Source organism: Streptomyces sp. NPDC002784, from assembly GCF_053592135.1.
Genome location: NZ_JBSFVD010000002.1, coordinates 164,440 through 391,416, shown reverse-complemented (window position 1 = coordinate 391,416; position 226,977 = coordinate 164,440). Strand labels below are relative to the sequence as shown.

Annotated in this window: 200 protein-coding genes, 1 tRNA gene and 4 pseudogenes (2 of these 205 cut by a window edge); 111 read left to right on the top strand and 94 right to left on the bottom strand. The window is 72.4% G+C overall.

The genetic code is table 11. The features are described 5' to 3' along the window. Positions 1-285 carry the 3' portion of an AlkA N-terminal domain-containing protein gene (locus ACWD1Z_RS06410; protein WP_451116029.1) on the top strand. Its footprint begins 1,197 nt before the window's first position, so 285 of the gene's 1,482 nt are visible here — the last part of the coding sequence; its start codon lies off the left edge, out of view; its stop codon occupies positions 283-285. Between the two features lie 9 nt (positions 286-294). Beyond that, positions 295-777, top strand: a complete 483-nt coding sequence (locus tag ACWD1Z_RS06405; protein WP_451116027.1) for a methylated-DNA--[protein]-cysteine S-methyltransferase — start codon at positions 295-297, stop codon at positions 775-777. On the opposite strand, the gene ACWD1Z_RS06400 is transcribed toward ACWD1Z_RS06405, so the two are convergent. Next, positions 774-1,493: an SIR2 family NAD-dependent protein deacylase gene (locus ACWD1Z_RS06400; protein WP_451116025.1), complete on the bottom strand. Its 720-nt coding sequence runs from the start codon at positions 1,491-1,493 to the stop codon at positions 774-776. The genes ACWD1Z_RS06405 and ACWD1Z_RS06400 overlap by 4 nt on opposite strands. 82 nt (positions 1,494-1,575) lie before the next feature. Between ACWD1Z_RS06400 and ACWD1Z_RS06395 the strand changes: the two genes are divergently transcribed. Continuing rightward, the gene (locus tag ACWD1Z_RS06395; RefSeq protein WP_389420727.1) at positions 1,576-1,776 is read left to right on the top strand and encodes a type II toxin-antitoxin system VapB family antitoxin; all 201 of its coding nucleotides are present in this window, start codon (positions 1,576-1,578) and stop codon (positions 1,774-1,776) included. 12 nt (positions 1,777-1,788) lie between these two features. Here ACWD1Z_RS06395 and ACWD1Z_RS06390 read toward each other — a convergent pair whose 3' ends face one another. Both ACWD1Z_RS06390 and ACWD1Z_RS06385 read right to left on the bottom strand, forming a co-directional pair. After that, positions 1,789-2,280 carry an NUDIX domain-containing protein gene (locus ACWD1Z_RS06390; RefSeq protein WP_451116023.1) on the bottom strand — a complete coding sequence of 164 codons (492 nt, stop codon included), beginning with the start codon at positions 2,278-2,280 and terminating at the stop codon, positions 1,789-1,791. 21 nt (positions 2,281-2,301) lie between these two features. After that, positions 2,302-3,375 carry an ADP-ribosylglycohydrolase family protein gene (locus ACWD1Z_RS06385; RefSeq protein ID WP_451116022.1) on the bottom strand — a complete coding sequence of 358 codons (1,074 nt, stop codon included), beginning with the start codon at positions 3,373-3,375 and terminating at the stop codon, positions 2,302-2,304. A gap of 192 nt (positions 3,376-3,567) precedes the next feature. Between ACWD1Z_RS06385 and ACWD1Z_RS06380 the strand changes: the two genes are divergently transcribed. After that, a complete protein-coding gene (locus tag ACWD1Z_RS06380) occupies positions 3,568-4,686 on the top strand; it encodes a glycerate kinase (protein WP_451116343.1) in 1,119 nt (372 codons plus the stop codon). A gap of 83 nt (positions 4,687-4,769) precedes the next feature. Here ACWD1Z_RS06380 and pssA read toward each other — a convergent pair whose 3' ends face one another. The 9 genes from pssA to ACWD1Z_RS06335 form a co-directional block, all read right to left on the bottom strand. Further along, positions 4,770-5,588 carry a CDP-diacylglycerol--serine O-phosphatidyltransferase gene (gene pssA / locus ACWD1Z_RS06375; protein ID WP_351981335.1) on the bottom strand — a complete coding sequence of 273 codons (819 nt, stop codon included), beginning with the start codon at positions 5,586-5,588 and terminating at the stop codon, positions 4,770-4,772. A 22-nt stretch (positions 5,589-5,610) separates the two neighbouring features. After that, on the bottom strand, positions 5,611-6,267 hold the full coding sequence (locus ACWD1Z_RS06370; RefSeq protein ID WP_451116021.1) for a phosphatidylserine decarboxylase: 657 nt from the start codon (positions 6,265-6,267) through the stop codon (positions 5,611-5,613). Positions 6,268-6,437: 170 nt separating this feature from the next. Further along, the gene (locus ACWD1Z_RS06365) at positions 6,438-7,652 is read right to left on the bottom strand and encodes an acyl-CoA dehydrogenase family protein (protein ID WP_451116019.1); all 1,215 of its coding nucleotides are present in this window, start codon (positions 7,650-7,652) and stop codon (positions 6,438-6,440) included. Between the two features lie 2 nt (positions 7,653-7,654). Then, the gene (locus ACWD1Z_RS06360) at positions 7,655-8,167 is read right to left on the bottom strand and encodes a MaoC family dehydratase (RefSeq protein ID WP_328421439.1); all 513 of its coding nucleotides are present in this window, start codon (positions 8,165-8,167) and stop codon (positions 7,655-7,657) included. Between the two features lie 5 nt (positions 8,168-8,172). Beyond that, the gene (locus ACWD1Z_RS06355) at positions 8,173-9,135 is read right to left on the bottom strand and encodes an HpcH/HpaI aldolase/citrate lyase family protein (protein WP_451116017.1); all 963 of its coding nucleotides are present in this window, start codon (positions 9,133-9,135) and stop codon (positions 8,173-8,175) included. Further along, positions 9,132-11,159, bottom strand: coding sequence for a protein meaA (locus ACWD1Z_RS06350; protein WP_451116015.1), 2,028 nt, complete (start codon positions 11,157-11,159; stop codon positions 9,132-9,134). The genes ACWD1Z_RS06355 and ACWD1Z_RS06350 overlap by 4 nt, the downstream gene beginning before the upstream one ends. Before the next feature lie 10 nt (positions 11,160-11,169). Then, a complete protein-coding gene (gene ccrA / locus ACWD1Z_RS06345; protein WP_451116341.1) occupies positions 11,170-12,507 on the bottom strand; it encodes a crotonyl-CoA carboxylase/reductase in 1,338 nt (445 codons plus the stop codon). A gap of 398 nt (positions 12,508-12,905) precedes the next feature. Further along, positions 12,906-13,736: a TetR family transcriptional regulator gene (locus ACWD1Z_RS06340; RefSeq protein WP_389420734.1), complete on the bottom strand. Its 831-nt coding sequence runs from the start codon at positions 13,734-13,736 to the stop codon at positions 12,906-12,908. A gap of 118 nt (positions 13,737-13,854) precedes the next feature. After that, the gene (locus ACWD1Z_RS06335) at positions 13,855-15,660 is read right to left on the bottom strand and encodes a 3-hydroxyacyl-CoA dehydrogenase family protein (RefSeq protein WP_451116013.1); all 1,806 of its coding nucleotides are present in this window, start codon (positions 15,658-15,660) and stop codon (positions 13,855-13,857) included. Between the two features lie 379 nt (positions 15,661-16,039). On the opposite strand from ACWD1Z_RS06335, the gene ACWD1Z_RS06330 reads away from it, so the two are divergent. Further along, complete coding sequence (locus ACWD1Z_RS06330; RefSeq protein ID WP_451116011.1) at positions 16,040-16,615, top strand: adenylosuccinate lyase; 576 nt, start codon at positions 16,040-16,042, stop codon at positions 16,613-16,615. 54 nt (positions 16,616-16,669) lie between these two features. Here ACWD1Z_RS06330 and ACWD1Z_RS06325 read toward each other — a convergent pair whose 3' ends face one another. From ACWD1Z_RS06325 to ACWD1Z_RS06310, 4 genes are all read right to left on the bottom strand, one after another. Continuing rightward, positions 16,670-17,173 (bottom strand): N-acetyltransferase family protein, encoded by a 504-nt coding sequence (locus ACWD1Z_RS06325; RefSeq protein ID WP_451116340.1) that lies wholly within the window; start codon positions 17,171-17,173, stop codon positions 16,670-16,672. Positions 17,174-17,193: 20 nt separating this feature from the next. Further along, the gene (locus ACWD1Z_RS06320) at positions 17,194-17,592 is read right to left on the bottom strand and encodes a RidA family protein (protein ID WP_451116010.1); all 399 of its coding nucleotides are present in this window, start codon (positions 17,590-17,592) and stop codon (positions 17,194-17,196) included. Between the two features lie 50 nt (positions 17,593-17,642). Beyond that, positions 17,643-19,202: an alpha/beta hydrolase gene (locus ACWD1Z_RS06315; protein ID WP_451116009.1), complete on the bottom strand. Its 1,560-nt coding sequence runs from the start codon at positions 19,200-19,202 to the stop codon at positions 17,643-17,645. 200 nt (positions 19,203-19,402) lie between these two features. Next, positions 19,403-20,440, bottom strand: coding sequence for an Rv2578c family radical SAM protein (locus tag ACWD1Z_RS06310; RefSeq protein WP_451116007.1), 1,038 nt, complete (start codon positions 20,438-20,440; stop codon positions 19,403-19,405). A 136-nt stretch (positions 20,441-20,576) separates the two neighbouring features. Here ACWD1Z_RS06310 and ACWD1Z_RS06305 point away from each other — a divergent pair, with 136 nt between their 5' ends. From ACWD1Z_RS06305 to ACWD1Z_RS06255, 11 genes are all read left to right on the top strand, one after another. Continuing rightward, positions 20,577-21,020 (top strand): SRPBCC family protein, encoded by a 444-nt coding sequence (locus tag ACWD1Z_RS06305; protein WP_389420740.1) that lies wholly within the window; start codon positions 20,577-20,579, stop codon positions 21,018-21,020. A 148-nt stretch (positions 21,021-21,168) separates the two neighbouring features. Further along, positions 21,169-23,553, top strand: coding sequence for an MFS transporter (locus ACWD1Z_RS06300; protein WP_451116005.1), 2,385 nt, complete (start codon positions 21,169-21,171; stop codon positions 23,551-23,553). A gap of 134 nt (positions 23,554-23,687) precedes the next feature. Continuing rightward, a complete protein-coding gene (locus ACWD1Z_RS06295; RefSeq protein ID WP_451116339.1) occupies positions 23,688-26,144 on the top strand; it encodes a SpoIIE family protein phosphatase in 2,457 nt (818 codons plus the stop codon). A 165-nt stretch (positions 26,145-26,309) separates the two neighbouring features. Further along, positions 26,310-27,032, top strand: a complete 723-nt coding sequence (locus tag ACWD1Z_RS06290) for a class I SAM-dependent methyltransferase (protein WP_451116004.1) — start codon at positions 26,310-26,312, stop codon at positions 27,030-27,032. 725 nt (positions 27,033-27,757) lie between these two features. Further along, positions 27,758-28,591: a M55 family metallopeptidase gene (locus tag ACWD1Z_RS06285; RefSeq protein WP_451116002.1), complete on the top strand. Its 834-nt coding sequence runs from the start codon at positions 27,758-27,760 to the stop codon at positions 28,589-28,591. Next, on the top strand, positions 28,584-29,888 hold the full coding sequence (locus tag ACWD1Z_RS06280; protein WP_451116001.1) for a M20/M25/M40 family metallo-hydrolase: 1,305 nt from the start codon (positions 28,584-28,586) through the stop codon (positions 29,886-29,888). The genes ACWD1Z_RS06285 and ACWD1Z_RS06280 overlap by 8 nt, the downstream gene beginning before the upstream one ends. Before the next feature lie 5 nt (positions 29,889-29,893). Continuing rightward, the gene (locus ACWD1Z_RS06275) at positions 29,894-31,852 is read left to right on the top strand and encodes a dipeptidyl-peptidase 5 (protein ID WP_451115999.1); all 1,959 of its coding nucleotides are present in this window, start codon (positions 29,894-29,896) and stop codon (positions 31,850-31,852) included. Then, positions 31,849-32,772 (top strand): S66 peptidase family protein, encoded by a 924-nt coding sequence (locus tag ACWD1Z_RS06270; RefSeq protein WP_451115997.1) that lies wholly within the window; start codon positions 31,849-31,851, stop codon positions 32,770-32,772. Before ACWD1Z_RS06275 ends, ACWD1Z_RS06270 begins: the two co-directional genes overlap by 4 nt. Before the next feature lie 57 nt (positions 32,773-32,829). Beyond that, a complete protein-coding gene (locus ACWD1Z_RS06265) occupies positions 32,830-34,632 on the top strand; it encodes a CocE/NonD family hydrolase (protein WP_451115995.1) in 1,803 nt (600 codons plus the stop codon). A 59-nt stretch (positions 34,633-34,691) separates the two neighbouring features. Beyond that, the gene (locus ACWD1Z_RS06260) at positions 34,692-34,955 is read left to right on the top strand and encodes a DUF1049 domain-containing protein (RefSeq protein ID WP_451115993.1); all 264 of its coding nucleotides are present in this window, start codon (positions 34,692-34,694) and stop codon (positions 34,953-34,955) included. Positions 34,956-34,974: 19 nt separating this feature from the next. After that, entirely contained in the window at positions 34,975-35,541 is a 567-nt protein-coding gene (locus ACWD1Z_RS06255; RefSeq protein ID WP_451115991.1) for a GNAT family N-acetyltransferase, read from the top strand. Here ACWD1Z_RS06255 and ACWD1Z_RS06250 read toward each other — a convergent pair. Then, positions 35,532-35,879 carry a VOC family protein gene (locus tag ACWD1Z_RS06250; RefSeq protein WP_451115990.1) on the bottom strand — a complete coding sequence of 116 codons (348 nt, stop codon included), beginning with the start codon at positions 35,877-35,879 and terminating at the stop codon, positions 35,532-35,534. The two genes, ACWD1Z_RS06255 and ACWD1Z_RS06250, sit on opposite strands and share 10 nt — an antisense overlap. A gap of 100 nt (positions 35,880-35,979) precedes the next feature. Here ACWD1Z_RS06250 and ACWD1Z_RS06245 point away from each other — a divergent pair, with 100 nt between their 5' ends. Further along, entirely contained in the window at positions 35,980-36,441 is a 462-nt protein-coding gene (locus ACWD1Z_RS06245) for a phage holin family protein (RefSeq protein ID WP_451115988.1), read from the top strand. Between the two features lie 114 nt (positions 36,442-36,555). On the opposite strand, the gene ACWD1Z_RS06240 is transcribed toward ACWD1Z_RS06245, so the two are convergent. Continuing rightward, complete coding sequence (locus tag ACWD1Z_RS06240) at positions 36,556-37,512, bottom strand: LLM class F420-dependent oxidoreductase (protein WP_451115986.1); 957 nt, start codon at positions 37,510-37,512, stop codon at positions 36,556-36,558. Between the two features lie 172 nt (positions 37,513-37,684). Between ACWD1Z_RS06240 and ACWD1Z_RS06235 the strand changes: the two genes are divergently transcribed. From ACWD1Z_RS06235 to ACWD1Z_RS06175, 13 genes are read left to right on the top strand one after another with little or no spacing between them, the layout of a single operon-like run. Then, positions 37,685-39,166 carry an NAD(P)/FAD-dependent oxidoreductase gene (locus ACWD1Z_RS06235; RefSeq protein WP_451115985.1) on the top strand — a complete coding sequence of 494 codons (1,482 nt, stop codon included), beginning with the start codon at positions 37,685-37,687 and terminating at the stop codon, positions 39,164-39,166. Between the two features lie 9 nt (positions 39,167-39,175). Then, positions 39,176-41,023 carry a transketolase gene (locus tag ACWD1Z_RS06230; protein ID WP_451115983.1) on the top strand — a complete coding sequence of 616 codons (1,848 nt, stop codon included), beginning with the start codon at positions 39,176-39,178 and terminating at the stop codon, positions 41,021-41,023. Continuing rightward, entirely contained in the window at positions 41,020-41,958 is a 939-nt protein-coding gene (gene ligD, locus ACWD1Z_RS06225) for a non-homologous end-joining DNA ligase (RefSeq protein ID WP_451115981.1), read from the top strand. Before ACWD1Z_RS06230 ends, ligD begins: the two co-directional genes overlap by 4 nt. A 52-nt stretch (positions 41,959-42,010) precedes the next feature. Beyond that, positions 42,011-42,349, top strand: coding sequence for a gas vesicle protein GvpO (locus ACWD1Z_RS06220; protein ID WP_451115979.1), 339 nt, complete (start codon positions 42,011-42,013; stop codon positions 42,347-42,349). A gap of 54 nt (positions 42,350-42,403) precedes the next feature. Then, positions 42,404-42,826 carry a gas vesicle structural protein GvpA gene (locus ACWD1Z_RS06215; RefSeq protein WP_451115977.1) on the top strand — a complete coding sequence of 141 codons (423 nt, stop codon included), beginning with the start codon at positions 42,404-42,406 and terminating at the stop codon, positions 42,824-42,826. Beyond that, positions 42,823-43,584 (top strand): GvpL/GvpF family gas vesicle protein, encoded by a 762-nt coding sequence (locus ACWD1Z_RS06210; protein WP_451115976.1) that lies wholly within the window; start codon positions 42,823-42,825, stop codon positions 43,582-43,584. Before ACWD1Z_RS06215 ends, ACWD1Z_RS06210 begins: the two co-directional genes overlap by 4 nt. A 4-nt stretch (positions 43,585-43,588) precedes the next feature. Continuing rightward, positions 43,589-43,816: a gas vesicle protein GvpG gene (locus tag ACWD1Z_RS06205; protein ID WP_451115974.1), complete on the top strand. Its 228-nt coding sequence runs from the start codon at positions 43,589-43,591 to the stop codon at positions 43,814-43,816. Next, complete coding sequence (locus ACWD1Z_RS06200) at positions 43,813-44,493, top strand: DNA primase (protein ID WP_451115972.1); 681 nt, start codon at positions 43,813-43,815, stop codon at positions 44,491-44,493. The genes ACWD1Z_RS06205 and ACWD1Z_RS06200 overlap by 4 nt, the downstream gene beginning before the upstream one ends. Next, positions 44,490-45,608, top strand: a complete 1,119-nt coding sequence (locus ACWD1Z_RS06195; RefSeq protein ID WP_451115971.1) for an SRPBCC family protein — start codon at positions 44,490-44,492, stop codon at positions 45,606-45,608. Before ACWD1Z_RS06200 ends, ACWD1Z_RS06195 begins: the two co-directional genes overlap by 4 nt. Next, positions 45,605-45,940, top strand: coding sequence for a gas vesicle protein (locus ACWD1Z_RS06190; RefSeq protein WP_389420763.1), 336 nt, complete (start codon positions 45,605-45,607; stop codon positions 45,938-45,940). Before ACWD1Z_RS06195 ends, ACWD1Z_RS06190 begins: the two co-directional genes overlap by 4 nt. Then, positions 45,940-46,737, top strand: a complete 798-nt coding sequence (locus ACWD1Z_RS06185) for a GvpL/GvpF family gas vesicle protein (protein ID WP_451115969.1) — start codon at positions 45,940-45,942, stop codon at positions 46,735-46,737. The genes ACWD1Z_RS06190 and ACWD1Z_RS06185 overlap by 1 nt, the downstream gene beginning before the upstream one ends. Further along, positions 46,734-46,922 (top strand): gas vesicle protein, encoded by a 189-nt coding sequence (locus ACWD1Z_RS06180; protein WP_389420765.1) that lies wholly within the window; start codon positions 46,734-46,736, stop codon positions 46,920-46,922. The genes ACWD1Z_RS06185 and ACWD1Z_RS06180 overlap by 4 nt, the downstream gene beginning before the upstream one ends. Then, on the top strand, positions 46,919-47,200 hold the full coding sequence (locus tag ACWD1Z_RS06175) for a gas vesicle protein K (RefSeq protein ID WP_451115967.1): 282 nt from the start codon (positions 46,919-46,921) through the stop codon (positions 47,198-47,200). Before ACWD1Z_RS06180 ends, ACWD1Z_RS06175 begins: the two co-directional genes overlap by 4 nt. Positions 47,201-47,275: 75 nt before the next feature. Here the strand turns inward: ACWD1Z_RS06175 and ACWD1Z_RS06170 are convergent, their stop codons facing one another. Together ACWD1Z_RS06170 and ACWD1Z_RS06165 are read right to left on the bottom strand one after the other, a co-directional pair. Beyond that, positions 47,276-48,121: a class I SAM-dependent methyltransferase gene (locus ACWD1Z_RS06170; protein WP_451115966.1), complete on the bottom strand. Its 846-nt coding sequence runs from the start codon at positions 48,119-48,121 to the stop codon at positions 47,276-47,278. A gap of 90 nt (positions 48,122-48,211) precedes the next feature. Continuing rightward, positions 48,212-49,705, bottom strand: coding sequence for a phosphatase PAP2 family protein (locus ACWD1Z_RS06165; RefSeq protein WP_451115964.1), 1,494 nt, complete (start codon positions 49,703-49,705; stop codon positions 48,212-48,214). Positions 49,706-49,766: 61 nt separating this feature from the next. On the opposite strand from ACWD1Z_RS06165, the gene ACWD1Z_RS06160 reads away from it, so the two are divergent. The 3 genes from ACWD1Z_RS06160 to ACWD1Z_RS06150 all read left to right on the top strand — a co-directional run bounded on the left by ACWD1Z_RS06160 (position 49,767) and on the right by ACWD1Z_RS06150 (position 52,456). Continuing rightward, positions 49,767-50,423, top strand: a complete 657-nt coding sequence (locus tag ACWD1Z_RS06160; protein WP_451115962.1) for a histidine phosphatase family protein — start codon at positions 49,767-49,769, stop codon at positions 50,421-50,423. A gap of 42 nt (positions 50,424-50,465) precedes the next feature. Then, positions 50,466-52,085, top strand: a complete 1,620-nt coding sequence (locus tag ACWD1Z_RS06155; protein ID WP_451115960.1) for an ABC-F family ATP-binding cassette domain-containing protein — start codon at positions 50,466-50,468, stop codon at positions 52,083-52,085. A 122-nt stretch (positions 52,086-52,207) separates the two neighbouring features. Continuing rightward, complete coding sequence (locus ACWD1Z_RS06150) at positions 52,208-52,456, top strand: DUF6158 family protein (RefSeq protein WP_389420771.1); 249 nt, start codon at positions 52,208-52,210, stop codon at positions 52,454-52,456. Between the two features lie 15 nt (positions 52,457-52,471). Here the strand turns inward: ACWD1Z_RS06150 and ACWD1Z_RS06145 are convergent, their stop codons facing one another. The 5 genes from ACWD1Z_RS06145 to ACWD1Z_RS06125 form a co-directional block, all read right to left on the bottom strand. Continuing rightward, a complete protein-coding gene (locus ACWD1Z_RS06145; protein WP_451115958.1) occupies positions 52,472-54,568 on the bottom strand; it encodes a catalase in 2,097 nt (698 codons plus the stop codon). Then, the gene (locus ACWD1Z_RS06140) at positions 54,568-55,110 is read right to left on the bottom strand and encodes a type 1 glutamine amidotransferase domain-containing protein (RefSeq protein WP_451115957.1); all 543 of its coding nucleotides are present in this window, start codon (positions 55,108-55,110) and stop codon (positions 54,568-54,570) included. The genes ACWD1Z_RS06145 and ACWD1Z_RS06140 overlap by 1 nt, the downstream gene beginning before the upstream one ends. A gap of 155 nt (positions 55,111-55,265) precedes the next feature. Further along, positions 55,266-55,685 carry a CBS domain-containing protein gene (locus tag ACWD1Z_RS06135; protein ID WP_451115955.1) on the bottom strand — a complete coding sequence of 140 codons (420 nt, stop codon included), beginning with the start codon at positions 55,683-55,685 and terminating at the stop codon, positions 55,266-55,268. 17 nt (positions 55,686-55,702) lie between these two features. Continuing rightward, the gene (locus ACWD1Z_RS06130; RefSeq protein WP_451115953.1) at positions 55,703-56,077 is read right to left on the bottom strand and encodes a DUF2795 domain-containing protein; all 375 of its coding nucleotides are present in this window, start codon (positions 56,075-56,077) and stop codon (positions 55,703-55,705) included. A gap of 236 nt (positions 56,078-56,313) precedes the next feature. Further along, positions 56,314-58,107 (bottom strand): thiamine pyrophosphate-requiring protein, encoded by a 1,794-nt coding sequence (locus ACWD1Z_RS06125; RefSeq protein WP_451115951.1) that lies wholly within the window; start codon positions 58,105-58,107, stop codon positions 56,314-56,316. A gap of 243 nt (positions 58,108-58,350) precedes the next feature. Here ACWD1Z_RS06125 and ACWD1Z_RS06120 point away from each other — a divergent pair, with 243 nt between their 5' ends. From ACWD1Z_RS06120 to ACWD1Z_RS06105, 4 genes are all read left to right on the top strand, one after another. Further along, entirely contained in the window at positions 58,351-59,142 is a 792-nt protein-coding gene (locus tag ACWD1Z_RS06120) for an RNA polymerase sigma factor SigF (RefSeq protein ID WP_451115950.1), read from the top strand. 161 nt (positions 59,143-59,303) lie between these two features. Then, positions 59,304-59,978: a hypothetical protein gene (locus ACWD1Z_RS06115; RefSeq protein ID WP_451115948.1), complete on the top strand. Its 675-nt coding sequence runs from the start codon at positions 59,304-59,306 to the stop codon at positions 59,976-59,978. A 34-nt stretch (positions 59,979-60,012) separates the two neighbouring features. Continuing rightward, positions 60,013-61,260 (top strand): aminotransferase class I/II-fold pyridoxal phosphate-dependent enzyme, encoded by a 1,248-nt coding sequence (locus tag ACWD1Z_RS06110; protein ID WP_451115947.1) that lies wholly within the window; start codon positions 60,013-60,015, stop codon positions 61,258-61,260. After that, entirely contained in the window at positions 61,257-62,393 is a 1,137-nt protein-coding gene (locus ACWD1Z_RS06105) for an MBL fold metallo-hydrolase (RefSeq protein WP_451115945.1), read from the top strand. Before ACWD1Z_RS06110 ends, ACWD1Z_RS06105 begins: the two co-directional genes overlap by 4 nt. Positions 62,394-62,409: 16 nt before the next feature. Here the strand turns inward: ACWD1Z_RS06105 and ACWD1Z_RS06100 are convergent, their stop codons facing one another. Together ACWD1Z_RS06100 and ACWD1Z_RS06095 are read right to left on the bottom strand one after the other, a co-directional pair. Further along, entirely contained in the window at positions 62,410-63,030 is a 621-nt protein-coding gene (locus ACWD1Z_RS06100) for a DedA family protein (protein WP_451115943.1), read from the bottom strand. Further along, positions 63,027-63,800, bottom strand: a complete 774-nt coding sequence (locus tag ACWD1Z_RS06095) for an MBL fold metallo-hydrolase (RefSeq protein ID WP_451115941.1) — start codon at positions 63,798-63,800, stop codon at positions 63,027-63,029. Before ACWD1Z_RS06095 ends, ACWD1Z_RS06100 begins: the two co-directional genes overlap by 4 nt. An 84-nt stretch (positions 63,801-63,884) precedes the next feature. On the opposite strand from ACWD1Z_RS06095, the gene ACWD1Z_RS06090 reads away from it, so the two are divergent. The 8 genes from ACWD1Z_RS06090 (at position 63,885) to dnaK (ending at position 74,112) form a co-directional block, all read left to right on the top strand. Further along, positions 63,885-64,286 carry a hypothetical protein gene (locus ACWD1Z_RS06090; protein WP_389420783.1) on the top strand — a complete coding sequence of 134 codons (402 nt, stop codon included), beginning with the start codon at positions 63,885-63,887 and terminating at the stop codon, positions 64,284-64,286. 86 nt (positions 64,287-64,372) lie between these two features. Further along, entirely contained in the window at positions 64,373-66,439 is a 2,067-nt protein-coding gene (locus ACWD1Z_RS06085) for an alkaline phosphatase family protein (protein ID WP_451115939.1), read from the top strand. 95 nt (positions 66,440-66,534) lie between these two features. Then, positions 66,535-67,596 (top strand): ATP-binding protein, encoded by a 1,062-nt coding sequence (locus tag ACWD1Z_RS06080; RefSeq protein WP_389420785.1) that lies wholly within the window; start codon positions 66,535-66,537, stop codon positions 67,594-67,596. A gap of 53 nt (positions 67,597-67,649) precedes the next feature. After that, positions 67,650-69,419: a vWA domain-containing protein gene (locus ACWD1Z_RS06075; RefSeq protein ID WP_451116337.1), complete on the top strand. Its 1,770-nt coding sequence runs from the start codon at positions 67,650-67,652 to the stop codon at positions 69,417-69,419. A 64-nt stretch (positions 69,420-69,483) separates the two neighbouring features. After that, a complete protein-coding gene (locus ACWD1Z_RS06070) occupies positions 69,484-69,912 on the top strand; it encodes an OsmC family protein (RefSeq protein ID WP_351981101.1) in 429 nt (142 codons plus the stop codon). Between the two features lie 99 nt (positions 69,913-70,011). Next, positions 70,012-71,394 carry a CorA family divalent cation transporter gene (locus ACWD1Z_RS06065; RefSeq protein ID WP_451115937.1) on the top strand — a complete coding sequence of 461 codons (1,383 nt, stop codon included), beginning with the start codon at positions 70,012-70,014 and terminating at the stop codon, positions 71,392-71,394. 6 nt (positions 71,395-71,400) lie between these two features. Next, complete coding sequence (locus ACWD1Z_RS06060; protein ID WP_451115935.1) at positions 71,401-72,150, top strand: glycerophosphodiester phosphodiesterase family protein; 750 nt, start codon at positions 71,401-71,403, stop codon at positions 72,148-72,150. 90 nt (positions 72,151-72,240) lie between these two features. After that, complete coding sequence (gene dnaK / locus ACWD1Z_RS06055) at positions 72,241-74,112, top strand: molecular chaperone DnaK (RefSeq protein WP_451115934.1); 1,872 nt, start codon at positions 72,241-72,243, stop codon at positions 74,110-74,112. Between the two features lie 3 nt (positions 74,113-74,115). On the opposite strand, the gene narI is transcribed toward dnaK, so the two are convergent. The 5 genes from narI to ACWD1Z_RS06030 form a co-directional block, all read right to left on the bottom strand. Then, a complete protein-coding gene (gene narI, locus ACWD1Z_RS06050) occupies positions 74,116-74,838 on the bottom strand; it encodes a respiratory nitrate reductase subunit gamma (RefSeq protein WP_451115932.1) in 723 nt (240 codons plus the stop codon). Continuing rightward, a complete protein-coding gene (gene narJ, locus ACWD1Z_RS06045; protein ID WP_451115931.1) occupies positions 74,835-75,329 on the bottom strand; it encodes a nitrate reductase molybdenum cofactor assembly chaperone in 495 nt (164 codons plus the stop codon). The genes narI and narJ overlap by 4 nt, the downstream gene beginning before the upstream one ends. After that, the gene (narH, locus tag ACWD1Z_RS06040; protein WP_451115929.1) at positions 75,329-76,924 is read right to left on the bottom strand and encodes a nitrate reductase subunit beta; all 1,596 of its coding nucleotides are present in this window, start codon (positions 76,922-76,924) and stop codon (positions 75,329-75,331) included. Before narH ends, narJ begins: the two co-directional genes overlap by 1 nt. After that, complete coding sequence (locus ACWD1Z_RS06035) at positions 76,924-80,592, bottom strand: nitrate reductase subunit alpha (protein ID WP_451115928.1); 3,669 nt, start codon at positions 80,590-80,592, stop codon at positions 76,924-76,926. Before ACWD1Z_RS06035 ends, narH begins: the two co-directional genes overlap by 1 nt. Before the next feature lie 123 nt (positions 80,593-80,715). Then, a complete protein-coding gene (locus ACWD1Z_RS06030; protein WP_451115926.1) occupies positions 80,716-81,579 on the bottom strand; it encodes a helix-turn-helix domain-containing protein in 864 nt (287 codons plus the stop codon). A gap of 229 nt (positions 81,580-81,808) precedes the next feature. On the opposite strand from ACWD1Z_RS06030, the gene ACWD1Z_RS06025 reads away from it, so the two are divergent. Beyond that, on the top strand, positions 81,809-82,234 hold the full coding sequence (locus tag ACWD1Z_RS06025; protein WP_451115924.1) for a hypothetical protein: 426 nt from the start codon (positions 81,809-81,811) through the stop codon (positions 82,232-82,234). Here the strand turns inward: ACWD1Z_RS06025 and ACWD1Z_RS06020 are convergent. Further along, a complete protein-coding gene (locus ACWD1Z_RS06020) occupies positions 82,216-83,016 on the bottom strand; it encodes a helix-turn-helix domain-containing protein (RefSeq protein WP_451115923.1) in 801 nt (266 codons plus the stop codon). The two genes, ACWD1Z_RS06025 and ACWD1Z_RS06020, sit on opposite strands and share 19 nt — an antisense overlap. A 117-nt stretch (positions 83,017-83,133) precedes the next feature. On the opposite strand from ACWD1Z_RS06020, the gene ACWD1Z_RS06015 reads away from it, so the two are divergent. The 3 genes from ACWD1Z_RS06015 (at position 83,134) to ACWD1Z_RS06005 (ending at position 86,223) form a co-directional block, all read left to right on the top strand. Next, positions 83,134-83,439 (top strand): 4a-hydroxytetrahydrobiopterin dehydratase, encoded by a 306-nt coding sequence (locus ACWD1Z_RS06015; protein WP_451115921.1) that lies wholly within the window; start codon positions 83,134-83,136, stop codon positions 83,437-83,439. A 7-nt stretch (positions 83,440-83,446) separates the two neighbouring features. After that, complete coding sequence (locus tag ACWD1Z_RS06010; protein WP_451115920.1) at positions 83,447-84,190, top strand: class I SAM-dependent methyltransferase; 744 nt, start codon at positions 83,447-83,449, stop codon at positions 84,188-84,190. A 158-nt stretch (positions 84,191-84,348) separates the two neighbouring features. Then, positions 84,349-86,223 carry a rhamnogalacturonan lyase gene (locus ACWD1Z_RS06005; RefSeq protein ID WP_451115918.1) on the top strand — a complete coding sequence of 625 codons (1,875 nt, stop codon included), beginning with the start codon at positions 84,349-84,351 and terminating at the stop codon, positions 86,221-86,223. Positions 86,224-86,310: 87 nt separating this feature from the next. Here the strand turns inward: ACWD1Z_RS06005 and ACWD1Z_RS06000 are convergent, their stop codons facing one another. Then, on the bottom strand, positions 86,311-88,971 hold the full coding sequence (locus tag ACWD1Z_RS06000; protein ID WP_451115916.1) for a cellulose binding domain-containing protein: 2,661 nt from the start codon (positions 88,969-88,971) through the stop codon (positions 86,311-86,313). A 171-nt stretch (positions 88,972-89,142) separates the two neighbouring features. Continuing rightward, a complete protein-coding gene (locus tag ACWD1Z_RS05995) occupies positions 89,143-92,061 on the bottom strand; it encodes a glycoside hydrolase family 48 protein (RefSeq protein WP_451115914.1) in 2,919 nt (972 codons plus the stop codon). 514 nt (positions 92,062-92,575) lie between these two features. Here ACWD1Z_RS05995 and ACWD1Z_RS05990 point away from each other — a divergent pair. Both ACWD1Z_RS05990 and ACWD1Z_RS05985 read left to right on the top strand, forming a co-directional pair. Beyond that, complete coding sequence (locus tag ACWD1Z_RS05990; RefSeq protein WP_451115913.1) at positions 92,576-94,291, top strand: glycoside hydrolase family 6 protein; 1,716 nt, start codon at positions 92,576-92,578, stop codon at positions 94,289-94,291. Between the two features lie 143 nt (positions 94,292-94,434). Next, the gene (locus ACWD1Z_RS05985) at positions 94,435-95,322 is read left to right on the top strand and encodes a class I SAM-dependent methyltransferase (RefSeq protein ID WP_451115911.1); all 888 of its coding nucleotides are present in this window, start codon (positions 94,435-94,437) and stop codon (positions 95,320-95,322) included. A gap of 9 nt (positions 95,323-95,331) precedes the next feature. On the opposite strand, the gene ACWD1Z_RS05980 is transcribed toward ACWD1Z_RS05985, so the two are convergent. Next, the gene (locus ACWD1Z_RS05980; protein WP_451115909.1) at positions 95,332-96,675 is read right to left on the bottom strand and encodes a glycosyltransferase family 39 protein; all 1,344 of its coding nucleotides are present in this window, start codon (positions 96,673-96,675) and stop codon (positions 95,332-95,334) included. Between the two features lie 244 nt (positions 96,676-96,919). Here ACWD1Z_RS05980 and ACWD1Z_RS05975 point away from each other — a divergent pair, with 244 nt between their 5' ends. Then, positions 96,920-100,231: an nSTAND1 domain-containing NTPase gene (locus ACWD1Z_RS05975; protein WP_451115908.1), complete on the top strand. Its 3,312-nt coding sequence runs from the start codon at positions 96,920-96,922 to the stop codon at positions 100,229-100,231. 58 nt (positions 100,232-100,289) lie between these two features. Then, positions 100,290-100,991 carry an SDR family oxidoreductase gene (locus ACWD1Z_RS05970; protein WP_451115906.1) on the top strand — a complete coding sequence of 234 codons (702 nt, stop codon included), beginning with the start codon at positions 100,290-100,292 and terminating at the stop codon, positions 100,989-100,991. Positions 100,992-101,036: 45 nt separating this feature from the next. Here ACWD1Z_RS05970 and ACWD1Z_RS05965 read toward each other — a convergent pair whose 3' ends face one another. The 3 genes from ACWD1Z_RS05965 to ACWD1Z_RS05955 form a co-directional block, all read right to left on the bottom strand. After that, the gene (locus ACWD1Z_RS05965; protein ID WP_451116335.1) at positions 101,037-101,828 is read right to left on the bottom strand and encodes an aldo/keto reductase; all 792 of its coding nucleotides are present in this window, start codon (positions 101,826-101,828) and stop codon (positions 101,037-101,039) included. Between the two features lie 150 nt (positions 101,829-101,978). Further along, positions 101,979-103,805, bottom strand: coding sequence for an AMP-dependent synthetase/ligase (locus tag ACWD1Z_RS05960; RefSeq protein ID WP_451115905.1), 1,827 nt, complete (start codon positions 103,803-103,805; stop codon positions 101,979-101,981). Positions 103,806-104,013: 208 nt separating this feature from the next. Further along, entirely contained in the window at positions 104,014-104,877 is an 864-nt protein-coding gene (locus ACWD1Z_RS05955; protein WP_451115904.1) for a LysR substrate-binding domain-containing protein, read from the bottom strand. A gap of 142 nt (positions 104,878-105,019) precedes the next feature. Between ACWD1Z_RS05955 and ACWD1Z_RS05950 the strand changes: the two genes are divergently transcribed. Beyond that, positions 105,020-106,057 carry a bile acid:sodium symporter family protein gene (locus ACWD1Z_RS05950; RefSeq protein ID WP_451115902.1) on the top strand — a complete coding sequence of 346 codons (1,038 nt, stop codon included), beginning with the start codon at positions 105,020-105,022 and terminating at the stop codon, positions 106,055-106,057. Here ACWD1Z_RS05950 and ACWD1Z_RS05945 read toward each other — a convergent pair. The 6 genes from ACWD1Z_RS05945 to ACWD1Z_RS05920 all read right to left on the bottom strand — a co-directional run bounded on the left by ACWD1Z_RS05945 (position 105,993) and on the right by ACWD1Z_RS05920 (position 113,853). After that, positions 105,993-107,216 carry a DUF4185 domain-containing protein gene (locus ACWD1Z_RS05945; protein WP_451115900.1) on the bottom strand — a complete coding sequence of 408 codons (1,224 nt, stop codon included), beginning with the start codon at positions 107,214-107,216 and terminating at the stop codon, positions 105,993-105,995. The genes ACWD1Z_RS05950 and ACWD1Z_RS05945 overlap by 65 nt on opposite strands. A gap of 203 nt (positions 107,217-107,419) precedes the next feature. After that, positions 107,420-108,268: a formate dehydrogenase accessory sulfurtransferase FdhD gene (gene fdhD, locus ACWD1Z_RS05940; protein WP_451115898.1), complete on the bottom strand. Its 849-nt coding sequence runs from the start codon at positions 108,266-108,268 to the stop codon at positions 107,420-107,422. A 17-nt stretch (positions 108,269-108,285) separates the two neighbouring features. Next, positions 108,286-109,146 (bottom strand): 2Fe-2S iron-sulfur cluster-binding protein, encoded by an 861-nt coding sequence (locus tag ACWD1Z_RS05935; RefSeq protein WP_451115897.1) that lies wholly within the window; start codon positions 109,144-109,146, stop codon positions 108,286-108,288. Then, a complete protein-coding gene (locus ACWD1Z_RS05930; RefSeq protein WP_451116334.1) occupies positions 109,143-110,960 on the bottom strand; it encodes an NADH-ubiquinone oxidoreductase-F iron-sulfur binding region domain-containing protein in 1,818 nt (605 codons plus the stop codon). Before ACWD1Z_RS05930 ends, ACWD1Z_RS05935 begins: the two co-directional genes overlap by 4 nt. 5 nt (positions 110,961-110,965) lie before the next feature. Next, positions 110,966-112,885 (bottom strand): molybdopterin oxidoreductase family protein, encoded by a 1,920-nt coding sequence (locus tag ACWD1Z_RS05925; protein ID WP_451115895.1) that lies wholly within the window; start codon positions 112,883-112,885, stop codon positions 110,966-110,968. Then, the gene (locus ACWD1Z_RS05920; RefSeq protein WP_451115894.1) at positions 112,882-113,853 is read right to left on the bottom strand and encodes a 2-dehydropantoate 2-reductase; all 972 of its coding nucleotides are present in this window, start codon (positions 113,851-113,853) and stop codon (positions 112,882-112,884) included. Before ACWD1Z_RS05920 ends, ACWD1Z_RS05925 begins: the two co-directional genes overlap by 4 nt. Positions 113,854-114,098: 245 nt before the next feature. On the opposite strand from ACWD1Z_RS05920, the gene ACWD1Z_RS05915 reads away from it, so the two are divergent. The 17 genes from ACWD1Z_RS05915 to ACWD1Z_RS05835 all read left to right on the top strand — a co-directional run bounded on the left by ACWD1Z_RS05915 (position 114,099) and on the right by ACWD1Z_RS05835 (position 132,154). Continuing rightward, complete coding sequence (locus tag ACWD1Z_RS05915; RefSeq protein ID WP_451115892.1) at positions 114,099-115,463, top strand: OFA family MFS transporter; 1,365 nt, start codon at positions 114,099-114,101, stop codon at positions 115,461-115,463. Beyond that, the gene (locus tag ACWD1Z_RS05910) at positions 115,432-115,566 is read left to right on the top strand and encodes an MFS transporter small subunit (protein WP_451115890.1); all 135 of its coding nucleotides are present in this window, start codon (positions 115,432-115,434) and stop codon (positions 115,564-115,566) included. Before ACWD1Z_RS05915 ends, ACWD1Z_RS05910 begins: the two co-directional genes overlap by 32 nt. 136 nt (positions 115,567-115,702) lie before the next feature. Further along, the gene (locus ACWD1Z_RS05905; protein ID WP_451115889.1) at positions 115,703-116,641 is read left to right on the top strand and encodes a beta-ketoacyl-ACP synthase III; all 939 of its coding nucleotides are present in this window, start codon (positions 115,703-115,705) and stop codon (positions 116,639-116,641) included. 156 nt (positions 116,642-116,797) lie between these two features. Next, entirely contained in the window at positions 116,798-117,475 is a 678-nt protein-coding gene (locus ACWD1Z_RS05900; protein ID WP_451115887.1) for a GntR family transcriptional regulator, read from the top strand. A 168-nt stretch (positions 117,476-117,643) separates the two neighbouring features. Beyond that, positions 117,644-118,825 (top strand): ROK family protein, encoded by a 1,182-nt coding sequence (locus ACWD1Z_RS05895; protein ID WP_451115885.1) that lies wholly within the window; start codon positions 117,644-117,646, stop codon positions 118,823-118,825. Positions 118,826-118,900: 75 nt separating this feature from the next. Continuing rightward, positions 118,901-120,418, top strand: coding sequence for a sugar ABC transporter ATP-binding protein (locus tag ACWD1Z_RS05890; RefSeq protein ID WP_451115883.1), 1,518 nt, complete (start codon positions 118,901-118,903; stop codon positions 120,416-120,418). After that, complete coding sequence (locus ACWD1Z_RS05885) at positions 120,415-121,434, top strand: ABC transporter permease (RefSeq protein WP_389421142.1); 1,020 nt, start codon at positions 120,415-120,417, stop codon at positions 121,432-121,434. Before ACWD1Z_RS05890 ends, ACWD1Z_RS05885 begins: the two co-directional genes overlap by 4 nt. A gap of 17 nt (positions 121,435-121,451) precedes the next feature. After that, positions 121,452-122,489: a substrate-binding domain-containing protein gene (locus ACWD1Z_RS05880; RefSeq protein WP_451115881.1), complete on the top strand. Its 1,038-nt coding sequence runs from the start codon at positions 121,452-121,454 to the stop codon at positions 122,487-122,489. 156 nt (positions 122,490-122,645) lie between these two features. Beyond that, positions 122,646-123,797 (top strand): Gfo/Idh/MocA family protein, encoded by a 1,152-nt coding sequence (locus ACWD1Z_RS05875; protein WP_451116332.1) that lies wholly within the window; start codon positions 122,646-122,648, stop codon positions 123,795-123,797. 14 nt (positions 123,798-123,811) lie between these two features. Then, positions 123,812-124,810, top strand: coding sequence for a sugar phosphate isomerase/epimerase family protein (locus tag ACWD1Z_RS05870; RefSeq protein WP_451115879.1), 999 nt, complete (start codon positions 123,812-123,814; stop codon positions 124,808-124,810). A 43-nt stretch (positions 124,811-124,853) separates the two neighbouring features. Continuing rightward, the gene (locus tag ACWD1Z_RS05865) at positions 124,854-124,994 is read left to right on the top strand and encodes a hypothetical protein (RefSeq protein WP_451115878.1); all 141 of its coding nucleotides are present in this window, start codon (positions 124,854-124,856) and stop codon (positions 124,992-124,994) included. Between the two features lie 94 nt (positions 124,995-125,088). Then, a complete protein-coding gene (locus ACWD1Z_RS05860; protein ID WP_451115876.1) occupies positions 125,089-126,375 on the top strand; it encodes an inositol-3-phosphate synthase in 1,287 nt (428 codons plus the stop codon). 282 nt (positions 126,376-126,657) lie between these two features. After that, entirely contained in the window at positions 126,658-127,620 is a 963-nt protein-coding gene (locus tag ACWD1Z_RS05855; protein WP_451115874.1) for an EboA domain-containing protein, read from the top strand. Then, the gene (locus ACWD1Z_RS05850) at positions 127,620-128,468 is read left to right on the top strand and encodes a TatD family hydrolase (protein ID WP_451115872.1); all 849 of its coding nucleotides are present in this window, start codon (positions 127,620-127,622) and stop codon (positions 128,466-128,468) included. Before ACWD1Z_RS05855 ends, ACWD1Z_RS05850 begins: the two co-directional genes overlap by 1 nt. A 3-nt stretch (positions 128,469-128,471) precedes the next feature. Next, positions 128,472-129,629: a metabolite traffic protein EboE gene (gene eboE, locus ACWD1Z_RS05845; RefSeq protein ID WP_451115870.1), complete on the top strand. Its 1,158-nt coding sequence runs from the start codon at positions 128,472-128,474 to the stop codon at positions 129,627-129,629. Beyond that, positions 129,626-131,035, top strand: coding sequence for an alkaline phosphatase family protein (locus ACWD1Z_RS05840; protein WP_451115868.1), 1,410 nt, complete (start codon positions 129,626-129,628; stop codon positions 131,033-131,035). Before eboE ends, ACWD1Z_RS05840 begins: the two co-directional genes overlap by 4 nt. An 81-nt stretch (positions 131,036-131,116) precedes the next feature. Next, positions 131,117-132,154 carry a sugar phosphate isomerase/epimerase family protein gene (locus tag ACWD1Z_RS05835; protein ID WP_451115866.1) on the top strand — a complete coding sequence of 346 codons (1,038 nt, stop codon included), beginning with the start codon at positions 131,117-131,119 and terminating at the stop codon, positions 132,152-132,154. Positions 132,155-132,223: 69 nt separating this feature from the next. Here the strand turns inward: ACWD1Z_RS05835 and ACWD1Z_RS05830 are convergent, their stop codons facing one another. The 4 genes from ACWD1Z_RS05830 to ACWD1Z_RS05815 form a co-directional block, all read right to left on the bottom strand. Next, on the bottom strand, positions 132,224-133,609 hold the full coding sequence (locus tag ACWD1Z_RS05830) for an OFA family MFS transporter (RefSeq protein WP_451115864.1): 1,386 nt from the start codon (positions 133,607-133,609) through the stop codon (positions 132,224-132,226). A 122-nt stretch (positions 133,610-133,731) separates the two neighbouring features. Continuing rightward, positions 133,732-135,876, bottom strand: coding sequence for an acetate--CoA ligase family protein (locus ACWD1Z_RS05825; RefSeq protein ID WP_451115862.1), 2,145 nt, complete (start codon positions 135,874-135,876; stop codon positions 133,732-133,734). Positions 135,877-135,880: 4 nt separating this feature from the next. After that, complete coding sequence (gene frc / locus ACWD1Z_RS05820; RefSeq protein WP_451115861.1) at positions 135,881-137,122, bottom strand: formyl-CoA transferase; 1,242 nt, start codon at positions 137,120-137,122, stop codon at positions 135,881-135,883. Positions 137,123-137,132: 10 nt separating this feature from the next. Beyond that, entirely contained in the window at positions 137,133-138,815 is a 1,683-nt protein-coding gene (locus ACWD1Z_RS05815) for a thiamine pyrophosphate-binding protein (RefSeq protein ID WP_451115859.1), read from the bottom strand. Between the two features lie 144 nt (positions 138,816-138,959). Between ACWD1Z_RS05815 and sucC the strand changes: the two genes are divergently transcribed. From sucC to ACWD1Z_RS05790, 5 genes are all read left to right on the top strand, one after another. Continuing rightward, entirely contained in the window at positions 138,960-140,090 is a 1,131-nt protein-coding gene (gene sucC / locus ACWD1Z_RS05810) for an ADP-forming succinate--CoA ligase subunit beta (protein ID WP_451115858.1), read from the top strand. A gap of 14 nt (positions 140,091-140,104) precedes the next feature. After that, positions 140,105-140,989 (top strand): succinate--CoA ligase subunit alpha, encoded by an 885-nt coding sequence (sucD, locus tag ACWD1Z_RS05805; RefSeq protein WP_451115856.1) that lies wholly within the window; start codon positions 140,105-140,107, stop codon positions 140,987-140,989. A 124-nt stretch (positions 140,990-141,113) separates the two neighbouring features. Then, on the top strand, positions 141,114-142,655 hold the full coding sequence (locus ACWD1Z_RS05800) for an aldehyde dehydrogenase family protein (protein ID WP_451115855.1): 1,542 nt from the start codon (positions 141,114-141,116) through the stop codon (positions 142,653-142,655). Between the two features lie 557 nt (positions 142,656-143,212). Then, complete coding sequence (locus ACWD1Z_RS05795) at positions 143,213-143,695, top strand: MarR family winged helix-turn-helix transcriptional regulator (RefSeq protein ID WP_451115853.1); 483 nt, start codon at positions 143,213-143,215, stop codon at positions 143,693-143,695. Between the two features lie 149 nt (positions 143,696-143,844). Beyond that, positions 143,845-143,929: transfer RNA gene (locus ACWD1Z_RS05790), tRNA-Leu, on the top strand. A 58-nt stretch (positions 143,930-143,987) separates the two neighbouring features. Here ACWD1Z_RS05790 and ACWD1Z_RS05785 read toward each other — a convergent pair. The 5 genes from ACWD1Z_RS05785 to ACWD1Z_RS05765 form a co-directional block, all read right to left on the bottom strand. After that, on the bottom strand, positions 143,988-145,244 hold the full coding sequence (locus ACWD1Z_RS05785) for a hypothetical protein (RefSeq protein WP_451115851.1): 1,257 nt from the start codon (positions 145,242-145,244) through the stop codon (positions 143,988-143,990). Beyond that, positions 145,241-146,404, bottom strand: a complete 1,164-nt coding sequence (locus ACWD1Z_RS05780; protein ID WP_451116330.1) for a glycosyltransferase — start codon at positions 146,402-146,404, stop codon at positions 145,241-145,243. The genes ACWD1Z_RS05785 and ACWD1Z_RS05780 overlap by 4 nt, the downstream gene beginning before the upstream one ends. Before the next feature lie 103 nt (positions 146,405-146,507). Continuing rightward, positions 146,508-147,023, bottom strand: a complete 516-nt coding sequence (locus ACWD1Z_RS05775) for a hypothetical protein (protein WP_451115850.1) — start codon at positions 147,021-147,023, stop codon at positions 146,508-146,510. A 10-nt stretch (positions 147,024-147,033) separates the two neighbouring features. Further along, entirely contained in the window at positions 147,034-147,540 is a 507-nt protein-coding gene (locus ACWD1Z_RS05770) for a SigE family RNA polymerase sigma factor (RefSeq protein WP_451115848.1), read from the bottom strand. 134 nt (positions 147,541-147,674) lie between these two features. Further along, a complete protein-coding gene (locus ACWD1Z_RS05765; protein ID WP_451115846.1) occupies positions 147,675-148,427 on the bottom strand; it encodes a CDP-alcohol phosphatidyltransferase family protein in 753 nt (250 codons plus the stop codon). A 107-nt stretch (positions 148,428-148,534) separates the two neighbouring features. Here ACWD1Z_RS05765 and ACWD1Z_RS05760 point away from each other — a divergent pair, with 107 nt between their 5' ends. The 5 genes and pseudogenes from ACWD1Z_RS05760 to ACWD1Z_RS05740 all read left to right on the top strand — a co-directional run. After that, complete coding sequence (locus tag ACWD1Z_RS05760) at positions 148,535-149,515, top strand: FAD-dependent oxidoreductase (protein WP_451115845.1); 981 nt, start codon at positions 148,535-148,537, stop codon at positions 149,513-149,515. Positions 149,516-149,629: 114 nt separating this feature from the next. Further along, positions 149,630-150,028, top strand: a complete 399-nt coding sequence (locus ACWD1Z_RS05755) for a 6-pyruvoyl trahydropterin synthase family protein (RefSeq protein ID WP_451115844.1) — start codon at positions 149,630-149,632, stop codon at positions 150,026-150,028. Next, the gene (locus ACWD1Z_RS05750) at positions 150,025-151,206 is read left to right on the top strand and encodes a glycosyltransferase family 4 protein (protein ID WP_451115842.1); all 1,182 of its coding nucleotides are present in this window, start codon (positions 150,025-150,027) and stop codon (positions 151,204-151,206) included. Before ACWD1Z_RS05755 ends, ACWD1Z_RS05750 begins: the two co-directional genes overlap by 4 nt. After that, positions 151,203-152,309, top strand: a complete 1,107-nt coding sequence (locus ACWD1Z_RS05745) for a methyltransferase domain-containing protein (protein WP_451115841.1) — start codon at positions 151,203-151,205, stop codon at positions 152,307-152,309. The genes ACWD1Z_RS05750 and ACWD1Z_RS05745 overlap by 4 nt, the downstream gene beginning before the upstream one ends. Beyond that, positions 152,306-153,211, top strand: a pseudogene (locus tag ACWD1Z_RS05740) (lysylphosphatidylglycerol synthase transmembrane domain-containing protein); the annotation flags it as partial. The gene ACWD1Z_RS05745 and the pseudogene ACWD1Z_RS05740, both read left to right, overlap by 4 nt. 110 nt (positions 153,212-153,321) lie before the next feature. Here the strand turns inward: ACWD1Z_RS05740 and ACWD1Z_RS05735 are convergent. Then, positions 153,322-154,071 (bottom strand): creatininase family protein, encoded by a 750-nt coding sequence (locus ACWD1Z_RS05735; RefSeq protein WP_451115839.1) that lies wholly within the window; start codon positions 154,069-154,071, stop codon positions 153,322-153,324. A gap of 38 nt (positions 154,072-154,109) precedes the next feature. On the opposite strand from ACWD1Z_RS05735, the gene ribA reads away from it, so the two are divergent. From ribA to ACWD1Z_RS05715, 4 genes and pseudogenes are all read left to right on the top strand, one after another. Further along, entirely contained in the window at positions 154,110-154,769 is a 660-nt protein-coding gene (ribA, locus tag ACWD1Z_RS05730) for a GTP cyclohydrolase II (protein ID WP_451115837.1), read from the top strand. A gap of 73 nt (positions 154,770-154,842) precedes the next feature. Beyond that, positions 154,843-154,965 (top strand): annotated as a pseudogene (locus ACWD1Z_RS05725) (sarcosine oxidase subunit beta); the annotation flags it as partial. Then, complete coding sequence (locus ACWD1Z_RS05720) at positions 154,962-156,014, top strand: saccharopine dehydrogenase (RefSeq protein ID WP_451115835.1); 1,053 nt, start codon at positions 154,962-154,964, stop codon at positions 156,012-156,014. The pseudogene ACWD1Z_RS05725 and the gene ACWD1Z_RS05720, both read left to right, overlap by 4 nt. Beyond that, positions 156,007-157,161, top strand: coding sequence for a saccharopine dehydrogenase family protein (locus ACWD1Z_RS05715; RefSeq protein ID WP_451115833.1), 1,155 nt, complete (start codon positions 156,007-156,009; stop codon positions 157,159-157,161). The genes ACWD1Z_RS05720 and ACWD1Z_RS05715 overlap by 8 nt, the downstream gene beginning before the upstream one ends. Here the strand turns inward: ACWD1Z_RS05715 and ACWD1Z_RS05710 are convergent. Continuing rightward, positions 157,151-158,383 carry a serine hydrolase domain-containing protein gene (locus ACWD1Z_RS05710; RefSeq protein WP_451115832.1) on the bottom strand — a complete coding sequence of 411 codons (1,233 nt, stop codon included), beginning with the start codon at positions 158,381-158,383 and terminating at the stop codon, positions 157,151-157,153. The two genes, ACWD1Z_RS05715 and ACWD1Z_RS05710, sit on opposite strands and share 11 nt — an antisense overlap. 205 nt (positions 158,384-158,588) lie before the next feature. On the opposite strand from ACWD1Z_RS05710, the gene ACWD1Z_RS05705 reads away from it, so the two are divergent. Continuing rightward, complete coding sequence (locus tag ACWD1Z_RS05705) at positions 158,589-159,029, top strand: PPOX class F420-dependent oxidoreductase (RefSeq protein ID WP_451115830.1); 441 nt, start codon at positions 158,589-158,591, stop codon at positions 159,027-159,029. A gap of 27 nt (positions 159,030-159,056) precedes the next feature. On the opposite strand, the gene ACWD1Z_RS05700 is transcribed toward ACWD1Z_RS05705, so the two are convergent. Continuing rightward, positions 159,057-160,232 carry an MFS transporter gene (locus tag ACWD1Z_RS05700; protein ID WP_451115828.1) on the bottom strand — a complete coding sequence of 392 codons (1,176 nt, stop codon included), beginning with the start codon at positions 160,230-160,232 and terminating at the stop codon, positions 159,057-159,059. 162 nt (positions 160,233-160,394) lie between these two features. On the opposite strand from ACWD1Z_RS05700, the gene ACWD1Z_RS05695 reads away from it, so the two are divergent. Next, entirely contained in the window at positions 160,395-160,805 is a 411-nt protein-coding gene (locus tag ACWD1Z_RS05695) for a VOC family protein (protein WP_451115826.1), read from the top strand. A gap of 54 nt (positions 160,806-160,859) precedes the next feature. Here ACWD1Z_RS05695 and ACWD1Z_RS05690 read toward each other — a convergent pair whose 3' ends face one another. Together ACWD1Z_RS05690 and ACWD1Z_RS05685 are read right to left on the bottom strand one after the other, a co-directional pair. Further along, positions 160,860-162,206 carry an MFS transporter gene (locus tag ACWD1Z_RS05690; protein ID WP_451115825.1) on the bottom strand — a complete coding sequence of 449 codons (1,347 nt, stop codon included), beginning with the start codon at positions 162,204-162,206 and terminating at the stop codon, positions 160,860-160,862. Positions 162,207-162,386: 180 nt separating this feature from the next. Beyond that, positions 162,387-163,052: a TetR/AcrR family transcriptional regulator gene (locus tag ACWD1Z_RS05685; RefSeq protein ID WP_451115823.1), complete on the bottom strand. Its 666-nt coding sequence runs from the start codon at positions 163,050-163,052 to the stop codon at positions 162,387-162,389. Between the two features lie 128 nt (positions 163,053-163,180). Here ACWD1Z_RS05685 and ACWD1Z_RS05680 point away from each other — a divergent pair, with 128 nt between their 5' ends. Further along, positions 163,181-164,056, top strand: coding sequence for a shikimate dehydrogenase (locus ACWD1Z_RS05680; RefSeq protein ID WP_451115821.1), 876 nt, complete (start codon positions 163,181-163,183; stop codon positions 164,054-164,056). A gap of 49 nt (positions 164,057-164,105) precedes the next feature. After that, a complete protein-coding gene (locus ACWD1Z_RS05675; protein WP_451115820.1) occupies positions 164,106-165,890 on the top strand; it encodes a bifunctional sugar phosphate isomerase/epimerase/4-hydroxyphenylpyruvate dioxygenase family protein in 1,785 nt (594 codons plus the stop codon). On the opposite strand, the gene ACWD1Z_RS05670 is transcribed toward ACWD1Z_RS05675, so the two are convergent. The 8 genes and pseudogenes from ACWD1Z_RS05670 to tkt form a co-directional block, all read right to left on the bottom strand. Next, entirely contained in the window at positions 165,877-167,319 is a 1,443-nt protein-coding gene (locus ACWD1Z_RS05670; RefSeq protein ID WP_451115819.1) for a membrane-associated oxidoreductase, read from the bottom strand. The genes ACWD1Z_RS05675 and ACWD1Z_RS05670 overlap by 14 nt on opposite strands. Before the next feature lie 41 nt (positions 167,320-167,360). Then, positions 167,361-167,787: pseudogene (locus ACWD1Z_RS05665) on the bottom strand (histidine phosphatase family protein); the annotation flags it as partial. Between the two features lie 57 nt (positions 167,788-167,844). Further along, entirely contained in the window at positions 167,845-168,723 is an 879-nt protein-coding gene (gene gnd, locus ACWD1Z_RS05660; protein WP_451116328.1) for a phosphogluconate dehydrogenase (NAD(+)-dependent, decarboxylating), read from the bottom strand. Between the two features lie 10 nt (positions 168,724-168,733). Next, positions 168,734-170,380, bottom strand: coding sequence for a glucose-6-phosphate isomerase (gene pgi, locus ACWD1Z_RS05655; protein WP_451115818.1), 1,647 nt, complete (start codon positions 170,378-170,380; stop codon positions 168,734-168,736). Further along, on the bottom strand, positions 170,373-171,308 hold the full coding sequence (gene opcA, locus ACWD1Z_RS05650) for a glucose-6-phosphate dehydrogenase assembly protein OpcA (RefSeq protein WP_451115816.1): 936 nt from the start codon (positions 171,306-171,308) through the stop codon (positions 170,373-170,375). The genes pgi and opcA overlap by 8 nt, the downstream gene beginning before the upstream one ends. Then, positions 171,305-172,834, bottom strand: coding sequence for a glucose-6-phosphate dehydrogenase (zwf, locus tag ACWD1Z_RS05645; protein WP_451115814.1), 1,530 nt, complete (start codon positions 172,832-172,834; stop codon positions 171,305-171,307). Before zwf ends, opcA begins: the two co-directional genes overlap by 4 nt. After that, on the bottom strand, positions 172,831-173,958 hold the full coding sequence (gene tal / locus ACWD1Z_RS05640; protein WP_451115812.1) for a transaldolase: 1,128 nt from the start codon (positions 173,956-173,958) through the stop codon (positions 172,831-172,833). Before tal ends, zwf begins: the two co-directional genes overlap by 4 nt. A gap of 19 nt (positions 173,959-173,977) precedes the next feature. Further along, positions 173,978-176,053: a transketolase gene (gene tkt, locus ACWD1Z_RS05635; RefSeq protein ID WP_451115810.1), complete on the bottom strand. Its 2,076-nt coding sequence runs from the start codon at positions 176,051-176,053 to the stop codon at positions 173,978-173,980. A gap of 146 nt (positions 176,054-176,199) precedes the next feature. Between tkt and ACWD1Z_RS05630 the strand changes: the two genes are divergently transcribed. After that, positions 176,200-177,093, top strand: coding sequence for a helix-turn-helix domain-containing protein (locus tag ACWD1Z_RS05630; protein ID WP_451115808.1), 894 nt, complete (start codon positions 176,200-176,202; stop codon positions 177,091-177,093). Positions 177,094-177,205: 112 nt separating this feature from the next. Here ACWD1Z_RS05630 and ACWD1Z_RS05625 read toward each other — a convergent pair whose 3' ends face one another. The 3 genes from ACWD1Z_RS05625 to ACWD1Z_RS05615 all read right to left on the bottom strand — a co-directional run bounded on the left by ACWD1Z_RS05625 (position 177,206) and on the right by ACWD1Z_RS05615 (position 182,147). After that, positions 177,206-178,591, bottom strand: a complete 1,386-nt coding sequence (locus tag ACWD1Z_RS05625) for a glycoside hydrolase family 16 protein (protein WP_451115806.1) — start codon at positions 178,589-178,591, stop codon at positions 177,206-177,208. 142 nt (positions 178,592-178,733) lie between these two features. Further along, positions 178,734-179,939 carry an Ig-like domain-containing protein gene (locus ACWD1Z_RS05620; protein WP_451115804.1) on the bottom strand — a complete coding sequence of 402 codons (1,206 nt, stop codon included), beginning with the start codon at positions 179,937-179,939 and terminating at the stop codon, positions 178,734-178,736. A 102-nt stretch (positions 179,940-180,041) separates the two neighbouring features. Continuing rightward, complete coding sequence (locus tag ACWD1Z_RS05615) at positions 180,042-182,147, bottom strand: MMPL family transporter (RefSeq protein WP_451115802.1); 2,106 nt, start codon at positions 182,145-182,147, stop codon at positions 180,042-180,044. A 213-nt stretch (positions 182,148-182,360) separates the two neighbouring features. Here ACWD1Z_RS05615 and ACWD1Z_RS05610 point away from each other — a divergent pair, with 213 nt between their 5' ends. Beyond that, positions 182,361-182,774 carry a VOC family protein gene (locus ACWD1Z_RS05610; RefSeq protein WP_451115800.1) on the top strand — a complete coding sequence of 138 codons (414 nt, stop codon included), beginning with the start codon at positions 182,361-182,363 and terminating at the stop codon, positions 182,772-182,774. Here ACWD1Z_RS05610 and ACWD1Z_RS05605 read toward each other — a convergent pair. Next, entirely contained in the window at positions 182,765-183,439 is a 675-nt protein-coding gene (locus ACWD1Z_RS05605) for a response regulator (protein WP_451115798.1), read from the bottom strand. The two genes, ACWD1Z_RS05610 and ACWD1Z_RS05605, sit on opposite strands and share 10 nt — an antisense overlap. Next, complete coding sequence (locus ACWD1Z_RS05600) at positions 183,436-184,626, bottom strand: sensor histidine kinase (protein ID WP_451115796.1); 1,191 nt, start codon at positions 184,624-184,626, stop codon at positions 183,436-183,438. The genes ACWD1Z_RS05605 and ACWD1Z_RS05600 overlap by 4 nt, the downstream gene beginning before the upstream one ends. Positions 184,627-184,873: 247 nt before the next feature. Between ACWD1Z_RS05600 and ACWD1Z_RS05595 the strand changes: the two genes are divergently transcribed. After that, on the top strand, positions 184,874-186,646 hold the full coding sequence (locus tag ACWD1Z_RS05595) for a sulfatase-like hydrolase/transferase (protein ID WP_451115794.1): 1,773 nt from the start codon (positions 184,874-184,876) through the stop codon (positions 186,644-186,646). A 4-nt stretch (positions 186,647-186,650) separates the two neighbouring features. Here the strand turns inward: ACWD1Z_RS05595 and ACWD1Z_RS05590 are convergent, their stop codons facing one another. From ACWD1Z_RS05590 to ACWD1Z_RS05575, 4 genes are all read right to left on the bottom strand, one after another. After that, positions 186,651-187,403, bottom strand: a complete 753-nt coding sequence (locus ACWD1Z_RS05590; RefSeq protein ID WP_451115793.1) for an IclR family transcriptional regulator — start codon at positions 187,401-187,403, stop codon at positions 186,651-186,653. After that, positions 187,400-188,686, bottom strand: a complete 1,287-nt coding sequence (locus tag ACWD1Z_RS05585) for an alpha/beta hydrolase family protein (protein ID WP_451115791.1) — start codon at positions 188,684-188,686, stop codon at positions 187,400-187,402. The genes ACWD1Z_RS05590 and ACWD1Z_RS05585 overlap by 4 nt, the downstream gene beginning before the upstream one ends. Next, positions 188,683-190,020, bottom strand: a complete 1,338-nt coding sequence (locus tag ACWD1Z_RS05580; RefSeq protein WP_451115789.1) for an MFS transporter — start codon at positions 190,018-190,020, stop codon at positions 188,683-188,685. Before ACWD1Z_RS05580 ends, ACWD1Z_RS05585 begins: the two co-directional genes overlap by 4 nt. 89 nt (positions 190,021-190,109) lie before the next feature. Further along, complete coding sequence (locus ACWD1Z_RS05575) at positions 190,110-190,571, bottom strand: MarR family winged helix-turn-helix transcriptional regulator (protein ID WP_451115787.1); 462 nt, start codon at positions 190,569-190,571, stop codon at positions 190,110-190,112. Positions 190,572-190,711: 140 nt separating this feature from the next. Between ACWD1Z_RS05575 and ACWD1Z_RS05570 the strand changes: the two genes are divergently transcribed. From ACWD1Z_RS05570 to ACWD1Z_RS05555, 4 genes are read left to right on the top strand one after another with little or no spacing between them, the layout of a single operon-like run. Further along, complete coding sequence (locus tag ACWD1Z_RS05570) at positions 190,712-191,629, top strand: SDR family NAD(P)-dependent oxidoreductase (protein WP_451115786.1); 918 nt, start codon at positions 190,712-190,714, stop codon at positions 191,627-191,629. Then, positions 191,629-192,504: an amidohydrolase family protein gene (locus tag ACWD1Z_RS05565; RefSeq protein ID WP_451115785.1), complete on the top strand. Its 876-nt coding sequence runs from the start codon at positions 191,629-191,631 to the stop codon at positions 192,502-192,504. The genes ACWD1Z_RS05570 and ACWD1Z_RS05565 overlap by 1 nt, the downstream gene beginning before the upstream one ends. Before the next feature lie 10 nt (positions 192,505-192,514). Then, a complete protein-coding gene (menE, locus tag ACWD1Z_RS05560; RefSeq protein WP_451115783.1) occupies positions 192,515-194,014 on the top strand; it encodes an o-succinylbenzoate--CoA ligase in 1,500 nt (499 codons plus the stop codon). Continuing rightward, the gene (locus tag ACWD1Z_RS05555) at positions 194,011-194,466 is read left to right on the top strand and encodes a MaoC family dehydratase (RefSeq protein WP_451115782.1); all 456 of its coding nucleotides are present in this window, start codon (positions 194,011-194,013) and stop codon (positions 194,464-194,466) included. Before menE ends, ACWD1Z_RS05555 begins: the two co-directional genes overlap by 4 nt. Here the strand turns inward: ACWD1Z_RS05555 and ACWD1Z_RS05550 are convergent. Beyond that, positions 194,457-195,287 carry a PaaX family transcriptional regulator gene (locus tag ACWD1Z_RS05550; RefSeq protein ID WP_451115780.1) on the bottom strand — a complete coding sequence of 277 codons (831 nt, stop codon included), beginning with the start codon at positions 195,285-195,287 and terminating at the stop codon, positions 194,457-194,459. The two genes, ACWD1Z_RS05555 and ACWD1Z_RS05550, sit on opposite strands and share 10 nt — an antisense overlap. A gap of 38 nt (positions 195,288-195,325) precedes the next feature. Next, positions 195,326-195,877 (bottom strand): annotated as a pseudogene (locus ACWD1Z_RS05545) (beta-galactosidase domain 4-containing protein); the annotation flags it as partial. A gap of 72 nt (positions 195,878-195,949) precedes the next feature. On the opposite strand from ACWD1Z_RS05545, the gene ACWD1Z_RS05540 reads away from it, so the two are divergent. Together ACWD1Z_RS05540 and ACWD1Z_RS05535 are read left to right on the top strand one after the other, a co-directional pair. After that, entirely contained in the window at positions 195,950-197,290 is a 1,341-nt protein-coding gene (locus ACWD1Z_RS05540; RefSeq protein WP_451115778.1) for a 6-phospho-beta-glucosidase, read from the top strand. 173 nt (positions 197,291-197,463) lie between these two features. After that, on the top strand, positions 197,464-198,345 hold the full coding sequence (locus ACWD1Z_RS05535; RefSeq protein WP_451115777.1) for a sulfotransferase family protein: 882 nt from the start codon (positions 197,464-197,466) through the stop codon (positions 198,343-198,345). A gap of 28 nt (positions 198,346-198,373) precedes the next feature. Here ACWD1Z_RS05535 and ACWD1Z_RS05530 read toward each other — a convergent pair whose 3' ends face one another. After that, a complete protein-coding gene (locus ACWD1Z_RS05530; RefSeq protein ID WP_451115775.1) occupies positions 198,374-199,537 on the bottom strand; it encodes an ATP-grasp domain-containing protein in 1,164 nt (387 codons plus the stop codon). Positions 199,538-199,839: 302 nt separating this feature from the next. Between ACWD1Z_RS05530 and ACWD1Z_RS05525 the strand changes: the two genes are divergently transcribed. Together ACWD1Z_RS05525 and ACWD1Z_RS05520 are read left to right on the top strand one after the other, a co-directional pair. Then, positions 199,840-200,700 (top strand): metallophosphoesterase family protein, encoded by an 861-nt coding sequence (locus tag ACWD1Z_RS05525; RefSeq protein WP_451115773.1) that lies wholly within the window; start codon positions 199,840-199,842, stop codon positions 200,698-200,700. Beyond that, complete coding sequence (locus ACWD1Z_RS05520) at positions 200,697-201,374, top strand: 4'-phosphopantetheinyl transferase family protein (RefSeq protein WP_451115772.1); 678 nt, start codon at positions 200,697-200,699, stop codon at positions 201,372-201,374. Before ACWD1Z_RS05525 ends, ACWD1Z_RS05520 begins: the two co-directional genes overlap by 4 nt. Positions 201,375-201,380: 6 nt before the next feature. On the opposite strand, the gene ACWD1Z_RS05515 is transcribed toward ACWD1Z_RS05520, so the two are convergent. From ACWD1Z_RS05515 to ACWD1Z_RS05505, 3 genes are all read right to left on the bottom strand, one after another. Further along, on the bottom strand, positions 201,381-201,617 hold the full coding sequence (locus ACWD1Z_RS05515; RefSeq protein WP_451115771.1) for a hypothetical protein: 237 nt from the start codon (positions 201,615-201,617) through the stop codon (positions 201,381-201,383). 157 nt (positions 201,618-201,774) lie between these two features. Beyond that, positions 201,775-202,305 carry a toxin-antitoxin system, toxin component gene (locus tag ACWD1Z_RS05510; RefSeq protein ID WP_389419224.1) on the bottom strand — a complete coding sequence of 177 codons (531 nt, stop codon included), beginning with the start codon at positions 202,303-202,305 and terminating at the stop codon, positions 201,775-201,777. Positions 202,306-202,337: 32 nt separating this feature from the next. After that, positions 202,338-202,988 (bottom strand): helix-turn-helix domain-containing protein, encoded by a 651-nt coding sequence (locus ACWD1Z_RS05505; protein ID WP_451115770.1) that lies wholly within the window; start codon positions 202,986-202,988, stop codon positions 202,338-202,340. Between the two features lie 224 nt (positions 202,989-203,212). On the opposite strand from ACWD1Z_RS05505, the gene ACWD1Z_RS05500 reads away from it, so the two are divergent. The 7 genes from ACWD1Z_RS05500 (at position 203,213) to ACWD1Z_RS05470 (ending at position 209,571) form a co-directional block, all read left to right on the top strand. Continuing rightward, positions 203,213-203,884 carry an MmyB family transcriptional regulator gene (locus ACWD1Z_RS05500; RefSeq protein WP_451115769.1) on the top strand — a complete coding sequence of 224 codons (672 nt, stop codon included), beginning with the start codon at positions 203,213-203,215 and terminating at the stop codon, positions 203,882-203,884. A gap of 76 nt (positions 203,885-203,960) precedes the next feature. After that, entirely contained in the window at positions 203,961-205,118 is a 1,158-nt protein-coding gene (locus ACWD1Z_RS05495) for an NAD(P)/FAD-dependent oxidoreductase (protein WP_451115767.1), read from the top strand. Continuing rightward, positions 205,115-205,417, top strand: a complete 303-nt coding sequence (locus ACWD1Z_RS05490; protein ID WP_451115765.1) for a (2Fe-2S)-binding protein — start codon at positions 205,115-205,117, stop codon at positions 205,415-205,417. Before ACWD1Z_RS05495 ends, ACWD1Z_RS05490 begins: the two co-directional genes overlap by 4 nt. Beyond that, entirely contained in the window at positions 205,410-206,819 is a 1,410-nt protein-coding gene (locus tag ACWD1Z_RS05485) for an FAD-dependent oxidoreductase (RefSeq protein WP_451115763.1), read from the top strand. Before ACWD1Z_RS05490 ends, ACWD1Z_RS05485 begins: the two co-directional genes overlap by 8 nt. A gap of 89 nt (positions 206,820-206,908) precedes the next feature. After that, positions 206,909-207,805: a dihydrodipicolinate synthase family protein gene (locus ACWD1Z_RS05480; RefSeq protein WP_451115761.1), complete on the top strand. Its 897-nt coding sequence runs from the start codon at positions 206,909-206,911 to the stop codon at positions 207,803-207,805. Positions 207,806-207,810: 5 nt separating this feature from the next. Then, the gene (locus tag ACWD1Z_RS05475) at positions 207,811-208,812 is read left to right on the top strand and encodes a proline racemase family protein (protein ID WP_451115759.1); all 1,002 of its coding nucleotides are present in this window, start codon (positions 207,811-207,813) and stop codon (positions 208,810-208,812) included. A gap of 57 nt (positions 208,813-208,869) precedes the next feature. Further along, entirely contained in the window at positions 208,870-209,571 is a 702-nt protein-coding gene (locus ACWD1Z_RS05470) for a GntR family transcriptional regulator (protein WP_451115757.1), read from the top strand. On the opposite strand, the gene ACWD1Z_RS05465 is transcribed toward ACWD1Z_RS05470, so the two are convergent. Genes ACWD1Z_RS05465 through ACWD1Z_RS05450 form a run of 4 tightly spaced genes read right to left on the bottom strand, consistent with a single transcriptional unit; the run spans position 209,565 to position 212,906 of the window. Next, positions 209,565-210,368 (bottom strand): ABC transporter ATP-binding protein, encoded by an 804-nt coding sequence (locus ACWD1Z_RS05465; RefSeq protein WP_451115755.1) that lies wholly within the window; start codon positions 210,366-210,368, stop codon positions 209,565-209,567. The two genes, ACWD1Z_RS05470 and ACWD1Z_RS05465, sit on opposite strands and share 7 nt — an antisense overlap. 20 nt (positions 210,369-210,388) lie before the next feature. Then, a complete protein-coding gene (locus tag ACWD1Z_RS05460) occupies positions 210,389-211,168 on the bottom strand; it encodes an ABC transporter permease (protein ID WP_451115753.1) in 780 nt (259 codons plus the stop codon). Beyond that, positions 211,165-211,938, bottom strand: coding sequence for an ABC transporter permease (locus ACWD1Z_RS05455; protein ID WP_451115752.1), 774 nt, complete (start codon positions 211,936-211,938; stop codon positions 211,165-211,167). The genes ACWD1Z_RS05460 and ACWD1Z_RS05455 overlap by 4 nt, the downstream gene beginning before the upstream one ends. Further along, a complete protein-coding gene (locus tag ACWD1Z_RS05450; RefSeq protein WP_451115750.1) occupies positions 211,935-212,906 on the bottom strand; it encodes an ABC transporter substrate-binding protein in 972 nt (323 codons plus the stop codon). The genes ACWD1Z_RS05455 and ACWD1Z_RS05450 overlap by 4 nt, the downstream gene beginning before the upstream one ends. A gap of 163 nt (positions 212,907-213,069) precedes the next feature. Between ACWD1Z_RS05450 and ACWD1Z_RS05445 the strand changes: the two genes are divergently transcribed. Next, positions 213,070-213,885: an IclR family transcriptional regulator domain-containing protein gene (locus ACWD1Z_RS05445; protein WP_389419156.1), complete on the top strand. Its 816-nt coding sequence runs from the start codon at positions 213,070-213,072 to the stop codon at positions 213,883-213,885. On the opposite strand, the gene ACWD1Z_RS05440 is transcribed toward ACWD1Z_RS05445, so the two are convergent. The 3 genes from ACWD1Z_RS05440 to ACWD1Z_RS05430 are packed head-to-tail and all read right to left on the bottom strand — an operon-like array spanning position 213,836 to position 215,978. Further along, the gene (locus ACWD1Z_RS05440; RefSeq protein ID WP_451115748.1) at positions 213,836-214,759 is read right to left on the bottom strand and encodes a PDR/VanB family oxidoreductase; all 924 of its coding nucleotides are present in this window, start codon (positions 214,757-214,759) and stop codon (positions 213,836-213,838) included. The two genes, ACWD1Z_RS05445 and ACWD1Z_RS05440, sit on opposite strands and share 50 nt — an antisense overlap. Further along, on the bottom strand, positions 214,756-214,911 hold the full coding sequence (locus tag ACWD1Z_RS05435) for a hypothetical protein (RefSeq protein WP_389419154.1): 156 nt from the start codon (positions 214,909-214,911) through the stop codon (positions 214,756-214,758). Before ACWD1Z_RS05435 ends, ACWD1Z_RS05440 begins: the two co-directional genes overlap by 4 nt. Further along, positions 214,908-215,978, bottom strand: a complete 1,071-nt coding sequence (locus ACWD1Z_RS05430) for a Rieske 2Fe-2S domain-containing protein (RefSeq protein ID WP_451115746.1) — start codon at positions 215,976-215,978, stop codon at positions 214,908-214,910. Before ACWD1Z_RS05430 ends, ACWD1Z_RS05435 begins: the two co-directional genes overlap by 4 nt. 281 nt (positions 215,979-216,259) lie before the next feature. On the opposite strand from ACWD1Z_RS05430, the gene ACWD1Z_RS05425 reads away from it, so the two are divergent. Then, positions 216,260-218,311: a phosphocholine-specific phospholipase C gene (locus ACWD1Z_RS05425; RefSeq protein ID WP_451115744.1), complete on the top strand. Its 2,052-nt coding sequence runs from the start codon at positions 216,260-216,262 to the stop codon at positions 218,309-218,311. 6 nt (positions 218,312-218,317) lie between these two features. Here the strand turns inward: ACWD1Z_RS05425 and ACWD1Z_RS05420 are convergent, their stop codons facing one another. Together ACWD1Z_RS05420 and ACWD1Z_RS05415 are read right to left on the bottom strand one after the other, a co-directional pair. Next, positions 218,318-219,409 (bottom strand): hypothetical protein, encoded by a 1,092-nt coding sequence (locus tag ACWD1Z_RS05420; RefSeq protein ID WP_451115742.1) that lies wholly within the window; start codon positions 219,407-219,409, stop codon positions 218,318-218,320. Next, the gene (locus ACWD1Z_RS05415) at positions 219,406-220,206 is read right to left on the bottom strand and encodes a phosphatase PAP2 family protein (RefSeq protein ID WP_451115740.1); all 801 of its coding nucleotides are present in this window, start codon (positions 220,204-220,206) and stop codon (positions 219,406-219,408) included. The genes ACWD1Z_RS05420 and ACWD1Z_RS05415 overlap by 4 nt, the downstream gene beginning before the upstream one ends. 217 nt (positions 220,207-220,423) lie before the next feature. Here ACWD1Z_RS05415 and ACWD1Z_RS05410 point away from each other — a divergent pair, with 217 nt between their 5' ends. Continuing rightward, entirely contained in the window at positions 220,424-221,038 is a 615-nt protein-coding gene (locus ACWD1Z_RS05410) for a TetR/AcrR family transcriptional regulator C-terminal ligand-binding domain-containing protein (protein ID WP_451115738.1), read from the top strand. 145 nt (positions 221,039-221,183) lie between these two features. Here ACWD1Z_RS05410 and ACWD1Z_RS05405 read toward each other — a convergent pair whose 3' ends face one another. Continuing rightward, entirely contained in the window at positions 221,184-222,161 is a 978-nt protein-coding gene (locus ACWD1Z_RS05405) for a DUF2510 domain-containing protein (protein WP_451115737.1), read from the bottom strand. Positions 222,162-222,357: 196 nt separating this feature from the next. On the opposite strand from ACWD1Z_RS05405, the gene ACWD1Z_RS05400 reads away from it, so the two are divergent. Then, positions 222,358-225,042, top strand: a complete 2,685-nt coding sequence (locus tag ACWD1Z_RS05400) for an ATP-binding protein (RefSeq protein ID WP_451115735.1) — start codon at positions 222,358-222,360, stop codon at positions 225,040-225,042. Positions 225,043-225,076: 34 nt separating this feature from the next. Here ACWD1Z_RS05400 and pcaDC read toward each other — a convergent pair whose 3' ends face one another. Beyond that, positions 225,077-226,198 carry a bifunctional 3-oxoadipate enol-lactonase/4-carboxymuconolactone decarboxylase PcaDC gene (pcaDC, locus tag ACWD1Z_RS05395; protein ID WP_451115733.1) on the bottom strand — a complete coding sequence of 374 codons (1,122 nt, stop codon included), beginning with the start codon at positions 226,196-226,198 and terminating at the stop codon, positions 225,077-225,079. Continuing rightward, positions 226,195-226,977, bottom strand: partial view of a 3-carboxy-cis,cis-muconate cycloisomerase gene (pcaB, locus tag ACWD1Z_RS05390; RefSeq protein WP_451115732.1) — the 3' portion only. Its footprint extends 531 nt past the window's final position; 783 of the gene's 1,314 nt are visible here — the last part of the coding sequence; its start codon lies off the right edge, out of view — the gene reads right to left on this strand; its stop codon occupies positions 226,195-226,197. The genes pcaDC and pcaB overlap by 4 nt, the downstream gene beginning before the upstream one ends.

Sequence of the window (226,977 nt, the reverse complement as noted above, 5' to 3'; positions counted from 1 at the left end):
CACCTGGGAGTGGAGAGCGACTGGGACGAGGCCCGCGCCCGGCTGCTCGCCCTGCCCGGCTTCGGCCCCTGGACGGTCGACGTCATCGCGATGCGCGCCCTCGGCGACCCCGACGCCTTCCTCCCCACCGACCTCGGAATCCGCCGCGCGGCAGGCGAGTTGGGCCTGCCCTCCACCCCCGCCGCCCTCACCGCACGCGCCGCCGCCTGGCGGCCCTGGCGGGCGTACGCCGTCCAGTACCTGTGGGCGACCGACAGCCACCCGATCAACTTCCTCCCGGTCTAAGGACGTTCCATGTACCAGCACACCATGATCGACAGCCCCTACGGCCCCCTCACCCTGGTCGCCGACGACGGCGTCCTGTGCGGCCTCTACATGACCGAGCAGCGCCACCGACCACCGGAAGAGACCTTCGGCCACCGCGACGACACCGCGCTCCATGCCGCGCGGGAGCAGCTGGCGGCCTATTTCGCGGGCGAGCTGAAGGAGTTCACCCTCGAACTGCGCCTGAAGGGAACCCCGTTCCAGCGCCGCGTCTGGGACCAGCTCCGCACGATCCCCTACGGCGAGACGCGCTCCTACGGCCAACTGGCCGACGCCCTCGGCAACCCCGCCGCCTCCCGCGCGGTCGGACTCGCCAACGGCAGGAACCCGATCGGCATCATCATCCCCTGCCACCGGGTCGTGGGAGCCAACGGCAGCCTCACCGGCTACGGCGGCGGCCTGGCCCGCAAGGAGCAACTGCTCGGCTTCGAGAGCGGCGCGGCCCTGTTCTAGAGCCCGCGCAGCAGTTCCGGCAGCGCGGTGCCGATCGGCTCCCGGATCACCTCGTCGGCGCGTGCGTCGTACGGGGTCGGCTCGGCGTTCACGATGACGAGCCGTGCCCCGTGGTCGGCGGCGACCCCGGCGAGGCCCGCCGCGGGCTGCACCTGGAGGCTGCTGCCGACCGCGATGAACACCTGGCAGGCCTTGGCGATCGAGACCGCCTCGCCCAGCACCACCGGGTCGAGCCGCTCGCCGAACATCACCGTGGCCGACTTCAGGATCCCCCCGCACGTCAGGCACGGCGGATCCTCCTCACCGGCCTCGACCCGGGCCAGGGCGTCCTCCATCGGCCCGCGGGCATGGCACCCGGTGCACACCACACCGCGCGCGGAACCGTGCAGTTCGAGCACCTTGCGCGCGGGCATCCCGGCGAGCTGGTGCAGCCCGTCCACGTTCTGCGTGATCACCCTGACCGGCACCCCGGACCGCTCCAGCTCGGCGACCGCGTGGTGCGCGGCGTTCGGCTCCGCCCGCAGCGTGCCGTTCTCGCGCCGCATCTGCCAGGAGCGCCGGCGGATCTCCGGGTCGCCCATGTAGTACGCGTACGTCACGAGCTTCTCGGCGTCCGGATCGCGCCGCCACAGTCCGTTCGGCCCGCGGTAGTCCGGGATCCCGGAGTCCGTGCTGATACCGGCGCCGGTGAGGAGGGCGACGAGGGGCTTGGCCATGGCACCGAGGGTAGGCCGGGGGCCGGAGCCCGGCGAACGGATATTCGGGCCACCGGGCCGCCGACAGTGGTAGCGTCCGCGCATGGCCAAGGTCACCGTCTCGCTCGACGCCGAACTCGTCGTCGAAGCCATGGTCCTGGCGGGCGTAGGCAGCCCCCAGGACGCCGTCGAACTCGTCGTCCGCGACTACATCGCGCGCGGTCACCGCACCGAGGCCCGCCTCGCCGAACGCGACGACGCGCTGCGCGAGGTCGACGCCCGGCCCCGGGACGTCGAGGGCTGACCCGGGCCCGGCTCAGCCGGCCCGGTGCCCGTTCTCCAGCTCCGCCGTGCCCCCGCCGTCCGCGAGGACGTCCAGCGCGGCCAGCACCCGGCGGCCCAGGGCGCCCGGCAGATACCCGGTGAGCTCCTCGCGCGGGACCAGACGCCAGGACAGCAGCTCCTCCTCCTGGAGCCGGATCGCCTTGAAGTCGTCCTCGCCGAGGACACCACCGTCGTACAGATAGGCGACCAGCGGCGGCCGGCCCGTGCCGTGCACCCAGTCCACCGCGAGCAGCGGGCCGAGCGGCACGTCGAGGCCGATCTCCTCGGCCGTCTCCCGGCGCGCGCCCTGGCGCGGGGTCTCACCGTCGTCGGACTCGACCGTACCGCCCGGAAGCGCCCAGCCCGCCCGGTAGTTGGGCTCGACGAGCAGCACCCGCCCCTGCGCGTCCCGGAGCAGGGCGGCGGCACCGGCGAGGACGCGGGGCAGCCCCGCGATGTACGTGGCGAAGTCCTGAGTGGTCACCCTGGAAGGGTAACCACCGCCTCACTCGCTCCCGGCCAGCCGCAGGGTCCGCTCGGCCAGCTCGCTGATCCGCACCCCGTCGAAGCCGAACACCGCGCTGCGCACCGTGTCCTCCAGCGGGTCCCGCCACTGCGCCGGGATCGCCTCCGCGCCCGTCAGCACCCCGGCCACCGAGCCCGCGGTCGCCCCGTTGGAGTCGGTGTCCAGACCGCCCCGGACCGTCAGCGTGATGGTGCGGGTGAAGTCGCCGTCGCCGTACAGGAGCCCGGCGGTGAGGACGGCGGCGTTCGGGACGGTGTGGATCCAGCCGAGCCCCGCGGTCTCCTCGGCGACCGTGGTGAGCGTGTCCTCCCAGGTCATCCGGGTGTCGTGCAGGGAGATCACCCGGCGCACGGTGCGCGCGAGGCGGCTGCTCGCCGGGATCACGGTGAGGGCCTCGGTCAGCGCGTGCCGGACGGTGGGCGCGGCAAACGCCGCCGAGACCAGCGCCGCCGCCCACATCGCGCCGTACACCCCGTTGCCGGTGTGCGACAGCACCGCGTCCCGGCGGGCCAGGCCGGCGGCCCGGCGCGGGGCCGCGGGGCAGGTCCAGCCGTAGATGTCGGCCCGGATCAGGGCGCCGATCCACTCCTGGTAGGGGTTGTCGTAGGTGGCGGTCAGCGGCGGCTTGAGCCCGTTGGCGAGGTTCCGGTACGCCGCCCGCTCGGCGGTGAAGGTCTGCAGGTACGGCAGCCGCAGCAGCCACAGGTCGCCGACCTGCTCGGTGCTGAAGCCGAAGCCGTGGGTCTCCAGCAGGTCCAGGCCGAGGATGGCGTAGTCGACGTCGTCGTCCCGGCAGCTGCCGTGGATCCGGCCGCGCACGCACTGGCGCCACTCCGGGCGCAGCTCGAAGGCGTCGTCCTCGCCGGGCGGCGGCTCGGGCAGGTAGTCGGTGAGCGGCAGGGCGTCGGCCCGCCGCAGGTAGCGGTCGATCCGGTCCCGCGTCCACAGGTCGCCGTGCTCGACCGGTTTGCCGAGCATGTTGCCGGCGATCCGGCCCAGCCAGCCGCCGAGCACGCGGTCGGCGAGTTCCGGCTCGATACCCACAGGGGTCATACGACCGGTCTACCCGATTCCGGGGGACACGGACAGCGGGGCGCGGTGTGGGCCTGTGGTTCCGGGGCACCTCGTCCAGGGACCGGGCGGGGCATGACGGCGAGGGTGTCCTGCGGTTAAGGTCGCAGCGGCGCGACTGGCCTTGACATGCGCGAGGCCCGGAGAGCAAGGGGATCACAGGTGACACAGCGCGTGCTCATCGCCGCGGACAAGTTCAAGGGCTCGCTGACGGCCGTGCAGGTCGCCGAGCGGGTGACGGCCGGGCTGCGGCAGGTCGTGCCCGACGTCGAGGTCGAGGCGCTGCCCGTGGCCGACGGCGGCGACGGCACCGTGGACGCCGCGGTCGCGGCCGGTTTCGAGCGGCACGAGGTACGGGTCGCGGGGCCCCTCGGCGACGAGGTCACGGCGGCGTTCGCGCTGCGCGGTGACACGGCCGTCGTCGAGATGGCGGAGGCCAGCGGCCTCCAGCGGCTCCCGGCGGGCGTCTTCGCGCCGCTGACGGCGTCCACGTACGGCTCCGGGGAGCTGCTGCGGGCCGCCCTGGACGCGGGCGCCCGGACCCTCGTCTTCGGCGTCGGCGGCAGCGCCACGACCGACGGCGGCGCCGGGATGCTCGCCGCGCTCGGCGCGCGGTTCCTGGACGCGGACGGCCAGCCGGTGACGCCCGGTGGTGGCGGCCTCGGCGAGCTGGCCTCGGCCGACCTGTCCGGCCTGGACCCGCGGCTCGGCTCGGTCGAGCTGGTGCTCGCGAGCGACGTCGACAACCCGCTGACCGGCCCCACGGGCGCCCCGGCGGTCTACGGCCCGCAGAAGGGCGCCTCACCGGACGACGTGGCCACCCTGGACGCGGCCCTCGCGCACTTCGCGAAGGTGCTGGAGGGCGCGATCGGAGCCAAGGCCGCCGAGCACGCCGCGGCCCCCGGCGCGGGCGCGGCGGGCGGCATCGGCTACGGCGCCCTGCTCCTCGGCGCCCGGTTCCGCCCCGGCATCGAGGTCATGCTCGACGTCCTCGGCTTCGCGCCGGCGCTGGAGCGTGCGGAGCTGGTGATCACCGGGGAGGGCTCCCTGGACGAGCAGACGCTGCACGGCAAGGCCCCGGCCGGCGTCGCCGCGGCGGCCCGGGCGGCCGGCAAGGAGGTCGTCGCGGTGTGCGGACGGCTGGCCCTGCCCCCGGAGGCGCTGGGGCGGGCCGGGATCCGGCGCGTGTACCCGCTGACCGACCTGGAGCCGGACGTCGAGAAGTGCATCGCGGAGGCCGGGCCGATTCTGGAGCGCTCGGCCGCGCGTATCGCCGAGGACTTCCTGCGCTGATCCTCGCGGCGCCTTCCTCGCCCGGGCGGGGAAACGCGAAGGGCCCCGGACCGTATCGGTCCGGGGCCCTTCGCGTGCCGGCGTTACGGCAGCTGCGCCGCCCGCGCCTCGCGGCGGTTGTCGCGGAAGTTGTTCACCCGGCGCGCCGTGGCGAACAGCGGGATCACCGCGCCCATGACCAGCTGCAGCGCGCAGCCCGTCTGGAGCAGCAGCTGGCCGCTCGGGGCGTCGAACGCCCACGCCGCCAGCAGCCCCATCGAGAGCACGATCCACGCCAGCATCGCCACCGCCAGCCGCCCCCGCGGCTTCGGGTACTCCACCCGGCTCACCATCAGCCACGCCGTCCCCAGGACCGCCAGCAGCGTCGCCACGAAGGGCAGCTCCAGCAGCACGATCGAGACGACGGTCAGCGCCCCGAACGGCGAGGGCATGCCCTGGAACATGCCGTTCGGCGGGGTCACGCACGAGAAGCGCGCAAGCCGCAGCACCACCGCCAGCAGCACCACGATCGCGCCGACCGCGGCCACCTTCTGGTGGGCCCCGTCGGTCACCATGCCGTAGACCAGCACGAAGTACGCCGGCGCGAGGCCGAAGCTGATCAGGTCCGAGAGGTTGTCCAGCTCGGCGCCCATCGGCGAGGAGCGCAGCTTGCGCGCGACCAGGCCGTCGAACAGGTCGAAGATGGCCGCGCACAGCATCAGGATCACGGCCGTGGCCGCGCTGTGCCGCGCCATGCCGACCTCTTCACTCCCCGTGAAGTGGGGGATGAGGATGCCGGTGGTGGTGAAGTACACGGCCATGAAGCCGCATGTGGCGTTGCCGAGGGTGAGGGTGTCCGCTATCGAGAGGCGGAGAGAGAGGGGCATCTCCTCCTCTTCGTCCACCTCGTCCGCCTCGGGCACCCAGCCCGTCTGTGTCTCCGGATCAATCACGGTCAATGCGAGTCACCCCAGCCACGGTCTTCTGCCCGACCTCGACCGCGACCTCCACGCCCTCGGGCAGATAGATGTCGACCCGCGAGCCGAAGCGGATCAGACCGATCCGGTCCCCCTGCTCGACCTTCGTCCCCTGAGGGATGTAGGGCACGATGCGACGGGCGACCGCGCCTGCGATCTGGACCATCTCGATGTCGCCGAGTTCGGTGTCGAAATGCCAGACTACGCGCTCGTTGTTCTCGCTCTCCTTGTTGAACGCCGGAACGAACCCGCCCGGGATGTGCTCGACCGAGGTCACCGTGCCGGAGAGGGGCGCGCGGTTGACGTGGACGTTGAGCGGGCTCATGAAGATCGCGACGCGGGTGCGCCCGTCCTTCCACGGCATGATGCTCTGCACCACACCGTCGGCGGGCGAGATGACCCGGCCCTGGGCGATCTCGCGCTCGGGGTCGCGGAAGAACCACAGCATGCCCGCCGCGAGGGCGGTGGCGGGCACGGCCACGGCCTTGGCGGCGCCGGAGCGGCGCGCCTTGACCAGGCTGAGGGCTGCGGTGGCGACGGTCGGGAGAAGCCACGGCGATGCTCCGCGCGCGAGGCGTACGCCGGCCCGGCTGTCGCGAGGTGCAGAGGTTTGGCTGTGGGGCATGGATGACCTTCGTAGCGGATGATGCCGCGCACTGAGGGGGGACGGCGGCTTTCCCGGGATCGTACCGGTCGCGGGCCACAACTGGGCAAGCCAGGAAGCCGAGTCGGCGGCTGAAGAGTGTTGACGGGGTGTGATCTTCTTCTCGAAGAAAACACCCCGAACCAGGACATCTAGCCCTGGAGTCGATACTCTTCGAGCAACCTGCGCCCGATGATCATTTTCTGGATCTCGGCGGTACCTTCACCGATCAGCAGCATCGGGGCCTCACGGTAGAGGCGCTCGATCTCGTACTCCTTGGAGAAGCCGTAGCCGCCGTGGATCCGGAAGGCATCCTCCACGACCTCCTTGCAGTACTCGGAGGCGAGGTACTTCGCCATCCCAGCCTCAAGGTCGTTTCGCTCCCCGGAGTCCTTTTTGCGTGCCGCGTTCACCATCATGGCATGGGCGGCCTCGACCTTGGTAGCCATCTCGGCGAGCTTGAACTGGATCGCCTGGTGCTGGGCGATCGGTTTGCCGAAAGTGTGGCGCTGCTGGGCGTAATGGACACCCAGTTCGAAGGCACGCTGAGCGACGCCGCAGCCACGCGCCGCCACGTTGACGCGGCCGACTTCGACGCCGTCCATCATTTGGTAAAAACCTCGGCCGGTGACCCCGCCGAGCACCCGGTCGGCGGGAACCCGCAGGCCATCCATGATGAGTTCGGTGGTGTCGACCCCCTTGTACCCCATCTTGTCGATCTTGCCCGGAATGGTCAGGCCGGGGCGGACCTCACCGAAGCCGGGCTCCTTCTCGACGAGGAAGGTGGTCATCGACTTGTGCGGCTTGGCGGCCGCTTCCTCGGGGGAGAGACCTTCGTCACTTCGCACCAGAACGGCCACCAGAGACGACGTTCCGCCGTTCGTGAGCCACATCTTCTGACCGTTCAGGACGTACTCGTCGCCGTCCTTGACCGCCTTGGAGGTGATCGCCGACACGTCCGAGCCGAGCGCCGGCTCCGACATGGAGAAGGCGCCGCGGATGTCGCCGGCCGCCATCCTCGGCAGGAAGTGGTCCTTCTGCTCCTGCGTGCCGTGCTGCTTGAGCATGTACGCCACGATGAAGTGGGTGTTGATGATGCCGGACACCGACATCCAGCCCCGCGCGATCTCCTCCACACACAGGGCGTACGTCAGGAGGGACTCGCCCAGGCCGCCGTACTCCTCCGGGATCATCAGGCCGAACAGGCCCAACTCCCTGAGCCCGTCGACGATCTGCTGGGGGTATTCGTCGCGGTGCTCCAGCTGGGTCGCGACCGGAATGATCTCCTTGTCCACGAAGTCCCGGACGGTGGACAGGATCTCCTGCTGGATGTCGGTCAGACCGGCGGTCTGGGCGAGTCGCGCCATGGCTACTTCTCCTGCTCCTTGAGCTCGGGGCGGCCCGGCTGCTCGCCGCCGCGCTCCTTGATGTAGGTCTCGGTCGGCACCATCACCTTGCGGCGGAACACACAGACCAGCGTGCCGTCCTGCTTGTAGCCCTTGGTCTCGACGTAGACGATGCCGCGGTCGTTCTTCGACTTCGACGGCCACTTGTCGAGCACGGTCGTCTGGCCGTAAAGGGTGTCGCCGTGGAAGGTCGGCGCCACGTGCTTGAGCGACTCGATCTCCAGGTTGGCGATGGCCTTTCCGGAGATGTCCGGGACGGACATGCCGAGCAGCAGCGAGTAGATGTAGTTCCCGACGACGACGTTCTTGCCGAAGTCCGTCGTCTTCTCCGCATAGTTGGTGTCCATGTGGAGCGGGTGGTGGTTCATGGTGAGCAGGCAGAACAGGTGGTCGTCGTACTCGGTGACCGTCTTGCCCGGCCAGTGCTTGTACGTCGCCCCGACCTCGAACTCCTCGTAGGTGCGTCCGAACTGCATCGCGCTCAGGCCTCCGGGATCTCGAACTTCGACGTGCGCCGCATGCCGGCGGCGCGTCCCTTGCCGGAGATGACCAGGGCCATCTTGCGGCTGGCCTCGTCGATCATCTCGTCGCCGAGCATCGCCGAGCCCTTCTTGCCGCCCGCCTCGGACGTGTAGTAGTCGTACGCGTCCAGGATCAGCTCGGCGTGGTCGAAGTCCTCCTGCGACGGCGAGAAGATCTCGTTGGACGCCTCCACCTGGCCCGGGTGCAGCACCCACTTGCCGTCGAAGCCGAGCGCGGCGGCGCGCCGGGCGACCTCGCGGTAGCCGTCGATGTTGCGGATCTGCAGGTAGGGGCCGTCGATCGCCTGGAGGTTGTTGGCGCGGGCGGCCATCAGGATCTTCATCAGGATGTAGTGGTAGGCGTCCGCCGGGTAGCCGGGCGGCTGCTCGCCCACGACCAGCGACTTCATGTTGATCGACGCCATGAAGTCGGCCGGGCCGAAGATGATCGTCTCGACGCGCTGGGAGGCCGTCGCGATCTCGTTGACGTGGTTGAGGCCCTGCGCGTTCTCGATCTGCGCCTCGATGCCGATCTTGCCGACCTCGAAGCCCATCGTCTTCTCGATCTGCGTCAGCAGCAGGTCCAGCGCCACGATCTGCTGGGGCGTCTGCACCTTCGGCAGCATGATGCAGTCGAGGTTCTGGCCCGCGCCCTCGACGACGGTCACCACGTCGCGGTAGGTCCACTCGGTCGTCCAGTCGTTGACGCGCACGACCCGCGTCTTGCCCGTCCAGTCGCCCTCGTTGAGGAACTTGACGATGGTGTGCCGCGCCTCGGGCTTGGCGAGCGGCGCGCACGCGTCCTCCAGGTCCAGGAAGACCTGGTCGGCCGGGAGCCCCTGGGCCTTCTCCAGGAAGCGCGGGTTCGAGCCCGGCACCGCCAGACAGGAACGCCGGGGGCGAAGGCGGTTGACCGTGGTCATGCGGGGACCTCCAGGGGGTCGAGCTTGTTCGCTGTGCGGATCTCATCGACGATGCGGCCGATGATCCCGGTGATGTCGAAGTCCTTCGGGGTGAAGACCGCGGCCACTCCGGCGGCCCGGAGCTGTTCGGCGTCACCCTTCGGGATGATGCCACCGGCGATCACCGGGATATCTGTGGCACCGGCCACACGCAGCCGTTCCAGGACGTCCGGCACCAACTGGGCGTGCGAGCCGGACAGGATGGACAGCCCCACCGCGTGCACGTCCTCGGCGAGGGCCGCGTCCACGATCTGCTCCGGGGTGAGCCGGATGCCCTGGTAGACCACCTCGAACCCGGCGTCCCGGGCCCGCACGGCGATCTGCTCGGCGCCGTTGGAGTGCCCGTCCAGGCCCGGCTTGCCGACCAGGAAGCGCAGCTTGCCGACGCCGAGGTCGCGGGCCGTCTCCGCCACCCGGTGGCGGACCAGCGCCATCGCGGTGCCCTCCTCGGCGGTCACCGCGACCGGCGCGGAGGACACACCGGTCGGCGCCCGGAACTCCCCGAACACCTCGCGCAGCGCCCCGGCCCACTCGCCGGTCGTGACGCCGGCCCGGGCGCACTCCAGGGTGGCCTCCATGAGGTTGGCGGTGCCCTGGGCGGCCTCCTTCAGCCTCTCCAGCGCCTTGCAGGGGCGCGGGTGGTTGAAGGGGGGCTGGTAGCGGGTGCCGCGCCAGTGCTCCAGGGCGGCGATCACCCGGGCCTCGACCGCGGGGTCGACCGTCTGGATCGCGGCGTCCAGGTCGGCCGTGAGCGGGTTCGGCTCGGTCGACTCGTAGATGTTGACGCCGACGATCTTCTCCTGGCCGGACTCGATCCGCGCCCGGCGCTCGGCATGGGAGGCCACCAGCTGCGACTTGAGGTAGCCGGACTCGACGGCGGCCATCGCGCCGCCCATCTCCTGGATCCGCTCGATCTCCGCGAGCGACTCCTCGACCAGCGCCTCGACCTTGGTCTCGATCACCTTCGAGCCCTCGAAGATGTCCTCGTACTCCAGCAGATCGCTCTCATGGGCGAGGACCTGCTGGATCCGCAGCGACCACTGCTGGTCCCAGGGCCGGGGCAGGCCCAGCGCCTCGTTCCAGGCCGGGAGCTGGACGGCACGCGCGCGGGCGTCCTTGGAGAGGGTGACGGCCAGCATCTCCAGCACGATCCGCTGGACGTTGTTCTCCGGCTGCGCCTCCGTCAGGCCCAGGGAGTTGACCTGGACGCCGTAGCGGAAGCGGCGCTGCTTGGGGTCCTGGATGCCGTAGCGCTCGCGGGTGATCTTGTCCCAGATGCGGCCGAAGGCGCGCATCTTGCACATCTCCTCGACGAAACGGACGCCCGCGTTCACGAAGAAGGAGATACGGGCGACGACCTCGCCCATCCGCTCCTCGGGGACCTGGCCGCCGGCGCGCACGGCGTCCAGGACCGCGATCGCGGTGGACATCGCGTACGCGATCTCCTGGACCGGGGTCGCGCCCGCCTCCTGCAGGTGGTAGCTGCAGATGTTGATCGGGTTCCACTTGGGCAGGTGGGAGACCGTGTACGCGATCATGTCCGTCGTCAGCCGGAGCGACGGCCCGGGCGGGAAGACGTGCGTGCCCCGGGACAGGTACTCCTTGACGATGTCGTTCTGGGTCGTGCCCTGGAGCTTGGTGATGTCCGCACCCTGCTCCTCCGCGACGACCTGATAGAGCGCCAGCAGCCACATGGCGGTGGCGTTGATGGTCATCGAGGTGTTCATCTGCTCCAGGGGGATGTCCTGGAACAGCCGGCGCATGTCACCGAGGTGCGAGACGGGCACCCCGACCCGGCCGACCTCGCCGCGGGCGAGGATGTGGTCCGGGTCGTAGCCGGTCTGGGTCGGCAGGTCGAAGGCGACGGACAGACCCGTCTGGCCCTTGGCGAGGTTGCGCCGGTACAGCTCGTTGGACGCCTCGGCCGTGGAGTGACCGGCGTAGGTCCGCATGAGCCACGGCCGGTCCTTCTGACGCTCAGTCATGAGGCTGTCCTCAGATGTCGCGGAAGCGGTTGATGGCGTCGAGGTGCTTGGCGCGCATCTCCTGGTCGCGCACGCCCAGGCCCTCCTCGGGGGCCAGGCACAGCACGCCGACCTTGCCCTGGTGGAGGTTGCGGTGCACGTCGAACGCGGCCTGGCCGGTGTCCTCCAGGGAGTAGACCTTCGACAGCGTCGGGTGGATCTTGCCCTTCGCGATCAGCCGGTTGGCCTCCCAGGCCTCCCGGTAGTTGGCGAAGTGCGAGCCGATGATCCGCTTCAGCGACATCCACAGGTAGCGGTTGTCGTACTCGTGCATGTACCCCGAGGTGGAGGCGCAGGTGGTGATGGTGCCGCCCTTGCGGGTGACGTAGACGGAGGCGCCGAAGGTCTCGCGGCCGGGGTGCTCGAAGACGATGTCGATGTCCTCCCCGCCGGTGAGCTCGCGGATGCGCTTGCCGAAGCGCTTCCACTCCTTCGGGTCCTGGGTGCTCTCGTCCTTCCAGAACTTGTAGCCCTCGGCGTTGCGGTCGATGATCGCCTCGGCGCCCATCGCGCGGCAGATCTCCGCCTTCTGCGGGCTGCTCACCACACAGATCGGGTTGGCGCCGCCGGCCAGCGCGAACTGCGTGGCGTAGCTGCCGAGTCCGCCGCTGGCGCCCCAGATCAGGACGTTGTCGCCCTGCTTCATGCCGGCGCCGTTGCGGGAGACCAGCTGCCGGTAGGCGGTGGAGTTGACCAGGCCCGGGGCCGCGGCCTCCTCCCAGCTGAGGTGCTTGGGCTTCGGCATCAGCTGGTTGGACTTCACGAGCGCGATCTCGGCGAGGCCGCCGAAGTTGGTCTCGAAGCCCCAGATGCGCTGCTCGGGGTCGAGCATGGTGTCGTTGTGGCCGTCGGACGACTCCAGCTCGACGGAGAGGCAGTGCGCGACGACCTCGTCCCCGGGGGCCCAGGCGTTGACGCCGGGGCCGGTGCGCAGGACGACGCCCGCGAGGTCGGAGCCGATGATGTGGTACGGCAGGTCGTGGCGCTTGGTGAGCTCGCTGACCTTGCCGTAGCGCTCCAGGAAGCTGAACGTCGACACCGGCTCGAAGATCGAGGTCCACACGGAGTTGTAGTTGACCGAGGAGGCCATCACGGCCACCAGGGCCTCGCCCGGGCCGAGTTCCGGCACCGGCACGTCGTCCAGGTGGATCGACTTGCGGGGGTCCTTGTCGCGGGTCGCGAGGCCCGCGAACATCTCCGTCTCGTCCTTGTGCACGGTGATCGCGCGGTACGACTCGGGGAGCGGCAGAGCGGCGAAGTCGGCCGGCGTCGATTCCGGCGACTGGATCGCGTCCAGGATGTCCTTCACGGTCACGGTGTTGCCTCCGGCGATACGCGTCCTGAGGGGGGACGCTCGAGGGTTACGTCGGTGCTGCTGAGGGTGTGTGTGGGTGCCGTCGGTTCGGCGTGTGGTGCGGTGCGGCGGCGCTTTGTGGCGCGGGAGGGTGCCTGTGACGCAGGCGTCCGGCGCGCGAGCCGTTGGGCTCGTCGGGACAGGCCGGACACCTTGAACGTATGACACCGCGTGTCAGGCCGCAAGGCACTGAGTGCCAGAAGTTGCTCTCAGGTGAAATCTTTACGTAACAGATGAGCGATGATCGATCGAACGCGGGGTGAAAGAAGCCGAAAAACCTGCTCTGACATGCCAAAACGGCCACCCCGGGGGGTGGCCGTCATCACAGTGGCGAAGGGTCCTGGCGGCGGGCCTCAGCGCTCCTTGAGCGCCTCTTCGATGGTCCGCATCACCTGGTCCAGCGGGGCGTCGGTCCGGGCGACGGTCACCAGGACCTCGCCCTGCGCGGAGACCGTCGCCGCGGCCGGCTGGGGGGTGGTCGCCGTCCGGCCGGCCCCTATGCCGCTGCCGAAGGTCTTGCGGACGATCGCGAAGGCATGGTCCAGCTGGGCCTCCACATCGCCCTGGCCGCCCGCCCGCAGCCAGCGCCGCAGCACATGGTTGTGGGCGGTGACCACGGCGGACGCGGCGACCTCCGCCAGCAGCGGGTCGTCGTTGGCGTCGTCGTCGTGCGCGTGCTCGTCGAAGTGGCCGAGGAGGTAGCGCGTGAAGAGACGCTCGTAACGGGCCACCGAGGCGATCTCCGCCTCGCGCAGGGTGGGCACCTCACGGGTGAGCTTGTAGCGGGCGACCGAGATCTCCGGGCGGGCCGCGTACATCCGCATGACTTCCTTGATGCCGCGGCACACCGTGTCGAGCGGATGCTCGTGCGCGGGGGCGGCGTTGAGCACCGCCTCGGCACGGATCAGGGTGTCGTCGTGATCCGGGAAGATCGCCTCTTCCTTGGAGCGGAAGTGACGGAAGAAGGTGCGGCGCGCGACCCCGGCCGCGGCCGCGATCTCGTCGACGGTGGTCGCCTCGTACCCCTTGGTGGAGAACAGCTCCATCGCCGCGGCCGCCAGTTCTCGGCGCATCTTGAGCCGCTGGGCGGCCGCGCGACTGCCTGCGGCACTTTCCGGTGCATCGGGCGTGGCTGGTGTACGTGAGGACCTGGCGGGCTGGGGCATGACCCGAACGTACTGCATCCGCGCAGGACGGTGCGCAGGTCCCGGGCTTCCCCCGCCCTGGGCGGGCGGGGGAGCGGCCGCGGGGTCGAGCAGTCCGCCCCAGTCCTCGCCTACGCGGAACCAGTCGCCGGGACGGTCACCGGCGGGCATATTCGCGGAAGCCGCGGCCCGTCTTGCGGCCGAGGCAGCCCGCGGCCACCAGGTGCTCCAGCAGCGGCGCCGGAGCCAGGCCCGGGTCACGGAACTCGCGGTGCAGAACCTTCTCGATGGCCAGCGACACATCGAGCCCGACCACGTCCAGGAGCTCGAACGGGCCCATCGGGTAGCCGCCGCCCAGCTTCATCGCCGCGTCGATGTCGTCGAGCGTGGCGTAGTGCTCCTGCACCATCTTGATCGCGTTGTTCAGGTACGGGAACAGCAGGGCGTTGACGATGAATCCGGCCCGGTCGCCGCAGTCCACCGCGTGCTTCCTGATCCGGCCGCACACCTCGCGGACCGTGGCGTGCACGTCGTCGGCGGTCAGGACGGTACGGACGACCTCGACCAGCTTCATCGCCGGGGCCGGGTTGAAGAAGTGCATGCCGATCACGTCCTGCGGGCGCGAGGTGGCGCGGGCGCAGGCGACGACGGGCAGCGAGGAGGTGGTGGTGGCCAGCACCGCGCCGGGCTTGCAGACCTTGTCCAGGGTGGCGAACAGCTGCTGCTTGATCTCCAGGTCCTCGGCGACCGCCTCGACGGCCAGGTCGACCTCGGCGAAGGAGTCGTAGGAGCCGGCCGGGGTGATCCGGTCCAGGGTCTGGGCCGCGGCCTCCGCGGTCATCCGGCCCTTGTCGACCGAGCGCGACAGGGACTTGCCGATGCGGGCCTTGGCGGTCTGCGCCTTCTCCTCGCTGCGGGCGGCGAGGACGACGTCGTAGCCCGCCTTGGCGAAGACCTCGGCGATTCCGGAGGCCATGGTGCCGGAACCGGCGACGCCGACGGAGCGGACCTCGCGGCCCGGCACCGGGACCGAGCCCTCCAGCGGGGTCAGGGCGTCCCGCACGACGGTCGCGCTGCCCGGCGCCTCGTAGGTGTAGAAGCCGCGGCCCGTCTTACGGCCCGTCAGGCCCGCCTCGCTCAGCTGCTTGAGGATCGGCGCGGGGGCGTGCAGCCGGTCGTGGGACTCGGCGTACATGGCGTCCAGGACGGTGCGCGCGGTGTCGATGCCGATGAGGTCGAGCAGGGCGAGGGGGCCCATGGGCAGGCCGCAGCCGAGCCGCATGGCGGCGTCGATGTCCTCGCGGGAGGCGTACTTGGCCTCGTACATCGCGGCGGCCTGGTTGAGGTAGCCGAACAGCAGGCCGTCGGCGACGAATCCGGGCCGGTCGCCCACCGCGACGGGCTCCTTGCCGAGGTCGAGGGCGAGGTTGGTGACGGCGGTGACGGCCGCGGGCGCGGTCAGCACCGAGGAGACGACCTCGACCAGCTTCATCGCCGGGGCCGGGTTGAAGAAGTGCAGCCCGAGCACCCGCTCGGGACGCGCCGAGTCGGCGGCGAGCCGGGTGACGGACAGCGCGTTGGTCCCGGTGGCCAGGATCGTCCCGGGGCGCACGATCCCGTCCAGCGCGCGGAAGATCTGCTGCTTGATCTCGTACGACTCCGGCACGACTTCGATCACCAGGTCGGCGTCGGCCGCCGCGGCCAGGTCGGTGGAGGTGCGAACCCGGGCGAGGGCGTCGGCGCGCTCCTGCCCGGTGAGCCTGCCGCGCTCCACGGCGCGGGTGGTGGAGGCCTCCAGGGCGGCCACCGACCGGGCTGCCGCGGCCTCGCTGATGTCGATGCCGACGACCTCGCGGCCGGCCTTGGCGAGGACCTCGGTGATACCGGTGCCCATGGTGCCGAGGCCGATGACGGCGACGGTCCGGATCGGGGACAGAGGGGTGTCGGACAGGGGAGTGGCCATCGCGGGACTCCAGGAATGAGGGTGACGACTGGGAGCGCGGCCCGGGTGCGCCGAAGCGGCGCACCGGGTGCGTGAGAGATGCGGGTGTGGTCCGGGCTACCTGCGCACACGCCCGGTGCCGTCGACACGGACGTGCACACGTCCGGTGAACGGTCCTGCCCGACCGGCCCTGTCCCGTGGCCGAGTCGTACTGCGGTATCCGAGATACCGAACCGACAGTCCGCGGCGGCTGCGTCACCAGGCCACCGCGGGTGGAACGCGAGGGGGTACCTCGCTCGTCTGAGCTTAACCGGCCGGTAACGAGCGCGCCAGTCCCCGTCCTTCACCGTCTTTGTGATGTAGGTCCCGACGCGGCGGACACGCCCATAGGCTCGATGTCATGGACGAAGAGTTGCGATCACTCACGGAGCGCTTACGGCGGGAGTCGGGCGGCGGCCCGGGTTTCGAGCAGCTGGCGGGGACCACGGACCCGGATGCGCTGGCCGATGTCCTCACCGCGCCGGGGCAGTCGCTGTGGGCCCGGGAGCTGGCCGCGTTCCGGCTCGGACTCGCGGGGGACCGGCGGGCGTTCGAAGCCCTGGTCCTGCTCCTGAACCACCGTGACCCGCAGCGCTGTTCGTCCGCCGCGTACGCCCTGGCCCGGCTGGGCGATCCGCGGACGGCCCGGGCGGCGGCGGCGCTCGCCACGAACGAACTGCGCGTCGCCTACGCGCTGCACCCGGTCCGGCTGCTGGTCGAACTGCGCGCCCCCGAGGCCGTCCCCGCGCTGATCACCACCCTGGAGCGACGGCTGCGCCCGCACGACCCGTACCGCCGGGTGGCGCTCGCCTGCGTCGAGGGTCTCGGCGCGCTCGGCGACACCCGGGCCCGGACCGTGCTGAGCGAGGCGCTGGCCCATCCGGCGCTCGCGGAGGCGGCGGTGCGGGCGCTGGCGCGGATCCCCAGGCAGCGGTGAGGCGGATGCGCGGGCAGCATGGCGCGGATGCGCGGGCAGCGGTGAGGCGGATGCTCAGGCAGCGGTGAGTTCTCTGGCGTACCGCACCTCCGGCACCAGCACGCCGTCGACCTCGAAGGGTTCCTCGGCGCCGTCGGGGAGGAACCCGGCCCGTTCGTAGAAGCGGCGGGCGTCGGTGTTCTCCTTCAGGACCCAGAGCAGCATGCGCGGGTATCCGGCGGCCGTGCACCGGCGTATCGACTCCTGGAGGAGGGCCTGACCGATCCCGGCGCCGTACTGACCCGGGTCGACATAGATCGCGTACAGCTCGGCGTCTTCGCCGGGGAGGTCCTCGGATCGGTAGGGGCCGTGGCAGGCCCAGCCGACGGTGCCGCCGTGCCGCTCGGCGATGAGGTTCACCGCGCTGCCGTCGCCCTGGGTGAAGCGGGCGCGATGGCGCTCGGCGTCCTCCGCGACGCTGAGACCGTCGAGGTAGCCCTGCGGCAGCAGCCCCCGGTAGGCGGTGCGCCAGCCGCCGACGCGGATCTCGGCGACGCGGTCGCAGTCGGCGTACACCATGTCCCGCAGGTGGATGTCCGTCACTCGGCCACCACCGCGAACGCCTCGATCTCCATCCGGAACTCCGGCCGCACCAGAGCCGCCACCTGCACCGCCGACGCGGCCGGCAGCCGGTCGTCCGGTATGTGCTCGGCGCGGGCCGCGCGGATCGCGGGCAGGTCCGCCAGGTCCGTGACGAAGAAGGTGAGTTTGACGACGTCGTCGAAGGTCGCCCCGGCGGCGGCCAGGCAGCGCCGCAGGTTCTCGAAGACCTGACGGGCCTGCGCGGCCGGGTCGCCCTCGCCGACCGGTTCGCCCTTCTCGTCGAGCGGAAGCTGGCCGGCGACGGCCACGAAGCGGCCGGTGCCCATGACCACATGGCTGTACTGCGGCGCGGCGGCCACCCCGTCGGGGGCGGGAATCCTGGTCAGCTCACTCATGCGTCCATGGTGGACCACGGGTCTGACAACGCCCGCCCCCGAGGGGGGAGTCAGCCGCGGAAGCCGAGCAGGCCGTGCAGGGTCGCGCCCCGCGAGGCCGAGGACGACGCCGGGCTCAGCGGCTTCGGGTCGGGCAGCGCGTCGCACACCGCGTCCACCTCACCGCCGCCGCGCGGCACCGTGCCGTCGGTCAGATACGCCGCCAGGTGCCGGTCCAGGCAGGCGTTCCCGCTCAGTGAGATGCCGTGGTTCTGACCGCCCTGTTCGACCACCAGGCTGGAGCCGTGCAGCATCCGGTGCACCGTCACGGCGCCGTGGTACGGCGTCGCCGCGTCCCCGGTCGCCTGGAACAGCAGCGCCGGCGGCAGCGTGCCGTTGGCGACGTTCACCGGCTCCAGGGAGCCGGTGGGCCAGAACGCGCAGGGCGCGTTGTACCAGGCGTTGCTCCAGGTCATGAACGGTGCCTTCGCGTACACCGCCCAGTTGTCGGCACGCCACTGCTCCCAGTCGCGCGGCCACTGTGCGTCCCGGCACTGGACGGAGGTGTAGACGCTGTAGCCGTTGTCGCCCGCCGCGTCCACGGCGGCGAAGTTCTCGTACGCCTCCACGAGCGGATCGGTGTTCTTGTCGCCCACGTACGCCGCGAACGCCTCGGCGAGATGGGGCCAGTAGCCGTTGTAGTAGCCGCCGGGCAGGAAGGTCTCCTCCAGCTCGGCGGGGCCCACCGTGCCGCCGGCCGGTTTCTTCGCCAGGGCGGCCCGCATCGCGTACCACTCGGCCTCGATCCTCGCCGGGTCGGTGCCCAGCTTGTAGGTCGCGTGGTGCTTGGCGACCCACGCCATGAAGGCGAGGTGACGGTCGTTGAAGGCGTGGTCCTGCGCGAGGTTGTTCTCGTACCAGACACCCGTGGGATCCACCACGGAGTCCAGGACCAGCCGCCGCACGCGCTCCGGGAAGAGCTTGGCGTAGACCGCGCCGAGATACGTGCCGTACGAATAGCCGAAGTAGTTGATCCGCTCGGCGCCGACCGCGTGCCGGATCCGGTCCATGTCCCGTACGGCGCTGAGCGTGTTGATGTACGGCAGCAGATGCCCGTACTTGTCGCCGCACGCCTTCGCGAAGGACTGCGCGCGGCTGAGGTTGGCCTTCTCGAGCGCCGGGGTGCTCGGCACCGAGTCCGGGCGCACCGGGTTGAAATGGCCGGGCTTGCAGTCGAGGGCGGGCTTGCTCTTGCCGACCCCGCGCGGGTCGAAGCCGATCACGTCGTACTGCGCCGCCACCGACTTCGGCAGCGTCTTCGCCACGAACCCGGCCAGGGTCAGGCCGCTGCCGCCGGGGCCGCCGGGGTTGACCAGCAGCGGGCCCTGGTACTTCTTCGCGGTGTGCGGCACGCGCGACAGGGCGAGCGTGATCTGCTCACCGTGCGGATTCGCGTGGTCGAGCGGCACCTTCAGGGAGGCGCACTGGAGCGTCGGATAGGTGGTGGTGCCGCAGCTCTTCCAGGTGAGCTTCGGAGCCGGCTTCGGCACGCCGGCCTCGGCGGGGACGGCCGTGAACGTCCCGGCCACGACGACGGCCGCACCGCACAGCACGGCTGCGCGTTTTCTCATCGAGTCCTCCCAGGACGGAGGTGTGCGGACCGCGAGGGTCACGGTCCACGCGGCATCGTCCCGGAAAGGCCGCCCGGAAGAACGTGTTCTGGCGATACTTGACCCAATTGGGTCGGTTGTTGCGCTCGGATGCTCTCAGGCGTCGGTGTTCTCAGGCGTCGGTGTTCTCAGGCGTCGGGTGTTCTCAGGCGTCTGTGTTCTCAGATCAGGGAGAGCTGCACCGGCCCGGCCGGCTGGGGCCCGGCCGGTTCGGGCTCACGGATCCGGCGCGGCATGCCCGCGCGCGTGGGGCCGATGCCGTACTCCTCGGCCAGCTCGTGCACCTGACGGGTGATCCGGCGCTGGTACCACTTCGGGGCGTAGGCGCCGTCCGCGTACAGCCGCTCGTACCGGCGCACCAGACAGGGATGGTGGCGTTCGAGCCAGGCCATGAACCACTCCCGGGCGCCGGGCCGCAGATGCAGCACCAGCGGGGTCACCGAGGTCGCCCCGGCCGCGGCTGTCGCCCTCACGGTGGCCCGCAGCTGGGCCGGGGAGTCGCTCAGGAACGGGATGACCGGCGCCATCAGCACCCCGCACCCGATGCCGTGCTCGCTCAGCGTGCGGACGACCTCCAGGCGCCGCTCGGGGGCGGGCGTGCCCGGCTCGACGGTCCGCCACAGCTCGGCGTCGGTGAAGCCGACCGAGACGGAGATGCCGACGTTGGTGACCGCCGCCGCCTGCTTCAGCAGCTCCAGGTCGCGCAGGATGAGCGTGCCCTTGGTCAGGATCGAGAAGGGGTTGGCGTGGTCGCGCAGGGCGCCGATGATGCCCGGCATCAGGCGGTAGCGGCCCTCCGCCCGCTGATAGCAGTCGACGTTCGTGCCCATCGCGATGTGCTCGCCCAGCCAGCGCCGTGAGCCGAGCTGGCGGCGCACCAGCTCGGGGGCGTTCACCTTGACCACGATCTGGGAGTCGAAGCCGAGCCCGGTGTCGAGGTCCAGATAGCTGTGCGTCTTGCGCGCGAAGCAGTACACACACGCGTGCGAACAGCCCCGGTAGGGGTTGACCGTCCACTCGAAAGGCATGCGGGAGGCCCCCGGCACCCGGTTGATGATCGAGCGGGCCCGTATCTCGTGGAACGTGATCCCGCGGAACTCGGGGGTGTCGAAGGTACGGGTGGTCACCGCGTCGGCGCCGAACAGCGCGGCGTCGGCCCGGCTGTGGTCGGACTCCAGGGCGAGGTTCTCCCAGCGCATGAGGCCTCCTCGGTAGCACTGACCACAGAATAGAACACATGTTCCCTTGATCGTGCGACCTCGATTTGGGCGGCCGGGTCGCGGAGTGGTTGGCTTGCCCCCGATCCCCGAGCAATTCACCTCACGGAGGAACTCAATGGCGCAGGTCGAGGCCACTACGGAGCGGGTCGTCGCGGCGGACGCGGAGAAGGTGTTCGACGCCCTCGCCGACTACAGCGGCACCCGCGAGAAGCTGCTGCCCGAGCACTTCAGCGAGTACGAGGTGCGCGAGGGCGGCGACGGCGAGGGCACCCTCGTCCACTGGAAGCTCCAGGCCACCAGCAAGCGGGTGCGCGACTGTCTGCTGGAGGTCACCGAGCCCACCGACGGCGAGCTGGTCGAGAAGGACCGCAACTCCTCCATGGTCACCACCTGGCGCGTCACCCCGGCCGGCGAGGACAGGTCCCGGGTGGTCGTCACCACCACCTGGCAGGGCGCCGGCGGTATTGGCGGCTTCTTCGAGAAGACCTTCGCCCCCAAGGGCCTCGGCCGGATCTACGACGCCCTGCTCGACAAGCTCGCCGCCGAGGTCGAGAAGTAAGTCCCAGGTGTCCGGGGGGCGTTGACGCCTCTCACTGGATCGAGTGGATCCGCCCCCGCCGTACCGGTCTGCCGTAACTCGTCGCGCTTGCTCGCAGTTGTCGCCATAAGCGGGAATTGCGTGGCAGGCGCGGCGAGGGGAGCGGGACGTGGGCGGGACGACTGTGGTGCAGGACCGAGCGGTCGAGGCACCCCCCGAGACCCCCGCACCGGCCCCGTCGGCGCTCGTCGAACTCGGCCCGCGCCGGGTGCGGTTGGTCTTCGTCGGGCTGATGCTCGCGCTGCTGCTGGCCGCGCTGGAGCAGATGATCGTCGCCACCGCGCTGCCGAAGATCGTCGGCGAGCTGCACGGCCTGGACCGGATGTCCTGGACGATCACCGCCTACCTGCTCACCTCCACCATCGGCCTGCCGGTCTACGGCAAGCTCGGCGACCTCCTCGGCCGCAAGGGCGTCTTCCAGTTCGCGATCGTCGTCTTCGTCATCGGCTCCGCGCTCGCCGGGCGGGCCCAGACCATGGACCAGCTGATCGCCTACCGGGCCGTCCAGGGCGTCGGCGCGGGCGGGCTCATGATCGGGGTGCAGGCGATCATCGCCGACATCGTGCCGCCCCGGCAGCGCGGCCGCTACATGGGCCTGATCGGCGCCGTCTTCGGGCTGGCCTCCGTCGCGGGCCCCCTGCTCGGCGGCTACTTCACCGACCATCTCTCCTGGCGCTGGTGCTTCTACATCAACGTCCCCTTCGGCCTCGTCACCCTCGCCGTCATCGCCGTCGTGCTGAAGCTGCCGAAGCCCACCGCCAAACCCCGCCTCGACGTCCTCGGCGCGCTGCTGCTGGCCGCCACCTCCACCTGCCTGGTCCTGCTGACCAGTTGGGGCGGCACCGAGCACGCCTGGGACTCGCGCGTCATCCTCGGCCTCGGCGCGGGCGCGGTGGCAACCGCCGTCCTCTTCCTCGTCGCCGAGCACTTCGCCCCCGAACCCCTCATCCCGCTGCGGCTGTTCAGGGACTCCGTCTTCGTCGTCACCGGCCTGGTGGGCCTGGTGATCGGCGTCGCCCTGTTCGGCGCCGCCAGCTATCTGCCGACGTTCCTGCAGATGGTCGACGGGGCGTCCGCCACCGAGTCGGGGCTGCTGATGCTGCCCATGATGGGCGGCATCGTCGGCGCCTCCATCCTCTCCGGACAGCTCATCAGCCACACCGGCCGTTACAAGCTCCACCCCGTCCTCGGCGGCGCCCTCTCCGTCGTCGGCATGTGGCTGCTGTCCCGGCTCGACGCCGAAACGCCCCGGCTGCACTACAGCGTCTGGATGGCCGTCCTCGGCGCGGGCATCGGCATGGTGATGCCGGTGCTGATCCTCGCCGTGCAGAACTCCGTGCGCCCCACCGACCTCGGCACCGCCACCAGCGCCAGCAACTACTTCCGGCAGATCGGCGGCTCGGTCGGCGCCGCGATCTTCGGCACCCTCTTCGCCCACCGGCTCACCGACGCGCTCGCCGACCGGCTGCCCACGCCCGCGGGCGCCGGCCTTCCCGACCCCGAGTCCATCACCCCGCAGGTGGTCCACGCGCTGCCCCCGGCCCTGCGCGAGGACTACATCCAGGCCTACGCCGACGCCATGCCGAGGATCTTCCTCTACCTCGTGCCGGTGCTCGCCCTCGGCCTGCTCCTCGCCTTCTTCCTCAAGGAGAAACCCCTGGTGTCCCACCCCACCGCCGAAACCGAGCCCGCGCCCGTCAACGCCGCCGTTCCCGGCGCCCGTTCACCGCACGCGGCCGGTATCCCCGTGTGCGGCACGGTCCAGCACCCCGACGGCACCGTCGTCCCGCGCGCGGCGCTCACCCTCATCGACTCCGTCGGACAGCAGATCGGCCGGGGCGCCAGCGGCGAGGACGGGCGGTACGCGCTGTCCACGGCCGGACCGGGGGCCTACGTCCTGATCGCCGCGGCGGGCGGACACCAGCCGCAGGCCGTCTCCGTCACCGTCGGCGAACGCCCGGTCGAGGTGGACGTGGTGCTCGGCGGCGCCGGGCGCCTGACGGGCACCGTGATGACCGCCGACGGCAGCCGCGTACGGGAGGCGACGGTCACCCTCACCGACGTCCACGGCGAGGTCGTCGCCAGCACCCGCAGCGGACGCGAGGGCGGCTACGTCATCACCGAGCTGGTGGCCGGCGAGTACACCCTCGCCGCGAGCGCGCCCGCCTTCCGGCCCGCCGCGCTCCCCGTCACCGTGCAGGCGGCCCGGGAGACCCGGCAGGACATCGAACTCGCCGGGGGCGCCGTGCTGCGCGGGACGGTCCGGGCGAGCGGCGGCAGGCCCGTGGAGGACGCGCGCGTGACGCTGCTGGACGCGGCCGGGAATGTCGTCGACACGCTCATCACGGGACCGGACGGCACGTTCCGGTTCGTGGACCTGTCCTCCGGCGAGTACACGGTGATCGCCGCGGGGTATCCGCCGGTCGCCACCGTGCTCCAGATGGCCGGCGGCGGCCGCACGGAACGCGACCTTCAGCTGGGGCACGAGGACTGAGGAGCGCGGGGGCGCGCGCCGGGGCGTGGGCAGTCGCCAATTCCCGCATTGACGCACATCACGACCGCCGCTCGCCGTACCGTGGAGTCGGCGGCATGAGATCTTGCCAAGCCGTGGGGAGAGAGGCCTTGGCCATGGACCGTGGCATCGAGAGGGACGTACCTCCCAGCCGCGGAGCTGGGAACGGCGCGAGGGAAGGTATCGCGACCGGCCGCGTCCCGCTGGCGGTCGTCGTGGTGGACCGCGAGGGCCTGGTGTCCCACTGGAGCACCGGCGCCAGACGGCTGTTCGGCGCCGGCAAGGACGAGGCGATCGGACGCCCCGCCGCCGACCTGCTGCCCGTCTCCGGGGCGCTGCCCGACGCGGCCGACGCCGGCCCGCACGGGGCGTACGCCGCCTACGACGGGCTCGGACCCGGCCTGGAGTCCTCCCTCGACGGGCGGCTCGACTACCCCGCCGCGGGCCGCGCCCGGCTCACCGTGCCGGGCGAGAGCCGCTCCGACGTCCTGTGGTGGGCCTACCCCCTCGTCGGACCGGGGAGCGAGCGGCTGCTGGTCCTGGCGGCCGACGCGGACGCACTCCAGCAGCACGATCCCGACGGCCTCGGCGTCGAGCGGATCGCGCCCGGGTTCGCCCTGCACACGGACTTCCCCGGCGCCGAGGAGCTGGCCCGCCGGCTGCCCGAGATCCTGCCCAGCATGAGCGTGGGCGAGAGCTCCCGCATCGTGGCGCAGATCCTCGAACTCGGCTATCCAGTTCTGGAGTTCAGCCAGAACGACCGGGTGCCCGTCACCCCCGACTGGGGTGTGCCGCGGCGCGCCGAGCGCAGGGCCCGCCGGGAGCGGGCCGCCCGCGCCGCGGTGCTCGGGCTGCCGCTGCCGACGGAGAGCGCCGAGGAGAGCGAGGACCTGGAGTACGCCGCGGTCCGCGAACGCCTGGAGTTCCTCAACGAGGTCAGCGGCCGCATCGGCACCTCCCTCGATCTGTCCCGGACCATCGTCGAGGTCAGCAAGGCCGTCGTGCCCCGCTTCACCGACGTCGCCGGCACCTATCTGCGCGAACAGGTCGTCGCGGGCGAGGGGTTCCCGGAGGGTGTGCCGGACACCACCACCCTGTGGCACCGGGTCGCCGTCGAGCACACCGACGAACCCGGCCGCTGGGACGACGTCGTGCCGGTCGGCGAGGCGATGCCGTTCCCGGCGCACACGCCGTTCTTCCAGTGCATGACCACCGGCGAGCCCGTGCTGGTGCCGCGGATCAGCGAGGAGATGGGCCACGCCATCGCCTCCCAGTTCGAGAAGCGTGACATCCGGCCGCTGATCACGGGCCGCTCCATGCTGGTCGTACCGCTCAAGGCCCGCCAGGTGGTCCTCGGCTTCATGATCCTGCTGCGCCACCCCGAGCGGCCCGTCTTCAACGACATGGACCGGGTCACCGGCGCCGAACTCGCCGCCCGCGCGGGCCTGGTGCTCGACAACGCCCGCATGTACACCTTCCAGGAGAGCGTCGCCGAGACCCTCCAGGACAGCATGCTGCCGCACATCCCGCCGCGCATGGCGGGCTGCGACATCGCCACCCGCTACCTGCCCGGCACCCTGCTCGGCCGGGTCGGCGGAGACTGGTTCGACTCCGTCAAGCTGCCCGGCGCGCGCACCGCGCTGGTCGTCGGCGACGTGATGGGGCACGGCCTCAACTCGGCCGCGATGATGGGCCAGTTGCGTACGGCCGTCCAGACCATGGCCGCGCTCGACCTGCCGCCCGCCCAGCTCCTGCGCAACCTCGACGACCTCGCCCAGCGCCTCGGCGACACCTACCTCGCGACCTGTCTCTACGCCGTCTACGACCCGATCGCCGGGGAGCTGCACCTCGCCAACGCGGGCCATATCCCGCCGGTGCTGGTGCGCGCCGAGGACGGGCGCAGCGAGCTGCTCGACCTGCCGACGGGCGCGCCGATAGGAGTCGGCGGCGTGCCCTTCGAGGCGGTACGGGTCCGGGTCGAGCCCGGCGACCGGCTGGTGATGTGCACCGACGGTCTGGTCGAGGTGCGCGGGGAGGACATCGGGGTGGGGCTGGCGACGCTGTGCGAGTCCGCCGCGCATCCGGCCGCGTCCATGGACGACGCCTGCGACATGATCATCCGGGCGCTCAACACCCGGGGTGGCCGCAAGGACGATGTCGCCCTGCTGATGGCGCGGCTCAACGGCATCGGGCCGGAGGACGTCGCCGAGTGGCGGCTCGCCCTCGACCCCGTGGAGGTCGGCCGGGCCCGCGCGGTGGTCCGGGAGCAGTTGCACGACTGGGGTCTGGCGCGGCTGGCCGGCCTCACCGAGCTGCTGGTCAGCGAGCTGGTCACGAACGCCCTGCGGCACTCGCACGGCCGGCCCGTCGATCTGCGGCTGGTCCGCGGTGACACCCTGCTGTGCGAGGTGGACGACGACGACCACGAGCTGCCGACCCTGATGAACGCCGGGGCGGGCGACGAACTCGGGCGGGGGCTGCGGGTGGTGAGCACCCTCGCGCGGGAGTGGGGCACCAGCCGGACGGGTGCCGGAAAGACCGTCTGGTTCGAACTGACGCTGCCGCGACGCTGACCGGTCCCGTGGCCCCGGGAGCGCGCGGGGCGCACGGTGGCGGACGCGGACCGAACGCGGCGTGAAGGTATGCACGGCGTGCTTGTCGTGCCGCGCGGGGCGCGGTAGACCGTACTCGCCCGTCACTTCGTGGCGGGATGTCCGTCGCATCCTGGGGAGTTGGGCATGAGCGTGACGAGTCGGTACCGGCAGGCATGGGAGGGCTTCTGGCGGGAGGCGCCCGGGGAACAGGGGGCGGTGTTCTGGGACGCGGAGCCGGCGCTCACGGTCGGTCTCCATCTGGCGCTGTTCGAACCGCACTTGACGGCGCCGACGCTGCCCCTGGTGGATCTCGGCTGCGGCAACGGCACCCAGACCCGTTTCCTGGCCGGGCGGTTCCCGCATGTCGTCGGGGCCGACCTGTCCGGCGCGGCGATCGACCACGCCCGCCAGGCCGACCCCGCGGGCCTGGCCACGTACCGCGTCCTGGACGCGGGCGAGAAGGACGAGGCGCAGACGCTGCACGCGGAGCTGGGCGACGCCAACGTCTACATGCGGGGCGTCCTGCACCAGGCGGAGCCCGACGACCGGCAGGCGCTGGTCGACGGCATCGCCACCCTCATCGGCACCCGTGGCCGGGCCTTCCTGGTCGAGCCGGCCGAGGCCGCCAAGTCCGTCCTGCTGGGCCTCGCGCAGGGCCCCGCCGGCCCGCCCCCGAAACTCGCCCCCGTCTTCCGGCACGGCATCGCACCCGGCGAGCTCGCCGATGACGCGGTACCGGCGTACCTGCGGGCGGCCGGACTCGAGATAGTGGCCTCCGGCGAACTTCCCCTCGCCACCACGGAGTACACCCAGGACGGCACCCGGATCGAGCTGCCGTCGAAGTGGGTCGTCGTCTCCGCCGTCTAGCCGGGGGCACGTTTCCGGTGCCCTGCGGGCGGCCGGACTGGCGGGGATGGGGTCGGGGGGTGCCGCTGGAGAAGGTGAAGCGCGTCCCCGGGTGCGACTCGGATAGAGCGGGCGGCGGAGTGGGTCGTCGTGTCCTGCGTCTGGTCGACGCCCGGGTCGTGGAGCCTCGCCGCCCCTGCGTGGGCGGCGTCCCTCTCGGCGGCGCTTGCGGGGTGCCGCGGGTGGCCCGGCTGGCGGTGGTGGCGTCCGGTGAGGTGTCACTGGGCGCGGCGGAGCACGTCCCCGGGTGTGGCTCGGACGAGCTGTGTCGGAGTGGGTCGTCGTGTCCTGCGTCTGGTCGACGCTCGGGTCGTGGAGCCTCGCCGCCCCTGCGTGGGCGGCGTCCCTCTCGGCCGGGGTGGCGCCGTGCTAGCGGTGGTGGCGTCCGGGGCCGGGTGCGGATCGAGCTGTCGTCGGAGTGGGTCGTCGTGTGCCGGGGCTGGCTGCCGCCCGGGCCGTGGAGCGGTGGCTTGCGGCCGGCGACGCGCATGCGGCGTCGGTCGGCACGGCGGGGCACGTCCCGAGCGAGGTGCCTCGTAGTGGGGCGTCGTGTTCCGTGGCTGGCTCGCGGCCGGTCGTGGCACCGCGTCGAGCGGACGCGGCGCACGACGGACCGCTCCGGCGGCCACCGCCAGGCGATGGTGTTCGCTGGCCGGGGGCGGGTTCGGCGCGTAACGTGACCGGGCATGAAGATCCTCATCAGCGCCGACATGGAGGGCGCCACGGGGGTGACCTGGCCGGCCGACGTGCTGCCGGGCACTCCGCAGTGGGAGCGCTGCCGCTCGATGTTCACCTCGGACGTCAACGCCGCCGTCCTCGGGTTCTACGACGGCGGCGCGGACGAGGTCCTGATCAACGAGGCGCACTGGACCATGCGCAACCTCCTGCTGGAGCAGCTCGACGAGCGGGCCGAGATGCTCACCGGGCGGCACAAGTCGCTGTCCATGGTGGAGGGCGTGCAGCACGGCGACGTGGACGGCATCGCCTTCATCGGCTACCACGCGGGCGCCGGCATGGAGGGCGTCCTCGCCCACACCTACCTCGCCAACTCCATCACCGGGGTGTGGCTGAACGACGTACGGGCCAGCGAGGGGCTGCTCAACGCCCATGTCGTCGCCGAGTACGGCGTGCCCGTCGTGCTGGTCACCGGCGACGACGTGGCCTGCGAGGACGCCCTCGGCTACGCCCCCGAGGCCCTCAAGGTCGCGGTCAAGGACCATGTCTCGCGGTACGCCGCGGTCTGCCGTACGCCGGGCCGGACCTTCGCCGACATCCGCGCCGCGGCCAAGGAGGCCGCGGCGCTGGCGGTCCGGCACGAGCCGGTCAGGGGCGGGCCGTTCACCGTCGCCGTGGAGTTCGACGCCGAGCACCTGGCGGCGGCCGCGACCGTCGTGCCCGGTGTGGAGCGGATCGGGGAGCGCAAGGCGGGGTACACCAGCGGGACCATGTACGAGGCGATCCGGACCTTCAAGGCGGTCACCACGATCGCCGCGGCGGCGGTGGAGGAGCAGTATGGCTGACCGGCAGGCACTGGAGGAGGTCGTGACGTTCACGTCGGACCTCATCCGGATCGACACCACCAACCGGGGTGGCGGTGACTGCCAGGAGCGGCCCGCCGCCGAGTACGCCGCCGCCCGGCTCGCGGAGGCGGGGCTCACCCCCACCCTGCTGGAGCGCACCAGGGGCCGCACCAATGTCGTCGCCCGCATCGAGGGCAGCGACCCCTCCGCGGACGCGCTGCTGCTGCACGGTCATCTCGACGTGGTGCCCGCCGAGGCCCGGGACTGGAGCGTGCACCCCTTCTCCGGGGAGATCCGCGACGGGGTCGTGTGGGGGCGCGGGGCCGTCGACATGAAGAACATGGACGCGATGATCCTCGCCGTCGCCCGCTTCTGGGCCCGCCAGGGCGTGCGCCCCCGGCGGGACATCGTGATCGCGTTCACCGCGGACGAGGAGGCGAGCGCCGAGGACGGATCCGGCTTCCTCGCCGACCGGCACGCCGCGCTGTTCGAGGGCTGCACCGAGGGCGTCAGCGAGTCCGGGGCGTTCACCTTCCACGACGGCTCCGGACGGGAGCTGTACCCGATCGCCGCCGGTGAGCGGGGCACCGGCTGGCTGAAGCTCACCGCGCGGGGGCGCGCCGGGCACGGCTCCAAGGTCAACCGGGACAACGCGGTGACCCGGCTGGCCGCCGCCGTGGCCCGGATCGGCGACCACGAGTGGCCGCTCCGGCTCACCCCGACCGTGCGCGCGGCCCTGACCGAGCTCGCCGCCGTGTACCGGCTCGCGCCCGGCCTGGACGACGTGGACGGGCTGCTGAAGAAGCTCGGCCCGGCCGCCGCCCTGGTCGAGGCCACCGTCCGCAACAGCACCAACCCGACGATGCTGGACGCCGGTTACAAGGTGAACGTCATCCCGGGCGAGGCCGTCGCCCATGTCGACGGTCGGTTTCTGCCGGGCACCGAGGACGAGTTCCGCACGACCCTTGACCTGCTCACCGGACCTGACGTGGAGTGGGAGTTCGACCATCGGGAGGTGGCCCTCCAGGCGCCGGTCGACTCGCCGACGTTCGCGAAGATGCGGGCCGCCGTCGAGGAGTTCGCGCCGCAGGGACACGTCGTGCCGTACTGCATGTCCGGCGGCACCGACGCCAAGCAGTTCTCGCGCCTCGGGATCACGGGGTACGGGTTCGCGCCGCTGAAGCTGCCGGAGGGCTTCGACTACCAGGCCCTGTTCCACGGCGTCGACGAACGCGTGCCCGTCGAGGCGCTGCACTTCGGTGTACGGGTCCTGGACCGCTTCCTGCGCACGGCCTAGGCGAGTTGGGGGAGAACGTGCAGACGCTGCCGTACGGTTCCTGGCCCTCGCCCATCGACGCGGCCCTCGCGGCCGCGCACGACGGGCACCCCGAGTACGTCGGGTTCGTCGGCGACGAGGTGTGGTGGACCGAGCCACGGCCCACCGAGGGCGGCCGGCGCACCCTCGTCCGCCGCCGCGCCGACGGCACCCAGGAGCCGGTGCTGCCGGCGCCCTGGAACGTGCGCAGCCGGGTCATCGAGTACGGCGGCCGGCCCTGGACCGGAGCCGTCGTGGACGGCCGGCCGCTCGTGGTCTTCGTCGACTGCGCCGACCAGCGGCTGTACCGCTACGAGCCCGGCGACGCCCCGCGCCCGCTCACCCCACTGTCACCGGTGGGCGGCGGACTGCGCTGGGCCGACCCGCAGTTGCTGCTCGACCGGCGTGAAGTGTGGTGCGTGCTGGAGGAGTTCACCGGTGACGGCCCGACCGATGTGCGGCGCGTCCTGGCCGCCGTACCGCTGGACGGGTCGGCCGCGCGGGACCGGGACGCCGTGCGCGAACTCAGCGACGGCTCCCACCGGTTCGTCACCGGGCCGCGGCTCTCGCCCGACGGGCGGCGGGCGGCCTGGCTCGGCTGGGACCATCCGCGGATGCCGTGGGACGGGACGGAACTGGTCGTCGCGGACGTCGGCACCGCACTGACCGGCGCGCGGACCGTCGCGGGCGGGCCCGAGGAGTCGATCGCCCAGGCCGACTGGGCGCCCGACGGATCCCTGCTGTACGCGAGCGACCACTCCGGCTGGTGGAACCTCTACCGCGACGGCAGACCGCTGTGCCCGCGCGAGGAGGAGTTCGGCGGGCCGCTGTGGAAGCTCGGCCACCGCTGGTTCGCTCCGCTGGACAGCGGCCTGATCGCGGTGGTGCACGGCCGGGGCGCCACCGCGCTCGGGATACTCGACCCCGAGAGCGGCGAGGTCGTCGACGCGGCCGGACCCTGGACCGAGTTCGCGCCCACCCTGGCCGTGCACGGCGAGCGGGTCGTCGCCGTCGGGGCCAGCCCGCGCAGCGCCTACGAGGTGGTCGAGCTGGACACCCGCACCGGCCGGGCCCGGGTGATCGGCGCCGAGCACGACGACCCGGTGGACCCGGCGTACTACCCCGAGCCGCAGATCCGCACGTTCACCGGACCGGCCGGACGGGAGATCCACGCGCACGTCTACCCGCCGCACAACCCCGGCTGCGTCGCCCCCGGTGACCGGCCCGCGCCGTACGTGGTGTGGGCGCACGGCGGCCCCACCGGACGGGCGCCGCTCGTCCTGGACCTGGAGATCGCCTACTTCACCTCGCGCGGCATCGGCGTCGCCGAGGTCAACTACGGCGGCTCCACCGGATACGGCCGGGAGTACCGCGACCGGCTGCGCGAGCAGTGGGGCCTGGTCGACGTCGAGGACTGCGCGGCCGTCGCGCTGGCCCTCGCCGACGAGGGCACCGCCGACCGCGACCGGCTCGCGGTGCGCGGCGGCAGCGCGGGCGGCTGGACCGCGGCGGTCTCGCTCGCCGCCACCGACGTCTACGCCTGCGGCACCATCATCTACCCCATCCTCGACCTCGCCGCGTGGGCCGACGGCGAGACCCACGACTTCGAGTCGCGGTACCTGGAGAGCCTGGTCGGGCCGCGCGAGGAGGTGCCCGGCCGGTACGCGGAGCGCTCGCCCACCGAGCACGCCGAGCGGATCACCGCGCCGTTCCTGCTGCTGCAGGGCCTGGACGACGTGATCTGCCCGCCGGTGCAGTGCGAACGGTTCCTGGCCCGGATGGCGGGGCGGCGGGTGCCGCACGCCTACATCGCCTTCGAGGGGGAGGGGCACGGCTTCCGCCGGGCGGAGACCATGGTGCGGGCGCTGGATGCCGAACTCTCCCTCTACGCCCAGGTCTTCGGACTCAACCCGCCCGGCATCCCCACGCTGGAGCTCGCCAAGTGAAGCCACTCCTGCGCCCGTCCCGGCTCGCCCCCGGCGCCCGCGTCGCCGTCGTCGCCACCAGCGGGCCGGTGCCCGAGGAACGGCTGCAGGCCGGGCTCGACGTGCTGCGCGGCTGGGACCTCGACCCGGTGGTTGCACCCCATGTGCTGGACCGGCACCCGCAGTTCGGCTACCTCGCGGGGACGGACGCCGACCGGGCCGCCGACCTGCAGAACGCCTGGTGCGATCCGTCCGTGGACGCCGTGCTCTGCGCCCGCGGCGGCTACGGCGCCCAGCGGCTGACCGGTCTGCTCGACTGGGAGGCGATGCGCGCGGCCGGGCCGAAGGTGTTCGTGGGGTTCAGCGATCTCACCGTCCTGCACGAGGCGTTCGCGCGGCGGCTCGGGCTCGTCACGCTGCACGGGCCGATGGCGGCGGGCATCGACTTCGTCAAGAGCGCACGGGCCCAGGAACACCTCAGGGCCACGCTGTTCACCCCCGAGACGGTCCGTCACATCGCCTCTGGCGGCCGGGCCATGGTGCCGGGACGGGCCCGCGGGGTCACCCTCGGCGGCTGTCTGAGCCTGCTCGCCTCGGAACTCGGCACCCCGGACGTCCGGCCGTCCGCCCGGGGCGGGCTGCTGTGCCTGGAGGACGTGGGGGAGGAGACGTACCGCATCGACCGGTACCTCACCCAACTCCTGCGCGCGGGCTGGCTCGACGGGGTCGCCGGGCTGCTGCTCGGCTCGTGGGACCGGTGCGATCCCTACGACCGGCTGCACCCCCTGCTCGTGGACCGGCTCGGCGGGCTCGGGGTGCCGGTGGTGGAGGAGTTCGGGTTCGGGCACTGCGCGGACGCGCTGACCGTCCCCTTCGGAGTGATGGCCGAACTGGACGCCGACGCGGGCACGTTGACCCTGGACGAACCCGCGCTGCGCTGAACTCCCGTGAAGAAACCCCCGGCACGGTGATTGACCTCCTCTGACACGTGTCACACCATGACTACCGGCCGGTACTTACCGGTCGGTAAGCCGGGTTGTCCTCAGTGTGGAGGTCTCGTGTCCCGTCGCGTGCTCGGATCCTGCATCCCCCTCGCTCTCCTGCTCGGCGCCACCCTCGCCCCTCCCGCCACCGCGACCTCGCAGTACACGGTCACCGCGCTGAAGTTCACCGTCCGGGCGGGCGACCGCAGTTGCACGATCGACGCCGATCTGTACCGGCCCTCCGGCGTGGACCGCGCCCCCGCCGTGCTCGCCACCAACGGCTTCGGGGGCAGCAAGAACGACGGCTCCACCGACGCCATCGGCAAGGCCTTCGCCGAGCGCGGCTATGTCTCACTCGTCTACTCCGGACTCGGCTTCGGCCGCTCCGGCTGTCTGATCTCCCTCGACGACCCGGCGATCGACGGCGCGGCGGCCTCCCGGCTCATCGACTTCCTCGGCGGCAAACGGTCCGCCGACGACGGCACCACCGCCGACTTCGTCACCCTCGACTCCGCGGGCGACCCGCGCGTCGGCATGATCGGCGGCTCCTACGGCGGCGCGATCCAGCTGGCCACGGCCGCCGTCGACCAGCGCATCGACGCGATTGTCCCGATGATCACCTGGAACGACCTCGCCTACTCCCTCGACCCCAACAACGCCCTCGGCGCCGACTTGGTGCCCGGTGCCTTCAAGTGGCAGTGGTCCAACGGCTTCTACCTCATCGGCGAGGGCCAGCCGCTGCTCCAGCCGAGTCTGGACCCGTCCCGGATCAACTCCCTGGCGTGTCTGCACTTCGTCACCCGGGCCTGCGAGACCGTCCGCACCCTCAACTCCGGCAGCTACCCGGCCGACCGGACCGCCGAGCTGCTCTCCTACGCCCGCAGCGTCTCGCCGGTCTCCTACCTGAGCCGCGTCAAGGCACCCACCCTCCTCGTCCAGGGCCAGGCCGACAGCCTCTTCAACCTCAACGAGGCGACGGCGACGTACCGGGCGCTGACGGCGCAGGGCACGCAGACCAAGATGATCTGGCAGAACTGGGGGCACAGCGGTGGCATGGCCGCCGGTGAACTCGACCTCAGCCGGGGCAACCTGGAAACCAGCTACGTCGGCCGGCGCATCCTCGCCTGGTTCGACCGCTACCTCGACCGGGAGAACGTCGACACCGGTCCCGCCTTCGCCTACTACCGCCACTGGATCAGCGACCCCGACGACACCTACGCCACCGCGGACGCCGTGCCCTCCCTCAGCCGAAAGCTCTACCTCTCCGGCGACGGCAAGCTCGTCGACAACCGGTCCAAGGTGGTGCGCGGCAGCCGTACGTACACCAACTGGGCGGTCCCCACCAGCCATTCGGAGAGCTCGCTGGCCGGCCTGCTCGGCCTGCCCGACCCGGCGCCGTACGACACCGCGGGCACCTACCTCGGCTGGACCAGCGAGCCGCTGGCCCGCACTACCGATGTCGTCGGCGCGCCCCGGGCCACGCTCAAGGTGGTCTCCCCGAAGGCCGAGCGGACCCAGGACTCCGGCGACGCCGCCGACCGGCTCGTCCTGTTCGCCAAGCTCTACGACATCGCACCCGACGGCAGCAAGACCCTGGTGCACCGGCTCGTCGCGCCGGTACGGGTGCCGGACGTGACGAAGAGCTTCACGGTGACCCTGCCCGGCATCGTGCACCGGTACGAGAAGGGGCACCGGCTGCGGTTCGTCGTCGCGGCGAGTGACGGCGCCTACCTCGGCAACCGGGGGATCAAGCCGGTGACCGTGGTCAGCGCCCCCGAGGAGACCGGGGTGCTCCAGCTGCCGGTGACCGGCGGCTGAGTCACCCGGAGGAGCGGTCTCACCGTGCGTGACGGGGTCTTCGGGCGCACCCTGGTGACATGACGACCTCCGAGAAGGGCGGCGGCAAGGCCGGCGGCAAGGGCGGTGGCAAGGGCGAGGGCCGCAACCCGGCCTTCACGCCCGCGCGGATCGCCGTGCTCACGCTGGCCGTCCTCGCCCTGATCTTCATCTTCGAGAACACCCGGCAGACCAAGATCCGCCTGCTGGTCCCCGAAGTCACGATGCCCCTGTGGACGGCGCTCCTGGCCACCGGGCTGATCGGGGCGCTGTGCGGGGCGTACTTCACGAGGCGGCGCGGATAGTCCGCCGTAGGCTGGCGGGATGCCGCACATCGCATCCCGCTACCTGGCCGAAGGCCCCCGCGTGGGCATACGCCCCTTCCGCCCCGAGGACTCCGCCGAGTTCACCGCCCGGGCCCGGGAGAGCAAGGAGCTGCACCAGCCCTGGCTCTTCCCGCCGGACACCGACGCGGCCTACGCCGCCTACGCCGGGCGGCTGATCGAGGATCCGGCCAAGGCGGGCTTCCTGGTGTGCGAGAAGGACGACGGTGGCTCGATCGCCGGGTACATCAACATCAACAACATCGTCCGGGGCGCCTTCCAGTGCGGCGCCCTCGGCTACGGCGCCTTCGCGCACTCCGCCGGGCGCGGACTGATGCGGGAGGCGCTCGGACTCGTGGTGGACCACGCGTTCGGCCCGCTCGGGCTGCACCGGCTGGAGATCAACGCGCAGCCCGGCAACACCGCGTCGCTGGCCCTGGCCCGCTCCTGCGGCTTCCGCCTGGAGGGCTTCTCCCCGGCCATGCTGTACATCGACGGGGCCTGGCGCGACCACGAACGCTGGGCGCTCACCACCGAGATGCGCGCCCGCGCCCCGCGTCAGGACTGACGGTCCACGTACTCGTAGACCGCGCCGTCGGGATGCATGGCGATCAGATTGCGGCCCGCCGGGGTGGCCAGCGGACCGGCGATCACCCGGGCACCGAGCTCGACGAGCACGTCCCGGGCCTCCACGACGTCCTGCACGGCGATCGTCGCGGCGACCTTGCGCAGCACCTCCAACTCCGCCTCCGGGCCGCTCATCAGCAGGAAGCAGCCGACCGCGGCGACCTGGACGCCGCCGCGCTCGAAGCGGAGGGCCCGGCCGCCGGCCAGGCGCTCGTAGAAGGGGACCGCGGTCTCCAGGTCGTCGACGCATACGCGCAGCGTGGCTCCCAGAATCTCCATGAGGAGGAGCCTAGTTGGGGCGCGCCGCACAAGGAGATCGTTTCGCCCGATCTCCACAGGGCCCTTGTTATGCCCACCCCGGCACGGGTACCCGCCGGCCATGGAGCGCTTGGATCACCTTGAACATCTGGACAGGCATCTGGTCGACGAACTGGCGCAGGTGGCGCGGGAGACGATCCGCGAGGAAGTGCGCGAGCAGACCCGCAGGCAGCGCCGTACGGCGATGCTGTACGCCGCTTCCGGCACCGTCGCCCTGTACGCGGGCGCGGCCCTCGCGCTCGCCGCCGGACTGGCCCTGGCCCTCGTCCTGCCCGACTGGGCGGCGGCGCTGATCACCGCGGCGCTCCTCGCCGTGGTGGCCTATGTGCTGCGCGGGGCGGCCCGGCCGAAGCACGCCGACGCGTCCTCGCCCGGGCAGGCGCTCGCAGGCACGGCGCCGACCGCCCCGCCGAGCGGGACCGGCGTGCCGTACCCGCCGATGCCGTCCGCCACGCCCCCCGTCCCCGCGAACCCGCCGCGCCCCGGCGGCACGGCCCCCGAGCAGCCGCACCCCCGGGCCTGACCCACGCCGGCCAGGCCCTATCCGGGTCACGTGTTCGGCACCCGGGCCGCGCCGCGGGAAGAGGCGGGCACCCATTGCGGGTGCCCGCCTCTTCGTCACCGGTCCAGCCTTTCGTCAACGGTCCAGCTGCGGCAGCACCTTCGTGCGGTAGAAGTCGAAGAAGCCGCGCTGGTCCGGGCCGATCTGGTTGACGTAGACCCGGTCGAAGCCCGCGTCGGCGAAGGCCGACAGCGCCGCGACGTGTTCCTCGACGTCGTCCCCGCACACCGCCTTCTCGCTCACCGTCTCCTCGGTGACCAGCGGCTGCAGCTGCTCGAAGTGCTTCGGCGAGGGCAGGATCTGGGCCATCTCACCGGGCAGGAACTGGTTGGACCACAGCCGGCGCACCGTGCGCACCGCCTCGTCGCGGTCCGTGCCCCAGCAGACCTTGGTCCCGCCGCTGACGGGCTTCGCGCCCCCGCCGCCCTTGCGGAACTGGGCCACCATGTCCTCGTCCGGCGTCATCGTGATGAACCCGTCGCCCACCCGTGCCGCGAGCGAGGTCGCCGCCGGGCCGAAGCCGGAGATGTCGATCGGGACGGGCTCGTCGGGGACGGTGTAGAGGCGGGCGTTCTCGACCTGGTAGTGCGTGCCGTAGTGGCTGACCTCCTCGCCGGAGAACAGCCGGCGCATCACCTGGATCGCCTCCTCCAGCATCTCCAGGCGGACCCGCGCGGGCGGCCAGACATGGCCGAGGATGTGCTCGTTGAGGGCCTCGCCGGTGCCGACGCCGAGCCGGAAGCGGCCCTGAGACATCACCGCCGCGGTGGCCGCGGCCTGGGCGATCACCGCCGGGTGGATCCGTACGGTCGGGCAGGTCACGGCCGTCTCCACGGGCAGTGACACCGCCTCGGAGATCGCGCCGATCACCGACCACACGAACGGGCTCTGGCCCTGCGCGTCGTTCCACGGGTGGTAGTGGTCCGAGATCCACAGGGACTGGAATCCGGCCTGCTCCGCCATCCTCGCCTGCTCGACGAGCTCGGCGGGCCGGAACTCCTCGCACGAAAGGAAGTAGCCGTATTCGGGCATAAGGAGACACCTCCGGTACTGCCGCGGGGGGCGGCGGGTCGGGACGCGGTCCGGGTACCCGGCGGCGGAGGCGGAAACCGGGCTGTCCGGGGTGACGTTTGGCGGTCCTGACCAGGGGGACGCGGAAAGCTTCCGAGGTACGCGAACCAGCCGCCACAACGGCCGGAGGCCCATGGTGAGTCGCCCCCGCATCGTGATCGTCGGCGCCGGATTCGCCGGGTACCGGACGGCCCGGGTGCTGTCCCGGCTCACCCGTCACCGTGCGCACATCACCCTGCTGAACCCGACCGACTACTTCCTGTATCTGCCCCTGCTGCCCCAGGTCGCCGCCGGCGTCCTGGAGCCGCGCCGGGTGACCGTCTCGCTCCCCGGCACCCTGCCCGGCGTACGTCTGGTGCTCGGCGAGGCGCAGGCCATCGACCTCGACGGCCGCACCGTGCACTACAGCGGACCCGAGGGCGATCCCGGCACGCTCTCCTTCGACCGGCTGGTGCTGGCCGTGGGAAGCGTCAACAAGCTGCTGCCGGTCCCCGGGGTCGCCGAGCACGCGCACGGCTTCCGCGGCCTGCCCGAGGCGCTGTACCTGCGCGATCACGTGACCCGGCAGCTGGAGCTGGCCGCCGCCGACGACGATCCGAAGACCTGCTCGGCGCGCTGTACGTTCGTGGTGGCCGGCGCCGGATACACCGGCACCGAGGTCGCCGCGCAGGGCAAGCTCTTCACCGACGCCCAGACCAGGCGCCGCCCCCTCAAGCCGCGCTGGCTGCTCCTCGACGTCGCCGGCCGGGTCCTGCCCGGACTGGACCCACGGCTCTCCCGCACCGCCGACAAGGTGCTGCGGCAGCGGGGTGTCGACGTCCGGACCGGCACCTCGGTGAAGGAGGCCACGCCGGACGGAGTGCTGCTGAGCGACGGCGAGTTCATCGACACCCGCACCCTGGTGTGGTGCGTGGGCGTACGGCCCGATCCGCTCGCCGCGTCGCTGGAACTGCCCCTGGAGCACGGCCGGCTGCTGGTCGACCCGCACCTTCAGGTGCCGGGCCGCCCCGAGCTGTTCGCCTGCGGGGACGCGGCGGCCGTACCGGATCTGGAGCGGCCCGGCTCGTACACCCCGATGACCGCGCAGCACGCCTGGCGGCAGGGGAAGGTCGCCGCCCGCAATGTGGCCGCCTCGCTGGGCATGGGGGAGAGCGGGGTCTACCGCCACCGGGACCTGGGCTTCGCCGTCGACCTCGGCGGGGTGAAGGCCGCCGCCAATCCGCTCGGCGTGCCCCTGTCCGGGGTGGCCGCCGGCGCGGTCACCCGCGGCTACCACCTCGCGGCGATGCCCGGCAACCGCGTCCGCGTCGCCGCCGACTGGCTCCTGGACGCCGTACTCCCGCGCCAGGCGGTCCAGTTGGGGCTCGTCCGGTCCTGGGCGGTGCCGCTGGACACGGCCTCGCCGGAGCTGGTGCGGGCGCCGGGGGCGACGCAGGCACCCGGCCGTCAAACCCGCACGGACGGCACCGAACCGGCCAGGAATCAGCCCGGTGGCGGGCCCGCGGACCGGCCCGGCGGCGCACCGGCCAGGCATCAGCCCGGTGGTTGGCCCGCCGGGAAACGGTCCGCCGAATCACCCCGCCGCCCCGTCGAACGTCGCGGCAATCCCGCGTAAAGGAGACTCATGAACACCGCCGAACTCGTCGAACTGGGCCAGCAGTTGCGCGTGGACAGCGTGCGCGCCTCCGACGCCGCGGGGTCGGGGCACCCGACCTCGTCCATGTCCGCCGCCGACCTGATGGCCGTCCTCCTCGCCAACCACTTCCGTTACGACTTCGACCGCCCCGCCCACCCCGGCAACGACCGCTTCGTGCTGTCCAAGGGACACGCCTCGCCCCTGATGTACGCCGCCTTCAAGGCGGCCGGAGTCGTCGAGGACGCCGAACTGCTCACCTTCCGCAAGCTCGGCAGCGCCCTCGAAGGACATCCCACGCCGCGCCGGCTGCCGTGGGTCGAGACGGCCACCGGATCGCTCGGGCAGGGGCTGCCGGTCGGCGTGGGCATCGCGCTCGCGGGCAAGCGGCTCGACCGCAGCGGCTACCGGGTGTGGGTGCTGTGCGGGGACAGCGAACTGGCGGAGGGCTCCGTGTGGGAGGCCGCCGAGCACGCCTCGTACGAGCATCTCGACAACCTCACCGCCGTCGTCGACGTCAACCGGCTCGGCCAGCGCGGGCCCACCCGGCACGGCCACGACCTCGACGCCTACGCACGGCGCTTCCGGGCCTTCGGCTGGCACACCATCGAGATCGACGGACACGACGTCGACGCGATCGACCGTGCCTACGGCGAGGCCAGGTCCACCACCGGACAGCCCACCGTGATCCTCGCCCGCACCCTCAAGGGCAAGGGCGTCGAGGCCGTCGAGGACCGGGAGGGCCTGCACGGCAAGCCGCTCAAGAGCGCCGAGGAGGCCGTCGCCGAACTCGGCGGGCGGCGCGACCGCGTGATCCGGGTGCACGAACCGGCCGCCGCGCGCCTGCTGCACGCCGTCGAGGACGGCGACGTCGACCTCCCGCAGTGGCCGATGGGCGAGGAGGTGGCCACGCGCGACGCCTACGGCAAGGCGCTCGCCGCGCTCGGCGCCGGACGCGGCGATGTCGTCGCCCTGGACGGCGAGGTCGGTGACTCCACCCGCGCCGAACTGTTCGCCAAGGAGCACCCCGACCGGTACTTCGAGTGCTACATCGCCGAGCAGCAGATGGTCGCCACCGCGGTGGGGCTCTCCTCGCGCGGCTGGGTGCCGTACGCCGCCACCTTCGCCGCGTTCCTGACGCGCGCCTACGACTTCGTGCGCATGGCGTCCATCAGCGGCACCGGCCTCAACCTGGTCGGCTCGCACGCGGGCGTCGCCATCGGCCAGGACGGGCCCTCGCAGATGGGCCTGGAGGATCTGGCGATGATGCGCGCGGTGCACGGCTCGACCGTGCTGTACCCGTGCGACGCCAACCAGACCGCCCGGCTCGTCGCCACCATGGCCGGCCTGGAGGGCATCCGCTACCTGCGCACCTCGCGCGGCGAGGCCCCGGTGATCTACGGGCCCGACGAGGAGTTCCCGGTCGGCGGCAGCAAGGTGCTGCGCTCCTCCGGCGCGGACCGGATGACCCTGGTCGCCGCGGGCGTCACCGTGCACCAGGCGCTGGTCGCGGCCGACGCGCTGGAGCGCGAGGGCATCGCGGCCCGGGTGATCGACCTGTACTCGGTCAAGCCCGTCGACCGGGTCGTCCTGCGCCGGGCCGCCGAGGAGACCGGCTGCCTGATCACGGTGGAGGACCACCGCGAGGAGGGCGGCCTCGGCGACGCCGTCCTGGACGCCTTCCTCGACGGGCGCCCGGTGCCCCGGCTGGTGCGGCTCGCGGTCCGGACGATGCCCGGCTCGGCCTCCCCGGACGAGCAGCTGCACTCCGCGGGCATCGACGCCGAGTCGATCGCCGCCGCGGGCCGGCTGCTGGTGGCGGAGGCGATCGTGCCGTGAGCGGGGAGGACGGCGTACGGAGCGTGCGGGCCGGGCGGCGCACCGTCGAGGTGCACCGGCCCGGGAAGGTGCTGTTCCCCGGCGACGGCGGCACGAAGGAGTACACCAAGGCCGACCTCGTCGACTACTACCGGTCCGTCGCGCCCTTCATGCTGCCGCATCTGCGGGGCCGCCCGCTGATGCTGGAGCGGCACCCCGACGGGCTCGACGGACCCCGGTTCATGCAGAAGAACACCCCGGAGAGCTATCCGGAGTGGGTGACCCGCGTCGAGGTCCGCAAGGAGGGCGGCACGGTCTGTCACACCGTGTGCGACGACACCGCCACCCTCGTCCTCCTCGCCGACCAGGCCGCCCTCACCCTGCACCGCTGGCTCTCCCGGACCGGGCGGCTGGACCGGCCCGACCGGATGGTCTTCGACCTGGACCCGGCGGGGGACGACTTCGGGCAGGTGCGCGAGGCGGCCCGGCTGCTGGTCGAGCTGCTGGACGAACTGAGGCTGCCGTCGGCCCTGATGACGACCGGCTCGCGCGGACTGCATGTGACCGTCCCGCTGAACGGCCGGCACGACTTCGACGAGGTGCGGGAGTTCTCCCGGGACGTCGCCGACACGCTCGTCGCCGCCCACCCCGACCGGCTCACCACCGCGGCGCGCAAGAAGGACCGCGGCGACCGCCTCTACCTCGACATCCAGCGCAACGCCTACGCGCAGACCGCCGTCGTGCCCTTCACGGTCCGCGCCCGGCCCGGCGCCCCCGTGGCGGTCCCCATCGACCGGTCCGCGCTGGACGACCCGCGGCTGCGCGCCCGCCGGTGGACCATCGCCGACGCGGTGGACCAGGCCCGCACCGATCCGTGGGCCGGACTGCTCGGCCGGGGCCGGGCTCTCGGGCCCGCCTGGCGCAGGCTCAACGCCCTCAGTGGCCACGGAAAGTAAAGCCAGGGGTTTGACCACGCCCTCTCGGGCCACCCGATGTCGGGAGGGGACCATGACTGATTCACACGACACACACAAGAAATCCCACGAAGAAACGGATGAATCGGACGCCGAGTCGACGCCGACGCCGATGGAGGTGCTTCGCCAAGCCCGCGCCCAGCTGGCCGAACTCACCGGCATGACCGCTGAGTCGGTCTCGTCCTTCGAACAGACGGAGGACGGCTGGGCGCTCGAGATCGAGGTCCTGGAGCTGGTTCGTGTCCCCGACACGATGAGCCTGCTCGCCAGCTACCAGGTGGAACTCGACCGGCAGGGCATGCTCACCGGCTACCGGCGGGTGCGCCGTTATGAGCGAGGGCGTTCCGACGCACGCGGGCAGGGCGGCCGCTAGGCCGTCCCCCCGTCCCGTTTCGATCACCATCACAGAAGAGGAGGATCGGTCGGCATGACCGTAGTCCCGGCACAACAGAGCGGTGGCGGAGGCGGCAGCAGCGGTCTCTACGACGTCTTGGAGCTCGTCCTGGATCGGGGGCTCGTCATCGACGCATTCGTCCGCGTGTCCCTGGTGGGCATCGAGATCCTCAAGATCGACGTACGAGTCGTCGTCGCCAGCGTGGACACCTATCTCCGCTTCGCCGAGGCGTGCAACCGCCTCGACCTGGAGGCCGGTCCGCGCAAGAGCCCGGGTCTGCCCGACATGGTCGGCCAGATAACCGAGTCCGGCGCCCGCGGCAAGTCCAAGGGAGCGCTGTCCGGCGCGGCCGAGACCGTGTCCGAGGCCTTCAAGCAGGCCCGTGACGACGGGCAGGCCGAACCCCGGCGCGCCCGCAAGTCCACCACGACGCGTAAGAAGGAGGAGCAGGAGTGAGCACGTACGTCTATGGCATCACCGCGAGCTCGCATCCCTCCCTCCCCCACGACATGACCGGGGTCGGCGAGCCGCCGCGCCCGGTGCGGGTGCTGAAGGCGGGCGAGCTGGCCGCGCTCGTCAGCGACGCGCCCGAAGGGCTGCGTCCCAAGCGGCGGGACCTGCTCGCCCACCAGAGCGTCCTCGCGGAGACCGGCGCGGCCGGCTGTGTGCTGCCCATGCGGTTCGGCAGCATCGCCCCCGACGACGACACGGTGACCGGGGTGCTCACCGAGCGCGCCGACCACTACCAGGAGCGGCTGCGCACGCTGGACGGCAAGGTCGAGTACAACATCAAGGCCACGCACGACGAAGAGGCCGTGCTGCACCGGGTGATGTCGCAGAGCCCGGAGATCCGCACCATGACCGAGGCCAACCGGCAGGCGGGCGGCGGAAGTTACGACCAGAAGCTGAAGCTCGGCGAGATGGTGGTGGCCGCCGTCAAGGCCCGCGAGGCCGAGGACGCCGCCGAGGTCCGGCGGGTGCTGGAGGCCGAGGCGTCCGCGGTCAGCGTGGGCCCCGAGTCCAGTGGCTGGCTCGCCAACATCTCGTTCCTGGTCAGCCGGGACACCGCCGATGTGTTCCTGGCCGCCGTCGACGAGCTGCGCAAGAACCGGCCGCACCTGGAGGTGCGGGTCAACGGTCCGCTGCCGCCGTACAGCTTCGTCGAGCCCGGGCCGGCGGAACCCGCGACCACCCTGTCCGCCGCGGAGGAGTAGGCACATGGGTCTGCTCGGAGAGGTCCTGCTGCTGCCGTTCGCCCCGGTACGCGGCAGCGCGTGGGTGATGAGCCAGGTGCTCAGCGAGGCGGAGCGCATCTATTACGACCCCGCCACGATCCGGGCCGAACTCGCCCGCCTCGAAGAGCAACTGGACGCCGGAGAGATCGACGAGGAGGAGTTCGACCGCCGGGAGGACGAACTACTCGACAGGCTGGAGCACACACCATGAACAGAGCAGGACTTGGCCTCGCCGTAGGGGCGGGGTATCTCCTCGGACGGACGAAGAAGCTGAAACTGGCGTTCGCCGTCGGCACCCTCGTCGCCGGCAAGCGCATGAACCTGAGCCCGAAGATGCTCGCGGACCTGGCCTCCCAGCAACTGCGCAACAACCCGCAGTTCAAGGAGATCGGGGACCAGCTGCGCGAAGACATGCGCGGCGTCGGGAAGGCGGCCAGCGGGGCGATGCTGGAGCGGAAGCTCGACGCGTTCGCCGACCGGCTGCACGGCCGGACCGCGCAGGTGCGCGACCAGCTGTCGGGCGTGACGCCGGACCTCGACTCGGAGGACTCGGAGGACTCCGAGGAGTACGAGGAAGAGGACGACGCCGCCGAGGGCCACGACGACCGCGACGCCGAGGGCTACGAGGACGACGCCCACGACGCCCACGACGCCGACGAGGACGACGAGCCGGAGCGGCGCGCGCCGCGCAAGAAGGCGCCTGCGGCGAAGAAGGCGGCGGCGAGGAAGACCGCCCCGGCCAAGAAGACCGCGAAGAAGGCGGTCCCCGCGCAGAAGGGATCGGCCGCCAACACCGCCTCCGCCGGAAAGAAGACGGCTCGCAAGACCGTCTCCAAGAAGGCGACAGCCGCTCGCGGTGCCCGCTCGAAGGGCGGTGAAGGGCGATGAGCGAGAACACCGGACCCGTGAGCTCCCTGGCCCGCAGCGAAGCCGGTGAACGGCTGAAGGCGGAGATCCAGGAGTATCTCGCCGCGCAGGCCCAGCGCCTGCTGGTCGGCGCCGGCCAGAAGCTCGGCGAGACCACGCTGAAGTTGAACGACATAGCCGACGGCAAGAGCCCGGGCTTCGCCAAGCTCGCCCTCGACGGCGGCCGCAAACTGGCCGAGGGCAAGGGCCCGTTGCGCAGCGCGCTGGAGATCGGCGCCTCGCGCGCCAAGGACAGCGTGACCGACGCGCTGCGCAACCTCGGCGGCGGCAAGGGCAAGAGCAAGACCGCGGCGGGGAAGAAGCCCACCGTCATCATGGAGTACGTCGATGTCGGCGTCCCGCTGCGCACCGCCTACGACCAGTGGACCCAGTACCAGGAGTTCAGCACCTTCGCCAAGGGCGTGCAGAGCGCGAACCGCGCCGACGACACCACCTCCGACTGGCGGATGAAGATCTTCTGGTCCAGCCGGAGCTGGAAGGCGCACACGACCGAGCAGGTGCCGGACGAGCGGATCGTCTGGACCTCGGAGGGCGCCAAGGGCACCACGAAGGGCGTCGTGACCTTCCACCAGCTCGCCGACAACCTCACGCGCGTGCTGCTGGTGATCGAGTACTACCCCAAGGGGCTGTTCGAGAAGACCGGCAACATCTGGCGCGCCCAGGGCCGCCGGGCCCGGCTGGACCTCAAGCACTACGCCCGGTACGTCTCGCTCAAGGGCGAGGTCGAGGACGGCTGGCGCGGCGAGATCCGGGACGGTGAGGTCGTCGTCAGCCACGACGACGCGGTGGCCGAGGAAGAGCAGGAACAGGAGCAGGAGCAGGAGGAGCCGCAGGACGCCTACGAGGAGGACGAGGCGGACGACGAGGCGACGGACGAGGTCCAGGACGAGGCGGACGACGAGCCGGAGGACGCCTACGAGGACGACGCCGAGGAAGCCGCTGAGGACGACACCGAAGAAGTGGCCGAGGACGAAGCGGCCGAGGACGAACTCGCCGAGGACGAGGCGGGCGAGGGAGAGGAAGAGTACGAGAGCGAGCCGGAGGAGACCTACGCCGGCACCGGGGACCGCCGATGACGATGCCCAGCCGGCTCCCCGATCCCTACGGCCAGGGTGGCGGCTCCAATCTCGCCGACATCCTGGAACGCGTCCTCGACAAGGGCGTGGTCATCGCGGGCGACATCCGGATCAACCTCCTCGACATCGAACTGCTCACCATCAAACTGCGTCTGATCGTCGCCTCCGTCGACAAGGCGCGGGAGATGGGCATCGACTGGTGGGAGGACGACCCGGCGCTGTCCTCGCGCGCCCGGCGCGACGAACTCGCCCGGGAGAACGCCGAGTTGCGTGAGCGGCTGGCCCAGCTGGAGCCCAGCCTGGAGCCCAGCCGCTCGCAGGAGGAGGCCTGATGTCCGGGCTGCGCTATGTGTACGCCGTGTGCCGGCCCTTCGGGTCGGCCCTCCAGTCCCAGCTCACCGGCGTCGGCGGGCAACCGCCGCGCCAGCTGACCCATCACGGCCTGATCGCCGTGTACAGCGTGGTGCCGGAGGAGGACTTCGCCGAGGAGCCGCTGCGCGCCCATCTGGAGGACCTGGACTGGCTCACCGAGACGGCCAGGGCCCACCAGGGCGTCATCGACGCGCTCACCGCCGTCACCACCCCGCTCCCGCTGCGGCTCGCCACCGTCTTCCGGGACGACAGCGCGCTGCGCACGATGATGGAGTCCCGCGAGGAGTACTTCCAGCGCACCCTGGACCGGCTGACGGGCCGGGTGGAGTGGGGTGTCAAGGTCTACGTCGAACCGCCGGCCGAGGACACCCGGGCGGCGGCCGCCGGGAAACCGGCCTCGGGCCGGGACTACCTCCGCCAGCGACGCCGCAGCGTGCGCAGCCATGAGCAGACCTGGCAGGAGGCGTCGGCCTTCGCGGACCGCTTGCACGCGGCGCTTTCCTCCTTCGCGGAGGATTCCCGGCTGCACAATCCGCAGAACTCGGCGCTCTCCGGTGCCTCGGGGCAGAACGTGCTCAACGCGGCCTACCTCGTGACGCGCGGCAATTCCGAGGAGTTCGTGGAGATGGTGGACCGCACGAAGGACGAGGCCGAGGGAATGCGGGTGGAACTCACCGGTCCCTGGGCGGCCTATTCCTTCACGGACGAGGGGCCGGGCGAGGAAACGGGAGCGGACAGGAGGGGCGAGGGCAGGTGACGGTCATAGAACGCCGGGAGGTCGCGCTGGTGGACCTCCTGGACCGGCTGCTGGCCGGCGGCGTCGTCATCAAGGGCGACATCACGCTGCGCATCGCGGACGTCGACCTCGTGCGCATCGACCTCAACGCGCTGATCAGCTCGGTGAACGCCAACGTCCCCTCGCCCTTCGGAGACCTCACGTGAGCGCCCGCAACCGGCTCGACCTCGACCCCGAGAGCGTGGACCGGGACCTCATCAAGCTCGTGCTCACCGTGGTGGAACTGCTCCGCCAGCTCATGGAGCGCCAGGCGCTGCGCCGCTGCGACGAGGGCAATCTGAGCGAGGAGCAGGAGGAGCGGATCGGGCTCACGCTGATGCTGCTCGACGAGCGCATGACCGAGCTGCGCGAGCGCTACGGACTGCGGCTCGAGGACCTGAACCTCGACCTCGGGCCGCTCGGCCCGCTGCTGCCCCGGCAGTGATCCCGCAGCCGGTCACCACCTGTACCAGCGGCCCCTGCCTCCGGCGGCAGCGGGGCCGCTGTCGGTGATCGTCGGCTACAAGGGCGCCGCGGCCGGCACCGAGCCGTCCTTGCGGCACAGGATTTCGCCGTGCAGCACGCTGAACCAGCCGTCCGCCCGCTCCCCCCACTCCCGCCAGGCCGCCGACACCGCGCGCAACCGCTCCTCGGTGGCGTGGCCGCCCTCCACGGCCCGCTCGGCGTAGGCCGAGGCCAGTGTGCGGTCGGCCCACAGCCCGCTCCACCAGGCCCGCTCCTCGGCGGCCGCGAAGGTCCAGGTGGCCGAGGTGGCCGTGATGTCCCGCAGCCCCGCCGCCAGCGCCCAGGACTTCAGCCGCCGCCCCGCGTCCGGCTCCCCGCCGTTGGCACGGGCCACCCGCCGGTACAGATCCAGCCAGTCGTCCATCCCCGGGGACGCCGGGTACCAGGTCATCGCCGCGTAGTCCGAGTCGCGGACCGCGATGAGCCCGCCGGGCCGGGTCACCCGGGCCATCTCGCGCAGCGCCCGCACCGGGTCGCCGACGTGCTGGAGCACCTGGTGGGCGTGGACCACGCAGAAGGTGTCGTCGGGGAAGTCCAGCGCGTGCACGTCGGCGACCGCGAAGTCGACGTTGTCCAGGCCCCGTTCGGCGGCGGTGGCCCGGGCCTGCTCCAGCACCCCCGGCGCCCGGTCCACCCCGGTGACCCGGCCGTCCGGCACCAGCGCCGCGAGATCGGCGGTGATGGTGCCGGGCCCGCAGCCGATGTCCAGGATCCGCATGTGCGGTTCGAGCGAACCCAGCAGGTAGGCAGCGGAGTTGGCGGCGGTGCGCCAGGTGTGCGAGCGCAGCACCGACTCATGGTGCCCATGGGTGTACACGGCCGTTTCGCGCGGCTTCGACATGCGTTCCCCTCGTTTCGTCGTGGTGGCGCCACGGTACGCCCGCATGTCGAATAATGAGACCCGCGTTTTGGATAGTGGACTGACGTCCCGTCAGTTCCCGGGCAGCGGCCGGTACACGGTCAGCGCCTCCGGCAGCTTCTCCAGCGTCACCTCGCCCTCCACCTCGGTCACTTCACCGTCGTAGGCGAGAAGCGAGCCGGGGGCGACGCCGGACAGGCGCAGCCGGCCGACCTGGACCGCCGCGTGGGCGGGGGAGCGGGTCAGCGGGCCCGCGACGGCGGCCGCCAGCAGCCGGGCCGCGGGACGGCGGCCGCCGTGCACGACCCGCACGTCCAGCACGCCGTCGGCGAGGTCGACCCGGCGGCCGGGGGCCAGGCCCATCCGGTGGTAGGTGCCGTTCCCGGCGAACAGCAGCCACAGCGGCCGGGTGCTGGTGCCGATCTGCGCCTCCAGCGGATGTCCGTCGGTCCGCAGCACCCGCAGCGCGGCCAGGACCCCGGCCGGCCAGCCGCCGATCCGGGGCGACCAGCGGTCCCGCTCGCGCACCAGCTCCGGATAGACGCCCAGGCTGCACGTGTTGACGAACACGCCCTCCCGCGCGCCGCAGCGGAACCGGCCCAGGTCCACCCGCACGGCCTGTCCGTTCACCAGGGCATGGGTCAGATCGCGCACGTCCTCCACGCCCAGGTCGTAGGCGAAGTGGTTGAGGGTGCCGCCGGGCAGGACCGCGAGCGGCAGCCCGTACCGCAGGGCGACCTCGGCGGCGGTGTTCACCGTGCCGTCGCCGCCGCACACCCCGAGCACCCGGGCCCGGGCCGCCGCCTTCTCCAGCTCCGGCCGCACCTGGTCCGGTTCGCACTCCACGACCTCGGCGCCGGGCAGGACGTCCAGCAGGGTGCGCACCCGGTCGGCGGTGCCCGAGCCCTTGTTCGCCACCAGCACCAGGCCCTCGCCCTCGATCAGCGCCGGCACCTCCGCCCGCGGCCGGGCGGGCGGGCGGAGCTGGGCACGGGTCGGCACCAGACCCCGTACGGCGTACGCGGCGCCCGCGCCGAGCACCGCGCCCGCCAGCACATCGCTCGGGAAGTGGACCCCGGTGTAGACCCGGGACAGCGCCACCGACCAGGCGACGGGCGCCACCGCGGCCCCCCAGGCCGGGGACTCCAGCGCCACCCCGGTCGCGAAGGCCGCCGCCGACGCGGAGTGGCCGGAGGGGAACGAGGTGGTGATCGGCTGCCGCTTGAGCTGCCGCGCCCGCGGTACGGAGTCCAGGACCGGGCGGGGCCGGCGCACCGAGCGCTTGCCGAGCGTGTTGATGGTCAGTGAGGCCAGGCTCAGCGAGGCGAGCCCGCGGACGGCCGCCCGGCGGGCCCGCGGGGTGCGGCTCGCCGCGATGACCGCGCCGGCGGCGAACCAGAGCACGCCGTGGTTGGCGCTCCGGCTCAGCCGGGGCAGCACCCGCTCGGCGCCGGGCCAGTGCTGCCCGGCGGCGAATTCGAAGAGCTGGGAGTCGAGGGCGAGGAGCCGGTCGCGCAGCGCGTGGCGGCCGGGCTTCGGCAAGGTGAGGTCGACATCGGGACTCATAGGGTCACGGGTACCCTGAAGTGGCTGTGTCTTGTCCGGTCCCGTCCCCGGAGGGCCCCCGATGCGACTGCTCCTCGTCCGCCACGGCCAGACCCCCACGAACGTCGACTGGCTGCTGGACACCGCCGTCCCGGGACCGGGTCTGACCGCACTCGGCGAGGCCCAGGCCGCCGCGCTGCCCGAGGCGCTCGCCGACGAGGACATCGAGGCCCTGTACGCCTCCACCCTGGTGCGCACCCAGCTCACCGCCGCCCCGCTGGCCGCCGCCCGCGGACTGGAGGTGACCGTCCGCGACGGCATCCGGGAGGTCACCGCCGGCGACCTGGAGATGCTGCCCGGCGACACGGAACTGGGCGAGCTGTACATGCGGACGGCGTTCTCCTGGGCGGCCGGGGACACCGAGCTGCGGATGCCCGGCGGGGAGAACGGCACCGAGTTCCTGGCCCGCTACGACGCCGTGGTCGAGGAGGCCGCGCGCAGCGGCGCCGGCACGGTCGCGATGATCAGCCACGGCGCTGCCATCCGTACCTGGACGGCGGCCCGCGCGCACAACGTCGACCTCGCCTTCGCCGCCGAGCACCGGCTGGCGAACACAGGCGTGGTGATCCTGGAGGGCTCGCCGTCCGACGGGTTCAAGGCGCTGTCGTGGGCGGGCGCGAGCGTGGCCCCGGCGGGCGCGGGCGGTCCGGCGGGGGAGCCGCTGGCGGACGCCGGATAACGGTTTGCCGCAGGCGGCGGCGGACCCGCAGAATGCCACCTCATGGGACATCTGGAAGCCGCGCACCTGGAGTACTGCCTCCCCGACGGGAGGGCGCTGCTGGGCGATGTGTCCTTCCGGGTGGGCGAAGGGTCCGTGATGGCCCTGGTCGGCCCGAACGGCGCGGGCAAGACGACCCTGCTGCGGCTGATCTCCGGTGAGCTGAAGCCGCACGGCGGCTCGGTCACGGTCAGTGGCGGCCTCGGGGTGATGCGCCAGTTCGTGGGGTCGGTACGGGACGAGACGACCGTACGGGACCTGCTCGTGTCGGTCGCGCCGCCCCGCATCCGGGAAGCGGCGCGGGCCGTCGACGAGGCCGAGCACGCGATCATGACGGTCGACGACGAGGCCGCCCAGCTCGGGTACGCGCAGGCCCTCGCCGACTGGGCCGAGGTGCGCGGGTACGAGGCGGAGACCCTGTGGGACATGTGCACCACGGCCGCGCTGGGCGTGCCGTACGACACGGCGCAGTTCCGGCAGGTGCGCACGCTCTCCGGCGGTGAGCAGAAGCGGCTGGTGCTGGAGGCGCTGCTGCGCGGCACCGACGAGGTGCTGCTGCTCGACGAGCCGGACAACTACCTCGACGTGCCCGGCAAGCGCTGGCTGGAGGAGCGGCTGAAGGAGACCCGCAAGACGGTCCTGTTCGTCTCCCACGACCGTGAACTGCTGGCCCGCGCCGCCGAGAAGATCGTCTCGGTCGAGCCCTCGCCGGCGGGTGCGGACGCCTGGGTGCACGGCGGCGGCTTCGCCACCTACCACGAGGCCCGCCGCGAACGGTTCGCCCGCTTCGAGGAACTGCGCCGCCGCTGGGACGAGAAGCACGCGCAGCTGAGGAAGCTGGTGCTGACGCTCCGTCAAGCCGCCGCGGTCAGCCATGAGATGGCCTCCCGCTACGCCGCGGCCCAGACCCGGCTGCGCAAGTTCGAGGAGGCGGGCCCGCCGCCGGAGCCGCCGCGCGAGCAGGACATCCGGATGCGCCTGAAGGGCGGCCGGACCGGAATCCGCGCGGTCACCTGCGAGGCGCTGGAGCTCACGGGCCTGATGAAGCCGTTCGACCTGGAGGTCTTCTACGGCGAGCGGGTCGCCGTGCTCGGCTCCAACGGCTCCGGGAAGTCGCACTTCCTGAGGCTGCTGGCCGGGGAGGAGGTGGCGCACACCGGCACCTGGAAGCTGGGGGCGCGGGTCGTGCCCGGCCACTTCGCCCAGACGCACGCCCATCCGGAGCTGGCGGGCCGCCCCCTGCTGGACATCCTCTGGCAGGAACACGCCCAGGACCGGGGTGCGGCGATGTCCCGGCTGCGCTGCTACGAGCTGACCCAGCAGGCCGAGCAGACCTTCGACCGGCTCTCCGGCGGTCAGCAGGCCCGCTTCCAGATCCTCCTGCTGGAGCTGGAGGGAGTCACCGCCCTCCTGCTGGACGAGCCGACCGACAACCTCGACCTGGAGTCGGCGGAAGCCCTCCAGGAGGGTCTGGAGGCCTTCGACGGCACGGTTCTCGCGGTGACCCACGACCGCTGGTTCGCGCGCGCGTTCGACCGCTATCTGGTCTTCGGCACGGACGGCCGGGTACGGGAGACCGCGGAGCCGGTCTGGGACGAGCGGCGGGTGGAGCGGGCGCGCTGACGCCCTCCCGCCCGCGGGCCCGGGGCCCGGGATGTTCGCAGAGTGGACGCAGGCGGGCGAAATCCGCCCATGCGGGTACTCGGACCGCGGACCAGACACGGACGAGACGAGTGGGGCACATCATGACCGGAGTCGACCCCGGCCGGCTGGACGACCAGCAGCTCATGAAGGAGCTGGAGACCATCCACCGCACCCGCCACGACACCCTCCTGTACGGCTCGAACGACGCGCTGCGGGCCCACAACGAACGCATGGCCCAGCTGGAGGGCGAATACCTCCGCCGCAACCCGCGCCGCCCGGTCGCCTCCGGCCGCACCCGCGAAGGAGCCCGGGACCGCGGCTCGGGCGACGCCGCGACCCCGGGCACCTGATCGGCCCGCCTCCCCTCAGCGGCGCAGCGGCGACCGGTCCCAGAACCGGTGGGCCGCCACCGCCGCCGCGAAGGCCCGGCAGAACTCCTCGCTCGCCGTGCCCGGCGAGGTGTCCGTCACCACGCCCTGATCCTCGACCACCCGGTGGAACTCGGTGGAGACGTCCAGGCTCTCCGGCTCCAGCGACGCCAGGATCCCCACGCCCGAGCCGAGCGCGCCGACCGGCTTGCCGTGCCGGTAGGCGTCCCGCACGAAGCGCAGGACGTCCGGATCGGCCGCGCCGGGCGGGGTGCCTCCCGGGCCCCCGGGCAGCAGCACCGCGTCGTACAGCACCGACGCCATGGTCGGCAGCGCCCGGTCCACCGGGACCCGGTCGCCGTCCGCGCCGGCGACGGTGCCGTCGGTGGCCGCGAGCACCTCGACGACCGCACCCTCGGCGGTCAGGCTCTCGCGCACCGACGTCAGCTGGTCACCGTCGACGCCGTCGGTGACCAGGGCCGCGATCCGCCGGGTGCGCAGGGAGCCGTCGCCCCGCAGCGACACAAGGCTCAGCGCGGGGGAGAGCACCTTGGGGGTGCCCTCCGCGGCCCCGGACGGCTCCGGAACCCCGATGCCGCGGGCCACCTGGGTCGCCAGCTCGCCGTTGACCTTGGCCAGTTCCTCCACCGTCCGGGTGCGGACGGCCATCGTGTCCACCTTGCCGAGTTCGAACCGGAATGCCTCGACGATGTGCTGCCGCTCCCAGTCCGTCATGCTGTGCCAGAACAGCGCGGGCTGGCTGTAGTGGTCCTGGAAGCTCGGACTGCGCCGGCGGATCTTCGCGCCGTCCACGCGTTCGGCGTAGTGCGTGAAGGCGCCGCTGTCCACGCCCGCGTGCGCGGGGCAGCCGCCGCCCAGGGAGTTGGGGAAGTAGTTGGTGCCCCGGTGGATCGCGCTCTGGCCGTAGCCGTCGCGCTGGTTGGTGCGGACCGGCACCACGGGCCGGTTCACCGGCAGCTGCGCGAAGTTCGGCCCGCCGAGCCGGATCAGCTGCGTGTCCAGGTAGGAGAAGTTGCGGGCCTGCAGCAGCGGGTCGTTGGTGAAGTCGATGCCGGGGACCACATTGGCCGTGTGGAAGGCGACCTGTTCCGTCTCGGCGAAGAAGTTCTCCGGGTTGCGGTCCAGGACCATCCGGCCGATCGGCCGCACCGGCACCAGCTCCTCCGGGATGAGCTTGGTGGCGTCCAGCAGATCGAAGTCGAAGGCGAACTCGTCCTCCTCCGGCACGAGCTGGACGCCCAGCTCCCACTCCGGGTACTCGCCCGCCTCGATCGCGTCCCACAGGTCCCGCCGGTTGAAGTCCGGGTCGCGGCCCTGGCACTCCTGCGCCTCGTCCCACACCAGCGAGTGCACACCGAGCCGCGGCTTCCAGTGGAACTTCACGAACGTGCCGCGGCCCTCGGCGTTCACGAACCGGAACGTGTGCACGCCGAAGCCCTGCATCATGCGGTAGCTGCGCGGGATCGCCCGGTCCGACATCAGCCACATGATCGCGTGCAGCGTCTCGGGCTGCAGCGACACGAAGTCCCACAGGGTGTCGTGGGCGGACGCCCCGGTCGGGATGTCGTTGTGCGGCTCGGGCTTCACGGCGTGCACGAAGTCCGGGAACTTGATGCCGTCCTGGATGAAGAACACCGGGAAGTTGTTCCCGACGAGGTCGTAATTGCCCTCGGACGTATAGAACTTGGTCGCGAAGCCGCGCACGTCCCGTACGGTGTCCGCCGACCCCTTCGGGCCCTGCACGGTGGAGAACCGCACGAACACGGGCGTCCGCACGGACGGGTCCTGGAGGAACGCCGCCCGGGTGAACTCCGCGCAGGACTCGTACGGCTCGAAGTAGCCGTACGCGCCCGCGCCCCGGGCGTGCACCACCCGCTCAGGGATCCGCTCGTGGTCGAAGCGGGTCAGCTTCTCCCGGAAGTGGAAGTCCTCCATCAGGGTCGGCCCGCGCTCACCGGCGGCCAGCGAGTCGTCGGTGTGGTCCACCGGCACACCCTGGTCGGTGGTGAGCGGCCCGCCCTTGGGGTCGTCCGCGCGGAACCGGTCGCGCTGCTCCTGCTTGCGGTCCTCCATCAAGCGGCCTCCTTGGCGAACACGTCCAGGAATGTCTCGCAGAATGCCTTCAGGTCGTCGGGCTTACGGCTGGTGACCAGCTTGTTGGGCCCGTGGTCGCACACCTTCACCTGCTCGTCGACCCAGGTGCCGCCCGCGTTGCGGATGTCGGTGCGCAGGCTCGGCCACGAGGTGAGCACCCGGCCCCGTACGACGTCCGCCTCGACCAGCGTCCACGGCGCGTGACAGATCGCGGCGACCGGCCGGCCCTGCTCGAAGAAGGCGGCGACGAAGGCGACCGCCCGCTCGTCCATCCGCAGGAAGTCCGGGTTGGCGACGCCGCCGGGCAGGACGAGGCCCCCGAAGGAGTCGGCCGTGGTCTCACCGACGACCTCCTGCACCGGGAAGGTGTCCGCCTTGTCGAGATGGTGGAACGCCTGGATCTTCCCCGGCTCCGTCGACACCAGCACGGGTTCGTGACCGGCGTCCACCGCCGCCTGCCAGGGGTCGGTCAGTTCGACCTGTTCCACGCCCTCGGGCGCGGTGAGAAATGCGATGCGCATGGTGGTTCAGCTTCCTTTCGTCCTCGTGCGCGTGCTCTTGCGTGGCGCCGCCCGCCGGTCCCGCGGCAGCACACGGGCCGGGACAGCGGGCGCCCGCGCGGTACCAGCCGCGAGGCGTCCGGCGGCCCGGCCCTCGTGCGGCAGGGACCGCGCGCTCACTCGTCCGGCGTGGCGCGACTGATGTCGGCCAGCGCCGAGTCCGGGTCCTGGGCCTCGGCCAGGTCGCCGAGGCTCACCACGCCGACCGGCAGGCCGTCCTCGACGACCGGCAGCCGGCGCACGGCGTGCCGCCGCATCAGGGCGACCGCGGCCGTCACCGGGTCCTGCGGGGCGACCACCAGGGGATCGGGCGTGCACACCGACCGGACGCTCGCCGTCAGCGGGTCGACGCCCTCGGCGACCGCCCGCACGGTGATGTCACGGTCGGTGAGCATGCCCACGATCCGCTGGCCGTCGGCCACCAGCACATCACCGATGTCCTGGTCGCGCATCAGCTGCGCCGCCTCGGCCAGTGAGGCGTCCGGGCGGACGGCGACCACTCCGGCGGTCATCACGTCCCTGACGAAATCGGCCATGGTGTTCCCCTCCAGGGCTAGCGTCGGGTGAGGGCTTCGGCGAGCTCCTGGACGGTGGTGTAGCGCTCCGCGCGCGGCAGCCGCTCCACCGGCTCCACCAGGGCGTCGGGCGCGTAGGCGCGGCGCAGGGTGCCGGCCAGCTCGCGCGGGCTCGCGGGGAACAGACTGCGACTGAGGTACCGGGCCAGCTCCTGGCGGACCGCCGCCAGTGAGGCCGTACCCCCGCCGGGTGCCACCGGTCCGCCCGCCACCTGCGGGTCGTCGTCGGCGCTCGGCTCGGGGTCGTGCCACTCGTCGACCCGGGTCGGATGACCGGACCTGAGCAGGCCCTGGAGTTCGTGCTTCATCTCGTCGTCACGGTGAACGTTCAGCCGGTCGCTGCCTCGCTGCATGACTCCCTCCAGATCTTCGGGTCCGCACCGCGTACCCGAAGAGCCACGGCCGACACGGTCCGGCCGGGTTTGCCCGGTGCACGGCGGGAGACCCGGCCTGCGCCCCCCGCGCTTCATCCCCGGGGAAGGACAGGCCATGGTGTTGCTCGCTGTGATCATTCCGCTGCTCATGCTCGGCGTCATGCTGGCCATGGGCCGCTACGAGGAGCTCCTGCTCCCCAAAGAGCCGGGCGAGGCTACTTCTTCGCCCGTCCCGGCAGGAACTCCTGCATCTTTGCCTTGAATCCCTGCTTGACCATGGAGCCGCGGTCCGCGTCACCCTTGAGGATCGACGCGGCCGTGGCCTCCATCTGGTCCCAGGTGGCGTGCGGCGGCACCGGCGGGACCGCGGGGTCGGTGAGGAACTCGATCACGGCCGGACCGTCCGCCTCCAGACCGGCCCGCCAGGCGGCCTCCACGTCCTCCGGCTTCTCCACCCGGATCCCGGTCAGCCCCAGCGAACGGGCGAAGGCGGCGTACTGCACGTCCGGGAGCTCCTGCGAGGGCAGGAAGGACGGGGCGCCCCCCATGGCCCGCATCTCCCAGGTGACCTGGTTGAGGTCCTGGTTGTTCCAGATGCCGATCACCAGCCGCGGATCCTGCCACTGATCGCGGTACTTCGCCGCCGTGATCAGCTCCGCCATCCCGTTCATCTGCATCGCCCCGTCCCCGACCAGCGCGATCGCGGGCCGGTCCGGATGCGCGAACTTCGCGCCGATGGCGTACGGCACCGCGCAGCCCATGGTGGCGAGCGTGCCGGACAGCGAGCCGCGCATGCCGGGCCGCATCGTCAGATGCCGGGCGTACCAGTTCGCCATCGAGCCCGCGTCGGAGGTGACGATGGCGTCGGCCGGCAGCAGCGGGTCCAGGGCATGGGCGACGTACTCCGGGTTGATCGGGTCCGCCGACAGCTTCGCCCGCCGCTCCAGCACGTCCCGCCAGCGCGTCACGTTGTCGCACACGGTGTCCAACCACTCCCGCCCGCGCGCCGGATCGATCATCGGGATCAGGCGTTCCAGGGTGGCCCGCGCGTCGCCGACGAGATTCACCTCGTACGGATAGCGCATCCCGACCATGTGCGGGTCGATGTCGATCTGCACGCCCCGCGCCTCGCCGAAGTCCGGCAGGAACTGGGAGTACGGGAAGGAGGACCCGATGGTCAGCAGCGTGTCGCAGTCCCGCATCAGCTCGTACGACGGCCGCGTGCCCAGCAGGCCGATGGAGCCGGTGACGTACGGGAGCTCATCGCTCAGCACGTCCTTGCCGAGCAGCGCCTTGGCGACACCCGCGCCGAGCACCTCGGCCAGCCGCTCCACCTCGGCCCGCGCCCCGGCGGCGCCCTGGCCGACCAGGATCGCCACCTTGTCACCGGTGTTGAGGATCTCGGCGGCCCGCTCGATCGACTCCTGCGAGGGGAGCGCCGTCCAGGAACTGCGGTCCAGGCTGGACGGCACCATCTTGAACTCGTGCGTGGGCGGTTCGTAGTCCAGCTCCTGGACGTCGCCGGGGATGATGACCGCGGTCGGGCAGCGCCGGGCGTACGCGGTGCGGATCGCCCGGTCCAGCACGTTCGGCAGCTGCTCGGGGACCGTCACCGTCTCCACGAAGTCCGAGGCCACGTCCTTGAACAGGGTGTGCAGATCGACTTCCTGCTGGTACGAGCCGCCCATCGCCGTGCGATGCGTCTGACCGACGATCGCCACCACCGGGACATGGTCCAGCTTGGCGTCGTACAGGCCGTTCAGCACATGGATCGCACCCGGCCCGGAGGTCGCCACGCACACCCCGAGACGGCCGCTGAACTTCGCGTACCCGACGGCCTGGAGCGCCGACATCTCCTCGTGCCGGGACTGGATGAAACGCGGCTGGTTCTCCGCCCGCCCCCAGGCCGCGAGCAGGCCGTTGATGCCGTCACCGGGATAGCCGAAGACATGCTCGACCCCCCACTCGCGCAACCGCTGAAGTACGTGATCGGAGACCTTGGTGCTCATACGGGGACCTCCCGGCCGGGACGAAGGGGCAGCATCCCTACGAGTCACCCTGGGCGTCCGCCGAAAACCTGAGCCGGTGTTTGCGGGACAGGGGCACGGGCAGGCGCACCCCCAGTGCTTCGGACAGGAGGCACATCCGTGGGAGCGGCGGATCGTCGACACGGCTGCGTACCGTCCGGTTCTGCTGCGCGCTCCCATGCTGACCGTCCAACCCAGAGCACAGACGAGGGAGTTGCGACGCATATGCCCACACGAGTGAGCGCGAAGCACCACCCGCACGACGACGCCCCCGACACCGCGGAGGCGTTCCGCACGCTCAGCACGCTGCCGGCGGGTCCGGAGCGCGACGCGCTCCGTGGGCGGATCGTCGAGGCCTGGCTGCCGATGGCGGACCGGCTCGCGGGACGGTTCCGCAGCCGTGGCGAGAGCTACGAGGATCTGCGTCAGGTCGCGGCCCTCGGCCTGGTCAAGGCCGTCGACCGGTACGACCCCGAGCGCGGCAACGCGTTCGAGAGCTACGCCGTGCCGACCATCACCGGCGAGATCAAGCGGCACTTCCGCGACCACATGTGGACGCTGCACGTGCCGCGCCGGGTGCAGGACCTGCGCAACCGGGTGCGCTTCGCCGTGCAGGACCTGCAGACCGTCTCCGGGCGCACCCCCTCGGTGGCCGAGATCGCGGAACACGCGGACATGAGCGAGGCCGACGTCCGGGCCGGTCTCGAGGCGCTGGAGAGCTTCACGGCGCTGTCCCTGGACGCGGAGCTGCCCGGCAGCGAGGACGGGTACTCCCTGAGCGACGCGCTCGGCTCGGCGGATCCCGCCCTGGACACGGTGGTGGACCGGGAGGCCGTGAAGCCGCGGCTCGCCGCACTGCCGGAGCGGGAGCGCGCGATTTTGTACATGCGGTTCTTCGGGGACATGACGCAGAGCCGGATCGCCGAGGAGCTGGGCATCTCGCAGATGCACGTGTCCCGGCTGATCAGCCGGTGCTGCGGACGCGTCCGGGAGCAGATCCTCCGGGACGCGGCCTAGATCTTCCGGCGGGTGAAGCTTTCCCCCGGTTTTCACCCGCACGGCCGCCTCGCGTCCCGCGAACGGCGGACGCCGCGCGCGGCCGGGCCCCGGGCGGGCTGTGATGGCTGCGGGACACGTGTCTGCGTGTCCCGCAGCCGTCCGCGCGAGGAGCCCGCACCATGCGCCGCAGAGTCCGTGTCCTGTCCGCCCTCGCCCTGGGGGGTGTCCTCCTGGGCTTCGCCGCCTCCTCGGCCTTCGCGGAACCGGCCGCGGAGATCAGCCCGGCCGCCGCGCATCCCGGCGGGAGCATCACCGTCTCGGTCACCTGCGACCCCACCGGCGGCCCCGCGCCCGCCACCCTCGACGCCACCTCGCTGGCCTTCGAGGAGGAGACCGTCGCCCTGCACAAGGTCACCGGCGACGACGGGGCCGCCTACCGCGGCACCGCCCGGATCGCCTCCGCCGAGGAACTCGAAGGCGGTGTCGAACCGCTGGGCCCCGACACCGCCTGGACCGTCGAGGGAACCTGCCCCGCGGCCCCCGGCGGCCAGGGCAAGCAGTGGAGCGCGACCTTCACCGTCGCCAAGGGCGGCCCCACCGCCCCGCGGCCGTGCCCCACCGGGCACCACACCCCGTCCTGCCCGCCGGCGGTCACCACCCCTCACCCGTGCGTGACCGGCGGACACCGCGCGTCCTGCCCGCCCGCGGTCGTCCAGCGCGGGGTACGCGCCGGCGAGGGCGGTACGTTCACCGACTCCGTCCCCGCCCTGGTGGCCGGCGGCGTGCTGATCGCGGGAGCAGTGGGCGGTGCCGTGTACCGGCTGCGCCGCACGGGAAGAGGTGCCGACAGCTGATCTCGTACCGTGTACGTACCAGGAGGGAGTCCATGTGGCGCGGAGCGTTCCCGAGAGCCACGGCCCCGTCCGGTACGGGCCGCCGCTGCCCGGGGACGGGCTGCCCGTGCTGCCCGAGCTGTCCGCCGAGCTCGCCGCTGCCGCCGCCCGCCCGGAGAGCGAACCCGTCGGAGGCGGCGGGGCCCTGCTCGACGCCGCCTGCGGCCACTGGGACCGGCGTGGTCTGCCCGCCGTGCCCGACCGGGTGGTCGCCGCCCCCGGCGCCCCCGCCCTGCTGCTCGCGCTGACCGCCGCGCTCGGCGGTGACGTCCTGGTGCCCCGGCCCTGCGCGGCCTGGTGGGGGCCGTACGCCCGCCTGCTGGGACGACCCGTCTTCCATGTCGCCACCCCGGCCGAGTGCGGCGGGGTGCCCGACCCGTACGCCCTGCTGGAGACCGTGCGCCGGGTCCGCGCCGAGGGCGGTGACCCCCGGCTGCTGGTGCTGTCCGTCGCCGACGACCCCACCGCCACCGTGGCGCCGCCCGAGCTGCTGCACGAGACCGTCGAGGCCGCCGCGGGCGAGGGCCTGCACCTGGTCAGCGACGAGACCTGGCGCGACACCCGGCACCTCCCGTACGACACCGTGCTGCTCAGCCCCGCCGAGATGCTGCCGGAACGGGTCACCGTCGTCACCGATCTGGCCGGAGCCCTGCTGCCGCCCGGCTGGCCGGCCGCGATCGCCCGGTTCCCCTCGGACGAGGTCGGCGCGGACCTGCACGCGCGCGTGCTCGACGTGCTCACCGCGATGGGCGCCCGCGTCGCCGGTCCGGTCGCCGCCGCGGCCGGATACGCGCTGACCGAACCCGAACCGGTCCTCGTCCGCCGGGCGGCCGCCGTGGCCCTGCACACGCACCTGGCCGCCGCCCTGCACGCGGCCGTCGTCGGGGCGGGAGCCCTCGCCCTCCCCCCGCAGTCCGGCCGCCACCTCTACGTCGACCTCGGCCCGCTGCGCCCCGCGCTGAGCGCCCACGGCGTCGGGGACGCCCAGGACCTGGAGGACTTCCTGACCGACCGGCTCGGTCTGCCCGCGCCGGGCGGCCACCGTTTCGGCGACGACCTCGGGGCACCGCGCGTACGGCTGTCCACCGGGGACCTGCTGGGCGCCACGGACGAGGAACGCGCGGCCTGCCTCGGATCCCCCGCGCCCTGGGAACTGCCGCACGTGCGACGGGCGTTGAGTCATGTGACATCGGTCTTCGACGATCTCCGCGACGACGCCCGGCGAGGGGAGCCCGCTCGATGACGCAGCAGTCCGAGACCACCCGGGAAAAAGAAGGGGCAGCCGAGCGGGAAAGGGCAGCCGAGCGGGAGAAGGCAGTCGAGCGGGAAAGGGCGGCCGGGCCGGAAGAGGCAGCCGGGCCGGAAGGGGCAGGCGGTCACCCTGCCTCCACGGCACCGTTTCCGCCGCTCGCCGAGCCCCGCCCGCTGGGCGAGCCCCGGGTGTGGCCGCGTTCCTTCCACGACCGGCTGACCGCCCCGCTGCCCGGCCTGAAGGCCATGGCCCGGTTCGCCCGCGAGGGCGCCGTCCGCCCCGGCCGCGAGGGCCTCGCCGACCTCCCGCTGCTGCCCTTCGAACCCGGCCCGCTGCCGAGCGTCGACGCCCGCACGGTCGCCGTCTCCTGGGCCGGACACGCCAGTTGGGTGGTCCGGACAGGCGGACTCACCGTCCTCACCGACCCGGTCTGGTCCCGCCGCATCATCGGCACCCCCGCCCGGATCACCCCGGTCGGCATCGACTGGGACGCCCTGCCGCGCGTGGACGCGGTCGTCATCAGCCACAACCACTACGACCATCTGGACGCCCCCACCCTGCGCCGGCTCCCGCGCGACACACCGGTGTTCGCGCCGGCCGGCCTCGCCCGCTGGTTCCACCGCCGCCGCTTCACCCGCGTCACCGAACTGGACTGGTGGGAGGCGGCCGAACTGGACGGCGTGCGCTTCGACTTCGTCCCGGCCCACCACTGGTCCAAGCGCAGCCTCACCGACACCTGCCGCAGTCTGTGGGGCGGCTGGGTCCTCACGGCCCCGGACGGCCGGCGCGTGTACTTCGCGGGCGACACCGGCTATGGCCACTGGTTCGCCCGCATCGGCCAACGCCACCCCGGAATCGACCTCGCCCTGATGCCGATCGGCGCCTACGACCCGCGCTGGTGGCTCAGCGACGTCCACTGCGACCCGGAGGAAGCGGTACGGGCCGTACAGGACCTGGGGGCGCGCAGGATGGCCCCCATGCACTGGGGCACGTTCGTCCTGTCCGCGGAGCCGGTCCTGGAGCCGCTCACCAGGGTGCGGGCGGCGTGGGCGGCGGCGGGGCTGCCCAGGGAGGACCTGTGGGACCTGCCCGTCGGGGCGTCCCGGGTACTGGAGGACGAGTGACCGGCGGCGGGTGACCTCACCCGGCGGCCCGAAGGCGCCGCCAGACAGTGGGCGCCGCACTGACGGCCAGCGTCAGCGCCACCGCCGCGACGACCCCCTCCCAGGGCTCCGGGAACAGCGACCCGCCCAGAATCCCGATCAGCTGATACGTCACGGCCCACGCCAGGCACGCCGGGAAGTTCCCCCGGGCGAACCTCCGCATCGGCCACTTCGCGACCAGACAGGCGAGCATCACCGGAAGCCGCCCCGCCGGAACCAGCCGGGACAGCACCAGCACCGCCACCCCGTGCTCGGCCAGCTTCGTCTGCGCCTGCTCCAGACGCTCCTCCGGCGCCCGCGACCGTATCGCCTCCAGCCACCGCGACCCGTTCTTCGACTTCATCCCCCGCCGCCCGAGCCAGTACAGCGTGGCATCCCCCAGGAACGCGGCCAGGGACGCCGTGACGAACACCATCGCCAGCGCGAAGGGCGCCGTCTGATGGAACGCCACCACCGCGGCCGTACTCACCAGCGCCCCCGTCGGCACGACCGGCACCAGCGCGCCGAGCAGCACCAGCACGAACAGCGTCGGATAGCCGATCGCCTGCTGCGTGGACTCGGCCGACACCGTCGACGACACGGTGGCGAGCCAGGTCACGCGGTCACCCCCAGCCGTACGCTCTCGCCGTGCCCGAGCCGGTGCACGGCGACCTCCGGCGCGCGCTTCGCGGCGAGCCGGACGAACTCGTGGCCGGGCGAGTGGAACTCGTGGGGGCGCACGGCGTCCATGCCGATCGGCCAGTACGTGCCGTAGTGCACCGGCACGGCACTGCGGGGCGCCAGCCGCGCCAGTGCCTCCGCCGCGCGCCCCGGGTCCAGATGGCTCTCGCCGAGATACGGGCCCCAGCCGCCCACCGGCAGCAGCGCCGCGTCCACCGGCCCGACCTCCTCGGCCATCTCGTCGAACAGGGCGGTGTCCCCGGCGAAGTAGGTGCGCGCCTCGCCCTCGACGACGAAACCGAGAGCGGGGGAGTGGCGGCGCCCGACCGGCAGCCGGCGGCCGTCGTGCCGGGCGGGCACGACGCGCACCCGCACCGCGCCCACCTGCGCCACATCCCCGGGCGCCACCTCGGTGACCCGCAGATGCGTGAGCCGGCGCAGTCCCGGCACGGCCCGTGGTGCGCCCCGGGGCACGAGCAGGCGCGTGCCCTCCGCGAGCCGCGCCAGGGAGGGAACATGCAGGTGGTCGGCGTGCAGATGGGAGACGAGCGCGACGTCCGCGCGCCAGGCGCCGGGCGCCGGGAGCGCGCCCCGGCGCCGGCGCAGATGCGCGAGCCGGCGTGCGAACAAAGGGTCGGTGAGGACGCGTACGTCCGAGTCGGCGACCGTGCAGGTGGCGTGACCCCACCAGGTGATCTCCACGGACACCTCTTTGCCTCCTTCGCGCGACTCCCCGAAGCCTACGGGCAGGAGTAGTGTCGGCGCCTGAAACCCGGAGGTGAGGGGGACCCCATGGGACCGGTGCGGGTCACGGCGATCGCGAGTCTGACGCCGCTGGAGGAACTGGACGCCGACCCCTTTCTGGTGGACTCCCGCAGCCAGCACGCCATCTGCGCGCGGTGGGCGGCGGAGCGGGGCTACACGGTCAGCCGGGAGCTGCTGGTCCGCAAGCTGCGGCCGGACCACCTGGTGCTGTGGGACGGGGTGCGGCCCGGCGTCGACCTGTTCGTGGTGCCCAGCCGCCGGGTGCTGGAGAGCGCGCTGTCCTCCGCCGAGGAGTTCACCGCGGAGTGCGCGCGGCGCGGGGTGCGGGTGGAGACCGTGGGCTGCGAGGAGCCGCGGTACGACTCCCGGATGAAGGCCCAGGTGCACCGGCGGCTGTCGCTGCCGACCGCGGGGTACGACGGCCGCTAGCGACGGCGCCCTGCTCCCGCGCGTCCATATGACAAGGTGGAGGGCAGGCCCGCCGGTGCCGGGCCGGGACGTGAGGTGTGCGGGGAGTGCTGGGGCGGCGTTGGCGGCGGGTCGCCAGTCAGATCGGGCGCAGCGTCGCGGTGTGGGCGGTGTCGACGCTCACCCTGCTGGTGCTCGCCGGGATCCTGCCGGACTTCCAGCTCCAGTCCCCCCGCGGCGACAGCTCGACCCGGATCGCCGTCACCGCCGCGTTCGGCGCCGGCGCCTTCGGTGTGCTGTCCGCCCTGGTCTGGCCGCTCCTGGTCCGGTTGCTGCTGCTGGTGCCCGCGCTCGTCCTCGGCCTGCTGGTCTTCTTCCTCAACGGCGCCCTCCTGCTGGTCGCCCTGCGGCTGAACCCCGCCGAGCGCGGCGGCGCCGCCTGGGAGACCGCCGTGGTGGTCGCCGCCGTGATGTCCGCGGTCGCCTCCGCCACCGGCGCCGCCCTCGCCGTACGGGACGACGACGCCTACCGGCGCCGGCTGTACCGCCTGGCCGACCGCCGGCGCGGCACCGGGCCGCCCTGTCCGTCCACTCCGGGCACCGTCTTCCTGCAGCTCGACGGGGTCGGTCACGACGTGCTGCGGGACGCCGTCCGCAAGGGGCTGATGCCGACCCTGGCCCGCTGGACCGGCGGGGACCGCCCCACCCACCGGCTCACCCCCTGGCGCACCGACTGGTCCAGCCAGACCGGCGCCAGCCAGCTCGGCATCATGCACGGCAGCAACCACGACGTCCCGGCCTTCCGCTGGTACGAGAAGGACAGCGGGGAGGTGATGGTCTGCAACCGCCCGACCAGCGCCGCCGAACTCCAGCGCCGTGCCGTGCGGCACAGCGGCGACGGCGGGCTGCTCACCGTCGACGGCGCCAGCCGCGGCAACCTGTTCAGTGGCGGCGCCGAGGAGCAGGCCCTGGTGCTGTCCATCGCGACCATGCGCCGCAGCCGCGAGAACCGCTCCCGCGCGGGCTACTTCGCCTACTTCTCCGACCCGGCCAACGCGGTGCGCACCGCCCTGTCGTTCGTCGCCGAGGTCGGCCGGGAGATCGGCCAGTCCACCCGGGCCCGGCTGCGCAAGACCCGCCCGCGGGTCTCCCGCGGCGGCCTCTACCCCTTCGTCCGGGCCTTCGCGACCGTCGTCGAACGGGACGTCGTGGTCGCCGCGGTGATGGGCGACATGCTCGCCGGGCGCACCGCCGTCTACGCCGACCTCGTCGCCTACGACGAGGTGGCCCACCACTCGGGACCGGCGAGCCGGGACGCCGAGAAGGTCCTCGAACGCCTCGACCGGGCGCTGGAGCTCATCGAGAAGGTCGCCGAGCACGCCCCCCGGCCGTACCGGATCGTGGTGCTGTCGGACCACGGGCAGAGCCCCGGCGAGACCTTCCGCGCCCGCTACGGCCTCACCCTCGGCGACCTGGTGCGGGCCGGCTGCGGGCTGCCCGTGCCGCGCCGGGCCCGCCGCACCCACAGCGATGCCGAGGCCCGTACCGCCGTGCGCGCCGCGCTGCGCATCCCCGTCGAGGAGCGCGGCGAGAAGGACCGCCCGGCCCGCCGCTCGGAGCCGATCGTGCTGGCCTCGGGCAACCTCGGCCTGATCTCCTTCCCGGACGTCCCCCACCGGATGACCAAGGAGGAGATCGACGCCCGCCACCCCGCGCTGCTGACCACGCTCGCCAACCACCCCGGCATCGGCTTCCTGCTGGTGCGCAGCGAGCGGCACGGCGGGGTCGTGCTCGGCCCGTTCGGCACCGAGATCCCGCTGGACCGCCTCGACCAGGACCCCGGCCCGCTCGCCCCCTTCGGGCCCGGCGCCGCGGACGCCGTGCGGCGCACCCACTCCTTCCCGCACACCGCCGACATCATGGTCAACTCCATGTACGACCCCGCCGACGGCGAAGTCCTCGCCTTCGAGGAGCAGATCGGCTCGCACGGCGGACTCGGCGGCGCCCAGGGCCGGGCCTTCCTGCTCTCGCCGCTCGTCCTGTCCGCGCCGGCCGAGGACGGGGCGGACCTCGTCGGCGCCGAGCACATCCACCGGGTGCTGCGCCGCTGGCTGGACGAGGCGGGCGGGCCCCAAGTGCCGCTGGAGCGGCCGGCGGAGGAGCGGGCGGCCTGAGAACCGGGGCGGCCTGAAAACCGGGTGCGTCACCAGGGCCGTACGCCCACACTGTTCGCAGTCGACATCGCTCGAACACCCTGAGGAGTCCTGCTTTGCAGGCTGCCGTCACCGTCACCCCCGCCCGCCTTCCCGAACTCCTCCTCGGCCTCGCCACCGTGCGGCCCGTGTTCGTCTGGGGTGCCCCCGGCATCGGAAAGTCCTCCCTGGTGAGGGACTTCGCCGCCTCGCTCGGGCTGGAGTGCGTCAGCCTGCTCGGCACCCAGCTCGCGCCCGAGGACCTGATCGGGGTGCCGCAGATCAAGGACGGGCGGTCGGTGTTCTGCCCGCCGGAGACGATCGCCCGCGACGAGCCGTACTGCCTGTTCCTGGACGAGCTGAACGCGGCCGGCCCCGATGTGCAGAAGGCGTTCTACTCGCTGATCCTGGACCGCCGGATCGGCAGCTACGAGCTGCCCGAGGGGTCGATCGTCATCGGGGCCGGCAACCGCGCCACCGACAACGCGCTCGCCCGCCCGATCGCCTCCGCGCTGATCAACCGCCTCACCCATGTCCATCTGGCGGCCTCCCCGAAGGACTGGCTGGTCTGGGCCGGGGAGAACGGCGTGCACCCCTGGGTGGTGGACCACCTCACCGACCGGCCCGACCAGCTGTGGTCCAAGCCGCCCAAGACCGAGGAGCCGTTCTCCACGCCCCGGTCCTGGCACATGCTCTCCGACGCGCTGCACTCCTTCGGACGGGACCTGGACGAGGAGACTCTGAAGGTCCTCGCGCACGGCACGCTGACGCCCGCCCACGCGACCGCGTTCTGCGGCTACGTCAAGATCGTCCGCAGCCGGTTCGGCATCGAGGCGATCATCAAGGGCGAGGCCCGCTGGCCGAACCGCCCGGAGGACCGCGACCTGCTCTACTACCTCGCCGACTCCTTCCGCGGCCGGCTGGTCAAGGAACTGCCCGCCGGCAAGGAGCACATGTCGGCGAGCGGCCGCCAGACCGCCTACCGCGCCAAGTCGCTGCTGGTGCAGCTCGCGGAGATCTCCGTCGAGGTCGCCCAGACCGTCATCGCCTCCGACGCGGACGGCAACCCCGTGCTGCCCTCGTGGTTCCTCGTCGAGGCGGCCCGGGACATGCCGCGGCTGGTGGAGGCCCGCCGGTGAGCCGTCAGCGGCCGAAGAAGCGGGACCTGGCCGCGGAAGCCCTCGCCGAGGGGATGCGGCTGGTGAAGGCCAACCCGGCGCTGGCAGCGGTGGAGTTCGACCTGTGCCGCCAGGAGGACTGCGCGCTGGCCCCGCGCGAGGGGCTGGTGCGCGTCACCTCCTCCGCCACCCTGCACGTCCACCCCGACCTCCCCCACGCTCGAACAGACTCGCGCGGGGGGACCCCCATGGCCGCGCCGGCCGCGTGGGCCTGGGCGCTCGCCCACGCGATCCTGCACCTCGGCTTCGGCCATGTCCCGGCGGCCCAGGGCGTCCGCGAGCAGCCCGACGCCTGCGACCTCGCCGCCCGCTGTGTCGTCGTCAACCGCTTCCTGCTCGGCTTCCCCGTCGGCGAGACCCCCGAGGAGCTGCCCGCCGCCTACCCCGACGGCGACGAGGAACAGCTCGCCGCGCGCTGGCGCCGCACCGGCCTGCCGGCCGCCTACGAGCGCTGCGGCACCGCGGGCGGCGAGCCGGACCTGCGCCTGGTGGAGTGGCACGGCTGGTACGGGCAGCCGCCCGACCACCAGCTGGCCTTCGCGACCGCGCTGACCCGGACGGTGTCCGCGGCGATGGACGTGGCGGGCGGCCGCCGCGAGAGCCTGGACGGCGAATCGGCCCGGCAGCGCCCCTGGCAGCGCGCCCTGAGCTGGTTCATCGCCTCCTACCCGCTGCTCGCCGGGATCGCCTCCGGCATCAGGCTGGTCGCCGACGCCGAACTCGCCCGCGCCCACGGCATCTCCGTCGCCGCGGTGAACGCCGAGGCGGGCGAGATCTACGTCAACCCGCTCCGCTCCCTCGACGACGAGGAGTGGCGGTTCGTGCTCGCCCACGAGATGCTGCACGCCGCCCTGCGCCACGGCGACCGCTGCGGCGCCCGCGACCCCTATCTCTTCAACATCGCCTGCGACTACGTCGTCAACGGCTGGCTCAAGGAGATGGACGTCGGCACGATGCCCGAGGGCCTGCTGTACGACGCCGGGCTCACGGGACTGTCCGCCGAGGAGGTCTACGACCGCATCGCCGGCGATCTGCGCCGGATGCGGCGCCTGGCCACCCTGCGCGGCAAGGGCGTCGGCGACATCCTCGGCGCGCCGCTGTGTCCGCCGGGCGACTTCGTCGACCTCGACGAGTTCTACCGGCGCGGCTTGTACCAGGGCCTGGATCTGCACCAGCGCCAGGAGCGCGGCTTCCTGCCCGGCGGCCTGGTCGAGGAGATCCGCGCCCTGAGTCATCCGCCGCTGCCCTGGGACGCGCAACTGGCCCGCTGGTTCGACGAGTTCGTGCCCCGCCCCGAGCCGGTACGGACGTACGCCCGCCCGGCGCGCCGGCAGGCCGCCACGCCCGGCATCCCGCGCGCGGGACGCCGGTTCCCGCCCGAGGAGATCGCCCGCTGCACCTTCGGCGTGGTCCTGGACACCTCCGGCTCCATGAACCGCGTCCTGCTCGGCAAGGCGCTCGGTGCCATCGCCTCCTACGCCGAGGCCCGGGACGTCCCGGCCGCGCGGGTGGTGTTCTGCGACACGGCCCCGCACGACGCGGGCTATCTGCCGGTCACGGAGATCGCCGGGCGGGTGCGGGTGCACGGCCGGGGCGGCACGGTCCTCCAGCCGGGCATCGATCTGCTGCACCGCGCCGACGACTTCCCGCCCGGCGCGCCGGTCCTGGTGATCACGGACGGCTGGTGCGATGTGCTCAGGGTGCGGCGCGAGCACGCCTATCTGATTCCGCAGGGTGCCCGGCTGCCGTTCTCCGCAGGCGGGCCGGTCTTCCGGGTGAGCTGAGCCGGAATGTGATCGGATAGTGCTCACGGACCCCGAACACGGGACCTCACTGAAGGGATTCATCGTGGCAACCACGCGCTCCGCACACACCGTGTGGGAAGGCAACCTGTTCCAGGGCAACGGCGTCGTGACCTTCGACTCCTCCGGCAGCATCGCCGCGCAGCCGGTGTCGTGGCCGTCGCGCGCCGAGGAGGCGAACGGCAAGACCAGCCCCGAGGAGCTGATCGCGGCGGCGCACTCCAGCTGCTACTGCATGGCCTTCTCCAACGGCCTGGACAAGGCGGGCACTCCGCCCACCAAGCTCGTCACCTCCGCGGACGTGACCTTCCAGCCCGGCCAGGGCATCACCGGCATCCACCTCACCGTCGAGGGCACGGTGCCCGGCATCAGCGAGGAGGACTTCCTGGCCGCCGCCGAGGACGCCAAGGCCAACTGCCCGGTCAGCCAGGCCCTCAAGGCCGTCCCGATCACGCTGTCCGCGAAGCTCGCCTGAGCGTCGGGGAGCAGGGTTCGCGCAGGCCGCCCGCCGGGGTGGCCTGCGCGACGTCGGTTCGGGGTATGACATGGACGCCGATGAGTCGGAAGGACCGCGATGGTGACGGGAACCGCAGGCGGCGGGACGGTGCTCGACTCCGCCACCCGGGAACTGACCCGCGTTCTGCTGCTGTTCAGCCTCGGCTGCCGGGTCCGCCCGCCCGACCCCGCCCCGGACACCCTCGTCGACCGCTTCCCCTTCGGCCGGTTCCGGCCGCACCTGGAGTCCGGCGAGGCGGTGCTGCCGGTACCGGTACTGGCCGAGACGACGGCCCCGGGTGATCTGAGGCTGCCCGGCGGCGACCACGGTCTGACCCTGGCCCGCGTCGACCTGCTCGTCGTCGCCACCCCGCGCGGGGACGCCACGCTGCTGCTGGACTGCGAGTTCGCCGGAGACACCGAGGCGCTCGCCGTCGCCTCCTGGCTCGCCACCACCTGCTTCGAGCGCGACCGTCTTCGGCTCGGCGGCCGGCCGCTGCTGGAGGTGCTGAGGGAACGCCTGGGCCTGCGGGAGCCGGTCACCTTCGGCCTCAACGTCCACCAACTCGTCTACCCGGGCGGACGGTTACGCGAGGACGTGCTCTCCCACGCCGACGACACCCACCGGGCCGCGCTGCTGAACAGGATCATCTACCGCGGCATGATGCCCGCCGAGGCCGCCGACCGGCTCGCGGTCAGCGTGCCGCCCAACCTCACCAACCACGGCGTCACGCTCACCGCCCACGGCCGCGGGGTCTCCGTCCAGGCCGGCTGGGCCGTCCATGTGGAGAACGGCCTCGCCGTCGTCGCGCTCGGCATGATCTCCGCGCTGGCGGTGCTCCAGCGCACCCGGCTCGCGGCCTTCGCGATGATGAAGCAGAACGAACAGGCCCTCACCGACTCGGCGTCCGAGGTCCGCACCCTGATCTCCCGCCTCTCCGACGGCGTGAACGAGCTCCAGCTGGACCTCGCCTTCGGTGTCGAGGCGTACGTCGACAGCCTGCTGATCCCGGAGATGCTCACGGAGGGTTTCCAGTCGTCGCTGCGCGACACCCTCGGCATCCGCGACAGCCTCGACAACTCCGCCCGCATGGTCGAGCGGCTCACCTCCGTCATCAGCGCCCGCTCGGCCGCCCTGGACGCCGCCCTCGCGGAACGGGACGAGCGGCAGAACCGGGTCGTCTCCGCGCTGGTCGCGGCGGCCACCCTGATCGCCCTGCCGCCGACCCTGCTGCTGGCCTTCTTCGGCGTGAACGCCACCGACGTCGACGAGGGCCGCTCCATCCTCGACCTCGGCCGGTACGGCACCGCGTACGCGCTGGCCTGGCTGCCCTTCGTCGTGCTGGCCGTGCTCGGCTACCTGCTGCTGCGCAGGGTCGGCAGACGGCCCGGCACGCTGCTGCCCGCCTCCGACCCGCCGACCGCTCCGGTGCCCGCACCGCGTACCTCTCCCGGGAGTTGACCGATCATGCCGCGACGACCCGCCGTCTCCGCCCACCGCGGCGGCTGTGAACGCGCCGGTGCCGCCACCTGGGAGGCGTACGAGGACGCGCTGCTCAGCGGCGCGGAGTACGTCGAGTTCGACATCCGGCGGACCGCGGACGGCGTCCTCGTCGTCTACCACGACGCCCGCGCCTGCCACACCGGGCCGCTCCTGTCGACGATCACCCACGCGGAGCTCAGCGAGCGGGCCGGGTACGCGGTGCCGGTCGTCGACGAGGTGATGGAACTGATCGCCGGGAAGCTCGTCGGCCACCTGGATCTCAAGGAGGTCGGCTACGAGCGCGAGGTGATCGACCGGGCCGTCGCCCTGCTCGGCGAGGACGGCTTCGTCGCCACCACCCTGGAGGACCGTTCCGTCGCCGCGATCTCCCGGGCCTTCCCCCGGGCGCGCACCGCCCTCTCGCTGGGCCGCGACCGGGACGAGATCGGCTGGGCGCGGCTCCCCGGGACCCGGCTCAGCGAGTTGCTGCCGATGCGGCGGGTGCGGGCCTGCGGGGCCGGCGGGGTCGCGGTGCACCAGCGGCTGGCCCGTGCCCGGGTGCTCAGGGAGGCGACCCGCAACGGCCTGTTCACCATGGTGTGGACGGTCAACGACGACGCCCTGATGCGGACCTTCCTCGGCCACCCGCGCGTGGACGTGCTGATCACCGACCGGCCGCGGCGGGCCGTGGCCCTGCGCGGCGAGCCCCGGGAACCGGAGCGGGTGACCGGCTGAGCCCGCGCCGGGGTACCCGCACCATTGACAAGAGCGCACTCAAGTTTTGTGCTGGAGTTCGGGGAAGTGCCCTGGCGGAAGGGGACAGCGATGGGACGTGCGGTCGGTATCGATCTCGGGACCACGAACTCGGTGGTGGCCGTGCTGGAGGGCGGCGAAGCCACGGTCGTCGCCAACGCGGAGGGGGCCAGGACCACACCCTCGGTCGTGGCCTTCGCCAAGAACGGCGAGGTGCTCGTCGGTGAGGTGGCCAAACGGCAGGCGGTGACCAACGTCGAACGGACCGCCCGCTCGGTCAAGCGCTGGATGGGGGACGGCGGCTGGCGCTTCCCGCAGGAGGGCTCGGTCGACGGCACCCGCTACCGCGCGCAGGAGCTGTCGGCCCGGGTGCTGCAGAAGCTGAAGCGGGACGCCGAGTCCTATCTCGGCGAGGACGTCACCGACGCCGTGATCACGGTCCCCGCCTACTTCGACGACGCCCAGCGGCAGGCGACCAAGGAGGCCGGTGAGATCGCGGGCCTGAACGTGCTGCGGATCATCAACGAGCCGACCGCGGCCGCCCTCGCCTACGGCCTGGACCGCGGCGAGGAGCAGACCGTCCTCGTCTTCGACCTCGGCGGCGGCACCTTCGACGTCTCCCTGCTGGAGATCGGCGACGGCGTCATCGAGGTCAAGGCCACCAACGGCGACACCCACCTCGGCGGCGACGACTGGGACCAGCGGGTCGTCGAGCACCTGGTGAAGAAGTTCAAGGGGCAGTACGGCGTCGACCTGGGCAACGACAAGATGGCCCTGCAACGGCTGCGCGAGGGCGCCGAGAAGGCCAAGATCGAGCTGTCCAGCTCCTCGGAGACCACGATCAACCTGCCCTACATCACGGCCTCCGCCGAAGGGCCGCTGCACCTCGACGAGAAGCTGACCCGCGCCCAGTTCCAGGAGCTCACCGCCGATCTCCTGGACCGCTGCAAGACGCCGTTCCACCAGGCGGTCAAGGACGCCGGGATCAAGCTCGCCGCGGTCGACCACGTGATCCTCGTCGGCGGCTCGACCCGGATGCCGGCCGTGACGGAGCTGGTGAAGGAGCTGACCGGCAAGGACCCGCACAAGGGCGTCAACCCCGACGAGGTCGTGGCGGTCGGCGCCGCCTTGCAGGCGGGGGTGATCCGCGGCGACGTCAAGGACGTGCTGCTGCTCGACGTGACCCCGCTGTCCCTGGGCATCGAGACCAAGGGCGGCATCATGACGAAGCTGATCGAGCGCAGCACCACGATCCCGACCCGGCGTTCGGAGATCTTCACCACCGCCGCCGACAACCAGCCCTCCGTCGGCATCCAGGTCTACCAGGGCGAACGCGAGATCGCGGCCTACAACAAGAAGCTCGGCGTCTTCGACCTGACGGGACTGCCGCCCGCGCCCCGGGGGGTGCCGCAGATCGAGGTCGCCTTCGACATCGACGCCAACGGCATCATGCACGTCTCCGCCAAGGACCTGGCCACCGGCCGCGAGCAGAAGATGACGGTCACCGGTGGCTCGGCCCTGCCCAAGGAGGACATCGACCGCATGATGCGGGACGCCGAGCAGTACGCGGAGGAGGACCGCAAGCGCCGCGAGACCGCCGAGACCCGCAACCAGGCCGAGCAGCTCGTCTACCAGACGGAGAAGTTCGTCCGGGAGAACGAGGACAAGGTGCCCGCCGACACCCGCTCCGAGGTGGAGTCCGCGCTCACCGAGCTGAAGGCGCTCCTGGAACGCGAGCCCGACACCGCCGAGTTGCGCAGCGGTGTCGAGAAACTCGCCACCGTCAGCCAGAAGATGGGGCAGGCGATGTACGCGCAGGCCGATTCGGAGCCCACCGCCGGGCACACCGCACCTCAGGAGGACGAGGGCGTGGTGGACGCGGAGATCGTCGACGACGAGAAGGACGAGAAGGACCAGAAGGACCAGAAGGGAGGGGCCGCCTAGCGGTCAGCGGCGGGTCGTCTCCCAGCCCCGCCGCTCCGGTCGCGGGCCGAGCTGCTTCGGGTCCCGGCTGCGGTACACCACGTACGGCCGGAACAGATACTGCACCGGCGCGCTGAACATGTGCACCAGCCGGGTGTACGGCACCAGCGCGATCAGGACCATGCCGATCACCGCGTGGACCTGGTACAGCACCGGCACGCCCGCCATCGCACCGGTGTCCGGACCGAGCGTGAACAGGCTGCGGGCCCACGGGGCGAGGGAGTGCCGGTAGTCGTATCCGTCGCCGGAGGAGTGGGCCAGCTTGGCGGCCATGCCCAGCACGATCGCCGCGACGAGCACCAGGTACATCAGCTTGTCGTTGGCGGTCGTGGCGCGGAACACCGGCGCCCGGGTGCGGCGGCGGTAGACCAGCAGCGCGATCCCGGCGACGGTGACGACACCGGCCGCGGTGCCGCCGTAGAGGGAGAACAGGTGGTAGGCGTGCTCGCTCACGCCCAGGGCGGCGGTCCACGACTCCGGGACGAACAGGCCGACGAGATGGCCGACGAGGACGAAGAGGATGCCGTAGTGGAAGGCGGGCGAGGCGATGTCGAGCAGCTTCGACTCGTACACCTGGGAGGAGCGGGTGGTCCAGCCGAACCTGTCGTAGCGGTGGCGCCAGAACAGTCCGGCGACGAGCAGGACGAGGACGACGTACGGCAGGACGCCCCACAGGAACAGTGTCATCGGCGTGTCCCCGTGGGCGTGGTCGGCAGCGTGGCGCACACGGCGTCCAGGACGGAGGCGTACGGCGTGCCGAAGTCGGTGAGCCGGGAGCGGAGCTGCTCCAGGGCGTCGCGGTGTTCGAGGAGCAGGTCGAGGTTGCCGGTGCGGGCCGCGAACTCCAGTACCGCGGGCAGGAAGTCGGGCAGTTCCTCGCCGCTGAACTCCAGGCCGTGCTCGCGGTAGAGGTCCTTGAAGCGCACCAGCGACATCCCGCGCCGCCGGGTGTCCCCGTCCCGCCACCAGCTCAGGTACAGGCTGTGCCGGTTCTTGAAGTCGAAGACCTGCACATAGTGCGCGGCCAGCTCCTGAGCGTCGGTCACCGCCGCGTGGTCGGTGAACTCCCGCAGCTGGGGCGCGGCTTCGCGCAGCAGCGGAAGCCGGGCGCGGAAGTCGTCGTCGGGATAGGTCAGGCAGAGGGCAGCCGCCTGGTAGAGCACCGCGTCCGAGGGCATCAGGTCTCCTCCGCGTCGTCCGAGGTCTGGCGTCTGCGCAGCAGGTGGAAGTTCTCCACCGACACCAGGGGCAGCAGCCGGCGGCCCGAATCCTGGCCGAACGGCCCGTCGCCGCCCATGCCGGGCCCGCCGTCGTGGTCGAGGGAGCAGTCCTGCGGCAGCGCGGACTCCTCCAGGCGCCGCGCGTCACCGACGGCGGCGGTCGGAATCACGTACCGGTCCTCGTACTTGGCGATGGCCAGCAGGCGGTACATCTTCTCGATCTCCTCCGGTCGCATCCCGACGGCGGCCGGCACCGCCGGGTCCGGGTCCTCGCCGAGGTTCAGCGCCCGCATGTGGGAGCGCATCGCGGCGAGCTTCTCCAGCGAGGCCCGCACCGGCGCGGTGTCCCCGGCGGTGAAGAGCTCCGCGCAGTACTCCAGCGGGATCCGGAGGGTGTCGATGGCGCCGAACAGGTTGTCCGCGTCCTCGCCGTCGTGGCCCGTCTCCGTCAGCGCGTCCACCACCGGTGACAGCGGCGGGATGTACCAGACCATCGGCATCGTGCGGTACTCCGGGTGCAGCGGGAGGGCCACCCGGTAGGTGCTGATCAGCGCGTGCACGGGGGAGCGGCGGGCGGCCTCCAGCCAGTCGTACGGGATCCCCGCCTCCTCGGCCGCCCGCCGCACCTGCTCGTCCTCGGGGTCGAGGAAGACGCCCAACTGCGCCTCGTACAAAGCTTTCTCGTCCCGCACGGACGCGGCGGCCGTCACCTTGTCGGCGTCGTAGAGCACGACCCCGAGATAGCGCAGCCGGCCCACGCACGTCTCCGAGCAGACCGTCGGCAGCCCGGCCTCCAGGCGCGGGTAGCACAGGGTGCACTTCTCGGCCTTGCCGGTGCGGTGGTTGAAGTAGACCTTCTTGTACGGGCATCCCGTCACGCACATCCGCCAGCCCCGGCAGCCGTCCTGGTCGACCAGGACGATGCCGTCCTCCGCCCGCTTGTACATCGCGCCGGACGGACAGGCCGCCACGCACGCCGGGTTCAGGCAGTGCTCGCAGATGCGCGGCAGATAGAACATGAAGGTCTGCTCGAACTCGAAGCGCACCTTGTCGGCGACCTGCTGCCGGGTGCGTTCCACCATCGGGTCCAGGTCGCCGTAGGCGGGGGCGCCCGCGAGGTTGTCGTCCCAGTTCGAGGACCACTCGATCTTCATCGGCTTGCCGTCGAGCTGGGAGACCGGGCGGGCCACGGGGTAGTCGTCGCCGAGCGGGGCGTCGGTGAGGTTCCTGTACTCGTACGTCCAGGGCTCGTAGTAGTCCTTGATCTCCGGGAGCTTGGGGTTGGTGAAGATCCCGGCCAGCGTGCGCAGCCGCCCGCCCGACTTCAGTCTCAGCGCGCCCCGCCGGTTCAGCTCCCAGCCGCCGCGCCAGCGCTCCTGGTCCTCGTAGCGGCGTGGATAGCCCTGTCCGGGGCGGGTCTCGACGTTGTTGAACCAGACGTACTCCATGCCCTGCCGGTTGGTCCACGTCTGTTTGCAGGTGACCGAGCAGGTGTGGCAGCCGATGCACTTGTCGAGGTTCATCACCATGGCGATCTGGGCCATCGGGCGCATCAGTACTCGACCTCCTGCCCGCGGCGGCGGATCACCGTCACCTCGTCGCGCTGGTTGCCCGTCGGGCCCAGGTAGTTGAACGCCCACGACAACTGGGCGTAGCCGCCGATCAGATGGGTCGGCTTGAGGATCAGCCGGGTGAGCGAGTTGTGGATGCCGCCGCGCCGGCCGGTCGTCTCCGCGGTGGGGACGGCGATCGTGCGCTCCTGGGCGTGGTGCATGTACACCGTGCCGGCCGGCATCCGGTGCGAGACGACCGCCCGCGCGACGACGACGCCGTTGCGGTTGACCGCCTCGATCCAGTCGTTGTCGGCGACCCCGATCGCCTCCGCGTCCTGCGGGGACATCCAGATGTTCTGGCCGCCGCGGGAGAGCGCCAGCATGAACAGGTTGTCCTGGTACTCGGAGTGGATGGACCACTTGTTGTGCGGGGTGAGGTAGCGGACCGTCACCTCGTGGGTGCCGTCCGGACCCGGACGCGGTTCCCCGAACAGCCGGTGCATGTCCAGCGGCGGCCGGTACACGGGCAGCGCCTCGCCCAGCTCATGGATCCAGTCGTGGTCCAGGAAGAAGTGCTGCCGCCCGGTGAGGGTGTGCCAGGGCTTGAGGTGTTCGGTGTTGAGCGTGAACGCCGTGTAGCGGCGCCCGCCCGATTCGCTGCCCGACCACTCCGGCGAGGTGATGACCGGCACGGGCGCGGCCTGGGTGTCGGCGTACGTGACGCGCTTGCCCTCGTGCTCGGCGGCGAGGTGGGCCATCGGCTGCCCGGTGCGGGCCTCCAGGGTGCGGAAGCCCTGGGTGGCGAGGCGGCCGTTGGTGGTGCCGGAGAGGGCGAGGATGGTGTTGGCGGCCTTCACCGCGGTGTCGAGGCGGGGGCGGCCCTCGAAGCCGGTGCCGTTGAGCCGCCGCAGGTGCTCGACCTCCTCGTCCGGCCGCAGGGCGATTCCCTTGGCGGGCAGCCCCAGTTGCTCGACGAGCGGGCCGAGCGCCGCGAACTTCGCGCCGATCTTGGTGTAGTCGCGCTCGACGACGGCCAGGTGCGGCATCGTCCGGCCGGGCACGGGGTCGCACTCGCCGCGCTTCCAGTCCCGTACCACCCCGCCCGGCTGGGCGATCTCGCCCGGGGTGTCGTGCTGCAGCGGTGAGGCGACGAGATCCTTGCGCACGCCGAGGTGGCCGGCGGCCAGCTCGCTCAGCTTCTCCGCCAGCGCCTTGAAGGTGTCGAAGTCGGTGCGCGCCTGCCAGGGCGGGTCGACCGCCGGGGTGAACGCGTGCACATAGGGGTGCATGTCCGTGCTGGACAGGTCGTGCTTCTCGTACCAGGTCGCGGCCGGGAGGACGACGTCGGACAGGAGCGTGGAGGAGGTCTGCCGGAAGTCCAGCGACAGCAGCAGGTCGAGCTTGCCCTCGGGCGCCTCGTCCCGCCAGGTCACCTCGCGCGGCCGCTCCCCGGGCCGGGCCTCCTCGGCGCGCAGCGAGGAGTGCGTGCCCAGCAGGTGCTTGGTGAAGTACTCGGCGCCCTTGGCCGACGAGCCCAGCAGGTTGGCCCGCCACAGCGTCAGTACGCGCGGCCAGTTCTCCGGCGCGTCCGGGTCCTCGCAGGCGAACTTCAGGGTGCCCGCCCGCAGTTCGGCGACCGTCCTGGCCACCGGATCGCCGAACGCCTCACCCAGCTCCAGCGGATTGCGGTCGAAGGTCGGGTACGACGGCATCCAGCCCGCCCGCGCGGACAGCGCGAGACAGTCCGCGCCCGTCATCCCCGCCAGCCGGCCCGCACCCAGCGGCGAGGTGAGCGCGTCGGCGGTGAACCGGTCGTAGCGCCACTGGTCGGTGTGGAGGAACCAGTACGCCGTGCCGATCATCTGCCGCGGCGGGCGGGACCAGTCGGAACCGGCCGCGAGGGTGGCCCAGCCGGTCACCGGGCGGCACTTCTCCTGGCCGACGTAGTGCGCCCAGCCGCCGCCGTTGCGGCCCTGGCAGCCGGTGAGCTGGAGCAGCGCCAGAAAGGCGCGGTAGATCGTCTCGGAGTGGAACCAGTGGTTCGTCCCGGCGCCCATGAGGATCATGCAGCGGCCCTTGGAGCGCTCGGCGGTACGCGCGAACTCCCGGGCGATCTTCACGCACTTGGCCGCCGGGACGGAGGTGTGGGCTTCCTGCCAGGCGGGGGTGCCGGGCGCGTCCGCGTCGTCGTAGGAGGCGGGCCAGCTGCCGGGCAGACCGGGGCGGGAGACGCCGTACTGGGCGAGCAGGAGGTCGTGGACGGTGGTGACCAGCGGGCCGTCGGCGCCGCCGAGACGGATCGCCGGGACGCCCCGGCGCAGCACGTCCCCGGAGCCCCGCGCGGTGTCGAAGCGGGGGAGCAGCACCTCGACCCCGGCCGCGACGGACTGGCCGTACAGGCTCAACCGCGGCACGACGTCGCCGAGTTCCAGATTCCAGTCGCCCTTGCCGGAGTCGGTCCAGCGGAAGCCCAGGGAGCCCTTCGGGACGACCGCGCGGCCGGTGACCTCGTCGAGGACGACCGTCTTCCACTCGGCTCCCTCACCGTCCTCGCCGAGGTCACCGGCGCGCAGGAACTTGCCGGGGACGTGGGCGCCGTCGCGTTCGGTGAGCGTGACGAGGAAGGGCAGGTCGGTGAACTGCCGTACGTAGTCCGCGAAGAAGGGTGTCTCGCGGTCGACGAAGAACTCCTTGAGGACGACATGGCCCATCGCGAGGGCCAGCGCGCCGTCCGTGCCGGGGTGCGGGTGCAGCCACTCGTCGGCGAACTTGGCGTTGTCGGCGTAGTCGGGGGCGACCACCACGACCTTCTGGCCGCGATAGCGGGCCTCCGCCATCCAGTGCGCGTCCGGGGTGCGGGTGACCGGGACGTTCGAGCCCCACATCATCAGATAGGCCGCGTCCCACCAGTCGCCGGACTCCGGTACGTCGGTCTGGTCGCCGAAGACCTGCGGGGAGGCCACCGGCAGGTCGGCGTACCAGTCGTAGAACGACAGCATCGGGGCGCCGATCAGGGAGTGGTAGCGGGCGCCCGCCGCGTGCGACACCATCGACATCGCGGGAATGGGGGAGAATCCGGCGATGCGGTCGGGGCCGTGGGTCTTGATGGTGTGGACCTGGGCGGCGGCGACGATCTCCACCGCCTCGTCCCAACTCGCCCGCACCAGACCGCCCTTGCCACGGGCCCGCTGGTAGCGGCGGCGGCGCTCGGGGTCGCCCTGGAGGTCGGCCCAGGCGAGCACGGGGTCGTGCAGGCGCTGCTTCGCCTCCCGGTACAGCTCCAGCAGCACGCCTCTGACGTACGGGTAGCGGACCCGGGTGGGGGAGTAGGTGTACCAGGAGAAGGCGGCGCCGCGGGGACAGCCCCGGGGCTCGTACTCGGGGCGGTCGGGGCCGACGCTCGGGTAGTCCGTCTCCTGGGTCTCCCAGGTGATGATGCCGTCCTTGACGTACACCTTCCAGCGGCACGAGCCGGTGCAGTTCACGCCGTGCGTGGAGTTCACGACCTTGTCGTGGCTCCAGCGGTCCCGGTAGAAGACGTCCGCCTCCCGGCCGCCCGTGATCCGGACACTGTGCAGGTCCGGCGCGGCCGTGCCGGACCGGAAGAACCGGCCGGCCCGCAGCAGGGCCGCACCGGGCTCGGTGGGCGGTACCCGGGTGTCGGTCACCTGCGCTCCCTTGCTTGCCCGTGGTTTTCGAACCTAGGCCGGAGCGGGAAAGCGCACCCGCTGACGGCACCCGTACGGGTCAGGCGGTGCGGGCGGTGCGGGCGGACGGGAAGCCGGGAGGGCTCAGAAGTCCGCGCGGCGGTCGCGGAGGAGCTTCTTGGTGCGGTCGGCGGTGGCGGCGCTGGTGGACATGTGGTCCAGCACCTCCAGGTGCGCCGCGACCTCGGTGCGCGAGTCCAGGTACAGGGCGCCGGTCAGGTACTCGGTGAACACCATGTCGGGCAGCTCGGGCTCGGCGAAGCGGAACAGGGTGAAGGGGGCGTAGGTGCCGGGGTGCGGGCCCCGGGCGAACTCGGCGAGCTGCAGGGTGACCCGGTCGCGCTCGGCGAACTCCAGCAGCTTGTCCAGCTGCGCGCGCATCACCGAGGGGTGGTCGCTCACCGGCCGCCGCAGCACCGTCTCGTCCATGATCACCCACAGGTGGGGGCGGTCCGGGCTCTCCAGCAGGCGCTGGCGCTCCATGCGCAGGGCCACATGCCGCTCGATCGCCGCGGGCCCGGTCTGGCCGATGGTGCCCGCCTCCAGCACCCCGCGCGCGTAGTCCTCGGTCTGCAGCAGGCCCGGCACGAAGTGCGGCTCGTAGGAGCGGATGAGCCGCGCCGCGCCCTCCAGGCTCACGTACAGGCTGAACCAGTCCGGCAGGACGTCGTGGTACCGCTGCCACCAGCCCGGCTGGTTCGCCTCCTCGGCCAGCGAGACGAAGGCGGCCGCCTCCTCCTCGGGCACCCCGTAGGTGTCGAGCAGCACCTGCACGTACGGGATCTTCAGGGAGACCTCGGCCATCTCCATCCGCCGTACGGTCGCCGAGGCCACCCGCAGGACCTTCGCGGCCTCCTCGCGCTTGAGTCCGGCCGCCTCCCGAAGCTCCTGCAACCGTTTGCCGAGCACCACTTGCCCCACGGTCGGCGCAGGCCGCCGCTCACTCACGCCACGCCTCCCCTACGCGCCGAAGTACCCGTGCAGTGTGCCACGTTCCGCTTCCGCTCTCACCGGTTCGGCGGTGAGGCACTCACCACTGCCCGGAACCCCATTACCCGCGAGGTAATCGACCCCGTTCCCCGGGCGCGGGATCGTAGGGGTCACCGGGCTCCGGATCGGCGCACTCCGATCCGGGACCCGGGTCCCCTGACCCAGACCCGACGGAGGGTGATTCGTCATGTCCGCGACCCAGCTTGCCGCGCTCGCCAGGACCACCGAGCCGGGAACCGTGCTGCGCCGGTTCCTCGCCCTCGACGCGGTGGTGACGGGCACCAACGCCCTGGCCTACCTGGCCGCCTCCGGTCCGCTGGGACGGCTCCTGGGGGTCGACTCGGCGCTGCTGCTCGCCCTCGGAGCCTTCCTCGCGGTGTACGCCGCGGGCGTCGGCCTGCTCGCCTCCCGCGCCCGGCCGGCCGCACTCGGGGTCCGGGCCGTGATCGAGGCCAACTTCGCCTGGGCGGCCTTGAGTCTGCTCGCCCTCGCGGTGTGGCTGTCCCCGACCACGGCCGGCGCGGTGTGGACCGCCGTGCAGGCGCTGACCGTCGCCGGGTTCGCCGCCCTGCAGCACCTTGCGCTGAAAAGCCGTCAGGCCACCAGTCCCTGAAGGTACTTGACCGTCGCCGGGTCGGCCGGGAGCAGCGTCTCGATGGCCAGCTCGGCGACGGTCACGTCCATCGGGGTGTTGAAGGTGGAGATGGAGGAGATGAAGGACAGCGTCCGTCCCCCGTGCTCGATCTGGAGCGGCAGCGCGAAGTACGGCACCGGCTCCGCCGGTTCCTCGCTCGGGTCCTCCTCCGGCACCGGGTAGGCCGCCACCTCCTCGTACAGCCTGCGCAGCGGCTGCGAGCGGTGCAGGGCGATCTGCCGCTGCATCTGCTCCAGCAGATGGCCGCGCCACTCACGGAGGTTGCGGATGCGCGGTGCCAGGCCCTCCGGGTGGAGGGTCAGCCGCATCGCGTTCAGCGGCGGAGCGAGCAGATGCTCAGGGATGCCGTCCAGCAGCATCAGGATGCCCCGGTTGGCGGCCAGGACGTTGTACATCGCGTCCACCACGATCGCCGGGTAGGGCTCGTAGCCCTGGATCAGCCGCTCCATGCCCTGGCGCACGGCGTCCAGCGCCGGGTCGTCCAGCGGTGTCTCCGGGTAGTGCGGGGCGTAACCGGCGGCCAGCAGCAGGGCGTTGCGCTCACGGACCGGCACGTCCAGGTGCTCGGCCAGCCGCAGCACCATCTCCTCGCTGGGCCGGGACCGGCCCGTCTCGATGAAGCTGATGTGCCGGGCCGAGGAGTCGGCGCGCAGCGCCAGTTCCAGCTGGCTGACCCGGCGCTGCTCCCGCCAGGCCCGCAGCAGCGGCCCGACGCCCCGGTCGGTGGAAGTGACGGTCATGCCACGACCGTAGACGACCCACCGGCACCCCGGCGATGGCACCCCTTGCGACCAGGGCTCGGGCGGTGGCTCTGTGGCAGGCTTGGAGGGCATCCGCAGCCCAGGAAGGAGCGGCGCATGGCCGTCGAACCGCTGTCCCACAAGGAGATCGAGGACCGTCTCGCGGAACTGCCGGGCTGGTCGCTCGACGGGGACCGCCTCGCCCGTTCCTACCGGCTCTCCTCGCACTTCGCGGCCACCGCGATGGTCGTCCACATCGCCCAGGTCCAGGAGGAGCTCGACCACCACTCCGACCTCACGCTCGGCTACCGCTCCGTCTCGCTGACCGTGCACACGCACAGCGCGGGCGGCGCGGTCACCGAGAAGGACTTCGAGCTGGCGCGCCGGGTCGCCGAGCTGGCCCCGGGGCACGGGGCCGAGTGAGGGGCGCGTGCTCGACTACGACAAGGAAGCCGACGCCTACGACTCCTCCCGCGGCGGTGAACCCCGGGCCGCCGCGGCGGCCGAGGCGGTCCTCGGCCTGATCCCGGACGGCGCCCGGACTCTCCTCGACGTGGCCTGCGGCACCGGGATCGTCACCCGGCGGCTCGCGGCGGCACGGCCCGCGCTGCGGGTGACGGGCGCGGACCTGACGTACGGGATGGCCCGGATGGCCGCTGCCCGGCTGCCCGGCGCGATCGTGCTGGCGGACAGCCGGCGGCTGCCGTTCCCCGACGGGACCTTCGACGCGGTGACCAGTGTGTGGCTGCTGCATCTGCTGGACCGGGGCGACGACATGGGCGCGGTGGTCGCCGAGTGCGCCCGGGTGCTGCGGCCCGGCGGGGTGTACGTGACCACCGTCGACAAGGCCGCCGCCCATGACGTCGGCAGCGACATCGACGCCGTGCTCGCACCGCGTCCGCGCCGGTCCGCCCCGGACGCCTCGCCCCGCGTCGAGGCCCGCGCCGCCGAGCACGGCCTGCGCCCCGTCGCCGGCGCGCGGTTCCGGGGCGTCGGTCAGGGCCGCAGCCCCCGTGGCACCGCGGCCGATCTGCGCCGGGGCTGGTTCACCCAGCTGCCGCCCGGCGCCCCGCTCACCGAACGCTTCGCCGCCGAGCTGGAGACCCTGCCCGACCCGGACCGCCGCCGCCCCGACCCGGTGTTCGGCCTGCGGGCGTTCCGGAAGCCCGGGTGAACTCCCGCTCCAGAACTCCCGCTCCATTGGGGCGAGACGGTGATGCGACGCGCGTACGGAGGGGGCTCCGAACCGGCCGGGCGACGCGGCAACTTCGCGGACAGCGGTGGCGACTGAAGGGGAACGGAACCCGTCCGTTCTCCCGGGAGGTATCTCTCGTGCAGCACCCGCGCAAGCACCGCAGACGCAGCATCCTCCTGCCCGCCCTCGGCGCCACCGCGGCGCTCCTCGCCGCCGGGCTGACCTCGCTCACCGTCGCCGACCGCGCCGAGGCCGCCACCGCACGCCAGGTGGAGGCCCTGGACCGGGGTGTGGTCAGCGTGCACACCGGCAGCGGCAACCTGGTCAGCTGGCGCTGGCTCGGCACCGACCCCGACAGCGTCTCCTTCAACCTCTACCGGGCCGGTACGAAGGTCAACGCGACCCCCATCACCGGCTCCACCAACTACTTCCACTCCGGCGCCCCCGCGCACGCCGACTACACGGTCCGCGCGATCGTGGGCGGCGTGGAGCAGGGCGACTCCGTCCACGCGATCCAGTTCCGCACCGGATACAAGGACGTCCCCCTCTCCCCGCCGGCCGGCGGCACCACACCCGACGGGGTGGCCTACACCTACGAGGCCAACGACGCCTCCGTCGGCGACCTGAACGGCGACGGCGCCCTCGACCTGGTCCTGAAGTGGCAGCCGACCAACGCCAAGGACAACTCCCAGTCCGGCTACACCGGCAACACGATCGTCGACGGCATCACCCTCGACGGCACCCGGCTGTGGCGCATCGACCTGGGCCGCAACATCCGCTCCGGCGCCCACTACACGCAGTTCCAGGTCTACGACTACGACGGCGACCGCAAGGCCGAGGTCGCGATGAAGACCGCCGACGGCACCGTCGACGGCGGCGGCACGGTGATCGGGAGCGCCTCGGCCGACCACCGCAACTCCAGCGGCTACGTGCTGTCCGGACCCGAGTACCTGACCATGTTCAACGGGCAGACCGGCCGGGCCATGCAGTCCGTGGACTACGTCCCGGCGCGCGGCACGGTCTCCTCCTGGGGCGACTCCTACGGCAACCGCGTCGACCGCTTCCTCGCGGGCACGGCGTACCTGGACGGCTCCCGGCCCTCGCTGATCATGGCCCGCGGCTACTACACCCGGAGCGTGATCGCCGCCTGGGACTGGCGCAACGGCTCCTTCACCCGCCGCTGGACCTTCGACACCAGTTCCTCCACCAACTCCGGCAAGGGGTACGACGGTCAGGGCTCGCACAGCCTGTCGGTGGGGGACGTCGACAACGACGGCAGGGACGAGATCGTGTACGGCTCGATGGCCGTCGACGACAACGGCAGCGGACTGTGGACCGCGCGGACCGGCCACGGGGACGCCCAGCACCTCGGGGACCTCGACCCGGCCGCCTCGGGCCTGGAGTACTACAAGGTCTCCGAGTCGACGTCCCAGCCGGCCGCGGTGTACCTCAACCCCGCTACCGGGGCGGTCCGTTGGAAGCTCGCCGCCTGCTGCGACAACGGGCGGGGAGCGGCCGCGGACATCTGGGCCGGGAACGACGGCGCGGAGGTGTGGTCGGCCTCGGACACGAGCATCCGGGACGAGGCCGGCGCCACCAAGGGGCGCGAGCCGTCGTCGGTCAACTTCCTTACCTGGTGGGACGGGGACCCGGTCCGCGAACTCCTCGACGGCACCCGGATCGACAAGTACGGCACCACGGCGGAGACCCGGCTGCTGACCGGCGCCTCGGTCCGCTCCAACAACGGCACCAAGGCGACCCCGGCCCTGTCCGGTGACATCCTCGGCGACTGGCGCGAGGAGGTCATCTGGCCGACCAGCAGCAACACGGCCCTCAGGATCTACTCGACGCCCCTCGAGACGACCACGAGGATCACGACCCTGCTGCACGACACGATGTACCGCACGGGCCTGGCCTGGCAAAATACCGCGTACAACCAGCCCCCGCACCCGAGCTTCTACCTGGGTAACGGCATGCCGACAGCCCCCCGACCGGCGGTGTACGCGCCCTGAGCGAAGGCGGGTGCCCATCCCCCGGGACTCCCACGGGATCGGCACCCGCCGACGGGGGTGTGCCGGAATCGCCACACCCCCGTCGTCTCAACTCACCGCGCAGTTCTGGTCGCCGACCTTGAATGTGGTCGGCTTGCCGTTCGTGCCCGACCAGTTGGCCGTGAAGCCGAAGCTCACTGACCCGCCGGCCGCCACGTTGGCGTTCCAGCCGACGTTCTTCGCCGTGACCGAGGAACCCGACTGGGTGCGCTCGGCGTTCCAGATCTGCGAGATCGTCTGGCCGTTGGGGAAGGACCAGGCCAGCGCCCAGCCGGACCAGGCGCTCGTGCCGGTGTTGGTCAGCCGCACGTCCGCCTGGAAGCCGCCCTGCCACTGGTTGGTGACCTTGTACGTCACCGCACAGGCCCCCGTGGGCCCGGGCCCGGGATCGGGATCCGTACCGCCGCCGCTGTCGGAGGAGTCCCCGTAGATGATCCCCCGGCCGTTGGTGGCGATGTAGACGCGGCCGTAGACCCTCGGGTCACCGGTGATCGCCGCGCCGGTCCAGCCCCACTGGTGGGCGTCGTCGTTGATGCGCGTCCAGGTGGCGCCCTGGTCGGTGGAGCGGAAGATGCCGCGGACCCCGCCGATCTTCGCGCTGGTGTAGAGCGTCTGGTACGAGGCCCCGGGCGCCGCCTTGCCGAACCCGATGGTGTCGGCCTGCTCGACGTTGGCGAGCTTCGTGAAGCTGGTGCCGCCGTTCGTCGAGCGCCACAGCCCGTACGCGCCGTCACTCGCTCCGCCCGCCAGCCACACCTCGCCCTTGGCACCGGGCAGCGCCTTGAAGCGGACGCTGTCGCCGCTCGGCAGCCCGGTCGCGGCGGAGGCGGTGAAGGTGGCGCCGCCGTCCGTACTGACGTAGAACTTCCCGGACTTGAAGCCGTAGAAGACCTTCGGGTCGACGCGGTCGGACTCCACGATCGCCCCCGCCGGAATGCCGGCGGACGCCGACCAGGAGGTGCCGAAGCCGGTCGTGTGGTGGACGCCGGTGCCCTGCGGGCTCCAGACGAACCGGCTGCCGTCCGCCGCCGCGGCGACCGTGCCGCCCCCGGAGACACCCGAAGGGTCCGTCCCGGCGAACCAGTTGGCGCCGTTGTCGGTGGAGAACGCGATGTGCGGGCCCGACTCCAGGTTGCCGGAGCGGACCACCGTGTTCGGGTTGGACTCCGCGAAGTCCAGGCTGGTCGTCGAGGTGAAGTTGGGCTGGGTGAACATCATCGAGGGAACCTTGGTGAGGTCCGTGTGGCGGAAGCCGCCGATGTCACCGAGCGCGCTGAGCAGCGGGGCGCCGGACGGGGGAGAGATCAGGTCGTTGACCGCCGTCTCCTCCAGGCCCCGCACCATCGGCTTGATGGTGAACTGCGCACCGCTGTCCCAGGCGGTGAGGTTCTCGGTGCCGTAGATCGTCGCGCCGGTGCCGTACATCATGCGGTCGGAGTCGAACGGGTCGATCTCCAACGCCTCGGTCATCCAGCCGAGTTTGGGTGTCTGCTCGGGCGGGCTCGGGTTCGCGCCCCAGGTCAGCCAGGGGGAGGAGGAGACGTCCATGGTGTAGCGGTTGGCGCGGTTGGGGTACGACGTGTAGTCCCACGCCTTCGTCCAGGTGGCGCCGCTGTCGGTGGAGCGGAAGATCTGGGTGTCCGGCCACCAGGAGCTGTACGCCGTCGCCATCACCGTGCCCGGATCCTGCCGGTCGACGGTGAGGCCGCTGAAGCCGAAGTAGGTGTCGGCCTCCGCCACCGGGCTGATGTCCGTCCAGGTGCCCGTCGCCGTCGCGTACCGCCACAGCCGGCCCTTGCCGCCGTCGTAGGGGCCGCCCTTGTCGCTGTACGACAGATAGAGGTGGCCGTTCTCCGCGTCCAGCACGCCCTTGTGGGCGAGATAGCCGCTCGGCTGCCCGGCGACCCTGCTCCAGGTCGCGCCCGCGTCCGTCGAGCGGTACACGGCGTTGTCCTTGTCGGCCACGCCGACGTAGATCGTCCGGGTGGCGCTGCCGGGGGTGCCGGTGGACTCGTCGAAGGTGACCCAGACGATGCCCTGGTTGTCGGAGGCGTAGCCGCTGGTGTCGCTCGGATCCTGGACGTAGTTGCCGACGTTGGGGAAGTTCGCCACCTGCGACCAGCTCGCCCCGGAGTCCGTCGACCGCCACAGGCCCTTGCCGCTCGGCGCGCCCAGGTACAGCACGCTGTTGCGGTGCGGGTCGACCGCCAGGCGCTCGCCCATGCCCCGGCCCGGCATGTTGCCGCCCAGCTTGAACGGCAGATCCGCCTTCCGCCAAGTGGCCCCCCGGTCCGCGGAGCGCAGCACGGCTCCGTTCCCCGGGTCCCAGCTGTTGGTGTACGTGCCGACGGCGGCGTACACCCGGTTCGGGTCGACGGAGTCGGAGGCGATGCTGACGACGCCGGTGTGGCCCCAGTCGTCCCAGCCCACCGAGTCCAGCAGCGGGGTCCAGGTCTTCGACGACTCCACCCAGCGGTAGGCGCCGCCGATGTCGGTGCGGGCGTAGGCGAGGTTCTTCTCGGTGCGGTTGAACACGATGCCGGGGACGAAGCCGCCGCCGTCGATGCGGGCGTTCTTCCAGGTGTAGGTGTCGGCGCTGATCGACACCGTCTTCTTGTCGGGCTCGGCGGCGGCCAGTGCGGGCGGCGCGCCCGACAGCAACCCGGCAGCGAGCGCCAGGACGGCCGTGAGGATGCGGGTTCTTCGCACGGGGAGTCCTTTCCGGTGGGGGAGTGGAAAGCGCTTTCTCAGTGCAGCGAGAGGTGCCGGGCGGTCCCCCGTGCGGGAAGGGACCGCCCGGCCGTCCGGCCTCGCCGTCAGGTGGCGAGACCTTGCACGCGGGGCTCTTTCAGGCGCCGTGGAGCGCCTGGCGGGGGCGGGTTATTCGAGCAGCTCCGCGTACGACCCCATGGCCAGGGCGATGTCCGCCTGGGCCCAGAAACGGTGGTACGTGAACGTGGGAACCGCTCCGCCCGCCAGATACGCCTCGATCTTCGACCAGGCCGGGTCGTCCTCGTAGAACGAGCGGATCGACTCGAACGTCGACGAGGAGTTGATCGCGTCGCCGTTCGGCATCGTTCCGGTCCAGCCGCTCGGGATGTGGACGCGGTCGTCGAAGCGGTTGTAGTCGGCGCGGTTCTCCGGGACGGCGATGCCCAGGGCGTCCTGGTGGTGGTCCCACATGCCGTCGAGCAGGGCCTTCGCCGTCGTCGCCGCCGCGGTGTCACCGGAGCGGTCGGCGTAGTACGTCAGGGTCTTGGCGTACGCGGCCGCCACACCGACGTCGTTGGTGTAGTCGGCGACGGTGACGTGCAGGCCCGTGTTGGCACCGGGGTTCGCGGCGTTCCAGGTGTCGGGCTGGCCCGACCACTGCAGCGTCGACGGGATCCGGTAGGTGCCGTCCGGGTTGATGGTGGTGTGCTCGATCGCCCAGTCCACCCACTTGTCGAGGACCGCCTTGGCCGCCGCGTTCCCCGTCTGCTGGTAGTACTCGGCCACCCGCTCCATCGACCACGCCTGGAAGCCGAACCACTGGTTGGACGGCGGGTCGTGGTAGACGGGCTGCTGGTCGTAGTACATGCCGTAGAAGGTCGACTTGCCGGCCGGCGGGGTCGCGTAGCGGCCCGCCCAGCTGTTGGTCGCCCCGCCCGCGATGGCGCCCTCGCTGGACTGGAGCCAGCGGTAGAACTCGATCTGCCGCTGCAGGGACTTGGCCCAGTCCGCCTGTCCCGTCGCCGACTTCGGCTTCAGGTCGGGGTAACTTGCCAGCGCGTACGCGGCCATCGGGTTCTGGTAGCCGCCGTGCGCGTGACTGGAGCCGATGCGCCAGGCCCAGCCCGCCGACGTGTCGGTGGCACCGCCCCAGGCGTAGTACCAGGAGAGCAGGTAGTGCGAGGAGTCCTTGCCGGTGCCGGCCGGGCACGCCGACGGACCGACACAGTTGCCGATCTTCTTGAAGTACTTGTCGTACATGGCGTAGCGCAGATAGTCGCCCATCTTCGCGGCCTTGGCGACGGTCGCGGAGATCTGGCTGCCCTTGCCCTGCGCGTCGGCCCACTTGTCGGCCCAGTACGCGGCCTGCACCGCACGCGCGTCGGCGTCCGGGGCGTTGGTGAACTTCCACTGCTTGGCGTAGGAGGAGTCACCGGTGAACAGGTCCAGGTAGCCGTTCGGGCCGCCGTACTTGAAGGCGTCACAGGTCGGCTGCGGCACCGTCTCCCACACCGACTCCTGCACTCCGCGCTGGAAGGTGTTGATGTACGACGGACCGGTGTCCGACGGGCCCGCCTCGCACTTGCCGGGCGAGTTGCCGAAGCCGTAGACGTTGTCCACGTCCTGCAGCCAGTGCATGCCGTAGATCTCGTCCGTGCCGTACGCGCTCTTCAGCTCCGCCGCGATCGGGTCCGGGCCGACCGAGACCGAGGCGTCGAGCCGGGCCGGGTACTCGTTCGGGGTGTCCAGCTCGGGCGCGTAGGTCGCGGGCTTGGAGGCGTTGTAGAAGGAGTTGGTCGGCTGGTCGGCCCGGGTGGGGATCATGTACTTCTCCATGATCTCCCAGGCGCCGTTGAACCTGGTCCAGTCGCCCGTCACCTTGCCGTACATGGCCTGCAGCCACAGCAGGTAGCTGTAGGCCTCCGAGGTGGTCTCGTGGCCGTGGTCCGGCGCCTCCACGATCAGCGTCTCGACCGAGTGGTAGGGGATCCCCTCGGGCGAGAAGTAGCCGTTGGCCGGGTTGGTGATCTTCTCGTACAGCTCCAGGAAGCGGGCGTCGTACTCACCCGACGCCTCCACCTGGGTGACGGTCACCGTGGCCTTGCCGTGGCCGTTCGCGGTCGACTCGAAGGTCGCCGCGCCGGTCCCCGAGGAGTCCGCGGTGATGGTCACGCGCTGTGCGGTGTTCCAGTTCGCCGGGGTGAAGGTGAGCGAGGCACCGCCGGTCACCGACAGGCCCGAATTGCCGCCGGTGCGGGCGGTGGTGACGGTCACGTTGGCCGACGGCTGCGTGGACAGCTTGATGTCGAACGTGCCCGTCTCGCCCTGTCGTACGGCCAGTTGGTTGGTCGAGGCCACCACGGCGGGACCCGAGGCGACCGTGATGCCGACCGGCGTGGACTCCGCCGACGCGCCCAGGCTGTCGTACGCCTTGGCCAGCAGCGAGTGGTTGCCCACGGTCAAGTTGGAGACGGAGAGCGAGAAGGGGGCGCTCGTGTCCGTGCCCAGCAGCCGGGTGTCGTCGTAGAACTCCACCTTGCTGATCGTGGCGTTGTCGGCGGCCGCGGCGGTGGCCGCGAGCGGCACCGCGTCCCCCTGCGAGTAGACGGCACCCGCGGCCGGGCTGGTCAGCACCGTGATCGGGGGCTGATGGGCGCCGGTGCAGCGCGTTCCGTTGATGGCGAAGGAGGCCGGGGCGGCGTTGGTGCCGCTGTAGCTGAACTGCGCGCCGGTGGAGACCGCGGCGCCGGCCGCGATCCGGCCGTTGTACGGGGCGTTGCGCACGGTGATGTTCTGGCCGGACTGGGACCAGGTCCCGTTCCAGCCGTTGCTGAGCCTCTGGTTGCCCGTGTAGGCGTAGGTCAGGGTCCAGCCGTCGACCACGTCGGTGCCGCGGTTGGTGATGGTCAGATCCGTGGTGAAGCCGGAGCCCCAGTCGTTGGTCTTGTAGTCGACGCTGCACTGCAGCGGCGCCGCCTGGGCGGGCGTGGTGCCCGTCGCGAGCAGCGTGAACGGAAGCGCCAGGGCGGCGACGACGGCCGTCCAGGCACGCCGTACCGCTCTTCGCCTTCGGTGTGGAGGTTGCATGTGCTGGTTCCTCCTTGCGGCTCGGAGAAGTCAAGGCTTGAACCAGTGGGAGCGCTCCCATAGTGGAGACGGGTGTGCGGGGGGTCAAGATGCTTGAAGAGTCGAAAAGATTCGACGACTACCGTCGAGCGAAAGTCAAGCAACTCCCCTGTCCCTGACGGTCACTTGGCGCTAACTTCGTTGGCACCAGTGGGAGCGGTTCCACCAGTCGACGCGTCGCTCACGACGCGCTGATCTGCAAGGAGACGCTCATGCGCCACCCCCCGCGTTCAGTACTTTTAGCCGTCACCGGAGTGATCCCCATGGTCCGGTACGAGTGTGACGGCGGTGCACCAGAGCCCTCCGCGCGCACCGCATGTCATCCGCGCTGATCACCTCCTGCGCCGGAACATCCACGTCGTACGGCAGCGGGCTGCGTGTCTTCGGCGCGCCCGACGGATGACATCCCGCAACGGACCACACCCCTGCATCCCGTAACGGACCACACCCCTGACGGAGAGGGAAACCCGCACTCATGAGTCGTACCAGAACAGCCATGCTCGCCGCCCTGGCGCTGGTCGCCGGGGCCTCCGGGACGGCGTTCGCCGCCGTGCCCGACGACGTCGGCACCGCCGCCGTGCCCTGCACCGTCGACTACAAGGTGCAGAACCAGTGGGGCACCGGCTTCACCACCGCGGTCACGGTCACCAACAACGGCGCCGCCAAGAGCGGTTGGGCCGTGAAGTGGTCGTACGCCGGCAACCAGAAGGTCACCAACGGCTGGAACGCCAAGATCACCCAGAGCGGTACGGCCGTCACCGCCGCCAACGAGTCCTACAACGGCGCCCTGGGCACCGGCGGTTCGGTCAGCTTCGGCTTCCAGGGCTCCTACAGCGGCACCAACGCCGTCCCCGCCACCTTCACCCTGGACGGCGTGACCTGCAACGTCGACGACGGGGGCGGCGGCACCGACCCGGATCCCGATCCGGACCCCGGCACCCGCGTGGACAACCCGTACGCCGGGGCCAAGGTCTATGTGAACCCCGAGTGGTCCGCGAAGGCCGCCGCCGAGCCGGGCGGCAGCCGGATCTCCAGCCAGCCGACCGGTGTGTGGCTCGACCGGATCGCCGCCATCAACGGCGTGAACGGCGGCATGGGCCTGCGCGACCACCTGGACGCGGCCCTGACGCAGAAGGGCAGCGGCGAACTCGTCGTCCAGCTGGTCATCTACAACCTGCCCGGCCGCGACTGCGCCGCCCTCGCCTCCAACGGCGAGCTCGGCCCGACGGAGATCGGCCGGTACAGGACCGACTACATCGACCCGATCGCCGCGATCCTCGCCGACCCGAAGTACGCCGGGCTGCGGATCGTCACCACCGTCGAGATCGACTCCCTGCCCAACCTCGTCACCAACACCGGCAGCCGCCCGACGGCCACCCCGCAGTGCGACGTGATGAAGGCCAACGGCAACTACGTCAAGGGCGTCGGCTACGCGCTCAGCGAGCTGGGCGACGTGCCCAACGTCTACAACTACGTCGACGCCGGGCACCACGGCTGGATCGGCTGGGACGACAACTTCGCGCCGTCCGCCCAGGTGTTCAAGGAGGCCGCGACCGCCGAGGGCGCGACCGTGAACGACGTCCACGGCTTCATCACCAACACCGCCAACTACAGCGCCCTGAAGGAGAACAACTTCACCGTCAACGACACCGTGGCCGGCAAGTCGGTCCGCGAGTCGAAGTGGGTCGACTGGAACCGGTACGTGGACGAGCTGTCCTTCGCCCAGGGCTTCCGCAACCAGTTGGTCACCGTCGGCTTCAACAGCAGCATCGGCATGCTGATCGACACCTCCCGCAACGGCTGGGGCGGCTCGGCCCGGCCCGCCGGTCCCGGGGCGACGACCAGCGTCGACACCTACATCGACGGCGGCCGCTACGACCGCCGCATCCACATCGGCAACTGGTGCAACCAGTCCGGAGCGGGCCTCGGCGAGCGACCCCAGGCCGCCCCGGCCGCCGGGATCGACGCCTACGTGTGGATGAAGCCGCCGGGTGAGTCCGACGGCGCCAGCCGGGCGATCCCGAACGACGAGGGCAAGGGCTTCGACCGGATGTGCGACCCGACGTACACCGGCAACGCCCGCAACGGCAACAACCTCTCCGGCGCCCTTCCGGACGCCCCGGTGTCCGGGCACTGGTTCTCCGCCCAGTTCCAGCAGCTGATGCGGAACGCCTACCCGCCGCTGCCGTAAGCGGCGGACCTCGCCGGGGCCCGGGAGGGCCGGGCCCCGGCGCAGGTCGTCCGCTCGGCCCTTTTGCGATTACGGCAACGTCGTTTGCCTTTCGACGGTGCGTCGGCGCACGCTGGCGCCAACCGGAGGAGAGGCTGACCACCATGGCGCACCAGCACGCACACCAGCACGCGCACCACCACGACCACACCGACATCGACTGGGCCGACATGGCCGGGCACCTGGAGACCCAGGCCGAGCTGTACACGCCGCTGACCGAGCACGCGCTCGCCTGGCTGGGCGGAAAGCAGTCCGAGCCGGGTCTGATCGTCGACGCGGGCAGCGGCCCCGGCGTCGTCTCCTGCATGCTCGCCGACGCCTTCCCCGGCGCCCGGGTCGTCGCGGTCGACGGCTCCGAGCCGCTGCTGGAGCGGGCCCGCGCCCGCGCGGAACGGCTCGGGGTCGCGGATCGCTTCGGCACGATCGCCGGTGAACTCCCGGACGTCATGGCCGAGCTGGACTATCCGGCCGACCTGATCTGGGCCAGCCACAGCCTGCATCACCTCGGCGACCAGCAGGCGGCCCTCGCGGCCTACGCCGGGCGGCTGGCGGCCGGTGGCACGCTCGCCCTGGTGGAGGGCGGCCTGCCCACCCGCTTCCTGCCCCGCGACTTCGGCATCGGACGGCCGGGCCTCCAGGCACGGCTCGACGCGCTGCAGGAGGACTGGTTCAGCGAGATGCGGGCCGGCCTGCCGGGCAGTGTCGCGGTGACCGAGGACTGGCGGGCGCTGATGTCGGCCGCCGGACTGAGGCCCACGGGCTCCCGGACCTTCCTGCTGGACCTGCCCGCTCCGGCGCCCGACCGGGCGCGCGCGGTCGCCGCGGACACCTTCGGCCGGATCCGTGAGACCTGCGGTGACGCCCTCGACGCCACCGACCGGGCCACCCTCGACCGGCTCCTGGACCCGGACGACAAGGCGAGCGTCCACCACCGCCCGGACCTGTTCGTCCTGGCCGCCCGTACGGTGCACACCGCGGTGCGCCCGGCCTGATCCCGGCGCTCAGCAGCCGCCCGGCCGGGCATGGACGGTGACCCGCGCGCCCTGGACGCCGCGGGTGCCGCACTCCACGAAGTACCGGTCGAGCACCCGGCGCTTGATGCTCTCCTGAGCCGTCCGGTCGACGGGCTGCCCGGCCGGATCGCGGACCGACACCACGCGGCGCACCGCGAGCAGGCGGACGCGGATCTCCGGGGCGGGCAGCTCCGTGCCGTACAGCGTGCGCGAACCGGACGGTGAGCCCTTCAGCGCCACATCGCGCAGGCCGTGCACGGACGACGGGTCGGTCAGGGTCCACACCCGGCGCCGGGACGGCATGAACACGATCGCGTCGGCGTCGGCCGCCCGGATCGCCGTCGCGACGGCGGTGACGTCGTCCGTGCGGCTCTCGGGGGTGCGCAGATGCAGCGTCACCGGCAGCAGGGCGACCACGGCCGCCCCCGCGGCGGCCACCGCGAGCAGGCGCCGCTGCCGCAGCAGCCGGTCCAGGGCCGCGCCAAGCAGCAGAGCCGTGCCGATATGGCCGTAGAGGACGTAACGGTCCACGTACAGCGGCTTGTTCAGGGAGAGCAGCAGGAGCAGCAGGCCGGGCAGGACCAGCAGGGGCAGGGCGAGCCCGGCCAGTGGGCCCCTGACCAGTACGGCGCACCCGGCCCCGAGCGCGCTCACCCCGGCGAAGCCCAGCAGTGCCCCGGCGCCGGGGCCGCCGATCCAGGCGACCTGCTCCGCCTGGCCCGAGCTCAGCACCGCCAACGGCGCGAGACCGGCGCCGACCGCGAGGATCACCACCGTCCCTGCGCGGCGGGCCCGCCGGGGGAGCGTCACCAGGTGGACGAGGGCGGCCAGGACCGCGAACTCGTGCAGCAGACACGCCGTCAGCAGCACCGCGCCGTACCCCGCCCAGGCCCGGCGGCTCCCCGACCGGACCGCGCCGAGCAGCAGATACGACGCCCAGGCGACCAGGGCGCACACCAGCGCGTAACCGCGGCCCTCCTGCGCGTACCGCTGCACCGGCGGCAGCAGCGCGAACACGGTTCCGGCGAGCAGCCCCGCCCGCGGTCCGGCGAGCCGCTGCCCCAGCAGCGCGACGAACCCGCCCGCCGCGGCGGCGGCCAGCACCGAGGGCAGCCGGAGCACCAGCAGGGGGTCCAGGTCGCCGGAGATCCGGAACAGGCCGTGCAGCAGCAGGTAGTACAGACCGTGCACGGCGTCGGCGTGGGCGAGGGTCCCCACGAGGTCGGACAGCGGGCGCCGCGCCATGTCGTAGGTCACCGCCTCGTCCCGCCACAGGCTGCCGCCGCGCCGCACGCCCCACAGACCGAGGACGAGGCCGAGGGCGACGGGCACCAGGACAGCGGCGGCGGAGCGGCGCGGCGCGGGCCGCGCCCCGCGGACGTGCGGGGGCCGGGCGGACAGGAGGGCGGGCTCGGGTACGTGTGCGGTGGCGATGGTCGGCTCCGGTACGGGACGAAAGGACGGTCACCGACGAGTCCAGACGCCGGCGGATTGTTGGGCAGCCCCGATCCGCGGTGCCCAACAATCAGCCGGGAGGCGGTTGTTAGCGTGGGTGGGCGAACGGGGGGAGGCCCGCATGGGGCGCCGGGAGAAACCACTGGACCCGGGGGAGGGTCCGGTACAGCGGTTCGCCTACGAGTTGCGCAAGCTGCGCGACGAGACGGGCGGCCTGACCTACCGCGCGATGGCGGAGCGCGCGGGCTACTCCGCGCCGACCCTGGCCGCGGCGGCGGGCGGGGAGCGGCTGCCGTCCCTCGCGGTGCTCACCGCCTACGTCACCGCGTGCGGCGGTGATCCGGACGCCTGGGCGCGGCGGCTGCGGGAGGCCGTCGAGGAGCGGCGCGCCCCGGACGACGGCGCCGGCCCCTACCCGGGTCTGGCCCGCTTCGGGACCGGGGACCAGGAGCACTTCCACGGCCGGGACGACCTGATCGGCGAACTCCTCCGGCTCACGGACCGGACCCGGTTCGCGGCGGTCGTGGGGGCCTCGGGCAGCGGCAAGTCGTCCCTGTTGCGGGCCGGTCTGGTGCCCGCGCTGCGTGGCCGCGACGGTGACCGGCCGGCCGTCGTCCGGCTGCTCACCCCGGGCCCCCGTCCGGCCAGGACCCACCAGCGGCTGCTCACCCCGCACGAGGGCCCCGGCGACACCCTCCTCGTCGTCGACCAGTTCGAGGAGCTCTTCACCCTCTGCACCGAACCCGGCGAACGCGACCGCTTCCTCGGCCAGTTGCTCACCGCTCGCGACCCCGCCTCCCGGCTGCGCGTGGTGATCGCCGTCCGCGCCGACTTCTACGGCCGCTGCGCCGAGCACGGCCCGCTCGCCGAGGCCCTGCGGGACGCCGCGCTGCTGGTCGGGCCGCTGTCGCCGCGCGGGCTGCGCGAGGCCGTGGTCCGGCCCGCCGCCGCCCACCGGCTGGTCGTCGAACGCGCCCTGACGGCCCGGATCGTCGCGGACGTCGCCGGTGAGCCCGGGGGACTGCCGCTGATGGCGCACGCCCTGCGGGAGGTGTGGCGCCGCCGCTCCGGCAAGGCCCTCACCCTCGCCGCCTACGAGGCCATCGGCGGGGTGCGGGGCGCCGTCGCGCACACCGCCGAGGCGGTCCACGCCCGCTGCACCCCCGCCGAGGCCGCCGCGGCCCGGGCGCTGCTGCTGCGGCTGGTGCAGCCCGGCGACGGCACCGAGGACACCCGGCGGCCGGTCTCCCGCACCGAGCTGGACGCCGACGACACCACCGCGCAGGTGCTCGAACACCTGGTCCGCGAGCGTCTGCTGACGGTGGACGGGGACATCGTCGAACTCGCCCACGAGGCCCTGATCGGTGCCTGGCCCCGGCTGCGCGACTGGGTGGCGGAGGACCGCGACCGGCTGCGCCTGCACCGCACGCTCACCGAAGCCGCCCACGCCTGGGCGGAGCTGGGCCGTGACGCGGGCGCGCTCTACCGGGGGATACGGCTGACGGAGGCGCGGCGGGCGTTCGGCGACGGAGCCGGACTGAGCCGTCTGGAACGCGACTTCCTCACCGCCGGCATCGCCGCCCACGACAGCGCCCTGCGCTCGGCGACCCGGACGGCCCGCCGGCTGCGCGCGCTGACCGGCGCCCTGGCGGTGCTGCTCTGCCTGGCGGTGGTCGCGGGCGTGACCGCCTGGCGGGAGAGCGGGGTCAGTTCCCGGCAGCGCGACGAGGCCGAGGCCCGCCGGGCCGCCGCCCTCGCGGAGACCCTGCGCGCCACCGAGCCACGCACCGCGATGCGGCTCGCCCTCGCCGCCTGGCGCACCGCCGATCTGCCGGAGACCCGCACGGCGTTGCGCTCGGCGGCGGGCCAGAGCGAGCAGGACGTCTTCGTCCAGCCCGAGGAGGGCGGCCGCGCCCTGAACGCGCCCGCCTGGCTCAGCCACGACGGGCGTATCCTCACCGCGGTCGTGCGCGACCGGGCCGTTCAGTGGGACGTGCCGGGCCACCGCCGGCTGCGGTCGGTGCCGCTGGACGGGCTGGCCGAGAACGTGGTCGACGTCAGCGACGACGGCCGCCTGATCGCCTACCGCACCCCCGGCAGCCGGAACGGCCTGGTCATCGCCGGTCTGACGGACGGCAGCAGGCACCGCCTGCCGACCGGCCCCTGGACCGACACCGACGTCGCCTTCGGGGCCGGCGGGCAGACGCTCGTCCTGCGCCGGCTCGACCACGGCTCGTCCGACGGGCGGGCCGTGCTGGAGGTGTGGGACGTACGCCGCGAACGCCGGATCCTGCAGTACGACCGCGGCGACGACGACGGTGCCCTGCCCGTGCTGAGCGCCGACGACCGCCACCTCGCCTGGTGCGCGCGGGACGGGGAACAGCTGAAGATCCTCGACGTCGCCGAGGGACGACCGGTGCCCGGCGAGGCGCCTGCTGCGACCCAACGCGCGGTGTGCCAGGGCGAGCTCACCTTCACCGCCGACCAGCGGGCCGTGGCGTCCGGCACCCCCGCGGGGATCGTGACCTGGGACTTCCGGGCCGGGCGGGAACGGCCCCGGCTGCCGATCGCGGGCGGCGCGCACCAGGTGGCGTTCGTTGGTGCGTACGCCCTGGCGTGGGGTCCGGACAGCATCACCGTGTGGCGTCCGGACCTTCCGGCGCCCGCCGGTGGGGGCCCGCGCGAGCCGCTGCTCGCTCTCGCGCCCGCCTCCTCGGCGGTCGGCGACATCCGGCTCGACCTCGCGGGCGGAGTGCTGCGCCTGCGGGAGGCCGGCCGGACCAGCGTCGTACGGACCTACTCACTGCACGGGCTGGCGGGCCCGGCCTGGTCGGACCGGGCCGCGGCCGGGGAGGAGACCGAGGGCGGGCGGGCGGCCGTCCTGGGCCGCACCGCCCTCACCGACGAGGGCGCGGTGGTGGACGCCTCGACCGGCCGGAGGATCGAGGGGGCCAAGGGCGTGACCGGTGAGGACTTCCTGCGGGCCGCCGCCTTCAGCCCCGACGGCCGGTATCTCGTCGCCGAGGACGTGGTCGGCCGGCTGACCCTGTGGGACGCCCGCACCTGGCGTCGGCTCGCCGTCCTGCGGGCCGCGGCCTCCACGGTCCACCGTGCGGCGCTGGCGTTCTCCGCGGACGGCACGCTCCTCGCGGCCGGCGCTCCCGACGGATCCGTGCAGGTGTGGGAGACGGACACCCCCGGGCTCGCCGCGGCCACCCTCCCGGCCGGGGACGGCCCGGCGGTCGGCCTCGCCTTCGCCCACGGCGAGTTGCGCATCACCAGCGCCCATCTGCCCGTACGGAAGCGGCCGTTGACGCCCGAGCGGGCGGCGGCCGAGGTGTGCGCCCGGGCGGCGGGCGGGGCGAGCGAGACGGAGTGGCGCCGTCATCTGCCCTCGGTGCCGTACCGCGAGACCTGCGGTGACCGCCCTTGACTTGGAGAGCGCTCCAACTGATGAACTCCCCCTCACCGAACGACAACAGGGGGCAACCATGACCGACTCTCCGGTCGCACTCATCACCGGCGGCGGCAGCGGCATCGGCGCCGCCGCGGCGCGCCGGCTGCTGGACGCCGGGCACCGGGTGGCCGTCACCGGCCGCGGCGAGGCGCGGCTGCGCGGCTTCGCCGAGGAACTCGGCCATCCCGAGGGGCTGTTGACGATCGTCGGGGACGCCGCGGACCACGAGCAGATCCAGGGCGCGGTGGAGACCACGCTGAAGCGGTTCGGGCGCCTCGACACGGTCGTCGCCAACGCCGGCATCGCCACCCATGACTCGGTCGCCGAGGGGGACCCGGCCGGCTGGCCGGAGATGATCCTGACCAACGTCCTCGGACCGGCGCTGCTCATCCGCGCCTCGATCGACGCCCTGAAGGAGACCCGGGGCCGGATCGTGCTGGTCGGCAGTGTCGCCGGGTTCGTGCACACGCCGGGCAACCTCTACGGCGCGACCAAGTGGGCGGTGACCGGGCTCGCCGAGAACACCCGCCGTGAGGTGACCGAGTGGGGCGTCGGCGTGACGCTGATCGCGCCGGGCCGGGTGGAGACGCCGTTCTGGGACGGCTACGGCAGCCTGCCGCCCGGGCATCTGCTCACCGCCGACCAGCTCGCCGACTCGATCGTCTGGGCGATCCGCCAGCCGGACGGGGTCGACGTGAACACCGTCGTCGTACGGCCGGTCGGACAGCCCAACTGACGGGCGCGGGCGGCCCGGTGACCCGGACCGCCCGCGCTGGACGGCTCAGACGACGTCGAACGTCGCGGGGTCCGGACCGATCCGGCGGTCCTCGTTCAGCGCGCTGATCGCCGCCAGGTCCTCGTCGTCCAGGCGGAAGTCGAACACGTCGATGTTCTCCTGGATCCGGGACGGCGTGACCGACTTCGGGATCACCACGTTGCCGAGCTGGAGGTGCCAGCGCAGCACGACCTGGGCCGGGGTGCGGTCGTGCTTCCGGGCGATGGCCACGATCGCCGGGACCTCCAGCAGGCCCTTGCCCTGGCCGAGCGGCGACCAGGCCTCGGTGGCGATGCCGTGCTCCGCGTGGAACGCCCGGGAGGCGTGCTGCTGGAGGTGCGGGTGCAGCTCGATCTGGTTGACGGCCGGGACGACGGACGTCTCGCCGATCAGCCGCTCGAGGTGCTCCGGCAGGAAGTTGGACACGCCGATCGCCTTGACGCGGCCGTCGGCGTGCAGCTTCTCGAACGCCTTGTAGGTGTCGACGTAGGTGTCCCGGGCCGGCAGCGGCCAGTGGATGAGGTACAGGTCCACGTAGTCCAGGCCGAGCTTGGCCAGCGACGTGTCGAAGGCGCGCAGGGTGGTGTCGTACCCCTGCTCGGAGTTCCAGAGCTTGGTGGTGACGAAGAGGTCCTTGCGGGGGATGCCGGCGGCGGTGATGGCCTTGCCGGTGCCCTCCTCATTGCCGTAGATCGCCGCTGTGTCGATGCTGCGGTACCCGGCCTCCAGAGCCGTGCTGACCGCCTGCTCCGCCTCGTCGTCCGGCACCTGCCACACGCCGAAGCCCAGCTGGGGCATCTCGACGCCGTTGTTGAGGATGATCGGGGGAACCTTGCTCACGAGCTCGTGATCCTTACGGTTGTCGTCAAGTGGTACTCCCATCGTCAACGATCACGGGCCGCGATGCATTCCTGATCGCGCAATCCGTACGGAGTCCGACCTGAACCCTCAGGCCGGGTACAGCGCCGCCACCTCGCCGGCGTAGGCCTTCTCGATCGCCCTGCGCTTCAGCTTCAGCGACGGGGTGAGCAGGCCGTGCTCCTCGGTGAAGGGCTGGGCGAGGACACGGAAGGTACGGATCGACTCGGCCTGCGAGACCAGGGTGTTCGCGGCGACCACCGCGCGCCGCACCTCCGCCTCCAGGTCGGCGTCGCGCACCAGGTCGGCCGGGGGCAGCCGCCGCTTGCCGCGCATGGCCAGCCAGTGGTCCACGGCCTCCTGGTCGAGGGTGACCAGCGCTGCGATGTACGGGCGGTCGTTGCCGACGACGATGCACTGGGCGACCAGCGGATGGTCCCGGACCCGCTCCTCCAGCACCCCCGGCGAGACGCTCTTGCCGCCCGAGGTGACCAGGATCTCCTTCTTGCGCCCGGTGATGGTGAGATAGCCGTCCTCGTCGAGGGAGCCGAGGTCACCGGTGGCCAGCCAGCCGTCGTGCAGGGCCTCGTCGGTGGCCTTGGGGTTGTTGAGATAGCCCTGGAAGACGTTGGCGCCGCGCAGCCAGATCTCCCCGTCGTCCGCGATGTGCACGCTCATCCCGGGGATGGGCTGTCCGACCGAGCCGTAGCGGGTGCGCTCGGGCGGGTTGGCGGTGGCCGCCGCCGTGGACTCGGTCAGGCCGTAGCCCTCGTAGATGTGCACGCCCGCGCCCGCGAAGAACAGGCCGAGCCGGCGGTCCATCGCCGAGCCGCCGGACATGGCGTGCCGGATCCGGCCGCCCATCGCGGCCCGCATCTTGCCGTAGACGAGCTTGTCGAAGAGCTGGTGCTGCATGCGCAGGCCGGCCGAGGGGCCGGGCCCGATCCCCCAGGCCCTGGCCTCCATGGCGTCCGCGTACTTCACCGCGACCTCGACGGCCTTCTCGAAGGCGCCCGCCCGGCCCTCCTGCTCGGCCTTGCGGCGGGCGGCGTTGAAGACCTTCTCGAAGATGTACGGCACGGCGAGGAAGAAGGTCGGCCGGAACGCGGCGAGGTCGGGCAGCAGGGCGGCGGCGTTCATCTGCGGCTGATGGCCGAAGCGGACGCCCCCGCGGACCGCGGCGACCTGCACCATACGGCCGAACACATGCGCGAGCGGCAGGAAGAGCAGGGTCGCCGCCTCGTCGCCCTTCTTCGAGTGGAAGACCGGCTCCCAGCGCTCGATGACGGTGTCCGCCTCGTACATGAAGTTGCCGTGGGTCAGGACACAGCCCTTGGGGCGGCCGGTGGTGCCGGAGGTGTAGATGACGGTCGCGACCGAGTCGGGGGTGACCGCCTGGCGGTGCCGGTGCACCACCTCGTCGTCGAGGTGGGCGCCGGCGTCGTACAGCTCCGGGACGCAGCCCGCGTCGAGCTGCCACAGCTCGCGCAGCCGCGGCAGCCGGTCGATGACCGTGGCGATGGTCATCGCCTGGTCCTCGTGCTCGACGACCGCCGCCGAGACCTCCGCGTCGTGCAGCATCCAGAAGCACTGCTCGGCGGAGGAGGTCGGGTAGACCGGCACCACCTGGGCGCCGATGGTCCACAGGGCGAAGTCGAAGAGGGTCCACTCGTAGCGGGTGGGGGACATGATGGCGACCCGGTCGCCGAACCGGACGCCCCGGGCGAGCAGCCCCTTGGCCAGGGCGAGCACCTCGTCGCGGAACTCGGCGGAGGTCACGTCCCGCCAGCGGCCGGCGTCGTCCTTGCGGCCGAGGGCCACATGCGCCGGATCCTCCCGGGCACGCTCGAACACCACGTCGGCCAGTCCGCCCACCGGCGGGGCCGACGCCGACGGAGGGTTGGTGAACTCGCGCAAACCCCGCTCCCCGCTTTCGACGCTCCGCACAGAGCCGTGAAAGCTACCCCACGCTCCTCTCGGACGGGAGGGGGCAAAAAGCCGGGCGGGGCCCGGGTACGCACAGGTCAGTGGCGGAAAATGCGCCCACATGGGGAAAGGTCGGACAGAAAACTGACCGTTCAGTAAGTTTCGGTGCCGTAATCTCCACCGAATCTGTACGAGCACATCAGCGGCGGTGCAGTCGCTCCCCGCCCGCCAGGATCGCCGCCGCCAGCGCCTCGGCCGCTCCCTGGGCGGCCGTCCGCCGCTGCCCGTGGACCAGCACGAAGTCCACCCGGCCCAGCTCCGGCAGCCCCGACCGCTGCGCCATCCTGACCAGCCCCGGCGGGATCAGCCCCCGCGAGTGCGCCATCACGCCCAGGCCCGCCCGGGCCGCCGCGATCAGGCCGTTGAGGCTGCCGCTGGTGCACACGATCCGCCACTCCCGCCCCTGGCGCTCCAGGGCCTCCAGCGCCAGGGCGCGGGTGATGCCCGGGGGCGGATAGACGATCAGCGGCACCGGGCGGTCCGCCTCCAGCCGCAGCCGCTCCGCCCCGATCCACACCAGCCGGTCGTGCCACACCAGCTCGCCCCCCGGCTCCTCCGGACGGCGCTTGGCGAGGACCAGGTCCAGCTTTCCGGCGGCCAGCTGCTCGTGCAGGGTGCCCGAGAGCTCCACCGTCAGCTCCAGGTCGACCTCCGGATGCTCGTACCGGAAGCCCTCCAGGATCTCCGGCAGCCGGGTCAGCACGAAGTCCTCGGACGCGCCGAAGCGCAGGCGCCCGCGCAGCCGGGTCCCGGTGAAGAAGGCCGCCGCCTGCTCGTGGACCTCCAGCATCCGCCGGGCGAAGCCGAGCATCGCCTCGCCGTCCTCGGTCAGCTCCACCGAGTGGGTGTCCCGGGCGAAGAGCTGCCGCCCCGTGGCGTCCTCCAGCCGCCGTACGTGCTGGCTGACCGTCGACTGGCGCAGCCCGAGCCGCCGGGCGGCCTGGGTGAAGCTCAGCGTCTGGGCGACCGCCAGGAACGTGCGCAGCTGGGAGGGGTCGTACACGCCCCCAGACTAGCGCGGCTATCGCGGAACGTGATGACAGTCAGAGCGGTATGCCGGATTCCCGATCAGGCCGCCGGGGAGGACGATGGGGAGGGCACGACCGTGCCCTCGGACCGGACGTACAGCGAAGTAGTGGAGCACAGTGAAACGCCTGCGATGGCCGCGTCGGCTGCCGATCGACCCGTACATCCTGCTGCTGCTCGGCACGGTGGGGCTGGCCGCCCTGCTGCCGGCGCGCGGGACGGGGGCCGAGGTGGCCTCCGGTGCCTCGACGGCGGCGATCGCGCTCCTCTTCTTCCTCTACGGCGCCCGTCTCTCCACCCGGGAGGCGCTGGACGGACTGCGCCACTGGCGACTTCACCTCACCGTGCTGGCCTGCACCTTCGTCGTCTTCCCGGTGCTCGGCCTGGCGGCCCGCGGACTCGTCCCGGTGCTGCTGACGGACCCCCTCTACCAGGGCCTGCTCTTCCTCACCCTGGTGCCCTCCACCGTCCAGTCGTCGATCGCGTTCACCTCGATCGCCCGCGGCAACGTGCCCGCCGCCATCTGCGCGGGCTCCTTCTCCTCGCTGGTCGGCATCGTCGCGACCCCCCTCCTCGCGGCGAGCCTGCTCGGCGGCGCCGGCGGCTTCTCCGCCGACTCCGTGCTGAAGATCGTGCTGCAGCTGCTGGTGCCGTTCCTCGCCGGGCAGGTGCTGCGCCGCTGGATCGGCGGCTTCCTCACCCGCCACAAGAAGGTCCTCGGCCTGGTGGACCGCGGCTCCATCCTGCTCGTCGTCTACACCGCCTTCAGCGAGGGCATGGTCCAGGGCGTCTGGCACCAGGTCAGACCCGCCCGGCTGGGCGGACTGCTCGCCGTCGAGGCCGTGCTGCTCGCCGTGATGCTCACGCTGACCTGGTACGGCGCCAAGGCGCTGCGGTTCGGCCGGGAGGACCGGATCGCCATCCAGTTCGCCGGCTCCAAGAAGTCCCTTGCCGCCGGGCTGCCCATGGCGAGCGTCCTGTTCGGCGCGCACGCCTCGCTGGCCGTGCTGCCGCTGATGCTCTTCCACCAGATGCAGCTGATGGTGTGTGCGGTGATCGCCAAGCGGCGCTCCCGCGACCCCGTCACGGAGGTCACCCCCCGGCCGCCAGCCGGAGGGTCACGAACCGCGGTCGGTACAGGGCGACGTTCCGGCTGAGCTGGGCGGCGGCACCGGTAATCTCCAGCCAGTTGACGTCGTAGCTGAGCACCAGCCGCCCGTCCTCGCTGAGTTCGGGGTGGGTCTGCGGGTTGTACGCGGCCACCTGCCCGTCCGGCAGGGAGGGGCTGAAGTCCTTGGCCGGCCCGTGCCAGGGCCCGGTGGGCGAGCAGGACCAGTACGAGGTCACGGTCGTCAGCCCCGCCCCGCCCGCCGCCATGGTGAACAGCACATACGTCCGCCCGTCGCGCACCACCGAGAAGGCGCTGCCCACCCCGGTGCGCCGCTCGTCCCCGAGCACCGCGCGCGGGCGGACGCCCACCGCCCACTCCTCGCCGTCCCAGTACTCCCAGGCGCCCGGATCGGCGAGACCGCCCTCGGGGACCCGGGCGACGTACGCCCGTGACGCCGGACGGGACACCGCCCGGCCGTCGTCGCCGCCGAAGACGTAGGTGAAGCCGTCCTGCTCCACCAGCGTCGTGCCGAACAGCACGCGCCGGGACGGATCGGGGACCTGCTGCTGGTCGAAGACCTTGACCGTCGACTCGACGCGCAGATCGGGCAGCGAGAGCGTGGCGACCTCGGTGGCGGTGGGCACGCCGTAGATCCACGGCGACTGGCCGTTCGTCCGCACCCACAGCAGCACCCGCAGGACCTGTTCCGAGGAGCCGGGGGAGCGGGGCTCGACGCGTGCCGCGACCGGCCAGCGCCACTGCCCCGGCGCGGGATCGGGGAAGAGGGGGGCGGGCAGGGTGCTCTCCAGCCGTCCGTCCCGCATCACGACCGCCGAGTTCCGCACCATCGGCGCCGTGGTGTCCCGCCAGGCGTAGGACTCGCCGACCGGGTTGGGCGGGGCGTGCACCTGGCCCAGATAGGTGTCCGAGAACAGCCACACCACCCGTCCGTCCGGCAGCCGCACCGAGTGGGTGCCGTCGCCGCCGGTCCAGTCGTCGGTGCGCGAGGCATCGTTGCCGTAGCGCGCGAACTCCGAGGTGAGCCGCTGGTCGGCGGACCAGGCCCGGACGGTACGGGGTGCGCAGGCGCCGTCCGTGTCGTCGTCCTCGGGGAGCGCGGTGAGCAGCACGGCGCCGAGAACGAGGGCCAGCAGCAGACCGAGCCCCGTTCCCGTGCGGTGGCGTACGCGTGCGTCGTCGGGCACGCTCCGGGACGTTAGTGGCAGGAGCGCACCTGGTCCATGGTGCCTCCAAAGACACCCGGCCCTGAACGGGCCAACTGAGGCCAACAGGCCAACCAAGAGCCACTGGACCCAGGCGACCGACCCAGATGCCGGCGAGACCCCAGGCGGCGCAGGGGGCGCTCCCCGCCGCTCGGGGTCCCGCCGTCGTGCAGCGGGGAAACCGTTCAGCCCTGGGTGGCCGCGGCCCGCAGGGCGACGCGGTTCTCGCCCGCGTACACGTTCATGGAGGTGCCCCGCAGGAAGCCCACGAGGGTCAGCCCGGTCTCCGCGGCCAGGTCGACCGCCAGCGAGGAGGGCGCCGACACCGCCGCCAGCACCGGGATCCCGGCCATCACCGCCTTCTGCGCCAGCTCGAAGGAGGCGCGCCCGGAGACCAGCAGGAGTGCGCGGGACAGGGGCAGTTCGCCGTTCTGGAGTGCGCGTCCGACCAGTTTGTCGACCGCGTTGTGCCGCCCGACGTCCTCCCGGATGTCGAGCAGTTCCCCGTCCTCGCTGAACAGGGCCGCCGCGTGCAGCCCTCCGGTGCGGTCGAAGACACGCTGGGCGGCGCGCAGCCGGTCCGGGAGGCTCGCCAGCAGGTCGGGCTCGACGCGGACCGGGGGAGTGTCGGCGATGGGCCAGCGGGCGGTGGTGCGTACGGCGTCCAGGCTGGCCTTGCCGCACAGGCCGCAGGAGGACGTCGTGTAGACGTTGCGCTCCAGGGTGATGTCGGGGATCATCACGCCCGGCGCCGTCTTCACGTCGACCACGTTGTAGGTGTTCGTGCCGTCGGCCGTGGCGCCCGCGCAGTAGACGATGTTCTGCAGTTCTGCCTGCTCCGCGAGGACTCCCTCGCTGACCAGGAACCCGGCGGCGAGCGCGAAGTCGTCGCCGGGGGTGCGCATGGTGATCGCGAGCGGTCTGCCGTTGAGCCGGATCTCCAGGGGTTCCTCGGCGACGAGCGTGTCCGGGCGGGTGGATACCGCCCCGTCCCGGATCCGGATCACCTTGCGTCGTTCCGTGACTCGTCCCATGTCCCCATCAGCCCCGATCAGTTCCGGTTCTGGACGTGCTGGTAGCCGAAGCGGCCCTTGATGCACAGATTGCCGTGGGTCACCGGGTTGTCGTGCGGCGAGGTGACCTTCACGATCTCATTGTCCTGCACGTGCAGCGTGAGGTTGCAGCCCACTCCGCAGTACGCGCACACCGTGGTCGTCTCGGTCTGCCGGGCCTCGTCCCAGGTCCCCGCGGCCCGCATGTCGAACTCGGACTTGAAGGACAGCGCCCCGGTCGGGCACACCTCGATGCAGTTCCCGCAGTACACGCACGCCGAGTCGGTCAGCGGGGCGTCGTGCTCCACCGCGATCCGCGCGTCGAAGCCCCGTCCGGCCACCGAGATCGCGAAGGTGTTCTGCCACTGGTCGCCGCAGGCGTCGACGCACTTGTAGCAGAGGATGCACTTGTCGTAGTCGCGCACGTACAGGTCGTTGTCGATCCTGGGTTCCTCGTTCAGGCGGGCCGCGTCCGGGCCGAAGCGGTCCGGTTCGGCCCCGTACTCCTTGATCCACTCGGCGGCCCGCGGTGTCGTCGACAGGTCGACCGAGGAGGCGAGCAGTTCGAGCACCACCTTGCGGCTGTGCCGCGCGCGCTCGGTGCCGGTGCGGACCTCCATGCCCGGCTCGGCCTTCCGCGAGCAGGCCGGGACCAGGGTGCGGGCCCCTTCGACCTCGACGACACAGACCCGGCAGGCGTTCTTCGGGCGCAGGGTGTCGCCCTCGCACAGGGTCGGGACGTCCGTCCCGGCGGCCCGGCAGGCGTCCAGGATCGTCGAGCCCTCGGGCGCCCGCACGGGCTCCCCGTCGAGGGTGAACTCCAGCAGGCGGCGGGGGATCCCCAGCGGTGTCACGGTCATTCGTACGCCCCCAGGCGGTCGATGGCGGATTCCACGGCGTTCCACGCGGTCTGTCCCAGACCGCAGATCGAGGCGTCCCGCATCGCGCGGCCGACCTCCCTGAGCAGGGCGATGTCCCCGGCGGCCGCCGCGCCCGTGCGCTCGGCGATCCGGTGCAGCGCCTCCTCCTGGCGCACGGTCCCGACCCGGCACGGCACGCACTGCCCGCAGGACTCGTCCCGGAAGAACTCGGCGATCCGCAGCAGCAGCCGGGGCAGCGGGACGGTGTCGTCGAAGGCCATCACCACGCCCGAGCCGAGGGTGGTGCCCGCCTGGCGGGTGCCTTCGAAGGTGAGCGGGATGTCCCGCTCGTCGGGCCGTACGAAGCCGCCCGCGGCGCCGCCCAGCAGCACCGCCCGCAGCCCGTCGCGCACCCCGGCCAGGTCCAGCAGCTCGCCCAGCGTGGCGCCGAAGGGCAGCTCGTAGATCCCGGGGCGCGCCACGCTCCCGGAGACGCAGAACAGCTTCGGCCCGGTGGACTTGGCGGTGCCGATCGCCGCGTACGCCGGGGCGCCCATGGTCAGGATCGGCAGCACGTTGACCAGCGTCTCCACGTTGTTCTCCACCGTCGGCTTGCCGAACAGGCCCTTCTCGACGGGGAACGGCGGCTTGGAGCGCGGCTCGCCCCGGTAGCCCTCGATGGAGTTGAACAGGGCCGTCTCCTCACCGCAGATGTAGGCGCCCGCGCCCCTGCGGATCTCGATGTCGAAGGACCAGCCCTGCCCGAGGACGTCCTCGCCGAGCAGCCCGCGCGCGCGGGCCTGGGTGAGGGCGTGCTCCATGCGCGCCAGGGAGCGCGGGTACTCGCCGCGCAGATACAGGTAGCCCCGGTCCGCGCCGGTCGCGTAGGCGGCGATGGTCATCGCCTCGACCAGGGCGTACGGATCCCCCTCCATGATCACGCGGTCCTTGAAGGTGCCCGGCTCGGACTCGTCGGCGTTGCAGACGAGGTAGTGCGGGCGGTCGGGCTGGGACGCCGTCGCCTGCCACTTGCGTCCCGTGGGGAAGGCGGCGCCGCCCCGGCCGGCCAGGCCCGAGTCGGTCACCTCGCGGATGACGCCGGCCGGGCCGAGGGCGAAGGCCCGGCGCAGGGCGGTGTAGCCGCCGTGGGCGCGGTAGTCGTCGAGGCTCGCCGGGTCCACGACGCCGATCCTGCTGAGCAGGAGCAGGCCCGGGTCCCCGGCCTGGGGGACCGCCAGCGCCGCCGGTGGCTCCTCGGGGGCCGAGTCGGGCGCGGTCGCGGCGAGCACGGCGTCGGGCACGGTGGCCGGCGCCGACACGGCCGTACGCACCGGGTCCCCCGCCCTGATCGCCAGGGCGGCCGGGGCGCGCTCGCACAGGCCCAGGCAGGGGCTGCGCTCGACGTGGACGCCGGGGCCGAGGCCGCTCTCGACGCCGGCGCACAGGCCGGCCGCGCCCGCCGCCGCGCAGGCCAGGTCGGTGCAGACGTGCAGGACGGTCGCGGGGCGGGGCCTGACCGAGAACACGGCGTAGAAGGTGGCGACGCCGTACGCCTCGGCGGGCGGCACCGTCAGGCGGCGGCACAGGTAGTCGAGGGCGCCGTCGCTGATCCAGCCGATCCGGTCGTTGAGGGCGTGCAGCCCCGGCAGCAGCAGGTCCCGGCGGTCGCGGGCCTCGCGTCCGCCGCGCGCCCACCTGAGGTCCGCGTCGGAGCGGTCGGCGCCCTCCCAGGAGGACTCGGGCGGGCCCAGCAGGGCGTCGACGGCGGCCCGTTCGTCGTCCGTCGGCTTGCTGTCGCCGAAGTGCAGGTCCACTTGCGTCACCTCACGATGGTCGCGACGGGGAGCTTGTCGATCCGGATCGCCGACGCCTTGAACTCCGCCGTCCCCGCGATCGGGCAGTTGGCCTCGATCGTCAGCTGGTTGGTGTCCACCTCGTCGGGAAAGTGCATGGTCATGAAGGCGAGCCCGGGCCGGAGCGCGGTGTCGATCCACACCGGCGCGACCACGGCTCCCCGGCGCGAGGTCACCCGGACCTCCTCGCCCACCACGACCCCGTAGCGCTCGGCGTCCTCCGGGCACAGCTCGACGTACTCGCCGCGCCGCATGGGGGAGGCGAAACTGCCGCTCTGCACACCGGTGTTGTAGGAGTCCAGGCGCCGTCCGGTGGTGAGCCGGATCGGGTACTGCTCGTCGGTGAGGTCGACCGGCGGATCGTGCTGGACCAGCCCGAAGGGCGCCGGGCGGCCCCTGCGCGCGCGGTCCGCGTGCCACAACCTGCCGTGCAGGTAGGGCGGTTCGATTCCCTCGGTGCTGGGGCACGGCCACTGGATGCCCTGCTGCTCCGCCAGGCGTGCGTACGTCATCCCGTGGTGGTCCGGGGAGAGGGACCTCAGCTCGTTCCAGACCGCCTCGGCGTCGGCGTACTTCCACTCGTGGCCGAGCCGTGCGGCCAGTTCGCAGATGATGTCGATGTCCTCGCGCGCCTCGCCGGGCGGGGTGAGCGCCCGCCGCACCCGCTGGACCCGCCGCTCGCTGTTGGTGGTGGTGCCGTCGGTCTCGGCCCAGCCGGCGGTCGCGGGCAGCACGACGTCCGCGAGCTCGGCCGTCTTGGTCAGGAAGATGTCCTGGACGACCAGGAAGTCCAGTTGGCGCATGCGCCGTACGGCCTGGTCGCTGTCGGCCTCCGACTGCGCCGGGTTCTCGCCGATGCAGTAGACGGCCTTGAGCGTGCCCTCCTCCATCGCCTCGAACATCTCGGTGAGGTTCAGCCCGTAGTGCGGCTGGATGACGGTGTCCCACGCCGACTCGAACCTCGTCCGGGAGGCGGGGTCGAGGATGTCCTGGAAGCCGGGCAGCCGGTTGGGGATGGCGCCCATGTCGCCGCCGCCCTGGACGTTGTTCTGGCCGCGCAGGGGCTGCAACCCGCTGCCGTAGCGGCCGACATGGCCGGTCAGCAGGGACAGGTTGATCAGCGCGCGGACGTTGTCGGTGCCGTTGTGGTGCTCGGTGATGCCGAGGGTCCAGCACAACTGGGCGCGCTCGGCGCGGGCGTAGGCGTGCGCCAGCTCCCTGATCGCCTGGGCCGGTACGCCGGTCACCTTCTCGGCGAGCGAGAGCGTCCAGGGCTCGACGAGGGCCCGGTACTCCTCGAAGCCGCTGGTCGCCCGCTCGATGAACGCCTCGTTGGCGAGGCCCGCGTGGATGATCTCGCGGCCGATGGCGTGGGCCAGCGGGATGTCGGTGCCGACGTTCAGCCCCATCCAGCTCTCCGCCCACTCGGCGGTGGAGGTGCGGCGCGGGTCGACGGCGTACATCCGGGCGCCGTTCCTGATGCCCTTGAGCACGTGCTGGAAGAAGATCGGGTGCGCGAAGCGGGCGTTGGAGCCCCACATCACGATGACGTCGGTGTGCTCGATCTCCTCGTACGAGGAGGTTCCGCCGCCGGAGCCGAAGGCCGCCGACAGGCCCGCCACGCTCGGGGCGTGACAGGTGCGGTTGCAGGAGTCGACGTTGTTGGTGCCCATGACGACCCGCGCGAACTTCTGGGCCACGTAGTTCATCTCGTTGGTGGCGCGGGCGCAGGAGAACATGCCGAAGGCGCCGCGGTGGCGCCCGATGCCGCGGGCCGCACGCTCCAGGGCCTCCTCCCAACTCGCCTGCCGGAGGGGCTCGTCGCGGGAGTCCCGGACGAGCGGGTGGGTGAGCCGGGTGTAGGTCTTCGGTTGACGTTTCCTCATGCGGCGCTCCTCAAGGCGAGCAGGTCCGAGATGGCGTGCACGGTGCGCAGGGTGGGCACCGGAACGCCGGTGATCTCCGCCAGCTCGACGACCGCCGCGAGGAGCACGTCGAGTTCGAGCGGCTTGCCGCGCTCCAGGTCCTGGAGCGTGGAGGTGCGGTGGTCGCCGACCTTCTCGGCGCCGGCCATCCGGCGTTCGATGGAGACGCCCACCTCGCAGCCGAGGGCCTCGGCGACGGCGAGCGTCTCGGCCATCATGGTCTCGATCACCTTGCGGGTGCCGCCGTGCCGGCACATCTGCCGCATGGTGGCGCGGGCCAGGGCGCTGATCGGGTTGAAGGAGATGTTGCCGAGAAGCTTGAGCCAGATGTCGTTGCGCAGATCGGGCTCGACCGGGCACTTCAGTCCGCCGGCCCGCATGGCCTCGCCGAACGCCAGACAGCGCGCGGAGATGATCCGGTCGGGCTCGCCGATGGAGAACCGGGTGCCTTCCAAGTGCCGTACGACGCCCGGTCCTTCGAGTTCGGTGGCCGCGTAGACGACACAGCCGACGGCCCGTTCGGGCGCGAGCACCGCACTGACCGCGCCGCCCGGGTCGACGCTCTCCACGCGATGGCCGTCGTGGGGGCCGCCGTGCCGGTGGAAGTACCACCAGGGGATGCCGTTCTGGGCCGCGATCACCGCGGTCGTGTCGTGCAGCAGGGGCTCGATCAGCGGCCCGCACGCCGCGTACGAGTTGGCCTTCAGACCCAGGAACACATAGTCGACCGGGCCGATCTCGGCGGGGTCGTCGGTGGCCCGCGCGCGGGCGGTGAAATCGCCGCGCGGGCTGAGCACCCGCACGCCGTGCTGCCGCATGGCCGCCAGATGCGGGCCACGGGCGACGAGATGCACATCGGCGCCCGCGCGGTGGAGCGCGGCACCGACATAGGCGCCGATCGCACCGGCACCGAGGACTGCGACTTTCATACGGGGGAGCTCCGTTCGGTCGAGGGATACCGCGGAGATGGGAACAGTGCCGAGACTCTGTCGACGAAATATTGTCTACAGTATGCTTGTTGAGCCGACAAGGGTACGGGCAAGGTTCGGGCGGGGGTCGGCGCCGTACCGGAAACCGGTCGGTCCGACCGCTCGTCGCGCCCGGGTTACCGCTCACCGCATACGGTCGACGCGTCGCTTCTCAACTCCGCCGCCGGTTCCTACCGTTCTGGATCATGAGTCCCCCCGTCGCGCCACCGGGCTGGAGCCGCTGGCTGGTTCCCCCCGCCGCTCTCTCGGTCCACCTCTCCATCGGCCAGGCCTACGCCTGGTCCGTGTTCAAACCGCCCCTGGAATCCGCGCTCGGCCTCAGCGGCACGCAGAGCGCCCTCCCCTTCCAGCTGGGCATCGTCATGCTGGGCCTGTCCGCCGCGTTCGGCGGCACGCTCGTCGAACGCAACGGCCCGCGCTGGGCCATGACCGTCGCCCTGTGCTGCTTCTCGTCCGGCTTCCTGCTCTCCGCGCTCGGCGCGGCCACCGAGCAGTACTGGCTGATCGTCCTCGGCTACGGCTTCGTCGGCGGGATCGGCCTCGGCATCGGCTACATCTCGCCCGTCTCCACACTGATCAAGTGGTTCCCGGACCGGCCCGGCATGGCCACCGGCATCGCGATCATGGGCTTCGGCGGCGGCGCGCTGATCGCCTCCCCGTGGTCCGCGCAGATGCTGGAGTCCTTCGGCAGCGACTCCTCGGGGATCGCCCTCGCCTTCCTGGTGCACGGCCTGTCGTACGCGGTGTTCATGTCGCTGGGTGTCCTCCTGGTCAGGGTGCCGCGGACCCACCCGGAGGCGCGGGACGGTGTTGGATCTGCGGCTACCGCCGCGGGGGAGCGCTCGACCCCCACCGGCCCGCAGGTGACCGCGAACCAAGCCGTCCGCACCCCCCAGTTCTGGTGCCTGTGGGTCGTGCTCTGCATGAACGTGACCGCGGGCATCGGCATCCTGGAGAAGGCCGCACCGATGATCACGGACTTCTTCGCGGACACCTCGACAACGGTGTCAGCGACCGCCGCGGCCGGTTTCGTCGCCCTGCTGTCGGCCGCCAACATGGCCGGCCGCATCGGCTGGTCCTCCACCTCCGACCTGATCGGGCGGAAGAACATCTACCGCCTCTACCTGGGCGCCGGCGCGCTGATGTACGCCGCCATCGCCCTGTTCGGCGACTCCTCCAAGCCGCTGTTCATCCTGTGCGCCCTGGTGATCCTCTCCTTCTACGGCGGCGGCTTCGCGACGATCCCCGCCTATCTGAAGGACCTCTTCGGCACCCACCAGGTCGGCGCGATCCACGGCCGGCTGCTCACCGCCTGGTCCACCGCCGGCGTCCTCGGACCGCTGATCGTGAACTGGATCGCCGACCGGCAGGAGGCGGCGGGCAGAACCGGTGCCTCGCTGTACGGCCTGTCCTTCGTCATCATGATCGGCCTGCTGGTCGTCGGCCTCGTCGCCAATGAACTGGTCCGGCCCGTCCACCCCCGCCACCACATCCCCGCACCCCGGCAGGAGGCCGCCGATGCCGCACGACAGCAGCCAGAGTCCGCCTGACCGGCGCGCGCTGATCGCCTTCGCCTGGCTGTGGGTGGGGGCACCGCTCTGCTACGGGCTCTACGAACTCGTCCAGAAGGCGGCACAGCTGTTCACCGGGTAGCTGTCAGGGCGTCCGAGGGGCTGACCGAAGCCGACAACCCGGGCGCCCGATTCCTGTGACTTCACCTGCCGCCGTACCGGTGAGTCACTGATCAGACTGGTGGATCCCGCTACCCGAGCAATGAGGGGACCATCCGATGAACGGCTCGCGCATCGCCGCGCTCGGCCATTACCAGCCGGCCAGGGTACTCACCAACGAGGACCTGGCCGGCATGGTCGACACCAGCGACGAGTGGATCACGTCCCGGGTGGGCATCCGCACCCGCCACATCGCCGGGCCCGACGAACCCGTGGACGAGCTGGCCGCGCACGCCGCCGCGAAGGCGCTCGCGGCGGCGGGCCTCACCCCGGCCGACATCGACCTGGTGCTGGTGGCCACCTCCACCGCCGTCGACCGCTCCCCGAACATGGCCGCGCGCGTCGCCGCCCGGCTCGGCATCCCCTCGCCCGCCGCGATGGACGTCAACGTCGTCTGCGCCGGTTTCACCCACGCCCTGGCCACCGCCGACCACGCCGTCCGCGCGGACGCCGCCACCCGGGCCCTGGTGATCGGCGCCGACAAGATGTCCGACGTGGCCGACTGGACCGACCGCACGACCTGTGTGCTCGTCGGCGACGGCGCGGGGGCCGCCGTCGTGGAGGCGTCCGAGGAGCCCGGCATCGGACCGGTGCTGTGGGGATCGGTGCCCGAGATGGGGCACGCCGTGCGGATCGAGGGGACGCCCTCGCGGTTCGCGCAGGAGGGCCAGAGCGTCTACCGCTGGGCCACCACCCAGCTGCCGTCCGTCGCCCGGCAGGCCTGCGAGCGGTCCGGGCTCACCCCCGCCGATCTCGCCGCGGTCGTGCTGCACCAGGCCAACCTGCGGATCATCGAACCCCTCGCGCAGAAGATCGGCGCGGTGAACGCCGTGGTGGCCAAGGACGTCGCCGACTCCGGGAACACCTCCGCCGCGAGCATCCCGCTGGCCTTCTCCAAGCTGGTCGAGCGCGGCGAGATCACCACCGGCGACCCGGTGCTGCTGTTCGGCTTCGGCGGGAACCTCTCCTACGCCGGTCAGGTCGTCCGCTGCCCGTGACGCCGGGTCCGACACGGCCGACTCCGGCCGGGGTGCCCAGGCCGGCCCGCGGTGTGACAAGGCCAACTCCCCCTGTCCCTGGCCCTGGAGCGCCGTAGACTGTAGACGAAAGACAATCCATACTGTGCTGTCCGACGGCTCTGGAGGGGGACCGCGATGTTGTCGACAGGACTTCCGCAGGGGGCGGTGCCCAAGCTCGAACGGCCCGGGCCGCTGCGGGACCGTGTCTACGAGGCCCTGCTCGAACTGATCACCACCCGCGCCCTGCGCCCCGGCCAGCATCTGGTCGAGAGCGAACTCGCGGGCCATCTGGGGGTGTCCCGGCAGCCGGTGCGCGAGGCGCTGCAACGCCTGAACACCGAGGGCTGGGTCGATCTGCGGCCCGCCCAGGGCGCCTTCGTGCACGAGCCCACCGAGGAGGAGGCCGACCAGCTCCTCACCGTGCGCACCCTGCTGGAGGCCGAGGCGGCCCGGCTCGCCGCCGCCAACGCCGGAGCCGCCGGGATCGCGGCCCTGGAGGAGCTGTGCGCCGAGGGCGAGCGCGCGGTGGAGGCGGACGACGTGGACGGCGCCGTCGCCATCAACGCCCGCTTCCACGCCAAGGTCATGGAACTCGCGGGCAACGCCGTCCTCGCCGAACTCGCCGCCCAGGTCGACCGCCGGGTGCGGTGGTACTACACGCCGGTGGCCCGGCAGCGCGGGCAGCAGTCCTGGATCGAGCACCGGGGGCTGATCGCGGCGATCTCCGAGCGCGACCAGCAGCGCGCCACCGCGCTCATGCGCGATCACACCGAGCACACCCGCACCTCGTACCACGCCCGCCAGCGGTCCTGACGGCGCCGCGGGGCCGAGGAGGACACCACCCGGCTTTGTCCTCTCAGTGGCAGAAGTCGTCGCCAATTCGTGCACAGATTCTTCCCAGCCACGGCAGCCGCTGCTACGTTCCCCTCGAAAGCCCGGCAACTGGTGGCCGAAACAGGCGGGGAGGGGCACGTGAGACGTATGACGGCGCGACCCGCGAACGCCCATCAGGCCCGGCTGCTGAAGCTGTTGCGCGACGGGGGGCCCAACTCCCGTGCGCAGCTGGGTGATCAGGTCGACCTGTCGCGGTCCAAGCTGGCCGTGGAGGTGGACCGGCTGCTGGAGACGGGCCTGGTCGTGGCCGACGGACTCGCCGCCTCGCGCGGCGGCCGGCGCTCCCACAACATCCGGCTCAACCCGGGGCTCCGCTTCCTCGGCGTCGACATCGGCGCGACCTCGGTCGACGTCGCCGTCACCAACGCCGAGCTGGAGATCCTCGGCCACCTCAACCACCCCATGGACGTGCGCGAAGGCCCGGTCGCGGTCTTCGAGCAGGTCCTCGCCATGGCCGCCAAGCTGCGGGCGACCGGTCTCGCGGAGGGGTACGACGGCGCCGGCATCGGCGTCCCGGGCCCGGTCCGCTTTCCCGAGGGCGTGCCGGTCGCGCCGCCGATCATGCCGGGCTGGGACGGCTTCCCGGTGCGGGAGGCGCTCAGCCAGGAACTGGGCTGCCCGGTCATGGTCGACAACGACGTGAACCTGATGGCGATGGGGGAGCAGCACGCGGGCGTCGCACGCTCCGTGAACGACTTCCTCTGCGTCAAGATCGGCACCGGCATCGGCTGCGGCATCGTCGTCGGCGGCGGTGTCCACCGCGGTACGACGGGCAGCGCCGGCGACATCGGGCACATCCAGGCGGTGCCCGACGGCAGGCCCTGCGCCTGCGGCAACCGGGGCTGCCTGGAGGCCCACTTCAGCGGGGCGGCCCTCGCCCGGGACGCCGTGGAGGCGGCCCAGCAGGGGCGGTCGGCCGAACTCGCCGCACGCCTGGAGGCGAGCGGCGGACTCAGCGCCGTCGACGTCGCCGCCGCGGCCGCCGCGGGCGACGCCACCGCCCTCGATCTGATCCGCGAGGGCGGCAACCGCACCGGCCAGGTCATCGCCGGTCTGGTCAGCTTCTTCAACCCGGGCCTGGTGGTGATCGGCGGCGGGGTGACCGGCCTCGGCCACACCCTGCTCGCCGCGATCCGCACCCAGGTCTACCGCCAGTCGCTGCCGCTGGCGACCGGCAACCTGCCCATCGTGCTGGGGGAGCTGGGCCCCACCGCCGGAGTCATCGGCGCGGCCCGGCTCATCAGCGACCACCTGTTCTCACCCGCGTAGGCCCACTCGCTCACCGGCACGTCCCGTTGCTTCGCCCTGCCCTGAACCGGCCCGCACGCCCGCCAAGGGGAGCTCATGGCACCAGAACCACCGCTGCTCAGCATGTCCGGCATCACCAAGTCCTTCCCCGGTGTCCGGGCCCTCGACGGAGTCGACCTCGATGTCCAGGCCGGCGAGGTGCACTGTCTGCTCGGCCAGAACGGGGCCGGGAAGTCCACCCTGATCAAGGTCCTGGCCGGCGCCCACCAGCCCGACACCGGCACCATCCGCTGGCGCGGCGAGGACGTCACGCTGCGCTCCCCGATCGCCGCCATGCGCCTGGGCATCGCCACCATCTACCAGGAACTCGACCTGGTGGAGCACCTGTCGGTGGCCGAGAACGTCCACCTCGGCCATGAACCGACGGCCGCCGGTTTCGTCGTACGACGCAAGGCCGCCCGTGCGTCGACCGCGCGGCTGCTGCGTCGACTCGGGCACCCGGAGATCGAACCGGGGCGGCTGGTCGGGGAGTTGAGCGCGGCCCAGCAGCAGATCGTCTCCATGGCACGGGCGCTCTCCCACGACGTACGGCTGATCGTGATGGACGAGCCGTCCGCCGCCCTGGACCCCGACGAGGTCGACAACCTCTTCCGGATCGTCGGCGACCTGACCGCCGACGGCGTCGCCGTGGTCTACATCTCGCACCGGCTGGAGGAGATCCGGCGCATCGGCGACCGGGTGACCGTGCTCAAGGACGGCCGGGCCGTCGCGGTGGGGCTGCCGGCGAAGTCGACGCCCACCCGGGATGTCGTGGCGCTGATGACGGGCCGCAACGTCGAGTACGTCTTCCCCGACCGGCCCGTGGGCGTGGCGGCCGGCCCGCCCGTGCTCCAGGTCCAAGGGCTGGCCCGCGAGGGCGAGTTCGAGCCACTGGACCTGGAGGTGCGGCCCGGGGAGATCGTCGGGCTCGCCGGACTCGTCGGCTCGGGCCGGTCCGAGATCCTGGAGACGATCTACGGGGCGCGCAAGCCCTCGGCCGGGCAGGTCCTCGTGGACGGGCGGGCGTTGCGGCCGGGCAGCGTGCGTGCCGCCGTCCGGGCCGGACTCGGGCTCGCCCCCGAGGAACGCAAGGCGCAGGCCCTGCTGATGCTGGAGTCCGTCACCCGCAATGTCTCGGTCTCCTCCATGTCCCGCTTCGCGCGCGCCGGCTGGATCGACCGGGGCGCCGAACTGGGCGCCGCGCGGGCCGCCACGCGCGAGCTGTCACTGCGGCCCGACAACCCCGCCGTGCCCGTACGCACCCTGTCCGGCGGCAACCAGCAAAAGGCCGTCCTCGCCCGCTGGCTGCTGCGCGGCTGCCGGGTGCTGCTCCTGGACGAACCCACCCGCGGCGTCGACGTCGGCGCCCGCGCCGAGCTCTACGCGGTGGTCCGGCGCCTCGCCGACGAAGGACTCGCCGTGCTGCTCGTCTCCAGCGAGGTGCCCGAGGTGCTGGGCCTCGCCGACCGTGTCCTGGTCCTGCGCGAAGGGCGCGTCGTGCACACCGCGTCCGCCCGCGACCTGGACGAACACCGTGTCCTCGACCTCGTCATGGAAGGAAGCCCGGCGTCATGACGCAGCACGCGTCCCCACCGAGGGACAGCACCGGCAAGACCGCACCCGCGGCCGAACCCCCCGCCTGGCGGGGCATGATGGCCCGCGCCGACGTCCGCACCCTCTCCCTGCTCGGGGTGCTCGCGGCGCTCGTCGTCATCGGCGGCATCACCAAGCCGGACGAGTTCCTCGACACCCGCAACCTCCAACTCGTCCTCACCCAGGCCTCCGTCATCGGTGTCGTCACCGTCGGCATGACCTTCGTCATCACCTCCGGCGGCATCGACCTGTCGGTCGGCGCGATCGTCGCCCTGGCCTCGGTATGGGCGACCACGGTGGCGACCCAGGACTACGGCTTCGGCGGCGTCCTGTTCACCTCGGTCCTGGTCGGCGTCGGCTGCGGCCTGGTCAACGGCCTGCTCATCGCGTACGGCGGGATGGTGCCGTTCATCGCGACGCTCGCCATGCTCGCCTCGGCGCGCGGCCTCGCCCTGCAGATCACCGACGGCAAGACCCAGATCGTCACCATCCCCAGCATCCTCGACCTCGGCGAACGCGACGCCTACGTCCTCGGCATCCCGCCGCTCGTCATGGTCTTCGCCGTCGTCACCGTCATCGGCTGGCTGATCCTGAACCGCACCACCTTCGGCCGCCGCACGGTCGCCGTCGGCGGTAACTCCGAGGCCGCCCGGCTCGCCGGCATCGACGTCCGCCGCCAGCGCCTCTACCTGTACCTGCTGTCCGGACTGTGCTGCGGCATCGCCGCCTTCCTGCTGATCATCCTGTCCGGATCGGGTCAGAACACCAACGGCAACCTCTACGAACTCGACGCCATCGCCGCCGCGATCATCGGCGGCACCCTGCTCAGCGGCGGCCGCGGCACCATCACCGGCTCCGTGCTCGGCGTCCTGATCTTCACCACGATCACCAACATCTTCGCCCTGAACAACCTGCAGAGCGACGTCCAGCAGATCGCCAAGGGCGCGATCATCGTCGCCGCCGTGCTGGTCCAGCGCCGTACCGCGAGCACGACCTGAGGAAAGGGTTCACCGCCATGCCAGAGTTCACCAGCCGTAGAGGACTGCTCTTCGGGACCGCCGCCGTGGGAGCGGGTGCCCTGCTCGCGGGCTGCACCAGCAACGAGTCCGACGACGAACCGGCCGCCAACGACCAGCCGGCCGCCGACGACAAGCCCGGCAAGGCCGTCACCATCGGCTTCGCCGGGCCCCAGGCCGACCACGGCTGGCTCAACGCCATCAACGACAACGCCAAGAACCGGGCGAAGAAGTACTCCGACGTCACCCTGGAGATCACCGAGGGCTCCAACGACACCGCCCAGCAGATCGGCCAGATCGAGACGCTGATCAACAAGAAGGTCGACGTCCTGGTGATCCTGCCGGCCGACGGCAAGGCCCTCACCCAGGTCGGCCTGAAGGCGATGCGGGCGGGCATCCCGGTCGTCAACCTCGACCGCATCTTCAACTCCCCGCAGGCGTACCGCTGCTGGATCGGCGGCGACAACTACGGCATGGGCCTCAACGCCGGCCACTACATCGGGGAGAAGCTCAAGGGGAAGTCCGGGGCGCGGGTGATCGAACTGGCGGGCCTGGACAATCTGGAGCTCACCCAGCAGCGCACCAAGGGCTTCGACGACGCCCTGAAGAACTACCCCAACATCAAGAAGGTGGCCCGCCAGGCAGCCGAGTTCACCGTCGAGTCGGGGCAGGCCAAGATGGCCCAGCTCCTGCAGGCCCAGTCGGAGTTCGACGCGCTGTGGAACCACGACGACGACCAGGGCGTGGGCGCGCTGCGCGCCATCGAGCAGGCCGGCCGCGACGACTTCCTGATGGTCGGCGGCGCGGGCGCGCTCTCCGCCTTCCAGGCCATCAAGCGGGACGACGGCGTCCTCAAGGCGACGGTCCTGTACCCGCCGACCATGGCCGCCTCCGCGATCGACCTGGCCCGCGCGCTCGGCCAGGGCAAGGGAGTCGGCGGCCTCGCCGAGTTCGAGATCCCGGCCTCGCTGACCCTGTACTCGGCCGTCGTCGACAAGGACAACGTCGACCAGTACATGCCCACCGGCTTCAAGTAGGCCGTGCCGTGCGCCGGACGCCACTCCCACGAGTTCGAGGAGGACACTCGCATGTCAGAAGGGCCTGAGGTGGATCCGGAGGTGAATCCGGAGGTGAATCCTGGCGTGAATTCTGGGGCGGAGCCTGAGGTGGAGAAGCCGCCGCTTCGGATCGGCATGGTCGGCTACGCCTTCATGGGCGCCGCCCACTCCCAGGGGTGGCGCACCGCGGGGCGCGTCTTCGACCTGCCCCGGCGGCCCGTGCTGGCCGCGATCTGCGGACGGGACGCGGCGGCGGTGCGCGCGGCGGCCGACCGGCACGGATGGGCGGCGGCCGAGACCGACTGGCGTGCGCTGATCGCCCGGGACGACGTCGACCTCGTCGACATCTGCACCCCCGGCGACAGCCACGCCGAGATCGCCGTCGCCGCCCTCGCCGCGGGCAAGCACGTCCTGTGCGAGAAGCCTCTGGCCAACACGGTCGAGGAGGCCTCGGTGATGGCCCGCGCCGCCGAAGAGGCGTACACACGCGGCCAGTTGGCAATGGTCGGGTTCAACTACCGCCGGGTGCCCGCGACCGCCCTCGCCCGCCGGATGGTCGCCGAAGGGCGGATCGGCAGGCTGCGGCATGTGCGGGTGATGTACCTCCAGGACTGGCTGGTGGACGCCGGCTTCCCGCTGACCTGGCGGCTGCGCAGGGAGTACGCGGGTTCGGGCTCGCTCGGCGACCTCGGGTCGCACATCGTGGACCTCGCGCAGTACGTGGCGGGGGAGCAGCTGGCCGGGGTCTCCGCCCTCACCGAGACCTTCGTACGCGAACGGCCGCTGCCCGGCGGTGCCGTGCAGGGGCTGGCCGCCGTCTCGGCCGACGGGGACACCGGCCAGGTCACCGTCGACGACGCGGCCCTGTTCACCGCCCGCTTCACCTCCGGCGCCGTCGCCTCCTTCGAGGCGACCCGCTACGCCACCGGCCGCAAGAACGCCCTGCGCCTCGAACTCAACGGCGAGAACGGCTCGTTGGCCTTCGACCTGGAACGGCTCAACGAACTCTCCTACCACGACGGCACGGAGCCCGCGACCCAGGGCGGCTTCCGCCGCATCCTCGTCACCGAGCCCGAACACCCCTACCTGGACGCCTGGTGGCCGCCGGGCCACGGCCTCGGCTACGAGCACACCTTCGTCCACCAGGCCCGCGACCTCGTCCACGCCATCGCCGAGGGCCGGCAGCCCGACCCCTCCTTCGCCGACGGGCTCCAGGTGCAGCGCGTCCTCGCGGCGGTGGAGGAGAGCGCCGAGAAGAACTCCGTCTACACCCCCATAGCGGTCTGAGGAGGCCCCTGGTCATGCCGCGCACCTTCACGCTCTTCACCGGTCAGTGGGCCGATCTCCCGCTGGAGGAGGTCTGCCGTCTGGCCCGTGACTTCGGTTACGACGGTCTCGAACTCGCCTGCTGGGGCGACCACTTCGAGGTCGACAAGGCCCTGGCCGACCCTTCGTATCTCGACTCGCGGCGTCAGCTGCTGGAGAAGTACGGCCTGAAGTGCTGGGCGATCTCCAACCACCTGACCGGGCAGGCGGTCTGCGACGCCATCATCGACGAACGCCACCAGGCGATCCTGCCCGGCGCGGTGTGGGGCGACGGCGATCCGGAAGGGGTGCGGCAGCGGGCGGCGGAGCGGATGAAGGACACCGCCAGGGCCGCGGCGGCCTTCGGGGTGGACACCGTCATCGGCTTCACCGGTTCGGCGATCTGGCATCTGGTGGCGATGTTCCCGCCCGCGCCCGAGTCGATGATCGAGCGCGGTTATGAGGACTTCGCGCAGCGCTGGAACCCGATCCTGGACGTCTTCGACGCCGAGGGCGTCCGCTTCGCCCACGAGGTCCACCCCAGTGAGATCGCCTACGACTACTGGACCACCCAGCGCGCGTTGAAGGCGGTCGGGCACCGCCCGGCCTTCGGCCTGAACTTCGATCCCTCGCATTTTGTGTGGCAGGACCTGGACCCGGTCGGTTTCCTCTACGACTTCCGGGACCGGATCTACCACGTGGACTGCAAGGAGGCCCGCAAGCGTCTCGACGGCCGCAACGGCCGGCTGGGCTCCCACCTGCCCTGGGGCGACCCGCGCCGCGGCTGGGACTTCGTCTCCGCCGGCCACGGCGACGTCCCGTGGGAGGACGTCTTCCGGATGCTGCGCTCCATCGACTACCAGGGCCCGATCTCGGTGGAGTGGGAGGACGCGGGCATGGACCGCATCCAGGGCGCCCCGGAGGCACTGGCCCGCCTGAAGGCGTACGACTTCGATCCTCCGTCGGCCTCCTTCGACGCCGCCTTCGGCAACTGACGCCGACGCCACCGCCACCACCGGTTGAGGAGGGGAGCACGCCATGCGATCAACGGCCCGACCGGCAACGGTCGCCACGGGTACGAGCCCGCTCCTCGGCCGCGTGCCGATCCGGGTGGAGGGCGAGCACCCCCGCCTGTGGCGGCACGTCCGGATCAAGGAACTGCCCGTCCAGGGCTACTGAGCGACGGCGGGCGGGGGACGCCGGACCCCCGCCCGCCGTCTTCCACCCCCTCCGGGGGAGCACCGGGGTTCCGCTCACGACAAGGAGGCTGCCCATGACCGTGTCCCGTTCTGGATCCCGAGTCGGAGTGTGGCTGATCGGAGCGCGTGGCTCCGTCGCCACCACGGTGGTCGCGGGCTGTGCCGCGGTCTCCGCGGGGCTGCATCCGCCGACGGGCATGGTCACGGCAACCCCGCCCTTCGCCTCCGCGGGGCTGCCCCCGCTGCCCTCCCTCGTCTTCGGCGGCCACGACACCGTGGACTGCCCGCTGCCCAAGCGCGCGGAGGAGCTGGCGGCGGGCGGCGTGCTCCCGCCCGGCCTGCCGACCGCCGTGTCCTCCGAACTCGCCGTCGCCGAACGGGAGATCAGGCCCGGCGGCCCCCTCCCCGGGGACACCCGGGACCCCGACGCGCTGATCACCGCCTTCGCCGCCGACATCCAGGACTTCGTACGACGGCTCGGCCTGACCCGCGCGGTCGTGGTGAACGTGGCCTCCACCGAACCCGCACCCACGGACCAGGACCTCCCGCCCAGCACCCTGTACGCGGCGGCGGCCCTGCGCGCCGGCTGCCCGTACGTCAACTTCACCCCGTCCACGGGCCTGCACCACCCCGTCCTCGCCACCACCGCCGCCGAGTCCGGGCTCCCGTACGCCGGGCGGGACGGCAAGACCGGCCAGACCCTGCTCCGGGCGGCACTGGCCCCGATGTTCACCCAACGCGCCCTGGAGGTGCGGGCCTGGTCCGGCACCAACCTGCTGGGCGGCGGCGACGGAGCGGCGCTGGCCGACCCGGCGGCTGCCGCGGCCAAGAACGCCGGCAAGGAGCGCGTCCTGGCCGACACCCTCGCCACCCCTCCCGAGGGCCAGGTCCACATCGACGACGTCCCCGCCCTCGGCGACTGGAAGACCGCCTGGGACCACGTGGCCTTCGACGGCTTCCTCGGCGCGCGGATGATCCTCCAGACCATCTGGCAGGGCTGCGACTCCGCGCTGGCGGCTCCCCTGGTCCTGGACCTGGCCCGCCTGACGGCCCGGGCCCACGAGACCGGCCTGTCCGGCCCGCTCACGGAACTCGGCTTCTTCTTCAAGGACCCACTGGGGGAGGGCCCCGCGGCCCTGGCGGATCAGTACACGGAACTGATCCGGTTCGCGGGACGCCTGGGGGCGGCGGCTGAGGCGGGCGGGCTGCGGGATGGGCTGCGGGCGGCTGATGGTGGTGGACGGGGAAGGGCGGCTGATGGTGGTGGGCGGGAATGGGCGGCTGACGGTGGCGGGCGGGAGCGGGCCGGTGATGCGGGCGGACAGGAGTCGGCGGGTGAAAGGGCGGGGCAGGAACGGTGAGAGGGGGGCGGCCTCGCGGGGATCGGCGCCAGTGGCGGGCCGCGCCTGCTGGCGGCGGGGGCTGCCGGGGGCGGGGCAGTGGCGGCGGGCGGGCCCGCGGGGTTTCCCGCCCGTCCTCGCGGCCTCCTTCGGCACCGGTCACCAGGGCCTGACCGGCATGGAAGCGCCCCGCCACTCCCACGCCGCCGAACTCTGTCTCCCGTTCCCCCTTGACGCAGTCCTCGCAGTCACCGAGTCCCCCCACCCCGGCGATCCCTCCGCCACCCCCGAAGGGAGCACCCCATGACCCACCCCCGCCCCACGACGGACACCCCGACGACGGGCAACCAGGCCACCACCCAGGGCCCCCGCCCTACGGACGAGGCTCGCCGCACCACCGGGGCTCCCCCACCCGAGGGCGACCAGTCCCCGGCCGGTGCTGACTCCACTGACGGGGGCCAGCTCACTGACGGGGGCCAGCTCACCGACGGGGGCCAACCCGCCGAGGGTGACCAGCCCTCCGCCGATGCTGACCGCACCGAAGACGGCCACCCCACCGACGGGCCTGCCCCCCTCCCCCTCCCCCTCACCCCACCCCCCGCCCTCCACGCCCACCTCTCCACCCACCTCGGCGGAGCCGCTCGCGCCTGGCTGGATCAGGCTCTCGACGAGGCCGCTGCCCATCCCGGCGCCCACGGGCCCATCTCCGTATGGGAGTTGCGCCTGGCCGAGGCCGGTCGGCGCTGCGGCTCCGCGTACGCCGACGCCGTCCGCGTCCTCATCCTGCACACGGCCCGGGCCGACGCCGCCGCCCTCACCCGCGTCTACTACCAGGGCACCGGTGCCGAGCGCCGCGCCGTGCTGCACGCCCTGCCCCACCTCGTGCCGGGCCCGGACGCCCTCCCGCTGATCGAGGACGCCCTGCGCACCAACGACACCGGGCTCCTCGCCGCCGCCGTCGGCCCGTACGCGGCCCGGCACCTCGACGCCCACCAGTGGCGGCACGCCGTGCTGAAGTGCCTGTTCACCGGCGTGTCCGTCAGCGCGGTGGCCGACCTGGAGCACCGCGCCCGCGCCGACGCCGAACTCGCCCGCATGCTCGCGGACTACGCCGCCGAACGCACCGCCGCCGGCCGCCCCGTGCCCGACGACCTGTACCGCCTCCTGGCCCTGGCCGAGTCCGGCCCCGCACCCTCACCGCACGGCTCGGCCCACCCCCACGGCGCCCACCCCCACGGCGCCCACCCCCACGGCAAGGAGTCCTGATGCGCATCTTCGACCCCCACATCCATATGACGTCCAGGACCACCGACGACTACGAGGCCATGCACGCCGCGGGCGTCCGTGCCGTCGTCGAACCCTCCTTCTGGCTGGGCCAGCCCCGCACCTCCCCGGCCACCTTCTTCGACTACTTCGACTCCCTCCTCGGCTGGGAACCATTCCGCGCCGCCCAGTACGGCATCGCCCACCACTGCACCCTCGCCCTCAACCCCAAGGAGGCCAACGACCCCCGCTGCACGCCCGTCCTCGACGAACTGCCCCGCTATCTCGTCAAGGACCAGGTCGTGGCCGTCGGCGAGATCGGCTACGACTCGATGACCCCCGCCGAGGACACCGCGCTCGCCGCCCAGCTCCAGCTCGCCGCCGATCACGACCTGCCCGCCCTCGTGCACACCCCGCACCGCGACAAGGCGGCCGGCCTGCGCCGCACCCTCGACGTCGTCCGGGAGTCCGCACTGCCCCCGGACCGCGTCCTGGTCGACCACCTCAACGAGACCACCGTCAAGGAGGCCAAGGACAGCGGCTGCTGGCTCGGCTTCTCCGTCTATCCCGACACCAAGATGGACGAGGAACGGATGGTCGCCATCCTCCGTGCCTACGGCCCAGAACAGGTACTGGTGAACTCCGCCGCGGACTGGGGCCGCAGCGACCCCCTGAAGACCCGCAGGGTCGGCGACCTGATGCTGGCCGAGGGCTTCACCCAGGACGAGGTCGACCGGGTACTGTGGCGCAACCCCGTCGCCTTCTACGGGCTCAGCGGCCGGCTGAACCTGGACGCCACGGTCACCGACGCCACCCACGAGGGCAACTCGATCCTCCGCGGCGGAGCGTGACCCATGCGTTTCCGCCACCCCGACGGCTCCACCGTCCACCTCGCCTACTGCACCAACGTCCACCCCGCCGAGACCCTCGACGGCATCCTCGCCCAACTCCGGGACCACTGCGAACCCGTCCGCCGCCGGCTCGGCCGCGACCGCCTCGGCATCGGTCTGTGGCTCGCCCGCGACGCCGCCCACGCCCTGGTCACCGACCCGTCCGCGCTGCGCGGCCTGCGCTGCGAGCTGGACCGCCGTGGCCTCGAGGTCGTCACCCTCAACGGCTTCCCCTATGAGGGCTTCGGCGCCGGAGAGGTCAAGTACCGCGTGTACCGGCCGGACTGGACCGACCCCGAGCGCCTCGACCACACCACCGCCCTGGCCCGCGTCCTCACCCGGCTGCTCCCCGACGACGTGGACGAGGGCACCATCTCCACCCTCCCGCTCGCCTGGCGCACCCGGCCCACCGACACGGCCCACGACGCGCTGCGCACGCTCGGCGAACGGCTCGACGCGCTGGAGGAGCTCACCGGCCGTTCCCTGCGCATCGGCCTGGAACCGGAACCCGGCTGCGTCATCGAGACCACCGGTGACGCCATCGCCCCGCTCACCGCGATCGACCACCCCCGCATCGGCATCTGCGTCGACACCTGCCACCTCGCCACCTCCTTCGAAGATCCGCACACCGCCCTGGACGCCCTCGTCGCGTCCGGGGTGCCTGTCGTGAAATCCCAGCTCTCGGCGGCCCTGCACGCCGAGCACCCCCACCTCCCCGAGGTCCGCGACGCCCTCGCCGCCTTCGACGAGCCCCGCTTCCTGCACCAGACCCGCACCCGCACCGCCGCCGGCCTGCGCGGCACCGACGACCTGGGCGAGGCCCTCGGCGGCCGGGCGATCCCCGACGGGGCGCCCTGGCGTGCCCACTTCCACGTCCCGCTGCACGCGGCCCCCGCCGCGCCCCTCACCTCCACGCTTCCCGTCCTGAAGGCCGCCCTCGCCCGGCTGGTCGGCGGCCCGCACCCGCTCGCCCGCCATCTGGAGGTCGAGACCTACACCTGGCAGGCCCTCCCGCCCGCCCTGCGCCCCGCCACCCGGGCCCAGCTCGCCGACGGCATCGCCGCCGAACTCACCCTGGCCCGTGACCTGTTGACGGACCTCGGCCTCAAGGAGCTCCCATGAGCACGAGCACCCCACGGACCGCACCGGGCACCGGCCCCACCCCGCTCCTCGTCCTCGACGTCGTCGGCCTCACCCCCCGTCTCCTCGACCACATGCCCCACCTCAAGCGGCTCGCCCAGTCCGGCTCCCGTGCCGCGCTCGGCACCGTCCTGCCCGCCGTCACCTGCGCCGCCCAGTCGACCTTCCTCACCGGCGCCCACCCTTCCGAGCACGGAATCGTCGGCAACGGCTGGTACTTCCGCGAACTCGGCGACGTCCTGCTGTGGCGCCAGCACAACGGCCTGGTCGCCGGCGACAAACTCTGGGACGCCGCCCGCCGCGCCCACCCCGGCTACACCGTCGCCAACATCTGCTGGTGGTACGCCATGGGCGCCGACACCGACTTCACCGTCACCCCCCGCCCGGTCTACTACGCCGACGGCCGCAAGGAACCCGACTGCTACACCCGCCCCCCAGCCCTCCACGACGAACTCACCGACAAGTTCGGCACGTTCCCGCTCTTCCACTTCTGGGGACCCGGCGCCGACATCGTCTCCAGCCAGTGGATCATCGACGCGAGCCGCCACATCATCCGGACCCGGCACCCGGATCTGACCCTGTGCTACCTCCCTCACCTCGACTACGACCTCCAGCGCTACGGCCCCGACGACCCCCGCTCCCACCGAGCCGCCGCCGACCTGGACACCGCCCTGGCGCCGCTCCTGGACGACGCCCGAGCGGAAGGCCGTACCGTCGTCGCGCTGTCCGAGTACGGCATCACGCGCGTCAGCCGCCCCGTCGACATCAACCGCGCCCTGCGCCGGGCGGGACTCCTCGAAGTCCACACCCAGGACGGCATGGAGTACCTCGACCCGATGACCTCCCGCGCCTTCGCCGTCGCCGACCACCAGATCGCCCACGTCTACGTCCGCCGCCCGGAAGACCTCGACGCCACCCGCGCAGCGCTGGACGGACTGCCCGGACTCGGTCAACTCCTCGACGACGAGGGCAAGAAGGCGCACCATCTCGACCATCCGCGCTCCGGCGAACTGGTCGCCGTGGCGGAGCCGGACGCCTGGTTCACGTACTACTACTGGCTCGACGACACCCGCGCTCCCGACTTCGCGCGACTGGTCGAGATCCACCGCAAACCCGGCTACGACCCGGTCGAACTCTTCATGGACCCGCTCGACCCCTACGTCAAGGTCAAGGCGGCGACCGCGCTGGCGCGCAAGAAGCTCGGCATGCGCTACCGCATGGCGGTCGTGCCGCTGGATCCCTCACCTATTCGCGGCAGCCACGGCCGCCTTCCGGCGAGCGACGACGACGGTCCGCTCCTCATCTGCTCCACCCCCCGAGCTGTCGGCGACCGCCTCGCGGCCACCGATGTGAAGTCACTGCTGCTCCGACTCGCCGGTCTCACCTGAGGGATGAACCCCTCAGATCCGACTGGTCCCAAGTGAAGCACTCACCACTGACAACGGCCTGTGATCACGAGGAGTTCCCGCATGAGCCGCACCCACCGGACCGATCCCGACCTCACCCACCGCCTCAGCAGGCGCGGCATGCTCGGCGTCGCCGCGGGCGCCACCGCCGCCGCCCTGCTGGGCGCCGCGGCCCCCGCCACGGCCGTCACCGGCGCCGCCCCCTCCGCGGCCGGTCGCGGCCGTCCCGTCCTGCCGCCCGGCCGGCTCGGCATCCAGCTCTACAGCCTGCGCGACAAGGTCTCCACCCTCGGCTTCGCCGCCGTCTTCGCCGAACTGGAGAAGTACGGCTACGACGAGGTCGAGTTCGCCGGTTACAGCCAGGGCTCGGCGGGCCCGATCACCCTCGCCCAGCTCAGGCGGCTGGCCCGGAACCACGGCCTGAACCCCATCGGCAGCCACGTCGGCTACTACTCCGACGACCCGAACGCCTACACCTTCGCCCAGAACCTCACCAAGGTCCTCGACGACGCCCAGGCCCTCGGCCTCAAGCACATCGGCACCGCCTCGAACCCGTTCCGCTACGGCTCGACCGTCGACGCCTGGAAGCGCGCCGCCGAGGAGTTCAACACCTACGGCGCGGCGGCCCGGGCGCGCGGCATGAAGTTCTACCAGCACAACCACTCCGAGGAGTTCTCCTTCGCCACCGACAACCCCAGGGTCCGCCTCTACGACGTCCTGCTCGCCGAGACCGACCCCGATCTCGTGTACCTGGAGATGGACATCTACTGGGCGTACTCGGGCCAGTTCCGCTTCTCCCAGCGGCCCGACGGCACACCCGCGCCCTTCGACCCGCTCGACTACGTCCTCAAGCAGCCGGACCGCTACCCGCTGTTCCATGTGAAGGACGGAGTCAGTGACCCGGCGAACACCTACGGCTACCGCATGGTCGACGTCGGCGACGGCGACATCGACTACCAGCGGTTCATCTCCGGGGTGACCCGGCTGCGCGGCCAACGGCTCGCCCATCACTGGCAGGCCGAGCACGACAACCCGGCCGAGTCCTTCACCTTCGCCCTGCGGTCCAGCGAGCACCTGCACTCGCTGCGCGAGGACTGCTGACGGCCGTACCCGCATGAGGAGGCCCTCCCCATCGCGGGGAGGGCCTCCTCAGGAGGACCTGCCGTCATGTCACCCCGTCTCGTCGCCCAGCGGCTGTGGATTGGGCACGATGCGCTTGTCCTTGTCGCGGCCCGGCGGGGACAGGAACAGGGCCATGAAGCCGGCGAACAACGAGATGGAACCGGCCAGGATGAAGGCGCCGGAGTGCCCCCAGGCGCCGACGACCACGGCACCCATGCCCGCACCCAGACCGGAGACGAGCTTGGCGCTGTAGACCATGCCGTAGTTGGACGCGTTGTTGTTCTCACCGAAGTAGTCGGCGGTGAGCGCGGCGAACATCGGGAAGATGGCGCCGCCGCCGAACCCGGAGATGGACGAGAAGATCAGGAACAGCGGCAGGTTCTTCATCTCGGCCGACCAGAGGATGCCGTACTGGGACAGGCCCAGGATCACGCAGACCACCAGCAGGCAGCGCTTGCGGCCATAGAGGTCGGAGAGCCAGCCGATGACTCCGCGGCCGGTGCCGTTGACGATCGCCTTCAGGGACATGGCCGTGGCCACGACGCCGCCCGCGAACCCCGCTTCCTCGCCGATGTCCACCTGGAAGGCGATGCCGAAGATGTTCACGCCGGACGTGCAGGCCAGACAGAACCACATCAGAGCCACCCGGCCGGTCTTCCATGCCTCCCGGGGTGTGTACTGGTGGACCGCCGGCGGGTTCATCCGCATCGAGCGGGCCGCGCGGGGGTCCTTCGGCGGGTTGAGCGGGTCGATCGCGGCGGGCCACCAGTTCTTCGGCGGGTCCTTGAAGAAGTAGCCGGCGACCCCGACCATGCCGGCGAGCAGGAGACCCACCGAGACCAGCACCCAGCGGAAGTTCGTCAGGTCCATGTAGCCGTTGAAGAGGAAGACGAAGGGCACCGAGCCGTAGGCGAAACCGCCGTTGACGAAGCCGGTCTTGCCGCCCTTGCGCTCCGGATACCACTTGCCGACCATGTTGACGCAGGTGGCGTACACCATGCCCGCGCCCATGCCGCTGAACATGCTGAAGCCGATGTACGCGAAGACGACATGCGGCGCGAAGGCCAGCGACAGATAGCCCAGCAGGGTGCCCGTCGCGCCGAGCAGCATCGCCCAGCGGGCCGGGAGTCTGCCGCTCTCACGCAGCTTGCCCGCGGGGAAGGCCACCGCGGCCTGGAAGAAGACCCAGACGGTCATCATCCAGAAGATGTGCATGCTGTTCCATTGGTGCGCGGTGTGCAGGGTGTCCTCGGCGGACGCGAACGCGTACTCCGCGGAGGAGATGCCCATCATGCCGATCCACGGCAGGATCACCATCCACTTGCGCTTGCGCCCCATGATGTCGATGTCGGACTCGCCCACCCGGTAGACGCGTCCGTTCTTGTCGGTCACCTCCCGGTAGGCGGCGACCTGAGTAACGTCGGTGGTTGTCACGGCTCGTTGCACCCCTTGCGTCGAAAGATCTGGCCAGCGCCCCCTGTCCCATGCCTTTCGTGCGCGCACGGGTCCTGGGGCCGGCCGACGCGCACCGTCGGCCGGCCCCGTGCCCCCTCACCTCATGAGCCGCCCCCCAACAGGCCCGCCGCCCGCGCCCAGCGGTACTTCGCGCCGAGCACGGCCACCGGCTTCTCGGTGGTGTACGGGTACGCCACGACCCCGCGCTCGTAGAGGTACTGGCAGGCCTCCTCGACCTCGACGTCCCCCGCGAGTGACGCCACCACCGGCTTCTCGATCCCGCGCGCGCGGAACTCGGCCACCACGCGCGCGGTGAGCTCGGCGAAGACCATGGGGGGCGTGACGATGGTGTGCCAGTAGCCGAGGACCAGCGCGTGGATGCGCGGATCCTCCAGACCGAGCCGGATCGTCGCCTCGTACGTCGACGGCGGCTCGCCCCCGGTGATGTCGACGGGGTTGCCCGCGGCCCCGAAGGGCGGGATGAATTTCCGGAACGCCTCGTCCAGGTCGGACGGGATGTCCATCAGGGTCAGGCCGTTGTCGGTGACCGCGTCGGACAGCAGCACCCCACTGCCGCCGGCCCCGGTGATGATCACGATGTTGTCGCCCTGGGGGGTGGGCAGCACCGGCAACGCGCGCGCGTACTCCAGCATGTCGTTCAGACCGGGCGCCCGGATGACCCCGGCCTGCCGCAGGATGTCGTCGTACACGGCGTCGTCGCCCGCGAGCGCCCCGGTGTGCGACCCGGCCGCACGGGCTCCGGCGGCGGTCCGGCCGGCCTTGAGCACCACGACAGGCTTCTTCGGTACGGTCGCCCGAGCGGCTTCCACGAAGGCCCGCCCGTCCTTGAGGTCCTCCAGGTGCATGGCGATGCACTCGGTGTGCGGGTCCTCACCGAACCAGGTCAGCAGGTCGTCCTCGTCCAGGTCCGACTTGTTGCCGAGACCGACGATCGCCGACACGCCCGTCTTCGTGGTGCGGGCGAAGCCCAGGATGGCCATGCCGATGCCCCCGGACTGGGAGGTCAGCGCCACCCCGCCCTTGACGTCGTAGGGCGTGCAGAAGGTGGCGCACAGGTCGTGCCACGTCGAGTAGTAGCCGTAGATGTTCGGTCCGAGCAGCCGGACGCCGTGCCGTTCGGCGATGGCCACGATCTCGGCCTGGAGCTCGTGTTCCCCGGTCTCGGCGAATCCGGAGGGGATCAGCACGGCGTTGGGGATCTTCTTGCGTCCCACCTCCTCCAGGGCCGCGGCCACGAACCTGGCGGGGATCGCGAAGACCGCCACATCCACCTCACCGGGGACGTCCGTGACGCTCTTGTACGCCTTGCGGCCCAGAATGTCATCGGCCTTGGGATTCACCGGATGGATCTCCCCGGCGAAGCCGCCGTCGACGAGGTTGCGCATCACCGAATTGCCGATCTTCCCCGGTTCGCTGGAGGCGCCGATCACGGCGACCGAGGAGGGCTGCATCAGCCGGCGCATCGAGGTGAGGATCTCCTCGCGCGTGTACGTCCGGCGCGGCGGCGGCTGGTTCTCCGCGAGGATCACCCGGATGTCGGCGGCGACCGCACCGTCCGCGGTGGCGATCACCGGGTTGAGGTCCACCTCGGCGATCTCGGGGAAGTCCGCGACCAGTTGGGACACCCGGCGGATCTGCTCCGCGATCGCCCACCGGTCCACGGCCGCCTGGCCGCGCACCCCGCGCAGGATCTCCGCCGACCGGATCGAGTCCAGCATCGACAGCGCCTCGTCCGCGTCCAGGGGCGCGAGCCGGAAGGTGACGTCCTTGAGGACCTCGACCAGCACCCCGCCGAGCCCGAAGGCGACGACCTTCCCGAACGTCGGATCCGTCACGGCGCCGACGATCACCTCCTGCCCCGTGGGCAGCAGTTCCTGGACCTGGACGCCCTCGATGCGGGCGGACGCGTCGTAGGCCCGCGCGTTGTCGACGATGGTGCGGAACGCCGCCCGTACCTCGGCGGCGCCCTCGACGCCGACGATCACTCCGCCGGCGTCGGTCTTGTGCAGGATGTCCGGAGAGACGATCTTCATCACCACGGGCCCGGCGAAGCGCGCCGCGTACGCCACCGCCTCCTCGACGTCGGTGGCGAGCTCTTCCCCGGGTACGGCGATCCCGTACGCGTCGGCGATCACCTTGCCCTCGGGCGCGGTCAGCGCGGTGCGTCCCTCGGCCCGCACGGAGTCCAGGAGCGTGCGCACCCTCAGGGCCCGGTCTTCGGCCATCACGTCAGATCACTCCGTTCGACTTGAGCAGGCGCAGCTCCTCGTCGCCGAGACCGAGCTCGCCGATGAAGACCTCTTCGTTGTGCTGGCCGAGCAGGGGTGAACCGGTCACCTCCACGGGGGAGTCGGACAGCTTCAGCGGACTGCCGACGGTCACGAACTCGCCGCGCTCGGGGTGCGGCACGGTGACGACCATCTCGTTGTCGACCAGGGAGGCGTCCTCGATGATCTCCTTGGTGGACAGGATCGGACCGCACGGGATGTTGTGCGCGTTGAGCCGTTCCAGCACCTCCCACTTGGGCAGGGTCGAGGACCACTCCTCGATCAGCTGGAACATCTTGTTCAGCTGGGGCAGCCGGGCCTCGGGCGTCGCCCACTCCGGGTCCTCGGCCAGCTCGGGCCGGCCGATGAGCTCGGTGATCGGGCGCCAGCCGACGGGCTGCACGATGACGTACACGTAGTCGTTCGGGCCGCCCGGCGCGCACTTGACCGCCCAGCCCGGCTGGCCGCCGCCGGAGGCGTTTCCGGAGCGGGGAACCTCCGTGCCGAAGTCCTCGTTGGGATATTCAGCGAGTGGGCCATGGGCCAGGCGCTGCTGGTCGCGCAGCTTCACCCGGCAGAGGTTGAGCACCGCGTGCTGCATGGCCACGTTCACCCGCTGACCACGCCCGGTGGTCTCGCGCTGGAACAGCGCCGCGAGAATCCCGGCCACCGCGTGGACGCCCGTGCCCGAGTCCCCGATCTGGGCCCCCGTCGCCAGCGGCGGCCCGTCCTCGAAGCCGGTGGTCGACATCGACCCGCCCATGGCCTGCGCGACGACCTCGTACGCCTTGAAGTTGGTGTACGGGCCCTCGCCGAACCCCTTGATGGAGGCATAGACGATCCGTGGATTGATCTCCTGGATGCGCTCCCAGGTGAAGCCCATCCGGTCGACCGCGCCCGGACCGAAGTTCTCGACCATGACGTCGGAGCGCCGGATCAGCTCGGTGAGGAGCTCCTTGCCGCGCTCGGTCTTGGTGTTGAGGGTGATGCTGCGCTTGTTGCAGTTGAGCATCGTGAAGTAGAGCGAGTCGACGCCGGGGAGGTCGCGCAGCTGCTTGCGCGTGATGTCGCCGGTCGGCGCCTCCAGCTTGACGACGTCCGCGCCGAGCCAGGCGAGCAGCTGGGTCGCGGAGGGCCCGGACTGGACGTGCGTCATGTCCAGGACGCGGATGCCTTCGAGTGCCTTGGTCGGCGTTCCTGTCATGGGAGCCACCTCACTTGTACATCGTCTGGTTCATGGTTCCGGGGGCGTACGCGTCCGGGTCGACCCAGACGTTGATCAGCGAGGGCTTCCCGGACTCGCGGGCGCGCCGCAGCGCGGGGCCGATGTCGGCGGGGTCGCGGACCTCCTCGCCGTAACCACCCAGCATCTGCGCGAACTTGTCGTAGTGGACGTCGCCGAGGGTGTTGCCGACGCGCTCGCGGGCCTCGCCGTACTTGGCCTTCTGGCCGTAACGGATCTGGTTCATCGAGGAGTTGTTGCCGACGATGCCGACGAAGGGGAGGTCGTAGCGGACGAGGGTCTCGAAGTCCCAGCCGGTGAGGGAGAAGGCGCCGTCGCCGAAGAGGGCGACGACCTCCTTGTCCGGGCGGGCCTGCTTGGCCGCGAGGACGAAGGGCACGCCGACGCCGAGGGTGCCCAGCGGCCCCGGATCCATCCAGTGGCCGGGCGACTTGGGCTGCACGACCTGCCCGGAGAAGGTGACGATGTCGCCGCCGTCGCCGATGTAGATGGAGTCCTCGGTGAGGAAGTCGTTGATCTCGCTCACCAGCCGGTAGGGGTGGATGGGGGAGGCGTCCGAGCGCAGGTGCGGCAGCCGCTTGTCGAGCGCGGTCTGTTCGGCCGAGCGCAGCTCGTCCAGCCACTCCTTGCGCTTGGAGGCACCGCCGTTCAGCCGCCCGGACGCGGCCTCGGTGACCGCCTTGAGCACCAGCCCGGCGTCGCCGACGATGCCCAGGTCGATGTCGCGGTTCTTGCCGACGGTCCGGTAGTCGAGGTCGATCTGCACGACGGTCGCGTCCGGCGACAGCCGCTTGCCGTAGCCCATGCGGAAGTCGAAGGGCGTACCGACGATGACGATGACGTCGGCACCCGAGAAGGCGTACCGGCGGGAGAGCTGGAAGTGGTGCGGGTCGCCGGGCGGCAGGGTGCCGCGACCGGCGCCGTTCATGTAGGCGGGGATGTTGAGGGTGCGGACCAGTTCGATGGCGGACTCGGTGCCGCGGGTGGTCCACACCTGGCTGCCCAGCAGGATCGCGGGCTTCTCGGCGTGCACGAGGAGGTCGGCGAGCTTCTCGATCGCCTCGGGGTCGCCGGCGGAGCGGGTCGAGGCGCGGTAGGCGCCCGGCCGGGGCACCCGGGCCTTGGCGGCCGGCACCTTGGCGTCGAGGACGTCCCGCGGGATCTCCAGGAAGGAGGGCCCGGGCGCGCCGTGGTAGCACTCGCGGAACGCCATGGACACCATGTCCGCCGCGCGTGCCGTGTCCGGTACGGCCGCCGCGAACTTGGTGATCGGGGTCATCATGTCGACGTGCGGCAGGTCCTGGAGGGACCCCATCTTGTGCTGGGTGAGCGCCCCCTGGCCGCCGATCAGCAGCATCGGGGATTCGGCGCGAAAGGCGTTGGCGACGCCGGTGACCGCGTCGGTCGTACCGGGCCCCGCGGTGACGACGGCGCAGCCGGGCTTGCCGGTGATGCGGGCGTACCCGTCGGCGGCGTGTGCGGCGACCTGCTCGTGGCGTACGTCGACGACCTCGATGCCCTCGTCGACGCAGCCGTCGTAGATGTCGATGATGTGGCCGCCGCACAGGGTGTAGATGCGGTCGACGCCCTCGGCCTTGAGGGCCTTGGCTACGAGATGACCACCGGAAATGACGTCCTGGGTGTCGTCGGGCATGGCGAAGTCCTGTCCCTTCGTAGGGGGTTGGAACGCTCTCGCGGTACATTGCATACAGTCTACGAATACTGTATGAAGCTTGTTATCCCGCATCCGGTGGGTGGTGTCCAGGGGGCGTGCGGCACTTTTGAGTCAGGAGCCGGTATGGACCTGTACGAGCACCAGGCAAGGCAACTCTTCGAGGAACACGGCATCTTGGTGCCGAGGGCCGAGGTCACGGACTGCGCGAAGGAGGCGCGCGAGATCGCTCGCCGGCTCGGCGGCCGTGTCGTCGTCAAGGCCCAGGTGAAGACCGGCGGACGCGGCAAGGCGGGCGGAGTGAAGCTCGCCGCCGACCCGGCCGCCGCGGAACTGACCGCCCGCCAGATCCTCGGCATGGACATCAAGGGCCACCGCGTCGGCACGGTGATGCTGGCCCAACCCGTGGACATCGAGACCGAGTTCTACGTCTCCTACGTCCTCGACCGCGCGGCCGGCCGCTTCCTCGCCATCGCCTCCGCCGAAGGAGGAATGGAGATCGAGGAGGTCGCCGCCACCCGACCGGAGGCGGTGGCCCGCGTCCACATCGACCCGGCCGAGGGCGTCACCTCGGCGAAGGCGGGCGAGATCGCCGCGGCGGCCGGACTCCCGGCGCAGACCGTCGACGTCCTGGTCCGGCTGTGGGAGGTGCTGGTCCGCGAGGACGCCGTACTCGTCGAGGTGAACCCTCTCGTCCGCACGCGACAGGGCCGGATCCTCGCCCTCGACGGCAAGGTGACCCTCGACGACAACGCCAGTTTCCGGCAAGCGCGTTGGGGCGCCGAGGCGGAGGCGCACGCCGATCCGCTGGAGGCGGCCGCCGCCGCCAAGGGCCTCAACTACGTCAAGCTGGACGGCGAGGTCGGCATCATCGGCAACGGCGCCGGTCTGGTGATGTCGACGCTCGACGTGGTCGCCGGCTGCGGCGCCCGCCCCGCCAACTTCCTCGACATCGGCGGCGGCGCCTCGGCCCGGATCATGGCCGACGGGCTGTCGGTGATCCTTTCCGACCCGTCCGTGAAATCGGTGCTCGTCAACGTCTTCGGCGGCATCACCGCCTGTGACGCGGTCGCCGACGGCATCGTCAAGGCCCTGGACGAGGTGCGGCTGACCAAGCCGCTCGTCGTGCGCCTCGACGGCAACAACGCGGCACGCGGCCGAACCATCCTCGACGAGCACGCCCATCCGCTGGTCGAGCAGGCCACCACCATGGACGGCGCCGCCGCCCGGGCCGCCCGACTCGCCACCTCGGCCTAAGGAGACGGGACACCATGGCGATCTACCTCACCCAGGAGAGCAAGGTCCTCGTCCAGGGCATGACCGGCGGCGAGGGCATGAAGCACACCCGGCGCATGCTCGCGGCCGGCACCGACGTCGTCGGCGGCGTCAACCCCCGCAAGGCGGGCCGCACCGTCGACTTCGACGACCGTGCCGTCCCCGTCTTCGGCTCCGTCGCCGAGGGCATGGCGGAGACCGGCGCGGACGTCACCGTCGTCTTCGTGCCGCCCGCCTTCGTCAAGCCGGCCGTCACCGAGGCCGCCGACGCCGGCATCGGCCTCGCGGTCGTCATCACCGAGGGCATCCCGGTGCACGACTCCGTCGCCTTCACCACGTACGCACAGCGCAGGGGAACCCGGGTCATCGGCCCCAACTGCCCGGGGCTGATCACCCCCGGCCAGTCCAACGCGGGCATCATCCCCGCCGACATCACCAAGCAGGGCCGCATCGGCCTGGTCTCCAAGTCGGGCACGCTCACTTACCAACTCATGTACGAGCTGCGCGACATCGGCTTCTCGACCTGTGTGGGCATCGGCGGCGACCCGGTGATCGGGACGACCCACATCGACTGCCTCGCGGCCTTCCAGGAGGACCCCGACACCGACATCATCGTCCTCATCGGGGAGATCGGCGGCGACGCCGAGGAACGCGCGGCCGCGTACATCCGCGACCACGTCACCAAGCCCGTCGTCGGCTACATCGCCGGATTCACCGCCCCCGAGGGCAAGACCATGGGCCACGCCGGCGCCATCGTCTCCGGCTCCTCCGGTACGGCGGCGGCGAAGAAGCGGGCCCTGGAGGCGGCCGGAGTGCGGGTGGGGGACACCCCGACGGAGACCGCGAGGCTCGTGCTCGCACGGCTCGACGAGCAGCGGTAGTCCAGCTCCTACGTCCTGACGAGCATCCGTCGTCCGACTCGGGCGCCGTACCGAGCCCCGTGGTCCAGGCGCACCAGACCTTCGCCCCCCGCCCCCGACTGTGCACCGAGAGCGGAGCAACCCCATGGCAACCACCCTCACCCTCAAATCCGGCACCTCCTGGTCCGACGCCTGGCAGCGCTGTCTCGCCGTCGCCCCCGAGGCCTTCCGGGACGACCGCGTCCTCAACCTCTGGGCCGGCACCTGGCAGGCCGACGGCCGGACCCTGCCCGCCACCAGCCCCGTCGACGGGAGCCCCATCGCCGGCCCGCCCCGCCTGGACCGGGCCACCGCCCACCGGGCCGTACGCGCCGCGCTCGACCAGCACCGCGCCTGGCGGCACCTTCCCCTCGACGAGCGCCGCGCCCGGGTCGCCGCCACCCTCGACTCCCTCACCCAGCACCGCGAACTCCTCGCCCTGCTGCTGGTCTGGGAGATCGGCAAGCCCTGGCGGCTCGCACAGGCCGACGTCGACCGGGCCATCGACGGGGTCCGCTGGTACGTCGACGGCATCGAGCCGATGCTCACCGGACGGGCCCCGCTGGACGGCCCGGTTTCCAACATCGCGAGCTGGAACTACCCGATGAGCGTGCTCGTTCACGCAGTACTGGTTCAGGCACTGGCAGGCAACGCGGTCATCGCCAAGACCCCGACCGACGGCGGCGTCGCCTGTCTCACCCTGGCCTCGGCGCTCGCCGCCCGCGAGGGGATACCCGTCACCCTCGTCAGCGGCAGCGGGGGCGAGCTGTCCCAGGCGCTGGTGCGGGCGCCCGAGATCGGCTGCGTCTCCTTCGTCGGCGGCCGCGACACCGGCGCCGCGGTGGCCACGGCCGTCGCCGACCTCGGCAAACGACATGTACTCGAACAGGAGGGACTCAACACCTGGGGCATCTGGAACTACACGGACTGGGACGCGCTGACGGCGGTCGTACCCAAGCTCTTCGACTACGGCAAGCAGCGCTGCACGGCGTACCCGCGCTTCGTCGTCCAACGCACGCTGTTCGACGAGTTCCTGGCGGCGTACCTCCCGGCGGTGCGCACGCTCAGGGTGGGCCATCCGCTGGCCGTCGAGCACCCCGACGACCCGTACCCGGCGCTGGACTTCGGGCCGGTGATCAACGCGGCCAAGGCCAAGGAACTGCACGACCAGGTCGCCGAGGCCGTCGACCGGGGCGCCGTGCCCCTGCACCGCGGCAGTCTGACCGACGCCCGCTTCCTGCCCGGCCAGGACACCTCGGCGTACGTCCAGCCCGTCACGCTGCTCAACCCGCCGCCGTCCTCGCCACTGCACCACGCGGAGCCGTTCGGGCCGGTCGACACCATCGTCCTGGTCGACACCGAGGCCGAGCTGCTGGCCGCCATGAACGCCTCCAACGGCGCCCTGGTCGCCACGCTGTCCACGGACGACCGGTCGGCGTTCGAGCGCCTCGCCCCGCAGATCCGGGCCTTCAAGGTCGGCCACGGCACACCTCGCTCGCGCGGCGACCGTGACGAACTGTTCGGCGGGTTCGGGGCGTCCTGGCGGGGCGCCTTCGTCGGCGGCGAGCTACTGGTCCGCGCGGTGACACACGGGCCCGCGGGGGAGCGGCTGCCGGGGAACTTCCCGGAGTACCACCTCATGCCGTGAACGACGAGGGGCGCGGCCTGCGGGCGGGACGGCAGGCCGCGAGCACCGGCGGGCTGAGGTGACGTTGACCTGCTGCGGGGTGGGCGCGGCCTGCGTGGGGTGGCGGTCCGTGAGCGCTGTCAGGACCGTGAGGGTCGGGCTGGGTCGGGGACGGCGGGGCGTGTTGCGTCGCCCTGGGTCAGGGCCCGGCTGCGGTGGGCGGGTCGGCCTGCGGCGACGTTGACCTGCTGTGGGGTGGGCGCGGCCTATGTGGGACCGCAGGCCGTGAGGGTGGGGCTGCGTGGGGAGCGGCAAGGCGTGTGCGTCGGCAGGCCGTTGCGTCGGGGGGTCGTGCCTCGGCAGGCCCTGCCTCGGTCTGGGTGCGGGTCGGCCTGCGGGAGAGGGTGTGGCGGGCCGTGATGGACGGCGCGTGAGGGGGCGGCGGGCCGCGGAGGTCTGCTGGGGCCTTGCCGGGAGTGGGTGCCGGGCGGGCGCCCGGCGTGGTGGGGTGGCCGGATCCCTCGGGTCGGGTCGGCGGATGACCGGGTCGGGGCGGAGCTGATCGCTACAGTCTGCGCATGGTCCGTGACGAACCTCCCGCGTCCCCCGAGCCGCGGCCCGACGCTCGCCAGGACACCCGTCTCGGTCACCTCCTCCGGCTCGCGCAGACCAAGCTGGCCCGGGCATCCGCTCAGGCGCTGGCCCCGTACGGGGTGGACCGGCACGAGCTGGCGGTGCTCGCGGTGCTGTCCGGTGCCCGGCCGCTGTCGCAGGTGGAGGCGGCGGGCCGGCTGGGCGTCGACCGCACCACCATGGTGGCGTTGATCGACGGCCTGGAGGACCACGGCCTGGTCGCCCGGCGGCGCAGCACCCAGGACCGGCGCAAGAACATCGTCGAGCTCACCGCCGCGGGCGAGGAGTGCTACCGGCAGGCCGAGCTGGCCCGCCGCTCGGCCGAGCGCAGCTTCCTGGCCCCGCTGGACGAGCGGACGGCCGCCACGCTGCTCCGCGCGCTGCACCTGCTGACCTGGGAGGACCGCACCACGGACAGCCCAGGGTGAGCGCGAGATGGCTCTTGGTGAAACCTTCCGCCGGAAGCCCGGCTGAGGCCCTTCGCCTGACAGATATGCACGTGAAGGCCACTCCGAAAGCTTGGTATTGTTGTCCCTGTCGCCGCGGGGAACACCCCCGGCAAGGCGGCAGACACCTGGTCCGGGTGGCGGAATGGCAGACGCGCTAGCTTGAGGTGCTAGTGCCCTTTATCGGGCGTGGGGGTTCAAGTCCCCCCTCGGACACATCCCAGCTTGTGCGGGTCGAGATCTTCTCGGCCCGCACAAGCTTTTTTCGTACCGGCTACGGCACCCCGAGCTCGAACAGCACATACCCCGCGTACGACCCGGACGCCACCGCCGCGATGCCCAGGGGCCAGCACATCATCAGAGGGCTGAGGCGGCGCAGGGCGAAGGCGAGCGGGAGGTAGAGGGGGAACGCCGGCAGCAGGTAGCGGGAGACGTTGGCGAAGATCTGCTGGCTGCCGAGGATCAGGGCCAGCGTGAGGACCGTGTACACCACGAGCGGCGCCGGCGGACGATGGCGCAGCAGCAGCCCGAGCATCGTGACGGCGAGCAGGACGGTGCCCACCCCGACGACGTCCGCGAAGGGGTAGGCGAAGAGATAGTCGAAGTGGCCCACCGGGAGGGACGTGAGGACGTCCAGGGTCTGTGCGCCGTAGTCGAAGGTGTGCGCCCAGGCGCCGTCCTGGAGCTTGAAGTAGCCGCCGTAGTCGCCCATGCGGTGTCCGACCCAGGCCAGGTAGCCGAACAGCCCGAGCGGTGCCAGCGCCAGCGCGAGCAGGGGGCGTACGACGCCCTCGTCCTGTCGATGGCGGTGCAGGGCGAGCGCGACGGCGACGCCGAGGGCCGCGATCAGGGCGCCGGCGGTGGGGCGGTTGAGGCCCGCGAGGAAGGTGAGAAGGCCCGCGGTGAGCCAGGCGCGGCTCAGCATGGCGTGGCAGGACCAGGCGGCGAGGGCGACGTAGAGGGAGTCGGAGTAGACCGCCCACTCCACCCCGGAGCCGGGCCATACCGCCCACAGCCCGGCCGCCGCCAGGCCCGCCCGGCGTCCGCCGAGGTGTGCGGCGACCGTGTGGATGCCGAGGGCCGCCGCGAAGGACGCGAGGACGGAGACGAGCAGGCCAGCGCCGTAGGACCCCAGGCCGGTCGCCTCGGAGACCAGGCGCATCAAGGCGGGGTAGAGGGGGAAGAAGGCGGCCGAGTTGCCTTCCAGGGTGATCATTCCGGTGGCGCCGGGGACCGGGACGAGGGCGGGGTCGTAGCCGTGTTCGGCGATCTGCCGGTACCACCAGCCGTCCCAGGTGGCGAGCACGTCCCAGGGGTGTGCGCCGCCGCCGAAGCGGGGGTTCTTCTCGCGGAAGTCGCCCGCGGAGTGCAGCAGGGCCAGGAAGACGGTGAAGCCGATCAGCTTCAGAGTGCCGTAGAGGGCGAGGACGGGGCCGTAGCGGGCGGTGGCCTCGCGCAGCGGGTGCGGTGGCGGGACCGGTTCGGTGAGGCGGGCGTTCCAGGTCGGCCGGGTGTCGGTGGTGGCGTTCATCGGGTCCCCCGGCCGAACACCCAGGCGCGCAGGAGCAGGAACCGCAGCAGGGTCGCGGTGAGGTTGGCGGCGACGAGCACGGCGAGTTCGGTGCGCGGCGCGGCGCCGGGTGCCGCCAGGTGCAGGGCGGCGAGCGCTCCGGAGGTGAGCGTCAGGCCCAGGACGAAGACCAGCAGCCCGCGCGCCTGGTGCCGGAGCGCCCCGCCCGGGCCGCGAACGCCGAAGGTGAATCGCCGGTTCGCGGCCGTGTTCGCCACGGCGCACACCAGGAGCGCCAGCGCGTTGGCGGCCTGCGCCCCGGTCGCCGGGCGCAGGGCCGCGTAGAGCAGCAGATGGGCGAGGGTGCTGAGGGCGCCGACCAGGGCGAAGCGCAGGAGTTGGGGGAGCGGCCTGGGGGGCGAGGCGGCGGAGGGCAGTCCGCCGCGGGCGAGGGCCGTGCCGATCCGGACGATCCCGCGCAGGTCGGCGAGGGCGGTGGGGAGGAGGTCGACGCGGCTGTCCGGGTCGTCCACCCAGTCGACCGGCACCTCATGGATGCGCAGTCCGGCCCGTTCGGCGATCACCAGCAGCTCGGTGTCGAAGAACCACTCCTCGTCCCGCACCAACGGCACCAGCCGCTCGGCGACATCGCGCCGTACCGCCTTGAACCCGCACTGCGCGTCGGAGAACCCGACCGCGAGGGTGGAGCGGAGCAGGGTGTTGTAGCCGCGGGAGATGAACTCCCGTTTGGGGCCCCGGACCACGCGCGATCCGGGCGCCAGCCTGGTCCCGATGGCGAGGTCCGAGTGCCCCGAGATGAGCGGCGCGACCAGGGGCAGCAGCGCGGCCAGTCCGGTCGACAGATCGACATCGACGTATGCCAGGACCGTCGCCGGCGACCGTGACCAGGCCGCCCGCAACGCCCGCCCCCGCCCCTTCTCCTCCAGCCGCAGCCACTGCGCCTCCGGCAGTTCGCGGGCGAGGCGGGCGGCGATACGAGGGGTGGCGTCGGTGCTGGCGTTGTCGGCGACGGTGATCCGGAACGGGTACGGGAAGCCCGCGCGCAGATGGGCGTGGAGCCGCCGCACGCTCTGCTCCAGACCCGCCTCCTCGTTGAAGACGGGGACGACGAGGTCGAGAACGGGGGCGCGGGGGTCGACGTCCATGGGGCCCCGGGTCATGAGCTGCTCCCGCTGTTTCGTCACGGTCTGTCCTTGTCTGTGCTGTGCCACAGGGCGTGCCGAGGGCAGCCGGGGCGGGGTGTCCGGGAGGCGCGGGGCGCGGTCAGGGGGTGGCGGAGGTCTCCGGCGGCGGGGCCGAGGCCGGTTCGGTGGTGGAGGCCGGGGGCGAGGTGAGCGCGGAGATGTCGGGCGTGGACGTCGGCGGCTCTGACGTGGGTGTCGAGGTGGTGGCGTCCGTGGTGGCGTCCGTGGTGGTGGTCGACGGTGGCCGCGTCGTCGGCGTCGACGTGGCGGTGTCCGGCGGCGTGGACATCGGTGACGTGCTCGGCGGCGCGGACGTCGAGGAGGGGGAGGGGTCCGGAGGCGAGGTGGTCGGGCTGATCGTGGGCGCCGGGCGCGGCGAGCTGGGCTCGACGTGCTGTGCTCCGCCGGGCCGCAGCACCAGGGCGAGCGCGACCGCGGCCACGGCGAGCACCGATCCGGCGGCGTTACGGGCCGCCCGCAGCCGGCGCCGGGTCCTAACCGCCTCATGGAGCCGTTCCCGCTGCCGGGCCTCCAGGGGGGTGTACTCCGCGGAGGAGCGCATCAGATGGGCGAGTTGCTCTTCGAAGTGGTCCATGGCTCCTCCTTCACCCGACCGGTTCGATGACGTCGGACAGGAGCCGCCGCAGCCGGGCGACTCCGCGGGAGGCGTGCGAGCGGGCGGTGCCCACCGGGCAGCCCAGCACGTCGGCGACCTGCCGGTCGGGCAGGTCCTGGTAGTAGCGCAGCACCACGGCGGCCCGCTGATCGGGGGTCAACTGCGCGAGCGCGGCTTCGAGCCGGGACCGCTCGGCGACGGCGGCGGACACATCGCCCGGCAGTGCGGACTCGGGCACCTGCTCGACGGGCCGCTCCCCCCACCACCGCCGCCGGGCCGACCGCGCGGCGGCGCGTGCCATGACCTTGCGGACGTAGGCCTCGGGGGCCTCCTCGCCGACCTTCGCCCAGACGAACCAGAGCTTGACCAGGGACTCCTGCAGCAGATCCTCGGCGCGGTGCCGGTCCCCTCCGGTCAGCAGGCGCGCGAGATGGAGCAGCCCCGACCACCGGGCCGCCACAAAGTCGTCGAACTCACCCTCTCGAGCCCGTTGCATCCGCACGTCCCTGCTGTCGCCAGTCACCTACACCTGTGAGAAGGCCCTGGCACCCCTGGGGCGCTGCACTTGGATCAGGTGATCTGGGCCACATCCGGCACGGAACGCCGAGGGGGCCGGGAACTTCTCGGCCGTCAGGCCGCGACCAGCTCCTGGGCCTTGGCCCTCGGCTGAACCCGCGAGGTCCGGCGCAGCCACAGGACGTCCCGTCCGAACGACCACACCAGCGCCGCGAGAGCGGTGGCGACGACGCCGAGTTCGACGAGGTGCGGCAGCAGGCCCGAGGCCGCCAGCAGCAGGAACACGCCCTGGAGCGCGGCCACCGTCTTGCGGGCGGTGCTCGGCGGCAGCGAGGCGTTCAGCCACGGACACAGGCGGGCGGCGGCCACGAAGCCGTAGCGCATGCCGCCGATCAGCAGGACCCAGGGGCCATGTGCCGTCGACACGTGGACGCTGAGCACCAGGATCAGGAACGCGTCGACCTCCATGTCGAAGCGGGCGCCCAGCGCGGTGGAGGTGCCGGTGCGGCGGGCGACCTTGCCGTCGACGCCGTCGAGGATCAGGGCCACGGCCGTCAGACCGACCAGCAGGGTGAGCGGCGGCGGGCTCTGGAAGGAGTCCGCGACCAGGGCGGTGACCCCGCCGACCAGGATGGAACGGCCGAGGGTGACGCGGTTGGCGGGGCCGAAGGAGCGCAGCCGGGAGCGGTGCAGGGCCCGGGAGAGCACCGCCCAGGTGGCGACGGCGAACGCGAGTCCGGTCAGCCAGCCCGCCGGCCCCAAGCCGATCGCCGTGCCGAGCAGCGCCAGCACCAGGATCTGCACGCCCGCTCCGAGCGCCGTCTCCTGCTGGACCAGCCTCGCGTCATACGTGTTGTTCAGGGCCACCGAACATCCTCCGGCCGTGTGACAGAGTCGATCGACGCCGCGTACTGTGCGCGGCCTGTGCACACCTCGGTACGTGAACCACTTCCCGATCGTTCAGGAGGATGCGGATGACGCCACCCGCGCGCGCGTTCTGGCTCAGCAGTCCGGGTGAAGGCGAGATCCGGGAGGTCACCCTTCCGGTCCCGGCCGAGGGGGAGGTGCTGGTCCGCGCCCTGTACTCCGGGGTGAGCCGCGGCACCGAGACCCTGGTCTTCCGCGGCGGCGTCCCCGAGAGCCAGCACGCGGCGATGCGGGCACCGTTCCAGGAGGGCGACTTCCCGGCGCCGGTGAAGTACGGCTACCTCAGCGTCGGAGAGGTCGAGCAGGGTCCCGCGGACCTCGTCGGCAGCACCGTCTTCTGCCTCTACCCGCACCAGACGCGGTACGTGGTCACGGTCGGCGCCGTCACGCGGGTGCCCGCCGGCGTGCCCGCCGAACGGGCCGTCCTCGCCGGCACCGTGGAGACCGCCGTCAACGCGCTCTGGGACGCGGCGCCCCTGATCGGCGACCGGATCGCGGTGGTCGGCGGCGGCATGGTCGGCTGCTCGGTGGCCGCGCTGCTGGCCCGCTTCCCGGGCGTGCGGGTGCAGTTGGTGGACGCCGATCCGGCGCGGGCGAAGACCGCCGAGGCGCTCGGCGTGGAGTTCGCGCTGCCGCCGGACGCGCGCGGGGAGTGCGACCTCGTCGTGCACGCCAGCGCCACCGAGCAGGGCCTCGCCCGCTCGCTCGAACTGCTGTCCGCCGAAGGTACGGTCATCGAACTGAGCTGGTACGGCGACCGGCCCGTCACCCTCCCGCTCGGCGAGGCCTTCCACTCCCGCCGGCTCGTGATCCGCAGCAGCCAGGTCGGCACCGTCTCCCCGACCCGCCCCGGCCGTACCTACGCCGACCGGCTCGCCCTCGCCCTCGAACTCCTCGCCGACCCGGCGCTCGACGCCCTCGTCACGGGGGAGAGCGCGTTCGAGGAGTTGCCTGAGGTGCTGCCGAGGCTCGCGTCCGGGGAGATTCCGGCGCTGTGTCACCGCGTGCGGTACGGGACGAGCGCCTGACCTGAGAAAAGAGTGAGAGTCGGCTGAACAACGGGAAGCGAAGAGCCGTACTACTCCACATCCCCGGCAACGATCAGCCGGGGGTCAGACGCGCCGCACTTGGAGGGTCGTCCGTTGTTCAGCATCACCGTCCGCGATCACATCATGATCGCCCACAGCTTCCGCGGCGAGGTCTTCGGACCCGCGCAGCGCCTCCACGGAGCGACATTCCTGGTGGACGCCACCTTCCGGCGCGCACAGCTGGACGAGGACAACATCGTCGTCGACATCGGGCTCGCCACCCAGGAACTGGGCGCCGTCGTCGCCGAGTTGAACTACCGCAACCTCGACAACGAACCCGACTTCGCCGGGATCAACACCTCCACGGAGTTCCTGGCCAAGGTCATCGCCGACCGGCTCGCCGAGCGGGTGCACAAGGGAGCCCTCGGCGAGGGCGCCAAGGGCCTGGCCGGCATCACCGTCACACTGCACGAGTCGCATGTCGCGTGGGCGAGTTACGAGCGTGCCCTGTGACCGACCTGACGGTGGACCGGGCCCGGCTCGCCTACGTGCCCGTGCAGCATCCCGCCCTGAAGAACGCCGAGATCGTCCCCATGTCCCTGCGCTCCGTGCACTTCGTCCTGCCGGGCGGCGTCGACGACCCGGCCGCGCCGAGCGGCGGCAACGCCTACGACCGCCGGGTGAGTCTGGATCTGCCCGGCTTCGGCTGGCAGGTCCACCAGCACGCCGTGCCTGGCGAGTGGCCCCGGCCCGGCGCGGCGGCGCGGGCGGAACTGGCGCGGACGCTGCGGGAGTTGCCGGACGGCACGGTGGTGCTGCTCGACGGGCTCGTCGCGTGCGGGGTGCCCGAGGTCGTCGTACCGGAGGCGGAGCGGCTGCGGATCGCGGTGCTGGTGCACCTTCCGCTGGGCGACGAGACGGGTCTGCCGGCCGAGGTGGCCGCCGGGCTGGACGCCCGCGAGCGCACGGTGCTGCGGGCGGTCCCGGCCGTGATCGCCACCTCCGACTGGGCGGTCCGGCGCCTGGTCTCCCACCACGGACTCGCCCCCGACCGGGTCCATGTCGCCACCCCCGGCGCCGACATCGCCCCCCTGGCCTCCGGCACCGACGGCGTCTCCCGCCTGCTGTGCGTGGCCGCCGTGACGCCCCGCAAGGGACAGCACCGGCTGGTCGAGGCGCTGGCGGCGGTGACCGACCTGCCGTGGAGCTGCGTCTGCGTCGGCGGCCTCGGCCAGGCCCCCGAGTACGTGGCGGGACTGCGGGCCCTGATCCGCAAGCACGGCCTCCAGGACCGGCTGGTGCTGGCGGGACCGCAGGCCGGTGCCGAACTCGACGCCAGCTACGCCGCCGCCGACCTGATGGTCCTCACCTCCTATGCCGAGACGTACGGCATGGCGGTGACCGAGGCACTGGCGCGCGGCATCCCGGTACTGGCGACGGACGTCGGCGGGCTGCCCGAGGCGGTCGGCCGCGCCCCCGACGGCGGGGTGCCCGGCATCCTCGTCCCGCCCGAGGACCCCGCCGCCCTCGCCGCCGAACTGCGCGGCTGGTTCGGCGAGGCGGACGTACGACGACGCCTGAAGGCGGCCGCCCGGGGCCGCCGGGCCGCCCTCGACGGCTGGGCGACCACGGCCCGCAGCCTGGCCGCGGTACTGGGCCGGCTGCCGAACGAACCCAGGAGGGCGGCATGAGGGAACCGGCACCGACACAACGGCTGGGGCTCGGCACCGGCACGGCCGCGGACCGGGACGACCCGGCCGACCTGCACGTGACCTCCGCGGACGGCTGCGGCACCGCGGACCCCGTGGGGCCGGCGGAGCCGCCGCCGTCACCGGACGAGACGGAGCGGCTCGCGGTGCCGCCCGGGACGCGGGACGCGGCGAGCGAGGACCTGGTGATTCCCGGCGCGGGCCCCGGCGAACGTCCCACGCTCAGGCTGCGGGACTCCGGCCCGGAGGAACCCTCGCGCTATGCCCCCGAGTGGCTGGAACTGCGCGAAGGGCCCGACGGGGCCGCGCGGGCGGCCGAGGTGCTCGATCCGCTGCGGATCCGGCTCGCCGAACCGCCGGACGGGGCCGACGGACTGGTCATCCACGACCTGGGCTGCGGCACCGGCTCGATGGGCCGCTGGCTGGCGCCCCGCCTCGCCGGCGCCCAGCACTGGATCCTGCACGACCGCGACCCCTACCTGCTGCACTTCGCCGCCGCCGCCTCCCCGCGCGCCGCCGCCGACGGCAGCCGGGTCACCGTCGAGACCCGCCGCGGCGATGTCGCCCGGCTCACCCCGGACAGCCTCGCCGGTGCCTCGCTGGTCACGGCGTCCGCGCTGCTCGACGTCCTCACCCGGGAGGAGGTCGAGACCCTCGTCGCCGCCTGCACCGGGGCCGGCTGCCCGGCGCTGCTGACCCTGTCGGTCGCGGGACGCGTGGAACTCAGCCCCGCCGACCCGCTCGACGGCGAGATCGCCGAGGCGTTCAACGCCCACCAGAAGCGCACGGACCTGCTCGGCCCGGACGCGATCACGGTGGCCCGCGAGGCGTTCTCCGCACGCGGCGCCACGGTCCGCGTCCATGCGAGCCCCTGGCGGCTCGGTCCCGGCGAGTCCGCGCTCACCGCGCAGTGGCTGCGCGGCTGGGTCGGCGCGGCCGTGGAACAGCGGCCGGACCTGCGCGGACCGGCCGAACGCTATCTCCGCGAGCGCCTGGCGGCCTGCGCGGCGGGCGAGTTGCGGGTCGTGGTCCACCACAGCGACCTGCTGGCACTGCCCCGCACGGCGGACGGGGCGACGTCATGAGCGCGGAGGCGGTGGGGGCGCTCGCCGTACAGGTGCGCGCGGCGCCGAGGCCCACGTCCCTGTCGGTCCCGGTGGCCGCCCTCGCCCCGCCCGCCGAGGCCCCCCGCTCCCGGCCGGAAAGGGGCAACCTGCGAGCCCACCTCGGCACGGCCGCGGGCCTCGCCATCCTCGCCGTCCTCCTGTGGCGCCTGGGCACCGGGGCCTTCCTGGACGGGCTGCGCCGCATCGACGCGCCGGCCGTGCTCGCCGCCGTCGGCGTCGGAGCGGTGACCACCGTGTTCAGCGCCTGGCGCTGGCAGTTGGTGGCCCGCGGACTGCGGATCCGGCTGCCGCTCGGCGCGGCCGTCGCCGACTACTACCGCGCGCTGTTCCTGAACGCCGCCCTCCCCGGCGGCGTCCTGGGCGATGTGCACCGCGCGGTCCGGCACGGGCGCAGCACCGGGGACCTCGGCCGGGGCGTCCGCTCGGTCGTGCTCGAACGGGCCGCCGGACAGCTCGCGTTGCTCCTGACCGGAGCCGTCGTCCTGCTGACCCTGCCGTCCCCCGTGCGCGACCGGGCCCGCCAGCTCGCGCCACTGCTCGCGCTCGCCGCCCTCGGCGCGCTGGCGGTGCTGCTCGCCCTGCGGCTGAGCCGGCCGCCCTCCCGGCGCCGACGCGTCCTGCGCGAGGGCCTCGAAGGACTGCTGTCGCCCCGCAACTGGCCCGGGATCGCGGTGTCGTCGGCCGTCGTCCTGGCCGGACACCTCGCCACGTTCGTCCTCGCGGCCCGCGTCGCCGGCGCCACCGCCTCCGTCGCCGTCCTCCTGCCGCTGGGCGTCCTCGCCCTGCTGGCGATGAGCCTGCCGCTGAACGTCGGCGGCTGGGGACCCCGGGAGGGCGTCACCGCCTGGGCGTTCGGCGCCGCCGGGCTCGGCGCGGGCAGCGGGCTCGCGGTCGCCGTGGTCTACGGCGTGCTGTGTCTGGCCGCGAGCCTGCCCGGTGCGCTGGTCCTGGTCGCGCGGCGCCGGTCCCCCTACTCTGCGCCCAGCACGGAGAAATACGCGGCGAAGGAATCGGAAAGGCTCGCCAGCAGTTCCTTGCCCTTTTCCGCCGAACCCAGCGAAGGACGGCCGATGACACCCGAATCGGTATAGGCGGACATACCGAGGGAGAGCAGATGACGCCGGTCGTCCGCGACGAAATCGGAGGTCTCGTATCCGGGCCGCAGCATTTCCGGATGCGTATGCAGAAGGATGGAGGTCTCTATTTCCCCCGCGTGCATGTCGGTCAGCAGCGAGGTGGCGACCCCGGCCCGTTCCCGCGCCGATTCCCAGTCCTCCGCGGCCGGGAACAGCGCGATGCGCTCACCGCGCGCGGAGGATTCCTGAACGACATTGCCCAGTACGTAGTTCCCGCCGTGTCCGTTGACCACCACCAGGGCCTCCACGCCCGAACGGCGCAGCGATTCCGCTATGTCCCGGATGACCGCATGAAGGGTCACCGAGGAGATGCTGACGGTCCCCGGCCACGCGGCGTGCTCGTGCGAGCAGGAGATCGTCACCGGAGGGAGGAGGTGCACCGGGTACGCGGCGGCGATCTCCCGGGCGACGGCGCAGGCGACGAGGGTGTCCGTGGCGAGCGGCAGGAAGGGGCCGTGCTGTTCGAAGCTCCCGACGGGAAGGACGGCCACCTGCCGTGCGACGCCCGCCCCGCGCGCCCGTACGTCCTCCGTGGTGTCCGCCGGCACCAGACCGTGTGCCGACCGTATTTCCGAACCACTCATCTTTTCACGGCCTTTCGTCTCTGCTGAGGAACCAGATCATGACAGAAAAAGTTGGCGTACTCGGAATGAAGTCGCAGCAGCGCACCGGTGTGGAACGCGTGGTGAATGCGCCGTTGCCCACGGTGTACGGGCAATTCAGCGCGGTCGGCTACCTGGACCACGATCGCGGTGACGAGCAAGTGGCCCTGGTGCACGGCGACATCGGCACCGAGGACGTGCTCACCCGGCTGCATTCGGAGTGCCTGACCGGGGACGCGTTCGGCTCGCAGCACTGCGAGTGCGGGGACCAGCTGGCCTCGGCGCTGCGCGCGGTCGCCGCCGAAGGCCGGGGCGTGGTCGTCTACCTGAGAGGGCACGAGGGCCGGGGCATCGGACTGCTCGCCAAGCTGCGGGCGATGGCCCTCCAGGCGGAGGGCCTGGACACCGTGGAGGCGAACCTCGCCCTCGGGCTGCCCGTCGACTCCCGTGACTACGGCGTCGCCGCCCGGATCCTGGACGACCTCGGGGTGCGCAGCGTGCGCCTGATGTCCAACAACCCCCGCAAGCGGGAGGCGTTGCTGGAGCACGGCATCACCGTCGCCGAGCAGGTGCCGCTGCTGATCGCGCCGTGCGAGAGCAACATCACCTACCTGCGCACCAAGCGGGAGCGCCTGGACCACCACCTGCCCCATCTCGACGCGGTGGCGCACTGGTCCTGATGCGCGCGAGGGCCGCCCGGACAGGAAGAGGAAACGACCGACGGCCTCCTCTTCCTCTCCGGCGACCGGGTGACCCGCCGTGGGTGAGGTCCTGCGCGACCTGTCCCTCGGCCGCGTACCCTTCGTGGACGTCAGCCCCTTGAGCGCCGACCGGTCCGCGGCCGACGCCCTGCGCCCGGAGGCCCACCGCGTATGACCGAACTCCATCTGTGGCTGCGACACGAGATCCGCTCCACCGAGCGGCGCACGCCGATCGTGCCGGCCGACGCGCGACGACTCGTCGAGAGCGGCATGACGGTGACCGTCGAGGAGTCCGCGCAGCGGATCTTCCCGGTCGAGGAGTACGAACGGGCCGGCTGCCGGATCGCACCGGCGGGCTCCTGGGAATCGGCGCCGGATGACGCCGTCGTCGTAGGACTGAAGGAACTCCCGGACGCACCGGCGCTGTTGACGCATCGGCATGTCTTCTTCGGGCACGCCTACAAGCGGCAGCCCGGCGCCGCCGCGCTGCTGCGCCGGTTCACCGCCGGGGGAGGAGCGCTGTACGACGTCGAGTACCTGGTGGACGACGACGGACGGCGGCTCGCCGCCTTCGGGTTCTGGGCCGGATACCTCGGCGCCGCCCTGGCCGTGCTCCAGCACCGGGGGCGGCTCGCGGTGCCGCTGGTGCCGACCGCGAAGGAGGAGCTGGACGCCCTGCTGCGGGAAGGCGAGGAGTTCACCGCGCTGGTCATCGGCGCCCTGGGCCGCAGCGGCCGGGGAGCCTGCGAGGCATTCCGGGCGGCCGGGGCCGAGCCCACCCGCTGGGACCTCGCCGAGACCCGCGCACTGGACCGGCCCGCCCTGCTCGCCCACGACGTCATGGTCAACGCCGTCCTCGCCACCAGCCCCGTCCCGCCCTTCCTGCGGGACGCGGACCTCGACGACCCCGCCCGCCGGCTGCGCACCCTGTGCGATGTCACCTGCGACGTCGGCTCACCCCTGAACGTCCTGCCGGTCTACGACCGCACCACCGACTGGACGGCCCCGGCCCGCCGGCTGCGCGAGCGGCCGCCGTTGGACCTCATCGCCATCGACAACCTGCCGTCCCTGCTGCCGAGGGAGTCCAGCACCGACTTCTCGGCGGCGCTATTGCCTCAGCTGCTGGAGTTCGGGACGGGCGGGGCGTGGGTGCGCGCTCTGGGCCGCTTCCACCGGGCCTGCCGGGAAGCCGGGGCCGGGGAAGGGCAGGCCCGCCATGCCTGACCTGGTTCCCGCGAGCGGCACCGTCCACTGGGTCGGCGCCGGGCTGTCCACCGGCAGCGGTCTCGCCCGGCTGTGCGAGACGGCCGAGCGGGTACGGCTGTGGCACCGCACCGAGGACCGCGCCGCCGAGGCCCTGTCCCGGCGCGGCCTGACCGGACGCGCCGAGCCGCGCGCGTACACGCTCGCCGCGCTGACGGCCGGACTCGCGCCCGGCGACGTCGTCGTGTCGATGCTGCCCGCGCCCGAGCACGCCGGTCTGCTGACCGCCTGTGTGGCCCGGCGGGCCCACTTCGCGTGCTCCAGCTATGTGTCGGACGCCGTGCTGGCGCAGGTACCGGCGGCCACGGCGGCCGGTCTGGTCGTCCTCACCGAGGCGGGCCTCGACCCGGGCCTCGACCATCTGTTCGCCCACTGCCTGGTCGCCCGCGCCCGGGAGGCGATCGGCGCCGGTACGGCCGCCACGTACAGCCTGACCTCGTACTGCGGCGGAGTTCCCGCGGAGCCGAACGACTTCAGGTACCGCTTCAGCTGGGCGCCCGCGGGCGTCCTCAACGCCCTTCGCTCACCCGCCCGTTACGTCGAGGACGGGGTCGAGACCACCGTCGACCGGCCCTGGGAGGCGACCCGGCGGCACCTGGTCGACGGGGAGGTGTTCGAGGTCTACCCCAACCGCGACAGCGTCCCCTTCATGGCCCAGTACGCGCTGCCCGCGCAGTGGAAGCCGCGCACCTTCGTCCGCGGCACCCTGCGGCTGGAGGGCTGGCTGCGCGCCTGGGAGCCCGTCTTCGCGGAGCTGAGGCGCGGCGACGACGAGCGCATCGCCGCCCTCGCCCGGGAGCTGGCCGACCGCCACCCCACCACGGACGCCGACCGGGACCGGGTCGTCCTCGCCGTCTCCCTCGACGTGCGCGGTGCGAACGCGCGGACCTGGAGCGGCAGTTGTCTGCTCGACCTGGTCGGTGACGAGGAAGAGAGCGCGATGGCCCGCTGTGTCTCCCGGCCCCTCGCGCTCGGCGTCCGGCACATCCTGGACGGCTCCCTGCCGCCGGGGCTGAGCCGGGCCGCCGAGACGCCGGCCCGGTCGGACCGGTGGCTGCGTGAACTGGCCCTGGAGGGGGTGGAGTTCACCCTGCGGGTCAGTCGGTGACGGCCTCGTGCACGAGCCGCTTGAGGTCCTGGAACATCGTGTGGGACGTCTTCGGCCGTACCTGGGTCATGAACTGCACGGTGAGATCGCGGGTGGGGTCGACCCAGAACGTCGTGGTCGCCACACCGCTCCAGCCGTAGGTGCCGAGCCCGGCCGGGGCCCGGGTGCGGGACGGGTCGATGACGACGGAGACGCCGAGGCCGAAGCCGACGCCGTCGTTGCCGGGCTCGTCATGGGCGGGCCGGCTGCCGAAGGAACGCAGGTCGGCGCCGTCGGGGAGATGGTTGGAGGTCATCAGGTCGACCGTCCGAGGGGCGAGCAGGCGGACGCCGTCGAGTTCGCCGCGGCGGCGCAGCAGCTCCATGAACCGGTGGATGTCATGGGCGGAGGCGGCCAGGCCGCCGCTGCCGGACAGGAACCGGGGACGGCCGTGCCGCAGCGGAAGCCCGGGGATCGGAGTGATCCGGCCGTCGTCGGTCTCGCCGTACAACTCGGCCAGCCGGTCCCCTTGCGCGTCGGTCACCTGGAAACCGGCGTCGGTCATGCCGAGCGGGCCGAAGACGCGCTCGGCGAGGAACTCGTCCAGCGGCCGGCCGGAGACGACCTCGATGACCCGGCCGAGGACGTTGCTGGCGACCGAGTAGTTCCACTGCGTGCCCGGGTCGAACTGGAGCGGCAGGCGCGCGTACACGTCGACCGTCCCGGCCAGGTCCGAGCCCGGCAGCACCGCCGAGTCCAGGTTGGCCTCGCGGTACAGGGCGTCCACCGGGTGGCAGTGGTAGAAGGCGAAGGTCAGGCCCGCGGTGTGGGTCATCAGATGGCGGATCAGCAGCGGACCGGCGGCCGGGCGGGTGCGGACGTCCGGGCCGGAGCCCCCGGCGTACACCCGCGGCTCGGCGAAGGCCGGCAGATGGCGGCCCACCGGGTCGTCCAGCCCCAGCTTCCCCTCCTCCACCAGCAGCAACGCCGCCACCGAGGTGACCGGCTTGGTCATGGAGTAGATCCGCCACAGGGTGTCCGGCTCCACCGGCCGTCCGGCGGCCACGTCCCGCAGGCCGTGCGTGGTCAGGTGGGCGACGCGTCCGCCCCGGGAGACGGCGACCAGGAAGCCGGGCAGCCGTCCTTCGTCGACGTAATGGGCGAAGTGCTGGTCGAGGCGGTCCAGTGCCTTCGGATCCAGACCGGCCTCGGCCGGTTCGACCTCTTGTCGCAGCAGTGCCATCGCTCTCCTCACGAATGCGGGCGCCGAGTGCTCCGGCATACCCAGCCGCGGCGGCCCGCGATCTTATCGTCACGCAGGAACACGTGTGCGGTCCTGTGGATCGCTGTGCTCGTCATCGGCCGAGGTGAAACGTCTGCGCGTGAACGGCGGGCGGCGCGGCGCGGCGCGCGGGAATGTACGGTCCGGCCCGCCCGGTTACCGGGACATGACTCAGGACCGGACCGAAGAGGCCTTGCTTTCCTTGCTCTCCGAGGGACACGGCGGCGTGCTGGTGACCCTCAAGCGCGACGGCCGCCCCCAGCTGTCGAACGTCACCCACGCCTACGACCCGGACGAGCGGATCATCCGGGTCTCGATCACGGACGATCGCGCCAAGACCCGCAACCTGCGCCGGGATCCGCGGGCGTCGTACCACGTGACCAGCGCCGACCGCTGGGCGTACACCGTCGCCGAGGGCACCGCCGACCTCACGCCCGTCGCCGGCGACCCGCACGACGACACGGTCGAGGAACTCGTCCGGCTGTACCGGGACGTCCAGGGCGAACACCCCGACTGGGACGACTTCCGCGCCGCGATGGCCCGGGACCGCCGGCTCGTGCTGCGGCTGAGGGTGGACCGGGTGTACGGAGTCCCGAAGCGCGGCTGAGCCGCCCGCCCTTCCCCACCCGCTGCCCTACCCGCTGAACCCGTGCTCGCGGGCACGCCACACCACCGCGAGCACGGGCACCAGCAGCGCCAGCACACTCCACGGGAATGCGGCCGCCCCGAACAGGCCGAGCAGCACCCCGCCGACCACCCCGCCCCCGGCCATCGCCGCGTTCCACAGGGTGACCAGCATCGCCTGCGCGGCGTCCGCCTGCTCGCCGCCGGCGTCGGCCACGGCGGTCTGCAGCAGCGTGGGCGCTCCGCCCCAGCCCAGGCCCCACAGCGCCGCGGCGGCGTAGACGAGCGGCGGCTGCTCCGCGAACCCCGCCAGCACGGCGGCGGCCACCCCGACCAGCACCACGCTCCCCAGCGTCAGTGCGCGCAGCCGCCGGTCGATGCGGGCGCCGACGATCCAGACGCTCAGCAGCGAGGTGCCGCCGAACACCAGCAACACCAGGTCGGTCGAGCCGCCCATGCCGTACCGGTCCAGGAAGGTGGCGATGTAGGCGTACAGGACGGTGTGCGCGAGCACGAACACCAAGGTGACGAAGAGGACGGGGGCGACTCCGGGGAGGGCGAGCGCCGTGCGCACGGGGGCCCGGGTGCCGCTCTCCACCCCGGGCCGGTCCGGGACCAGCAGGGCGATCCAGCCGAGCAGCGCGACGGTCACCGCGGTCATCAGCGCGAACGCCGTACGCCACCCGAAGACGTCACCGAGATACGTGCCCGCGGGTACTCCGGCCGACAGCGCCAGCGGGACGCCCGCCATGACGACGGCGACCGCCCTGCCCTGCACGGCGGACGGCACCAGCCGCCGGGCGTAACCGGCCAGCAGCGCCCAGGCCAGGCCCGCCGCCACGCCCGCGACGAAACGGGCCGCCATGGTCAGCGGGTAGTTCCCCGACACGGCCGTGACGGTGTTGGCCAGCGCGAACCCCGCCATCGCCGCCAGGAGCAGCCGCTTGCGCCGCCAGTGCGCGGTGGCCGCGGACAGCGGGATCGCGGTCAGGGCCGTGCCGACGGCGTAGACGGTCACGGCCTGCCCCGCCGCGGACTCGCTCACCCCGAGATCCGAGCTCATCGCGGGCAGCAGACCCGCCGGAAGCGTCTCGGTGAGGCTGGTGACGAAGACGGCGGTGGCCAGGGCGAGCAGGGCGGGGAGGGGAAGGGCGGCGGGCGGGCGCAGTTCCTGAGTGGTGGTCATGACGGGAGGATCGGGCCTGACACCGGTGTCAGGTTCAAGGGCGGCCGGGGCGCTTCACGGGAAGGACCTAGGCCCCTGGGCGCAGGGCGGACGGCCGATGGTCCGGCGGGACCGGGCTGCCTAGGCTGCCGGAGGGATCAGGCAGCCAGGAGAAGAGGACCGATGCCTGTCAACGGCCGCAGTCACATCCGTATCGCCCGCCCGTCCCGGGACCTGGCCGCCGCCGAGCGGTTCTGGGGCGCGGGGCTGGGGCTCGGCGTCGTCTGGCGCGCGGAGGGCGGGTCCCAGCCGGGCGAGCACGATCTGCTGATGCTGGGATGGCCCGACGCCGACTGGCATCTCGAACTCGTCCATGAGCCCGCCCGGCCGGTCGAGCCCCGGCCCACCGAGGAGGACCTGCTGGTGATCTACGTCGACGGACCGGTGCCGGAGGATCTCGTCGCGCGGCTGGAGGAGTGCGGCGGCAAGCGGGTCGCGTCGCCGAATCCGTACTGGAACCAGTGGGGTGTCACGGTCGAGGACCCCGACGGTTACCGGCTCGTCCTCTGCGAGCGGGGCTGGTCGAACGCGTGAGTCCCGAACCCCGGGGCCGCGCGGGCGACCGGGGTCCGGGGCAGCTGGATGGGCTCAGGCGGTCACGGTCTCCCGCTCGGCCGCCTTCTCGGGCGCCCGCTCGCCGAGCCGCTCGGTGGGGACCTTGTGGGTCTCGCGCGCCGAGAGCGCGGCGATGACCGGCGGGAGGCACAGGGCCGCCGTGAAGAGGCCGACCGCCGACCAGTCGTCACCGTCCGGGCCCGCGATCTGCGCGGCGAAGGTCACCGCGAACCCGGCGACCGCGAAGCCGATCTGGGTGCCGATCGCCATGCCGGACAGCCGGACCCGGGTCGTGAACATCTCGCCGTAGAAGGACGGCCAGACACCGTTCGCGGCGCTGTAGACGACACCGAAGGTGACGATGCCGAGGAGCAGGGTCAGCGGGTAGTTGCCCGTCGAGATCGACCACAGGTAGAGGAACATCATCACCGCGCTGCCGGCCGCGCCGATCAGGAACACCGGGCGGCGGCCGATGCGGTCCGAGAGCGTGGCCCACAGGGGGATCGCGGCGAGCGCGACCAGGTTCGCCAGCGCGCCCACCCACAGCATCGAGGAGCGGCTCATCCCGACGGAGTCGCTCGTCGCGTACGCCAGCGCCCACACCGTGAAGATCGTGCTCACCGAGGCGACCAGCGCGCAGGCCACCACCCGCAGCACATCCGCCCAGTGCTCGCGCACCAGCACCAGCAGCGGCAGCTTGACCACGCCTTCCGTCGCCGCCTGCTGGGCGAAGGCCGGGGTCTCGTCCAGCTTGCGGCGGATGACATAGCCGACCACGGCGACCGCGATGCTCATCCAGAACGGCACCCGCCAGCCCCACGACAGCAGTTGGTCCTCGGGGAGCGCGGCGATCGGTATGAAGACGAGCGTGGCGAGCAGCTGGCCGCCCTGGGTGCCGCTGAGGGTGAAGCTGGTGAAGAACCCGCGCCGGTTCGGTGGCGCGTGTTCCAGGGTCATCGAGTTCGCGCTGGCCTGCTCGCCGGCCGCGGAGATGCCCTGCAGGACCCGGCAGAGCACCAGCAGCACCGGGGCGAGCGTGCCGACCTGGTCCCGGGTGGGCAGACAGCCGATCAGGAACGTCGACACACCCATCAGGATCAGCGTGAAGACCATGATCTTCTTACGGCCGAGGCGGTCGCCGTAGTGGCCGAGGAAGAGCGCGCCGACCGGGCGGGCGGCGTACGCCACGCCGAAGGTGGCCAGCGACAGCAGGGTCGCGGTGGCCGGGTCGGACTCGTCGAAGAAGACCTCGGGGAAGATCAGTGCGGCCGCGCTGCCGTAGATGAAGAAGTCGTAGTACTCCAGCGCGCTGCCGATCCATGCGGCGGTCGCGGCTTTCTTCGGCTGCCCGGGCGGGGCGGCGGGGGTGGGGACGGACACGGCGGCTCCTTTGAGGGAACTCCAACGTAAGGGGAGTGAGCGGCGGGGAGAGGGGGCCGGATCTTCGGCTAATTAACCCACTGGATAGTTAGTCCCGGTGGGAAGGGATGTTGCGCCCGCGTTTCCCGCGTGTCAAGGGGTCCTGCCGTACGAGCTCGCGCCGTGCCCGGTTCTCCCGGGTCAGTCCGCGGCGCGCTCCGCCGTGAGGTAGGCGATCACCATGTCGCCGAGCATGGCCCGGTAGTGCTCGCGCTGGGCGGGATCGACGAGGTCCCGGCCGAACAGGGCGCCGAAGGTGTGCCGGTTGGCGACCCGGAAGAAGCAGAAGGAGCTGATCATCGCGTGCAGGTCCACGGCGTCGACGTCGGCCGTGAACAGGCCGGACTCCTGGCCCGCCGCCAGGATGCGGCGGATCACGTCCAGCGCCGGTGAGCCGATCCTGCCCAGCTTCTCGGAGCCGGCGATGTGCTCGGCGCCGTGGATGTTCTCGATGCTGACCAGGCGGATGAAGTCCGGGTGCGCCTCGTGGTGGTCGAAGGTCACCTCCGCCAGCCGCCGGATGGCCGCCACGGGGTCCAGGTGCTCGACGTCGAGCTGCTGCTCGGCCTCCCGGATCACGCCGTACGCCCGCTCCAGCACGGCCGTGAACAGCTGTTCCTTGCCGCCGAAGTAGTAGTAGATCATCCGCTTCGTGGTCCGGGTGCGGGCGGCGATCTCGTCCACCCGGGCGCCGTCGTAACCGGCGCGCGCGAACTCCTGCGTCGCCACGTCGAGGATCTCGGCCTGGGTGCGGGCGGCGTCACGGATGCGTCCGCCGCGCCGTGCCTCTTCGTCGACGCTGGTCATCGGGTTCCTTCGGGCGAGGGACAGGTGTCGCGATTGTAAGAGCTGGGCCCGGACCACTTCCTCCGACCGGGGGAGGAGTGCTATGACTAACGTACTAGTTCGTACATTAGTTGGCCTGGAGGTCCGCGGTGCCCAAGGACTCGTATCTCGTCGGACTGATCGGTTCCGGTATCGGACCCTCCCTCAGCCCCGCCCTCCATGAGCGCGAGGCCGACCGGCAGGGACTGCGGTACCTGTACCGGCTGATCGACCTCGACGTCCTCGGCGCCCCGCCGGAGCGGGTCGGCGACCTGGTGCGGGCCGCCCGCGAGCTCGGCTTCGACGGGCTCAACATCACCCACCCGTGCAAGCAGCTCGTCATCGGGCATCTCGACGCGCTGTCCCCGCAGGCCCAGGCGCTCGGCGCGGTCAACACCGTCGTCTTCGACGGCGGCCGGGCCGTCGGCCACAACACCGACGTCACCGGCTTCGCCGCGTCCTTCGCGCGCGGGCTGCCCGACGCCCCGCTGGAGCGGGTGGTCCAGCTCGGCGCGGGCGGCGCGGGGGCGGCCGTGGCGCACGCCACCCTCACGCTCGGCGCCGAGCGCGTCACCGTCGTCGACGCGCTGCCCGAGCGGGCGGCCGACCTCGCCGCCTCCCTGAACCGGCACTTCGGCGAGGGACGCGCCGTCCCCGCGGCGCCCGACCGGCTCGCCGGGCTCCTGAGCGCGGCCGACGGCATCGTGCACGCCACGCCCACCGGCATGGCCGCCCACCCCGGGCTGCCCTTCCCCGCCGAGCTGCTGCACCCCGGGCTGTGGGTCGCCGAAGTGGTCTACCGGCCGCTGGAGACCGAGCTGCTGCGCGCCGCCCGGGCGCGGGGCTGCGCCACCCTCGACGGCGGCGGCATGGCCGTCTTCCAGGCCGTGGACGCGTTCCGCCTGTTCACCGGGCGGGAACCCGACAGCGCCCGGATGCTCGCGGAGTTCGCCGAACTGACCGACGTCATGGCCGCACCCCAGTAGGCCGTTCCCCGAAACCCGCGGCAAGCCCCGCTTGAAGAGAGGTACCGACGTGCGTACGTCCATCGCCACCGTCTCCCTGAGCGGATCCCTCACCGAGAAGCTCACCGCCGCGGCCCGGGCCGGCTTCGACGGCGTCGAGATCTTCGAGAACGATCTGCTGGCCAGCCCGCTGACCCCCGAGGAGATCCGCGCCCGCTGCGCCGACCTGGGTCTGACCATCGACCTGTACCAGCCGATGCGGGACATCGAGGCCGTGCCCGAGGACGTCTTCGCCCGCAATCTGCGCCGCGCCCGGCACAAGTTCGAGCTGATGCGCCGGCTCGGCGCCGACACCGTGCTCGTCTGCTCCAGCGTCTCCCCGGACGCGGTGGACGACGACGCGCTCGCCGCGGCGCAGCTGAGCCGGCTGGCCGGCCTGGCCGCGGAGTCCGGCCTCCGGATCGCCTACGAGGCGCTGGCCTGGGGGCGGCACGTCAGCACGTACGACCACGCCTGGCGCATCGTCGAGCAGGCCGGGCACCCGGCGCTGGGGACCTGCCTGGACAGCTTCCACATCCTGTCCCGGGGCTCCGATCCGAAGGGCATCGAGGACATCCCCGGCGAGAAGATCTTCTTCCTGCAACTGGCCGACGCCCCGCTGCTCGGCATGGACGTCCTGCAGTGGAGCCGCCACCACCGCTGCTTCCCCGGCCAGGGCGGCTTCGACGTCACCGGGCTCGTCCGGCACGTGCTGCGCACCGGATACGACGGACCGCTCTCGCTGGAGGTCTTCAACGACGTCGTCCGGCAGGCCGAGGCGGGCCCCACCGCCGTGGACGGCCGGCGCTCCCTGCTCCTCCTCCAGGAGTCGGTGGGCCTGGCCGCCCCGCCCGCCCCCGTCGTCCCCACCGGGATCGCCTTCGCCGAACTCCTCACCCCCGACGCCGAACCGGTCTGTGCGGTCCTCTCCGCCCTGGGCTTCGCCCGCACCGCGCGTCACCGCAGCAAGCCGGTCGACCTGTGGCAGCAGGGCGAGGCGCGGATCCTGGTCAACACCGGCGGCGCCGCCCGCCGGGAGAGCGTCCAGCTCGCCGCCGTCGGCCTGCGGTCCCCCGATCCCGCGGGCGCCGCCCGCCGCGCCGAGGCCCTGCTCGCCCCGGTCCTGCCGCGCCGCCGCGCCCCCGAGGACGCGGCCCTGGACGCGGTGGCGGCCCCAGACGGCACCGAACTGTTCTTCTGCGGCCCGGCTTCCGGCTGGCGGGGCGACTTCGAGGACGTGCCGCACACCCCCACGGCCACCGCCGTGACCGGCGTCGACCACCTCGCGCTCACCCAGCCCTGGCACCAGTTCGACGAGGCGACCCTCTTCCACCGCGCCGTCCTCGGCCTGCACGCCCAGCCCAGCGTGGACGTCGCCGACCCCTACGGACTGCTGCGCAGCCGCGCCGTCACCACCCCCGACGGCAGCGTGCGGATCGCGCTGACCGTGGGCGCGGCACCGGGCGACGACACGGTGCACGCCCAGCACATCGCGCTGGCCACGGACGACGTGGTCGCGGCGGCGCGCCGCTTCCGCGCGGCGGGCGGCCGGCCGCTGCCGGTCCCCGCGAACTACTACGACGACCTGGCGGCCCGCTTCGACCTCACCGAGGGCGAGTTGGAGACCTACCGCGACCTCGGCATCCTCTACGACCGCGACCCCGGCGGCGTCTTCCGGCACTGCTACACGCAGACCGTGGGCCGCGTCTTCTTCGAACTCGTCCAGCGCGACCCCGGCTACCGGGGCTACGGCGCCCAGAACGCGCCGGTGCGGCTGGCCGCGCAGCACGCCGCGCGGGCGGTCACTGGCGGCTGACGGTGCGGGTGACGCCGGCCAGGATCGTCGTGGCGAGGATCCAGCCCACCAGGACCAGGACGTACGACAGCCACTGGGACCAGCCCTGCGGCGCGTAGGCCGCTTCCTGGCCGAAGGAGATGACCGGCACCAGCAGGTCCAGGGCGAAGAACACCGGGTTGAAGTCCGGCGCCTCGGCCGGCTTGAGCGCGGGCGGCCGGTCCAGCGCGAAGGCGACCGAGCCGACGGCGAGCAGGGACAGCAGCCAGCCGAAGGCGCGCAGCGGCCGGAAGCCGTAGCCGACGGCCAGATCCTGCACGTGGCCCCACAGCCGGCCGTACCAGGGCAGGGTCGTGCGATGGCGGCGCTGCTTGGCGAGCTGGACCAGGCGGGCGGCGTGGTCGTCGCCGCTGCGCCGGTAGGCGGCGGTCAACTGCTCGTAGCCGTGCGGGTCGTAGGTGTGGCCGTCGCGGGCCAGCATCGGCAGCCGCCGCCGCACGGGCTCGTGCGGGGTGAGGAAGGTGTAGGTGAGGTCCAGGATCCGTACCTCGTCGGGCAGCATCTCCGGCTCCAGGTCGAGCTGTTCGATCTGGGCGCGGCGCAGGTTGAGCCGGCCCACGATCCTCGGGCCGCCGCGCAGCCAGAACTCGCCGATGACGACGCTGCTGGCGCGCAGCGCGGTGTCGCCGGGGTGGGACAGGGCCGAGCGCAGCAGATCGAGGCGCCCGGGTATGCGGGCGCCGCGCAGGTCGATCCGGCCCTCGGCGCGCAGCCGCCGCCCGAGCACATGGGCGCCGACGTCCAGCGACTCGGCGTCGAGCGCGGTGCCGCCGGGGTGGCTCAGCCGGGCGTCCTCCAGGTTGACCGAGCCGGCGACCCGGGCCCCCCTGAGCCGGATCCCGCCCTCGGCGCGCAGTCCCGGGGCGCACAGCTCGTCCTCGACGGTGACCTGGTTGAGCCGCAGGACGGGCCGCTCATGGCCGGCGGCCGTGAGTTCCGCGCGTTCCAGGAACAGCGCTCCGGCGATCTGGGCGCCGCCGAGGTGGACCGGGCCGCTGAACCGGCAGCCGGTGAGCCGCAGGCTGCCGTCCACCCGGATGCGGGCCCCGGACAGGCCCGGCAGCACGGAGTCGCTGAGGTTGAGATAGCCCAGCCGGGCGCCGGACAGATCGGGAGCGGTGTCGAAGTGACAGTGGCTCAGCCGGACGACGCAGTCGACGGTCGCGTACCGCAGGTCCAGTACGCCCGTGACGTACGCGCCCGCGACCTTGACCGCGGCGATCTCGCCGGGCTCGTGCGGGCCGTTGAGCAGCAGGGCCCGCAACACCCGGGCCCGCACCGTGCGTTCGGGGCCCCGGTCCTCGCCATCGGTCCGGAAGTCCACTTCCGTGCCCGTGGCGAAGGCCCGCCAGACGCGCTGTTCGGCCGGTGTCAGATCGTTGATCTCCATCAGCCGCGACTCTGGCGGGCCTCCTGGGCGGTGTCAAACCCCTATGCCCGTACGTTCCATTCCGCGATGACCGGCCGCCCGTGCTCCGTGGACAGCCGGCTCACCGTGCCGGTGGCCAGCTGGAACAGCCGCCCCTCGGCGGGCGGGAGACCCGGCCGCCGTGCCGTCAGCACGCGCAGGAAGTGGGCGTGGGCGACGAGGACCGCGTCCCCGTCCGCCAGCGCCTCGTCCACGCGGGCCAGCACCCGGTCGGCCCGCCGCCCCACCTCGGCCGGAGACTCGCCGGGACGCCCGGCAAGGGCCGGGCGGGACGCCGTCCGTCCACAGGTACCAGTCCGGCCGTATGCGGTGGATGTCGACCGTCGTCACGCCCTCGTAGCCGCCGTAGTCCCACTCGCGCAGGTCGTCGCAGGGCAACGCCCCCATGATGCCCGCGAGTTCGGCGGTGCGCCGGGCCCGGCTGTGGGGGCACCTCCCACGCCCTTCAGCGGGGGAGGACCAGGAGGAGATCCCCCACCGCCGTGCCTACTTCGGGGACTCGACGGCGTGGCCGCCGAACTGGTTGCGCAGCGCCGCGATCATCTTCATCTGCGGGGAGTCCTCCTGGCGGGAGGCGAACCGGGCGAACAGGGAGGCGGTGATCGCGGGCAGCGGGACGGCGTTGTCGATGGCCGCCTCGACGGTCCAGCGGCCCTCGCCGGAGTCCTCCGCGTAGCCGCGCAGCTTGTCCAGGTGCTCGTCCTCGTCCAGGGCGTTGACCGCGAGGTCCAGCAGCCAGGAGCGGATGACCGTGCCCTCCTGCCAGGAGCGGAAGACCTCGCGCACGTCGGTGACGGAGTCGACCTTCTCCAGCAGCTCCCAGCCCTCGGCGTAGGCCTGCATCATCGCGTACTCGATGCCGTTGTGGACCATCTTCGCGAAGTGCCCGGCGCCGACCTTGCCCGCGTGGACATAGCCGTACGGTCCGTCCGGCTTGAGCGCGTCGAAGACCGGCTGGACCTTCGCCACGTGCTCGGCGTCGCCGCCGACCATCAGGGCGTAGCCGTTCTCCAGGCCCCAGACACCGCCGGAGACACCGGCGTCGACGAAGCCGATGCCCTTCTCGCCGAGCTCGCGGGCGTGCTTCTCGTCGTCCGACCAGCGGGAGTTGCCGCCGTCCACCACGATGTCGCCGGGGGACAGGAGCTGGCCCAGTTCGTCCACGACGGCCTGGGTGGCGGCCCCCGCCGGGACCATCACCCAGACCACGCGCGGTCCTTCGAGCCGTTCGACCAGTTCGGCGAGGGAGGCGACGTCGGCGAGGTCGGGGTTGCGGTCGTAGCCGATGACGGTGTGGCCGGCGCGGCGGATCCGCTCGCGCATGTTGCCGCCCATCTTGCCGAGGCCGATGAGTCCGAGCTGCATCGATGTCATGTCAGTGCACTTCCTTCAGTTCACGGTAGGCGGCCACGAGGGCAGCGGTGGAGGAGTCGAGACCGGGGACGTCGGCGCCCTCGGTGAGGGCGGGCTCGACGCGCTTGGCGAGGACCTTGCCGAGTTCGACGCCCCACTGGTCGAAGGAGTCGATGTTCCACACCGCGCCCTGCACGAACACCTTGTGCTCGTAGAGGGCGATCAGCTGGCCGAGCACCGACGGGGTCAGGTCCCGGGCGAGGATCGTGGTCGTCGGGTGGTTGCCGCGGAAGGTGCGGTGCGGCACCTGCTCCTCGGCCACGCCCTCCGCGCGGACCTCCTCGGCGGTCTTGCCGAAGGCGAGCGCCTGCCCCTGCGCGAACAGGTTGGCCATCAACAGGTCGTGCTGCGCCTTGAGTTCGTCGCTCAGCTCGCCGACCGGACGGGCGAAGCCGATGAAGTCGGCCGGGATGAGCTTGGTGCCCTGGTGGATCAACTGGTAGTAGGCGTGCTGCCCGTTGGTGCCGGGCGTGCCCCACACCACCGGCCCGGTCTGCCAGTCCACCGGGTGCCCGTCGCGGTCCACCGACTTGCCGTTGGACTCCATGTCGAGCTGCTGGAGGTAGGCGGTGAACCTGGCCAGGTAGTGGCTGTAGGGCAGTACCGCGTGCGACTGGGCGCCGAAGAAGTTGCCGTACCAGATGCCCAGCAGGCCGAGGAGCAGCGGGGCGTTGGCCTCGGCGGGGGCGGTGCGGAAGTGGTCGTCGACGATGCGGAAACCGTCCAGCAGCTCCCGGAAGCGGTCGGGGCCGATGGCGATCATCAGGGACAGGCCGATCGCGGAGTCGAACGAGTAGCGTCCGCCGACCCAGTCCCAGAACTCGAACATGTTGTCCGGGTCGATACCGAACCCGGTGACCTTCTCCGCGTTCGTCGACAGGGCGACGAAGTGCCGGGCGACCGCCTTCTCCTCGCCGTCGAGCCCGGCCAGCAGCCAGGAGCGCGCCGAAGTGGCGTTGGTGATCGTCTCGATGGTGGTGAAGGTCTTCGAGGCGACGATGAACAGCGTCTCCGCCGGATCCAGGTCGCGCACGGCCTCGTGCAGGTCGGCGCCGTCGACGTTGGACACGAAACGGAAGGTCAACTCCCGTTCCGTGTACGGCCGCAGCACCTCGTAGGCCATCGCCGGGCCGAGGTCGGAGCCGCCGATGCCGATGTTGACGACGTTCCTGATGCGCTTGCCGGTGTGTCCGGTCCAGGCGCCGGAGCGGACCCGGTCGGCGAAGTCGCTCATCCGGTCCAGGACGGCGTGCACGCCCGGCACCACGTTCTCGCCGTCGACCTCGATGACCGCGTCCCGCGGGGCGCGCAGCGCGGTGTGCAGCACCGCCCGGTCCTCGGTGAGGTTGATGCGCTCACCGCGGAACATCGCGTCGCGCAGCCCGAACACATCGGTGGCGGCGGCCAGTTCCTGGAGCAGGGCGAGCGTCTCGTCGGTGACGAGGTGCTTGGAGTAGTCGATGCGCAGATCGCCCACGCGCACCACGTAGCGGTCCGCGCGCTCGGGGTCCGCGGCGAACAGGTCCCGCAGATGGGCGTGCCACTCGGCGCGGTGGTCCTCCAGGGCGGTCCACTGGGGCCGCCGGGTGAGCCTCGGGGAGTCAGACATGGGAAGGGGTCTCCTTGCCCGCCTCGCCCCGCAGGGCGACGGCGTACATCTCGTCCGCGTCGAGGCGCCGGAGCTCCTCGGCGATGAGTTCGGAGGTGGTGCGGACCTTCAGTGCGAGGGTGCGCGAGGGCTGGCCGGGCAGCGAGAGCGTGGCCAGCGGGCCCTCGGGGCGGTCGATGACGATGTCGCCGTTCGCGGTGCCGAGGCGTACGGCGGTGACCACGGGTCCGGCGGTGACGACCCGGTCGATCGTCACCCGCAGCCGCGCCTCCAGCCAGCGCGCGAGGAGTTCCGCGGCCGGGTTGTCGGCCTCGGCCTCCACGGCCCCCGAGAGGATCGGCACCCGGGCCTGGTCCAGGGCCGCGGCCAGCATCGAGCGCCACGGGGTGAGCCGGGTCCAGGCCAGGTCGGTGTCGCCGGGCGCGTAGGAGCGGACCCGGGCCTCCATGACCGCGAAGGGGCTCTCCACCGCGTACAGGTCGGTGATCCGGCGCTGGGCCAGCGCGCCCAGCGGGTCCTTGGCGGGGTTGTCGGGCCCCTCCACCGGCCACCACACGACCACCGGGGCGTCCGGCAGCAGCAGCGGCAGGACGACGGAGTCGGCGTGCTCGGACACCTCGCCGTAGGTGCGCAGGATCACCGTCTCGCCGGTGCCCGCGTCGGCGCCCACCCGGACCTCGGCGTCGAGCCGGGAGGCGGTGCGGTCGCGGGGGGTGCGGGCGTGCCGCTTGATGACGACCAGGGTGCGCGAGGGGTGCTCGTGCGAGGCCTCCTCGGCCGCCTTGATGGCGTCGTAGGCGTTCTCCTCGTCCGTGACGATCACCATCGTCAGGACCATGCCCACGGCGGGGGTGCCGATGGCGCGGCGGCCCTGCACAAGGGCCTTGTTGATCTTGCTTGCCGTGGTGTCGGTCAGGTCGATCTTCATGGCCTGCGCCAGCTCCGTCCGTCTCGTGCGAGCATCTCGTCGGCTTCCTCGGGTCCCCAGCTGCCCGAGGCGTACTGCGCCGGCTTGCCGTGCCGCGCCCAGTACTCCTCGATGGGGTCGAGGATCTTCCAGGACTCTTCCACTTCCTGGTGACGGGGGAACAAATTGGCGTCGCCGAGCAGGACGTCCAGGATGAGGCGCTCGTACGCCTCCGGACTGGACTCGGTGAACGACTCGCCGTAGGCGAAGTCCATCGTCACGTCCCGGATCTCCATGGAGGTGCCGGGCACCTTGGAGCCGAAGCGGACGGTGATCCCCTCGTCGGGCTGGACGCGGATCACGATCGCGTTCTTGCCCAGCTCCTCCGTGGCGGTGCGGTCGAAGGGGGAGTGCGGCGCCTGCTGGAAGACCACCGCGATCTCGGTGACGCGACGGCCGAGCCGCTTTCCGGTGCGCAGGTAGAAGGGGACGCCCGCCCAGCGGCGGTTGTCGACCTGCAGCTTGATCGCGGCGTACGTGTCGGTGGTGGAGGCCGGGTCGATGCCGTCCTCCTGGAGGTAGCCGCGGACCTTCTCGCCGCCCTGCCAGGCGGGCGCGTACTGGGCGCGCACCGTGTGCCGGCCCAGGTCCTCCGGGATCTTCACGGCCTTGAGGACCTTCAGCTTCTCCGTCAGCAGCGAACCGGCGTCGAAGGAGGCGGGCTCCTCCATCGCGGTGAGCGCCATCAGCTGGAGCAGGTGGTTCTGGATGACGTCACGGGCGGCGCCGATGCCGTCGTAGTAGCCGGCCCGGCCGCCGATGCCGATGTCCTCGGCCATGGTGATCTGCACATGGTCCACGAAGGACCGGTTCCAGATCGGCTCGAACATCGTGTTGGCGAAGCGCAGCGCCAGGATGTTCTGGACGGTCTCCTTGCCCAGGTAGTGGTCGATCCGGAAGACCTGCTCCGGGTCGAACACGTCGTGCACGATCGCGTTCAGCTCGCGGGCGCTGCCCAGGTCGTGGCCGAACGGCTTCTCGATGACCGCCCGGCGCCAGGAGCCCTCCGGCCCGTCGGCGAGGCCGTGCTTCTTCAGCTGCTGGACGACCTTCGGGAAGAACTTCGGCGGCACCGACAGGTAGAAGGCGTAGTTGCCGCTGGTGCCCCGGGAGGCGTCCAACTCGTCGACGGCGGAGCGCAGTTGCTTGAACGCCTGGTCGTCGTCGAAGTCGCCCGGGATGAACCGCATGCCCTCGGCGAGCTGCTGCCACACCTCCTCGCGGAACGGCGTGCGGGAGTGCTCGCGGACGGCGTCGTGCACGACCTGCGCGAAGTCCTGGTCATCCCAGTCCCGGCGGGCGAACCCGACGAGGGAGAAGCCCGGCGGCAGCAGACCGCGGTTGGCGAGGTCATAGACGGCCGGCATCAGCTTCTTGCGGGACAGGTCGCCGGTCACGCCGAAGATGACGAGGCCGGAGGGGCCGGCGATCCGCGGGAGGCGCCGGTCGCCGGCGTCGCGCAGCGGGTTGGTCCAGTCGGTGGTCATTCCGCGTCCACTCCCTTGCTGTCCAGGGACTTGGCGACCGCGTCCAGCAGTTCCTGCCAGGCGGCCTCGAACTTGGCGACGCCCTCGTCCTCCAGCTTGGTGACGACCTCGTCGTAGGAGATGCCGAGGCGTTCCACGGCCTCCAGGTCGGCACCGGCCTGGGCGTAGCCGCCGGTGACGGTGTCGCCGGTGATGTCGCCGTGGTCGGCGGTGGCGTTCAGGGTGCCCTCCGGCATGGTGTTGACCGTGCCGGGCGCGACCAGGTCGTCGACGTAGAGGGTGTCCTTGTACGCCGGGTCCTTCACGCCGGTCGACGCCCACAGCGGGCGCTGCCGGTTGGCGTGCGCGGTCGCCGACTTCACCCAGCGGTCGGAGGAGAAGACCTCCTCGTACGCCTGGTAGGCGAGGCGGGCGTTGGCGAGGGCGGCCCGGCCCTTCAGGGCGAGTGCCTCGTCGGTGCCGAGCACGGTCAGGCGCTTGTCGATCTCGCTGTCGACCCGGGAGACGAAGAACGAGGCGACGGAGTGGATGGCCGACAGGTCCAGGCCCCGCTCGGCGGCCTTCTCCAGGCCCAGCAGATAGGCGTCCATGACCTCGCGGTAGCGCTCCAGCGAGAAGATCAGCGTGACGTTGACGCTGATGCCCTGGGCGAGGGCCGCGGTGATGGCCGGCAGGCCCGCCCGGGTCGCCGGGATCTTGATCATGACGTTGGGGCGGTCGACCAGCCAGGCGAGCTGTCTGGCCTCGGCGACGGTGGCCGCCGTGTCGTGGGCGAACCGCGGGTCGACCTCGATGGAGACCCAGCCGTCCCGGCCGCCGGTCCGGTCGTACACCGGGCGCAGGACGTCGGCGGCGGCGCGCACATCGGCGGTCGTCATCATCCGTACGGCCTCGTCGACCGTGACCCCGCGGACGGCGAGGTCGGCGAGTTGCTCCTCATAACCGTCGCCGCTGCCGATCGCCGCCTGGAAGATGGACGGGTTGGTGGTGACGCCCACCACGTGCTTGGTGGCGACGAGTTCGGCGAGGTTGCCGGAGGCGATCCGCTTGCGGGACAGGTCGTCCAGCCAGATGGAGACGCCCTCGTCGGAGAGGCGCTTGAGTGCTGCGGTCACTGTGATCATCTTCTTTCTGGCGGTCGGATCAACCACGCGCGGCGGCCAGGGATTCCCGGGCCGCGGCGGCGACGTTCTCGGCGGTGAAGCCGTACTCGGCGAACAGGGCCTGGGCATCGGCGGAGGCGCCGAAGTGTTCGAGGGAGACGATGCGTCCTGCGTCACCCACGAACCGGTACCACGTCAGACCGATCCCCGCTTCCACGGCGACACGCGCTCGCACGGACGGCGGAAGGACGGCCTCGCGGTAGGCGCGCGGCTGCTGCTCGAACCACTCCACGGACGGCATCGACACCACCCGGGTACCGATCCCCTCGGCTTCCAGCCGCTCGCGCGCGGCGACGGCGAGCTGCACCTCGGAGCCGGTGGCGACGATGACGACGTCCGGCGTGCCGGTCGAGGACTCGCGCAGGACGTAACCGCCCTTGGCCGCGTCCTCGTTGCGCTCGTACGTCGGCACGCCCTGGCGGGTCAGCGCGAGACCGTGCGGGGCCGGGTCGGTGGCGTGCCGGCGCAGGATCTCGGCCCAGGCGACGGCGGTCTCGTTGGCGTCGGCGGGCCGCACGATGTTCAGGCCCGGGACGGCGCGCAGCGAGGCCAGGTGCTCGACCGGCTGGTGGGTGGGGCCGTCCTCGCCGAGGCCGATGGAGTCGTGCGTCCACACATAGGTGACCGGCAGCTGCATCAGCGCGGACATCCGGACGGCGTTGCGCATGTAGTCGGAGAACACCAGGAAGGTGCCGCCGTAGATACGGGTGTTGCCGTGCAGGGCGATGCCGTTCATCACCGCGGCCATGGAGAACTCGCGGATCCCGAAGTGGACGGTACGGCCGTAGGGGTCGGCCTCCGGCAGCGGGTTGCCCCGCGGCAGGAAGGAGCCGGCCTTGTCGATGGTGGTGTTGTTGGAGCCGGCCAGGTCGGCGGAGCCGCCCCACAGCTCGGGGAGCACCGCGCCGAGCGCCTGGAGCACCTTGCCGGAGGCGGCACGGGTGGCGAGGGGCGCGCCGGGTTCGAACACCGGGACGGCGTCCTCCCAGCCGTCGGGGAGCTGACCGGCGACGACGCGGTCGAAGAGCCGGGCGCGCTCGGGGTGGGCGCCGCGCCACTTGTCGATCCGCTTGTCCCAGGCGGCGTGCGCCTCGGCGCCCCGGTCGAGGGCGCGGCGGCTGTGCGCCAGCACCTCGTCGGCGACCTCGAAGGTGCGCGCGGGGTCGAAACCGAGCAGCCGCTTGGTGGCGGCGATCTCGTCCTCGCCGAGCGCGGAGCCGTGGGAGGCCTCGGTGTTCCGGGCGTTCGGGGCGGGCCAGGCGATGATCGTGCGCATGGCGATGATCGAGGGGCGCCCGGTCTCCGCCCGGGCGGCCTCCAGCGCCGCGTGCAGGGCGTGCACGTCGACGTCGCCGTCCTCGGTGGGCGCGATGCGCTGGGTGTGCCAGCCGTAGGCCTCGTACCGCTTGAGCACGTCCTCGGAGAACGCGGTGGCGGTGTCGCCCTCGATGGAGATGTGGTTGTCGTCGTAGACGAGGACCAGGTTGCCCAGCTTCTGGTGGCCGGCCAGCGAGGAGGCCTCGGCGGAGACGCCCTCCTGGAGGTCGCCGTCGGAGACGATCGCCCAGACGGTGTGGTCGAACGGGGACTCGCCCTCGGGGGCCTCGGGGTCGAACAGGCCGCGCTCGTAGCGGGCGGCCATCGCCATGCCCACGGCGTTCGCGACGCCCTGGCCGAGCGGTCCCGTGGTGGTCTCCACGCCCGCGGTGTGGCCGTACTCCGGGTGACCGGGGGTCTTCGAACCCTGGGTCCGGAAGGCCTTGAGGTCGTCCAGCTCCAGCTCGTACCCGGCGAGGAAGAGCTGGGTGTAGAGGGTCAGCGAGGTGTGGCCGGGGGAGAGGACGAAGCGGTCCCGGCCGGTCCACTCAGGATCGGCGGGGTCGTGGCGCATCACCTTCTGAAAGATCGTGTACGCGGCGGGCGCGAGACTCATCGCGGTGCCCGGGTGGCCGTTGCCGACCTTCTGCACGGCATCCGCCGCCAGCAGGCGTGCGGTGTCGACGGCACGCCGGTCGAGTTCGGTCCATTCGAAGCGGTCCGGTGTCTGCGTGCTCATCTTCAAGAACTCCTCGATAGGAGTGGGTTTGCTGCTCTGACGCGTTCAAAAGTAAAAGTCTGACTTTTTCAAGGAAAGGTCGCCGTGTGTCAGCCTGTGGTGAAAGTGGGACACCGGGCGCGTGATCGAGGCGGAACGAGCGGGACATGGGAGACAGAACGGTGCAAGACGGCGTCGAGGACGGGATCAGAACCTTCCCCTTCCCGGTCGACCGGAGTGTGCTCGGCGTCGGCATGCAGGTCGGCCCGATGCGCCCCGGCCGCAGCTGGCACGCCGATGTGCCGCTGGAGCGGGTGCACCGCATCGACTTCCATGTCGTGATGCTGTTCGGTGCGGGACCCGTCCGGCACATGGTCGACTTCACCGAGTACGAGGCGGGCCCCGGCGATCTGCTCTGGATCCGCCCGGGGCAGATCCACCGCTTCTCGCCGACGAGCGAGTACCGGGGAACCGTCCTCACCATGCAACCCGGCTTCCTGCCCCGGGCGACGGTGGAGGCGACCGGCCTCTACCGCTACGACCTGCCGCCCCTGCTCCACCCCGACGAGCCGCAGCGCAGCGCCCTGCAGGCGGCGCTCGACCAGCTGCGCCGCGAGTACAAGGACACGGCGACCCTTCCCCTCAGCCTGCACACCGCGGTCCTGCGCCACTCCCTGTCGGCGTTCCTGCTGCGCCTGGCGCACCTGGCGGCCAGCTCCGAGGAAGCGGCCCGCCGCGACGCCGGCTCGGCCTTCACCCTCTTCCGGGACGCGGTGGAACGCGGCTTCGCCACGAACCACAGCGTGAGCGCGTACGCCGATCAGCTCGGCTACTCACGGCGCACCCTGGTGCGCGCGGTACGGGCCGCGACGGGGGAGACCCCGAAGGGCTTCATCGACAAGCGGGTCGTCCTGGAGGCCAAACGGCTGCTGGCCCACACGGACCTGCCGATCGGGCGGGTCGGGGTGGCGGTGGGCTTCCCCGACGCGGCGAACTTCTCCAAGTTCTTCCACCAGCACACGGACCTGACCCCGGCGGGCTTCCGGGCGGAGCTGCGCTAGCGGACGAGGCGCCAGGGGCGTGCGGCCATGGCCGGGACCCTCGCGCCGACGCACGCCGGCGGTCCGGACTCCCTCGCTCGGAATCCGGACCGCCGGCGCGTCACCGCTGCTCTCAGCGGCGGAAGGTGAACCAGTTGACGTTCACGAAGTCGGCGGGCTGTCCGCTGGTGAAGGTCAGGTACACATCGTGCGTGCCCGTCACCGCGCTGATGTTGGCCGGGACCGTGCGCCAGCTCTGCCAGCCGCCGGTGTTGGCCAGCGCGAAGCTGCCGACGGGCGCGTTGCTACGGCTGTCCAGGCGCACCTCGACCAGTCCGCTCACCCCGGACCCGGCCCCGCTCGCGACCCGGGCGGCGAACTGAGTGGCCGCCGTGGAACCGAAGTCGACGCCCCGGAACAGCGCCCAGTCACCGTTGCCGATCGCGCCGATGTTCTGGCCGCCGCCGGTGTCCGAGGTCGCCTCGGTGATCGTGCCGGACTGGCTGTCGCGGGACTCGGCCTGGATGGCGCTGTAGGCGTCCCGGTTGCCGGTCGGCGGAGGTGTGGTCCCACCCCCGCTGGAGAGCACCTGGACGTAGTCGACGACCATCGAGTGGCCGGGCACGGTCGCCGCGTCGGGGCCGCCGCCGAACGCGTCGACGAAACCGCCGCCCATCGCCACGTTCAGGATGATGAAGAAGCCGTGGTCGGTGGCGTTCTTCCAGGTCGTCGCGTCGACCTGATCGGCCCGTACCGTGTGGTAGTTGATGTCGTCGACGTAGAACCGGATCTGCTCCGGACTGGACGAGCGGTCCCATTCCAGCGCGTAGGTGTGGAAGCCCGCCTGGCAGGTGGCGCCGGGGCAGGCGCGGGAACCACCGATGCCGGTCGTCTCGTTGCACGGCCCGCCGGGGCTCGTACCGCAGTGGATCGTCGACCAGACGGTGTTGAGGCCCTGGACGTTCTCCATGATGTCCAGCTCGCCGACGCTCGGCCAGTTCCAGTAGTTGCCGCGGTAGGGCGTGCCGAGCATCCAGAAGGCCGGCCAGTAGCCGCGCGCTGCCGCGCCGGTGACGTTCGGCATCTGGATCCGCGACTGCACCCGCAGCTTGCCGCCCGCCGGGGGCTGGAAGTCCCCGCGGTTGGTCTCGATCCGGCCGGACGTCCAGTTGCCGGCGGCGTCGCGGCGCGGGGTGATGCGGAGGTTGCCGTTGCCGTCCAGGGCCACGTTGTTGGTGCTGGACGTCATGTTCTCGATCTCGCCGGTGCCCCAGTTGGCGGGACCGCCGGGGTAGCCGTGGCCGGTCGCGTACTGCCAGTCGGCGGTGTTGACGCCGGTGCCCGCGGCGCCGTTGAAGTCGTCCACGAAGACCTGGGTCCAGCCCGACGGGGGTGGGGGAGCGGCGGCGTCCGCGGACGCGACGGCGCCCGCCGCCAGGCCCATGGCGCTGCAGAGGGCGACGAGCGCGCGCCGCAGGGGGCGCACTCGTCTGCGGGGTGTGCCGGAGGTTTCACTCATGGGGTGCTGCCTCTCGGGGAGTCCTCGAGCATGCGTGAGAGCGCTCTCAAAGTGCCGCCAATGTGCTCCCCGGCACTCCGGTCGTCAAGAGGTGAAGCAGATAAATCCCTTGCCCGCCAAGGAAGTTCACCCCGTGAAGGCGTTACAGCGCGCTGCCCGCCCGCCATTGCCGCCACGACAGGTTCCAGCCGTTGAGCCCGTTGGCCGGATCGACCGTCCGCGCACCGGAGCCGGTCACCACCACGACATCGCCGGGCATCGAACTGTCGTAGAACCGGTAGCCGTCCGCGGACGTGTCGTCCGCCCCCCGCACGTCCCGCAGCCCGATGCAGCCGTGGCTGGTGTTCTCGCCGCCGAACACCGACGCGGCCGCCCAGTAGTTGCCGTGCAGGAAGGTGCCGGAGCTGGTCAGCCGCTGGGCGTGCGGGACGTCGGAGATGTCGTACGCGTCGCCGAGGCCGACCGTGGCGGACGCCATCCGGGTCTCCTCGAACCGCTCGCTGATCACCATGATCCCGGACCAGGTGGGGTGCTCGGCGTCGCCGCCGGTGACCGGGTACGTGGCGACGGTCCGCCCATCGCGTACGACCGTCATCCGCTTGCCGGCGAGGTCGACCGTGCTGATCTGCGCGCGGCCGATGCGGAAGGTGACGTCCTTGGACTGGACGCCGTGGACACCGTCCGCGCCCTCCACGTCCTTCAGCCGCAGGGCGAGCGTGACCGTGGTGCCGGCCGCCCAGTACGACTCGGGCCGGAAGTCGAGCCGGGTGTCGCTGAACCAGTGGCCGACCACCTCGACGGCCGGGTCCGCGGTCACCGTGATCGCGCGCTCGACGGCGGCCCGGTCGGTCACGGCGTGCGAGAAGGTGACCGACACGGGCATGCCGACGCCGCAGGTGGAACCGGCCCCGGGAGTGACGTACGCGACGAAGGTCTCGCCGGGCGACTTGGTGGTGAAGGTCGCGGTCGCCGCGGCGCCGCCCGCCGCCTCGGCGGTGACCGTGTACTTCGTGCCCGAGTACGGGTTCCGGGTCGAGGTCCACGTCGTCCGGGCCTCGTCGTAGGTCCCGGCGAGGGTGGCGCCGTCGTTGCCGGTGACCCGCACCGAGGCGAGCGTGCCGCCGGTCACGGTGACCTCGACGGGACGGGTGAAGGCGGCCTTCTTCGTGCCGTCGGCGGGGGCCACCGTGATCGCCGGCCGGGACGAGGGGGCCGGGGCGGCCTCCGCCGGGCCGGCGCCCGTCGTGAGCGCGGCGGCGGGGACCGCGCCGAGGGCGGTGAGGACCCCGCGCCGCGACCACCCCCGCGGCTGCTGCTCGAACCGGTTCGACATGTGCGAGACGCCCACGGCAGGCCTTCCTGGTACATCCATGTTTGCGCCTGCATCGTGCCGCGCGGACCTGGGGCGAACCTGTGGACCGGCGGTGCGCCGGATGAGATTCCGTGCGGCTCAGACCTTCGTCGGTACGGGCGGCTCGGCGGCCGGTGCCGCCGCCTCCCGCAGCCCGAACCGGTCATGGAGCCGCCGCAGCGGACCGGGCGCCCACCAGGCACGGCGGCCGAGCAGCGCCATCGTCGCCGGGACCAGCAGCATCCGTACGACGGTGGCGTCGATCAGCACCGCCAGGGTGAGCCCGAGGCCGATCTGGAGGATGGGCGAGAAGCCGCCCGTCATGAAGGCACCGAAGACGATCGCCAGCAGCAGCGCGGCGCAGGTCACCACGCGCCCGGACCGGCGCAGCCCGGTCACCACGGCCTCCCGTTCGTCCTCGCCCCGCTCCCTGGCCTCGCGCATCCGGGCGAGGATGAACAGCTCGTAGTCCATGGCGAGCCCGAAGGCGATGGCGATGATCAGCGGCGGCGCGGTGAGGCTCAGCGCGCCCAGGCCCTCGGCGCCCAGCAGCCCGGCCAGATGCCCGTCCTGGAACACCCACACCACCGCACCGAGCGCGGCGCCGAGACTGAGCAGGGTGGTGGCGACGGTGCGCAGCGGGATCAGCACCGACCCGGTGAAGGCGAACAGCAGTACGAAGATGCCCGCGAGGACGGTCACGGCGGCCCAGGGGGCCCGCTCGGCGAGCATCTCCCGGAAGTCCACCAGCCGGGCCGCGGACCCGGTCACCTCCACCGGCTCGTCGCCGCGCAGCTCCCGGATCCGCTCCACGAGACCGGTCGCCGCCTCGCCGTCGACGCTGCCCGGCGGCCGGACCTCCACGACCGTGGTGCCGTCCGGCAGCTGACGGGACTCGGCGCCGGACAGCGCGCCGATCCGCTCGGCGGTCGCCGGATCGGTGCCGGGCCGGACGACGACGGTGACCGGGGAGACGCCGGTACCGGGCGGGAAGTGGGCCTCGACGGTGTCGTACAGCTGCCGTGCCTCGGTGCTCGCGGGCAGCTGCCGGGCGTCGCCGAGGTTGATCGTCAGCCCGGCGACCGGCAGCGCCAGGACCAGCAGGGCCGGTACGACGGTGGCCACCACGGCGATCCGGCGGCGCGCGGCGAACCGGGCCAGGCGGGCGAAGAGCCGCCCCTCCTCGGCATCCGGCCGGACCCGCGCGGGCGGGATCTTCCCGCCGAACTTCGTCAGCAGCGCGGGCAGCAGGGTGACCGCGGCGAGCATGTCGACGACCACCACGGCGGCCACCGCCAGACCCATGCTGCGCAGGAACACGCTCGGGAAGACCAGCAGCCCGGTCAGGCTGACGGCGACCGTGAGCCCGGAGAACAGCACGGTCCGCCCGGCCGCGGCGACCGTGCGGTGCACGGCTGCCACGACGTCCTCGGTGTGCCGGCGCTCCTCCCGGAACCGCACCAGCATCAACAGCGCGTAGTCCACGGCCAGTCCGAGGCCGAGCATGGTGGTGACCTGGATGGCGTAGACCGAGATGTCGGTGACCTCGCTGAACGCGAACAGCGCGAGGAACGCGCCCGCGATCCCGCTGACCGCGATCACCAGCGGCAGGGCGGCGGCCCGCAGCCCGCCGAACACGACGAGCAGCAGGGCGAGCACGACGGGCAGGGAGATCAACTCGGCGTTCTTGACGTCCTCCTGGGCCCGCTCGCCCAGCTGCCTGCCGAGCAGTTCGCCGCCGCTGACATGGACGTCGGGCGCCTCGATCTGCCGGATGCGCTCGGCGGCGGCGTCCGTCGCGTCCGCCTCGGCGTCGTCGTCGAGGCCGCCCTCGAAGGTGACCGGGATGATCAGGGCCCGGCCGTCCCGGGCGGTGAGTCCCGGCGTGGCGTACGGATCGGGTACGGCGGCCACCCCGGCGATCTCCCGGACCTCGGCGACGGCCCGTTCGACCTGGGCGCGCAGGGCGGCGTCCGCGACCGGCTCGCCCGCGACGACGGCGGTGACGGTCTCCCCGGTCGGGTCCAGGCGGGACAGGTACTGCTCGGCCAGCTCCGACTCGGTGCCGGGCACGTCCGGCACATCGTCGGAGAGCCGCCCGAAGACGCCCGTGCCGAGGCCGAAGCCGAGCAGCAGGAAGAGCAGCCAGAGCAGGATGACGGTGAGCGGGCGGCGGGTGGCCGCCCGGGTGAGCGTGGAGAGCACGGGGGCCTCCGGGCCGTTGGACGGTGGGCATGTGCTCTCAGGTTGGTCCCGGGCCCGGCGTCACCGGATCGCCGGAGGGAGCGGTTTGCCGGGCTCCGTCGCACGGGGGAGAAGCGGGCCGGACTCACTCGTACGAGGGAGGGGGCGCCGGGAATCATCCGGCCCGGCCCGGGAGTTGTCCGGTCAGGAGCCGCTGATCACGAAGGAGTGCCGATGTCCGAGGAACCGGGAGTCCGCGAGCTGCGCCTGGTGGTCACCGCGGCGGACTACGACGCCGCGCTGCACTTCTACCGGGATGTCCTGGGCCTGCCCGAGAGAGCGGCGTTCTCCTCGCCGGGCGGCCGGGTGAGCATCCTGGAGGCGGGGCGGGCGACGCTGGAGCTGACCGATCCGAACCACGCGGAGTTCATCGACGACGTCGAGGTCGGACGCCGGGTCGCCGGGCACATCCGGGTGGCGTTCCAGGTGGACGACTCCGCGGCGGTGACACGGGAGCTGGCCGAGGCCGGCGCGGAGGTCGTCGCCGAGCCGACGCGCACGCCCTGGAACTCGCTCAACTCCCGGCTCCAGGCGCCGGGGGCGCTGCAGCTCACCCTCTTCACCGAGCTGGGGGAGGATCAGGACTGAGCCTCCCCGGGGGCCACCAGGCCCGTCTCGTACGCGCAGATCACCGCCTGCACCCGGTCCCGCAGCCCCAGCTTGCTCAGCACATTGCTGACGTGGGTCTTGACCGTGTGCTCGCTCACGAACAGGGCCGAGGCGATCTCCGCGTTGGACAGTCCCCGGGCCAGCATCCGCAGCGTCTCCGCCTCGCGGGCGGTGAGGACGTCGAGGCGCTCGGGCGTGACCTCGGCGGCCGCCTCCTGTCTCCGGCGGCGCACCAGGTCGGCGACGAGCCGGCGGGTCACGGTCGGGGCGAGCAGCGAGTCGCCGGCCGCGACCACCCGGACGGCGTGCACGAGGTCGTCGCGGCGGACGTCCTTCAGCAGAAAGCCGCTGGCGCCCGCGTACAGCGCCTCGTACACGTACTCGTCCAGGTCGAAGGTGGTCAGCATGACCACCTTGCAGGCGGACTGCCCGCACACCCGCCGGGCCGCCTCCAGGCCGTCCATGACGGGCATCCGGATGTCGAGGAGCAGCACGTCGGGCGCGTGCTGCCGCACCGCGGCGACCGCCTCGGCGCCGTCCCCGGCCTCGGCGACCACCTCGATGTCCGGCTGCGCCTCCAGGATCATGCTGAAACCGCTGCGGACCAGCTCCTGGTCGTCGGCGACGACCACCCGGATGCTCACCCCGGCGCCGCCTGCCGGTCGTCGGCCGGGAGGCGTACGACGACCCGGAAACCGCCGTCCTGGCCGCGCCCGGCACGGGCGGTGCCCCCGCAGGCCGCGGCGCGCTCACGGATGCCGATCAGCCCGTGTCCGCCGCCCGGCCCCGAGGGGCCGCGGCCGTCGTCCGTCACCGACAGTGTCAATGCGTCCTCCGCCCAGTCCAGAGCGACGGTAGCGGAGGAGGCGCAGGCGTGCTTCACGGTGTTGGTGAGCGCCTCCTGCACGATCCGGAAGGCGGCCACCTCGGTGTCCGGCGGCAGCGGGCGCGGCTGCCCCGCGCTGCGCAGGTCCACCCGCAGCCCGGTGGACCCGGTGACCTGCCGGACCAGGCCGGGCAGCGCCGCCACGCCCGGCTGCGGCAGCCGCCGCGCCCCGCCCTCGCGCTCCTCCTCCTTCAGCACGCCGAGGATCCGCCGCAGCTGCGCCATCGCGTCCCGGCCGGTCGCCGCGATGGCGTCGAACGCCGCCTCCGCACGCACCGGATCGGTGCGCATCACCACCGGTCCCGCCTCGGCCTGCACCACCATCAGGCTCACCGCGTGGGCCAGGATGTCGTGCATGTCCCGGGCGATCCGGGCCCGCTCCTGGGCCGTCGCCCGAGCCGTGTCCGCGGCCCGCTCCCGTTCCAGGCGCCGGGTCCGGTCCACCAGGGCGGCGGTGTAGGCGCGCTGCACCCGGGCGAGCATGCCGAGGCCGTACGCGCCGACGACGCTCAGCAGCTGGAAGGCGTACTCGAAGGGCAGCGGCTCCTCCTTGTGCTGCATGGTGAGCACGACCCCGAGGATCCAGCCCGTGAGCATGAACCGGCGCTGCCAGGCCCGGCCCTGGGCGGCCATCGTGTAGAGGACGACCAGACCGGCGTACATCACGTCCGGCGGGGGCGCGTGGTACCAGGCCATCGCGGGGGTGGCCAGCGACACCGCGCACGCGGCGGCGAACGGCGCCCGGCGACGCCAGACCAGGGGCAGCGCGGTGGCCGCGGCCAGCAGCCAGCCCCGCCAGGTCAGCCTGTGGTCCCCGTCGTCCGGGAAGAGCCACTGGAGGGAGGCGGCGAACAGCACCAGCGCGGCGAGCGCGGCGTCGACGACGTACGGGTTCGCCGTGCGCAGCCGGGCGGCGGCGGGGGCGAGCCAGGTCGGCGGGGACATGGGCGGCTCCTCGGGGCAAGAGGCCGTTCCAGTATCGGAGGCCGGACGGGGCGACGTCCTCACCGGTGAGAGGGATATCGTCCCTCCGTTTGTGATCGCTTCGATGCCGCGGAGAAGGAACCAGGAGTCAGGACTTTCCCTCTCAAAGGTCGAAACAGAGCGTTCACAGCGTGTGCATGGTCATGGACCGACGGCTGCGACCACCATCGTCTGCGGATGCCCTGCCCGCCGCCTCCAGGAGTCACGTATGCCGAGCCGCCGCCGATTCCTCACCGCGGCCGCCGCCGTGCCGGTCGCGGCCGGGGCGGTCACCGCGTGCGAGGGGCCCGGCTCGCCGGTGCCGGTGGCCGACGGCAAGCAGGCCCCGGCCGTGCCGGCCGTGCGCTCCGGCACGGACCGGCTCAGCTTCGTGGTGATCCTCGCCGACGATCTCGGCCACGGCGAACTCGGCGCCTACGGCCAAAAGCTCATCGACACCCCCCGCCTGGACGCCCTGGCCGCCGAGGGACTGCGCTTCACCGACGCCTACGCCACCGCCCCCGTCTGCGCGCCCTCGCGCTGCTCGGTGCTCACCGGGCTGCACGCCGGGCACGCCACCGTCCGCGAGAACCCGTGGGGCCCGGGCGGCCAAGGGGCGCTGACCGACCGGGACTTCACCTTCGCCGAGGCGCTCCGCGCGCTCGGCTACCGCACCGGCATCTTCGGCAAGTGGGGCTTCGGACCCGAGCTGCCGGACCAGCCCAGCCACCCCAACTCCCGCGGTTTCGAGGAGTTCCACGGCTACCTCGGGCACCGCCACGCCCACGACTACTTCCCCGAGTACCTGTGGCACAACGGCACCCGGCAGGAGATCCCCGCCAACCGCGGAGACGCCCGCGAGGTGTACGCGCCCGACCTGCTGAAGGACCGGGCGCTGGCCTTCCTCGACGCGCACCGCGCCGAGCCGTTCCTGCTGTACCTGACCCCGGCCCTGCCGCACGCGCCCAGCCACACCCCCGACGACGGCGGGTACGGCGACCGCCCCTGGCCGGGCCCCGACCGGCGGCACGCCGCCCAGGTCACCGCCTTCGACTCGCTGGTCGGCGACGTCGTCGACCGCCTCACCCGGCTCGGCGTCGCGGACCGCACCCTCGTCCTGGTCACCAGCGACAACGGCCCGCACGAGGAGGGCCGGACCAATCCCGACCTCTTCGACGCCAACGGCCCGTTGCGCGGCTACAAACGGAACCTGTACGAGGGCGGCGTCCGCGTCCCGCTCATCGCCTGGTCCCCGCGGCGCGTCCCGGCCGGCACCACCGACCGCCCCACCCCGCTCACCGACCTGCTCCCCACCCTCGCCGACCTCGCCGGCGCCCCCGCCCCGACGGACCTCGACGGCCTCTCGCTGGCCCCGCTGCTGCGCGGCTCCGGCCACCCGGCCCGCCACGACCACCTGTACTTCTACCGCAACCACAGCGGAGTCACCCCGCGCTCCGACGCCGTCGACCAGGGCCGGGGCCGCCGGCTCGCGGAGGCGCTGCGGCGCGGCGACCTGAAGGCGGTGCGCTTCGCCCCGGGCCAGGACCGCGGCGTCCCCGACGACGAGTGGGACGTGGAGCTGTACGACCTGTCCCGGGACCCCGGTGAGCAGGACGACCTGGCGTCGGCGCGCCCGGCCCAGGCGGACGCGCTGGTACGGCTGATGCGTGACTCCTGGTCGCCCACCTACCCCCGCACGCCCTTCGGCCTGACGCTGGAGGTCACCGGCCGGGCGCCGGACCTCCTCGTCACCGCGTCCCTCGCCAACGGCTCCGCCCGCCCCTGGACCGCCCCCCGCCTCACCCTGGGCGTCCCCGGCGGCTGGGACATCCACGCCCTCGACCCGGTCACCGCCCCTGTCCTGCGGGCGGGCGCCGACCTGACGGTCCGCTGGCGGATCACCCCGGCCCGGGTCACCTCCGACACGACCCTCGCCTGCCGGGCCACCGCCCGGCACGCGGGAAAGGACGTGACGTACCTGGCCCGCACGGTGCTGGGCTGAGCGTTCAGTGCCCCTCGGGGAGCCACCCCAGAGCGCGCGAGATCCCGCGCGCCGCGATCCGCACGGCCGGGGCCAGCACCGGTACCTGGGCGTCGGCCTCGGGTACCACCACCGACACCGCCGCGACCACCGCGCCGCCGGTTCCCCGTACGGGCGCGGCCACCGACAGGGCGTCGTCGGTGACCTGACGACTGCTCACCGCCACTCCCGTACGGCGTACTTCGGCCAGCTCGCGGCGCAGCCGGGCGGGGTCGGTGATCGTGTACGGGGTGAAGGACGCCAGCGGCCCGGAGCAGTACTCCTCCTGGCGGGCCGGGTCGTCATGGGCCAGCAGGGCGAGGCCCACCCCGGTGGCGTGCAGGGGCCAGCGGGCGCCGACGCGGATGTGGACGCCGACCGCCGAGCGGCCGGAGAGCCACTCGATGTAGACGACCTCCGGGCCGTCCCGCACCGCCAACTGCACGTTCTCGTGGGTCGCTTCGTACAGGTCCTCCAGAAAGGGCAGCGCGACCTGCCGGAGGGCGAGGCCGCGCGGGGCCAGTGCCGCGATCTCCCACAGCCGCAGCCCCACGTGGTAGACGCCGCCCGGGTCGCGTTCCAGCGCGCCCCACTCGGTGAGGGCGCCCACCAGACGGTGTGCGGTGGTCAGGCTCAGCCCGGCCCGCCGGCTGATGTCCGTCAGGCTCAGCGCCGGATGCTCGTGGTCGAAGGCGGCGAGCACGGACAGCAGCCGGTCGGGCGCGGAACGAGGGGTCATGGCCGGGCGTCTCCCGGGTGGGCCAGATCGTAGGGGCGGGGGTAGGGGGCCGGACTGTACCCGGTGTAGCGGGGCTCGGTGGTGGAATCGGTCTGCCGCGCACGGGAGTTGAGCGCGCGGGGCGAGGCGTCCCAGCGGCCCGTGGCCAGCCGGGCCCGCAGCGTGTGCAGGGCGCCCACCGTCTCGCCGGGGGTGAACGTGCAGTGGCCGGGCGCGTCGACGTAGGCCTGCGCCAGCAGTGCGCCCGAGCCCGCCGCGGTGGCGGCCCTGCGGTAGGCGCTCTCCGCCTGGACGGGGATCAGGGTGTCACCGGTGGTGTGGATGGTCAGCTGGGGGTCGGTGAGACGGCCGGTGAGGACGCTGGTGTCCCGCATCCACCGTACGGCCGGGGCGTCGGCGGTGACCCGGGGCGCCCGGCGCAGGGCGTGGAGGTCCTCGCGCAGGGAGACGTCCGCCTCCTTGTAGAGGCCGGCGACCTCCTTGTACAACGGGGAGCGGTGGAGCATGGCCGTGTAGTCGACGCCCGTGTTCCAGGACGGGTTGCCGCCCGCCCGGGTCTCCGCCTCCTGACGCCAGCTGAAGGCGGGGAGCTGGACGAGCCCGGGCAGGGCGTCGCCGGGGATGCCGTGCAGAGCGGCGGCGAGGGCGATCCGGGCGCGGCCCTCGGGGGTCTGCCGGGCGGCCGTCAGGTCCGCGGAGAGCGACGCGGCGGCGTGCTGCGCCTCGGCCCGGTCCGCGAAGCCGGTGAGCCGGACGTCCGAGCCGAGCAGGGTGTCCAGCGCGAACACCGGGTCCAGCGTGCTGTTCCAGTTCGCCACGCCGCCCTGCACCAGGCCGCACATCGACAGCGAGCCGTCGAAGCGGTCGGCGTGCCGTTCGGCGAGCCTGGTCGTGACCAGTCCGCCGTAGGACGTGCCCCAGGCGAGGGTCTCGTCGGCCGGGCCGAACTTCTCGGTGAAGACGTCGAGCGTGGCGAGCTGGTCGGGCACGGCGTCGGTCACGGCCCAGCCGGTGGTGGCGTAGGAGGAGCCGATCAAGGCATAGCCCTGGTCCAGGAGTTCGGCCCGGGTGGTCGGATCGGGCGCGTTCTGGGCCGGGTTGGGTGAGCCGGCGGGCCGGTAGCCGTGGCTGTACAGCAGGACCGTGCCGTTCCAGTTCGCCGACACGTCCATCAAGTAGGCGGCGCCCGAGGGGAGATGGCCCTCCAGGTGGGTGTCCGCAGCGGGCAGGGCGGCGGCCGTGGTGAGGGTGACGGCCAGTGCGACGGCGACCAGGGTTCTCAACGGGGTGTCCCTTCCGGGGTGGGGGTCGCGGAACGGGCCGGGGCGGGTTCCAGGGCGTCGGTGCGGGTCTCGCGGATCCGCCACACGGCCAGCGCGGTGATCGCCGCGCCACCGCACAGCAGCAGGGAGACGGGCGTGCCGTCACCGCCGTTCGAGGCGAGCAGACTGCTGGCGATCAGGGGGGAGAAGCCCGCGCCGAGCAGGGTGGCCCCCTGGTAGCCGAGGGAGGCGCCGGTGTAGCGGACCCGGGTGCCGAACATCTCGGTGAGCAGGGCGCCCAGCGGGCCGTACATCGTGGACTGGGCCACGCCGTGGCCGAGCGCGAGGGCGAGGATCAGCAGGCCGGGGGAGCCGGACTCGACCAGGGCCAGGACGGGGAAGGCGAGCGCGGCGGAGGCGACGGCGCCGGTCAGCACGACCGGACGGCGGCCGACCCGGTCGGAGAGGGCGGAGGCGGCGGGCAGGACCAGCAGGGCGACCCCGGAGGCGACGGTCACCGCGGTGAGCACCTGCGAGCGGCTGTAGCCCTCGTCGACGGCGTACGTGATCATGAAGCTGGTCAGCAGGGACTGCGCGGTGAAGGCGCCGATGCCGACGCAGGCGGCCAGCAGCACCGGCTTGGGGCGGCGCAGGACCTCCAGCACGGGTGGCTTCTCGCGCGGCGCGGGCTTGGTGAACAGGGGGCTCTCGGCGACCTTGAGGCGGACGAACATGCCGACGCCGAGCAGGACCACGCTCAGCAGGAAGGGCACCCGCCAGCCCCAGGAGCGGAAGTCGTCGTCGGGCAGCGCGGAGACCGCGGTGACGACTCCGGCGGAGAGCAACGAGCCCAGTGGGGCGCCGAGTTGGGTGAAGCTGGACCACAGCCCGCGCCGCCCGCTCTGGGTGCGCTCGGCGTGCTCGACGACCATCAGGGTGGCGCCGCCCCACTCCCCGCCGATCGCGATGCCCTGCACGACGCGGAGCAGGACCAGCAGCACGGGCGCCCAGACGCCGATCGCGTCGTAGGTGGGCAGCAGACCGATCAGAAAACTGCCGCTGCCCATCAACAGCATGGTCAGCAGCATCATCGACTTGCGGCCCACGCGGTCGCCGAAGTGGCCGAAGAGGATGCCGCCGACGGGCCGGGCCAGGTAACCGGCGGCGAAGGTGCCGAAGGCGGCGATCGTGCCGACGGCGGGGTCGGCGTCGGGGAAGAACAGCTCGCCGAAGACGAGCGCGGCGACGGTGCCGTAGACGAGGAAGTCGTAGAACTCCACGGCGGTGCCGAGCAGGCCGGACAGGGCGACTCTGCGCAACTGCCGGGAGTCGGGGACGGGTGGGGATGGCTGCACGGTGGGCTCCCTGGGGGACGGTGCCGATGCCTCCGTGAAGTTAGGCAGTAGTCGTGCAGCCGTCAATCACTTGCACAACATTCTCGTCGTCAGGCCAGTCCGTCCTGGGCGATCCGCAGGAGCAGGGCGTGCAGCGTCTCGCGCTCGGCCGGCGCGAGCGGTTCGAGGAGTTCGTTGGTCACCCGCAGGCCCGCCTCGTCGGTGTCCCGCAGGAAGGCGCGGCCGGCTCCGGTCAGGACGACGATCCTGCTGCGGCGGTCGTCGGGGGAGGGGCGGCGCTCGGCGAAGCCCGCCTTCTCCAGGTCGTCGACCAGGCCCACGATCGCGCTCGGGTCGTAGCCGAGACGGGCGCTGAGCTCGCGCTGGAGGGCGCCCTCGCAGGTGGCGAGGAAGCGCAGCACCGCGTAGTGGCGCAGGCGCAGGCCGGACTCCTGGAGGCAGGAGTTGAACAACTGCCCGGAGCGCAGGCCCAGCCGGTAGAGCAGGTAGCCGGTGTCCGCGTGCAGGTCGCGCATCCATGGCTCGTTCGCGTCGATCGGGTCGGTCTTCATGGGGCCAGTCTTTCCCAGCCTGGCAGTCGGTGACAACTATTGACGTCACCAATTATTGCTCTTAGCTTCGATCTCGCTCACGCAGTCCAAGCTCTCGCTCACGCAGTCCCCGCTTTCGCACTCCTTGGAAGGACTCAGCTGTGCCCAGCATCGATCTCATCGGCAAGGCCGCCGTCGTCACCGGCAGCGGCCGGGGCCTCGGCCTCGCCTATGCGCACGCCCTGGCCGCCCACGGCGCCTCGGTGGTCGTCAACGACCTGGACGGGACCGTCGCCGAACAGGCCGCGAAGTCGATCCGCGAGGCCGGCGGCACGGCCGTCGCCGAAGCGGTGGCGGTCGGTACGGCCGAGGCCGCCGACCGCCTCGTCGACCGTGCGGTCGGCGAGTTCGGCCGCCTCGACGTGCTGGTCACCAACGCCGGCATCCTGCGCGACAAGGTGCTGTGGAAGATGACCGACGACGACTTCGACGCCGTCATCACGACCCACCTCAGGGGCACCTTCACCTGCGCCCGCGCCGCCGCCGTCCGGATGCGCGAGCAGGGTGAGGGCGGCACCCTGATCCTGGTCGGCTCCCCGGCCGGGCAGCGCGGCAACTTCGGGCAGACCAACTACGCGGCGGCCAAGGCGGGCATCGCCGCCATGGCCCGCACCTGGGCGATGGAGCTGGGCCGCGCGCACATCACCGTCAACGCGATCGTGCCGGTCGCCGCGACCGCCATGACCGAGACCGTCCCCGCCTTCGCGCCGTACATCGAGGCCCTGCGCAACGGCGAACCGCTCCCCGGCGTCCTCCGCAAGGGCGAGGGCTTCGGCACCCCCGAGGACTGCGCGGCCCTCGTCCCCTTCCTCGCCTCCGCGGCGGCCCGCTCGGTGACCGGCCAGTGCATCGGCATCGGCGGCGACAAGGTGGCCCTGTGGTCGCATCCGCGGGAGATCAGCACGGCCTACGCCGACGGCGGCTGGACCCCCGACTCCCTCGCCGACGCCTTCCCCGCCTCGGTCGGCGCCGAACTCCAGACGGTCGGCATCCCCGCGCCCCGGCTGCCGGAGGCGTGATGGACCTCCAGGCGCTGACCGCGATCGACGTCCACACCCACGCCGAGGTGTCGTCCACGGGCCACTCCTCGCTCGCGGACCATCTGCACGACGCCTCCTCCGCCTACTTCAAGGTGGCGGGCAACCGCAAACCGACCCTGGAGGAGACGGCGGCCCATTACCGCGAGCGGAACATGGCCGCCGTGATCTTCACGGTGGACGCCGAGTCCGCCACCGGCACCCCGCCCGTCCCCAACGAGGAGGTCGCGGAAGCCGCCGCCGCCAACCCCGACGTCCTCATCCCGTTCGCCTCCATCGACCCCTTCCGCGGCCGGGCGGGCGTGCGGCAGGCCCGCCGCCTGGTCGAGGAGTACGGCGTGAAGGGGTTCAAGTTCCACCCCAGCATCCAGGGGTTCTTCCCGAACGACCGCTCGGTGGCGTACGGCCTGTACGAGGTGATCGAGGAGACGGGCACGATCGCCCTGTTCCACACGGGCCAGACCGGCATCGGCGCGGGCGTGCCGGGCGGCGGCGGCATCCGCCTGAAGTACTCCAACCCCCTGCACGTCGACGACGTGGCGGCCGACTTCCCCCACCTGAAGATCATCCTGGCGCACCCGTCCTTCCCCTGGCAGGACGAGGCCCTCGCCGTCGCCGGCCACAAGCCCGGCGTGCACATCGACCTGTCGGGATGGTCGCCGAAGTACTTCCCGCCGCAGCTCGTGCGGTACGCCAACACCCTGCTGCAGGACAAGGTCCTCTTCGGCTCGGACTTCCCCGTCCTCACCCCCGACCGCTGGCTCGCGGACTTCGCGAAGCTGGAGATCAAGGACGAGGTCAGGCCGAAGATCCTCAAGGAGAACGCCGCCCGCCTGCTCGGGCTGAGCACACCGTAAGGGGTGCCGGATGCGCAACGAGGGAACGGGATCGTGGCCCGCACGCCGGGCCCGCAAGACCCCGCACCGCACTGCCCTGGTCCACGGCGACACCGCTGTCACCTACGCCACGCTGTACGACCGCACCACCCGCCTCGCCCAGGCCCTGCGCGCCCGGGGCCTGCGCCGCGGCGACCGGATCGCCTACCTCGGCCCCAACCACCCCTGCTTTTTGGAGACCCTGTTCGCCGCGGGCACGCTCGGCGCGGTCTTCGTCCCGCTCAACACCCGGCTCGCCGAGCCCGAGATCGCCTACCAGCTCGCCGACTCCGGAGCCAAGGCGCTGATCCACGGGAGCCCGTCGCCGAGCGTGCGGCGCACGGACATCCGGGTGTACGTCGAAGTGGGCACCGCATACGAGGAGTTGCTGGCCTCGGCCGACACCGCCCCCATCGACGAGCCGGTCGGCCCCGACGACACCTGCATGATCATGTACACCTCGGGGACGACCGGCCGCCCCAAGGGCGCCATGCTCAGCCACGGCAACCTCACCTGGAACGCGGTCAACGTCCTCGTCGACACCGACCTGCTCACCGACGAACGGGCCCTGGTCAGCGCCCCGTTGTTCCACACCGCGGGGCTGAACATGCTCACGCTCCCGGTGCTGCTCAAGGGCGGCACCAGCGTCCTGACCGGGGCCTTCGACCCGGATGCCACCTTCGACCTGGTCGAACGGCACCGGATCAGCTTCATGTTCGGGGTGCCCACCATGTTCGACCAGCTGGCCCGGCACCCGCGCTGGGCGGACGCCGACCTGTCCTCCCTGCGGATCCTCACCTGCGGCGGCTCCCCGGTGCCGACCCCGCTGATCACCGCCTACCAGGAGCGCGGGCTGACCTTCCTCCAGGGGTACGGCATGACCGAGACCTCGCCCGGCGCCCTCTTCCTCGACGCCGAACACGCGGTGAGCAAGGCGGGTTCGGCGGGGGTGCCGCACTTCTTCAGCGATGTGCGGGTGGTACGCCCGGACCTGACTCCGGCCGACGTCGGTGAGACGGGGGAGGTGGTCGTGCGCGGGCCGCACGTCATGTCCGGCTACTGGGGGCTGCCCGAGGAGACGGCCGCCTCCTTCGCGGACGGCTGGTTCCGCAGCGGGGACGCGGCCCGCACCGACGAGGACGGCTATGTCGTGATCGTCGACCGCATCAAGGACATGATCATCTCCGGCGGCGAGAACATCTACCCCGCCGAGATCGAGGACCTGCTCCTCGCCCACCCGGACATCGCCGAGTGCGCGGTCATCGGCGTGCCCGACGACACGTGGGGCGAGGTGCCGCGCGCGGTCGTCGTCCCCCGCGAGGGCGCCGCACCCGACCCCGGTGACCTCCTCGCGTCCCTGACCGGACACCTCGCCAAGTACAAGATCCCGAAGTCGCTGGTCCTCGCGGACCGGCTCCCGCGCACCGCCTCCGGAAAACTCCTCAAGTCCCGTCTGCGCAGTCGGTACGGCAACAGTGAAGGAACCCCATGAGCATCACCGTGAACGGCCTCGACGAACTCAGGAAGCTGGCCGGCGCCCACCTCGGCACCAGCGAGTGGATCGAGGTCACCCAGGGCCGCATCGACACCTTCGCCGACGCCACCGGCGACCACCAGTGGATCCACGTGGACCCCGAGCGGGCGAAGGAGGGCCCCTTCGGCGCCCCCATCGCCCACGGCTATCTCACCCTCTCCCTCTTCATCCCCCTGTTCACCGAACTCCTCGACGTCCGGGGCGTCACCACGAAGGTCAACTACGGCCTGGACAAGGTGCGTTTCCCCGCACCCGTGAAGGCGGGCGCACGCATCCGCCTGGCCGCCGTGCTCGCCGAGGCCGAGGAGGTGGCCGGCGGGGTGCAGATCGCCGTGGACGGCACGATCGAGATCGAGGGCGGCCCGAAGCCCGCGGCCGTGCTGCGGAGCCTGTCGCGGTTCTACGCCTGATCCCGGCGCACCGGCACCAGGTCGAGAAGCCGTGCCGCCGCGGCGTCCGCGAGCGGGGTCAGCCGCTCGTGCACCGAGCGGAACGTCTTCTCGGCCCGGTCCGCCGGCCAGTTCTCGGGCAGATGGCGGACCGGCAGCCGGGGGTCGCGGCGGATCAGCCGCAGCCACTCCGTCTGCGCCCGCAGCCGCAGCGTGAGGGCGTCGTCGGCGTCCGGGGCGTCCGTCTCCCACGGCAGCCAGCGGGTCACGAACGCCTCGTAGCGGGCGGCCAGTTCGGACAGTTCCCAGGTCTCCTCGATCATGGCGCCGATGTCCATGCCGGCGTCCGCGTGCGCCCGGAAGACCTTCACATGGGCCGACAGGCCGAGTTCGGCGACCAGGGCCGACACGTCGACCTCGCCCGGGGCGATCCACAGGCCGTTGAACAGCGGTCCGAAGCCGCTCCAGGTGAGCTGCGAGCGCAGGTCGTGACGCTGGCGCTGCCAGGACTCGGGGAGCGAGAAGCCGAGCAGCGTCCAGGTGCCGTCCCACTGCCGGTTCACCGCGCCGGCGTGCCAGATCCTGCGCTCGCCGTCGCGCAGGACGGCCGTCGAGCGGTCGGTGAGCCCGAAGTACATCCGCCGGCCCTCGCGCTGCCGGCGCAGCAGACCGCGGTTGACCATCCGGGTGAGCGTGGACCGCGTCGCCTGCTCGCCGATCCCGGCGCGGGCGAAGACCTCGATGACGCTGCCCGAGTACACGCAGACGTCCCGGCCGAGCACCTGCTCGCCCAGGAACGTCAGCATGAGGGACTGGGGCCGCAGCGACTCTTCCGTGGTCACGCGGCCCACGGTAACCCGAGGTACCGGGTGCCGGGCCCGACGGGCGCCGCCCCCAGTCGCAGCCGGGGCGCGCACACCTCGGTGCCGCGCGGGCCCCACGGTTCGTCGTCCTTCGTGGTCACCCGCAGGGTCACCCAGGCCCCGTCCCCGGGCAGCTCGAACGGCAGCGGCACCGCCGCCGTCTCGCCGGGCCGGAGATCGGGCAGCGCGGCCGGAGCGGTCAGGGTGCGGCCGTCGGCGAGGGTCAGCTCCCACTGTCCGGCCAGCCAGTCCAGGCCACGGAAGCACTGGTGGTTCCGCACCACCAGACCCTCGTGCCGGAAGGCCCGCAACAGCACCGGTGCCGCGATCTCCCGGTGCCCGTGCATCACCGGCCCGGGCGTGCGCTCGGGAAGGACGAACCCGTACGCGACGGAGCCGTCGTCGTCCAGCCCGGCGCCGGAGCGCCCGGCGGGTCTGCCGTCTGTCACGCGGAGGAGGATGCCGTGGCTCCAGGGCTCCCGGATGAAGCCGCCCTGAAGACCGGGCGTTGACCCGATGGCGGCCCAGTGGTCCGGTCCGGTCCGTTCCCCGAGGAGCGCCGACGCGACGCGCGGGGGAGGCCGGGGAAGGACGCGTAATGTCTGTGCAGAGCTGGCAGAGCGACGACAGCAGGTGCAGACGTGAAGCTGACGATTCTGGGCGGCGGCGGATTCCGGGTGCCGCTCGTGTACGGGGCGCTGCTCGGGGACCGGGGCGCCGGGCGGGTGACGCGGGTCGTGCTGCACGACCTGGATCCGCGACGGCTCTCCGCCATCACCCGGGTACTGGCCGAACAGGCCGCCCAGGTGTCCGACGCGCCCGAGGTCACCGCTACCACCGACCTGGACGAGGCGCTGCGCGGCGCCGACTTCGTCTTCTCCGCGATCCGCGTCGGCGGTCTGGAGGGCCGGGCGAACGACGAGCGGGTGGCCCTCGCCGAGGGTGTGCTCGGACAGGAGACGGTGGGCGCCGGTGGCATCGCATACGGCCTGCGGACCGTGCCGGTGGCCGTCGACATCGCCCGGCGGGTGGCCCGGCTCGCGCCCGACGCCTGGGTCATCAACTTCACCAACCCCGCGGGCCTGGTCACCGAGGCCATGTCCCGCCACCTCGGCGACCGCGTCATCGGCATCTGCGACTCCCCGGTCGGCCTCGGCCGCCGTATCGCCCGGGTGCTCGGCGTGCGCGACCCGGCCGAGGCGTGGATCGACTACGTCGGCCTCAACCACCTCGGCTGGGTCCGCGGTCTGCGCGTCGGCGGCCGGGACGAACTCCCGCGCCTGCTCGCCGACCCCGCCCTGCTCGGCTCCTTCGAGGAGGGCAAGCTCTTCGGACCCGACTGGCTGCGGTCCCTCGGCGCGATCCCCAACGAATACCTGCACTACTACTACTTCAACCGCGAGGCCGTGCGCTCCTACCAGCGGGCCGAGCAGACCCGCGGCGCCTTCCTCCGCGACCAGCAGGCCCGGTTCTACGACGAGATGACCGACCCGGACGCCGCGGCGCTGGCCGCCTGGGACCGCACCCGCGCCGAGCGCGAGGCCACGTACATGGCGGAGAACCGGGAGAGCGCGGGCGCCGGCGAGCGTGCCGCCGACGACCTGTCCGGCGGCTACGAGAAGGTCGCCCTCGCGCTGATGCGGGCCATCGCCCGGGACGAGCGCACCACCCTCATCCTGAACGTCCGCAACCAGCACACGCTGTCCGTCCTCGACCGCGACGCCGTCATCGAGGTCCCCTGCCTGGTCGACGCCAACGGCGCCCATCCCGTCGCCGTCGACCCGCTGCCCGGCCACGCCACCGGGCTGGTCTGCTCGGTCAAGGCGGTGGAGCGGGAAGTGCTGGCCGCCGCCGAGTCCGGCTCCCGGGCGACGGCCGTCAAGGCCTTCGCCCTGCACCCGCTGGTCGACTCGGTGAACATCGCCCGCGATCTGGTCGAGGGCTACACCTCGGTCCACCCCGGCCTGGCCTACCTCCGGTGAGCGCTCGTGCCGCGTCGGGCACCGAACTCCCATGAAGATTTAAGGAAGCGGTAAACCACCAGGTCACCCCCGGAATCGGGGCCTCCGCGGCCCTGGCGCTTTGCCTTCCGGACACCTGGAGTTCGCCTTCTGCCTCTGGGATGCGGAGGCAGACGCAAGAGAAAGGTGTGACGGTGCGAGACTCGCGCAAAGCCGTGATCGGCAAGGGGCTCAGGCGTCGGGGCAGGCTGATGATCCAGGCGGTGAGCCCGCCACGCCGCACCCTCGACGCCATTCCCGCACCCCGGGCCGAGGCACAGCCCGAGCAGCCGCCCTACGAGGCCCCGCGCGCCCCGCGCCTGGTGGACTCCCCGGTGTTCGTGCTGTCCTCGGTGCGCTCGGGCTCGACCCTGCTGCGGGTGCTGCTGAACAGCCACAGCCGGATCCGCGCCCCGCACGAGATGCATCTGCGCACCGTCCACGTCCAGTTGACCCGCAGCTTCACCGCGGACGCCATGAAGGCGCTGGAACTGGACAAGACCGAGCTGGAACACCTGCTCTGGGACCGGGTGATGCACCTCGAACTCACCCGCAGCGGCAAGGACGTCATCGTCGACAAGACGCCGCCGAACACCCTCATCTGGCCCCGGCTGCACCGATGCTGGCCGAACGCCCGCTACATCCTGCTGCTGCGGCACCCGGGCGCGATCATCGCCTCCCTGACCGAGCGCCGCAAGGATCCCGACCACGCGGAGATCCTGGCGGAGGTGCTGAACTACTCCGAGAAACTGGAGGAGGCGCGCCGGACGCTGGACGCCCATGTGGTGACGTACGAGGAGCTCACCGCGGAGCCGGAGCAGGCCACCCGGGCCCTCTGCGCGTACCTGGGCGTCGAGTGGGAGAGCGGCATGCTCGACTACGGCAGCAAGGACCACGGCAGGTTCCGGCCGCAGCTCGGCGACTGGAGCAGCACCATCAAGTCCGGCCGCATCCAGCCCGCCCGCACGGCCGACCCGACGACCGAACTGCCGCCGCGTCTGCGGGAGATCGCGAGGGCATGGGGGTACGAGGTCTAGGGCCAACCCGGTCCCGGCCGGCGGACTGCTACAGCGGCAGGGCCTGACTCGCCCTCTCCGCAGCGGAGTTGACGGAGGAGCTGACGGAGGAGTTCAGGGGGGAGTTCACGGGGGAGGGGAGAGCGGGCAGGGCCTGCTGGGGCTCCTCCACACGCGGCTGGGGCAGCGGGGCGCCCCGCAGGGGCCGGAGCCCGGAGACGACCGTGTAGTCCTGCCCGAGGAACGGCGGCGCCACCTCCCCCGGGTCCTCCCCGAGCGCCAGCTGAACAGCCGCCCACGGCGCGTTGATCCCGCACAGCGACAGCTGGTGCAGGCCGCCCGCGGGGCGCGTGTTGACGTCCATCAGCACGGGCCGGTCGCCGAACATCCGGAACTGGATGTTGGACAGGTAGTGCAGCCCGAACCCCTCGGCGATCGCCCGGGCCGGCTCCAGCCACTGCTCGTGGAGCGTGAACCCGCGCCGGCGGCCGTTCTTCGTGCGGCCCACCGCCATCCGGATCCGGTTGTCGGGGCCGGTGAGGCAGTCCACCGACACCTCCGGCTGCTCCAGGCGCGGCATGACCAGCCAGTCGACCTCCTCCTCGGCCTGCGCGAGGGCGTCCACCACGAGATCCAGCGGCACGTACGGGCTCGGGAAGCCGTTGAGCTGCGCCATCGAGAAGGGAGCGCGGGTGATCACGCGGAAGCCCACCCCGCCCGCCCCGGACGCCGGCTTGAAGCACGCCTTGTGCCCGGCGGCCTCCAGCTCCTCGACCGCGGCGACCAGCTCCTCGGCGCCGCGCACCCGCCACCACGGCGGCACCGGCACCCCGATCGCCTGGACCGCCTCGTACGCGATCACCTTGTCGTGGAAGACGGCCACCGCCTCCGGCGGCGGCGCCAGCAGGGCCGTACCGACCGCCGCGAACTCCGCGCGGTGCGCGACCACCGCCGACTGGTGCAGCCGGGGCACGAACACGTCGATGCCGCGGCGCTGGCACTGATCGAGGGCGTACTCGACGTACCCGGCCGGGGACAGGCCCTCCGGCTCCAGCTCGGCGGTGTCGGCGGCGGCCAGCACGGGGGAGTCGGCGTCGCCGTGCGTGGCATGGATCTCGACGGCCCGGTCGCCGGGATTTCGGCGCAGCTGATCCATGAAGAACACGTTCTCCGCGTACGTGCGGTTGAGCCAGACGCGTACGCGAGAGACCATGCAGGCCGCCTTTCAGGGTGTGCGGGCACGGCGAAGCAGGCCGTGCCCGGCCAAGGAGTTTGGAGGTACACCAAACCGCCCCCTGCGAAGGGATGTGCATGGCGGTGGTGTTGAGGCGATCATACGGCCCCGCGAAGGCCCCGCGTGCAACATGCGTGTTACGGATTGCCCGATCATGGCCGGGCGGATCATGGGACACCGTGGTCGCGCCCCTGCGCGCCCGCCGCAGGCGGGAACCCGCCTTGTACCGGACCCGTGAATGTGTTCTCGTGGTGCTTTCCACGTGCGGAGGGGGACGAGAGGTGGCGTCGACGGTCGGCGGTGCCGGACAGCTGCTGGCCATCAGCGACCTGCACATCGGCTACGAGGAGAACCGCGCCCTGGTCGAGAAGATGCGCCCGGAGAGCGACGACGACTGGCTGGTGGTCGCCGGTGACGTCGCGGAGACCGTGGCCGACATCCGATGGGCGCTGCACACGCTCTCCGGCCGTTTCAGCAAGGTCATCTGGGCCCCCGGCAACCACGAGCTGTGGACCCATCCCCGGGACCCCGTCACCCTGCGCGGCGTCGCCCGCTACGACTACCTGGTCGCCCTGTGCCGCGAGCTCGGCGTGATCACTCCCGAGGACCCGTACCTCGTCTGGGAGGGCACCGGCGGCCCCGTGGCCGTCGCCCCGCTGTTCCTGCTGTACGACTACTCCTTCCTGCCGGCCGGCTGCGCCACCAAGGAACAGGGGCTCCGGTACGCGCAGGGCACCGGCATCGTCTGCAACGACGAGTATCTGCTGCACCCCGACCCCTACCCCTCCCGCGAGGCCTGGTGCCGGGCCCGGGTCGCCGAGACCGCACGCCGGCTCGCCGCGCTCCCCGGCGATCTGCCCACGGTCCTGATCAACCACTACCCGCTCGACCGGCACCCCATGGAGATCCTCTGGCATCCCGAATTCGCCATGTGGTGCGGCACCGAGCTGACCGCGGACTGGCACCGCAGGTTCCGGGTGGAGACCATGGTCTACGGCCATCTGCACATCCCGCGGACCACCTGGCACGACGGCGTCCGGTTCGAGGAGGTGTCGGTGGGCTACCCGCGCGAGTGGCGCAAGCGCCCGGAACCGCCGGGACGGCTGCGCCGCATACTGCCCAGGGAGGTCGGGGCCCCGTGATCGAGGAGCTGCTGCCGGACGCGGTGGTGACCGTGGAGGCGTACGGCGAGGAGGACGCCGAGGCCGCCCTGTACCCCGAGGAGGCGGCCGTCGTGGCGCGGGCGGTGGACAAGCGCCGCCGGGAGTTCGCCGCCGTACGCGTCTGCGCCCGCCGGGCCATGGAGAAGCTCGGAGTGGCGCCGCAGCCGCTCGTGCCCGGCGACCGGGGCGCCCCGCGCTGGCCCGAGGGGCTGGCCGGCAGCATGACCCACTGCGACGGCTACTGCGCCGCCGCCCTGGTCCGCGCCGGGGACCTGGCCTCCCTCGGCATCGACGCCGAGCCCAACGCGCCGCTCCCGGACGGGGTGTTGGCCGCCGTGTCGCTGCCCGGCGAGGCCCAGCGGGTGCTCAGGCTCTCCCGCGAACGGCCCGAGATCCGCTGGGACCGGCTGCTGTTCAGCGCCAAGGAGTCCGTCTACAAGGCGTGGTTCCCCCTCACCGGCAAGTGGCTGGAGTTCACCGAGGCCGACATCGACCTCCGCGCCGACGCGGACGGACGGCCCGGCGGCGGCTTCAGCGCCACGCTCCTCGTCCCGGGCCCCCTGGTCGGCTCCCGGCGCGTGGGCGTCTTCGAGGGCCGCTGGACCGTCGAGCACGGCCTGGTCGCCACGGCCGTCACGGTGCCGCACGGCTGAGCCGCCTCACGGCTCCCGGCACCAGCTCTGCAGGAGCCGGAAGAACTCCTCCTCGTTGCCGGTCAGGCCGGCGTCCGCCAGGGCGCGCTCCGCCTCCGCGAGCACACCGGGCGGCACCACGGGTGGCCGGGGATCGCCGGGCGGTCCTCCGGCGGCGTCGAAGGCGGCCCGCACGGTGTGCAGCAGCCGCAGATACGCCTGCACGGCGATGCGTTCGCGGTCCGTCAGTACGGCGGTGGGCATCGGTCGGCTCTCCCCAAGTCGGCGTCGTCTGTCCCGCCCCGCGGATGAGGGCGCACCACCAGCTTGCCGTCCACCACTGACAATCGGGCCGGGGCCACTCGCCGGTTCGCCCACTCAGCGGTGCTGAAAGCCGCCCCCGGCCTGCTGTGAAGGGCCTTCAGCCCTGTGGGCCCCGGTACCCGAGCGACGCCTCGATACGGCCCGCCAGCCGGTCCTGGCGCACCGGTCCCCGCAGCGTCGAACCCGCCAGCCAGGTACGGCACTTGCTGGCGAGCAGCAGCCCGAAGCTCTCCGCCTCCTGCTCGTCGGTCAGATCGAAGCGGCTGCGCGCCGCCACCTGCCGTACCGTCGCCTCCAGCTGGGCGTCGTCCTGGAGCAGCCGGGCCGCCACCGCCGCGCCGTCGATGTGGTGGCCGCTGTGCCCCGCCTTCATGTGCCACAACTCGTGACCGAGGATCACCAACTGATGGTCGGGGGCGGTGCGTTCCTCGATCACCACGAGGTCCTGGTCGGCCATGTCGAGCCACAGCCCGCTCGCGGTACCGGCCGGGAAGGCGGCCGTGCGGAAGCGGACCGGGCGGCCACGGCGTCTGGCCATCGCCGCGCACAGCGCGCCGTACAGGTCCGCCGGGTGGGCCGGTGCGGGGAGCTCCAGCTCGCCGACCAGTTCGCCGCACAGGCGGTGCATGTCCCTACGGATGCCCACAGTTCTCCCCCGGGTCACGACTCGGGCCGCTTGACGCTCTCCAGGAGCATGTCCAGCCATTCGGCGACCTTGTCGCGATGCTGGTCGGTGGGCAGTTGCGCGGCCCGCCAGGCGATCCCGCGCACGCCGTGGTCCTGCAGCAGCCGCTCCAGCGGGTCCGCGGCCGCGACCGCCGCCTCCCGCTCGGCGAGCTGCTGGAGGAGCTCCTGCTCGGTGCGCTGCAGGGCGCCCGCGAGCGCCTCGGGGTCCTCCGCGGTGAGGAAGCCCGCGTGCACCCGGAAGAAGCGCTGGATGGCGTCGCAGTGCTCCATGGTGGGGCGCCGGTCGCCGTTGATCAGGGCGCCCGCCTGCTGCCGCGACATGCCCGCCCCGTCGGCGATCTCCTGCTGGGTGTACTTGCGGCCGTTGGGCTTCAGCCGGGTGCGCCGCAACAGGTCCAGCCGCTGGAGGAAGCGGGCCTGGACGTCGGGTTCGCCCGCGGGCCGGCCGCGCAGCAGCGCCTTGACCACGGGCTCGGGAACACCGGAGGCGACGGACAGCCGGCCGGTGTCGAAGACGTCGGTGTGCGGCACGCCCAGCCGGTCGGCCAGCGCGGTCACGCGAGCGACGACGGCCGGCAGTGCCGCCGTCCCCGTGGCGCCCGGACCCTCGAAGCCACCCGTCACCGACAGAACTCCTACGTCTCTCACCGTCTTCTCACCAGCGGTCGCGTGTGAACTTCCCGGAGAGTAGCGGGTGGTTCGAACTCACATCCAGGTCTCGCCACAACTGTGGCCAATTTCAGCCGTCAACCGGCATGAAATGCCACGATAGTTGACACCGCTTGCGTCGGGGCAGCAGGATCGGGGCGCCGCGTCAAGGCCGCACAGGCAAGAGGGGTGACCTCCCGATGGCATATCAGGCAGGAGGGCAGCGATCGGCACCGCGGCCCGTCCCCGGCGATCCAGAGGCCGAGGCGTATCTCCAGGACTGCGCGACCCTCCTGGAGGCCGGGTCCTTCCCCTCCGTCGTGCTCGACCACCGCTGGGACGTCGTCCTGGCCAACGCCGCTTTCGCGTCACTTTTCCGTGGCGTTGGCCCGCATCCGACGGCCATGCCCGGTGACAACTTCCTCCGGTTCGTGCTCTTCCACCCCGACGCGAGCACGGTCCTCGGCGAGCACGAGTCCCGCTGGTGCCTGCCGATGCTCGCGAACTTCGCCGCCGCCGTGGAGCGGCACGGCCACGACCACGGCCTCCAGGCCATCCGCCGGGACATCGCCCAGGACCCCATCATGGAGGCCGCCTACCGGCACGGCCTGCCGCACTGGATCCGCACGGTCGGCGAGCAGGCCCTCGCGCACGACGGTGCCGTCCGGCCGCTGCTGCACCCGGATCCCCGCTGGGGCGCCATCGACTGCCGGATCGTCGACGAGACGCCGGGCGTCCTCAAGGACATGGGCTACACGCGGATCACCCTGGTGCTGCGCGAGGCGCGCCGCCCCGCGCACCCCTCCCGCAGAGCGGGACGTCCGCGGCGCACGGCAACCCATCTGAGCGTGGTACCCGCCCCCGAGGTCTGACGGGCACCGTCGGCGTTCAGGTCGCCGACGGCGCCTTGTCATTCCCCGTACCAGAGCCATGTGACATAGTACTGCCGTGAGCATGCGACTGACCTGCGACGTCGTGGTCGTCGGGGCCGGGATGGTGGGCGCCGCCTGCGCGCTGTACGCCGCCCGGGCCGGACTCGACGTCATCGTGGTCGACCGCGGCCCGGTGGCCGGCGGCACGACCGGAGCGGGGGAGGGCAACCTCCTCGTCTCCGACAAGGAGCCCGGCCCCGAACTCGACCTCGCGCTCCTGTCGGGCCGCCTGTGGGCCGAACTGGCCCGGGAACGCGGCGAGTCCATGGAGTACGAGGCCAAGGGCGGCCTCGTCGTGGCCTCTTCCCCCGAAGGGCTCACCGCGCTCCAGCGCCTCGCCGACGGCCAGCGCGCCGCCGGAGTCCTCGCCCGGCCGGCCACCGGCGAGGCCCTGTACGACCTGGAACCCCACCTCGCCCCCGGCCTGCCGGGCGGCATGCACTACCCGCAGGACGCCCAGGTGATGCCCGCGCTGGCCGCCGCCCATCTGCTCCGCGCCTCCGGCGCCCGGCTCCTCACCGGCCGTACCGTCACGGCCGTCCCCCGCACCCCCGCCGGCGCGGTACGCGGCGTCCGCACCGACCGCGGCGACATCCACGCCCCGGCGGTCGTCAACGCCACCGGCACCTGGGGCGGTGAACTGGCCGCCCTCGCCGGCACCCACCTGCCCGTCCTCCCGCGCCGCGGCTTCGTCCTCGTCACCGAACCCCTGCCGCGCCTGATCCGGCACAAGGTGTACGCCGCCGACTACGTCGCCGACGTCGCCAGCGACTCGGCCGCGCTCCAGGCCTCACCGGTCGTGGAGGGAACCGCCGCCGGCCCGGTGCTGATCGGCGCCGGCCGGGAGCGCGTCGGCTTCGACCGGAGCTTCTCGCTGCCCGCCGTCAGGGAGTTGGCGGCCGGCGCGACCCGGCTCTTCCCCGCCCTGGCGGACGTCCGCGCCCTGCGCTCCTACCTCGGCTTCCGCCCGTACCTCCCCGACCACCTGCCCGCCATCGGCCCCGACCCCCGGGTCCCCGGCCTGCACCACGCCTGCGGCCATGAGGGCGCCGGCATCGGCCTCGCCACCGGCACCGGGCACCTCATCGCCCAGGCGCTCGCCGGGAAGACCCCCGACCTGAGCCTGGCGTCGTTCCGGCCCGACCGCTTCCCCGAGCCCGCGGAGGCCGCGTGAGAACGCCCCTGGACCTGGCCGGAGCCCGCCCCGGCCCCGCCTTCACGGTCACGCTCGACGGCCGGGAGATCGAGGCCCTGCCCGGGCAGACCGTGGCCGCCGCGCTCTGGACGGCCGGGGTCACCTCCTGGCGCACCACCCGGGGCGAGGGCCGCCCGCGCGGCGTCTTCTGCGGCATCGGCGTCTGCTTCGACTGCCTGGTCACCGTCAACGACCGCCCCAACCAGCGCGCCTGCCTGGTCCCCCTGCACCCGGGCGACGCGATCCGCACCCAGGAGGGGACCGGCCACGATGACTGAACGACCCCACCTCGCGGTGATCGGCGCGGGCCCGGCGGGCCTCGCCGCGACCGTCGCGGCCGCCGCCCACGGCCTGCGGGTCACCCTGATCGACGCGGCGGCCGAGGCGGGCGGCCAGTTCTACCGCCGCCCCCCGGCCGCCCTGCGCGCCCGCCGCCCCCAGGCCCTGCACCACCAGTGGCACACCTGGGAACGGCTGCGGGACGGGCTGAGCGCCCAGGAAGAAGCCGGGCATGTACGGCAGTTGACAGGCCATCACGTCTGGCTGGTCGAGCGCCGACGCCACGGATTCACCGTGCACGCCCTGGTCGGCCCCGAACAGCGGGACGCGGCGGAGGTGCGCGCCGACGCCGTCCTGCTGGCCACCGGCGGCTACGAGAAGGTGCTGCCCTTCCCCGGCTGGACGCTCCCCGGTGTCGTCACCGCGGGCGGCGCGCAGGCCATGCTCAAGGGCGGCCTCGCGGTGTCCGGCCGTACCGCCGTGGTCGCCGGGACCGGGCCGCTGCTGCTGCCGGTGGCGACCGGGCTCGCCGCGGCGGGCGTCGAGGTGGCCGCGCTGGTCGACTCGGCCGGCCCGGCGGCCTTCGTACGCCGGTCCCGGGCACTGCTCGCCGAACCCGGCAAGGTGGCCGAGGGCGCCGGGTACGCGGCACGGCTGCTCCGGCACAGGGTGCCGACGCTCACCCGGCACACCGTGGTCGAGGCGCACGGCACCGCACGGCTGGAGGCGGTGACCGTGGCCGCGCTCGACCGTGCCGGGCGGGCCAGGCCCGGCACCGGGCGCCGTATCGCCTGCGCCACCCTGGCCGTGGGGCACGGCATGCTCCCGGACACCGACCTCGCCGAGACCCTGGGCTGCCGGCTCGACGGACTCGCCGTGCACGTCGACGACGAGCAGCGCACCGACGTCCCCGGCGTGTGGGCGGCCGGCGAGACCACCGGCATCGGCGGCTCGGCCCTCTCGCTCGCCGAGGGGCACATCGCGGGCCGCTCCGCCGCCGCCCGGCTGCGCGGCACCGCACGCGACCCGCGCGCGTGGGCGGCGGCCACCCGGGCCCGGACCCGGCTGCGCGCCTTCTTCGCCGCGCTGGACACGGTGTACGCCCCGCCCGCTCACTGGGCCGAACTGGTCACCGACGACACCGTGGTGTGCCGGTGCGAGGAGGTCACCGGCGGCGCGATCCGCGAGGCCGTCGCCGGACTCGGGGCCGGGGACGCGCGGACCGTGAAGCTGCTGACCCGGGCCGGGATGGGCTGGTGCCAGGGGCGGGTGTGCGGACCGGCGGTCGCGGGGCTCGCCGGGTGCGCGCTCACACCGTCGCGCCGACCGTTCGCCCGGCCCGTGCCGCTCGGGGTGCTGGCACGGGCCGGGGACACGGACGGTGACCGCGACGGCGACTGACCACACCCCGCACCCGTGCTCCCCACCGCACCGAAGATGCACCCGGCCTGTGCCATGTCACACTCCACCGAGACCGAGGGAAGGCCCATATGACCACCATCGACCCCCGCCCCTGGCACGGAGTCCTCGTCGCCACCGCCCTCCCGCTCCGCGACGACCTCTCCGTCGACCTCGACCGCTACGCCGAGCACTGTGCCTGGCTCGTGGCGAACGGCTGCGACGGCGTCGTGCCGAACGGCTCGCTCGGCGAGTACCAGGTCCTCACACCCGAGGAGCGCGCCCGCGTCGTCGAGACGGCCGTGGCCGCCGTCGGCGGCGAGCGGGTCATGCCGGGCGTCGCCGCGTACGGCTCGGCGGAGGCCCGCCGCTGGGCGGAGCAGGCGCGGGACGCCGGATGCGCGTCCGTGATGCTGCTGCCGCCGAACGCCTACCGCGCCGACGAGCGGTCGGTGCTGGCGCACTACGCCGAGGTCGCGAAGGCGGGCGTGCCGGTCGTCGCGTACAACAACCCCGTCGACACCAAGGTCGACCTGGTGCCGGAGCTGCTGGCCGAACTGCACGCCGAGGGCCACATCCACGCGGTCAAGGAGTTCTCCGGCGATGTCCGCCGCGCCTACCGGATCGCGGAACTCGCCCCCGAACTCGACCTGTTGATCGGCGCCGACGACGTCCTGCTGGAGCTGGCGCTGGCCGGCGCCAAGGGCTGGGTGGCGGGTTACCCGAACGCGCTGCCCGCGGCGACGGTGCGGCTGTACCGCGCGGCCGTCACCGGGGACCTGGACACCGCGAAGAAGCTGTACGCGCGACTGCACCCGCTGTTGCGCTGGGACTCCCGGGTCGAGTTCGTGCAGGCCATCAAGGTGTCCATGGACGTCGCCGGGAGGTACGGCGGCCCCGTGCGCCCGCCGCGCGTGCCGTTGCTGCCCGAGCAGGAGGCCGTCGTCCGCGCCGCCACCCAGAAGGCCCTCGCGGCCGGATCGGTCTAGGGGCCATGCGCAGCGAACTCGTCCTGCACGCCGTCGACTCGCACACCGAGGGCATGCCCACCCGGGTCGTCACCGGCGGCATCGGCACCATCCCCGGCGCCACCATGAACGAGCGGCGGCTGTACTTCCGAGAGCACCGCGACCACATCAAGCGGCTCCTGATGAACGAGCCGCGCGGCCACTCCGCGATGAGCGGCGCGATCCTCCAGCCGTCCACCCGCCCCGACTGCGACTGGGGTGTCCTCTACATCGAGGTGTCGGGCTATCTGCCGATGTGCGGGCACGGCACGATCGGCGTGACGACCGTGCTGGTGGAGACCGGCATGGTCGAGGTCGTCGAACCGGTCACCACCATCCGGCTCGACACCCCGGCGGGCCCGGTCGTCGCCGAGGTCGCGGTGGAGGGCGGGGCCGCGAAGGCCGTCACGCTGCGGAACGTGCCGTCCTTCTCCGTCGCCCTCGACCGCACGATCGCACTGGCCGACGGGCGCACGGTGACCTACGACCTGGCCTACGGCGGCAACTTCTACGCCATCCTGCCGCTGACGGAGTTCGGGCTGCCCTTCGACCGCACCCGCAAGGACGACATCCTCCGGGCGGGCCTGTCCCTCATGGAGGCGATCAACGCCGACTCGGAGCCCGTCCACCCCGAGGACCCCTCCATCCACGGCTGCCACCACGTCCACCTGTACGCGCCGGGCGCCACCGCCCGTCACTCGCGGCACGCGATGGTGATCCACCCGGGCTGGTTCGACCGCTCGCCCTGCGGCACCGGCACCAGCGCCCGCATGGCGCAGCTGCACGCCCGCGGCGAACTCCCGCTGCACACCGACTTCGTCAACGAGTCGTTCATCGGCACGACGTTCACCGGCCGGTTGCTCGGCACCACCGAGGTCGCGGGGCGCCCCGCGGTCCTGCCGAGCTTCACCGGCCGGGCCTGGATCACCGGAACCGCCCAGTATCTCCTCGACCCCAGCGACCCCTTCCCGGCCGGATTCGTGCTCTGAGCCGGGCAGGGACAATGGCCGGTGACGCGTGACATTGCATTCCTAGGAGACACCTCTATGGCCGCCCAGCCCGCCGGCGCCCCCTCCCTGCCCACGCTGGGCGGCAAAAAGCGCAGCTACCGCGAGGGGGTCGCCGACGCCCTGCGGGCCGCGCTGATCGCCGGCGAGCTGCTCCCGGGCGAGGTGTACTCCGCGCCGACCCTGGCCGCCCGCTTCGGCGTCTCGGCGACGCCGGTGCGCGAGGCCATGCTGGACCTCGCCAAGGAGGGCCTGGTCGACACCGTCCCCAACAAGGGGTTCCGGGTCACCGCGGTCTCCGACCAGCAGCTCGACGAGTACACCCACATCCGCGCGCTCATCGAGATCCCCACGGTGACCGAGCTGGCGAGGACCGCCGACCCCGTCTCGCTTCAGGCGCTGCGCCCGGCGGCCCGGGAGATCGTGCGGGCGGCGGCCGCCGGTGACCTGATCGCGTACGTCGAGGCCGACACCCGCTTCCACCTCGGCCTGCTCGCCCTCGCGGGCAACGCCCACCTCGTCGAGGTCGTCGGCGACCTGCGCGGCCGCTCCCGCCTCTACGGGCTCACCGCGCTGGTGAAGGCGGGCCGGCTGCTGGCCTCCGCGGAGGAGCACCTGGAACTCCTCGACGCCCTGCTGGCCCGGGACGAGCACGCCGTGCGGGAGGTCATGACCCGGCACCTCGGCCATGTGCGCGGACTGTGGGCCGCGCAGCGGTCCGCGCCGCCCGGCGTTCAGTGAGGCGGAGGCGTGTCCGCCTTCAGGACCGGCACCCCCCGTTTCGCCGCCTGGATCTGCTCGTACACATGGGTGCGCAGCTCCGCGAAGCGCGGTGCGACCCGGGTGTGCAACTGGTCCCGCTCGTCCGGGAGATCGACCTTCAGCTGCTCCTGGACGACGGTGGGGGAGGCGGACAGCACGACCACCCGCTCGCCCAGGTACACGGCCTCGTCGATGTCGTGGGTGACGAACAGGATCGTGATCCCCCGCTCCCGCCACAACCGCCGTACCAGGTCCTCCAGATCGGCCCGGGTCTGCGCGTCGACCGCCGCGAACGGCTCGTCCATCAGCAGCACCCGCGGCTCGTAGGCCAGCGCCCGGGCGATGGCCACGCGTTGCTGCATCCCGCCGGACAACTGCCACGGATAGGCCCCCGTGGCGTCCTCCAGACCGACGGACTCCAGCGCGTCCCGCACCAGTTCCCGTCGCCGCCCCTTGTCCAGGTCCTTCTGCCGCAGGGGGAGTTCGACGTTCTCGCCGACCCTCATCCACGGGAACAGGCTGCGCCCGTACTCCTGGAACACGAACGCCATCCCGGGCGGCGGCCCGGTCACCTTCCGTCCCTCCAGCAGGACTTCGCCGCCGGTCGGCGCGAGCAGGCCGCCCATGCACTTCAGCAGGGTGGTCTTCCCGCATCCCGACGGGCCCACGAGACAGACCAGTTCACCCGCGTCGACGGTGAAGGTGAGATCGCGCACCGCCTCCACCCGGCGTCCGGATCCCTCGTACACCTTCTTCAGGCCGCGCACGTCGAGCATGGGTTGCCCTTTCAGGAGGTTCACGGGGACCGCCGGGTGGCGGCGCGCAGGCCGTGGTACCAGCCGAGGACGCGCCGTTCGACGAGCTGGAAGACGACGGAGAGCAGAAAGCCGAGCAGACCGAGGACCAGGATGCCGGTCCACATGTCGGGGATGGCGAAGCTGCGCTGGAACTGCACGATGGTGAAGCCGAGTCCGTTGCTGGCGGCGAACATCTCGCTGATGACCATCAGGATGATCCCGAGCGACAGCGCCTGGCGCAGGCCGGCGAAGATCTGCGGACTCGCCGAGCGCAGCACCACGTGCCGCAGCCGCGCCGCGCCCGTGACGCCGTAACTGCGGGCCGTCTCCGCCATCACCGGGTCGACCGCGCGCACGCCCTCGACGGTGTTGAGCAGGATCGGCCAGACGCAGCCGCTGGCGATCACGGTGATCTTCATGGTGTCGCCGATGCCCGCGAACAGCATGATGACCGGCACCAGCACCGGCGGCGGCACCGCCCGCAGGAACTCCAGCACCGGCTCGCACACCGCCCGCACCCGCCGGTAGGAGCCGATGACCGTGCCGAGCGCCACGCCCGCCACGGCCGCGAGCGCGTAGCCGGCGGCCAGCCTGAGGACGCTGGGCAGGACGTCGTCCCGCAGCCGGTCGGCGGTCCAGACGTCCGGGAAGGTCTCCAGGATCGTCCGCAGCGGCGGCCAGTACACGTCCGTGCTGTCGTCGGAGGCCACCCACCACACGCTCACCAGCACGGCGGGCAGCGCGAGGACGAAGACGGTGCGCAGGAGCAGCAGCCTCACACCATCACCTCCCCGCGCACCGACTGGTGCCAGGCCAGCGCCCGCCGTTCCACCGTCCGCGCGCCCACGTTGATCAGCAGCCCAAGCAGGCCGGTGACCACGATCAGCGCGTACATCTCGGGTACCGCCTGGGAGTTCTGCGCGATGGCGATCCGCGCGCCCAACCCCGGGGCGCCGATGACGAGTTCGGCGGTCACGGCGAGGATCAGCGCCACCGCGGCGGCGAGCCGCACCCCGGTCATGACGTACGGCAGCGCGGTCGGCCACAGCACGTGCCGGATCCGAGCCCAGGTGCCGAGACCGTACGACCGTGCCGTCTCGTCGGCGACCGGGTCGAGGTCCTGGACGCCGTAGAGGACCTGGATCAGTACCTGCCAGAAGGAGGCGTAGACGACGAGGAGGAGGACCGAGCGCAGTTCGGTGCCGTACAGGAGCACGGCGAGCGGGATGAGCGCGACCGAGGGGATGGGGCGGAGGAACTCGATGGTGGAGGCGGTGGACTCGCGCAGGTACGGCACCACCGAGATCAGCACGCCCGCCGCGATCCCCGCGCAGGAGGCGATGGCCAGGCCCAGCGCCCAGCCGGTGAGGGTGTCGCCGAGCGCCGACCAGAAGGCGGAGTCGGCGAGTTCGGCGCCGAAGGCGTCGGCGATCCGGCTGGTGGGCGGGAAGTACGCCTCCTTGACCAGGCCGAGCCGCGGCACCGCCTCGCCGAGGGCGAGGAAGACCGCGAGCCCGGCCGCACCGAGTACGGCGTTCAGGCCCTTCACGAGAGGAGCTTGTCCAGGTCCGGGGTGGTCTTGAACAGGCCGTCGTCCTGGCCGAGTCGCATCAGCTTCTCGAGGGAGGCGCGGTCCGGCTCGGCGGGCCACTTCGGCAGCGTCACCTGCTCCAGCACCGCGGGCGGGATCTTGGTGTACGTCGTGACGATCTCGCGGACCTCGTCGGGGTGGGCGTCGGCGTAGGCGAGGGACTCGGCGGTGGCGTCCTGGAACTTCTTCACCAGCTGCGGGTTCTCCTGCGCGTACTGGACGGAGGTGAAGTACATCGCCACCGTGAGGTTCGGGGCCACGTCGACCAGGGACGAGGCGATCTCCCGGCCGCCCTGGCTCTTGACCGTGGCGAGCGCCGGCTCGACCACCATGGCCGCGTCGATCTGCCCGGCGTCGAGCGCGGCGGGCATCTGGTCGAAGGCCAGCTCCACGAACTGCACCTTGTCCGGGTCGCCGCCCGCCTTGCGCACCGACTCGCGCACCGCGGTCTCGTTGATGTTCCTCAGCGTGTTGACGGCGACCTTCTTGCCCTCCAGGTCCTTGGGCGACTTCACCGCGCTGTCCTTCTTCACGGTGAGCCCGCCGAAGTCCTTGCCGTCCTGGCCGGTCGAGGCGATGCCGTTGGCGATCGCCCGCACCGGCACGTTGTTGGACTGGGCGATCATCAGCGAGGTCATGTTGCTGAACCCGAACTGGTACTGCCCACTGACCACGGCCGGCACGATCGCCGCGCCGCCCTGAGCGGTCGTCAGTTTCAGCTTCAGACCGTGCTTCTCGTAGAAGCCCTTCTCCTGGCCGAGGTAGAGGGGCGCGACGTCGACGATGGGGATGAGCCCCACGGTGACGGTGGTGACGCCGCCCGCCGAGGCGTCCTCGTCCGACGGATCACCGTCGTCGGACGAGCCGCAGGCCGTCAGGGCGAACAGGAACGTGCCGGCCGCGACAACGGCGAGCAGACGACGCATGACTCCTCCTGTGCAGACAACGGTGTTTCCGACAGGCTGTGCGCTGACCGCACAGTAGTGCTCAAATGCGCTCAGCGGGAAGGTAGAGCCCCGCACCGATCAGGTCAACGAGTTTTGCTGACAAGATTGTTGACATGTATTTCTGACAGGTCAGGAGGCGCTGATGCCCGAGCCGGACCGCGGTCGCCACTTCGTGAACTCCTTCGCGCACGGCCTCGCCGTCGTCCGCTCCTTCGACGCCGAGCACCCCGCCCGCACCCTCAGCGAGGTGGCCCGCGACTGCCGGCTCACCCGCGCCGCCGCCCGCCGGCTGCTGCTGACCCTGGTCGACCTCGGCTATGTCCACCAGGACGGACGCCAGTTCAGGCTCACCCCCCGGGTGCTGGAGCTCGGCTACTCCTACCTCTCCAGCTTCACGCTGCCCGAGCTCGCCGAACCGCACCTGGAACAACTCGTCGGCCGGGTACGGGAGTCGTCGTCCCTGTGCGTGCTGGACGGCGACGACATCGTCTACGTGGCCCGGGTCCCGACCAGCCGCATCATGACCGCGTCCATCACCGTGGGCACCCGCTTCCCCGCCCACGTCACCTCGGTGGGCCGGGTGATCCTGGCCCATCTGACGGAGGAGGAGATCGGCACCCGGCTGGCGCGGGCCGACCTGAGCCCGCTGACCCCGCGCACCCTGGTCGCACCGGACGCGCTGCGGGCCGAGCTGCGCCGGGTGCGCCGGCAGGGGTACGCGATCGTCGACCAGGAACTGGAGCTGGGGCTCCGGTCGGTCGCCGCCCCGGTGCGGGACCGGGGCGGCGCGGTGACGGCGGCCGTGAACATCGCGGTGCACGCCGGCCGCAACTCCCTGGAGTCGGTACGCCGTGACCTGCTGCCGCCGCTGCTGGACACGGTTGCCCGGATCGAGGCCGACCTGCGGATCACAGGTCCAGCACGAGCCGCTTCCCCCGGCACCGGGACACACAGATGAGCATGGTCTCCCCGGCCGCGCGCTCGGCGTCGCTCAGCACCGAGTCCCGGTGGTCGGGGGTGCCTTCGACGACATCGGTCTCGCAGGTCCCGCAGGTGCCCTCGGCGCAGGAGTACAGCACCTCGACCCCGGCGGCGCGCACCGAGTCCAGCACGGAGACCCCGGGCGGGACGGTGACGGTACGGCCGCTGCGGGCGAGAACGACCTCGAACTCGGCGTCCTGCCCGGCCGGTTGCTCCTTCGGGCGGAACCGCTCGACCTGGAGGACCCCAGCCGGGCACCGCTCCTCCACCGCGTCCAGCAGGGGCCCCGGGCCGCAGCAGTAGACGAGGGTGCCGTCGGGGAGGCCGTCCAGGACGGACGCCAGGTCCAGCAGTCCGGTCTCGTCCTGGGGTGCGAGCGTCACGCGGTCGCCGTAGCGGCGCAGTTCACCGGTGCAGGCCATGGAGGCCCGGGTGCGGCCGCCGTACAGCAGCGTCCATTCGGCGCCCGCCGCGTCGGCCGCGGCGAGCATGGGGAGGATCGGGGTGATCCCGATGCCGCCCGCGACGAAGCGGTAGCGGGCGGCCGGGCGGAGGGCGAAGTGCTGGCGCGGGCCGCGCACCCGGACCGTGCCGCCCGGCCCCAACCGCTCGTGCACGAAGGCCGATCCGCCCCGCCCGTCCGGCTCCCGCAGCACCGCGATCCGCCAGGCGGCGCGGTCGGCGGGGTCGCCGCACAGGGAGTACTGCCGCTCCAGGCCGGGACCGAGGAGCAGGTCGATGTGGGCCCCGGGCGCCCACTCGGGGAGCGGCCGGCCGAGGGGATGGGCCAGGGTGAGCCCGACGACCCCCTCCGCGAGCGACTCCCGCTTCAGCACGACGAGTTCGGTCATGAATCGTGTCCCTCGGGATGGCCGAGCATCCACTCCCACATCTCGACGGGGTCCTCGGCGGTGTGCCGGGCGCCGCAGTGACAGGTGCCGCGCAGCACGTCGGTGCCCGGCAGCCAGTCGATCCGGTAGATCTCGCCGGTCGGCGCGGTCACAGCGCCTTCTCCACCGGCTTGTCGCCCTCCTCGGCCAGCCGGGCGAGGATCCGGCGGGCGGCCAGGCCGCCGGTGTCGATGTTGATGCTGAGCTCCTGGTAGCCGTCCCGCTCGGTGCCGAGCGAACGCTGGAGCAGGTTGAGCGCGGTGACGTCCTGCATGACCACCGTGTGGTTGTTGCTCCGCAGGAACTCGGTGACCTCGGCGTCGTCCGTGGCCCAGTCGCGGGACACCGCCCAGAAGTCGTACACCCTGCCCGCGGCGGACGGGGTGATGGCGTACGTGATCTCGGTGTGGAAGCCGCCCGGATCGCTGCCGTCGGCCCCCGGCACGACGCCGACCGGAGCGACCCTGCTGTGCAGGAGGTAGAGGCAGGGCGCGTGGTACTCGATGTCCTGCCGGCGCATGATCCGGCCGTCGATGCCGGTCGACCGGGCGTAGAACGGCGGGCATTCGGCGTCGTCCATGTGCCGGCTCACCCGGACGATCCCCGCGCCCTCGTCGACCTCCGTGGTGATCGGCGTCTCGGCGACCTCGGGGGTGCCGATGTAACCGCCGTGCAGATAGGTCTCGTGGGAGAGGTCGAGGAGGTTGTCGACGAGGAGACCGTAGTCGCAGTCGATGGGCTCCATGCCGCGGACGGTGATCCAGCCGGGCGAGTCGAGATGCGCGGCGCGCGGCACGGCCTGCGGATCGGCGAGCGCCGGGTCGCCGATCCACACCCACACCAGCGAGTCCTGCTCGACCACGGGGTAGGAGGCGACGCGGGCGGTGCGCGGTACGCGCTTCTGCCCCGGCACGTACACGCAGGCCCCGGTGGTGTCGTACGTGAACCCGTGGTACCCGCACACGATCCGGTCCCCGTCGAGCCGCGTCGGCGCCTCGGACAGCGGGTACCTGCGGTGCACACACCGGTCGTGCAGCACGACCGGTGACCCGTCCTCCTCGCTGCGGTAGAGGACGAGCGTCTCCCCGAGGACCGTCCGGCCGAGCAGCTCCCGCCCGACCTCGTGGCTGTAGGCGGCGACGTACCACTGGTTCCTGGCGAAGGCGGTGGTGTGTGGCATGGCATTCCCGTCCCTGAGAGCGGGGCGCCGTCGCCCCGCGTGCCGTGGTGGGGACCAGGGTCGTGACGCGCACGGGGGCGGGGCAAGGCGGCTTCCGTCAGGCGGAAGCGCTACCGGTCGGTGGTCCGGGCCGCTCCGGCACCACCCGTACCGGTGACTTTCACACGGCCGCCACCGGACCCTTCCCTGACGTTTGGTGCTCTTGGAACACTCCTTCCGCGCACAATCCGTCACACCGTTCCGACCGGTCGAACACCCCCAAGGGGAGAGGTCCCTCACTCATGCCCGAAGTCAACCGGCGCCGATTCCTTCAACTCGCGGGCGCCACCTCGGCGTTCACCGCGCTGTCGAGCAGCATTCAGCGCGCCGCCGCCATCCCGGCGAACCACCGCACAGGGTCGATCGAGGACGTCGAGCACATCGTCGTCCTGATGCAGGAGAACCGTTCCTTCGACCACTACTTCGGCAAGCTGAGGGGCGTCCGCGGCTTCGGCGACCCGCACCCGGTGACGCTGGACAGCGGCAAGTCGGTGTGGCACCAGTCCGATGGCACCGAGGACCTGCTGCCCTTCCACCCCACCGCCGACGACCTCGGCATGCAGTTCCTGGAGGGCCTGCCGCACGGCTGGACCGACGGCCAGGCCGCCTACAACAAGGGCAAGTACGACAAGTGGGTCCCCGCGAAGGGCACCACGACGATGGCGTACCTGACCCGCGAGGACATCCCCTTCCACTACGCCCTCGCCGACGCCTTCACCGTCTGCGACGCCTACCACTGCTCGTTCATCGGCTCCACCGACCCCAACCGCTACTACATGTGGTCGGGTTGCACCGGCAACGACGGCACGGGCGGCGGTCCGGTCCTCGGCAACGATGAACTCGGCTACGGCTGGACGACCTACCCCGAGCGGCTGGAGCAGGCGGGCATCTCCTGGAAGATCTACCAGGACATCGGCGACGGCCTGGACGCGGCCGGCTCCTGGGGCTGGATCAGCGACCCCTACCGCGGCAACTACGGCGACAACTCCCTGCTGTACTTCGACAAGTACCGCGAGGCCCAGCCCGGCGAGCCCTGGTACGACAAGGCCCGCACCGGCACCGACGTCAAGAGCGGCGACGGCTACTTCGATCAGCTGAAGGCCGACGTGCGGGCCGGGAAGCTGCCGCAGATCTCCTGGATCGCCGCCCCCGAGGCCTTCACCGAGCACTCCAACTGGCCCTCGAACTACGGCGCCTGGTACATCGCCCAGGTCCTGGACGCCCTCACCGCGAACCCGGAGGTCTGGTCGAAGACGGCCCTGTTCATCACCTACGACGAGAACGACGGCTTCTTCGACCACCTGGTGCCGCCGCTCCCGCCGAAGGACGCCTCCCGGGGCAAGTCCACCGTCGATGTCTCGCTCGACCTCTACCCGGGCGACAGCAGGCGCCCGGCCGGCCCCTACGGCCTCGGTCCGCGGGTGCCGATGCTGGTCGTCTCGCCGTGGAGCAAGGGCGGTTACGTCTGCTCCGAGACCCTCGACCACACCTCGATCCTGCAGTTCATGGAGCGCCGCTTCGGGGTGCGGGAGACCAACATCTCCCCGTGGCGCCGGACCGTGTGCGGCGACCTGACCTCGGCGTTCGACTTCTCCCGCAAGGACAGCCGGCCGGCCGCGCTGCCGGGAACGGACGCGTACGAACCGCAGGACCGCGACCGGCACCCCGACTACCGGCCGACGCCGCCGGCCGACCCCGACATGCCCCGCCAGGAGCGCGGTCTGCGCCCGGCCCGCCCGCTGAAGTACGCCCCGTCCGTGGACGGTTCGGTGGACCCGGCGGGCGGCAGGATCACGCTGACCTTCGCCTCCGGCGCCAATGCGGGCGCCGCCTTCCTGGTGACCTCCGGCAACCGCACCGACGGTCCGTGGACGTACACCACCGAGGCGGGCAAGAACATCGCGGACACCTGGAACTCGGCGTACTCGAACGGCTCGTACGACCTGACCGTGCACGGCCCGAACGGCTTCCTGCGCGTCTTCAAGGGCCCGAACAAGACCGCCGGGCCCGAGGTCACCGCGCGCCACACCGGTGACGATGTGCAGCTGGCCTTCACCAACAAGGGGCCGGGCACGGTCCGGCTGAAGGTCACCAGCGGCTACGGCGGTGCGGCGCGGACCTTCACCGTGCGCCCCGGCGCCACCGTGCGGCACACCGCCGACCTCACGGCGAGCCGGCGCTGGTACGACCTGACCGTCACCTCCGACGCCGACCCGGCGTTCCTGCGGAGGTTCGCCGGTCACGTCGAGAACGGGCGGCCGGGTGTGAGCGACCCGGCGATGATCGTCGAGTAACGCGTCTCACAGCGGCGTGAGGTGCCCCGGCTTCACCTGCCGCGGCACCATCGCGGGCTCCGCGGCCGCCGTACCGGGCTCCAGGGCCAGGACGGCGGCCACGGGGTGATCGTCATCGACGGCGGCCGCGGATCCGGTCGGCTGGGGGTCGGTGACGGGGATCCCCGCTGCCGGCCGGTCAGCCAGGCTCAGCCGGGCCTCGGCGGCGGAGATCCCCGGCGCCGGCTGGGCGTCGGCGGTGAGAGCCCTCAGCGTCAGGGCCGCGTCCGCCGCGTCCGCGGCCGGTGCGGCCCGGGTCAGGAGGATGACCCCACGGGCCGCGACGCCCGCGCCCGTCAGGGCGAGCAGGGCGCCGGTCGCGCCGCCCTGGAGCCGCTCGCCCAGAAGCGCGAGCCCGATCAGCGCGGCGGCCACCGGGTTGGAGAGGGTGACCAGCGCGAGCGGGGCGTCCAGGCCGTCCCGGTAGGCCGACTGCGACAGCAGCAGACCGCCCGCCGCGAAGGCCGCGACGACCAGGGCCACCCCGATCACCTGCATGCTCAGCAGGCTCCCCGAGCGGTCCGTCGCGGCCACCGTCACGGTCTGGGTGAGCGCCGAGGCGACCCCGGAGGCGACGCCGGACGCGGTGGCGTGCCGCAGCCCGCGCCGCTTGCCCGGCCGGCCCAGTACGCCGATCAGCACCGCGGTCACCGCGGCCACCGCCACCGCCTCGGAGGGGCTCAGCACCTCTTCGGGCGCCGACCCGGACGCCGTGGCGAGGATCGCCGCCAGGCCCAGGAGGGTCAACGCGGTGCCCCGCCACTCGACGGCGCTGACCCGGCGCCCCGCGACCCGCGCGCCCAGCGGCACGGCCGCGACCAGCGTGAGCGCGCCGAGCGGCTGGACGACGGTGAGCGGCCCGTACTTCAGGGCCACCACGTGCAGCAGCGCGCCGGTGGCGTTCAGCCCGACCGTCGACCACCAGGCGCTGGAGCCGAGCAGCCGCAGCACCCCGCTCCCGGCGCTCCTGGAGGCGAGCCGCTCCTGGGCGACCGCGGCGGTCGCGTAGGCGACGGCCGAGAACAAGGACAGGATCACGGCGATCAGGGTCGCGTTCATCGTCCCGCTCCCACGAGTACGGGCTGGTCCTCGGCCGGTACCAGCTGCTTGGTGCCGCGCCGCGCGGTCGTCGTCGCGCGGTGCGGCGGATGGATGACCGCGAGGGCCGGCCCGAGCAGGGCGGCCGCCACGATCGCGTCGAGCCAGTAGTGGTTGGCCGTCCCCACGATCACCAGCAGGGTCAGCACCGGGTGCAGCAGCCACAGCCAGCGCAGGCGCGACCGGGTGGCGACGATCAGTCCGACGGCGCCCATCAGGGCCCAGCCGAAGTGCAGCGAGGGCATCGCCGCGAACTGGTTGGACAGCTGGTCACTGGAGGGCGGGCCGTACACGGACGGCCCGTACACCCGCGCGGTGTCGAGCAGGCCGGTCCCGGCGAGCATCCGCGGCGGGGCCAGCGGGAAGAGCAGATGGCCCGCCAGCGCTACGGCGGTGACCGCGGCCAGCACCCGGCGGGCCCACACGTAGTGCCCGGGGCGGCGCAGGTACAGCCAGACCAGGAAGGCCACGGTGGCCGGGAAGTGCACCGTCGCGTAGTAGGTGTTCGCGAGGCGGATCAGGGTGTCGCCGTGCAGCAGCACCGACTGCACCGAGCCCTCGCCGGGCAGCCGCAGGGCCCGCTCCAGGTCCCAGACCCGGTCCGCGTTGCGGAAGGCCTCGCCGGTGTGGCCGGTGGCCAGCTGCCGGCCGGCCTTGTAGACGAGGAAGAGTCCTACGACGAGCAGGAGCTCACGGACGAGCGGCGGACGAACGGTCGCGTCCGGCTCGGCTGACACAGGCTCGGTGCGGGCATTCATTCCCCCGGCCCTTTCGCTGACGGTGGTGCGTGGGTGGTGCGGGCGGCGGCCCGCAGGTCTGGTGGACTCCGCGAACGCACCGAACTCATCGATACGGGTAAGTACCGAAACGACACTGTACCGATACGCCAGTGTACCGATACGAGCGGGTACCGGTACACTGGCGTACCGATAGACATCGGACACACTGGAAGCACTCGAGCGAGGAGAAGAGCCGATGACGTCGCAGGCCGCGGACGGACCGGACACGGTCACCGCCTCGCGCCGCTCCAAGATCACGCCCGAGCGTGAGAAGGAGTTCTTCGACGCCGTCCTCGACCAGATCCGTGCGTGCGGCTACGAGGCCGTCACCATGGAGGGCGTGGCCGCGAGCACCCGGTGCAGCAAGTCCACGCTCTACCGGCAGTGGAAGACCAAGCCCCAGTTCGTCGCGGCGGCCCTGCGGGCCAGCCGCTCCCCGCGGTTCGCCGGCATCGACACCGGGACGCTCGCGGGCGATCTGCGCGAGGCGGGACGGGCGGTGGGCGACTGCTCCGGCGACACCAGCGTCCTGCTCCAGGCCTTCGGCCACGCGGTCACCCAGGACCGCGAGCTCCAGCAGGCGCTGCGCGAGACGCTCATCGAACCCGAGCTCGCCGCGCTCGGCAGGATCCTCCAGCGCGGCGTCGAGCGCGGCGAGGTCGCCGCCGACCATCCCGCGCTGCCGTACGTCGCCCCGCAGATCTTCGGCGTGCTGCGCGCCCGGCCGGTGCTGGAGGGCGAGTTCGCCGACCCCGACTATCTGCTGAGGTTCGTGGAGGCCGCCGTACTGCCCGCGCTGGGCCTGAAATAGAGCTCAGGCCGCCGTCCACGGGATGACTGGACGGCGGCCTGGACGCGCCGCACCGTGGGGACGGGGGCGGCGCGCACCCCCCGGCCGGGTGGGGTCCCTCTTGAGCGGAGAGGTGCCCCACCCGGCCGTTCGTCGTACCGGCGCCTCAGACGTCCTGGCCGTTGCCGGTGCCGGACGCCACCTCGATGCCCTTGGTCATCTCGTCGATCACGGACTGCTTCTCACCGACGTCGATCCCGAAGCGGACCACCACGATCCGCCCGGAGTCGGCGGGGGAGGGGAAGGCAAGCGACTCGACATAGCCGTCGGCGCCCTTGCTGGTGACCGCCTTCCAGCGCACCCGGTAGCCCTTCTGCCCGGCCACCGTCACCGCCTCGGAGGCCAGCACCTCGTGCGAGGTGATCCCGCCGTAGCCCTCGCCGTAGGACTGCTCGGCGTTCTCCTCGATGTCCGCCTTCGCGACCGCCTCGGCGGTGCCGCCCTTGGTGCCGAGCGCCTCCGCCGGGGCCGAGTAGGCGCCGCCCTTGGTGCAGCTCTGGGAGGTGTCGCCGGGGCACTTGTACGACTCCTCCGAGGTCACCGAGGCGCCCACGGTGATCTCCTGGCCGTACCAGCCGTCCGGCACCGGCAGGCTGATGCCGCTGATCGGGTCGGTCACCGAACCGCTCTCGATGCGCGGCGCCTCGGACCCCTCGGGCGACGGGGAGGGGGACTGCCCCTCGGGGCCGCCGGAGTCGCCGAAGGGGTCGTCCTGGCCGCCGGGGCCGCCCGGACCGCCCGGACTCGGCGAGGAGGTGGCGGTGGAGCCGTCCGAGCCCCCGTCGCCGGCCAGGGCGTACACGCCCACGCCGATGGCCGCGAGGACCGCGGCGGCCACCGCCACGGCTATGCCCGTCCGCACCCCGCGCCGCCGGCCGGGCGGCGGCGCGGGATAAGCCGGATAGGTCGGATAAGCCGGATGGGCCGGATGTGCTCCGGCGGCCGGCGGACCCCATACGGCGGCCGAGCCCACGGGGCGGGTCTGGTCCGTCCATGCCCTGCCGTCCCACCAGCGCTCGGTGGCGGGACCGTCACTTGTCTGCCCTGGGTCGGGATACCACCCGGGAGGAGTCACCTGCGTCATGCCCCCACCGTATGAGGCGACGGTGAAAGCCGGATGAGAGGGATCCGGACCGCCCCCGCCGAGTCCTTCCCGTCATCCTCCCGAACGGTCCGTCACCCGTGACGGCAACAGCTGCCCGGACCGCCCACCAAGCGGACGGCCGGAGGACTACGCTCAAGTGCTGTACGTCGTTCGGGCGACTTGGGGAGGTAGCGGGATGACGGAGGGACGGCCCCCGGTGGCCGCGTCGGCCTTCCTGTGGGAGCGCGAGGCCGAAGTCGCCGCCGTCGTCAGGGCGGTGGACACCCTGTGCGCCGACCGCTCCTCCGCGGGCAGCCTGTTGGTGATCCGCGGCGAGGCGGGCTTCGGCAAGACCGCCCTGCTGGCCGAGACCCGGCGCATCGCCGAGGCCCGCGGCTGCCAGGTCTGGTCGGCCCGCGGCGGCGAGACCCTCAGGTCCGTCCCCTTCAACGTCGTACGGCAGTTGCTCCAGCCGGCCCTGGTGTCGCTGCTGCCGGAGGAGGCCCGCGAGTACCTCGGAGACTGGTACGACATCGCGGGCCCCGCCCTCGGCATAGCGGAACCCGGCGAGCGGCGGCCCGACCCGCAGGGCGTGTGCGACGGTCTGGTCGCGGCCGTACGGCGACTCGCGCGGCGCGACTGGCCGCTGGTGCTGCTCATCGACGACGCGCACTGGGCCGACCAGGAGACGCTGCGCTGGCTCGCCGCGTTCGCCGAGCGTCTCGACGACCTGTCCGTGCTCGTGGTGGTGGCGCGCAGGCCCGGGGACGTCCGGGGCGAGAGTGCCCGGCACCTGGAGGCGGTGGCCGCAGCCGCCGGGAGCCCCGTCACCAACCTGAGCGCGCTGACCCCGGACGCCACCGCGGGCCTGACCCGGGCCACCCTGGGCGGGCACGCCGACGCCGCGTTCTGCCGCGAGGTCTGGGCGGTCACCGCCGGAAACCCCTACGAGACCGTCGAACTCCTCGCCAAGGTGCAGGACAGCGAGATGGAGCCGGTCGAGTCCTCCGCGGCCGAACTGCGCGCCCTGAACCGCTCGGCCCGCGGCGGCGGACTCGTCGCCCGCCTGGAGGGACTCGGCATCGAGGCCACCCGGTTCGCCTGGGCGGCCGCGATCCTCGGCGCCGGCATCACCGTCGACCAGGTCGCCGAACTCGCCACCATGAGCCGTGAGGACGCCGTCCGCTGCGCCGACCTCCTGCTCAACGCCCGCATCCTCACCACCCCCGACCCGGCGTCGGGCGCGGTGGAGGAGGGCGAGCTGGAGTTCGTCCACCCGCTGATCGCCACCGCCGTCTACAACTCCATCCCGCCCGCCCTGTGCACCGCCATGCACGGCATCGCCGCCCGCGTCGTCACCGACTCCGGGCGCGGCGCCGCGGCCGCCTCCCGCCATCTGCTGGAGGTTCACCCGGACGACGACGCCGAACTGGTCGGGCAGTTGCGCGAGGCCGCCGCCGAACACCTCGCCGTCGGCGCCCCGGACGCCGCCCGCCGCTGTCTGGAACGCGCCCTGCGCGAACCGCCCCGGCCCGAGGTCCATCCGCACGTCCTGTACGAACTGGGCTGCGCCGCCCTGCTGACCGCACCGGCCACCACCATCAACCACCTGCGCAGCGCGCTCGCCATGCCCGGACTCGACGGCCCCGCGCGCGTGGACGCCGTCTACCGGCTCTCCCAGGCGTTCCTGCACAACAACCAGATCGAGGAGGCCGTCCGCACCGTCGAGGCGGAGGCCGCCCGGCACGAATCCGGGCCCGCCAAGCTCCGGTTGCAGGCCGTGCAGTACATGTGGGAGGGCATCCACGCGGGCGAGGCCAGCTCGCCCGGGAGGTCCGAGCGGCTCGCCGAACTCGCCCGCACCTGCTCCGGCCGGGACAACTCCGAGCGCGCCGTGCTCATCCTGCGCGGCTTCGACGCCATGGCGCACGGCGAGAACGCCGAGGAGGTCGTCGAGCTGTGCGACCGCGCCCTCGTCAACGGCCGCCTGGCGCCCGGGCTCGGCTGGACCGACCCGGAGTGGGGCATCGAGCTGCTGATGATGCTCGCCAGCGCGTACGCCTTCGCCGACCGGCTCGACCGCGCCGAAGCCCTCTACACCGAGGCCCTGCGCGCCTACGAGTCGGCCGGCTGGAGCGGCGGCCACCTCGCCCTGGCGCACGCCTACGTCGGGGTGGGACACCGCAGGCGGGGACGGCTGCGCGAGGCGGAGAAGTCGCTGCGCGAATCGCTGCGGCTGGCCGAGCGCGTCGGCCGCGGGCTGCCGCTGTACTGGTCGGCCACCTGCAACCTGGTCGACACCCTGCTCGCCCGCGGCCACGCCCAGGAGGCCTGGGAGGTCGCCGAGCAGTACGGCTTCGCACCGCCGTACCCGTCCACCATCGTGCTGCCCGACCCGCGCTCGGTGCGCGGCCGGCTGCTGCTGGCCGTCGGCCGGACCAAGGACGGCATCAACGAACTGGAGCAGGCCGAGAAGGCGGCGGCCGCCCGCGGCCACCACAATCCCGTGCTCGTGCCCTGGGCCGTCGACCTCGCCCGTGCCCTCGCCACCGAGGACCCGGCGCGGGCCGCCCGGCTCGCCTCCGACGCGCGCCGGCACGCCGAACGCTTCGGCACCGACACCGCCATCGGGGAGGCCCTGCGCTGCGCCGCCGCCCTGGAGACCGGCCAGCGCGCGGTACGGCTCGCCGCGCAGGCGGTGACCTTCCTGGAGGCCTCGCCCTGCCAGTACGAGCACGCCGCCGCCCGCATCGAGTACGGCATCGCGGCCCGCTCCACCGCCGAACTCAACCGGGGCCTGACCCTGGCCCGGCTGTGCGGCGCCGACGGCCTGGTGACGAAGGCGGAGGAGGCGCTGGCGAAGGGAACCGGGCCGGCCTAGCCGGGACCCGTCGCCTGACCGGTCGGGGCGGGGGTCACCCCGCGTCCTCCTCCGCGAGCACGCGCTGCGCCGCCGCGAACGCCGAGTTCGCCGCCGGTACGCCGCAGTAGACGGCCGTCTGGAGCAGCACCGCGCCGATCTCCTCCGGGGTCAGGCCGTTGCGCCGGGCCGCCCGGACGTGCATCGCCAGTTCGTCGTAGTGGCCGTGGGCGACCAGCGCCGTCAGGGTGATCATGCTGCGCTCGCGGCGGCTGAGCGTGGGGTCGGTCCAGATCTCGCCCCACGCGTAGCGGGAGATGAAGTCCTGGAAGCGCGCGGTGAAGGGGGTCTGCCGGGCCTGGGCCCGGTCCACGTGCGCGTCGCCGAGCACCTCCCGGCGCACCTCCATGCCGCGCGGGGCACTTCCGTCGAAGTGGGCGCGCAGCGCCGTCAGGACGGCCTCCGGGCACTGCGCGGGCGCCAGATGGGAGGCACCGGGGAGCTCCACGAGCGCGGCCCCGGGCACCGCGTCGGCGATCTCCCGCAGATGGGCCGGCGGGGTCGCCGGATCCTCCCGGCCGGCGATCAGCAGGGTCGGCGCGGCGATCTCCGCGAGCCGGTCGCGCAGGTCGAAGGCGGCCAGGGCGTCACAGCAGGCGGCGTACGCCTCCGGGTCGGCGTCGCGGTGGTCCTGGACGAGCCGCGGCACGGTGAACCCGGGCGTGAACCAGCGGGAGTCGGCCGCCCCGGCCAGCTCGGCGAGCCCCTGCGCGCGCACCCGGGAGGCCCGCTCCTGCCACGGCTTCGCCCCGTTGAAGTGGGCCGAGGAACAGATCACGGCGAGCGACGACACCCGCTCGGGCCGGTGCACGGCCAGATGCAGCCCCACGGCGCCGCCGAGCGAGACCCCGGCGTAGGCGAACCGCTCGACGCCGAGCGAGTCGGCCAGGCGCAGCACCAGGTCGGCGAGGTCGCCGACGGTGGCCCCCGCCCGGATCAGCCCGGCCGCCGAGCCACCGTGCCCGGGCAGGTCCCAGCGGACCACCCGGTGCCGGACGGACAGCTCGGGCGCGACCGCGTCCCACAGGGCGTACGAGGTGCCCAGCGACGGGCCGAGCAGCAGCGGGGGAGCGGAAGCGGGGCCCTCGGCGCGGTGGTTGAGGAGAAGGTCGGTCAACGTCGCTCCAGAGCGCGGTCGGTGAGGGCAGCGGCGCTGCCGGTGTAGCGGACGGGGTCAGTGAGGTCGTCCAGGTCGATGCCCTGCAACTCCGGCTCAGCGGCGAGGAGTTCGGCGAGGCTCCGGCCCTCGGTGTGGGTGCGCCGGGCCAGCTCCGTGAGCAGTTCCTTGGCGCGGGTGCGGCCGAGCAGCGGGGCGAGTTCGGCGGACAGCCGCTCCGAGACGATCAGGCCGTGGGTGAGATCCAGGTGGGCGCGCATCGCGTCCGTGTGGACCCGCAGCCCCCGGGTGAGCTCGGAGGCGTCCCGGGCGGCGCCGCCCGCCAGCCGGAGCAGCTCGCGCAGCGGCTCCCACTCGGCGTGCCAGGCACCGGCCGGCCGCTCGTCCTCGGCGGCCAGCGACCCGTACAGCGTGGCCGCGAGCTGGGGCGCCCGCCGGGCCGCGGCCGCGATCAGCGTGGACCGTACGGGGTTCGCCTTGTGCGGCATGGCCGACGAACCGCCGCCGCTGCCCTCGGCGAGCTCCGCGATCTCGGTACGGGACAGCGTCAGCACATCCGCCGCGATCTTGCCCAGCGCCCCGGCCGTGAACGCCAGACAGCCGGCCAGGTCGGCGACCGGCGTGCGCAGGGTGTGCCAGGGCAGGACCGGCGCCGCGAGCCCGGTCTCCCGCGCGTAGGCCGCCACCAGCGCGGTCGCGTCCTCGGTGCCGTACGCCGTGAAGGCCGCCAAGGTCCCGGCGGCGCCGCCGAGCTGGACGGGCAGAGAGTCCCGTACGGC

Coding starts and splice junctions, on each gene's coding strand:
- ACWD1Z_RS06405 (WP_451116027.1), top strand. CDS start 295: ATGTACCAGCACACCATGATCGACAGCCCCTACGGCCCCCTCACCCTG.
- ACWD1Z_RS06400 (WP_451116025.1), bottom strand. CDS start 1,493: ATGGCCAAGCCCCTCGTCGCCCTCCTCACCGGCGCCGGTATCAGCACG.
- ACWD1Z_RS06395 (WP_389420727.1), top strand. CDS start 1,576: ATGGCCAAGGTCACCGTCTCGCTCGACGCCGAACTCGTCGTCGAAGCC.
- ACWD1Z_RS06385 (WP_451116022.1), bottom strand. CDS start 3,375: ATGACCCCTGTGGGTATCGAGCCGGAACTCGCCGACCGCGTGCTCGGC.
- ACWD1Z_RS06370 (WP_451116021.1), bottom strand. CDS start 6,267: ATGCCCCACAGCCAAACCTCTGCACCTCGCGACAGCCGGGCCGGCGTA.
- ACWD1Z_RS06365 (WP_451116019.1), bottom strand. CDS start 7,652: ATGGCGCGACTCGCCCAGACCGCCGGTCTGACCGACATCCAGCAGGAG.
- ACWD1Z_RS06360 (WP_328421439.1), bottom strand. CDS start 8,167: ATGCAGTTCGGACGCACCTACGAGGAGTTCGAGGTCGGGGCGACGTAC.
- ACWD1Z_RS06355 (WP_451116017.1), bottom strand. CDS start 9,135: ATGACCACGGTCAACCGCCTTCGCCCCCGGCGTTCCTGTCTGGCGGTG.
- ACWD1Z_RS06350 (WP_451116015.1), bottom strand. CDS start 11,159: ATGACTGAGCGTCAGAAGGACCGGCCGTGGCTCATGCGGACCTACGCC.
- ACWD1Z_RS06340 (WP_389420734.1), bottom strand. CDS start 13,736: ATGCAGTACGTTCGGGTCATGCCCCAGCCCGCCAGGTCCTCACGTACA.
- ACWD1Z_RS06335 (WP_451116013.1), bottom strand. CDS start 15,660: ATGGCCACTCCCCTGTCCGACACCCCTCTGTCCCCGATCCGGACCGTC.
- ACWD1Z_RS06330 (WP_451116011.1), top strand. CDS start 16,040: ATGGACGAAGAGTTGCGATCACTCACGGAGCGCTTACGGCGGGAGTCG.
- ACWD1Z_RS06325 (WP_451116340.1), bottom strand. CDS start 17,173: ATGGTGTACGCCGACTGCGACCGCGTCGCCGAGATCCGCGTCGGCGGC.
- ACWD1Z_RS06320 (WP_451116010.1), bottom strand. CDS start 17,592: ATGAGTGAGCTGACCAGGATTCCCGCCCCCGACGGGGTGGCCGCCGCG.
- ACWD1Z_RS06315 (WP_451116009.1), bottom strand. CDS start 19,202: ATGAGAAAACGCGCAGCCGTGCTGTGCGGTGCGGCCGTCGTCGTGGCC.
- ACWD1Z_RS06310 (WP_451116007.1), bottom strand. CDS start 20,440: ATGCGCTGGGAGAACCTCGCCCTGGAGTCCGACCACAGCCGGGCCGAC.
- ACWD1Z_RS06305 (WP_389420740.1), top strand. CDS start 20,577: ATGGCGCAGGTCGAGGCCACTACGGAGCGGGTCGTCGCGGCGGACGCG.
- ACWD1Z_RS06295 (WP_451116339.1), top strand. CDS start 23,688: ATGGACCGTGGCATCGAGAGGGACGTACCTCCCAGCCGCGGAGCTGGG.
- ACWD1Z_RS06290 (WP_451116004.1), top strand. CDS start 26,310: ATGAGCGTGACGAGTCGGTACCGGCAGGCATGGGAGGGCTTCTGGCGG.
- ACWD1Z_RS06285 (WP_451116002.1), top strand. CDS start 27,758: ATGAAGATCCTCATCAGCGCCGACATGGAGGGCGCCACGGGGGTGACC.
- ACWD1Z_RS06280 (WP_451116001.1), top strand. CDS start 28,584: ATGGCTGACCGGCAGGCACTGGAGGAGGTCGTGACGTTCACGTCGGAC.
- ACWD1Z_RS06265 (WP_451115995.1), top strand. CDS start 32,830: ATGACTACCGGCCGGTACTTACCGGTCGGTAAGCCGGGTTGTCCTCAG.
- ACWD1Z_RS06260 (WP_451115993.1), top strand. CDS start 34,692: ATGACGACCTCCGAGAAGGGCGGCGGCAAGGCCGGCGGCAAGGGCGGT.
- ACWD1Z_RS06255 (WP_451115991.1), top strand. CDS start 34,975: ATGCCGCACATCGCATCCCGCTACCTGGCCGAAGGCCCCCGCGTGGGC.
- ACWD1Z_RS06250 (WP_451115990.1), bottom strand. CDS start 35,879: ATGGAGATTCTGGGAGCCACGCTGCGCGTATGCGTCGACGACCTGGAG.
- ACWD1Z_RS06245 (WP_451115988.1), top strand. CDS start 35,980: ATGGAGCGCTTGGATCACCTTGAACATCTGGACAGGCATCTGGTCGAC.
- ACWD1Z_RS06240 (WP_451115986.1), bottom strand. CDS start 37,512: ATGCCCGAATACGGCTACTTCCTTTCGTGCGAGGAGTTCCGGCCCGCC.
- ACWD1Z_RS06235 (WP_451115985.1), top strand. CDS start 37,685: ATGGTGAGTCGCCCCCGCATCGTGATCGTCGGCGCCGGATTCGCCGGG.
- ACWD1Z_RS06230 (WP_451115983.1), top strand. CDS start 39,176: ATGAACACCGCCGAACTCGTCGAACTGGGCCAGCAGTTGCGCGTGGAC.
- ACWD1Z_RS06220 (WP_451115979.1), top strand. CDS start 42,011: ATGACTGATTCACACGACACACACAAGAAATCCCACGAAGAAACGGAT.
- ACWD1Z_RS06215 (WP_451115977.1), top strand. CDS start 42,404: ATGACCGTAGTCCCGGCACAACAGAGCGGTGGCGGAGGCGGCAGCAGC.
- ACWD1Z_RS06205 (WP_451115974.1), top strand. CDS start 43,589: ATGGGTCTGCTCGGAGAGGTCCTGCTGCTGCCGTTCGCCCCGGTACGC.
- ACWD1Z_RS06200 (WP_451115972.1), top strand. CDS start 43,813: ATGAACAGAGCAGGACTTGGCCTCGCCGTAGGGGCGGGGTATCTCCTC.
- ACWD1Z_RS06195 (WP_451115971.1), top strand. CDS start 44,490: ATGAGCGAGAACACCGGACCCGTGAGCTCCCTGGCCCGCAGCGAAGCC.
- ACWD1Z_RS06190 (WP_389420763.1), top strand. CDS start 45,605: ATGACGATGCCCAGCCGGCTCCCCGATCCCTACGGCCAGGGTGGCGGC.
- ACWD1Z_RS06185 (WP_451115969.1), top strand. CDS start 45,940: ATGTCCGGGCTGCGCTATGTGTACGCCGTGTGCCGGCCCTTCGGGTCG.
- ACWD1Z_RS06170 (WP_451115966.1), bottom strand. CDS start 48,121: ATGTCGAAGCCGCGCGAAACGGCCGTGTACACCCATGGGCACCATGAG.
- ACWD1Z_RS06165 (WP_451115964.1), bottom strand. CDS start 49,705: ATGAGTCCCGATGTCGACCTCACCTTGCCGAAGCCCGGCCGCCACGCG.
- ACWD1Z_RS06160 (WP_451115962.1), top strand. CDS start 49,767: ATGCGACTGCTCCTCGTCCGCCACGGCCAGACCCCCACGAACGTCGAC.
- ACWD1Z_RS06155 (WP_451115960.1), top strand. CDS start 50,466: ATGGGACATCTGGAAGCCGCGCACCTGGAGTACTGCCTCCCCGACGGG.
- ACWD1Z_RS06150 (WP_389420771.1), top strand. CDS start 52,208: ATGACCGGAGTCGACCCCGGCCGGCTGGACGACCAGCAGCTCATGAAG.
- ACWD1Z_RS06145 (WP_451115958.1), bottom strand. CDS start 54,568: ATGGAGGACCGCAAGCAGGAGCAGCGCGACCGGTTCCGCGCGGACGAC.
- ACWD1Z_RS06140 (WP_451115957.1), bottom strand. CDS start 55,110: ATGCGCATCGCATTTCTCACCGCGCCCGAGGGCGTGGAACAGGTCGAA.
- ACWD1Z_RS06135 (WP_451115955.1), bottom strand. CDS start 55,685: ATGGCCGATTTCGTCAGGGACGTGATGACCGCCGGAGTGGTCGCCGTC.
- ACWD1Z_RS06130 (WP_451115953.1), bottom strand. CDS start 56,077: ATGCAGCGAGGCAGCGACCGGCTGAACGTTCACCGTGACGACGAGATG.
- ACWD1Z_RS06125 (WP_451115951.1), bottom strand. CDS start 58,107: ATGAGCACCAAGGTCTCCGATCACGTACTTCAGCGGTTGCGCGAGTGG.
- ACWD1Z_RS06120 (WP_451115950.1), top strand. CDS start 58,351: ATGCCCACACGAGTGAGCGCGAAGCACCACCCGCACGACGACGCCCCC.
- ACWD1Z_RS06115 (WP_451115948.1), top strand. CDS start 59,304: ATGCGCCGCAGAGTCCGTGTCCTGTCCGCCCTCGCCCTGGGGGGTGTC.
- ACWD1Z_RS06105 (WP_451115945.1), top strand. CDS start 61,257: ATGACGCAGCAGTCCGAGACCACCCGGGAAAAAGAAGGGGCAGCCGAG.
- ACWD1Z_RS06090 (WP_389420783.1), top strand. CDS start 63,885: ATGGGACCGGTGCGGGTCACGGCGATCGCGAGTCTGACGCCGCTGGAG.
- ACWD1Z_RS06075 (WP_451116337.1), top strand. CDS start 67,650: ATGCGGCTGGTGAAGGCCAACCCGGCGCTGGCAGCGGTGGAGTTCGAC.
- ACWD1Z_RS06065 (WP_451115937.1), top strand. CDS start 70,012: ATGGTGACGGGAACCGCAGGCGGCGGGACGGTGCTCGACTCCGCCACC.
- ACWD1Z_RS06060 (WP_451115935.1), top strand. CDS start 71,401: ATGCCGCGACGACCCGCCGTCTCCGCCCACCGCGGCGGCTGTGAACGC.
- dnaK (WP_451115934.1), top strand. CDS start 72,241: ATGGGACGTGCGGTCGGTATCGATCTCGGGACCACGAACTCGGTGGTG.
- narI (WP_451115932.1), bottom strand. CDS start 74,838: ATGACACTGTTCCTGTGGGGCGTCCTGCCGTACGTCGTCCTCGTCCTG.
- narJ (WP_451115931.1), bottom strand. CDS start 75,329: ATGCCCTCGGACGCGGTGCTCTACCAGGCGGCTGCCCTCTGCCTGACC.
- narH (WP_451115929.1), bottom strand. CDS start 76,924: ATGCGCCCGATGGCCCAGATCGCCATGGTGATGAACCTCGACAAGTGC.
- ACWD1Z_RS06025 (WP_451115924.1), top strand. CDS start 81,809: ATGTCCGCGACCCAGCTTGCCGCGCTCGCCAGGACCACCGAGCCGGGA.
- ACWD1Z_RS06020 (WP_451115923.1), bottom strand. CDS start 83,016: ATGACCGTCACTTCCACCGACCGGGGCGTCGGGCCGCTGCTGCGGGCC.
- ACWD1Z_RS06015 (WP_451115921.1), top strand. CDS start 83,134: ATGGCCGTCGAACCGCTGTCCCACAAGGAGATCGAGGACCGTCTCGCG.
- ACWD1Z_RS05995 (WP_451115914.1), bottom strand. CDS start 92,061: ATGCAACCTCCACACCGAAGGCGAAGAGCGGTACGGCGTGCCTGGACG.
- ACWD1Z_RS05990 (WP_451115913.1), top strand. CDS start 92,576: ATGAGTCGTACCAGAACAGCCATGCTCGCCGCCCTGGCGCTGGTCGCC.
- ACWD1Z_RS05985 (WP_451115911.1), top strand. CDS start 94,435: ATGGCGCACCAGCACGCACACCAGCACGCGCACCACCACGACCACACC.
- ACWD1Z_RS05975 (WP_451115908.1), top strand. CDS start 96,920: ATGGGGCGCCGGGAGAAACCACTGGACCCGGGGGAGGGTCCGGTACAG.
- ACWD1Z_RS05970 (WP_451115906.1), top strand. CDS start 100,290: ATGACCGACTCTCCGGTCGCACTCATCACCGGCGGCGGCAGCGGCATC.
- ACWD1Z_RS05965 (WP_451116335.1), bottom strand. CDS start 101,828: ATGCCCCAGCTGGGCTTCGGCGTGTGGCAGGTGCCGGACGACGAGGCG.
- fdhD (WP_451115898.1), bottom strand. CDS start 108,268: ATGGGACGAGTCACGGAACGACGCAAGGTGATCCGGATCCGGGACGGG.
- ACWD1Z_RS05935 (WP_451115897.1), bottom strand. CDS start 109,146: ATGACCGTGACACCGCTGGGGATCCCCCGCCGCCTGCTGGAGTTCACC.
- ACWD1Z_RS05925 (WP_451115895.1), bottom strand. CDS start 112,885: ATGAGGAAACGTCAACCGAAGACCTACACCCGGCTCACCCACCCGCTC.
- ACWD1Z_RS05920 (WP_451115894.1), bottom strand. CDS start 113,853: ATGAAAGTCGCAGTCCTCGGTGCCGGTGCGATCGGCGCCTATGTCGGT.
- ACWD1Z_RS05915 (WP_451115892.1), top strand. CDS start 114,099: ATGAGTCCCCCCGTCGCGCCACCGGGCTGGAGCCGCTGGCTGGTTCCC.
- ACWD1Z_RS05910 (WP_451115890.1), top strand. CDS start 115,432: ATGCCGCACGACAGCAGCCAGAGTCCGCCTGACCGGCGCGCGCTGATC.
- ACWD1Z_RS05905 (WP_451115889.1), top strand. CDS start 115,703: ATGAACGGCTCGCGCATCGCCGCGCTCGGCCATTACCAGCCGGCCAGG.
- ACWD1Z_RS05900 (WP_451115887.1), top strand. CDS start 116,798: ATGTTGTCGACAGGACTTCCGCAGGGGGCGGTGCCCAAGCTCGAACGG.
- ACWD1Z_RS05895 (WP_451115885.1), top strand. CDS start 117,644: ATGACGGCGCGACCCGCGAACGCCCATCAGGCCCGGCTGCTGAAGCTG.
- ACWD1Z_RS05890 (WP_451115883.1), top strand. CDS start 118,901: ATGGCACCAGAACCACCGCTGCTCAGCATGTCCGGCATCACCAAGTCC.
- ACWD1Z_RS05885 (WP_389421142.1), top strand. CDS start 120,415: ATGACGCAGCACGCGTCCCCACCGAGGGACAGCACCGGCAAGACCGCA.
- ACWD1Z_RS05880 (WP_451115881.1), top strand. CDS start 121,452: ATGCCAGAGTTCACCAGCCGTAGAGGACTGCTCTTCGGGACCGCCGCC.
- ACWD1Z_RS05875 (WP_451116332.1), top strand. CDS start 122,646: ATGGTCGGCTACGCCTTCATGGGCGCCGCCCACTCCCAGGGGTGGCGC.
- ACWD1Z_RS05870 (WP_451115879.1), top strand. CDS start 123,812: ATGCCGCGCACCTTCACGCTCTTCACCGGTCAGTGGGCCGATCTCCCG.
- ACWD1Z_RS05865 (WP_451115878.1), top strand. CDS start 124,854: ATGCGATCAACGGCCCGACCGGCAACGGTCGCCACGGGTACGAGCCCG.
- ACWD1Z_RS05860 (WP_451115876.1), top strand. CDS start 125,089: ATGACCGTGTCCCGTTCTGGATCCCGAGTCGGAGTGTGGCTGATCGGA.
- ACWD1Z_RS05855 (WP_451115874.1), top strand. CDS start 126,658: ATGACCCACCCCCGCCCCACGACGGACACCCCGACGACGGGCAACCAG.
- ACWD1Z_RS05850 (WP_451115872.1), top strand. CDS start 127,620: ATGCGCATCTTCGACCCCCACATCCATATGACGTCCAGGACCACCGAC.
- eboE (WP_451115870.1), top strand. CDS start 128,472: ATGCGTTTCCGCCACCCCGACGGCTCCACCGTCCACCTCGCCTACTGC.
- ACWD1Z_RS05840 (WP_451115868.1), top strand. CDS start 129,626: ATGAGCACGAGCACCCCACGGACCGCACCGGGCACCGGCCCCACCCCG.
- ACWD1Z_RS05835 (WP_451115866.1), top strand. CDS start 131,117: ATGAGCCGCACCCACCGGACCGATCCCGACCTCACCCACCGCCTCAGC.
- ACWD1Z_RS05825 (WP_451115862.1), bottom strand. CDS start 135,876: ATGGCCGAAGACCGGGCCCTGAGGGTGCGCACGCTCCTGGACTCCGTG.
- frc (WP_451115861.1), bottom strand. CDS start 137,122: ATGACAGGAACGCCGACCAAGGCACTCGAAGGCATCCGCGTCCTGGAC.
- ACWD1Z_RS05815 (WP_451115859.1), bottom strand. CDS start 138,815: ATGCCCGACGACACCCAGGACGTCATTTCCGGTGGTCATCTCGTAGCC.
- sucC (WP_451115858.1), top strand. CDS start 138,960: ATGGACCTGTACGAGCACCAGGCAAGGCAACTCTTCGAGGAACACGGC.
- sucD (WP_451115856.1), top strand. CDS start 140,105: ATGGCGATCTACCTCACCCAGGAGAGCAAGGTCCTCGTCCAGGGCATG.
- ACWD1Z_RS05800 (WP_451115855.1), top strand. CDS start 141,114: ATGGCAACCACCCTCACCCTCAAATCCGGCACCTCCTGGTCCGACGCC.
- ACWD1Z_RS05795 (WP_451115853.1), top strand. CDS start 143,213: ATGGTCCGTGACGAACCTCCCGCGTCCCCCGAGCCGCGGCCCGACGCT.
- ACWD1Z_RS05785 (WP_451115851.1), bottom strand. CDS start 145,244: ATGAACGCCACCACCGACACCCGGCCGACCTGGAACGCCCGCCTCACC.
- ACWD1Z_RS05780 (WP_451116330.1), bottom strand. CDS start 146,404: ATGACCCGGGGCCCCATGGACGTCGACCCCCGCGCCCCCGTTCTCGAC.
- ACWD1Z_RS05775 (WP_451115850.1), bottom strand. CDS start 147,023: ATGGACCACTTCGAAGAGCAACTCGCCCATCTGATGCGCTCCTCCGCG.
- ACWD1Z_RS05770 (WP_451115848.1), bottom strand. CDS start 147,540: ATGCAACGGGCTCGAGAGGGTGAGTTCGACGACTTTGTGGCGGCCCGG.
- ACWD1Z_RS05760 (WP_451115845.1), top strand. CDS start 148,535: ATGACGCCACCCGCGCGCGCGTTCTGGCTCAGCAGTCCGGGTGAAGGC.
- ACWD1Z_RS05745 (WP_451115841.1), top strand. CDS start 151,203: ATGAGGGAACCGGCACCGACACAACGGCTGGGGCTCGGCACCGGCACG.
- ACWD1Z_RS05735 (WP_451115839.1), bottom strand. CDS start 154,071: ATGAGTGGTTCGGAAATACGGTCGGCACACGGTCTGGTGCCGGCGGAC.
- ribA (WP_451115837.1), top strand. CDS start 154,110: ATGACAGAAAAAGTTGGCGTACTCGGAATGAAGTCGCAGCAGCGCACC.
- ACWD1Z_RS05720 (WP_451115835.1), top strand. CDS start 154,962: ATGACCGAACTCCATCTGTGGCTGCGACACGAGATCCGCTCCACCGAG.
- ACWD1Z_RS05715 (WP_451115833.1), top strand. CDS start 156,007: ATGCCTGACCTGGTTCCCGCGAGCGGCACCGTCCACTGGGTCGGCGCC.
- ACWD1Z_RS05710 (WP_451115832.1), bottom strand. CDS start 158,383: ATGGCACTGCTGCGACAAGAGGTCGAACCGGCCGAGGCCGGTCTGGAT.
- ACWD1Z_RS05705 (WP_451115830.1), top strand. CDS start 158,589: ATGACTCAGGACCGGACCGAAGAGGCCTTGCTTTCCTTGCTCTCCGAG.
- ACWD1Z_RS05700 (WP_451115828.1), bottom strand. CDS start 160,232: ATGACCACCACTCAGGAACTGCGCCCGCCCGCCGCCCTTCCCCTCCCC.
- ACWD1Z_RS05695 (WP_451115826.1), top strand. CDS start 160,395: ATGCCTGTCAACGGCCGCAGTCACATCCGTATCGCCCGCCCGTCCCGG.
- ACWD1Z_RS05685 (WP_451115823.1), bottom strand. CDS start 163,052: ATGACCAGCGTCGACGAAGAGGCACGGCGCGGCGGACGCATCCGTGAC.
- ACWD1Z_RS05670 (WP_451115819.1), bottom strand. CDS start 167,319: ATGGAGATCAACGATCTGACACCGGCCGAACAGCGCGTCTGGCGGGCC.
- gnd (WP_451116328.1), bottom strand. CDS start 168,723: ATGCAGCTCGGACTCATCGGCCTCGGCAAGATGGGCGGCAACATGCGC.
- pgi (WP_451115818.1), bottom strand. CDS start 170,380: ATGTCTGACTCCCCGAGGCTCACCCGGCGGCCCCAGTGGACCGCCCTG.
- opcA (WP_451115816.1), bottom strand. CDS start 171,308: ATGAAGATCGACCTGACCGACACCACGGCAAGCAAGATCAACAAGGCC.
- zwf (WP_451115814.1), bottom strand. CDS start 172,834: ATGACCACCGACTGGACCAACCCGCTGCGCGACGCCGGCGACCGGCGC.
- tal (WP_451115812.1), bottom strand. CDS start 173,958: ATGATCACAGTGACCGCAGCACTCAAGCGCCTCTCCGACGAGGGCGTC.
- tkt (WP_451115810.1), bottom strand. CDS start 176,053: ATGAGCACGCAGACACCGGACCGCTTCGAATGGACCGAACTCGACCGG.
- ACWD1Z_RS05630 (WP_451115808.1), top strand. CDS start 176,200: ATGGGAGACAGAACGGTGCAAGACGGCGTCGAGGACGGGATCAGAACC.
- ACWD1Z_RS05625 (WP_451115806.1), bottom strand. CDS start 178,591: ATGAGTGAAACCTCCGGCACACCCCGCAGACGAGTGCGCCCCCTGCGG.
- ACWD1Z_RS05610 (WP_451115800.1), top strand. CDS start 182,361: ATGTCCGAGGAACCGGGAGTCCGCGAGCTGCGCCTGGTGGTCACCGCG.
- ACWD1Z_RS05600 (WP_451115796.1), bottom strand. CDS start 184,626: ATGTCCCCGCCGACCTGGCTCGCCCCCGCCGCCGCCCGGCTGCGCACG.
- ACWD1Z_RS05595 (WP_451115794.1), top strand. CDS start 184,874: ATGCCGAGCCGCCGCCGATTCCTCACCGCGGCCGCCGCCGTGCCGGTC.
- ACWD1Z_RS05590 (WP_451115793.1), bottom strand. CDS start 187,403: ATGACCCCTCGTTCCGCGCCCGACCGGCTGCTGTCCGTGCTCGCCGCC.
- ACWD1Z_RS05575 (WP_451115787.1), bottom strand. CDS start 190,571: ATGAAGACCGACCCGATCGACGCGAACGAGCCATGGATGCGCGACCTG.
- ACWD1Z_RS05565 (WP_451115785.1), top strand. CDS start 191,629: ATGGACCTCCAGGCGCTGACCGCGATCGACGTCCACACCCACGCCGAG.
- menE (WP_451115783.1), top strand. CDS start 192,515: ATGCGCAACGAGGGAACGGGATCGTGGCCCGCACGCCGGGCCCGCAAG.
- ACWD1Z_RS05555 (WP_451115782.1), top strand. CDS start 194,011: ATGAGCATCACCGTGAACGGCCTCGACGAACTCAGGAAGCTGGCCGGC.
- ACWD1Z_RS05530 (WP_451115775.1), bottom strand. CDS start 199,537: ATGGTCTCTCGCGTACGCGTCTGGCTCAACCGCACGTACGCGGAGAAC.
- ACWD1Z_RS05515 (WP_451115771.1), bottom strand. CDS start 201,617: ATGCCCACCGCCGTACTGACGGACCGCGAACGCATCGCCGTGCAGGCG.
- ACWD1Z_RS05510 (WP_389419224.1), bottom strand. CDS start 202,305: ATGCACCGCCTGTGCGGCGAACTGGTCGGCGAGCTGGAGCTCCCCGCA.
- ACWD1Z_RS05500 (WP_451115769.1), top strand. CDS start 203,213: ATGGCATATCAGGCAGGAGGGCAGCGATCGGCACCGCGGCCCGTCCCC.
- ACWD1Z_RS05485 (WP_451115763.1), top strand. CDS start 205,410: ATGACTGAACGACCCCACCTCGCGGTGATCGGCGCGGGCCCGGCGGGC.
- ACWD1Z_RS05480 (WP_451115761.1), top strand. CDS start 206,909: ATGACCACCATCGACCCCCGCCCCTGGCACGGAGTCCTCGTCGCCACC.
- ACWD1Z_RS05475 (WP_451115759.1), top strand. CDS start 207,811: ATGCGCAGCGAACTCGTCCTGCACGCCGTCGACTCGCACACCGAGGGC.
- ACWD1Z_RS05470 (WP_451115757.1), top strand. CDS start 208,870: ATGGCCGCCCAGCCCGCCGGCGCCCCCTCCCTGCCCACGCTGGGCGGC.
- ACWD1Z_RS05465 (WP_451115755.1), bottom strand. CDS start 210,368: ATGCTCGACGTGCGCGGCCTGAAGAAGGTGTACGAGGGATCCGGACGC.
- ACWD1Z_RS05450 (WP_451115750.1), bottom strand. CDS start 212,906: ATGCGTCGTCTGCTCGCCGTTGTCGCGGCCGGCACGTTCCTGTTCGCC.
- ACWD1Z_RS05445 (WP_389419156.1), top strand. CDS start 213,070: ATGCCCGAGCCGGACCGCGGTCGCCACTTCGTGAACTCCTTCGCGCAC.
- ACWD1Z_RS05440 (WP_451115748.1), bottom strand. CDS start 214,759: ATGACCGAACTCGTCGTGCTGAAGCGGGAGTCGCTCGCGGAGGGGGTC.
- ACWD1Z_RS05430 (WP_451115746.1), bottom strand. CDS start 215,978: ATGCCACACACCACCGCCTTCGCCAGGAACCAGTGGTACGTCGCCGCC.
- ACWD1Z_RS05425 (WP_451115744.1), top strand. CDS start 216,260: ATGCCCGAAGTCAACCGGCGCCGATTCCTTCAACTCGCGGGCGCCACC.
- ACWD1Z_RS05420 (WP_451115742.1), bottom strand. CDS start 219,409: ATGAACGCGACCCTGATCGCCGTGATCCTGTCCTTGTTCTCGGCCGTC.
- ACWD1Z_RS05415 (WP_451115740.1), bottom strand. CDS start 220,206: ATGAATGCCCGCACCGAGCCTGTGTCAGCCGAGCCGGACGCGACCGTT.
- ACWD1Z_RS05410 (WP_451115738.1), top strand. CDS start 220,424: ATGACGTCGCAGGCCGCGGACGGACCGGACACGGTCACCGCCTCGCGC.
- ACWD1Z_RS05405 (WP_451115737.1), bottom strand. CDS start 222,161: ATGACGCAGGTGACTCCTCCCGGGTGGTATCCCGACCCAGGGCAGACA.
- ACWD1Z_RS05400 (WP_451115735.1), top strand. CDS start 222,358: ATGACGGAGGGACGGCCCCCGGTGGCCGCGTCGGCCTTCCTGTGGGAG.